The sequence below is a fragment of the Kitasatospora sp. NPDC023118 genome (genome assembly GCF_055560875.1).
The window spans coordinates 56,623-283,296 of the sequence record NZ_JBVHHW010000008.1; the positions used below are offsets into that span (position 1 = coordinate 56,623).

Consider the following 226,674-nt stretch of genomic DNA (forward strand, 5'->3'; position numbering starts at 1 on the left):
GGCACGGTGAAGACCCACGTGGCCAGCATCCAGCGCAAGCTGGGCGTGCCGAACCGGGTCGGGATCGCCGTGTACGCCTGGGAGGTGGGCTACCCGGTGCCGCAGTGACCGGGGCGGAACGGGAGCGCGCCCACGGGGCCGAGGGGATGCTCCGTGGACGCGCGGAACCTACGAGGTGGGGGTGGCCTCCGGACATAATGTCCTCCGGCCGGTAGTTCGATCGTCGACCGAGGTAGTGCTCAGCGGCAGACCCTGATCCGTCTCGATCTGTCGCCACTGCCTCCTGCGGTCGAACTTCCTTCAGCTACCTCGCAGGTCCATCTCCCATCATGCGCCTCCTACGGCGCGCGCACCAGGGGTGAACGGCCCGAATTCGGGCAAATTTCGCAAGCTGCGAGGCCTTCGCCGGGCACTCCGAGCCGTCGACCCACTACCAGCCGTCCACGAAGCTGAGCGTCCGGTGGTACGGCCCCTCCGGCCCGGTGCTGCGGTAGTCCTCGACGCTGCTGCCGGTCCGCACCGTGCGGTCCCCGTCGTGGCGCTGGGCGGTGGGTCGCAGGGTGTGGTCCACGGTGGAGCGCTCGGTGACGTGGCCGCCGGTCGCCGTGGTGGCCTCGCGGTGGTAGCCGAGGTCCATCGCGGTGCGCTGGTCGGTGTTCCCGGCCGCGTCGTGGGTGACCTTGTACGTGACGTCCAGCGGCTCACCCTCGTGCACCGTGGTGGTGCGGTGCGGTCCGCCGCCCCAGGTGGCGGTGGTGCGGGTGAGGTCGGTGCCGTTGTGCAGCGTCACGTCGTTGCCGCTGTCGCGCAGTTGCTGGGCGGAGCTGAAGGCGAGGTCGTCGCGGACCTCGGTGGTGATCCGGCCGTGCGAGGTCTGCACCCAGCCCCGGGCGAGGTCGTGCCGGGCGGCGGTGACGGTCCAGTCGCCGCTGCCGCCGCCGTGGTCGGTGAGCTCGGTGCCCACGGTGGCCTCGGGGGCGACCCGGTAGTCGGTGAGCTGCCCGGAGGTGCGGGCGGTGCCGTGGTCGACCTCGGCGAACAGGTTGACCTGGCCGGTCCAGACGTCGTTGCTCTGCGCCTCGCTCGCGTTGACCGTGATGCCGACGGTGTGCGGGCGCCCGTCCAGCAGCAGGCCGACGTACGGGGTGAGGTCGAGCCGGTAGGCGGGCAGGTCGAAGGCGAAGATGCCCGGGATCGGCCGCCACAGCAGCGGGTCCCAGCCGCCGGTGTAGATCACCGGGTACGGCCATACCGCGCCGGCCACCCGGCCGTCCACGGTGAGCCGCAGCTCGCGGAACGGGCCCTTGCCGCAGGCGCCGATCGACGGGTTGGCGGCGACGAAGGCGTCCGGCGCGGAGGCGTAGGCGAACTCCTCGCAGGCGCCGCCGCCGCGGGCGTAGACCTCGGCGGTCAGACGCTCCAGGTTCTGCGGGAAGGTGAGCTCGCGCCCGGCGGTCGGGGCGGCCTGGGTGAGCGCGAACGGGCCGGTGGTGAGCAGCTGGTCGGCGCCGCGCGCGGCGGGCCAGCGGTCGTTCGCGGTGTAGAAGGTCAGGCTCGCCGAGATCTTGTAGACGCCGGTGTAGGTGGCGTCGGTGACGTTGGCGAGGTCGAAGGAGAACGGCTGCGGTCCGGCCGTGAACAGCGGGGCGTAGCGGGTGAGATCGCGCTCGACGTTCCACCGGATGCCGTCCTTGGACGGCTCCGGGGTGGAGGAGAGCAGGACCTGCACGCCGCCGACGCGAATGCTGAAGATCCGGTCGAACTGCCGCCCGGCGACCTGCCCGTGGAGGTCCATGACCACCGCCGACCAGGGCCCGGCGCAGTCGGCGGGCGGGGTGAGGGTGGCGGTGTACGGGGTGTCGGGCGGATTGCCGTACCCGTTGCGGAACTCGCGCTCGTGCATCACCTCGACGGTGCAGGAGCGGGTGTCGGGGCGGGTGAGCGGCTTGGTGGCGGTGACCGGGTCGTGGTAGCCGGTGCCGAAGTCGGCGTGGGCGGGCCCGGCGGCGGCGAGGGTGCCGGCGAGGGTCAGGAGGGCGGCGCCGACTAAGCGGGCGGTGCGGCGCAGCCGAGGGCTTCGGGACTTGCTTCGGCGGAGCAGGGAGTGCAGGGCCACGGTGGATCCCCGGGGTCGGGCGGCCCGTCGGCGTGCGACGGGGCGGGTGGATGATCCGGGCATCCTTCCGGCGGTGGCATGTGAGCGTCAAGGGTGGGTGCCGGGGCTCCCGCAGCTCCTACGGTTCCTCCAGCTCGGCCGTCTCCTGCCGGATCACGTTGCGCAGCACTGCCAGCGTCGGGCGGCGGTCGTCCGTCCGCCACTGCATCTCCAGCGGCAGGGTGGCCCGGCCCTCCAGTCGTACGGTGGCGACGTCCTCGGTGAGGTGGCCGGTCATCGAGCCGGGCACCAGCGAGAAGGCGCGGTTGCGGGCGAGCAGGTAGAGCCGGGAGCCGACGATCCGCGGCGGGCTGACCAGCACCGGCGGGTCGATGCCGTGCTCCGCGCACAGGCCGAGCACGTGGTCGTAGTAGCGGGGGTGCTGCTCGCGCGGCCACAACAGCAGTGGCAGGTCGCGCAGTTCGGTCAGGCGCAGGCCGGTCCGTCCGGCCAGCGGGTGGTCCCGGCCGAGGGCGACCCGCACCGGCTCGTCGGCGATCCGTTCCAGGCGGTAGCCGGGCACCTCCGTCAGGAAGCGGCCGAGGCCGATGTCGGCGAGCTCGGTGGCCAGGGTGGTGGACACCTGCCCGGTGTCCACGGCGAGTTCGGCGGTGGTGAGCGCGGGCAACTCCTGCTCGGCCCGGCTGACCACGGCGGGCAGCAGCCGGTTCACCACGCTCGGGGAGGCGACGATCCGGGCCGTGCCGAGCCGGGACTCCTCGTGCAGCCGGACCCTGGTCAGCAGCGCGCCGGCCTGCTGGAGCAGTCGGGCGCTCTCGGCGGCCATCACCTCGCCCGCCTCGGTCAGGGCGACGGAGCGGCGGCTGCGGTCGAACAGCTCGACACCGACAGTCCGCTCCAGCCGGGCGACCTCCTGGCTGACCGTCGGCTGCGAGATGTGCAGCCGCTCGGCGGCCCGGCCGAAGTGCAGCGTCTCGGCGACGGTCAGGAAGACCTCCAGCTGACGCAAGGTGAGACCCATGCCGTTCAGCCTAGGACGAACTGATAGGTGATCGCCTATCGGAAGCCCCAGGACTCATTCTGGATTCCGATGCGAAGCGTCCATACGCTGATCGCCACGTCGCCCCACCGCAGTGGCATCTCACAGGAAGATCGCATCATGACCGGACTGCCCAGCAGCACCCCCGCCATCAAGGTCTCCGAGGAGGTCGCGCAGGCCGTCGCCGACGGCCGTCCCGTGGTCGCCCTGGAGTCGACGATCTTCACCCACGGCCTGCCCCGGCCGCGCAACCTGGCCGTCGCGCTGGAGGCCGAGCGGCAGCTGCGGGAGGCGGGCGTCGTCCCGGCGACCATCGGGGTGCACGCGGGCGTGCCCACCGTCGGCCTGAGCACCGAGCAGATCACCGAACTGGCCGCCGCCGACGGCCTGGACAAGGTCAGCCTGCGCGACCTGCCGGTGGTCGCCGCGTTCGGCCGGCACGGCGGCACCACCGTCGCCGCCACCGCCTTCCTGGCCCACCGCGCGGGCGTCCGGGTCTTCTCCACCGGCGGCCTCGGCGGCGTCCACTTCGGCGCCTCCGAGAGCTTCGACGAGTCGGCCGACATGACCACCCTGGCCGCCACCCCGGTCACCGTGGTCAGCGCCGGCGTGAAGTCCATCCTCGACATCCGGGCCACCCTGGAGCGCTTCGAGACCTTCAACATCCCGGTCATCGGCTACCGCACCACCAAGTACCCCGGCTTCTACGTCACCGACTCCGGTCACGAGATCAACTTCAGCGTCCAGTCGCCCGAGGAGGCCGCCAAGGTGATCGACGCCCGCGACCGGCTCAGCCTGCCGCAGGCCGTCCTGATCGCCAACCCGGTCGACCCGGCCAAGCAGCTGCCGCCGGAGGAGCTGGACGGCATCCTGGCCCGCGCCTGGGCCGAGGCCGAGCGCCAGGGCGTCACCGGCAACGCCTCCACCCCGTTCCTGCTCGACTACATCCAGCGCGACACTGGCGGCCGCAGCCTGGAGGTCAACGTCGAGGTCTACCGCGGCAACGTCCGCCTCGGCGGCGAGATCGCCACCGCCCTGGCCGCCGCCGCGTCGACCGGGGCCTGACCCGTGCTCGGGGTGCTCGGCGACCTCGTCGAGGACATCGTGGTCTGGGTCGACGGCCCGCTGCGCCACGGCACCGACTCCAGCGCCCAGGTCTTCCGGCGGCGCGGCGGCAGTGCGGCCAACGTCGCCTGCTTCGCCGCCGGGCACTACCCGGCCCGCTTCCTCGGCTGCGTCGGCGCGGACCCGGTCGGGGACGGCGTCGTCGCCGAACTCGGCGGCCACGGCGTGGACGTACGGGTGCAGCGGCGCGGCCAGACCGGCAGCATCGTGGTGCTCATCGACCAGGACGGCGAGCGCACCATGCTGCCCGACCGCGGCGCCGCCACGCTGCTGGAGCGCGTCCCGCAGGAGTGGCTGGCCGGCCTGACCCACCTGCACGTGCCCGCCTACTCCTTCGACGGCGAGCCGGTCGGCGCCACGGCGGTGGACGCGCTCGGCCGGGTCCGGGAGGCGGGCGGCACCACCTCGGTGGACGCCTCCTCGACCGGCATGCTGGAGCAGTTCGGGCGGGAGCGGTTCCTCGGCCTGCTGGCCGAGTTGGCGCCGACCTTCGTGTTCGCTAACCGGTCCGAGTCAGCTCTCCTCGGCCTGCTGGTGGACGGCCTGCCGGGGCCCGGGCGCGCCCGGTTGGCGGCCACCACGGTGGTCACCAAATCCGGTGCCGAGGCGACCACCGTCGACGTGCCCGGCGAGGGGCTGTTCACCGTGCCGGTCCCGCCGGTCGCGCGGGTGCGTGACCTCACCGGGGCCGGGGACGCCTTCGCGGCGGGCTTCCTGGCCGGCTTCCTGGACACCGGGGACCTGAACCTGGCGGCCGGGCTCGGGCACCGCAGCGCGGCCCGGGTGCTGGCCTCGCCGGGGGCGAGCGCGGGGTAGGCGATTCGCCGGCGGGCAGGGCCGCGGGGCGGGCCGTTGGGTGGGGCCGCAGGGTGGGGCCGCAGGGTGGGGCCGCAGAGTGGGGCCGCCTAGCCGCGCAGCGCGTCCTTGCGGAGGAAGTGCTTCAGCTTCTGCCAGGTCCAGGTGTTGATCACGTCCTCGGCGGTCAGCCAACCGCGCTGCGCCGTACCGATGCCGAAGCGCGGGTAGGCGAGGTGGCCGGTGGCGTGCGCGTCGCTGTCGATCGCGAAGCGCACGCCGTGCCGCCTGGCCCGCAGGATGTCCTCGTCGCGCAGGTCGAGCCGCTGCGGGGAGCTGTTGATCTCGATCGCGGTGCCGGTGCGCGCGGCCGCCGCGAACGCCGCGTCGAGGTCGACGTCGATCGGCCCGCGCCGGCCGATCCGGCGGGTGGTGAGGTGGCCGATGATGTGCACGTGGGGGTTCTCGCAGGCGCGGATCAGCCGACGGGTCTGGGCGGCGCGGTCGAGGGCGAAGTGCGAGTGCACGGAGGCCACGCAGACGTCGAAGTCGGCCAGGAACTCGGCCGGCCAGTCCACCCCGCCGTCCGGGCCGATGTTCAGCTCGGTGCCGTGCAGCAGGCGCAACGTCTTGTGCCGGTCGGCGAGTTGGCGCAGCTGCTCGCGCTGGGCGAGCATCTTCTCGTCGGTCATCCGCTGCATCACCAGGTCCGGCGCGTGGTCGGTGACGGCGTAGTAGGAATAGCCGCGCGCGGCCGCCGTGTCGATCATCTCGGTGAGGGTGGCCAGGCCGTCGGTGAGGTCGGTGTGGGTGTGCAGGTCGCCGCGCAGGTCAGACTCCTGGACGAGGTCCGGGAGTTGACCGTTCAGCGCGGCCTCGATCTCGCCCCGGTCCTCGCGCAGCGTCGGCGGGATCCAGGGCAGGCCGAGCGCGGCGTACACCTCGTCCTCGGTCTCCGAGACGACCTTGGCGCCGTCCGCCTTGGTGCCTTTCCCGGTGCCGCTGTCCTTCCCGGCCCCGCCGTCGACTTCGAACAACCCGTACTCGGAGAGCTTCAGCCCCGCCCGCACCGCCATCGTGCGCAGCTTGATGTTGTGCGCCTTCGACCCGGTGAAGTAGACCAGCGCCGCGCCCCAGTCCTCCTCCGGGACGACCCGCAGGTCCACCTGGATGCCCTGGGTGGTGCGGACCGAGGTCTTGGTCGGTCCGCTCCCGATCACCTCGGCCGCGTACGGGAGTTCGGTGAGCGCGGCCATCAGCGGGGCGGAGTCGGCGGCGGTCGCCAGCACGTCGATGTCGCCCACCGTCTCACGCATCCGGCGCAGCGAACCCGCGTACGCGCAGCGAGTGCAGCCGGGGACGGCCGAGAGCGCCTCGACCAACTGGTCGGCCAGCTCGGTGGCGGTGTCGAGCAGGGTGCGGCCGCCGGACTGCCGCATCAGCTCGATACCGTGCAGGATCTTCTCGCCACTGCGCTCGCCGAAACCGGCCAGGTCGGACAGCTTGTCGGCACGGACCGCCTCGGCGAGTTCCTCGACGGAGGCGATGCCGAGGTCGCGGTAGAGGGAAAGGGCGCGCTTGGGGCCGACGCTCGGGACGGCCATCATCTCCCGTACGCCGGACGGGATCTTGGCGCGCAGGGTCTCCAGCGCGGCGATCTTTCCGGTGGCGAGGTATTCGGCGATCTTCTCGGCGGTGGACTTGCCGACGCCGGGGATCTGCTGGAGTCCCTTGACGTCCAACTCGGCCACGTCCTCGGGGTGGCCGCCGACCGCGCGGGCGGCCTTCTCGTAGGCGCGGGCCCGGAAGGCGTCCCCGCCGGTGATGTTGATCAGGTCGGCGTACTCCTGGAGCAGCTCCCTGACCTGGTCGTTGAGCCGGGGCATGGGGCAAGTCTAGGTTCGGCGGCCCCGGCTCGCCGGGTGGTCGGCCGGCGTCCGCCGAGCGGCTAGTCGTACGCGACCGCCAGCAGCAGGACCACGGTGAGGCCGCCGCCGGGGGTGGGCTCGACCGCGAGCCGGCCGCCCGCCGCCAGCACCAGGCTGTGCAGCGCCGGGCCGACCGGTCCGGTGGCGCGCCCGCCCGCCGGCAGCCATTCGCGGGCCTCGGGCGGCTCGTACGACCCGCGGTCGGAGATCCGTATCTCCACCCGCTCCCGCCTGCGCGCCGTGGTGCCCCGCCCGGTCGCGGCCCGGGGCGCCGCCGGGCGGGTGCGGGTGACCTCCGCGCGGACCAGCACCGGGCCGCCCAGCGGGCTGCGCCGGATCGCGTGGTCGACCAGCCCGGCTATCGCGGCCTCCATCCTCCGGGCGTCCCCGGCCACCACCGGCAGCCCGGGCGCCACCCGGACCGTGACCGCCGCGGCCCGGCCGCCGCCGCGCACCACCCGGTGCACCACGTCGGCGACCTGGACGTGCCGCGCCTGCGGCTCGCACCCGGCCTGCCGGCTGGTCCACCGCAGCCGGTCCAGCTCGGTGCGGGACAGTGTCCGGGGCGAGGCCATCGCGAGCGACGGGACCGGGCCGAGGACTTCCGGCGCGCCCTTGCCGCCCCTGCCGCCCTTGCGATCACTGCGGTCCGCGCCGCCGAGCGCGCCGAGCGCCCGGGCCCCCGAAGCCACGTAGCCCCAGAGCTTCCCGCGTGCCATTGCCCTGCCCCTCGCGCCTGACCGGTGGCCGTCATCGGTTCAGCGGCCGACCGGGGTGGGCCGCTTCCCGGGCCCTGCTGCCAGGGTGCGCCTCCGCCGGCCGGGTGACAATCCGGCTCCGGGGCGCGAAGCGGGCACCGGCCCCCGCCGAGCGGCAGGTCGGACACCCGCTGACCGGCGGGGCCATCCACCCCACCGCAAAGAATCCTTCGCAAAAAGCCTTTGCAAACGTCTCTTTGCGGTCCTATGCTCCTGGCCATGACCGAAGATCGCGGCTGGAAGCACAGCGAGGACCCGCACATCGCCATCACCGCCAAGGGCATGCGGGCGATGGCGCACCCCGTGCGCATGCAGCTGGTCGGGCTGCTGCGCAAGCACGGCCCGTCCACGGCGACCAGGCTGGCCGAGCAGCTGGGGCTCAACTCCGGAGCCACCAGCTACCACCTGCGCCAGCTCGCCGCCGCGGGCTTCGTCGAGGAGGACACGGAGCGCGGCAACGCCCGGGAGCGGTGGTGGCGCTCGGCACACCGGCTCACCGTCTGGACGGGGGACGACATGGCCGACGAGGAGCCCGACACGGCTGTCGGCTTCCTGCGGTCCGTCCTGGCCGCGCACACCCTGACCGGCCAGCGCACGCTGGACGCCTTCGAGACCATGCCGCGCGAGTGGCGCCGGGTGACAGACCTCAGCGACCTGATCCTGCGGCTCACGCCCGCCGAGGCCGAGCAACTGACCGGCGAGCTATCCGACGTGATCGGGCGCTACCGCCGGATCGACGCTGGCGGGCCGGTCCCGGAGGGCAGCGAGCAGGTCTCCGTGATCGTCCACGTCCTGCCGGACCCGAGCACCGTTACGACCGAGGGGGAACCGTATGACCACTGCCGCCGTTAACCCGCCCGCGCGCAGCTTCCGGCCACTGGCCGGGGTGCTGACCGCCATGGCCGTCTCCATGACCGGGACACGGGTCTCAGCCATCGCCCTGCCCTGGTTCGTCCTGGCCACTACCGGCAGCGCCACCATGACCGGCCTGGTCGCCTTCGCCGAGATGACGCCGTACGTGCTGGTCAAGGCGCTGACCGGGCCGCTGGTCGACCGGCTCGGGCCGCGGGTGGTGTCCTGGACGACGGACGCGGTGAGTGCCGTCGCGGCCGGGCTGGTCCCGCTGTTGCACGCGTACGGGCTGCTGCCGTTCTGGCTGCTTCTCGCGATGGTCGCGGTGATCGGCGCGATGCGCGGCCCGGGAGACTTGGCCAAGTCGGTCATGGTCCCGGAGGCGACCGACCAGGCCCGGGTGCCGATGGAGCGCGCCACCGGGCTGTCGGGCGTCACCGAGCGGCTGGCCTCCACGATCGGGCCGGCGGTCGGCGGCGGGCTGGTCGCACTGATGGGTCCGCTGGCCGGGCTGGTGGTCAACGCGGCCACCTTCGCACTCGGGTCACTGGTCATCGCGCTCGCGCTGCCGCGCGGCATGGGGCGCCCGGCGGTGCCCGGTGCGACCGCGTCGTCGTCCAGGTCGGCGGGGGAGGGGGAGCAGGGCGGCTATTGGCGGATGTTCCGCGAGGGCTTCGCCTTCCTGCGGTCCGAGCCGCTGCTGCTCGCCGTGATAGTGATGGTCGGCATCACCAATCTGCTCGACGCGGGCTTCACGACCGTTCTTGTCCCGGTCTGGGCACGGGAGTCCGGCAACGGCCCGGCCGCCATCGGCCTGACCGCCGGTGTCATGGGCGCCACGGCAGTCGTCGGCAGCCTGATCGCGGCGGCAGTCGCCTCGCGCCTGCCCCGGCGGACAGTCTTCTTCACCGGCTTCCTGCTGTGCGGTGCGCCCCGCTTCCTGGTGCTCGCCCTCGGTGCGCCGATGTGGGTGGTGGTCACGGTGTTCGCGGTCGGAGGCTTCGGCTCCGGCTTCCTCAACCCGATCCTCGGCGCCGTTCTCTTCGAACGGGTGCCCCGCCACCTCCTCGGCCGCGTCCACGCCCTCGGCGACTCCCTCGCCTGGGCGGGCATCCCCCTGGGAGGCCTCCTCGCCGGCGGCGCGGTCGCCCTGGTCGGTCTGATACCCAGCCTGCTCACGGCCGGGATCCTGTATTTCGCCACTACGACGCTGACCGGGCTGCGGCCGGAGTGGCGGGAGATGGACCGTCTGCGGGGGCACGGGAGCACCGCGGTCGTCGAGCAGGAGGTGGAGTCGGCACACGCGTAGGTCATCAACCATCCAGCGCGGGCGACCTGCGCGCTCCAGCGCATCGGCCGCCCGCCTACTCGCCCGTTCCGTCCCAGTCCTTCGCGTCCCTACCCTTCGCGTCCCCGTCCTGTTCGTCGTTCTCCCCGGCTTCGCCCTGGTCCCCGGGTTGGTCCTCGCCGCCGGGTTTGTCCCAGGGCGTGTCCTCCGGTGGCGCGCCGATGCTCTCCAGGGTCTCCCGGACGGTGCCGGGCATCGCCGGGTGCCGCCCGATTACGATCACCCCGATCACGATGGCCAGCAGCCCGATCGCCTCCCAGGCCAGCGCGCCCGGGGTCACCCGCAGCCGGTCGCCGAGGAAGCCGACCGCGCAGGCGATACCGGCCAGTGGCTGGGCGGCGGTCAGCGCGGGCAGGGACATCCGCAGCGGGGCGGCCTCGAAGGCGCTCTGCACCAGCAGCAGCCCGACCACGCCCGCCACCACCACCGCGTACGGCTGCCAGGTGCGCAGCACCGCCGTCAGCCCGTCGTGGTCCAGGAGCTGGGTGGTGGTGCGGGTGAGCGCGTCCTGCAGGCCGTAGAGCAGCCCGGCGGCGAGCGCCAGCAGCGTGGCCTCCTCGAACAGCGGCAGCCGCCGGGCGAGCGAGACCAGCAGCAGGGTCAGCCCGACCACCGTGCCGACCACCAGCCAGTGCCGCAGCTCCCCGGCGGGTGGTCCGCCCCCGGTGGGCCGCCCGGCCACGATGAACGCCGTCACCCCGAGGCCGAGCAGCAGCACCCCGGCCCAGCCGGAACGGCCCAGCGTCTGACGGGTCAGCACCCGGGAGAGTGCCATGGCGAAGAGCAGGTTGGTCGCCAGCAGCGGCTCGACCAGTGAGACCTGGCCCTGATTGAGCGCGAGCGCGGAGAGCAGCAGCCCGCTGACCATGAACCCGGTGCCGAGCAGCCACTCCGGCATCCGCATCAGGTCCAGCAGCAGCCGCCAGCGCAGCATGTCGGCACGAGGGGCCCGCTGCGCCGCGTGCTGCTGGAGGACGAAGCCGAGCCCCAGACAGCAGGCCGCGCTGAGGGCGAGAAGGAAGACCGCCACGGAGGGACCACCAGGTTGTCGCTGCCCCGCGCCGCGCCGGCGGGTCCGGGGTGGGGGTCGGCGGTCGCGGCGCGCTTCCGTCAGCCTACCGCCGGGGCGGTGGCCAGGCTGATCGGACGCGGGACGGCCCGCCGATCGGACGCGGGAACACCCGTCGATCGGGCGTCCGGAGGCAGCGCGGTTCGGGTGCCGGAGGCACGGCGGCCGTGTGCCACCCAGCCGCGCTTGCCGCTTCGGGTGGGGCAGGCGCACGCTGGTGTGAGCGGCCGCCACGGGCCCACCGCCCGTGCCGGCCCGAACAGGCGCGACGGGGGCAGGCGCCAGGAGGTGTGGCATGCACAACCAGTGGGACGTGGAGCTGAGCTTCGAAGAGGACGGCGTGCACACGACGTGCGACGCCAGGCTGGTGGGCGCGAGGGCGCCGGGCCTGAACGCCCACGGCGAGGCCGAGAAGAGCGCGGAGGACCGTCCGCTCGCCAGGATCGGCGAGGAGGTCGCGGCCTCCCGCGCCCTGGAGGAACTGTCCCGCAAGCTGCGGGCCCAGGCCACCGGGGAGATCGAGGACGAAGGGCACCGCCCGGGCTACCTGATCTACTGACCTCGGCGGCTCTTCCGAACGCCCAGGCCTTTCAAGGAGGAGGGGGCGGCCGCGTCGGCACGGTCGCCCCGACCTTCCCGTGCGCTCCGGCTCAGCTCCAGGGGTTGGCCGGCCGGTCGTTGATGGCCGTCCAGAAGCGGGTGTCGGCCGGGAGGGTGCCGGTGGCCCAGAGCGACCACCCCTCACCGTCGTGGAACTCGGCCGTCCGCCAGTCGCCGCCGAAGGAGTCCGCGCACAGCTCGTCGGCGGCCTCGCGGCTCGTCAGCTCGGAGCCCGCCGTCGGCGCGGTCGCCGCCACCTCGCCGCCCGCCCAGCTGTGGAAGCCGGTGGTCGGGATCCCGTCCGGGGCCGGTCGGCCGTCCACCCGGATGCAGAGCACCGGCAGTTCGGTTTCGGGATCGGTGTCGCCGAGGTAGGGGTTGTTGAGGCCGTCGGTCCCGACGTGCACCGAGCTGGTGCGCTGCTCCGAGCGGTCCAGGTCAGCCCCAGGTGTTCGCCCGGCGAGGCGGCGACGGTCGGGGCCGACGCGACGGCGGACGCGCTGTTCGGAGGGACGGTCAGGGCGGCGAGCGCGAACACCGCGGCGGGGGCGAGGCGTCGGACGAACACGGGCATGGCTGCTCCGGGGACGTGGGAGGCGAGTGGGGCGGCTGCGGGGCCGTAGTCTGCCAGCGCCAAGTGCCGTGTGGACCAGGAGACTTGATAGGTGCGTCGGTTTCCGGCTGCCGCCCGCCCGCTTGGTCCGTGGACTACCGGACCAGCGCCGCGCCGCGCCCCAGCCGCTCGGCAGCCGGGCCCACCGCCGCCTCCCAGGCCCGGTAGCCCCGGGTTTGACGCCCTGATTCCGGAGCGGACGGCGGCCCCTTCCCCGTGGTCGACTCAACGAGCCGCTGGACGAACGGGCATGGGCGCGAGTCAGTCGATCGGCCGAGGGCCGAAGACCCCCTGCGCGGGAAGTCGGACCCGCCGACTTCCCGCGCGGGCTTCGAGGCGGGGCGCGGCAATCCGTGGTTCGATCGCCATCATTCGCGATCATTCGCGGGCCCGACGAGGCGCAGTGGTCGGAGCTCGTCGCTTCATGGGGCCGAATCCGGTGCAAGCCGGGGGAGCCCGAGCTCCGGCGTGGTTCCGCGGCGGGGGCGTGGGTTGAGGCCGGAGAGGGCGGGAGTGTGGGGTGGGGGGCGTAGCGGCGTCCGGGGTCGGGCGTGGTTGCGAAGGTGACGCGTGTGGGCCGCGCGGGCCGAGGCCGGACGTGCCACAGCGGCGTCGACTCGGGGCGTCTGCTCGGCTCGTCGTGATGCTGCGCCGGGCCGGGTCAAGGGCGGGTGGGGGTGAGGAAGTCCAGGACGCGGTGGTTGACCTCGGGAGCGGCGGAGGTGGGGAGGGTGTGGTGGGAGGTGTTCGGGATGGTGGCGATGGTGGCGTGGGGGACGGCTCGGCGGGTGGCTTCGGCGGTGTGGTGGGGGTCGTGGGGGCGGGAGTTGGCGGCGTACAGGGTGAGGAGGGGGGTGGTGAGGGTGCGGAGGCGGGCGGGGGCGGGCCGGGGGCCGGTGATGACGGGGGAGGCGGGGAAGTCGGCGTAGCCGAGGGCGTAGAGCTCGCGCCAGGCGGGGTCGAGGCCGTGGCCGCCGGATTCCCACTCGAGGTAGGAGCGGGCGCGGGCCGGGTTGCGGTGGGGGAGGAAGAGGGGGAGGGCGCGGAGGAGGTAGCCGGGGCGGAAGCCGGTGAAGCACTGGGTGGGGTCGAGGAGTGCGAGGCGACCGACGCGGGTGGGGGTGTGCAGGGCGTATTCGAGGGCGATCCAGGCGCCGTAGGAGTGGGCGCAGAAGTCGGCTTCGGGGACGCCGAGTTGGTCGAGTACGGTGTCCAGCCAGCCGAGCAGGCCGGGGACGTCGCCGAGTGGTGCGCCGTCGTGGATGCTGCGGCCCGGATCGCCGATGAGGTCGACGGCGAGGACGCGGTGGCCGGCCTCGGCCCAGGCGCCGGCGTTGGCGAACCACAGGGTGGAGGTGGCGCCGCCGCCGTGGAGGAGGACGAGGGGGCGGCCGTCGGCCGGGCCGCAGGCGTTGATCCGGGTGATGCCGTGCGGGGTGCGGACGGTGAGGGGTTCGACCGGGACGGGCCAGCGGGCGAGCAGCGCGTCGTAGGCGGCGAGGAAGGGAGCGGTGACGGAGCGGGCGGTGCGGGTGGACATGGTGGGCCTCCGCGGTGTGGTGTGATCGGCGACCGGATCACATACGGAATCACTCGTTGAGCAAGTATCTCGCTGAGCGAGAGAATAATGGCATGAGAGTGCCCGAGGAAGGACGAGAGGGTGTCCGAGGTTGAGGAGCCGATGCGGCTGGTCCATCTGCTGCGCGGTCTGACGGTCGAACTCGACCTGTTCGGGGCGGAGTTCGCAGCTCGCAACGGTCTGCATCCGACCGACCTGCGGGCGCTGATCCACCTGCTGGACGCCACCCGGGCCGGGGAGGTGGTCACTCCGGGTCGGCTCGGGGAAGCGCTGCGGCTGAACTCGGCGGGGACCACCGGTCTGGTGGACCGGCTGGTGCGGCTCGGGCTGATCCGCCGTGAGCGAGACCCGCAGGACCGGCGGAAGGTCCGGCTGGTGGTGGAGGAGCGGGCGATGGAGCTGGGGCAGGGCTTCTTCGGCGGGCTGATCGGCGATCTGGTCGCGGCGATGGGCCGGTTCGACCCGGCGGAGCTGGCGACGGCCCGGCGCTTCCTGGAGTCGATGACGGCGGTGGTGGCCGCCGCCCGGGAGGAAGGGTGACGGGGGAACGCTACGCGGGCCCGAGGGTCCAGCTGATCACGGACAGGGTCGCCATTGACACCAGCGTCGACCAGAGCACCGTGTCCCGGGCGAGGTCGCTGCTCTGCTCGTACTCGCGGGCGTAGGTGTAGACGTTCTGCGCCGTCGGCAGGGCGGAGAAGAGCACCACGGTGAGCAGTTGGTGCGGAGGAAGGTGGAGCAGCGGCCCGGCGACGGTGAGGGCGACGAGCGGCTGGACCAGGGTCTTGACCGCGACGGTCAGCCCGACCTCGGCGCGGCGTGAACGGCCGTCGGAGGGCGGGCGGTTGTGCAGGGATATGCCGAGGGCGATCAGGGCGGTCGGCACGCCGGCGCCGCCGAGCAGTTCGCAGGAACGGTTCAGCTCGGCGGGCAGGTGCAGCCCGGTCGCGGAGACGACGGCGCCGAGCGCGGTGGCGAGCAGGATCGGGTTGCGCAGCGGCAGGGTGAGCAGGGCCCGGCGGCCGGCCGCGCCGCTGTCCAGGACGGCGAGGACGGCGGGGGTGACCAGCAGGATCTGGAACAGCACCACCGGCGCGACGAAGGAGGCGTCACCGAGGACCTGCATGGTCACGGGTATGCCGAGGTTGGCGGAGTTGACGTATCCGGAGGCCATCGCGCCGATGGCGAGTTCGCCGGGCTTGCGCCGGAAGAGCAGGTGCCCGGCGAGCAGCCCGAGGCCGGTCGCGACGGCGGTGCCGGCCGCGAAGGCGAGCATCGAGGGGTTGGCGAACCGGTCGAGCGGGGTGCGGGCGATCATCAGGAAGAGCGCGGCCGGCATCGCGACGTGGAAGACGAAACGGTTCAGCACCACCTCGGCCTGCGGTCCGAGCAGTCCGGTGCGGCCGACGAGGTAGCCGATCCCGGTGAGCACCCAGATCGGGGCGAAGCCGGACAGCAGCGGATGCAGGGATGGCATGGTTCCTCGGATCGCTCGGACGGGTCTGCCGGGTCCGGCGGGGGATCGCCCGCCCGCGGGAGGGCGTCAACCCCCGGGGCGGTGACCCTGGGTGCCGTGGAGCCCTGGGGCAGTAAACCAGCAGGCGCGGACTCGAAGATCACGGGCCTACGATGAGTCGATGGAGCAGCAGTACCTGAGCCTGCCCGAGGTCGAGGCCATCGCGCGCCGCGCCCACCGGGGACAGGTGGACAAGAACGGGCACCCGTACAGCGAGCACATCGCGGCGGTCGCCGCCGGCACGGCGGCGCGCGGCGGGAGCGAGGCGCAGATCGCGGCGGGCTGGCTGCACGACACCGTCGAGGACGACCGGCTGAGCCGGGAGTGGCTGGCGGCGGCCGCACTGCCGGAGACGACCAAGGCGATCGTGGACGCGCTCACCCGCCGCCCGGACGAGCCGGTCGAGGAGTACACCGCGCGCATCCTGGCCACGCCCGGCGCGCTGCTGGTCAAGCGGGCCGACCTGGCGCACAACTCCGACCCGGCCCGGCTGGCCTCGCTGGACCGGGCGACCGCCGAGCGGCTGGCCGCCAAGTACGCGCGGATGCGGGAGCTGCTCGGGCTCGCCGGGGAGCTGTGAGTCGGGGAGCTGTGAGTCGGGGAGCCGTGAACCGCGGAGCCGTGTGAGCAGCAGGGAAACCACGACAGGGCCCAGGCCACGCGGATCGCGCGGGCCCGGGCCCTGTCGGGTCACCCCGGTGGTCCCTGTCCGACCCCCGGGGTGAGGGGGGAGTGGTCAGGAGGCGGGTGGAAGTCGGTACGCCGGTGGTCGGTCGGCTTAGTACCAGTGGTGGTTCTGCCAGAAGACCCAGGCAGCGTTCGGGCTGCCGTAGCGGGTGTTCATGTAGTTCAGCGCCCACTTGATCTGGGTGCGCGGGTTGGTCCGCCAGTCCGAACCGGCGGAGGCCATCTTGGAGCCCGGCAGCGCCTGCGCCAGGCCGTACGCGCCCGAGCTCGGGTTGGTCGCGGTCACGTTCCAGCTGGACTCGTGGAAGATGATCTGGCTGAACGAGGCCAGCTGGTTCGCCGGGACGATCTGGGCGGCGATGGTCTTCGGGGACACGGTGGCGGCGTTCGCGGTGGCGGGCAGCACGCCGCCGAGGACGGTCAGACCGGCGGCGCCGGCGAGGATCGCGGCAGAAGTACGCATACGGAGCTTGAAAGCGGGCATGTAAGACAGGACCTCAATCGGGTTGGGTCGAGTCGCGCCCCACCCAGGACCACGGGCCGGACAGGGGCCGTTGCGGTTGTGGGGCGCGACTCGGCGGTAAGCCGTTCACCGGCGGGACAGGAGGCCGGTGCGGCTGACGACGAGAGCCATTGTTGCCAGATGGGGTCGGCCGTCGCCAAGACCCCCTCGTTACGACGCCCGGTCGTACGGGCGGTGGCCGCCGTGGATTCGAAGGGGCGGCGGCGCGCGGTGTTCGGACCTGTGCTGAACTGGGAAAACGCCTGTCGAGCGGGACCTCGGGCGGTGGCCTGTCAAGTGGCGGTGGCCTGTCAAGTACCCGGAGCGCACCACTACCGGCCGTCGTAGGCTCGATTCGACTGTGAGTGCACTCACCGTTTAGGAGCGGGGACTGTCACGGGACGATCCGGTCACACCACTTTGGGTACAGACGATCTGTGCCCGGCGCCACACGATCTCGTCGCCGTCCGGAGGCGCCGGCTCACCGAACGTCACCCGATCGCCGAAAGTCGCCCGATCGCCGATCACCGAACGTCGCCCGATCGCCGAAAGTCACGCAATCACCGAACGTCGCCCAGCCGCCGGTGCCGGGCCGCCCGGGTCGTGAGCCGCTCCGCCTCGCCGGTGGCCGCCAGGGTGTCGAGCGCCGTTCCGAGCGCCGCTCCCATGCGGGCGCAGAAGGCCTCCGGTTCCTCGGCGGCGTCCGGCAGCTCCGGGACCACCTCGTCCACCAGCCCGACCTCCGCCAGGTGGTGGGCGCCGATGCCCTGGGCCCTGGCCAGCTCGGCCGCGTGCGCGCCGTCCCGGTGGACGATCGCCGAGGCGCCCTCCGGCGGCAGCGGCGCCAGCCAGGCGTGTCCGGCGGCGAGTACCCGGTCGGCCGGGAGCAGCGCCAGCGCCCCGCCACCGGAGCCCTGGCCGAGCAGGACGGCGAGGACGGGCGTGCGCAGCGCGAGCAGGGTGGTCAGGCAGTGCGCGATCTCCACCGCGATCCCGTCCAGCTCGGCCTGGGCGGAGAGCTCGGCCCCGGCCGTGTCCACCACCGTGACCAGCGGCAGCCGCAGCTGCTCGGCGAGCCGGGCGGTGCGGCGGACGGCCCGCAGGTCGGCGGCGGTGAAGGGGCGCTCGTGCTCCGGGCTCTGCCGCTGCTGGCCGACGACCAGGACGGGCCGGCCGCCGAGTACGGCGAGCGCCCGGACCAGCGCGCCGCCGCGGCCTCCGGGCGCGTCCAGCAGCACCAGCTCCTCGGCGGTGCGACGCAGCAGCTCGCGGGTGCCGGGGCGGTCGGGGCGACGGCTGCGGCGGACGGAGTCCCAGGCGTCGGGGTGCTCGGCGGGCTCTTCGCCGGCGCGGGCGGTGCCGGTATCGCGAACGTCGCCCGTATGAGGGGGAGGCGTGGGGCCGAGGACGGCGAGTGTCCGGCGGAGGAGTTCGCGCAGCTCCTGCGGCGGTACCACGGCGTCCACCAGCCCGCGCTCGGCCAGCGTCTCCGCCCGCTGGACGTCCGCCGGCAGCTCCACGCCGCGCAGCTCCTCGTAGACCCGCGGCCCGAGGAAGCCGAGCCGGGCGCCGGGCTCGGCGAAGACCAGCTGGCCGAGCGTGCCCCAGGAGGCGAAGACCCCGCCCATGGTGGGGTTGCGCAGATAGGTGAGGTAGGGGAGACCGGCCGCGCGGTGCGCCTGGACCGCGGCGGTGATGCGGAGCATGCAGAGGAAGGCCGCCGAGCCCTCCTGCATCCTGGTGCCGCCGGAGACCGGCAGGGCGAGCAGTGGCAGTCGCTCGGCGGTGGCGCGTTCGACGGCCCGGGTGATCCGTTCGGCGGTGGCGACGCCGATGGAGCCGCCGAGGAAGCCGAACTCGGAGGCGACCAGGGCGACCGGCCGGCCGTCGATCAGGCCGAGGCCGGTGAGCACGGCCTCGTCCAGGCCGGTGCGTTCGCGGGCGCGGTCGAGCGAGGCGCGGTAGCCGGGGTCGGCGGGCGGCCCGGCCGGCGGCTCGTCCCAGCCCTGGAAACTCCCGGCGTCGACCAGCAGTCCGATCAGCTGGTGCGCCGTCAGCGAAGTGCCCGTTCCCGTACCCATGTCCACCCCGTCAGAGATCGTTTCGGCCCGACACGGTGCGCCACTCTATGTGGCGCCGATGTCGCGTCGTGGGAGGGCTGTGAAGGTGTGAGCAGGCCGACAACGGCGCTCGCAGTAGTTCGATGGCGGTCGGCCCAAGGGTGGTGCGGACGGTTCGTGGACGGCGCCGGGAAGGGCGGCCCGGGGCTGGAATACGGGTGAAGTCGCTGATGAGACAGGGGAGTTACCCGTCGGTAAAAAGTTGACTCAGGGGTTCCGGAGTTGTCGGTGGATCGCCACACTGGTGGACATGACTCGCACTCTACGCGCGTGGAAGTCCCGCGCTGCCGCCATCACCGCCGTCGCCATGATGACCCTCGCCCCCGTCGCCGTCGCCACCGACGCGCACGCCGACGTGAGCGGCACGGTGTGCCTGTCCACCCTGCCGCCGGAGGCCACCGACACCCTCAACCTGATCGCCTCCGACGGGCCGTTCCCGTACTCGCAGGACGGCGTGGTGTTCCAGAACAGAGAGAGCGTCCTGCCTAGCCAGTCCTACGGGTACTACCACGAGTACACCGTCATCACCCCGGGCTCCCCGACCCGCGGTGCCCGCCGGATCGTGACCGGCCAGCAGTACCAGGAGGACTACTACACCGGCGACCACTACGCCACGTTCTCCCTGATCGACCAGACCTGCTGACACCCCCCGGCACGGCCGCGGCCCCGGCGAACTTCCCCGCCGGGGCCACGGGCGTACCGGGAACGGCCCTACAGCTCGGACGGCCCCCAGGCGCTCACCGCCAGCTCGTCCCCGACCCGCAGCGTGCCCGGCCGCACCACCGCGAACTTGCTGCCGAACGCCACCCCGCCGGCCGCCGCGCGGCGGTAGCGGGCCAGCGTGCGCAGCGGCTCCGGGCCGGCCTTGGCGCCGGTCGACTGGTCCACCAGCGTCACCGCGCAGCGGATCGCCAGCTTCGTGTAGCCCAACTCCGCGCCGCCGACGGTGAACCGGCGGAGCAGGTCCTCGGTGTGCGGCTCCGGCCAGCCGTCCACCACCAGGTTCGGGCGGAACCGGTCCACCGGCAGTGGAGCCCCGTCCGAGCGCGCGTTGAAGTCGTCCAGGGACGACCGCGACAGCAGGTGCACGGCGGAGCTGTCCGCGAACCCGGACGTCCCCGGGGTCAGTCCGTCGGTCACCCGGTCGTGCTCCGGCGGCACCCGGACCAGCCGGCTGCGCGCGCCCAGCACCTCGGAGAGCCACCCGGCGGCCTCCTCGCCCTGGTCGACGGCCGGGTACGGCGTGCCGAACATCCGCACCTCGCGGCGCGGGCCCTCGGTGTCGACGGCGAACTCCACCGGCTCCACCCCGGGCGCGGCGAGAGCCAGCCGGTCTCCCCCGAGGACGGTCGGGTGGACGGTCGCCAGTAGCCGGTCCCGCCGCTGGGAACGGAACACGCCCTCCGCGTCCACCACCATGAACGAGCGGTCGTGGGCCAGTCCGGCCCGGGTCAGCTCCGCCTGTTCCGCCACCACCCCGGCGCAGCCCTTCACCGGGTAGTACCGCAACTCCACCACTGTGGCCATCTTTCCCCCCGTACTCTCCAGCCGCCTCGGGCGAGGCTTCTCCGTTTCCCCGTAGGGTAGTTGCGGGCGCCGGTGACGAGCCGCTGAACACCGGGCAGCCGCGCGGTTGCTAGGGTCGGGGCATGGCACCGAGCAGCGCGAACCCCCCGGGACGGCTCCGGCGCGACGCGCAGCGCAACCGGGACCTGCTGCTCGCCGCCGCCCGCGAGATGTTCTCCCGACACGGCCTCGACGTCCCCCTGGACCAGATCGCCAAGGAGGCCGGCGTCGGCAACGCCACCCTCTACCGGCACTTCCCGACCCGCGAGGCACTGATCGCCGAGGTCTTCGCGGACGCCGGGGCCGGCCTGGCCTCGGCGGGGGAGGAGGCGCTCGCCACCGAGGACGCCTGGACCGGCCTGGAACGCTACTTCGGGCGGATCTTCGAGCTCGTCGCCGCCGACCGGGGCATCAACGACCTGGTCACCCAGGCCATCCCGACCATCCCCGGAATGATCGAGATCAGCCGCAGACACGCCGCCACCGTCGGCGCCCTGATCACCCGCGCCCAGGAGCAGGGCACCATGCGGCGCGACGTGGTCACCATGGACCTGCTCTTCCTGCTCGGCCCGCTCTGCCGCGCCCTGCCCGCCGCCACCGAGCTGCGCCCCGACCTCTGGCGCCGCTTCCTCGCCCTGCTGCTGGACGGCTTCCGCGCGCAGGCCACCCACCCGCTGCCGGTCCCGCCGATCGGCGAGGAGTACCTGGACCGGATGTTCGCCGACCTGTGGGAGGCGGAGGCGCCGGAGGCCTGACCGGCCCCCGGCGCATCAGGGACGCGTACGGAACGTCGGGTGCGGCGTCAGGGCCGTGTCAACGGGCGGGGCCGGCGGGGCGAGGGCGGTTTTGCTGGGGTGGCGCGGGTCGGTTCGGTGACGCGGACGGAGAGGCAGGGGCGACCATGGCGGACACGGGAGCGGACGAGGGCCGGATCGTGGTCGGCGTCAGCGGCTCACTCGGCAGCCTCGCCGCCCTCCACCACGCGGTCGCCGAGGCCCGGCGCACGGACGTCGAGGTGCTCGCGGTGCTGTGCTGGACCCCGCCCGGCGACGAGCTCGGATACCGCCGCTCCGTCTGCCCGCCGGTGCTCAACGCCGGCCGCGACGCCGCCGTCGCGCGACTGCGGCAGGCGCTCGACGAGGCCTTCGCCGGTTGCCACGCCGGCGCCCGGCTGCGCTGCCAGGCCGTCCGCGGGGACACCGGCCACGCCCTGGTGCGCAGCGCCGACCGGCCCGGGGACGTGCTGGTGCTCGGCGCGGGCCGCGAGCGCGGCCGCCTGTCCCGGCTGATCCGGCCGTCGGTCACCGCCTATTGCGTGCGGCACGCCACCTGCCCGGTGCTGACCGTGCCGCGCTCGCCGCTCCAGCGGGACCTGGAGGCGCTGGAACGCGGGTACGGGCTAAGGGAATTGGTGGCGGGGAACTGAGGCCCGGGGGCGCCGATGGTGCCGGCCGGCTGCGACGGGGCAGCTACGGCGGTTCGGCTACGGCAGGCCGGCGGCCCGGGCCAGGACGGCGGCGGTCCGGCGACCGGCGTTCAGGGTGTCGGGGTCCGTGGCGGGCAGGCAGCGCCCGGCCTCGGGGTTGTAGGCGGTCATGATCACGCCGGCGTGGTCGGTGGGGAGTTCGAGCAACTCGGCGGTCGGTACGACGGCGTGCAACTGGCGGGTGAGCTCCGCCGGAACCACCTCGTCCGTCGTGCCGTGCACCAGCCGGATCGGGACCGGGGACGGGCTCGCGGCGAGGAGGTCGAGCGGGCAGTCGCCGGTGGTGGCGGCCGGGCGGCCGTAGGCGGAGGCGATGCCGACGGCGGCGGTGGGACGCAGCTCGGCGGGGGTGTCGGGGTGGGTGGCCACGGCGACCGCCTCCCGGCCGCCGAGCGACCAGCCGGCCAGTACGAAGCGCTCCGGATCCCCGCCGTACGCAGCGGCGTTGCGGCGGGCGAAGGCGAGCGAGGAGAGCAGGTCGGCGCGGCCGCGGTCCTCGCGGTCGGAGCGCCAGTCCGGGACGAGCACCAACAGGCCGAGCCCGGCGGCCTCCTGGGCGAGCGTCGCCATCACGTCGCGCTCGTCCGGGCCCGAGCCGTGCCAGAGCAGCACCACCGGGGCGGGCCCGGCGGCGCCGGCGGTCGGGCGGTGGACGTCCAGCAGACGTCCGTCCGCGTACGGAACGACCTCAGGTTGAGTGCTCGTCATGCCGGGTTCCCCTCCGATTCGGTGCCTGATCACGAAACTGGTACTGTACTTCCTGTCGCGAGGGAGACGATCTCTCGTCAGGCGTCAGTGGTGCTACCAGAGCACGTCCTACTTTCAGTAGGGAGAGTCCGTGCGACCCGGGCCTGGCGCTCCATGGTCGGACGGGGCCCGGCACCTACTCAGGTGCCGGGCCCCGTCCGCGTTTCTCCTCGGCGCCGAAGTGCCCGCGCAGCTCTTCGAACACGCCCTCATCGGCACAGCCGGCCAGGGTGTGGTTGTCCTCGAGGTTGGTCAGGTACGCGGTCAGGAAGTAACTCGTGGGGCCGCCGTAACGGCCGTGACGGACAGTCGGCTCACGGCCCGGGCGGGTCAGCTCGGGGTGCTTGGTGCCGGTCGTCTCAGGCGGCCTCCGCGGCGTCGTCGGACGGGACGGCGATCAGGACGAACTCCGCGCCGGCGTCGTCCCGGACCAGGGCCGAGCGGCCGAAGGGCGTGGGCCCGGGACCGGTGAGGACGCTGCCGCCGAGGGTGTGGAGCCGGGTGGCGGCGCGGTCGGTGTCGGCGGTGGCGAAGTGGGCGCGCCAGGCGGCGGTGGCCCGCGGTGGGTCGGACGGGCCGATCCCACAGGCGGGCAGGCCCGCGACCCGGGCGAGGGCGTGTCCCGCGCGCGGGCGGTCGTAGCCGTAGCCGAAGACCTCGCGGTAGAAGGCGCGGGCGGCGTCCGGGTCGGGGGAGAGGTGCTCGTTCCAGGTGAGCGTGCCCGGCTCGTTGACCAGCCCGGCGCCGTCGACGGCGTCCCCCTGCCACAGGCCGAAGGGCGCGCCGAGCGGGTCCACGGCGAGGGCGGCGCGGCCCTGGTCGGGCACATCGTACGGCGCGCGGGTGATCCGCCCGTCGGCGGCGCGGATCAGCGCGACGGTACGGCTCAGATCGGCGCAGGCGAGGTACGTGTTCCAGGCGGCGGACGCCGCGCCGGGTGCGGAGGCGATCGCCGCGACCTGCGCGCCGCAGCGGGTGGCGACGGCCTCGCCGGGGCCGGTCGGGACGAACTCCCAGGCGAACAGCGCGCGGTAGAAGCGCTGCGCGCGCCGGACGTCCGGGGTCGTCAGCACGACCCAGCAGGGGACGCCCTCGTGGTACCGGCCCGCCTTCGGCATGCCGCCCTCCTGGTGCCATCGGCCCACTCGTCAGCCTCCGCGCCCGGCGGGCGGGTGGCAAGCGGGGCCCTCAGGCGACCCCGCGCGGGCGGAACTGGATGCTGATCCGCGGGCCCACCGGGCGGGCCGTCTTCGGGATCGCGTGCTCCCAGGTGCGCTGGCAGGAGCCGCCCATCACCACCAGGTCGCCGTGGCCGAGCGGTCGGCGGACGACGGCTCCGCCGCCGGCACGTGGCCGCAGCGCCAGCGTGCGCGGCTCGCCCACCGACAGGATCGCCACCATGGTGTCCTCACGGGCGCCGCGCCCGATCCGGTCACCGTGCCAGGCCACGCTGTCCCGGCCGTCCCGGTAGTAGCAGAGCCCGAGGGTGCGGAACGGCTCGCCCAGTTCCGGCGCGTAGTGGCCGCTCAGCGCCGTGCGGGCCGCGCCGAGGACGGGGTGTGGCGGCTCGGCCTCCGCCGGGTAGGAGGCGAGCAGTCGTGGGACGTCGACCGTCCGCTCGTACATCTCGCGCCGCTCGGCCCGCCAGGGCACCGTCGCGGCCAGCTGTTCGAACAGCTCGTCCGCTCCGTGCAGCCAGCCGGGCAGCACGTCCAGCCAGGCGCCGTCGCCGAGCACCAGCCGCCGCAGGCCGTCGAGCGGGCCGAGGCGGACGCCCCCGGTGTCGCCGTCGTCGAACAGCGAGGGCTGGAGGTGGACGGTGCTGTGCATGGGGCCAGCCTACGCCTTGAATCGAACACCTGCTCGAACAGCTGGTATCGCCGTTCACTGTTCGGTGCCGACCCTGTCGCCGTGCAGTCCATCGCCGACACCCTGCAGCGGCAACTGCGGGACCTGCGCCTCCTCGCCCCGCTCTGATGCCCGGCTGAAGCCGCAGGGCGGGCTCTCCGCCCAGCCGCTAGCCTGCGGCCATGGCGATCAACGGCTTCGGGGTCACCGAGTTCCAGCTCGTACTGCTTCGCCGGATGGCCGACTACCACCCCGAACTGGTCGAGGACGCGGTGAGGCGGCTCGGTGCCACGCGTGCCTCGATGCGGGAGGCGAACAAGCGCTGGCAGGCGATGGTCCGCGCGCCCCGGTTCCCGCGCGGCGCCGCCCGGTACGCCGCGGTGCTGGGGCCGGCGGAGGTGAGCCTGCCACGGCGGATCGGGGATCTGGCGTGTGTGGCGCGGCAGTGGGCGCTGCCGCTCTGGCCCGAGCTGCGCTTCGAGATCCTGCTCGGCCCGGCGGGGACCGGTGCGCCGCTGCTGAACGAGTGGCTGGTCCGGGCGGCCGGAGCATCCGCCCCCGCGCTGCGGACGCGGGCGGACCTGGCGCCGTGGGGCTGCGTGGTGGGCGATGTGGGCGCAGCCTTTCCGGGGGCCGTGCCGCGCGAGGGGAGTGCGCCGACCCGGTTCCAGCTGGACTTCGAGGCGCCGGACGCGGACGGGCGGGTGCGCGCGTGGACGGCCGACTTCACCTGGGGGCTGTTGCAGGAGGTCCGACCGGCCGAGGGGGCAGCCGGGCCGTCCATCGGTTGATGCAAGGCGATATTCAGTTAATGCCTTTGATTTGCAGGCTGCAGCGAGGTGGTGGCAGCATAATCGCAGACACGGAACCAGTCCTGGAATCGGAAAGCGAAGGATCATGTCGCCCGTCGCGCGCGTCATCGTCGGAGTCAGCGGCTCGCTGCACAGTCTCACCGCCCTGCACCGGGCGGCCGAGGAGGCCCGGGCCCGGCAGGCCGTGCTGGTCCCGGTGCTCGCCTGGACCCCGGTCGGCGGCGAGCGCAACTACCGCGCCCGGCCCTGCCCGCCGCTGCTGCGCGCCTGGCAGGACGCCGCCGAGGACCGCCTCGAGCGCGCGCTGGAGCAGGCCTTCGGCGGCCTGCCGATCGGCGTACCGGTGCGGCCGTTGGTCATGCGCGGCGAGGCCGGTCAGGTGCTCGCCGAGCTGGCCGACCGGCCGGGCGACCTGCTGGTGATCAGTGCCGGCCGACACGGCACGACGCGCGGACGGCTGCGCCGGCTGCTGCGCGGCTCGGTCGGTCGCTACTGCCTCGACCACGCGCCGTGCGGCGTGCTCGTCGTCCCGCCGTCCACCCTGCACGAGGACCTGCGCGCGCTGCACCGAGGCGTCGACCTGCGGGAGCTCATCGCGGCCTGAGTGCCGACCCGCAGCGCCGCCGCCCGGCGGCCCGTCAACTCCGGTGCACCGTCCGCCCGCCGACCACCGTGCGGGCGGGCCGCAGCTCGCGCAGCGCGTCCACCGGACAGCTCAGCGGATCCAGCGGCCACAGCGTCAGATCGGCGAGCGCGCCCGGCCGCAGGCAGCCGCGCTCGGCGCTCTCGGCGGTCAGTCGGGCGGCGTTCACGGTGTGCAGCGCGATCGCCTCTCCCCGCTCGATCGCGTGCTCCGGGCCGACCACCCCGGCCGTGGTGTCGCGGGTGGTCATGCCCCACACCGACACCATCGCCCCGTACGGGCCGACCGGGAAGTCCGAGCCGGCCGAGAGCTGTGCTCCCTCGTCCAGCCACTCGCGCAGCGGGAACAGCGCCGCGGTGCGCTCCTCGCCCCAGGCCCGCTGCTGGGCGAGCGCGCCGTCGTGCAGCAGCGGGTGCTGCACGGTCACCGGCACGCCGAGCGCGATCGCCCGGGCCCGCTGGTCGGCCCGGGCCAGCCCGCCGTGCTCGACCACCAAGGTGCCGGGTGGCAGGCCTGGACGGCGCTTCACCACCTGCTCGAAGACGTCCAGCAGCACCCGCAGGCCGCGATCGCCCCAGGCGTGCACGCCGACCCGCCAGCCGCGTCCGACCGCCCGGTCCACCGCCGCGAGCAGTTCCCCGGGCTCCCAGAGCAACCGCCCGTGGTAGCAGGGCTGCCCGTGGTACGGCTCCTCCAGCGCGCCTGCCTCGAAGCCGCCGTCGATGCCGAACTTGACGCCCCACAAGCGGAGTTGATCGTCGTCCCGGCCGGTCGCCCGCCAGTCGTCCATCCGGTCCAGCAGTGCGTCCACCTGCTCCGGCGTGCGGGCGGCGAAGCCGGAGACCAGCGCCCGGACCCGCACGGCGAGCGCGCCCTCGGCGCGGGCCGCGTGCAGCACGTCGAGGTCCTCCACCGGCACCAGGCAGTCCCGTACGGTGCCGATCCCGGTGGCGGCGTAGCCGGCGGAGGCCGCGCGCAGGCCCTCGATCCGCTCGGCGAGGGTCGGGTGCGGCAGCACCCGCTCGACCAACTCGATCGCCCGGTTGATCAGCCGGCCGGTCGGCCGCCCCCGGTCGTCGCGCTCGATCACCCCGCCGGGCGGCGCCTCGGTGGCATCGGTGATCCCGGCCAGTCGCAGCGCGGGCGAGTTGAGCACCATGTTGTACGCGCCACGGCGCACCAGCACCGGGTGGTCGGCGGTGGCGCCGTCCAACTCCTCGGTGGTGGGCAGCCGTTGCTCGGCCAGCAGCACTTCCTGCCAGTTGACCGTGGTGCGGATCCACTCCCCGGCGGGGGTGTGGGCGGCGCGCTCGCGGATCAGGTCGAGGAACTCGGCGAGGTCATGGGCGCGGTGGACGGGGACGCCGTGGACGCTGTGGCCCGCCATGATCAGGTGGGTGTGGGTGTCGTCGAAGGCGGGCAGCACCGTCGCGTCCGGGGCGTCCACCACCTCGGTGCCGGGACCGATCAGGGCGTCCAGGCCGGCGGGCTCGGGCGCGAGGGCGGTGATCCGGCCGCCGGTGACGGCGACCGCCCGCCGCGGCGGCTCGCCGGGGGCCCGGCCGGGGTCGAGGGTGTGGACGGCGGCGGCGCGGATCAGCAGGTCGGCGGGGGAGTGGTCGGTCTTTCCGTCGGACATGGCGGCTCCTGGGAACGGGACAGCCCGGTGACCTTCTCGACGTACCGCAGACTGGACTCGGCGAGCCGTCCGTGCAACTCGGTGAACACGGCGCGGGCCGGGACGGCGTTCCAGTCGGCGGGCAGCAGCGGCGCGGGCAGCCCGGGGTCGAGGTAGGGCAGCCGGCGCCATTCGGTGAGCATCGGCACGTAGTCCCGAAACGCCTCTACCGGGTCGGTCCGCTCCTGCCCGCGCAGCTCTTCGGCGACCGGGCGCCAGGCGTCGGTGAAGGCCGCGTACTGCGCCTCGATCGCCGGGAGGTCCCACCAACTCGCCACCGCCGTCCGGAGTTCGGCGAAGCCGGCGTACTCGGCGGAGAGGAAGAGGTGGACGTAGGCGCTCAGCCCGAGGCGCTCCAGCAGGCGGCGGGCGTCCGGCAGCAGCCGGGCGGGCGCAAGCCAGACGCCGGGGGCGGCGTTGCCGAAGCCGAGCCAGCTGAGCCGGGATCGCAGCTGGTGGCGGTGGGCGCGTTCGGACTCGGGCACCGAGAAGACCGCCACCACCCAGCCGTCGGCGAGTTCGGCGGGCTCCAGGCTGTGGAAGATCCGCCGGTCGCCCTCCTCGAACACCGGGTCCATCGCGGGGTCGAGCCGGTAGCCGGTGCCCGTGCGGCGTTCCTGGAGCAGGGTGCCGGCCTTCTTCAGCCGGGAGATCGCCGAGCGGACGGCCGGGCCGTCGACGTCCAGTTCGGCCATCAGCGCGATCAGGTCGGCGATCGATATCCAGCCGCCGCGGCGGCGGACGTACTCGCCGTAGATGGTGTGGATCAGGGAGCTGGGCCGGGGCGCGCTCTCCGACATGCCTGGGCCCTCCTCCCCGACGGCTGGTGGTGATCATAGCGGCGGTGTCGCGTTCCAGGTGCTGGTGTCCGCGCGCAGGAGACTGTGTGCGGGTGCCTGCGCATGAGCACCTATGCGTAAGCGCCGGACAGCAGGTGCCCGGCGCCGGGGGCGAAGGCGGGCAGGCCGAGGGCGCGCAGGAGTTGGTGGGTGGTGCAGATCGAGGCCGAGACCACCGGCTTGCCGAGCTGCTGCTCGGCCTCCTCGACGGCCGACAGCGAGGGCATCTGCACGCAGGCGGAGAGCACCACGGCGTCGGCCTCGGCGTGCGCGAGGCCCTTGGCGATCGCGGGCAGCCGGGCCGGGTCGTGGGCGGCCACGTCGAGGTTGTCGGCGATCTCCAGGGCGGCGTGGTCGAGCACTTCGATGCCCTCCTGGGCGAGGTAGTCGACCACCGTACGGGCCAGCGGCCGCAGGTACGGGGTGACCATGGCGACCTTCTTGGCGCCGAGCGTGTGCAGGCCGGTCACCAGGGCGCCGGCGCTGGTGACCACGGGCGCGGGCGCGCCGTTCTCCACCGTGCGCCGGTGCAGCCGCTGTTCGGCCTCGCGGTGGTAGCCGGGGCCGGTGGCCATCACCGCGACCAGGCAGGCGTAACCGATCACGTCGACCCGGGCGTCCGAGAGTTCGGCGGCGCAGCGGTCGGACTCGGCGTCCATGGCGCGCAGTTGCTCGGGGGTGACCCTGGTCATCCGCATCCGGCTGGAGTGGAAGGTGAACCGTTCGGGGGCGACCGCCTCGCGGGCCCGCAGCAGGGCGGGGACCTCGGTCTCCATGGTGACGTTGGAGCTCGGGACGATCTGGCCGATCCGGTACGTCGGCATCAGCGGGTGCTCCTTTCTGCGGGCGATCAGCGGGCGCTCAGCGGGCGTCGATCACGGGGTTGGCGAGTGTGCCGATTCGCTCGATGGTGGCCTCGACCAGGTCGCCGGGCTGCAGGAACTGCGGCGGGACCATCCCGGCGCCCACCCCCGAGGGGGAGCCGGTGGAGATCACATCGCCCGGTTCCAGGGTCATGCCGGAGGAGATGTCGGCGATCAGCCGGGCGATGCCGAACAGCATGTACCGGGTGTTGGAGTTCTGCCGCAGCTCGCCGTTGACCCGCAGCGAGAGGTCGAGCCGCTGGGGGTCGGGGATCTCGTCGGCGGTGACCACGCCCGGGCCGAACGGCGCGTAGCTGTCCTGGCCCTTGGAGAAGAACCACTGCCCGGAGCGGCGCTGGTCGCGGGCGCTGATGTCGTTGACGATGCTGTAGCCGAACACGTGTCGCAGGGCGTCCTGTTCGGCCACCCGGTAGGCGGGTTCGCCGATCACCACCGCGAGTTCGCACTCCCAGTCGAGCTGCTTGGTGAGGTCGGCGTTGTGCAGGATCGGCTGGCCCGGCCCGGTGACGGCGGTGGCGGGTTTGCCGAACAGGACCGGGCGGTCCGGGAGTTCGCGCTCGGTGTCCAGGCTGCGGTGAGATTCGGCCACGTGCTCCACGTAGTTGAGGCCGATGCCGATGATCTTGCCCGGACGCAGCGGGGCGCGCAGCGAGACCTCGGCGAGCGGCCGGGTGTCCGGGCTTGTGGCGAGCAGCTCGCGGGCGGTGGCCAGCGCGGGCGCCCCGGCCCGGATCAAGCCGAGCAGGTCGCTGGGGAGTCGGGCCCCGGCGGCGGTGGCGAGGGCGGTCAGGTCGGCGACCCGGTCGGTGCCGATCCGGGCGCCGAGGCGCGGGGTGTCGTCGCCGTCGGCGCAGTAGGTCAGCAGGTGCATGGTTGCGGGGCTCCCGTGTCGAGTGTTACGAGGCGGTGGTGGGCTGGTGTCCGTCGTGGTCCGGGTAGGCCTCCTCGCGGTAGAGGCCGAGCGAGTGCATCACCGGGAAGTCGTTGAAGGAGAACAGGCAGGCGTCCTCGCCCTGGTCGAGGTTCGCGTGCTCGTGCCAGGCCCAGGACGGGACGACGAAGATGTCGCCCTGCTGCCACTCGAAGCGCTGCCCGGCGATCACCGAGACGCCGCGTCCCTTGGCCGCGGTGTAGACCACCGAGCCAGTGTGCCGGTGGGCGCGGGTGGCCTGGCCGGGGCGCAGTAGTTGCAGGTGGGCGGCCATGGTGGGCATCACCGAGCCGCCGGTGAGCGGATTGGTGTACTCCATCACCACGCCGTCGTAGGGCGATCCCTCGGTGGCGCGGGCGAGTTGGCACAGCGCGTGGTAGCTGGGATCCCAAGGCCAGCCGAGCAGCGGGGAGTACGGCCGGGTCCACTTCTCGACGCCGTATGGGAGCAGGTTGCCGCCGTAGCTGAGCAGCGAGGAGTTCACCACCGGGCCGGGCCGCTGGTAGAGCTCGGGGTGGACCTCGTAGAAGTTGGCGTCGAGGGTGTTGACCAGCGGGATGTCCAGGCCGTCCTGCCAGATCACCGGGTTGTCCTCGGCCTCGTTGCCGTGCTCGTGCCAGGTGTTGTTGGGAGTGATCGCGAAGTCGCGCGGGCCGACCTTGAGCTTCTGCCCGTCGACGATGGTCCAGGCACCGGCGCCCTCGTGGACGAAGCGCAGCGCGGAGGCCTGGTGGCGGTGCGCGGTCATCGCCTCGCCGGGGCCCATGATCTGCAGGCCGGTGTACAACAGACCGACGGCGGCGCTGAGTTCGCGGCGTCCCGGGTTGACCAGCATCACCACCCGGCGGCCGGCGTCGTCGGCCTTCACCAGTGGGAGCGCCTTGCGGACCAGGGGGCGCAGGTCGGCGTAGCGCCAGAGCACCGGGACGGACCGGGGCTGTGGGTACCAGGGCTCGATCTCGTTCGCCACCGTCCACAGGGCACCGGCCTCGTGCTTGGCCAACTCCTCGTAGTAGGCGAGCAGTTCGGGACTGTCGTTGACCCTCGCGCGGCCGATCCGGTCGTCGTCGTAGCTGTTCTCGCTGGTCATGCCTCCTCCTCGGGGAGCATCAGGGGCCGCAGCGGGCGGTTGTCCACGTGCAGCCGGAACACGTCGAAGCGGTTGTAGTGGCCGACGATGTCGTGCATCTGCTTGGGCTGGATGCAGCGGCCGAGGTCGATCTCGGCGTAGACGATGCCCTCCTCGTCCACCAGCGGCTCGGTGACCGCCCGGCCGTCCGGGCCGAAGATGCCGGAGAGCGCGTTGCGCGGGCGGGCGAGCTGCTTGCGGACCTGCTGGTCCTCGCCGGCGATCAGCTCCACCATCTCGGGTGAGATCGTGGAGCAGGAGACCACGGTGAACAGCTTGCCCTCGAAGCAGTGGGCGGCGGCGCGCAGCGCGATCGCCTCGGCCATGTCGTAGTCCTCGGGGGCCACCGGCAGGGCGATGTAGCTTGCCGCGTGGACCAGTTCGCCCTGGGCCAGCAGGGTGAAGCGGGCCAGGGTGTTGGTGTTCTCGCCGCAGGCCAGCGCGCCGAGCGGGCCGACGGCCGTGCGGTGGACCTTCAGCGAGCTGCCGTCGCCCTGGGTCCAGGTCAGCTTCTCGGCCCAGGTGGGCACCAATTTGCGGTGCACGCCGAGTAGTTCGCCGTCGGAGCCGATGATCAGCAGGGTGTTGTACAGCACCCCGAGGCTGTGCCGGCCGCGCTCGTTGACGCCGATCACCAGCACCACCCCGGCCTGCCGGGCGGCGGCCCGCAGGGTGTCCACGTACGGGCCGGGGACGTCCACGGCGGCGCGGTAGAGCCGCTCGTACCAGGGTGAGCCCTGCACCGGGGTCATCGTCCAGTTCCAGTAGGGGTAGCCGGGTACGAAGACCTCGGGGAAGACCACCAGTGCGGCGCCGTGGTCGGCGGCCTCGTGGATCAGGGCGACGGCCTTGTCCACGGTGGCGGCCGGGTCCAGGTAGACCGGGGCGGCCTGCACGGCGGCGGCGGTGAAGCGGGGCAGGTCCGGCATGCTCACTCCTCGGCTCGAACGGGCAGCCAGCGGCGGTGGACGGGCGGGGCGGGCTCGCGCAGCAGGTGCAGCCGCGGGGCGACCCGGTCGGCGCCGGGGCCGGGCGGTTTGCGGCTGCCCGCCCGCCAGGGTTCGGGCCAGCGGGCGCCCGGGCCGGTGTAGCCCTGGTCGGCGGCGGCGTGCAGGGTCCAGAGCGGGTCGTGGAGGTGGGCCCGGCCGATCGCGACCAGGTCGGCGCGGCCGGCGAGCAGCACGGAGTCGGCGTCGTCGTGCCCGGAGATCGCGCCGACCGCGACGGTGGGCAGCCCGGTGGCGGCGCGGATCAGCTCGGCGAACGGCGTCTGGTAGCCGCGTCCGTAGGGCGGCCGTTGGTGCGAGACGACCTCGCCGGTGGACACGTCCAGGGCGTCCGCGCCGGCGTCGGCCAGCGCGCGGCAGATCGCCACCGCCTCGGCCTCGGTGGTGCCGCCGGGGGCCCAGTCGGCGGCCGAGATCCGCACCAGCAGCGGCCGGCCGGCGGGCCAGGCGGCGCGGGCGGCGGCCAGCACCTCCAGCGGCAGCCGCAGCCGGTGGGCGAGCGGGCCGCCGTAGTGGTCGGTGCGGTGGTTGGTGAGCGGGGAGAGGAAGGAGGAGAGCAGGTGCCCGTGGCCGAACTGCAGCTCCAGCACGTCGAATCCGGCCCGGGCGGCCCGCTCGGCGGAGGCGGCGAAGTCGGCGGTGACGGCCGCGAGTTGGATCTCGTTGGCCTCGTGCGGGGTCGGGCTGTCGGCGTCCCAGGGCAGCGGCGAGGCGGCGAGCAGCGGCCAGCCCTCGGCGAGCGGGCGGCCGATGCCGTCCGGTCCGGGCGCGGTCGTCGCGGCCCGGCGGCCGGCGTGGGTGAGCTGGAGGCCGACCGGGGTGTCGCTCACCGCCCGTACGGCGTCGCGGAGTTCGGTCCAGGCCGCTTCCTGGCGGTCGCTCCACAGCCCGGGGCAGCGGTCGGTGGCCCGGCCCTCGGGGCTGACGGCCGTCATCCCGGCGAGCACCAGTCCGGCGCCGCCGAGCGCGTGGGCGGTCAGTTGGGCACGGTCGAAGGCGCTGGGCAGTGCGTCGGGGGAGGTGAAGGTGGCGAGTGGGGGCACCACGACGCGGTTGCGCAGCTCCAGCGCGGCGAGCTTCAGCGGCCGGAACATCGGCGGCACCCCGGGCGAGCCGCCGACGGCGGCGTCCACCGCGTCCACGAAGGCGGGGTCGCGGGCGCGCAGATTGCCGTAGGTGACCCGGCGGCTGCGGGTGAGCAGGTTGAAGGCGAACTGGTCGATGCCCTGCCCGGTGCGGCGCCCGACGGTCTCGAACCACTCCAGGCTGGCCTGCGCGGCTCGCTGGGTCGACTCCACCACCGGCCGGCGCTCGGCCTCGTAGGCGGCCAGGGCGCCGTCCAGGGTGGGCTGTTCACTCAGCACGGCGGCCAGGGCGAGGGCGTCCTCCAGGGCCATTTTGGTGCCCGAGCCGATCGAGAAGTGCGCGGAGTGCGCGGCGTCGCCGAGCAGCACCACGTTGCGGTGGCGCCAACTGGCGTTCCGTACTGTGGTGAAGCGGATCCAGCGGGAGGCGTTGGGGATCAGCCGGTGGCCGTCCAGGTGACCGGCGAGCAGCTCGGCGCAGCGGTTCACGCTCTCCTCGTCACTCTCGCCGCGTGTCAACTCCCGGGCGGCGAAGGCCTCGAAGCCCGCGCGGCGCCAGGCGTCCTCGGCGATCTCGACGATGAAGGTGGAGCGGGTCGGGCTGTACGGGTAGGCGTGCACCTGCAGGACGCCGAAGTCGAACTCCTCGACGATGAAGGTGAAGGCCTCGAAGACCTGGTCGGTGGCGAGCCAGATGTAGCGGCAGTTCCGCTCGTCCAGCTCGGTGCGGAAGGTGTCCGGGTGGGCCGCCCGGGTGGCCGAGTGGATGCCGTCGGCGGCCACCACCAGGTCGTATTCGGCTGACAGTTGCTCGACCGGCGGGGCGGGCGTGCGGTAGCGCACGTCCACCGCCAGCTCCGCGCAGCGCTGTTGCAGGATGGCGCGCAGGCGGTTGCGGTCCAGGGCGGCGAAGCCGTGGCCGCCGCTGGTGCGGACCTGCCCGGCGTAGCGGATGTCGATGTCGCTCCAGCGGGCGAACTCGGCGCTGATCGCGGCGAAGACCGCCGGGTCGGCCTGGGCGATGCCGTCCAGGGTCTCGTCGGAGAAGACCACGCCGAAGCCGAACTCGTCCTCCCGGGCGTCCCGTTCGAACACGGTGATCTCCCGGTTCGGTGCCAACTGCTTGGCCAGGGCGGCGAAGTAGAGCCCGCCCGGGCCGGCGCCGATCACCGCGATCCGGCGGGCCGCGGCCGTCATGTCCGCCCCGGCCGTCATGCGGGCCCCGGTCGTCATGCCAGCACCTCCGCCTGCTGCGGTCCGGCCTCGGCCAGTGCCCGGCGCACCGGTGCGGGCCAGGGCTCGGCGCCCTTGGTGTGCGGGGCGGCGTGCACCACCGACATCCGGCCGCTGGCGGCCAGCCCCTGCGGGCCGTGCACCTCGAAGGCGTAGTGCAGCGAGGAGCCGCCGACCCGGAGCACCCGCAGCTCGGTGCGGACCACGTCCCCGAACCAGAGCCGCTCGCGGTAGTCCGCCTCGAAGTGCACCCGGGGGATCCGCCCGAACAGCTCGGCCAGCCCGAGCCGGCGCAGCAGCGTCGCCTCCGCGGCCTCGGCCCAGCGCTGGACGGCCGAGAAGTGGTAGTGCCCGGCTGCGTCGGTGTCGGACCACTCGACCCGGCGCTCGATGGTGACGCTGGCGGGTTCCAAGGCGGCCCTCCTACGGAGTTCGGCGCGGAGCAGCTTGCCGGTCGGGGTGCGCGGCAGCTCGCTGACGAACTCCACGGCGCGCGGGTACTTGTACGGCGCGATGGTGCGCTTGACGTGGTCCTGGAGCTCCTTGACCGTCTCCGGCCCGGCGGACACGCCCTCGCGCAGTACGACGTACGCCTTGACCACCGTGCCGCGCCGTTCGTCCGGCGCGCCGACCACGGCGCTGTCGGCCACCGCGGGGTGGCCGGCGAGCGCCTGCTCCACCTCGGGCCCGGCGATGTTGTAGCCGGCCGAGACGATCATGTCGTCGTGGCGCGCCTGGTACCAGAAGTAGCCGTCCCGGTCGCGGACATAGGTGTCTCCGGTGAGGTTCCAGCCGTTGCGGACGTAGCCGCGCTGGCGCTCGTCGTCCAGGTAGCGGCAGCCGGTCGGGCCCTTGACCGCGAGCAGGCCGGGCTGGCCGTCCGGCACCGGGTCGCCGTGCTCGTCCAGGATCGCCGCCCGGTAGCCGGGCACGGGACGGCCGGTGGAGCCCGGGCGGATGTCCTGGTCGGCGGCCGAGATGAACACGTGCAGCAGCTCGGTCGCGCCGATACCGTCGATCAGCCGCTGTCCGGTGGCCTCGTGGAAGGCCTCCCAGACGGCGGCGGGCAGCGGCTCGCCGGCCGACACACAGCGCCGCACGCCGGCCAGCCGGTCGGCCAGCCCGGCGGCCAGGATCGTCCGGTAGGCGGTCGGTGCGGTGAACAGTACGGTCACGCCGTGGCGGGCCACCTGCTCGGCGAGCTGGTCGGGCGTGGCCTGCTCCAGCAGCAGGCTGGCGGCGCCGGCCCGTAGCGGGAACACCAGCAGGCCGCCGAGGCCGAAGGTGAAGCCGAGCGGCGGGGTGCCGGCGAACAGGTCGTCGGGGGTGGGGCGCAGCAGGTGGTGGGAGAAGGTGTCGGCGTTGGCCAGCACGTCGCGGTGGAAGTGCAGGGTGGCCTTGGGGCGGCCGGTGGTTCCGGAGGTGAAGGCGATCAGCGCGACGTCGTCGGCTGCGGTCGGTACGGCGGTGAAGCCGCTCGGCCGGGTGGCGGAGCGTACGGTGAGGTCCTCGGGGCCGGTGCCGCCGAAGGGGAGTATGCGCAGGTCGGGGGCGTTCGCCTGATGGAGTTCGGCGAGGAAGCGGTGGTCACACAGGGCGACGGTGGGTCGGGCTACTCGGATCAGCTCGGTCAGCTCGGTGGCGCGCAGCAGCGGCATGGTGGTGACGACCACCCCGCCGGCCTTCAGGACGCCGAGCCAACAAGCCGCCAGCCAGGGGGTGTTGGGGCCGCGTAGTAACACCCGGTTACCGGGGACGAGACCCAGGTCGTCGGTCAGCAGCCGGGCGATCCGGTCGGCGTGGTCGCGCAGGTCGCCGTAGCTCCACCGGTCGGTGGGGGTGAGCAGGCAGCGGCGGTCGGGGCCGAGGCGGGCGATCGTGTCGTCGAGCAGGGCGGCCGCGCAGTTCAGGCGGTCGGGGTAGGCCAACTCCGGTATATCGAAAAGGAGTTCTGGCCACTGGTCGAAGGGTGGGAGATGGTCGCGGCTGAACGTGTCCACATGTGCTGAGGGGGAGAGCTCCATGGGCGGGCACCTCATCGTGCGAGCGGGAGTAGAGCCAGTATGGCGCGCTCGTGACGCCAGTCAAGAGAGCGATACATGCATTCGGAGGACGGGGGTGGCCGAGCGTCGGGTGGCGGGCGCGGAGACAGACGGAACGCCCCGCAGGCCGGTGGGGTCTGCGGGGCGTGTGGGGCGTGTGGTGGTGCCGTGCGGCGGCTTCCGTCGTCGGTCAGGTGACGTCGGCGTGGAAGGCCGCGTTCGGGGTGCGGCCGTCCTGGGCCTGCTGGGCGCGCTCGGCGAGCAGCCGGGCGAACAGGGTGAGGGCGGGCGTCGCGACGGCCGCACCAGGGCCCTGGTCGCGTACGTACAGCAGCGTCGAGCCGACCCGGACCAGCGCCTGCGCCATCGACGAACCGCGCTCCCGGGCGGCGCTCTGGTCGCCGATCGAGGGGATGGTCACCGCAGTCGCGTCGTCCTCGCCGTCGACGAGGGCGAGCCTGGTGGCGAAGGCCCGGCCGGCCGTCTCGGGGGAGGCGAAGGTGACCACGGTGAACTGCACGGACTGGACGGGTATGGCACGGAAGGTCACGGTGGCGTAGGCGAGTTGCTGGTCGCAGGTGTCCGGGAGCAGACAGGGCACGTCGGCCCCGGAACCGGCCCCGGACTGCGGCCCGCTCTCCACCTGCCAGCCGCCCGGCATCGCCGCCACGTCCGGCAGCACCCCCTGCACCTGCGCGGGGTCGCGGATGGTCCGCGCGGCGTGGGCGAAATCCGGCCCGTTGGGGTGCAGAAGCGGGCGCGAACCGAGGTTGATCCCGAGCGCGACCAGGGCGGCGATCAGGACCAGGGCCAGCGCGACGATGATCGCGGTGTTGCCGCGCCGGGCGGCGAGGGCCTGGGCATGGGCGACCGCCGGATCGACCCGGAGCTGGACCGTGCTCGGGCCCGAGGCGTCCGTTCGCAGCTGGACGGTCGCCGGATCCGCCTCCGGTCCCACCCGCAGGTGGACGGTCGTCGGGTCGGCGGGTCTTCCGAGTTCCGTGGTCGCCACGTACTGGGCGAAGGCCACGTCGGTGGCCAGCAGTCGGGTGACGGCGGCGGTCAGTCCCTCCCGAGCCTGCGGATCGTGGGGGCTCGCCTCAAGCGCCGTCACGGCCCGCGCCCCCTCCGGCATCAGCCGCAACCGGGCCCGCACCACCTCGGCCAGCGCCTGCCCCGGCCCGCCGGCCACCCCCTGGGCGAGCCGGACCAGCGCTCCCACCACGCCCGGTACCAGGTCCCGGCCGTCCCCCATGACAACTCCCCCCGCCGCACGAGTCGTTGCCCCTACGATCCCGGACCGGCGGCCGCTCCACACCCCCGTCGAGCTGAACGGAGACGCAACTGCAACCGCCCCCGGACATGGCGGAGGACCACGGCCACCTGCCGTCCCACTGGCTCGCCCCGTCACGCTCGGCGGCGTGGGCGGCCTATTTGGCGACGGCGGCGACGGCGGCGAGGATGGTGGCGCAGGGGCGGTTGGTCGGCAGGGTGAGGCGGACTCTTCGCATGGGTGGTTCTCCGTCGGATCGTCAGAATCGTCGCGGCAGTGGTGGTGCAGGTGCGTCGGGTGCTCCATAGCGGACTGGACCAACTTCGAAGTTGGCGACTGACAGGACGACCCGGGCGGGGTGGAATGCGCGCCCTTGAGTGCGCGTGGCTCGCACGCGCTGGCGAATTGCTGCCGATGATCCGAACGCCAGGGCGGAGCCCGGCGGTTCGTCGCCCGCCGTCTCGCCGCCGGGGTCAAGCCGGAACGCGGACGTGCCGATACCTTCGAATGACGTCCTTACGCCGTTCGGAGGAGTCCGCATGCCCGAGCTGTGGCTGCCCGGTGCCGAGATCCACGACCTCGGCGACCACGCGCCGACCGACCAGCAGTACCCGCCGAAGGCCATCGCGCACATCACCTGGGACCGCAACGCGACCGCCGCCGCACCGCAGGACTGGTGCAGCTACGAGGACCTCGTCGGGTACTTCACCGGCAGCGGCGCCGGTGACGCGCCGCACCTGGTCTGGGACCCGTTCAGCGGCCGTGCGACGCAGCTGTTCCCGGCCGACTCCCGCTCGAAGAGCCTGCTCAGCCCGGCCCAGAGCCCGACCCGCACCAACCGCGCCGGGCGGGTGGTGATCCAGATCGAGGCGGTGTTCTTCCCGTACTGCCGCTACCAGGGCACCGTCTACCCCCGACTGGTCGACACCCCGTGCGCGGGCTGGGACCGGATCCACGCCTGGATATCCTCCTGGGGCGTGCCCGACGTGTGGCCGATGGGTCGTCCGACCGACTTCTCCGAACATCGCGACGAGCGGGTCTGGGAGACCTGCGGCGGCTGGTACGCGCACGCCCACGTGCCCTTCAACGACCACGTCGATCCCGGATCCTGGCCCGCCTTCACCGGCGGCTCCGGCTCCCCGGTGCCGCCGGGGGACTCCGGTCCGGCCCGGTACCAGGTCAGCATCAACGGCCTGGCGTACGGCTACGGCGCCCACGGCTACCAGGTGACCACGGTCGGGCGGGCGCTGGTCGGGCACGGTTTCGGCGCCCACTACCGCTCCGGGCCCGGGCCGGACTGGACGGACGCGGACACCGAGAACTACGCGGACTACCAGCGGAGCCTGGGCTACACGGGGCAGGCGGCGGACGGCGTCCCCGGCGAGGGCTCGCTGCGGCGGCTGCTCGGCTACCTGCCCGGGCCGCGCACGGTCTCGCTGGCGCACGTGGTGGCGGCGGCGCGCAGCGATCCGGGGGCCGAGCAGGGGCACCTGACGTACGGGGCCGAGGTGGCGATCGTCGAGCAGGCGCTGGCGGACGAGGGGCTGCTCGAACAGCGCTGGGTGGACGGCTCCTACGGCACTAGTACGGTCACCGCGTACGCGGGCTGGCAGCGGCGGTGCGGGTACACGGCGGGGGCCGCGGACGGGATCCCCGGTCGGGACTCGCTCCACCGGCTGGGCGCGGCGTGGGACTTCGCGGTGACGGACTGAGGCTCGCGGCCTGTCTCGGGGGCCAGCGGCGGCGGCCTCGGCCCGGCGGGGAATACCCGCGCGGCGGGCGGGTGTTGCCCACCGACGTGACCAGCGCTACGCCCCCGATCAGGCTCTCCGTCCTCGACCGCTCCCGCACCAGACGGGGCGAGGAACCGGCGCAGGCGCTGCGGGACACGGTGGCCTTCGCCCGGGAGATCGACCGGCTGGGGTACCACCGGTTCTGGGTCTCCGAGCACCACGGCGTGCCCGGGGTGGCCGGTTCGGCGCCGACGGTGCTCGCCGCGGCGGTGGCGGCGGCCACCACACGGATCCGGGTCGGCACCGGCGGGGTGATGCTGCCGAACCATCAACCCATGGTGGTGGCCGAACAGTTCGGGGTGCTGGCGGCACTGTTCCCCGGGCGGATCGACATGGGGCTCGGCCGTTCGGTGGGCTTCACCGACGGTGTCCGGCGGGCGCTCGGGCGGGAGAAGGACGCCGCGGACGACTTCGGCGCCCAGCTGGCCGAGCTGCTCGGCTACTTCGACGGCTCGCAGCAGGTACACCGCGGCGTCCACGCCCGGCCGGCCGAGGGCCTGCACGTCCCGGCCTTCGTGCTGGCCACCGGCGCGGGCGCCGATCTGGCCGCCGACGCCGGGCTGCCGCTGGTCATCGCCGCCGCGCGCGGGGAGGACCGGATGCTCGCGGCGATCGACCGCTACCGCACCCGGTTCCGCCCCTCCGCGCAGGCAGCCGAGCCGTACGTGGTGGTCTCGGGCACGGTCGCGGTCGCCGAGACCGAGGAGCGGGCGCGCGAACTGCTCGTCCCGGAGGCCTGGGCCGGTGCGTACTCCCGCACCCGCGGGGAGTTCCCGCCGCTGGCCCCGGCCGCCGAGACCCTGGCGCGGGCGATGAGCGCGCGCGAGCGGGCCGCGTTCGAGCAGTCGCTGAAGGGCCACATCGCGGGCACCCCGGAGCAGGCCGCCGCCGAGCTCGCCGCCCTGGTGGCGCGCACCGGCGCGGACGAGTTCCTGGTCGTGACCAGCACCTACGACCGCACCGCGCTGCTCGACTCCTACCGACTGCTCGCCGGGACCGTCGGCCGGTTGTGAGCGGGCCCGCGCCCCTGATCGCCGGCTACCGGGCGCTGCTGGCCCGCGCGTGAGCCGGGCCTGCCGGAGCGGTGGCGTTCGTCCGGCGGCGATTTCTGACCAGGGGTGATGAGCTGCTACTGTTCTTCCCGTCGAGAGGAAATGATCTTCCGAGGCGGAGATCTCTCGAACAGGCGTCAGCGGTGCTACCAGAGCACGTCCTACTTTCAGTAGGAAGAGTCCGTGCAACCCGGGCCTGGCGCTCCACCCGAAGGGGCTCGTTCCGTCCAGCGGAACGAGCCCCTTCGTCGTGTCCGTCCGGACTCGACATGTCCACCCTGGCCTCGACCGGCACGACTGCCCGGCGTCGATGCTCCATCGCTCGCGTCCTCTTATCGCACTTTCGGGCCCGAAGCCCTGCCGGCCAGCCCGGTACCGGCCAAGGTCCCGTGCCAGGTGGCCGACGGGCGACGTTCGGCGACGGCCGACCGGTCAGCGACTTTTCCTGCCCGTCAGGTATGACGCATCGTCATATCTTGGCTGAAATTTGCCGCTGCCAGTGTGAATATGCCACTGGAATGTTCGTCATATGGAAACCGGCAGTAGCCTTCCGTGTCGACCTGCCACTGCTGGTGGCGATCCGGCCGGAACCGTGCTGCGCCCGGCCACCCCAGACCCCGCGAAGGAGCCGGTGTGCCGGGTATCGACGAATGTCTCTCCGGAGCGATGGCGATCGCCGGCGCCCGCGCCGCGAGCCTGGTCGACTGGAGCAGCGGACTCGCCCTCGGTGGCCTCGGAGACAGTCCGACCGGCGAGCACGAGACCTCGGCCGCCGAGGCAACCGACCTGGTGCGCGCGGCCGTTGAGAGTCAGACTTTCACCGTGGCGGAGGATCGGCGGTCGCCGCTGGAGGACATCATCGTCACTGCGGGCCGCAGTTACCACCTGATCCGCTTCATCGACACCGCCTTCGACAGCCGTCTGGTACTGCACCTCTGGCTGGACCGTGCGGAGGGCAACCTCGCCGTCGCCCGCTTCCGCCTGCAGGCGCTCGCCGAGGAGCTGGTGCTGGGGTGAGCGTGACGCCCGTACGGACCACCGCATTCCGGCCAGCCCGCCGGGCGGACACCCCCCGGTGGTGGCCCGCGTGACCGCCGCGCCCTCCACGGCCCCGCCCCCCATGACCAAGCCCCCGATGACCAATCCCCTCACCGCCGATCCCCTCACCGCCAATCCCCTCACGGCCAGGTGCGCCATCGCCTCTGCCTCCTCGGCCAAGCCCGCCACCGCCCCAACCGCGACGGAACGAACGGAGCCGACGATGCCGACCGGACCCGTCGCGCCGGCCGGACCCGCCCAGCCGAGGACCCCGGGCGAGGCGGTCGTCCTGCTCGCCGCCCGCCGCGCCACCGGCGCCCTGTACGGCCCGCTCGGCAGCCTCCACCTGGTCGACGGCCAGGTGACCGCCGCCGAGTCCCCGCGCGCACCCGGCCTGGCCGACCTGCTCACCGGCTGCGGCCGGATCACGCCCGAGGGCTGGGCGGACCTCCTCCGCCTCCACGGCCCCCGGGGCCGGGTCGGCGAGGTGCTGGTAGAACACGGGCTGCTCACCCGGGGTGAGCTCGAACTCGGCCACCTGGGAACGCTGTTCGACGCCGCCTACTTCATCCTGGCCGACCGGGCGGGCGGCACCTGGCGGTTCGAGCCCGACGCCCGGCACTGGCTCGGACAGGTGGCGGCGGTCGACCCGGCGCGGCTGCACCGCGAGGTCGAGCGCCGGAGTCGACTCCTCGACCGGATCTGGCCGTGGCCGCAGCCCGACACCGCTCCCGTCCGCCCGGTTGAGCACACCCGGCGCCCCTCTCACCGTCCGCCCGGCCGCCGCCGGCGCGAACTGCTGGACCACGCCGACGGCCGAAGAACCCCGGCGGACCTGGCCCGGCTGCTCGGCCGCTCCGGCTTCGGCGTGACGGCGGACGTCCGCCGCCTGGCCGCCGCCGGACTGCTCGACGCCCCGCGACCCGAGGCCCCGCGACCCGAGGCTCCCCGGCCCGACGCGCCCCCCGCCGACGGCCATCGCGCCGACGCTCCCCGGCCCAGCGCTCCCCGGCCCGACGCCCCGCGGCACGCCGCGCCGACGGCCGCGAAGCCCGAAGTCCCCCCGCAGGGAGGGCGCGGAGCAGCCGGGGGCCTGCACCGCCGGGTCCCCGGGGCGACCCTCCGCGGGGCCGCCGTGGCAGTCATCCGCCCGGAAGCCGCAGCCGCCGCGCCCACCCGGCCCGACCGCCCGCCCGCCACGGCAGCGGCCCACCCGCTGACCGTCCCCGACCCGGACATCGCGCTGCTGACCCGGGTCCGAGACCTTCTGGAGGCCCGACTTTGAGCAACTCTCCGCCCGCGACCCCGCCGTACCGGCCATGAGGCGGGCGCTCAAGCAGCGTGTCGGAAGGAGACAGCTGATCGCCTTGGAGACCGAGCTGCTCGCCGAACTCCGCTCCGTCAAGCGGCGCGTCCCGCACCTCGCGGGCGGCCTGGTGGCCAGTGTGGACGGCCTGCTGGTCGCGCACGACACCCACGGGACCGAACCCTCCGGGCTCGCCGCGATGACGGCGGCCTCGCTCTCGCTGGCCCAACGGCTCGCCGACACCACCGGCCAGGGCGAGTTCCGCGAGTCGCTGGTACGCGGAGAGCACGGCTACGTCGCCACGTACGCGGCCGGTGGTAGCTGCGTGCTGACCCTGCTGGCGCACCCGGACGTCAACGTCGGCCGGCTCCACCTGGAGGCCCGCCGCTGCGCGCGGCGCATCGCCGGACTGCTCAACGACGCCCTGGTGCCCAAGGACCCGCGCGACGCGGGCTGACCTCGACCACCGGACCGACCGACCACCGGACCGACCGGCCACCGGACCGACCGACCACCGAACCGACCGACCGCCGGAAAGCGCCATCCGGCCAACCGGCCCAACCCAGCTAGTCCACCACCCCACCGCCCAACAGGAGTTGAACGAAATGACCGACGCAGTCGGCGCGCTCAAGCAGGCCATGACCACGATCGAAGGCGCCCTCGGCGCCGCCCTCGTCGACTACAACAGCGGCATGGCGCTCGCCACCCTCGACGGCCCCGGCGGCCTGGACCTCAACGTCGCCGCCGCCGGGAACACCGACGTGGTGCGCGCCAAGATGCGCACCATGGACATGCTGGGCCTCCAGGACGGCATCGAGGACATCCTGATCACCCTGTCCAGCCAGTACCACCTGATCCGCCCGCTCACCGGCCGCACCGGCAAGGGCCTGTTCCTCTACCTCGCGCTGGACAAGGGGCGCGCCAACCTGGCGATGGCGCGCCACCAGCTCACCAGGATCGAGGCGGACCTGGAGGTCTGAGCCCGTACCGCGCAGGACGAGGCCCCGGCGGCGGCTCAGGCCCCGCCGGGCTCCGTCCACCGCACCTCGCCGCCCGGCAGGCCCGCGCACACCGCGCCCTCGGCGGTCAGCACGCTCCACGGCGCGCGCAGGGCGTGCGGAGGGACGGACAGCGCACCGCCCTCGGCGAAGCCCAGCTCCAGGCCGCCGGCCAGGGTGATCCGGGCGGTGTCGACGGTCCGGCCGACCAGCGCCAGCAGGGTGGGGGTCGGACGGAAGGCCAGCGCCGGAAAGAAGTGCTCGACCTTCTCCGGCGCGGCGAAGGACGGCACCGCGAAGCGGAACTCGTGCGCCACCCGGACGGTCACCGGTCCGTCGAGCCGCAGGTCGAGCCGGTCGCCGCCGCTCACCGCCGCCACCCGCCGACCGGCCAGTACCTCACTGATCCCGCTCTGCACGCCCCCAGTGTCACCCACCGGCCACGTCCTGACCCACCGCCTGCCCGCGCACCAGCTCGACCGGCCCGCCCACCCGCTTCCGGGCGGCCAGCGCGGCGGCCGTACGGCCCCAGGACGGCCCGTTCAGCAGCGCCCGCGCCTCGGCCGGGTCGCAGAGCCGCCACTCCATCAACTCCTGCTCCTGCAGGGCGATCGAGCCGAGTAGCTCCTGCGTCACCGTGCCGCCGTCGAACACGTACACCAGCACCGCGGTGTCCCGGCCGGTCGCCGGATCCGCACCGGGGTCGGCCTCCGTCCCCGGCTGCCAGTCCAGCGCCAGCAGCCGACCGGGCTCGACCTCCCACCCCAGCTCCTCGCGGATCTCCCGCCGCGCAGCCGCCCGCGGCCCCTCCCGGTCCGCCTCGACCCCACCGCCCGGCAGCGTCCAGTACGGCACCTGCCCGCGCGGCCCGTCCCACGGCCGCAACCGCACCAGCAGCACCCGCCCGTCACCGTCGGTGAACAGTGCCCGCGCCTTCGCCCGGATCCGCGGCCGGGTGGCGTAGTAGGTGTCCCGGTCCATCGGCGGCGCCGGTTGGAAAGGGGACACGCCGTCCGGTGTCGGTACGGCGGCCAGCCCGATGTACTCGGGTACGGGCCCGTCCGTCGTCACGTGGTCGAGCGTGTGCCCGACGGGCCGACTGTCCTCCAGCTCCAGCGGGCCGGCCGCGCGCGGCACCCGCAGACAGGCCGTCACTCGCCGGGACAGCCGGGGCGGAAGCGCGTGCCCCGCCTCCTCCGTCGTGGCCCAGGCGCACGCCCCGATCTCCGCGGCGTCCGGCCGGATGGCCGCCGCCTGCTCGGCGGTCAGCGGCTCGGCCCAGTACAGGTACGCGACGATCGGTGGCCGGCGGCTCGACATCGCCCAGTCGACACAGGCCAGTGGCCCCAACCTGGGGGTGAACCCCAGCTCCTCCTCGACCTCCCGTACGGCGGTCTCCCTCGGCGACCGGTCCTGCGGTTCCCACCCGCCACCCGGGATCGCCACCGGATGCCGCCGATCGTACGGAAGCTGTACGACCAGCAGTCGCCCCCGCCCATCCGGAAACAGCACCCCGGCCGCCGCCAGGACCTCCCGCCCCTGTGCCCCCGACGCTTCCACCCCGGCTCCCTCCGCCACGCACTCCTCCACCGAGCGCTCCTCCACCGAGCATTCCTCCGCAACACCGCCGCACAACAATGCTCCACCCGGGGGGACGACATCCCCGGCCGCAGTGACGGTTCCCCCGGGGCGCCACTTCGATCAACGCCTCACCCGCTCTTCGTCCCGGACCGGCTCGGCGCTCCCGTCCGCACCCGGCACCAAGTACCGGCACCAAGTACCGGTCGAGGCCGTCCCCTCAGCGGCATCCAGCCGCCCGCCGGGGCGGACGCCTCACCCCAGCGACGCCAGCGCCTGCGCCGCCGCCCGGGCCATCTGCTCGTCGTGCCACCCGCTCGCCCCGCGGAGCCGGGCGAGGCCCTCGGCCGCCGCCAGGGCGAGCAGACCCGGCAGGAGGTCGGTGCTGCGGGCGATGACCCAGCGGGTGCCCTTGGTGGCCATCCACCACAGGTTGGCGGCCAGGCCCGGCGGGGGTCCGGCGGCTTCGGTGGCGGGTGGCGGGCCGAGTGGATGGCCGGTTTCAGTGAGCAGGTCGTGGAAGCGGCGGGCGATCAGGTGGTGTCCCTCGGCGCTGGGGTGGAGGCGGTCGACGCTCAGGAGTCCGCGCTGCGCGCACCAGGGCAGGTCCGCGATGTGCAGGTGTACCGCCCGGTGCCGCGCGGTGAGCGCGTGCACCACGGTGTTGACCGCCCGCATCCGGCGGGCCAGCGGGCGGGCGAGCGGCGCCGGAAGCCGGAGCAGGGTGCCGGGGTCGGGCAGGCAGGCGGTCAGCAACACGGCTCCGTGGGCGGAGAGTTCACCCATCGTGGCGTCCAGTTCCAGGGTGGTGCGCCGGATGTCGAAGCCCGCCCGCAGGGTGTCGTTGCCGCCGACCACCACGGCCGCGAGCTGCGGCCGCGCGGCCAGCGCCGCCGGGAGCTGACGTGTCGTCAGGTCGGTGGTCAGTGCCCCGCTGTACGCCAGGTTGGTGAACTCGACCTCCCGGCTGCCGGGTGCCAGCGTGTGCGCCAGCACGGCGGCCCAGCCGCGCCACTCCTCGCCGATCTGGTCCCCGATCCCCTCCGTGAGCGAGTCTCCGAGCGCGACGAAGCGCAGCAGTTCGCCCGCCGCCGGTCGTTCCTCCGCCGCCCGGTCAGGCCCGGTGTCCAGCACGCTCATTCCAATCCCCCTCCGCCGCTTCGGAGTTCCGTACGCCATGCGCTGCCAGGAAGGCCGCCACCGCGGTCGGCCAGCCGTACCGCTCGGCCTGCGCCCGGGCGGCCGCGCGCCGGGTCTCCTCCGGCCGCCTCAGCAACTCGCGGACGGCACAAGCGAATCCGGCCCCGGTGTCGACGGCGGCCACCCCGGCGAGCCCGATCAGCCCGGGGAGCGCGGAGGAGCGGCTGACCGCGACGGGCGTGCCGCAGGCCAGCGCCTCCATCGCGGCCAGGCCGAAGGTCTCCACCGGCCCGGGTGCGAGCACGACGTCCGCGCAGCCCAGCAGCCGGGCCAGCGCCTCGCGCCGGTTCAGGTGCCCGAGGAAGCGCACCGGCAGCCGCAGCCGGGCGGCCCGGGCGGCCAGCCGCTCCCGCAGCGGCCCGGTCCCGGCCACCACCAGGACGGCGGGCAGCCCGCGCGCCCGCAGCCGGGCCAGCGCCTCGACCGCCCGCTCGGGCCGTTTCTCCGCGGACAGTCGCGAGCAGAGCACCAGCAGGGCGTCGCCCGGCGCCGCGTACCGGGTCCGCTCCGCCGCCCGTTCGGCCGGCGGCAGCGGCCGCATCGCGTCCAGGTCGACCCCGAGCGGGGCCCGGACCAGGTTGGGCACGCCGATCCGGCGGAACTCGGCCGCCGCCCAGTCGGTGGTGCAGAGCACCGAGTCGTAGGCGCGGGCCGTCGCCGCGTTGAGCCGGTCGGCGGCCGCCGAGGCCAGTGGGCCGGGCATGCCCCAGGTGCGCAGCACCCCGGTGGCGCTCTCGTGCGAGACCATCACCGAGCGGACGCCGTGCCGCCGCGCCCAGGCGCCGGTCCAGCGCAGGGTCGTCCGGTCGGAGACCTCCAGCCGGTCGGGGCTGAGCCGGGTCAGTTCGGCGGCCACCGCCCGCCGGTCGGCGAGCAGCCGGTAGCCGCCGCTGGCCGGCAGTACCGGGCCGGGCAGGGTGACCACCAGGCCCTGCCCGGTCTCCTCCACCGTGCGGCGTTCGCCGGGCACGATCAGCACCGGTCGGTGCCCGGCCACCCGGTACCCGGTGCCGAGGTGGCGCAGCGCGGTGCGCAGGCCGCCGGAGACCGGGGTGACGAAGTTGGCGAGCCGGACGATGGTCAGCGGGTCGGTCATGCCGGCAGTTCCTCCGGCAGGACCGGCACCACCGGGGCGACCGGGGTCGAGGTCGAGGTCGAGGACGGAGGAGCGGGCGGCAGCGGCAGCCCCCGGTGCTCGGCGAGCACCTCGTCGTAGTGGCGCAGCAGCAGGTCCCCGACCGCCTCCCAGGTCCGGGCGGTCACCTCGGCCCGCCCGGCCGTCCCGTACGCGGCCCGCCGGGCCGGGTCGGCGGCCAGTTCGGCCACCGCCCGGGCCACCGCCGCACCGTCCCGGGGCGGCACCAGCAGACCGGTGCGGTGGTGGGCGACCAGGTCCAGCGGGCCGCCGGCGGCCGGGCCGATCACCGGCACGCCGCTGGCCATCGCCTCCTGGATGGTCTGGCAGAAGGTCTCCAGCGGGCCGGTGTGCACGAACACGTCCAGCGTCGCGAAGCAGCGCGCGAGTTCCTCGCCGGTGCGGCGGCCGAGGAACACCGCGCCGGGCATCGAGGCCTTGAGCCCGGGCGCCGACGGCCCGTCCCCGACCACCACGACCCGCACCCCGGGCAGGGCGGAGGCCGCCGCCAGCAGGTCGACCCGCTTCTCGGGCGCCAGCCGCCCGACGTACCCGACCAGCACCTCCCCGCCGGGCGCGAGCGCCCGGCGCAGTCCCTCGTCGCGGTGCCGAGGGTGGAAGCGCACCGAGTCCACCCCGCGCGGCCACAGCCGCACCCGCGGCACCCCGTGCGCGGTGAGGTCCTGCGCGGCCGGGGTGGACGGCGCCAGGGTGCGGGCGGCCGCCCGGTGCACGGCCCGGATCCGCCGCCAGGCGGCGGCCTCCCCGAGCCCCCGTCCGGCCCGGTAGGCGTGCGCGTACCCGGCAAGGTCGGTCTGGTACACGGCGACGGCGGGCACCCCGAGCCGCGCCGCGACCAGCATGGCGCGCGCGCCCAGCACGAACGGGCTGGCCAGGTGCACGATGTCCGGCCGGTGCCCGGCGACGGCGGCGGTCAGCTGCCGGCTCGGCAGCGCGATCCGCACCTGCGGGTACCCCGGCAGCGGCCATGAGGGGATCCGCACCACGGGGATCCGCTCCGCCTCGGCGCCGGAACCAAAGGTCTGCGGCGGGCACTGGGCGCCCCGCGCCGGCGCGGGGGTGACGACGAGGGGTTGGTGGCCCCGGCGGACCAGGTGCTCGGCCGTCCGCAGCACGCTGTGGGCGACTCCGTTAACCTCGGGCGGGAAGGATTCGGTGACGATGACGACGCGCATGCCAGTGTTCTGTCCGCGCCCGGCATGCTTCCGGCCAAAGGGATCTGTCGTACAAGCGAACGCGGGTCGGCGATTTGCATCACCGACCCGCGTGTTCAACGCGATGTCACCTCAGGCCGACCCGGCCGCCTCCTTGAGCTCCGCGTACGGCGCGAGCTTGCGGATCGACTCGATGCTCCTCAGGCAGTCGTCCTTGCTCTCGTAAGGGTCGCCGGTCACCACGACCGACCCGTTGCTCGCCTTGAGACGGAACCGGTGCATGCCGCTCTCGTCCTTGTACAGCTCGAATTTCCCAGCCATGCCAGTCGACACCTCTCACTCGGGTAACCCCCTGACACCGCACCGTAGGTCCAACCTTGTTGCGCCGCCCGTCAGCCGGGGCATCCGAGTCATCGGGCCCCCGTCGACCGGACCCGTTCGGGTCAGGTGGCGCTCGCGGGGTCGGTGCACATCCGGCCGGGGTCAGGTCGCGCCGCCGTGCGGTAGCGCCGGCCGATCGCCCCCGGGCCCTGTCGAGCGACCGGGCGACACGGTGTACGTACCTACGGAGCGTGAAGGCCTGGTCCTCGTGGCCGAGCAGATCCGCCAGGGTGTAGACGTTCACGCCCCCGTTCAGCGCCTCGGACGCGAAGAGGTGCCTGAGCGCGTGCATTATCCTGTCGCCGTATTTCTCCCAGCACCGCCCGCGTCCGACCCCCTTGTCATTGATGGCCGTGCACCCAACACGACATCGCAACGGCGACCCGACCCGGATCAAATACTTCGCCAGCAGAGTCACCCCACCGACTTCCCACTCCTCTCGTGTCCGCAGTCAAATGACTGATGTGCCGACCTCCGGCCGTGGATCACAGTGGGGAGCGCGAGCCGTCCGTCGACGCCGGCATTCAGCCGGCCCGGGGCCTCGCCGAGCGAATCCCTCATGCGAATCCACAGGTAGGAGTACACGGACGTGACGACCTGGGGATCGAACCACCTTCCCCGCTTCCAGAATTGGTGGAACCAGGTGCGCTCCTCGATGTCCCAGTCGTCGCCGATGGTGGTGAGGTGCTCCTCGGCCACGTCCCCGGACTCCGCCGCGTCCAGGGCGCGGATCACCTCGGCGACGCCGAGGACATCGGCGACTGCGAGGTCCGCGGTCAGCGGCAGGTCCTGCGGCAGGTAGGCGGCAGTGCTGCGGACCGTCAGGGGCCCGGCAGCGGGAGTCAGTTGACCGGCGATCAGCCTGACCAGCGTGCTCCTGCCCGCGCCGTTAGGGGCGACGAGGCCGGTGCGGCCGGCATCGACGGCGAGGGTCGATCACGGCGGCGGCTGACGTGGTGGCCACGCTCCAGGAGCGGTTCCCCGAGCACCTGTTGGGCCGGGTGCTCAGCCTCCTCGTGCTGGCCACGGTGGCCTTCGACCCGTTCTCCTACGTGCTCGCCGGCGCCCTGCTCCCGTACGGCACCACGACGCTGTTCCTGCTCTGCGGCGGCGCCGTCCTGGCCTGCGCAGCCCTGGTCGCCTCCAGCCTGGCGATCCGCTCCCTGCGCTGACCGCACCGGGGGCGGCCGTCCGGCCGGTCGGAACCGGCCGCGCGAACGGGTGGCCCATCCCGCGGCTGGATCGACCGGCCCTGCGGCAAGTCCTGTGCACATCGGGGGCGTTGGGACCTACGTCCTATATTGACCGGACCGGAACCATGCGAGGCTGAAGGAACGCGATCAACATGTTGGGGAACCACCCGGGGATTCGCCAGGTCCGTTCACTGGCCGACAGATTCTTGCGTATCGCGGCCCGGGCATCGGATTTCGAGCGATCGAAAGGTGGTCTTGGTCGTGAGCGGCCTGTCAAGCCAACCACAGTCACCTGCGAATGATCTGAGAGTGCACTGGAACTCGCCGGCCAGTGGGCAGCGGAAGGCGGCGGGGAAATACACGGTGGGCCAGCTCGACTTCGACGAGATCGTCGAGTTCGCGCAGGAGGCCGACAGCCTGGGTGTGGACTCGCTCCTCATGGGGATCGGCTTCCACATACCCGATCCGCTCCCGATGCTCGGCGCCCTGGTCCGCGAGACCCAGCGCGTCAAGTTCATGCTCGCCTACCGTCCCGGACTGCTTTCGCCGACGCTCTTCGCCCAAGTGATCAACACGGTCTCCTGGATGTCGGACGGGCGGATATCCCTGAACCTGGTCGCCGGTACCTCCCCGGCTGAGCAGGCCTATTACGGGGACTATCTCGCCCACGACGAGCGCTACGCGCGCTCCAACGAATTCCTGGAAATTCTCCATCGATTCTGGCGCAATGAGACCCCGCTGTCCTTCGAGGGCGAACACTATCGCCTCGAGGAGGCGCAGATCGGCCTGGGGTACAAGGGCGGAGGCCGTCCCGAGATCTACATCAGCGGAGCCTCAGAGGTGGCGCAGCAGACCGCGGTGGACCACGGCGACTGCTGGCTGCGGTACGGCGACACTCCCGAGGGGATGCGCACGGCGGCGAAGGACGTCCTGGCGCAGGGCCGCCGGGTGGGAACCCGCATGCACGTGCTGGCGAGGGAGACCCGTGAGGAAGCGCTGGCGGATCTCGCCGAGATGATGGGCGAGCCCGACGAAGAGCACCGGAAGCGGATCGCAGCTGCCGTGGCCGCCACCGATTCCGTCGCGGTGAAGACGTCCTTCCGGCTGGCCGAAGCCGCGGAGTCCGACTGGATCTCTCCCATGCTGTACTCCGGCGCGGTGGCGTACCGCGGTGGGCCGGCCCTCTGTGTGGTGGGCAGCTATGAGGAGGTTGCGGCGTACCTCTACGAGTACAAGGCGGCCGGGATCAGTGAGTTCATCTTCTCCGGCTGGCCGACGCGGGAGGAGATGCGGATCTTCTACACCCGTGTGCTGCCGCTGGTGCGCGAGCTGGAACGCGCCGAGCAGAAGGTGTGAGGGACGGCTTTCCGATGCCGCGTACCGCGGATTGATCATGCTGTTCGTGGACGGGCTTCAGCAGGCCGACCCTGAGGTGGCGGGCGCGGGCGGAGCCTGTGCTTCCCCGCGCCGTGCCTCGTCCGGTGCAGGTTCACTGCTGAAGCCCAAGACGCCCCCTTCTCCGATCTTCGCCGTGAATCCGGCATCCCCGGACGCCGTGAAGCGGACCGGAGGAATCCGTCGTTCCGCCGGCCCCGACTCCATGGCAGGGGCGGCGGTTTTGCGTGTAGATCGAGATTTTACGAAGCGCGCTGGCCGATCGGTCTCGTCGGTGTGTAGACTGAATTGATTTTGATCATTTTCAACCTGCACCCCGAGCGAGCAGCGAGGGGCGCTCTTGACTGATCATAAACGTGCCGCTTTGTGGTCGCTGCACCGATTCTTCACGGTGCTGCCGTTTTTGCCTGCGAACGTTCTGGTGTGCTCGTACGGGGGATTGCAATGACGTCATGCCGCTCTGTGCTTTCCACGGATCCAGTGGGCTCCTGTATTCAGCGCCCCGGCCGATGCCCCTGTGACGTTCTGTGTTCCCCCGGACTGCACGGCTGGGCCGGGCAGGACGTCGGGCCGCCTACCGTGACCGCTGCCCGTCAGGTGACCTGCCGACGCGCGCCGCTCAGTGCCGCGGGCGCCGGGTGAATGAAGCCCTTACGGGAGTTCTCTCACGCTCTTTGAGTGAAGGAAAGAAGAGGCAAGACGTGGAAGAGGCACCGGCTGCCAAGCTCACCTACCGAGAGTTGGATGTGCTCCGTCTGCTGGCCCGGGGGTTGAGCAATCGGCTCATCGCTCGGAGGCTGGACATCTCCGAGAAGACCGTGAAGAACCACCTCAGCAGCATCTACCCGAAGATCGGTGCCACCGACCGCACCCAGGCCGCGCTGTACGCCCAGAACGTCGGCCTGGCCGACCCCGAGGAAGCGGAGCCGTCCGCTGCGGCGTCCGTCCCCGTCGCCGAGGAGGGTGCGCTGCCGACCGACCCCGCCCTCACCGCACGCGAGTGGGGTGTACTCCGTCTGCTGGCCCGGGGGTTGAGCAATCGGCTCATCGCTCGCAGGCTGGACATCTCCGAGAAGACCGTGAAGAACCACCTCAGCAGCATCTACCCGAAGATCGGCGCCGATCACCGCACTCAGGCCGCGCTCTACGCCCAGAACGTGGCTCCCAGTTCCTGATGGGCCCGCAGCCGGGCCCCTTCTCCGGGGGCATCCCCGCCGGGTGGCGGGGGATCCCCACGTCACCTCAGCCCCTCGCCGGCGGGGTGCGGCCACTCACCGTTCCCCCTCCTCGACGAGGAACTCCCGCACGAGCATCCCCGCCTCGTCCCGGCACTCCTCGAAGTAGGCGTGCCGGGCGCCCGGGAAGAGGTGTGTACGGGCGCCGGGCACACGGGCGGCGAGGAGCGAGAGGTTGTCCGGTGGGGTGAGCCGGTCCTGGTCGCCGTGGAGGATCAGGGTGGGTGCCGCAATGCCCGGCAGTTCGCTCCATGCGTCGTGCTCGTTGCTGGCGATGAGGTGGCCGCGGCGCGCATGAGGGGGCATCCGCGGGTCGCCGAGCGTGTGGTAGGGGCCGGGGTGCGCGGCCCGCCAGGCGGGGGAGTACATCAGGTCGGCCAGCGCCCGGCGTACGGCCTCCGGGTCCGGCTGCGCGAGGGAGCGCCGTACCGACGCGTCGCGTTCCACGGCGTACGGACCGCCCGGGGAGGTGCAGCCCAGGACCAGCCGGCGGACCCGCTCAGGGTGGCGGATCGCGAGCCACTGGGCGACCCGGCCGCCCATCGAGGTGCCGTACACGTCAGCGCGCGCGATGCCGAGCGCGTCCAGGACCGCGACGACGTCGTCCGCGAACTGCCGTACGGAGTAGAGCCCTTCCGGCTTGTCGCTGTCGCCCGTGCCGCGCATGTCCAGGGTGACGGTGGAGCGCACGGTGTGGAAGTCCTCGCGCACGGCGTCCCACCAGTGGTGGTCGTTCGCCTGCCCGGCGAGCAGCACCAGCGGCGGCCCCTCCCCGCGGCGCTGGTATGCCAGGGCGGTGCCGTCCTGGGCGCGGGCGAAGGCCGGGGCCGGCCGGCCGTGTTCGGTCATCGACATCCTTCGAACGGGCATACGGGGCGCATGGGCGGCACGCTGCTGTGGGTCCTCCTCACCGTAGCGTGAAGAGGCACGTGGCACGGGCGCTATCGATGTTCTGCCGAATGAGTTTCGACTGATCGTCGGGACCGTCCGTAGGCGGGGGTCTCATGCCCGCCAGTCGCCCGCGATCTTCAGCAGACGGTCGTTCTGCTCGGGAGTTCCGATGGTGATCCGCACCCCCTCGTCGCTGAAGGGGCGCACCATGACGCCCGCTGCCCCGCACGCGTCGGTGAACGCCGGCGTGTGCGAACCGAGGCGCAGCCAGACGAAGTTGGCCTGGCTGTCGGGAACGCTCCAGCCGGTGGCCCGCAACGTACGGGTGACCCGCGTGCGCTCGGCGACCAGGGTCCGTACCCGCTCCAGCAGTTCCGGTCCCGCTGTCAAGGAGGCCCGCGCGGCGGCCTGGGCGAGTCCGCTGACGCCGAACGGCAGGGCGCAGGCCCTCAGCGCGGCGGCGACCGGCGGGTGCGCGACCGCGTAGCCGACGCGCAGTCGTGCCAGCCCGTACGCCTTGGAGAAGGTGCGCAGTACGGCGACGTTGGGACGGTCGCGGTAGAGCTCGAGACCGTCGGGTACGTCGGTGTCGTCGACGAACTCGCGGTACGCCTCGTCGAGCACCACCAGCACGTCGCCCGGCACCCGTTCGAGGAAGCGCTCGAGCTCACCGCGGTGCACGGCCGTGCCGGTGGGGTTGTTCGGGTTGCACACGATGACCATGCGCGTGCGGTCCGTCATCGCATCGGCCATGGCCTCCAGATCATGCCGTTCGTCACGCAGCGGAATCTGCACGGGAGTTGCCCCGGTGGCCCAGACGAGCATCGGGTACGCCTCGAACGACCGCCAGGCGAACAGGACTTGGTCCCCTTCACCGGCCGCGGCGGACAACAGGTCCCTGGTGACCCCGAGGGATCCGGCGCCGGGCACCAGGTGTTCCGGGGGCACCGCGAGGGCTGCGGACAGTTCGGTGACCAGTTCACCGCTCGTCGCATCGGGATAGCGGTTGACGCGTCCCAGCTCCTCGCGCAGCGCGGCGACGACCGATGGCAGCGGGGGGTACGGGTTCTCGTTCGACGACAGCTTGTCCACCTGGTCGCCGGGCGCGGGCCGGCCGGGGACGTAGCGGGGCAGCCCGGAGACGTCGGCGCGCAGCCGGGGGACAGGGACAGGAGGCATGGCGGGGACTTCCTGGACGGGGGAGAGCGGACCGGGGAGGGCGGACGGTCGTGCGGGGAGGTCGTTCGGCCGGGACTCCGGGACTCCGGGAGCCGTCCGCCGGGACGGGGCGCGCGGGCACGGGATCCGACCCGCGCGCCGGACCTGTCAACCGGCGGCCCCGGCGGGCGCGTTCTCCTCCTCGACGGCCGTGGTCCGTACCCCTGCCTTGGCGAACTCGGCCATGAAGCTGGGAAAGGACAGCCGGACGTCCTCGAAGCCCGAGAACCGGTTGGCGGACTGCATCCGCAGGCCGGCCACGAACAGCGACATGAAGATGCGGTGGTCGCCCCAGCTGGACAGCGTCACCCCGCCGGGGTACGTCCGCGCGCCGCGGACCTCGAAGCCGTCGCAGATCCCGTCCTCGTACAGGACCTCGATGTCCACGCCCGCGCGGGTCAGTTCGGCGGCCATGGCCTCGATGCGGGACGCCTTGTGGAAGCGGGTGAGGCGTCCGCCGGTCACCCGCAGGCGGCCCTGGACGTACGCCCCGAGGGCGGCGAGCGTGGGCACGATGTTGGGGCAGTCCCGCACGTCCACCTCGAAGTCGCCGGTCAGACTTCCGGGCGGGTTGTCGACGGTCAGCGACAGGGCGTCCCGGTCGAAGGTGACGCTCACCCCGAGCTGCTCCAGGATCGGGACGATCGCGAACTCGCCCTGCATGCTGTCGCCGTGCACACCGGTCAGGACGGTCCGGCCCGGGAAGAGCGCGGCGGCGGCCAGCAGGTACGAGGCCGAGGTGTAGTCCTCGTGCGTGGTGACGTCCCGGGCCTGGTAGGAGGAGGGCTCCACCTGGTAGTGACGCATGTCCTCCGACGCGGACACCTTGATGCCCGCCTCCGTCAGGTTCGCCAGGGTCTGCCGGATGTACGACTGGGAGTAGACCTCGCCAGTCACCTCGATCTCCACCGGGCCGTCGGCCAGCGGCGCGGCGAACAGGATGGCGGTGATGAACTGCGAGCTGATGTCGCCCGGAAGCCGGCAGGTGCCACCCTTCAGGCCACCTCCCCAGTTGACGACCGGGGCCTTGTTCTCGCTGACGATCGACTCGATGTCCGCGCCGAGTTCGCGCAGCGCCTGCAGCAGGGGCTCCATCACGCGCTTGCGCAGGGTCTCGTCGGCCGCCACCACGACCGGCGTCGGCAGTGCGGAGGCCAGCGCCGTCACGACGCGGAACACCAGACCCGAGCCGTGGGACTGGACGACGCGCCGGACGCTCGGGAGCGTCCCTCCGATGCCCCGGATCTCCAGGAATCCGTCGTGCTCGGTGATCTCGGCGCCGAAGGCCCGGCAGGCGTTCTTCATTGTTTCCGTCTCGGCGCAACGGAGGTCGTTGTAGACGCGTGACGTGCCCTCGGCCAGTGTGCCGGTCAGAATTGCCCGCTGCGTCTCCGGTTTCGAAGAAGGGACGCAGAAGGTTCCGGAAAAGGAATCGATCGGATCGACCTTCAGCAGCATGCTGGTATCTCCCGTTTCCCGTCGTTCGCCGTCTAATTGTCTTGTCGGAGATGTCGCTTTGATGTCCGGGGCCGACGAGGTCCTCGGAGAGAGAAGAAGTCATCCCGGTTCCGTGGAGTGCGTGCGACCATGGGCCCAGCTGCCCATGGCGTTTCCGGCGCAGGGCGGTCCGGACCGCAGCCGGGTCCTCGCTCAGGCCAGGACCCGGAAGGACTTCTCGTAATAGATGACGGGGGTCGCCGCGCCGTCCCCCAGGCGCGCGCCCGACACCCGGCCGATCAGGATCGCGTGGTCGCCGGCCGGGTGCCTGGCGTACACCTCGCAGTCCAGCTCGACGAGCGCGCCCGCGACAGCGGGCAGTCCGCCGGGTGTGCGGGACAGGCCGCCCGAGGCGAACTTGTCGGCGCCCTTGGTCGCGAACTTCTCTGCCAGTGACTGGTGTTCGGGGCCCAGCACGCTCACCGCGAAGCGCCCGCACGAGTCGAACGCCGCGAAGGAGTCGGCCGAGTTCGCCAGACAGACCAGGATCAGCGGCGGGTCCAGCGACACCGAGCAGAACGAACTCGCCGTGAAGCCGCGCGGCAGCCCGCCGTCGTCCAGAGTCGTCACCACCACGACGCCGGCCGGAAACCGCGCCATCGCCGCCCGGAATTCCCTGGAGCCCACCCGCCGTACGGTCTTCGTTCCCTCCGACACGGCGGCATCACCACCTCTCCCGCGAAATCAGGCCCGGATGTGCAGCCCAGCGGCGGGGCCGTTTTCCCGCTGCGCGCGCCATCGGCGTGTCAGCGGAGCGGGAATACGACCTCCGTCGGCCGTGGAGGGCGCGATTGGAATTCTGCGCCCCGCGGGTACCTGCGGCAATAGGCCCATCTGCCCATGGCGTTTCCCGTACACGGTGCCGCAGACTCTTCGTTACCGGGGGACGCGCCGTCGTCGGTGCTCGGCGACATCTCCCGGCAGCGCTTGCCGCGCACCTGCAACGTTGGGGCGGGACCTAGGTCCTAGGTCCTATTCTGACTGGGCCAATCCCGTGCAAGGCTGTGGCGGCGCGAAAAGCACGGTCAGGGCTGCTCCCGGGAATCGGATTCGGGTTCATCCTCCGGTTCCGAAAGGCCCGCCGTCAACCGGCCTCCGGCCGGGCGCATCCAAGCTCCCTGTGAACCGTGAGGCGACATCCATGCCCAGCCCGATCCTGTTCCTGACCCGCTGGCCCTTGTACGAGGACCAGCGGCGTTGGGAGAACCGCCTCGCCGCTCCCGAGCTGCTCTTCGACCCGGAGGTCGACCACGTCACGTACGTCTGCGACGAGGGCGGCCGCAGCGGAGTGCCCGCCGGCGCCGAACGGGTCCACGTCGTGCCGGACTTCGACGACGTGGACGGCGTGCTGAAGCTCGTCGACGCCGTCGTCCGCGACGAAGGCCCGTTCGACCACGTCATCGGACTCTCCGAATTCCTCCTCGACCTCGCGGCGACCCTGCGCGAGCGGCACGGCGTCCAGGGCTCCCGCCCCGAGGAGACCGCCCGGTTCCGCGACAAGACCGTCATGAAGGAGACGCTGTCGCAGGCAGGGATCCGGGTGCCGCGCTGGGCTCTGTGCCACACCGAGGACCAAGTCCTCGCGGCTGCCGAGGAGTTCGGCTACCCCGTGATCGTCAAGCCGGTGCGAGGGGCGGGCAGCCAGGGGGTGAGCCGGATCGCCTCGGCCGAGGAGCTGCGGGCCCTGTGCGCCGAACGGAGCCTGAAGGACCTTGAGATCGAGGAGTTCGTGCAGGGCGAGATCCTGCATGTCGACGGCGTCCTGGACGCCACGGGCGAACCGCTGTTCCGGTGCACCTCGCGCTATGTATCGACCTGTCTGGACTTCGAGCTCCAGGGCGAACCGCTCGGCTCCGTCTTCCAGACGGACCCCGCGGTGCGCGAGCGCTGCGAGGACTTCGCCCTGCGCTGCCTCACCGCGCTCGGCCTGCGGAGCTCCGCCTTCCACCTTGAACTCTTCGACACCGGGGACGAGTTGGTGTTTCTGGAGGTCGGTGCCCGAGTGCCGGGCGCCGACGTGCCGTACGTCATCCACGACGTCCACGGGGTGAACCTGTTCCGGCTGTGGGTCGACGTGCTGCTCGGCCGCCCGGTGGAGCCGTCCGCTCCCGTCCCGGGGCAGAGCGGTGGTTGGCTGATCGTCCCCGGCCCCAGGCCGTTGCCCCAGAAGGTCATCAAGGCCACTCCGCTCGTGGGTGAAGTTCCCTATGTGTACCGGGAGTTGGTGCCGATGCCGGGCGAGGTCCTGCTCTCCCGGCCCGGCTCGTACGCGATGATCCAGGGTGGCCGCTTCCTCTTCCGGGGTGGCACCCAGGAGCAGATCGAGGAGGCCGTGCGCCAGGCGCGTGAGCAGTACCGCCTGACGGCCGAGCCGGTCCGGTAGGGCGCCCGCACCGTCCTATGCCATCGGCCGTAGAACCGTCGAGTCCGTGGAGGAAGACATGGCCCAGTTGAAGCACGCGGAGCTGATCGAGAAGAAGTACGTGCTGTTCGCCGAGGGGTGCTTCGGACTGTTCACGAGTAAGATCGGTGCCTCACTGCTCCGCTACCGCGGGGACCGCTGCGTCGCCGTGATCGACAGCGGCACGGCCGGCCGGACCGTCCAGGACGTCCTCGGCTACGGCGGCCCGATCCCGATCGTCAGCCGGGTCGAGGACGCCCTCCACCTGCGCCCCGAGGTCATGGTCGTCGGCAAGGGCCTGCACTCGGGCGACCTGCCCCCGGACTGGAAGCCGCACTTCCTCGCGGCCGTCCAGAGCGGCCTCCATGTGATCAACTCGATCCACTACCGCTTCACGGACGACCCGGACCTCGCCCGCGCCGTACGGGAGAAGGGCGTCACCGTCTGGGAGACCAAGGACGCCCCGAAGGTGCCGCTCAACATGGCCCGCGTCCTGGACCTGGACGCCTGGATCATCCACACGTGCGGCAGCGACTGCAACATCGGCAAGAAGACGGCCGGTCTGGAGATCTGGAACGAGGCCAACCGCCGCGGCATCCCCACCGGCTTCGCCGCCACCGGCCAGAGCGGCCTGCTGATCTCCGGCCATGGCGTCGCGGTCGACGGCGTGCCCGGCGACTTCATGGGCGGGGCCATCGAAAAGGTCGTCATGGATGCCGCCGTCGGGAACGAATGGGTCGTCGTCGAGGGCCAGGCCGCCCTCAACCACGTCCAGGGCAGCGGCGTCGCCCTCACCATCCTCCACAGCTCCATGCCGCACGCCATGGTCTTCTGCCACCGCCTCGGCGCCGAGCGCACCAAGGTCTGGGACACGCCCATCCCTCCCATCCCCGAGATCATCCGGATGAACGAGGAGCTCACCGTCTTCAGCGGGCGGCCCGCCAAGGTCGCCGCCGTCAGCGTCAACAGCGTCGGCTTCTCGGAGGAGGACTACCGCCGCGAGGCCGAGAAGCTGGAGGCCGAAACCGGACTGCCCGTCGTCGACCCGCTCCGTGAGGGCGGCGCCGCCCGGCTCGTGGACATCCTGCGCGCCCACCAGCACGAGACCGCGGACCGGCCGCCGGCCCGACGGCACTGAGGCGGACCCGGAACCCGGAGGAGATGCACAGATGAAGAGAGCAGTCCTGCTCCTCATGCACCAGGGCAAGTCGTACACCGAGGACATCGCCGCGGCCGTCGCCAGGACCGGCCTGTCCCTGGTCGCCCTCAGCTCCCGGCCGAAGTCGCCGGAGGTGTGGGAGGCGACCCGCCGCCACCTGGCGGACGGCGTGGTCACCGAGGAACCCGAACTGCAGTCCGGCGACGTCGAGAAGGCCGTCCGCGAACTCGCCGACCGGGGCTACGTCGTCGAGGCCGCCATCGTCAGCTTCGAGGCCTACCGGCTCCTGATGGCCGAGCTCAACGAGCGGCTCGGCGCGCGTGACTCCGCCGCGCCCGCGCTGCGCCTGTGCCTCGACAAGTACGAACTGCGCCGCCACCTCTTCGCCGAGGGACTGAGCGAGGTCCGGGTCCACCGGCTCGCCCCCGGGGTGACCCCCGAACTCGACCCCTCCGCACGCTGGTTCGTCAAGCCGGTGCGCGGTGCCGCGTCCTTCGCGGCCTTCATCCTGGAGAACGTCGACGACCTGGCCGACCTGCCCGCGATCCAGGAGCAGATGCGCGCCGACCAGGCCATGAAGGCGATCTTCATGGACCGGTACGACTTCCTCGTCGAGGAGTACGTCGAGGGACCGGAGTTCAGCTTCGAGACGTTCGTCCTCGACGGACGGGTGCACCACCTGTGCGTCCACGAGAAGGCCCGTGTGGAACGCCTGGAGCGGACCACCCTGGAGGGGATGTCGGTCAGCCCGCCGGTGAGCCTCGACCGTGAACTCCTCCTGGAAGGAGCCGACTTCGTCACCCGCTGCCTCGCCTCGCTGGCGGGGCACGGGCTGACCACCGGCCCCCTCCACATCGAGGTCAAGTACTGGGAGGCGAAGAAGCGCTGGGAGATCATCGAGATCAACACCCGGATGGGCGGCAGTCTCATCGACCCCAGCGTTCGGACCGTCACCGGGCTCTCCTCCTTCGACCTGTGGGCCGAGGCCCTGCTGCTGCCCGACGGCGAACGGGACGCCTTCCACGAACGGCTCACCCACGCCTCACAGCTCGAGGCCCTGCGCACCGGCGCGCCCACCCGGGCGACGGTGTTCCTCAGCAAGTACGGGGAGAAGGGGCGGACCGTCGACGAGATCCGCTTCGAACCGCCCACCCGCCCGCCGCGGATCCTGCGCGTCCACGTGAAAGAGGGAACCGAACTCGAGGCGTCCGACCGGGCGATCTGCCTGATGGACGCCCTGTGGGACGTGGCGGCCGACGACCTCGAAGCCGAGATCGCCTTCCTCGACCGACACGCGACCGAGCACTTCCATGTCCGTTACCGCTGACCCTTGCGTCAACGTCTTCCCGTGAACCCCCTTGTGAAGGAGAACGCGATGAACCGCGTGCAGAACACCGGGATCACCTACCCGAAGCCGTTCTACAACGAGGAGCAGAGCCGTCTGAAGAAGGCCGAGCTCGACCGCTACATGGACAAGAAGATGGCGGAGTGGAAGGCCACCATCCCCTTCGCGTCGCACCTGTCCGAACCCGAGCTGCACCAGGCGTACTACCGCCGCACCCTGATCGAGCACGTGTGGCGGATCCGCCTCTCCCGGGTGAGCCAGACCAAGGCCATTTACAAGATCGCCCAGGTCTCGCCCAGGGCCGCCCGCGACTACGCGCAGTACCAGGCCGACGAGATGCTCCACGACCGGCTGTACGTCAGCGATGCCGCGGCCGCCGGCATCACCGAGGAGGAGATCCTCGCGACCGAGCCCTACCTCTCCACCCGTCTTCTGGAGGGCTTCTTCTACTACGCCCTGGAGCACGAGTCGGCCCTCGCCCCGGTCGTCTCCAACTATCTGGTGGAATACACCCAGGTCAAGCTCCAGCCGGCCATCGTGGAGAACCTCCAGGAGCGGCTCGGCAAGGAGAGCGTCAAGGGGCAGGCCGCCCACCTCCACGTCGACACCACCGAGGACCACTCCCAGGAGATGTGGGACATCCTCCACCAGCTGATCTTCAGCGAGGAGGACTTCCAGAAGGTCTTCAAGTACATCGACGACGTCCAGGAGATCCTCGCGCTGTTCTTCCGGGAGATCTACCAGGACACCGTCGCCCAGCACACGCCGGCCGCCGCCTGACCCCGCACGCCCCGGACCCATGCCGACGACGGAGCCAGCGCGTGGGGACCTCGGGCGCCTGAGGGGCGAACCGGCCGAGGGGGCCGCGGGGACCTTCCGCGTCCCCGCGTCGAAACCGGAGACCGACGGCGCCTCCTGAGCCATCGCGGGTCCGCCGGGCGGTCGTCGCCGGCGGACCCGTACGAGCTCCACCCCACCACGCCCCGCCACCCAGCAGAGAGGAACCCCGCGCATGTCCGCACCCGACACGGCCGCGCTCGTCAAGGAGTACCGCGCGAACGGCTTCGCGGTCATCGAGCGTCTCTTCGACCAGAGCGAAGTCGCCGAGCTCAACACCGCCGTCACGGAGATCCTCGACGTCGCCGACATCAGCTCCGTCGCCGAGGTGGAGCCGGGCGACAACGGCATGGCCCGCCGGATCTGGTCGCCCACCAAACAGCACGCCGCGTTCGAGCGGGCCGCCGCCCACCCCGCACTGCTCGACCACGTCGAGGCGCTCATCGGCCCCGACATCCTGTTCCACTACAGCAAGCTCCACCTCAAGGCCCCGCAGGTGGGCAGCGTCGTGGACTGGCACCAGGACTTCGCCTACTACCCCCACACCAACACCGACCTGGTGACGGCCCTCGTCTACCTCGACGACACCACCACCGAGAACTCCGCCCTTCAGGCCGTCCCCGGCTCGCACCTCCGCGGTCTCGCCGACCACTACGTCGACGGTTACTTCCGCGGCAAGGTCGTGGGTGCCGACGCCCCCGATCCGGCGCTCGCCGTGCCGATCGAGGCGCCTGCGGGCAGCGTGGTCTTCATCCACCCCCTGCTCCTGCACTACTCCTCCCCGAACCGCTCCGACCGGTACCGCCGCGCCTTCCTGCCGGCATACCGGGCGGCCGACGCCTTCCCGATCCACTTCGGCCCGCACGCCGGCCACAACGAGTCCGGGGTGAAACTGCTGCGCGGTAAGGTGTCGGACACGGCACGGGTGGAGGCCGGGGCGTGGCGTCTCCCGTTCGCGGAGCGTCCCTTCGGCTCGCTCTTCCAGCTCCAGGAGGGTGCCCACCGGACCGCCGCCGCGGCGACCACCGGGTACGCCACGCTGGAGGAGGCGAAGTGACAGCCCCATGAGCACACCGAACGTGACGGTCGTCCGCGCCTGCCTGCGGGGCGGCGCGGGCGGCAGCCCCACGGCCGTCGTCCTGGAGGACGCGGACGGTGCGTCGCCGGGCGACGACGAGCGGCGCCGGATCGCGGTCGCCCAGAGCGCCTCGCACACCGTGTACGTACGTCAGGTCGGCGAGGAGACCGAGCTGCGCTTCTTCACTGCGGAGGGGGAGTTGCCCGCCTGCGGGCACGGCACGATCGCCGCCCTCGCCCTCCTCGCGGCACGGCACGGCGGCGCCGGGCCCTACCGCGCCATCCTCCGGGCCGGGGGGCGGGTGTTCGCCGGGCGGGCCGAGCGCGTCGGCGAGCTGATCACCGCCGCCTTCGACCCCGGCCCCGTCGATCTGCGCGAACCCACCGCGGAGGAGCGCGCCCTCGTCCTTCCGGCCCTCGGTCTCGCACCGCACGAGGTCGGACCGAACGTCCGGATCGCAGGCGTGGGCCGCGAACGCATCCTGGTGCCGGTCCGCACCCGGGCCGCGGTCGCCGCGCTGAGTCCGGACCTCGACCACCTCAGGGCGGCCTGTGACCGGTTCGGCCTGCTCGGCGCGTACGTCCACTCGGAACCCTCGCCCGAGGGCGCGCTCGCGGCCCGGATGTTCGCCCCGTCGATCGGCGTTCCGGAGGACCTCGCCAACGCCAACAGCACGGCCTGTCTCGCCGCACACCTGGCCGGCCGGGGCACCCACCGGATCGCCGTCGACATGGGCGACGCCCTCGGCAGCCCGGCCACCATCACCGCCACGGCGGGGCCGGACCTGCGCGTCGAACTCGGCGGCGCCGCAACGGTCGTGACGGAGCGGCCGGTCCACCGGCCCGCTTGAGAGCGGGTCAGAGAACCGACCGCCGGGCCCGGGCCGCCTCGATGTCCGGGACGTGCTCCTCGGCCCAGCGTCGTACCGCACGGAGCGGGACGAGCAGGGAGCGGCCCAGCGGTGTGAGGGCGTACTCGACGCGGGGCGGATTCTCGTCGTACTCGTGGCGGCTGACCAGACCGTCGGTCTCCAGGGAGCGAAGCGTCTCGGTCAGGGCCTTCGGGGTGATGTCCTGGATGTGCCCCTTCAAATCGCTGAAGCGGCGAGGTCCGCCCTCGAGGGCGTTGACGACGAACACGGTCCATCGGGCACCGATGCGGTGCAGCACCGTGCGGCTCGGGCAGGTCGCCGCCATCACGTTGTACGCCTTGCCCATGGCTGCCCCCAGTTTCGTTGAATATACCGGTATCAAATCCATACCCTTGCACCCGATCCTAGGAGAGGGAGTGGGCCTGATGGAGCGGATCCTGGTCATCGGTGGTGCACGGGCGCTCGGCGCGGCCGTCGCGAGGCGGGCGAAGAAGGACGGGTACGACGTCGTCGTCGGTGCCCGCGATCTGGCCGCGGCCCAAGCGCTGGCGAGCGAGATCGGTGCCACGGCGGTACGGGTCGACCTGCAGGACGAGTCGACGATCGCGGCCGCGGCGGAAGGCCTGAAAGACGGGCTCGACCACATCGTGACGACCGGTTCGGCACCGCACGACGTCCGCGCGACCGAGCTGGATCGCGACAAGCTGCTGGCCGCGTTCACGGCGAAGGTGGTCGGCCCGATGCTGGTCGCCAAGCACTTCGCGCCGGTGCTCCGGCCGACCGGGTCGATGGTGCTGTTCTCCGGTGTCGTCGGCTGGCGCCCCGGGCCGGGATCACTGGTCAAGGGGATCACGAATGGTGCGCTCGAGTACGCCGCGCGCCACCTGGCAGCGGACCTGGCACCGGTACGGGTCAACGCGGTCTCTCCCGGCGTCGTGGACTCGGGCGCATGGGACCGCCTCGGTGACAAGAAGGCCGCCCTGCTGACCAAGAGCGCGGCCGGGACCCTCGTCGGACGGCACGGCGAGTCCGACGACGTCGTCGACCTGGTGATGTGGCTCCTCCGCGCGGGTTTCGTGACCGGCGAGACGATCCACATCGAGGGCGGCGCCCGCCACAAGACCGCCTGACGGGCACCCGAGCACAGCCATCGAGGAGTCGGAGGGACAGCCAGTTGGACACCACCAGTCAGCGCCAGCCGGACGAACGGACCGAGCCGGCGGCCGGGACAGGCGCCGAACGAGGATGGTCGGCCTGGCTGGTGGCCCGCGGCCTCATCCCCGAGACGAGCGCCAAACGCGCCTTCGCCGCCGCGACCTTCGTCAACCAGATCGGCAAGGGCCTCTTCATCACCGGGGCCGCGTTGTTCTTCACCCGCTCCGTGGGCCTCCCGGTCGCCCAGGTCGGATTCGCCCTGGGCGCCGCCGCCCTGATCGGACTCGCCGCCGGCATCCCCGTGGGCTACCTGGCCGACCGGTACGGCCCGCGCGAGGTCTTCCGGGTCACGCTCTTCGTGCAGGCCCTCGCCGTGGCGGGACTCGTGTTCGTGCGCTCCTTCCCCGCGCTGATCGCCTGCCTGTGCGTGGCCGAGCTGGCGGTCTCGGCCGGCACCGCCGCCCGCGGCCCGCTGACCCGCGCCCTGGGCGCCCCGAACCCCACCCGCTACCGCTCCTACCTGCGTGCCCTCAACAACATCGCCGTCGGCTCGGGAGCCCTCGCGGCCGGCGTCGTCGTCCAGCTGGACACCAGGACCGCGTACGTGTGCCTCATCCTCGGCACCGCCGCCGCGTTCCTCGTCTCGGCGGCCGCCTCCTCCCTCGTTCCGTCCGTGCCGCCGGTGGACGCCCCGGCGGGAGGCAGCCGCTGGCCGGCCCTGAAGGACAAGCCGTACGTGGCGCTCACCGTTCTGGACGGCATCATGTCGATCCAGAACCAGGTGCTGATCTTCGCCCTGCCGCTGTGGATCATCGGGCACACCGAAGCGCCGCGATGGTTCGTCGGCGCGAGCGTGGCGGTCAACACCGCCCTCGTGGTCTGCCTCCAGGTGCGGGTCAGCCGCGGCGTCCGCGACAACACGTCGGCCGGCCACACGGCGCGCCGTGCGGGCGCTGCGCTCCTCCTCTCCACCGGCCTCATCGCCGTGGCGGGCGGCGCGCCCGGATGGGTCGCCCTGATCGTCGTCGTGCTCGGTGTCGTGGCCCTCACCGTGGGCGAACTGTGGTATACGGCCGCCTCGTTCGAGCTGTCCTTCGGCCTCGCCCCCGAGCACGCACAGGGCCAGTACTCGGGTCTGTTCGCGATCGGCCAAGGTCTGTCCAACGCGATCGGCCCGCCGGTGCTCGGCCTGGTGTGCATCGGCTGGGGCGAGCCGGGCTGGTTCGCCATGGGAGCGCTCTTCCTCGTCGCCGGCCAGGCCGTACCGCTCGTCGTGAAGTGGTCCGAGCGCACGCGCGCAGACGGCCCGGCCCTCTGACCACGCCCCGCTCCGGCCCCGCGAAAGCTTCCGGGTGGATCACGTACGCGGCGGCGAGTCGGATCTGGCTGGTGGTGGTCCAGCTCGCCCTCGACCTACTGGCCTGGATGCCGATGAAATCGGCGAGTCCTCGATGATCGCCGTGGATCAGCCGAACAGAGGAGAAGCTCGTGCACGAGCAGTTCATGAGTGTCAAGCAGACGGCGGAGTATCTGAACATGTCTCTTGCCTGGGTCTATCGCGAGGCTCCCAGGTTGGGTCTCTCCGCGTACAAGTTCGGAAGCGGGAGGAATGCGAAGCTTCAGTTCAAGGTGTCGGAGGTGCAGGCTTGGGTGAAGCAGCAGAAGGTACCTACACCTTGAGCATGGCGTGGTCAAGCGCTGAGAGGGCCCGCCCAACGGCGGGCCCTCTCAGCGCGTTCAGGTGGCGAGGGCGTCCTCGTCCTCGGCATCGAAGCGGCACCGCCCCGCTTCTCGGTCAGGTAGAGGTTGCCGAACACCTTGTCCCGGATCCGGATCGGCACCCCCAGGAAGCTCCGCATCGGCGGGTGGTCGGCCGGGAAGCCGTACGGCGCCGGGTGGTCGGAGAGCCGGCTGAGCCGCAGCGGCTCGGGGTGGCGGATCGGCTCGCCGAGGAGGCCGCGCCCGGACGGCAGCGAGCCGCCGGCATCAAGGCCGGCCGGGCTGTTCGGGTCAGGAAGCGGCAGCGGCAGCGGCGTCGGAGGCGTCGGAGGCGTTGACGGCGTCGCCCGTCGAGCCGTCGGCCCGGCGGCGGCCGGCGAGCCAGACGTAGACCAGGATGCCTGCGAAGAGGAAGAGGACGCCCTGGTAGACGGCGGCGTAGCCGGCGCCGGCGAGGAGCCAGATGGAGAAGGCGAAGGCGCCGAGGCCGAGGACGGCGTCGCGGACCAGGTGGGTGGTGTCGACCTTGTCGGTCGCGCCGCGGACCAGCCAGTAGAGCTGGGCGGCGGTGGAGAGCAGGTAGGGGACGGTGGCGGTGAAGGTGGTGACCAGGATCAGCATGTCGAACGCGCCCTTGGCGCCGCTGGCGAAGTTGAGGACGGTCAGCACCGAGGCCAGGGCGACGCTGACGATCACGCCGAAGGTCGGTACGCCGCGCTTCTCCTTGCCGAAGGCGGCCGGGAACAGGCCGTCCTTGGCGGCCGCGTACGGCGCCTGGGCGGCCAGCAGGGTCCAGCCGTTGAGCGCGCCGGTCATCGAGACGAGCGCGGCGACGGCGATCACCGTGCCGCCCCAGGAGCCGCCGAACATGGCGTTCACGGCGTCCGAGAAGGGCGCGGCGGAGTGGATCAGCTGCTCGTGGGCGACGGTGCCGAACACGGCGACGGTGCCCAGCAGGTAGACCACGGCCGCGCCGGTGGTGCCGAGCACGCTGGCCCGGCCGACGTTGCGCTCCGGGTCACGGACCTGACCGGCGCTCATCGCGGCCGACTCCACGCCCAGGTAGCTGAACAGCAGGATCGCCGCGGCGGCGGTCATGCCGCCCATCCAGCCCTGGCCGTTGCCGTCGAAGGGCCCGAGGTTCTTCGGGTCGAAGAAGAACAGGCCGCCCACCGCGACCAGCGCCAGCGGGATGAACTTCAGGACGGTGGAGACGAGTTGGACCGCCCCGACGTACTTCGTGCCGGCCAGGTTGGCCAGCGCGGGCAGCCACTGGAAGGCCAGCGCGGCGGTGATGCTCAGCGCGGTCGAGTGGCCGACCGGCAGCAGCACGTCCAGGTAGCCGACGGCGGCCACGGCGAGCGCGGCGTTGCTGACCCAGGTGGTGATCCAGTACGACCAGGCCGACAGGAAGCCGGCGAAGTCCCCGAAGGCCTCGCGGGCGTAGACGTACGGCCCGCCGGTGCGCGGGTTGCGGCGGGCCAGCTGTCCGAAGACCAGGGCCAGTGCGATCGCGCCCACGGTGAGGACGACGAAGGCGAGCAGGCTGACCGTCCCGTACGGCGCCACGGCGGCCGGGATCATGAAGATGCCGCCGCCGATGATGTTGCCCATCACCAGGGCGGTGGCGGTCGGCAGCCCGAAGCGGCCGTTCTTCGAGGGTCTCGCATCGACCGGGGCCGGGGTTCGCGGGCCGCTCGGTCGGGTCGCCTGCCGGGGTTCGGCGGGGCTGGTCTGCATGAGGGTGGTGCGCCTTTCGTGGTCCTGCTCGCGCTCGGTGGAGCGACCGTTCATGCTCGGGCCGGGCGGTACCTTGCACCAAATCGATGGGATTTGTTCGTCCAGCCCGCCGGATCGCCGCAAGACTTACGGCCGTACGCCGGTCGGACGGGCACTCGTCCGGTGCCCCCTGCGAGGCCGTTCGACCCGGAATGGGGTGGTTCGGCCGGGCGGGGGAGATGCGTCACCTGGATGCCCCAGCGCGGTTGCGGCGCGCGCCCGTCGGTGCGTGTTCGTGTGCCAACCTTGGCGCGGCGCCTCCCCGGTGGGGTGCGGCCCGCGCCACCGCGCGGTCGAACTGGCCGTTCGGAGAAGCGGGTTGAGGACCAGAGACGAACCAGACGAACCAAAAGGACATCAGATGTCGCTTCCTGGGAAGATCCGCAAGCTCGCCGTGATCGCCGTCGTGACAGGTGCCGCCATCGCGGCCGCGCCGACCTCGGCGATGGCGGGGGGCCACCAGATGTCGGCGCAGTCGTCCGGGCAGAGCCTGGAGTCCGGCTCCGCGGGCGTCGGCCTGTTCGGACCGCACGCCAAGTGGTTCAACTTCCACGAGCACAGCGACAGCGAGAGCGACTGCGGCTGCTGATCCCGCTGAACCCCGAGCCCGGAGGCCGCCCGTCGGCTCCCGGGCTCACGGCTGTCCGCTCAGCAGCGGATCGGGGACAGCGGCCGAACGGGACAGCCGCCCCGGCCACCACGCAGCTTCAGACCCGGCCCGCGGCCCGTTCGCGCAGTTCCTTCAGCACCGCGATGTCCAGCGCGTGCCCGGTGCCGTCCCCGCCGTGCTTGCGGTCCGGGGTCTCCACCAGCAGCGGCACCCCGGCCGTCTCCGGGTGCTCGAACAGCTCCCGGAACGGCTCCGCGCCGATCATCCCCGCACCGATGTTGGCGTGCCGGTCCTTGCGGGCGCCCACCACGTCCTCCGAGTCGTTGGCGTGGATCAGCCGCAGCCGGCCGGGACCGGCGGCCGAGGCCAGCGCGTCCAGCGCGGCCGTCACCCCGCCGGGTACGGCCAGGTCGTGCCCGGCGGCGAAGGCGTGGCAGGTGTCCAGGCAGACGCCCACCCTGGGGTGCCCGTCCAGCGCCTCCACGTACTCGGCCAGCTCCTCCATCCGGGAGCAGAGCGAGCTGCCCTGACCGGCGGTGGGCTCCAGCAGCAGCCGGGGCGCGTCCTCGCCGAGCGCGTCCAGCTCGTCCAGCAGTGGCCGGACGTCCGCCCGGACCTGGGCCATCGCCTCGGCCCGGCGGGAGCCGCCGCCGCGCGCCGTACCGACCGCCGAGCCGGTGTGCAGGACGACGCCGAGCGCGCCGATCGCGTGGCCGCGGCGCAGCGAGTGCCGCAGCGAGTCCGCCGAGCGCTCCCGGGTGGTCGGATTGTCCGATCCGAAGTTGATCAGGTACGGCGCGTGCACCCACGCCGGGATGCCCTGCTCGGCACAGGCGGTGCGGAACTCCTCGTCCTGCGCCGGATTGCCCGGCGGAGTGGCCCAGCCGCGCGGATTGGCCACGAACACCTGCACCGTCTCCGCGCCGACCTTCCGCGCGTACGCCAGTCCCGTCCCGGCCAGGCCACGGGCGGCCACCGGGACGTGGGCGCCGATCGGGTTGCGGACGGTGGCGGCGGACGGTACGGACGCGGTGCTCATGACCCCGAGGATGTCACGGACCCGGACCGGGCCGGTTCGCGGCCCGACCTCCCGGCGGTCATGCACGCCACGCCGGAGCGTCCCACCGGCGGCCGACGCCCCGTCAGTCCCGCAGCCCAGCCCTGGTGGCGGGCCCACCCGGACGCCCGTACCGTCGACTCGGCCGTACCCACCGGCCGTCACCACCCGCACACACCGCGTCAGACGCACCACGTCGGACCGACTCCCCGAGGTCCCCCGAGCACCCCGCACCCCGCCACAGCACGCGCGCCGAAAGACAGGTCACCACTCATGCCCACGCGTCGGGTCCACCACCTTGCCGCGGCCACCGCCGCCGCCACCGCCCTGACCACCGCCCTCGCCACCCTGGCCGCCGCCCCCGCGGCCCACGCCTCCGGCGGTGCCCTGCACCTCGTCCAGCCAGGCGAATCGATTCAGCGGGCCGTCGACGCCGCGAAGCCCGGCGACACCGTCCAGCTGCTCCCGGGTACCTACCGTGGCAGCGTCCGCATCGCCACCCCCGACCTGACCCTGCGCGGCGCAGGCGCCCTCAGCGTGATCACCCCCGGGGACGGTACGGAGAACGCCTGCGCCACCGCCGGGCACGGCGTCTGCGTGGTCGGCACCGAGCAGGCCCCGCTGCCCGGCGTCACCATCGAGTCCCTCGCCGTCACCGGCTTCCGCAAGAACGGCATCGACGCCAGCGGCACCACCCGCCTGACCGTCCGCGCCACCTACGTCCACGACAACGCCCAGCAGGGCATCAGCCAGGAGATCTCGACCAAGGCCGCCATCATCGGCAACCGCTCGATCGACAACGGCCAGTCCGGCGTCTTCCTCGCCAACTACGCCTACCGCGAGGGCGGCGCGCCCGACACCGGGGGCACCGTCGTCCAGGGCAACGAGCTCACCGGGAACCGGGTCGGCGTCACCGTCCGCCGGCTGCGCGTGCTGACCGTCGAGGGCAACGAGATCAGCGGCAACTGCGCCGGCGTCTTCGTGGTCGGCGACGAGGGCGTTCCCCGCGCCGGGGACCTGGACGTCCGGCACAACCGGGTGGTCGCCAACAACAAGTTCTGCCCGGCCAACCCGCGGCTGGGCGCCATCCAGGGCGCCGGCATCGTGCTCACCGGCACCGAGGACACCCGGGTGACCGACAACGAGGTCCACGACAACGTCGGCACCTCGGACTTCTCCGGCGGCATCGTCCTCTTCAAGAGCGTCGTCGGCATCCCCAACACCCGGGCGACCATCGCCGACAACCGCCTGAGCGGCAACGGCCCGGCCGACCTCGCCGACCGCGACACCGGCACCGACAACTCCTACAGCCGCAACACCTGCTCGCTCTCCCAGCCGTCCGGCCGCTGCTGAGCCCCGCACACCCGAGCGCCCGCAGACCCGAGCCCCACACACCCACAGGGACCGCCCATGACCACCGCACCCACCAACGCCACCCCACAGGCCGCGATGCGCCTGCGCGAGCTCGTCTTCGGCGCCGCCTGCGCCGCCGCCGTCCGCGCGGCCGTCCGGCTCGGCGTCGCCGACGTGCTCGGCGACACCCCGGCCGGCGTCACCGAACTCGCGGACAGGCTCGACACCGAACCCCGCCAGCTGCGCCGCCTGCTGCGCGCGCTCACCTGCTACGGGATCTTCGCCGAGACCTCCGAGGACCGCTTCGAGCACACCGAGATGTCCCGCCTGCTGCGCGAGGACGCCCCCAACTCGCTGCGCTACATCTCCCTCTGGTGCACCGAGCCGTGGACCTGGGAGGCCTGGCCGAAGCTGGACGAGGCGGTCCGCTCCGGCCGCAACGTCTTCCCCGACCTGTTCGGCAAGGAGTTCTTCGACTACCTGCACAGCGACGCGGGCGACTCGGCCAAGGTCTTCGACAAGGCGATGACCACCTCCAGCCGGCAGTCCGCCCAGGACTTCGCCGACTACCTGGACCTCACAGGTATCGACTCGGTCGCGGACATCGGCGGCGGCCAGGGCCACGTGCTGGTCAGCCTGCTGGAGAAGCACCCGGCCCTGCACGGTACCCTGCTCGACCTGCCCAAGGTGGTGGCCGGCGCCGACTCCCGGCTGCAGGACGGCGGCGCCTTCTCCACCCGCGCCCGCCTGGTGCCGGGCGACTGCCGGGTGGAGATCCCGGTCCGCGCCGACCTCTACATCATCAAGAACATCCTGGAGTGGGACGACGAGAGCACCCGCCGCACCCTCGCCAACGTCGTCGCCGTGGCCCGCCCCGGCGCCCGCGTCGTCGTGGTGGAGAACCTGGTCGACAACAGCCCGTCGATGCGCTTCACCACCGCGATGGACCTGATGCTGATGCTCAACGTCGGCGGCGCCAAGCACTCCGAGGAGAGCATGGTCGGCCTGATGGCGGAGGCCGGCCTGGACGTCACCGCCGTCCGCCCGGTCAACCCCTACCTGCACGCCTTCGAGTCCGTCGTCCGCGGCTGACCCGAAACCCCGACGGCCGCTGCTCCCCGACTCTCCGGGGAGCAGCGGCCGTCGGTCTTGCCGGCGGGCCCGCGCGCTCGGGCCTTGTGCGCTCAGGCCTTGTGCGAGGACTCCAGGTGGGCGAAGACCACCACGTTGTTCAGGTAGTCCCGCCGCTGCTTGTCGTAGGCGCCGCCGCAGGTGATCAGCCGCAGTTGGGCGTCCGGGGTCTTCCCGTACACCTTCTGGTCCGGGAAGGCGTTCTTGGCGAAGGTCTCCACCGAGTCGACGGAGAACACCGCGACCGTGCCGTCCGCCCGGCTCACCTCGACCTTGTTGCCGGGCCGCAGCAGGCTCAGCAGCAGGAACACCGCCGGGCCCTTGGTGGTGTCGACGTGGCCGGCGACGACCGCGCTGCCGCGCTCGCCCGGGGTGACCCCGTCCCGGTACCAGCCGACCAGGTTCTTGTCGTCCGGCGGCGGGGCGTTGAGCTGGCCGGCCGGGTCGAGGGTGAGTTCGGTGAACGGCGCGTTCACCGCGATCTGCGGGATCCGCAGCCGGGTCGGCTTGGACGGCTTCAGCGCCGGCGAGCCCGGTGCGGCCGCCGGGACACCCTTCGAGGCCGCGGTGGCGGACGCCGACGGCGCCGACTGCGCCGGTGCGGCCGGTGCGGCGGGTGCGGCGGCCGCCGGGGGGGCGGCCTGGCCGGCGGCCGAGTCGCCGCTCGGCCGGGGGGCCACCGAGTTGTAGATCAGCAGCAGGCCGACCGCTGCCGCTCCCATCGCCGTGCGCAGCAGCCGGGGCATTCCGGAGCCGGGACCGCCCGTCATTCCTGTCCTCCGCTCGAAGTTCCGCTGGAACCACCGGAACCGCCTGGGCCTGTTCCGCAATGACCCGCCGCCTCCGTGCGCCTCACCCCGGCCGGGGGAGGCGCCCAGAGGCGGCGGTGGCAGGCTCAGACGGCGGCGGCGCCGGACGTGCGGCGGCCGCGGCGCAGCGCGTAGGCGCCGGCCCCGAGGCCGCCGAGCAGCAGCACCGCGCCGGAGGCCAGGCCGCCACCGGACAGCGCCAGACCGCCACCGCCGGTGTGCACGCCGCCGTGCGGGGACTTGTGGTCCTCACCGCGGCCTTCGTTGCCTCGGCCTTCGTTGCCGCGGCCTTCGTTGCCGCGGCCTTCGTTGCCCCGGCCTTCGTTGCCCCGGCCTTCGTTACCGCGGCCTTCGTTACCGCGGCCTTCATTGCCGCGGCCTTCGTTGCCCCGGCCTTCGTTGCCCCGGCCTTCGTTACCGCGGCCTTCGTTACCGCGGCCTTCATTGCCGCGGCCTTCATTGCCGCGGCCTTCGTCGCCGCGGCCTTCATTGCCGCGGCCTTCGTCGCCCCTGTCGGACTGCTTCTCCTGCCAAGTGAGGTTCTTGCCCAGGTCGGAGGAGCCGTCGGCGAAGGCCATGGGGGCGCCGGCGGTGAGGACGGCGGCGACGGCCGCCCCGGCGAGGAGCGTGCGTGCAGTACGCATGAGGTTGATCCTTCCGGCGCGAGGGCCGCGATCGCCGGCAGGGTGCCGGTCAAGGGGACTCGCGGGTAGTGGCGCCTGATCCACCGTCAACCACCTTGCGGCCGCCTGCCACCGGAGCGTGGCAGCACCGGTACTGACTGTGCGCCCTTCGGGTGGAGTCCCGGGAGAGTTCACCCGGGTGCCTCGGCGATCCGGGTGAATCGGTGCGGGTGCGGGGTGGTACGGACTGGGCCCGCCCCCGGCGCACGGCCAGGGGCGGGCCCACAGTGAGAGCAGCGGGGAGCGGGGGGTCAGCGCTCCCAGCGGTAGAACTCGCGCGCCATCGCGTCCTTCGGCTCGCGCCAGGTGGCCGGGTCGTAGGCCTGGACGAAGGCGGTCAGGCGGTCGCTGACGGCCCGGAACTCCGGGTGGCCGATGACCTTGGCGACGGCCGGGCCCGGCGGGCGGTCGGCCTCGATCAGGTGCAGGTAGACGTCGCCGAACTGGAAGAGGCTGCGGCCGGTGACGCCGATCAGGTGCGGCAGTTCGCCGCGGTCGGACTCGGCGAACACCTCGGCGATGTCCGGGGCCGCCTCGGGCTTCATCCGGGCGACGATCAGGGCGCGGTGGGTTCCGGTCATTGCTCGGCCGCCCGCTTCTCGACCTTCTCGCGGATCAGCTGCATCTGGATCCGGGAGTTCCTGTTGATGTGGTTGACCATGCCCTTGTCGTCAACCGGGGCGGTGGGCTTCATCGCGAAGTCCTGGATCCAGCGCATCCTGGTGCCGGCCGGGACCTCCGCGTACTCCCAGCGGATCTCCATGAACTCGAACGGGCCGGGCTCGACCCGGCGGGCGTTGACCGCGAGCGAGGACTTGTCGGTGGTGCGCTCGGAGACCCAGCTCCACACCATGCCGTTCTCGTCCGGGTGCATGGTGAGTCGGAACCGCACCCGGTCGCCGTCCCGCTCCAGCACCTCCACCGAGGCGTACTCGCTGAACAGCTGCGGCCAGTTCTCCAGGTCGTTGGTCATCTCCCAGACCAGGTCGAGCGGGGCGTTGATGACGATCTCGTTGTCGGTGTGTCCGGGCATCTCAGGCACCAGCCTTCGTGACGAGGGAAGCGTTGACCAGGTCCATGAACTCGGCCGGGGTCTTGGCGGACTCGGCGCCGGAGGTGACCTTGAAGCCGTGCCGGTTCTCCAACTCGCCGACGACGCCGAGCAGTCCGAGCGAGTCGACGCCGAACTCCTCGAACTGCGCGCCCGGCTGCTCCAGGTCGCCGGGGTCGACGATGACGCCGGCCCGGGCCTGGAGCAGGGCGGCCAGCTCGGGATAGCTGAGGTTGTTGCTCACGTGGTTTCCCTTCGGAGGTGTGACGGGGTGGTTCAGGGCCGGGAGGCCAGACCCGGTCCGGAGCAGAGGTACAGGGCCGAGGTTCAGGGCTGCTCCCCGCGCCGGAGCACCAGTGCGGAGTTGGAGCCCATCAGCCCGCGGCTGAGCACCAGCGCGGTGCGCAGCTCGGCCGGGCGGGCGCGGCCTGTCACCAGGGCGAGGTCGTGGCAGACCTCGGTGACGTTGGGGGTGGGCGGCAGCACGCCGTCCTCCATGGCCAGTACGGCGGCGGCCACGTCCAGCATCGGGGCGCCGCAGTAGGCCCGCCCCGTACCGGACTTGGGCGCGGTAACCGGGATGCGTTCGACGTCCGGGCCGAGCGCGTCGGCCAGCGCGAGGGCCTCGGCCCGGTCGGCGGTGGGGACTGCGAGGGCGTCCGCGAAGACCACGTCGATCTCCTCGGGCGCCGTCCGGGCCTCGTCCAGCGCGATCCGGATCGCGGCGGCCAGCCCGTCCCGGGACTCCTCCCAGCGGGAGGCCCCGGTGAAGGTGGCGCCGTGCCCGGCCAGGTGCGCCCGGATGTTGGCGCCGCGCCGCCGGGCCGACTGCTCGTCCTCCAGCAGCAGCATCGCGCCGCCCTCGGCGGGGGCGAAGCCGCAGGCCTGCGCGGTGAACGGCAGGTAGGCCGCGTCGGGTTGGTCGGACAGGCTCAGTTCGGGGTAGCCGAGCTGGCAGACCATCGAGTACGGCGCCAGCGGGGCCTCGGCGGCGCCGACCACCACCGCGTCGGTACCGCGCTCGATCGAGCGGGCGGCGTGCGCGATCGCGTCCAGGCCGCCGGCCTCGTCGCTGGCGACCACCCCGCACGGGCCCTTGTAGCCGCCGCGGATCGAGATCTGGCCGGTGCTGGCCGCGTAGAACCAGGCGATGGACTGGTACGGTCCGACGAACTTCGGCCCCTGGCCCCAGAGCTGCTGGAGCTCGCGCTGGCCGAACTCGCCGCCGCCGGAGCCGGCCGCGGTCACCACGCCGACCGCGAAGGGCTGTTCGGGGTCGGGCCGGAATCCGGCGTCCGCCACCGCCAGGTCGGCGGCGGCCATCGCGTAGTGCGTGAACCGGTCGGTCTGCACGAGGAAGCGACTGTCGATCACCGACCGGGGATCGAACTGCCGCACCTCACCCGCGACTTTGAGCGGTATCTCGGTGCAGCCCTCGCGGGAGATCCGGTCGAGGACGCTCACGCCCTGCCTGGTGGCCTTCCAGAAGGCGTCGGCCCCGACACCGTTCGGTGCCACCACACCGAGGCCGGTGACCACGGCCCGGCGGCCCTGCTGACGTGACGTCATGGAACTCACCCCGTTCTGTTGAGCACGACGGCGGACTGGAATCCGCCGAATCCGCTGCCGACCGAGAGGATGTGGCTCAGCGGCAGCTCGCGCGCGGTGCGCGGCACGTAGTCGAGGTCGCACTCCGGGTCCGGAGTCTCGTAGTTGGCGGTCGGCGGCACTACGCCGTGGGCGAGCGCCAGGGTGCAGGCGACCACCTCGATGGCGCCGATCGCGCCGAGCGAGTGCCCGACCATCGACTTGATCGAGCTCATCGGCGTCTCGAAGGCGTGGCCGCCGAGCGAGCGCTTGACCGCGGCGGTCTCATGCCGGTCGTTCTGCTTGGTGCCCGAGCCGTGCGCGTTGACGTAGTCGACGTCGGTGCGGTTGACCCGGGCGTGGTCGAGCGCGTGGTCGATCGCCCGGGACATCTCCAGCCCCTCCTTGGTGAGGCCGGTCATGTGGTACGCGTTGCCGAAGGTGGCGAAGCCGCTGACCTCGCCGTAGATCCGGGCGCCGCGGCGGCGGGCGTGCTCCAGTTCCTCCAGCACCAGGACGGCGCCGCCCTCGCCGAGGACGAAGCCGTCCCGGTGGGCGTCGAAGGGGCGGGAGGCGTGCTCCGGGTCGTCGTTGCGCTCGCTGGTGGCCTTGATGGCGTCGAAGCAGGCGACGGTGATCGGCGAGATCGGGGAGTCGGAGGCGCCGGCCACGCAGATGTCGGCGCGCCCCTCCTCGACCGCCTGGAAGCCGTAACCGATCGCGTCCAGGCCGGAGGTGCAGCCGGTGGAGACGGTCTGCACCGGGCCGTGCGCGCCGACCCGCTCGGCGACCGTGGAGGCCAGCGTGCTGGGCGCGAAGGCCCGGTGCAGCTGCGGCTCGGCCCGCCGGTGGTCCACGTCCCAGCGCGCGCCGGCGGCGCTGACCAGGGCGTAGTCGTGCTCCAGCCGGGTGGTGCCGCCGACGGCGGTGCCGAGCGAGACGGCGATCCGCCACGGGTCCTCGGCGGCCAGGTCCAGCCCGGCGTCGGCGATCGCCTCGTCGGCCGCGACCATCGCGAACTGCACGTAGCGGTCGTCCCGTCGGACCTCCTCGGGGGTCAGCCCGTGGGCCGCCGGGTCGAAGTCGCACTCGGCCGCGATCCGGGACCGGAACCCGGTCGGGTCGAACAGGGTGATGCCCCGGGTGGCGGTGCGGCCGGCCGTCAGGAGGTCCCAGAAGGCGGGTATCCCGATCCCTCCGGGCGCGACCACACCTATCCCCGTGACGGCGACCCGCCGGGTCACGAGGCCACCTTGGCGTGTTCCGGCGGGCCGGAGGCGGCGGTCTCCTCGGTGCTCACGTGGCCGAGGTCGGGGCGCGGGGCGAGTGGGCCGCAGTGGAAGACCATCCGGGCCTCGGTGTCGCCGACGTTGCGGAACCGGTGGCGCATGTTGATCGGGATCATCAGGCCCTGGTCGGGCTTGAGCGGCCGGGTCTCCCCGTCCAGGTCCACCTCCAGGTCGCCGGAGACGACGAACACGAACTCCTCGGAGTACGGGTGGTAGTGCTCGTTGATCCGCTCCCCGGGCTTGATGATGGCCAGGCCCATGAAGCCGCTGGTCGCCCCGCAGCTGGGAGGGGTGAGCATGGTGCGCAGCTCGGCGCCGTGGCGGCGGTTCTCCGGAGCCTCGTCGACGTTGATGATCCGCGGGTACTGCGTGGTCATGATGGATCTCCTCCAGGTCAGTCGCTCGGGTCAGTCGCTCTGTGAACTGCGGTCGGTGACCGGGCTCATGGTGCGGGCGGCGAGGAACGCGTTCAGGCCCGCGACGGTGCGCAGGTCGCCCGTCGGGCCGAGGTCCAGCAGCCCGGCCAGCTCGGCGGCCTCCTGATCGCCCGCCACGCCCAGCGCGGCCGCCGGCTCGGCCTCGGCCGGCACCCGCAGGTCGACCAGTCGCACCACGGTGTCCTCGCGCTGGAACACGAAGGCCGCCGCGACCGGGCCGGTCGGGTCGGCGGTGGCGAGGTTGTCGTGGTCGAAGAGCAGCTCGGCGACGGCCCGGCCCTGGCCCGGGCGGACCGGGTACAGCACGGCGTGCCGGTGCAGCCGCCCGGAGGCGGGGGAACTGGCGATCGCCTGGTGCCTGGCGGGCAGCGACGCCTTGGCGAAGAAGGCGCGGGCGGCCATCGGGTCGCCCAGCTGACGGGCCTCCTCCAGGTACGGGTTGAGCTCCGCCTCGACCGCCCGCACCTCGGGCTGCATCGCCACGTGGCGCAGCGCGTCGCCCAGGTTGCCGACCACCTCGACCGCCCGGACCACCCGGTTTCCGTGCATGAACAGCGAGGTGCGGCGCAGCCGGGTGTGCTCGTCCACCTCGGCCTTGGGCGAGGCGTAGCCGGCCAGGATGCGGGCCACCTCGGCCTCACTGCCGGGCTTGACGGTGAAGGTCAGCGCGTGGCGGACCACGCCGTCCGGGCCCGGGTCGGCCCTCGGCGGGCCGACGTGCCCGGCGGGCTCGCTGCGCGGGAGCCCGGGCGGGACCTCCATCGGGGCCCGGGTGCCGGTGGAGCCGGCCGCCGAGGTCTCGCGCAGGACGGTGTAGCGCAGCGAGCGGAAGTTGTCGCTGACGCAGCCGTGCATCGGCTTGACCATCTCCCGGTGGGCCGGGCTGTTCACCCACTCCAGGAAGGTCTCCTGGTCACTCCACTCGCTGGTGATCAGCCACTGGCGGGGGTCGTTGATCGACTGGCACAGCTGGTCGCTGACATGGCCGGGCACCGCGGCCACCTGGTGGCGCAGCTGTTCGTAGACGTCGAGGAAGCGCTGCTGGGCGCCGTCCTGGAGCTCCAGCATCAGGACCACCCTCAACCGGGTGTCGGACTCTTCGTACTGCTTCGGCTGCGGTTCGGACAGAGTTGTCATGATCCACTTTCTGCTCTGGGCCGCACGCTGCGGGCCGTGTCGGCCGCGTCCGGCGGGTGCTTCCGGCCTGGGGGAGGAAAAGGTGCGGTGGTGGTCGGCCCGGGGCAGTCGGCGCCAGGCCTGAGGTCGATCGTGAGCGGCCGACCGGGCGCGGCGCGAGATTTGCGGGCCATCCGGGCGAAGGGGCGGCACAGCCCCCCTCCGGTGGGGGATGGAAGAGCGGGGCCCCCGGTTGAGCGGGCCCGTCGAGGGCGGCGCCGAGCCCAGTAGCCGGGCCGCGGAATCCCCTTACAGGGTGGAGCAATCGATGAATCCGAAGGTTGACGACCGGGTGCCGGTCCTGATCGTGGGCGGCTCCCTGGTCGGGCTGTCGGCCTCGCTGTTCCTCGGCCGGTTGGGTGTCAGGCACCTGCTGGTCGAGAAGCACGCCGACACCTCGCATCACCCGCGCGGGCGAGGCAACAACGTCCGCACGATGGAGCTGTACCGGGGGGCCGGGATCGAGTCGGCGATCCGCGAGGCGGCCTCGGTGCTGGCCCCCAACCACGGCATCCTCCAGGCGCCCTCGCTGACCGGAGCGGAACAGGAGTGGCTGTTCCGGGAGATCGACCCGGGCGGGCGGCTGGCCCGATTCAGCCCCAGCTCGTGGTGCCTGTGCAGCCAGAACGACCTGGAGCCGGTGCTGCTGCGGGCGGCCCGCGAGCTGGGCGGCGACGTGCGGTTCAGCACCGAGCTGGTCTCCTTCGAGCAGGACGCGGACAGCGTGACCTCGGTGCTGCGCAGCCGGGAGACCGGCGAGGAGCGGGTGGTGCGCTCGGAGTACCTGATCGCGGCGGACGGCCCGCGCAGCCCGGTCCGCGAGAGCCTGGGCATCGGCCGGACCGGCAAGGGCGAGCTGTTCCACAACGTCAGCATCACCTTCCGCACCAAGCGGCTGGCCGAGGTGGTCGGTGACCGCCACTTCATCGCCTGCTACCTGACCAACCCGGAAGCGGACGGCGCGCTGCTGCCGGTGGACAACCGGACGGAGTGGGTCTTCCACGCGCCCTGGCACCCGGAGCACGGCGAGCCGCTGGAGGCCTTCACCGACGAGCGCTGCGAGCGGCACATCCGCACCGCCGTCGGCCTGCCGGAGCTGGACGTCGAGGTGACCGGCAAGGCGCCCTGGCACGCCGCCGAACGGGTGGCCGAGCGGTACGGCGCCGGGCGGGTCTTCCTCGCCGGGGACTCGGCCCACGAGATGTCCCCGACCGGTGCCTTCGGCTCCAACACCGGCATCCAGGACGCCCACAACCTGGCCTGGAAGCTCGCCGCCGTCCTGTGCGGCTGGGCCGGGCCCGGCCTGTTGGAGACGTACGGGCAGGAGCGCCGCCCGGTCGCCCAGGTGACCAGCGAGCGCGCCTCGGCCCGTTCCGCCGAGCACAGCCACCCCGGCTACGCGGTGGTCCCGGGCGTCGGCCGCCAGGCCGGGGTGCTGGCGGTGGCGCTCGGCTACCGCTACCCGCGGGGCGCGGTGCTCGGCACCGACCCGTCCGGCGCGGTCGTCCCGGAGAAGTTCGAGTCGGCCGGCGAGCCGGGCAGCCGTGCCCCGCACCAGTGGCTGCTGCGCGCGGGCGTGCGGCTGTCCACGCTGGACCTGTACGAGCAGGCGATGGTGCTGCTCACCGGCCCCGGGGGCACGGCCTGGCAGCAGGGCGCCCGGCGGGCGGCCGATCGGCTGGCCGTCCCGCTGGACGCCTACCGGATCGGCGACGGCGCCGAGGACGACCTGGCCCCGGAGCCGGGAGCGGACTTCGCCGCCCTGCACGGCATCGGCCCGGACGGCGCGCTTCTGGTGCGCCCGGACGGCTTTGTCGCCTGGCGCTCGCCCGGCCCGGTCGACGACCCGGAGGCCGAGGTCGCGGCGGTGCTGCGGGCGGTGCTCGACCTCTGACGCACGCGGACGGGCCCGCCGGTCGCACGACCGGCGGGCCCGTCCTGTCAGGTGTCGGGGATCAGTGGGTGATCAGGAGGTCAGTGGCCGCCCGCGTCGACCACCTCGACGTCCGCGACCTCCCGCTCGATCTCCTCGGCCGGCAGCGCCACCCGGATCGCCCAGAAGTAGATGAACAGCGAGAACACCGCCACGATGGCCATGTCGTACCACATCGGGATCCGGCCGGTGCCGTCGCCGAAGCCGCCCTGCCAGGAGATCAGGCCGAGGCCCAGCAGGTAGACCGGCAGCCACTGGGCGGCCTTCCAGTTGAGCCGGGGCGCGTTCGGCAGGCCCTTCTTGATGGCGTAGGCCGCGTAGCCGCCGAGCAGCACGTAGCCGAGCACGATCGCGATGCCCAGGCGGGACAGGATGTGCCAGCCGCTCCAGTAGATGATCAGGCTGGCGACCACGAAGGCGGCCGGGGAGATCACGCCGCCCATCGGCAGCCGGTAGGAGCGCTCACGCTCGGGCAGCCGGCGGCGCAGAGCGCCGAAGGCCAGCGGGGCGCCGGCGTACATCAGCACGCTGGCGGAGGTGATGAAGCCGACCAGCTCCTGCCAGCTCGGGAAGGGCAGGAAGCAGATCACGCCGGTGACGAAGGAGATGATCAGGCCGAACCACGGCACACCGTTCTTGTCCAGCTGCTCGAACTTCTGCGGCGCGTAGCCGTTGCGGCTCAGGCCGTAGGAGATGCGCGAGGTGGAGGTGGTGTAGATCAGGCCGGTGCCGCCGGGGGAGATCACCGCGTCCATGTACAGCACCCAGGCGAGCCAGCCGAGGCCGACCAGGGTCGCCAGGCCCGCGAAGGGGCCGTCGATGCCGGGGAAGTCGAGCTTGTCCCAGCCTTGGGCGAAGGTGCTGACCGGCAGGGCGCCGATGAAGACCACCTGGAGCAGGGTGTAGATCAGGGTGCCGATGGCGACCGAGCCGAGCACCGCGCGGGGGATGTCGCGCTTGGGGTTGCGGCTCTCACCGGCGATCTGGATGGCCTGCTCGAAGCCCAGCAGGGCGAAGATGATGCCGCTGGAGCTGATCGCCGCGAGTACGCCCTTGGCGCCGAACGGGGCGAAGCCGTGCGAGGTGAAGTTGGAGCCGTGGAAATTCGACACGGCGAGCACGAAGATCGTGAACAGAGGAACGAAGATCTTCAGCCACGTGGCGACGCTGTTGGTGCGGGCGAGCACCCGCACACCGAGGAAGTTCACCGCCACGAACACCGCCATCAACAGGGTGGCGACGATGAAACCGCTGGTGGTGAGGGTGTTGTTGGCGTTCAGGAAGCCGTCCGCCCAGGACCAGTGCCGGGCGTAGCCGATCATGGCCTCGACCTCGATCGGCGCCACGGTGGCCGCCTGGAGCCAGGAGAACCAGCCGAAGGACATGCCGGCCAGGCCGCCGAAGGCGTAGTGCGGGTAGCGCGCGGTGCCGCCCGAGACCGGGAAGAGCCCGCCGAGCTCGGCGTGTACGAGGGCCAGCAGCACGATCGCTACGGCGCCGATGCCCCAGGAGATGACGGCCGCGGGGCCGGCGGCGGTGACGGCGTTCTTGGCGCCGAAGAGCCAGCCGGAGCCGATGATCGAGCCGACCGAGGCCCACATGAGGCCGATGAGGCCGACGTGCCGCTTGAGCGACCGGTGGGCGGTCCCGCTGGTGCCGGTGTTCTGGCCGGGCGGCGAGATCTGGTTGAGGGAAGCCATGGGCGATCTCTCTGTGTGTGGGGGCTCCGAGTGGGCGGAGCGCGGAGAGTTGCCACACAGTAGGGCTATTCATAGACCTCTGCACAGATTTCATTACTGAATGTTTACTTTCTTTGCCGGATATCCGTGCTGGTAGGGGGCAGTACGGTTCCGGCGGGTTACGTGACTCGCGGGTAGGTCCAGGATTTGAGCCGGAATTGAGCATCGACCGGCGAGGGTGCATTATTGGCGGCCACGTCGTTTCATGGGAATGGTGATCGCCGCATAGTGATGCGGCCGGCCCGGTCGACGGCCGGTCGACAGCGTCGCCGACGGGCGGGCTCGGCAGGCCGGGCGGGGCGAGCGGAGTGGCGTCGAGTCGGGCGTCCCGCCCGGTGAACCGGCTCGGATCGGCGCAGTGCGACGGTTGTCGCGCAGCTGGGGCGTCGGCCGACAGGCCGGGGTGCCAGGGCGTGCTCTGTGCGGACCTGCGGGAAGCGGATCCCGCGCGACGCAACCTCGACGTTGGCGCCATGAAGAGGTCCCGCGCTCCGATCGATCGGAGCACGGGACCTCTGCACTGCCTTCACCAGACGGGTCGTGTGCGCAGCTCATGCGGCCGTTCGGCGGCGGGCAGTGGCAGTCGAGGACCGCCTGGATCCGCCGCGCGTCGGGGATTGGCTGCGCGTCGCTTTCGAAGCTGGACCACCGGGTGGCCGCTATGCGCCGCCCCGGCAGACATCACCCGCGTGCAGGACGCGTAAACCTGTAGGACAATAGCTATGTTGGTGCCCCGGCCCGATTTCGGCGGGCCGGGGCTCCACTTCATGCCGTTGGCTCAGGTCCGGACGTCCCGGTCGAGCTCAGTTCCGGAATTTCCGGTCGGGCTCAGTTCCGGTAGCCGCCGCGGTCCTCGCCACGGTCCTCGCCGTGACCCTCGCCGCGGCCCTCGCCGCCGTGGAAGCGGTGGACGACCCGGAAGCTGCCCACGACGCCGTCGTCGACCTCGATGCCCTCGTGCACGCGCTTCGGGTGAACGCCGTCGCTGGAGCTGTGGGGCCCGACGGTGGCGATGGGGGCGCCGTTGTCGCAGACCGCGCCGCTGAAGACCTCGACTTCCCGCCAGCTGTCGTTGCGGATGTTCAGCGACTTGGCACCCAGGCCGCTGACCACGGTGATGCAGCCGAAGTCGTCCGCGGAGTACGACCGCTCGTTGACGTGGATCACGCCCCGCTCGCGGTGCTCGCGGTGCCCGCGGCGCTCCTCGCGGCCCTCGTTGCCCTTGCCCTCGTTGCCCTTCGCGCCGCCGTCGAGCGGCGCCTGGGCGAGAGCGGCAGCCGGAGCGGCAGCCGCCGGAGCAGCCTCGGGGGCCGCCTTCTGGACGACCGGCGCCGCCTTCGCGACCGGCTCAGACGCGGCCGACGCGTAGGTGATGCCGGTGACGGCCACGCCTGCCGTTGCCGCGAGGACAATGGCGGTGGTCATCTTGTTCATGGAACTTCTCCTGTCTCGACTGGATCGGCTTGGTGCCGACAGATATGAACGTACTGGCCGATTGAAGGACTGTCATATCAACCCGTGCCGAATGGTTGATGACGGGGGCCAAATGGGGGACCTGGGGCACTCTGACCCTGTTTTCGGGGGTCGACATGGTCGGCTATCAGATCTCTCAAAGTGCCTTGTTCAAAGGTGAGTTGACGGTACGGACTGGGTCTTTCGGGTGGCCACTGACTCCTGCTCACCCTTTTGGCGCCCTCCGGCGTGCATGCGGCGTTGGGCCGGAATGACGGGGTGCCAAATTGACGGCCTCGCGGCCCGTGCCGAGGCCCCTGGTCCGGGTCGTATGGCCGTGGCGTGCCTGTCGGGATTTGCGTCGACGAGGGGGGATATCTCGGCTTCCGCACGATCCGTCGAGGGAGAACTCTGATGATCTTTTTCCTCATGTCTGTCATGAGAAAGGTCCCGCCCTCCGAGTGGCCGGAGGGCGGGACCGCTTCGCTCGTTCTTCATCAAATGTGGTGCGGGTAGGGAGAGTTCAGCCTTTCAGCGGCGGGAAGTGGGAGCTGGAGGCCGCCCGGATCCGCCGGGCGTCGGCGATCGGCTGAGCCCGCTGGTCGGCCGTCAGACGGGTCGCAGGTGATCGTCGGGGGTGTCACCGGCGTCGGGGGCGACGGCCGACGCGGGATAGCCGCTGAGGGGTGGGTGGTGCCGTCCGGACCGGTGGGCGTCCACCGGCGCCGGGTGCTGCTGACCGGGATGGTGCCCGCGACGTGGCGAAAGCGGTCAAGGCCCTGCGAAGCGGTCTCGGCCAGGGCGGGGGCGGCCGAGAAGACCACCACAACCACGGCCACGGCAGGGTGGCGAGCGCTGTCGAGTGCTTCATGCCCGCCACCCTGGGCGGGCCGATCATCCGTCGACTCGTGAACGGCGTGACGGTTCCGCTACTGCGCGAGGTCCGACGGATCCGTGTTGGCGCCGCACAGGAGGACGGCGATGCGCTCGCCCTCCACCTGCTCCAGTGCCGCCAGGGCGGTGGAGGCGGCGTGCTCGACGGCGATCCGGCGGTCGTCCCACAGTTGCCGCCGGGCCCGGACGATGGCGTCGTCGGACACCAGTACCGAGCTGACGCTCTCGTGCCCGGCCGCGTGCAGGGCGAGCGCGGTGGCCCGGCGGGCGCCGAGCGCGTCCTGAGCCACCGACGCGACCGGGACGTCCACCGGGCGGCCCGCCGCCAGCGCCGCGTTGAGGGCCCGACTGCCCTCCGGCTCCACCGCCACCACGCGGACGCCGTGCTCGCGGGCCGCGACCGCGACTCCGGCGAACAGCCCGCCGCCGCCCACCGACACCACCACCGTGTCCAGCCCGGGCACCCGGGCGCGGATCTCCTCCAGGACCGTCCCTGCCCCGGCCGCGATCAGCGGGTGGTCGTACGCGTGCGAAGCCAGCGCCCCGCTGTCCGCCGCGAACTCCTCGCAGGCCGCCAGCGCCTGCGCGTACTCCCGGCCGATCAGCCGTACCTCGGCACCGTACGAGCGCAGCCGCGCCAGCTTCACCGGTGAGGCCGTCTCCGGCAGGAACACCCTTGCCCGGACGCCGAGTTCGCGTGCCGCCCAGGCGCAGGCCAGCCCGGCGTTGCCGCCCGAGGCGATGGTGACCCCGGCCTGCGGGAGGGCGCCCGCCTCGGCGTGGGCGAGCAGGAAGTTCTGCGCGCCGCGGGCCTTGAAGCTGCCGGTGTGCTGCAGGAACTCCAGTGCCAGCCAGGTCCGTCCGCCGTCGTCACCCGGCGCCACCGCGACCGGCCGCACCCGCCCGGCGATCCGCTGCCCGGCGGCCTTGACCTCGTCGTGCGTCAGCTGGTTCATCGCGCGTGCTCCTTCGCCCGGGGGTGCTCCCGCTCGACCGTAGTCGGCCCGGGCGGGCCGGAAAAGATCGCCGACGGGCGGCGTAGGCTGGCCCTCATGCGTCTCGTGATCCTCCCGCCGCCGGTCCGCTAGCGGGCGGCGTACTTCACCCGACCCGGCCGAGCGGGAGTGCCCGCCGTCGCCGGAGCGATGGCTGCCGCCCGCCGACCCCGCGGACCTGAACCGGCGATCCATCGTGGAGTACCGACGCATGACCTCCTACGCCGCCGTGCCGTTCCGGCACGGCCTGTTGTCCATTTCCGCCGCCGCCGTCGCCTGGGGCGTGGGCGGAGCCGTGGCCGCGCTGCTGCTGCGCACCAGCGGGCTCGGCCCCGTGGCCGTCACCTGCTGGCGCTTCGGCGTCGCGGCGCTCTGCCTGGCGCTGCTGCCCTCCGGCAAGAGGAGCGGCGGCCGCCGGGGCGCCGCCGTGCTGACCGGGATCGGGCTGGCCGTCAGCCAGTGCGCCTACTTCGGTTCCGTGCAGTACGCGGGCCTGGGGCTGGGCACCCTGATCACCATCGGCGCCGGGCCGGTGCTCACCAGCCTCGGCGCCCACGTGCTGCTCGGCGAACGCCTCACCCGACGGGCGGTGGCCGCCGTGGTCCTGGCCCTCGGCGGGCTCGTGCTGCTGGTCGCCGCCCCGGCCGCCGGGTCGCGCCCGGCGCTGGGCATCGCCCTGGCGGTGCTCGCGGGAGCCGGCCAGAGTGGGCTGACCCTGTGGGCGCGCGGCGGCGGTACGGCGGAAGCCAGCACCGGCGCCTTCACCACCGGGCTGCTCTGCCTGCTGCCGTTCGGGGCCGTCCAGGGCGTGCTGCCTACGGCCGGGGACCCGGCGCTGACCGGGGGAGCGCTGCTCTTCCTCGGGACGGTGCCGACCCTGCTCGCCTACCGGTGGTACTTCACCGGACTCACCGCCGTACCGGGGACCACGGCCTCGGTGCTGGTGCTGCTGGAGCCGGCGACGGCGGCGGCGATCGGGGCGCTGTTCCTCGGCGAGCCGCTCACCGCGGGCCTGGTGGCCGGCTCGGCGCTGCTGCTGGCCGCGATCGCGGCGCTGGCCCGGTCGTAGCGATCGAGGACGACGGTGTGCACCCGGCAGGGCGAGTCGTGGTCGCCGGGCGCACGCCGCCGTGCTGTCGTGGGCCGCATGAACTCCTCACTCCTGGCCCGGGTGGCCGTCACGACCACGACCGCCGTCCTCCTCGCCGCCGGCGCCACCGGACCCGCCGCCTTCGCGGCGGCGAGCGGCAGGCGCGATGTCACCGCCGAGCAGTGCCGGGGTGCGGGAGGACATGTCGAGGGCAGCGGCTACTGCGTCGACGCCGTCGGCGAGGACGCCTGGGGCGAGCCGATCGACGGACAGGGGGTCAACCCGAACCCGCGCCCGGGCGAGGAGGACTGAGGGCGGCGGGCTCTCCCGAAACCGCCGCTCACGGCACCGGCCGCAGGGTCACCGGCTGCGGGGTCACCGGCTGCGGGGTGAGTGCCCGCAGCACCAGGTCGATCCGGACCCTGGCGGCGCCCGCCCGCTGGAGCGCGGCGGCGACCGCCCGTAACTCCTCCGGGCCGGTGCAGGCCAGGCGGAGCTCCAGGTCGGCGTCCCCGGCGAGGGCCAGGCCGCTCTGGACCGCCGGGAACTCCGCGGCCAGCCGGTCGAAGTCGAGCGGGGCCGGCCCGTAGCTGACCCGGGCGATCGCGTGCAGGGCGCGGGCCTGCCCGGGCCGGTCCGGCACGGGTTCGAGCCCGGCCGGGACCAGCTGGAGCGGCGCCGTCACCGGTGCTGGAGTTGAGCGGTCGGGGCCGGGGCGGGCGGCGGGGCCGGGACGGATACGGGCGGGGCGACCAGCCGCGGGTCCAGGACCAGGGTGTCGACTCCGAGCGGGGCGGTGAGGCCACGCAGGGCGGGCTCGCCGATCTCCGTGTGGGCCTGGTCCGGTCCCAGGAGGGCGGTGAGGGCCTCGGGGCTGGAGAACCCGACCGCGCAGCGGCGGCCGTCGCGCAGGCGGAACAGGCGGAGGGCGGTGGGGCTTCCGGTGCCGGTGGTGGTGGCGGTGACCGGAACGTGCCAGACGACGCGGGCCATGCGAATGCTCCCGAGTGGGGTGGTGGTGCCTGCCGGGACTACTTCCTCGACGCTAGGCCGGGCCAGGCACGGCGTCGCCGGTCCTGACGCAGCGTTGACCGAATGGGGTGGTGCGTTGACGCACTCCTGACACCCGACTCACCCGATTGGACGACACCACTTCCGCACTTCCGCGATCGCCCGAACACTGCCCGACCGCGACCCGAACACTGCCCGACCTCCACCTGATCCGGACGGCCCGGGAGCGCTCCGCTTGCCTCCCGTTCCGCCCCGGACCACGGTGGAGTCGGCCGTCGTCGCGGCCGTCGGAGCGCCCCCGGATCCGACCGGCGCGCACTCCGGGGCGGGGGGAGGTGGAGCGAGGGGCCCGGGACGAGATATCTTGACGTCAAGACGTTGGAGACGTGAAGCGGAGTACCGATGACTGACTCGACCATCATCTATACGCACACCGACGAGGCTCCGGCCCTGGCGACCTACTCGTTCCTGCCGGTGGTCCAGGCGTACGCCTCGACGGCGGGTGTTCGGGTGGAGACCCGCGACATCTCCCTGGCCGGGCGCATCATCGCCAGCTTCCCGGAGCGTCTGACCGAGGCCCAGCGGATCGGCGACGCCCTGGCCGAGCTGGGTGAGCTCGCCAAGACCCCGGGCGCCAACATCATCAAGCTGCCGAACATCTCGGCCTCCGTGCCGCAGCTGAAGGCCGCCATCGCCGAGCTGCAGGCCCAGGGCTACGCCCTGCCGGACTACCCGGACGACCCGCAGACCGACGAGGACAAGGACGTCCGCGCCCGCTACGACAAGGTCAAGGGCAGCGCCGTCAACCCGGTCCTGCGCGAGGGCAACTCGGACCGCCGCGCCCCGCTGTCGGTCAAGAACTACGCCAAGACCCACCCGCACCGCATGGGTGCCTGGACCGCCGAGTCCAAGACCAACGTCGCCACCATGAGCGAGAACGACTTCGCGAGCACCGAGAAGTCCGCCGTGATCGCCGCCGACGGCGCCCTGCGCATCGAGCTGCTCGGCCAGGACGGCACCACCACCGTGCTGCGCGAGAAGGTCCCGGTGCTGGCCGGCGAGGTCGTCGACGCCTCGGTGATGCGCGCCGCCGCCCTGAACGAGTTCCTGGCCGCCCAGGTCGCCCGCGCCAAGGCCGAGGGCGTGCTGTTCTCGGTGCACCTCAAGGCCACCATGATGAAGGTCTCCGACCCGATCATCTTCGGCCACGTGGTCCGCGCCTTCTTCCCGAAGACCTTCGCCGCCTACGGCGAGGCGCTGGTCGCCGCCGGTCTGAACCCGAACAACGGCCTCGGCGGCATCCTGGCCGGCCTGGACAAGCTGGCGAACGGCGCCGAGATCAAGGCCTCCTTCGAGGCCGAGCTGGCCGAGGGCCCGGCCCTGGCCATGGTCGACTCGGACAAGGGCATCACCAACCTGCACGTGCCGAGCGACGTCATCGTCGACGCCTCGATGCCGGCCATGATCCGCACCTCCGGCCACATGTGGGGCCCGGACGGCCAGGAGGCCGACACCCTCGCCGTGCTGCCGGACCACAGCTACGCCGGCGTGTACCAGGCCGTCATCGACGACTGCCGCGCCAACGGCGCCCTGGACCCGGCCACCATCGGCTCGGTCCCGAACGTCGGCCTGATGGCCCAGGCGGCCGAGGAGTACGGCTCCCACGACAAGACCTTCGAGATCGCGGCCGCCGGCACCGTCCGCCTGGTCGACGCCGAGGGCAACGTGGTGCTGGAGCAGGCCGTCCAGCCGGGCGACATCTTCCGCGCCTGCCAGACCAAGGACGCGCCGATCCAGGACTGGGTCAAGCTGGCCGTCACCCGCGCCCGCGCCACCGGAGACCCGGCGGTGTTCTGGCTGGACGGGAACCGCGCCCACGACGCCGTGCTGATCGAGAAGGTCAAGACCTACCTGCCGGAGCACGACACCACCGGCCTGCAGATCGAGATCAAGTCCCCGGTCGAGGCCACCAAGTTCTCGCTGGAGCGCATCCGCCGCGGCGAGAACACCATCTCGGTGACCGGCAACGTGCTGCGTGACTACCTGACCGACCTGTTCCCGATCCTGGAGCTGGGCACCAGCGCCAAGATGCTGTCGATCGTCCCGCTGATGGCGGGCGGCGGCCTGTTCGAGACCGGCGCCGGCGGCTCCGCCCCGAAGCACGTCCAGCAGCTGGTCAAGGAGAACTACCTGCGCTGGGACAGCCTGGGCGAGTTCTTCGCGCTGGCCGCCAGCTTCGAGCACCTGGCCACCAGCACCGGCAACACCCACGCCCAGGTGCTGGCCGACACCCTGGACCGCGCCACCGGCACCTTCCTCAACGAGGACAAGTCGCCGAGCCGCCGCCTCGGTGGCATCGACAACCGCGGCAGCCACTTCTACCTGGCCATGTACTGGGCCCAGGAGCTGGCCAAGCAGACCGCCGACGCCGAGCTGGCCAAGGCCTTCGACGGTCTGGCCAAGGTGCTGACCGAGCAGGAGCAGACCATCGTGGACGAGCTGATCGCCGTCCAGGGCTCGGCGGTCGACCTCGGCGGCTACTACCAGCCGGACCCGGCCAAGGCCGCCGCCGTGATGCGCCCGTCCAAGACCTTCAACGAGGCGCTCGCCAACCTCGGCTGACACCGGGCGGGTTGACACACAGAGAGGCCCCCGGGTCCGCTGCGGCGGGCCCGGGGGCCTCCCCGCGTGTCAGGCCGCGCCGGGGGCGGGCGCGCGCCGAGCCAGGCCGGGTCGTCCAGCGTCCAGTCCCGGGCGGACAGGCCGGCCACCACCACCACCGCCACCGTCGCGAAGGCCGGCGCGCTGATCGCTCCGCCGATCCGCTGGAGCGGGCTCCACCCGTTCTCCCGTTCTGCCCTGCCCGCCCCCTGCGCGCTCGGTATCCGTCCTCATACTGACGGACCGGGCGGCGTGATCCAACGGCCCGTTCAGGCCAGCCCGAGCACGACCCCCGTGCCGGTCAGCAGCAGGAGCGCCGCGCCGTTGGCGCGCGGCAGCGCGAGTGCCGTACCGACCGCCTCGCGCAGCAGCTGGTACGGGCCGTGCGCGAGCGGCCCGTCCGCGCTGAGCACCCGGGCGGGGGAGCCGGCCCGGCGGGCGGCCAGGGCGGAGCGGACGGTGTGGAAGCCACTGGTGACCACCGTGCAGCGGTAGCCGGGGCGCTCGGCGGCCATCAGGGCGGCGCTGTTGCGCAGGTTCTCGACGGTGTTCACGGCCCGTTCCTCGCGCCGGATCCGCTCGGCCGGGACGCCCCGGGCGATCAGGTAGCGGGCCATCGCGGCGGCCTCGGTGCACTCCTCGTGCGGGCCCTTGCCGCCGGTCACCAGCAGCAGCGGCGCGTACCCGGCGGCCTCCTCGGCGGCGAAACGTTCCAGCGCGGCGTCCAGCCGGGCCGCCAGGGTCGGCGCGGGCTCGCAGCCGTCCAACGCGGCGCCCAGGACCACCAGGTAGTCGGAGCCGGCGGGCACCGGCCGACGGCGCTGGTGCAGCGCGCAGCCGAGGAAGCCGAGCAGCCAGAGCAGGGCGTAGCCGCCGAGCAGCACGGGCAGCAGGAACAGGGCGTGCATACCCGTCGAACGCACCCGGTGGGGACACCGTTCCGCAACGCCACGGAGCCCGCGTTCTCCGGGAAGAACGCGGGCTCCGGGCGGTTCGGTCGGGCGGGCTCAGCCGGCGTCGGCCGCGGGGGTGGCGGGGGTAGCGGGGGTGACGGGAGCCGCGGGTGCGGCGGCGGTGCCGACCGCCCCCGGGCGCTGGCCGCGCTTGTGCAGCGAGGCCAGGTAGGCGTTGTACGCCTCCAGCTCGGCGTCGCCGCTGCGCTCCTCGGCGCGGTCGCGCCGACGGGCCTGCCGTTGCTCGGAGCCCATCCACTGGTAGACCAGGGCGATCAGCACGATCGCGGTCGGGATCTCGCCGAAGGCCCAGGTGATGCCGCCGGCCAGCTTCTGGTCCTCCAACAGGTCCGTCCCGGATGGTGCGCCCTGGACGGTAAAGGTGGAGACCAGCGGGTGGCTGGCCATCATCACCGCCACGCCGAAGAAGGCGTGGAAGGGCATCCCCATGAACAGCTCGATGATCCGCATCACGTGGCCGGGGCGGTGCGGGCCCGGGTCCACGCCCATGATCGGCCAGAAGAAGGTCAGACCGGTCATGAGGAAGTGCACCATCATGAAGACGTGCCCGAGGCGGTACTGCATCAGGAAGTCGAACAGCGGGGTGAAGTAGACCCCGTACAGGCTCGCGATGAACATCGGGATGGTGAACGCCGGGTGCGAGATCACCCGGACGTACCGGCTGTGCAGCAGCGCCACGAGCAGCTCGCGCGGACCGCGCGGGCGGCCCTTGCCCGCCGGGCGCAGCGCGCGCAGCGAGAGGGTGATCGGGGCGCCGAGCAGCAGCAGGATCGGCGTCAGCATCGACAGCACCATGTGCTGGATCATGTGCGCGCTGAACAGCACCATGCCGTAGTCGTTCAGCCCGGAGCAGGTCACCAGCAGCATGCTGCCGACGCCGGCCACCCAGCCGACCACCCGGCCGATCGGCCAGCGGTCGCCGCGCCGGTACAGCCGGACCACGCCGAACAGGTACAGCCCGAGTGCGACCAGGCCGCCGAGCAGGAACACCCAGTCCGGGGACCAGGTCCACACATGGGAGAGGGTGAACGGGCCTAGTTGGGTCATCCCGCCGTGGTGGTGCATTCCTGACATTCCGTCGCCCATCGGCGGGTCCTGCTTTCCGTCCTCGTGGTCCCTGATGCGGGTCCGGTTCGCCCGTTTTGCTTGGCATACAGCCTAGGTGGGCCTCACCTCGGCCAGACCGCCGCCCCCTCCGTACGGGTGGTCCCCGGCGGTGCGGGCGCTGGCTAGACTGACCGACCGGTCGACAGGGAGGAGCCAGCCATGGCGGTGTCGCAGCGGCCCGCGGAAGCGAGCACGGTCGCGCTCACCGGGGCGACCGGTTTCATCGGCTCCGCCGTCCTGGCGGCCCTGACGGCGCGCGGCGTCCGGGTACGGGCGCTGGTCCGCCGGGAGCCCCCCGCCCCCGGGGGAGGCGTCGACCGGATCCACGGGGACCGCCTCGGAGACGTCGACTGGATCTGCGGGGACCTCGCCGACCGGGCGGCGCTGGCAGGGCTCTGCGAGGGCGCCGGGGTGCTGCTCCACTTGGCCTCCCTGGTCGGCGGGCCCGCCGAGCACTGCGAGGCCGTCAACGACCGGGGCACCGCGGCGGTGATGGCGGCGGCCGGCCGGGCCGGGGTGGGCCGGATCGTGCACCTGTCGACCACGGCGGTGTACGGCGAGGGCCCGCACAGCGGCATCGACGTGGACGGGGTGCCGCCCGCGCCGTTCTCCGAGGCCAGCCGCACCAGGCTGATCGGCGAGCAGCACGCCATGGCGGCCGGTGCCCTGGTGCTGCGCCCCGCGCTGGTCACCGGCGCGGGCGACCGCTGGGTGGTGCCCGGGCTGGCCGAGCTGGCCCGCCGCGTCCCGGCCCGCTGGGAGGGCGGCCGGGCCCGGCTCTCCCTGGTGGACCGTACGGACCTGGCCCGGCTGATCACCGCGCTGGCGCTGGATGCCCCCGCGTCGGTGGTGGGTGTCCAGCACGCCGCCCACCCGACGCCGGTCCGCGCCGGCGAGCTGCTCGACGCCCTGGCCGCGCTCGGTCTGCTGCCCGTCCTGGACGGGCCGGCGCTGCCCTGGGCGGAGTGCCTCCGACGCCTCGCCGCCACGCCGGGGCGGGTCTCCGAGCGCCAGTTCACCATGATCGCCCGCGACCACTGGTACCGCAGCGAGGAGATCTGGCGGCTCGCCGCCTGTCCGCCCGGCCCCGGCCCGCTCGCCCGCCTCGCCGAGGCGGCGCCCTGGTACCGCGCGGAGTTCGGGCGCGACTAGCACCGCAGCCGTCAGGGCCGTACCCGCCCTGCGGCCGCAGCCGTCAGGGCCGTACCCGCCCGGCCTGGGCCGACAGGAACCGCTGCTCGGCCAGGCTCGCGGTGGCCCGCGCCGCCCGGCGGTAGTGGTCGTACGCCCCGGCCCGGTCACCGGCGCGCTCCAGCAGGTGCGCCCGGACGGACAGCAGCCGGTGGTGCCCGGCCATCCGCTGGTCGCCGTCCAGGGCGGCCAGCAGGGCGAGGCCGGCCTGCGGGCCGGCCAGCTCGGCGAGGGCGACGGCCCGGTTGAGGGTGACCATCGGATTGGGCGCGATCCGCTCCAGGATCAGGTAGAGGGCGTGCACCTGCGCCCAGTCGGTCTCGGCGGCGGTGGTCGCGTCGGCGTGGGTGGCGGCGATGGCGGCCTGCAGCTGGTAGGGGCCCAGCTCGGGGCCGGCCAGTGCGGCCTTGGCCAGCGCCGTGCCCTCGTCCAGCAGGTCGCCGTCCCAGCTCGTGCGGTCCTGTTCGGCCAGCGGCACCAGGTCGCCGGTCGCGGTGGTGCGGGCCGCCCGGCGGGCGTGGGTGAGCAGCATCAGCGCGAGCAGGCCGGTCACCTCGCCGTCCTCGGGGAGCTGGGCGTGCACCGTCCGGGCCAGCCGGATCGCCTCCCGGGCGAGGTCGGCGCGCTCCAGCTCGCTGCCCGAGGAGGCGGTGTAGCCCTCGTTGAAGATCAGGTAGAGCACGTGCAGGACGACCCGCAGCCGCTCCTCGCGCTCCGCGCCCTCGGGGAGGGTGAACGAGCTGCCGGCCGCCCTGATCCGCTGCTTGGCCCGGCTGATCCGGGCCGCCATGGTGGCCTCTGGCACCAGGAAGGCGCGGGCGATCTCGGCGGTGGTCAGGCCGCCGACCGCCCGCAGGGTGAGCGCGGTCTGCGAGGCCGCGGTCAGCGCCGGGTGGCAGCACAGGAACAGCAGCAGCAGGGTGTCGTCGGTGTCCGGCACGTCCTCGGGCACCACCTCGGCGGCGGTGGTCGCGCTCTCGCGCTCGCGGCGGGCGTGGTCGCTGCGGACCTGGTCCACCAGCCGCCGGGAGGCGACGGTCACCAGCCAGCCGCGCGGATTCTCCGGCACCCCCTCGTCCGGCCACTGGACGCTCGCGGCGAGGACGGCCTCCTGCACGGCGTCCTCGCAGCCCTCGAACCGGCCGTGCCGGCGTACCAACGTGCCGAGGACCTGCGGCGTGAGCTCACGCAGCAGGCCCTCGAAGTCCGGTGCTGTCATGCCTCCAAGTGTCCGTCGGAGAACATCACCTGACGCACCTCGACGCCCAGCCCCTCGATCGCGGCGTCCGGGATCTGCGCGGCGAGCTCGATCGCCCGCTCCCGGTTCTCGCAGTCGACCAGGTAGAAGCCGCCCAGGAACTCCTTGGCCTCCAGGAACGGGCCGTCGGTCACCGCGGGCTGGCCGTCCCGCACGGTGACCACCGCGGACTGGGACGGGTCGACCAGCGCCTGGGTGAGGATCAGCTCGCCGGAGGACTTCAGCGCCTCGATGAACCTGCCGTGCCCGGCGCCGATCGCCGCCTTCTCCTCGTCGGTCAGAGCGTCCAGCACGGCCGGGTTGATGTGCAGGCCGATCAGGAACTTCATCGCGTACTCCTCGTCGTGGGCGGGCCCCGGCTGGGCCCTTCGACCGTCGGTCGGAGCCGCCGCCGCCTTCTTGACATCCCCGCCGAGAAATCTCCCACGAGTTTTCCGCCGTCACACCGCTCACCGATGTCAAGAAGCCCCGGGCCGCTCCGACCACCCCGCGACAACGTTTCCGAGGAGAGGAGTCGCCGGGATGGACGTCACCCGGGCACGACTGGGACTGGCCGTCCTGATGCTGCCGACGCTGCTGGTCGCGATGGACGTGACGGCGCTGCTGCTCGCCCTTCCACGGCTGAGCGCCGACCTGGGCGCCGACGGCGTCCAGCAGCTGTGGATCAGCGACAGCTACGGACTGATGGTGGCCGGCCTGGTCATCACCATGGGCACGCTCGGCGACCGGATCGGCCGCCGACGCCTGCTGCTGACCGGTGCGGCGGCCTTCGCGGTGCTGTCGGTGGTCGCAGCCTTCGCGGTCGACCCGCTGATGCTGATCGTCGCGCGGGCCCTGCTCGGCGTCGCGGGCGCGACCCTGGCGCCGTCCACGCTCGCCCTGATCACCAACATGTTCCGGGACGGGCGGCAGCGCGGGCAGGCCATCGCCGTCTGGGCCACCTGCCAGTTCGCGGGCGGCGCGCTCGGGCCGGTGTTGGCCGGGTTCCTGCTCCAGCACTTCTGGTGGGGGTCGGTGTTCCTGGCCGCGGTCCCGGCGATGGCGGTGCTTCTGATCGCCGGGCCGTTCCTGCTGCCGGAGTTCCGCAGCGAGGCGGCCGGGCGGCTGGACCCGGCCGGGGTCGGGCTGTCGCTGGTGGCGGTGCTGCTGGTGCTGTACGGCGTCAAGCAACTGCCGGTCGAGGACGCGCCGCTGGTCCCGGCGCTGGCCCTGCTCGCCGGCACCGCCGTCGGCTACGCCTTCGCCCGGCGGCAGTTGCGGCAGCAGCGGCCGCTGCTGGACCTGCGACTGCTGCGTAGCCGCCCGTTCACGGCCGTGCTGGTCTCGCTGGTGCTCGCCGGGGTCGCGATGGCCGGCACCGGCCTGCTGGTGACCCAGTACCTGCAGAGCGTGCTGGGCCACTCGCCGTTCGCCTCCGCAGTGCTGTTCGCCCCGATGGGCCTGGGTGTGGCGGTCGGCACCATGGCCGCGCCGCGGCTGGCCCGCCGGATGGACGACACCACTGCGATCGCGGGCGGGCTGGCCTGCTCGGCGCTGGGTGGCCTGCTGCTGGTCGCCGCCGACGACGGCCAGGGCTCGCTGCCGCTGGTGATGACCGGCATCACGGTGCTCGCCCTGGGCACCGGACCGCTGTTCGCCCTGGGCACCGGGCTGGTCCTCGGCTCGGTGCCGCCGGAGCGGGCGGGCTCGGCGGCCTCGATGTCGGAGACCGGCAACTACTTCGGCGGCTCGCTCGGCTTCGCGTTGCTCGGCACGGTGGCCGCCGCGGTCTACCGCGCCCGGGCCGGCGGCTCCGACTCGCTGGCGGGCGCCGTCGAGGCAGCCCGGCACCTGCCCGCCGAGCAGGGCGCCGAACTGCTCCGCGGTGCCCGGGCGGCGTTCACCGCCGGGCTGCACGTCAACGGGCTGATCGCCGCAGCGCTGTTCGCCGGGCTGGCCGTGCTGACCCTGGCCGTGCGCCCGGCGAGGCGGCCCGCACCGACGGAGGAGGAGGTGTCCGCGTAGGAGACGGCTTGAATCTGACACCGGTGTCAGGTCCTACCGTCGGTGGGCGACGAACGCAGGAACCACGGAGGGGGAAGAACGATGAGCGAGCTGACCGGCAAGGTGGCCCTGGTGACCGGCGGCAGCCGGGGCATCGGCGCGGCGGTGGCCAAGCGGCTGGCGGTCGAGGGGGCGGCGGTGGCGCTGACCTACGTCCGGGCCGAGGAGCAGGCCCGGACGGTGGTCAAGGAGATCGAGGCGGCCGGTGGCCGGGCGGTGGCGATCCGGGCGGACCTGGTCGAGCCGGACGCCGCCGCACGGGCGGTGGAGGAGACCGTCCGCGAGCTGGGCGGCATCGACATCCTGGTGAACAACGCGGGCTTCCTCACCTACGGCCCGCTCACCGAGGTGTCGGTCGAGGAGCTCGACCGGGTGCTCGCCGTCGACATCCGCTCGGTGTTCCTGGCCGCCCAGGCGGCCGCCCGGCACATGGGCCAGGGCGGGCGGATCATCAGCATCGGCTCCTGCTTCAACGGGCGTGTCCCCGGTGCGAACTTCGTCCTCCAGGCGACCGCCAAGACCGCGCTGACCGGGCTGACCAAGGGTCTGGCCCGGGAGCTCGGCCCGCGCGGGATCACCGCCACCATCGTCGACCCGGGCCCGATCGACACCGACATGAACCCGGCCGACGGCGACTCCGCCGACTTCCAGCGCGGGCTCACCGCCCTGGACCGGTTCGGCGAGGCCGAGGACATCGCCGCTGCGGTGGCCTTCCTGGCCGGTCCCGGCGGACGCTACGTCACCGGCACCGCCCTCGCGGTGGACGGCGGCTACACGGCCTGAGCGCAGGGCCCGGGCGGGGTGGCGGCTTCGGTCGTCGCCCCGCACCCGGTCTTGATCACGCTGTGATCCTTGGTAGCGCCGTCTACGGGCCGGCGAGGCATGGACGCGCGGCGCCGGCTCGCCGCCGCCCACAGGCAGCCGGGGCTCAGCTGCGGTTGTGGTCCCCGGTCGCGCCGTCGGTGAGTTCGCGCAGGATGTCCATGTGCCCGGCGTGCCGGGCGGTCTCGGTGGTCATGTGGATCAGCACCCAACGCAGCGACACCGTCCGGCCCGACCAGGAGGTGCCGAGGGAGTCCAGCTCCAGCCGGTCGATCGCCTCGTCGGCGGCGGCCCGGGCGCGGGCGTAGAAGGCCAGCACGTCCGCCGTCGACTCGTGCGGCTCGATCCGCAGGTCGGAGCTCTCGTCGGCGTCGAGGTCGAACGGCAGCGGGCCGGTCTCCAGGCCGAACGTCTCGCGGAACCAGCCCAGTTCGGCGCCGCCGAGGTGCTTGACCAGCCCCAGCAGGTTCGTCCCCGAGGGCGTCAGCGGCCGGCGCAGCTGCTCGTCGTCCAGGCCCTCGACCTTCCACAGCACCGCGTCGCGGTGCCGGTCGAGGGCCGTGTGCAGGCTTTCCTTCTCGCCGCCGGTGAACGGCACGATCTTGATCATGGCCGGGACGGTAGCAGGACCCCGGCCTGCCCGACGAACGGATGCCTGACCCCGAGAAAGTGCTGTTGTGTTGAATATTGTGGGTTCCTGATAGGTGCAATATCGTATGGCACCCTCGGCCTGCCCCATGCAGGGCCACTCACCCACTCGGGAAGCCCCCACATGCGCAGAACTCCACATCGCGTCGTCGGCATACTCGCCGCCACCGCCCTCGCGGCCTCCGGCCTCGGTGCCGCGGCACTCGCCACCGCCACTCCGGCCGCCGCCCTCGGCAACGGCAACGCCCTGACTCCGCCCATGGGTTGGAACTCGTGGAACAGCATCGGTGCCTACGTCACCGAGAGCGAGATCAAGCAGACCATCGACTTCATGTCGGCCAACGGCCTGGTGCAGGCGGGCTACGACACCGTCACCGTCGACGACGGCTGGTCGATGCGCCACCGGGACGGCCAGAGCACGGACTTCGCCAAGACCGCTGACGGCGCCATGCAGCTCTACGACAACAACGGCAATCCGGTCACCGGCACCGACGGAGGCGGGAACGACACCACCAGCGGCCACCTGCTCCCGGAGCCCAACCAGTTCCCCGCACAGACCGTCGACGGCAAGACCGTCAACGGCATCCAGTACCTGGCCTGGTACGCCCACAGCAAGGGCATGAAGTTCGGCCTCTACGCCACCGACACCTACACCACCTGCCAGGGCCACCCCGGCAGCCTCGGCCACGAGACCACCGACGCCGCCGACTTCGTCTCCTGGGGCGTCGACTTCGTCAAGTACGACGACTGCCCCTACGGCCCCACCATCTACGGCCCCGACGGCTACGCCTACTACCCGCAGGGCGAGGGCAAGGAGCTCACCCGGTCCATCTACGCCCGAACCCAGACCTTCCAGCGCGCCCTCGACGCGGCGACCGGCGCTGCGGGCAAGCCCAAGGTCACGCTCAGCCTGTCCGCGCAGCCCGCGCACACCGGCATCCCCTACCTGCTGAGCGCCGACGACCCGGCCCGGACCGATCCGTTGATCACGGCCGCCGGCACCCCGCCGCACCAGGCGCCCGGCTACTCGCCCACCGGAGTCTGGTGCGGCCAGGTCGCCAACATGTGCCGGATCGGCGGCGACCGGGACAGCGAGCTGGACGGCGTGCTCTACAACGGTCAGCTGCAGACCGCGCTGAAGTACCCGGGCAACGTCCACCCCGGCAGCTGGAACGACCTGGACATGATGTTCGCCGGCTGGCAGGACCCGAACGGCGTCTGGGGCGTCACCGACACCGACAAGGGCCACAAGCCCTTCACGGACGACGAGTCGCGCACCGAACTGTCCGTACTCTCGATGATGGCGGCCCCGCTCGTCTCCGGCGCGGACCTGCGCACCGCCGCCGACTCGCAGCACACCGCGAGCGGCTACACCTGGTCCACCGGCATCAGCTCCTCCGCGCTGTCGCTCCTCAAGAACCGCGACATGATCGCCGTCGATCAGGACAGCCTCGCCAAGCCCGCCACCCTGGTCGGCAACCCGCCCTCCTCCCCGACCGCCCCCGTGGTCCTCAAGCGCCAACTCGCCAACGGCGACCTGGCGGTGGCGCTGATCAACCAGGACCCGAACAACTGGGCCATGATCAGCGCGAGCTTCGCCGACCTCGGCCTGGCCGGCTCCGGCTACGGCTACCGGGAGCTGTGGACGGGCACCACGGGCACCGCCACCGGCTCCGTCGGCGGCAACTGGATCCCCGCGCACGGCGTCGCGCTCTACCGCCTCGCCGGCGCGGGCACCGGCACGGGTGGCGGCAGTGGAGGCGGCCGGCCGGGCGTCGTCGGCGACGGCAAGTACCACGCGATCAGTGCGGGCGGCACCGCGGGCCAGGCGCTCGAAGTCCAGGGCGGCTGCTACGCGCCCGTCGGCGGCAACTCCGGCATCAACGCCTACCAGAGCGGCAACGCCGCCCAGCAGTGGATGTTCACGCCCAACTCGGACGGCACTGTGACGATCACCGACAACTGCTACACCGCCGCCCAGACGCACACCGTGCTCGCCGGCGGCAGCGGGGTCGGCAGCGCCTACCTGCTCAATCCCACGCCCGGCAATCCCTGGCAGAAGTGGAAGGTCACCCAGAACAGCAGTGGCGCGCTCACCGTCACCAACGTCGGCAACGGACTGACGCTGGACGTCGCCGGCACCGCGGCCGGCTCCACGGGCATGACCAACCCGGCCAACCCGGCCGCGGCCGGTCAGAGTTGGACCGTCCTGTCCTGACATCCTTCGCGAACCGCCGCCGGGAGGCCACCCGCCTCCCGGCGGCGGTTCGCCTCTTCCGTCATGGCTCGCCCCGGTGGGCACGGCGAAGGGCCCCGGTCGGTCGATGTCGACCGGCCGGGGCCCGGGTGTCGCTGCTCGTCGCCGCTCAGACGCTCAGCTCTGGGTGAAGCCCGTGAAATCGGCCTCGCCACTGGTGCCGGTGCTGTGCGAGGTGGTGAACACCCCGACGTCCTGGAGTGCGGCCGCTCCCGGGAGGGTGGCCTGGCCGACCTTCGTCCAGGTGCTCCCGTCGGTGGAGCAGTAGCCGGTGTACGTCGAGCCGTCGCGCACCAGCTTCAGCCAGCTCGGATAGCTCGCGGATCCCGAACCCTGGTTCGCCGGGGCGCTGTTGGAGTCCAGCTTGCCGTCGCCGTCGCTGTCCCACTGAAGCACGTAGCCCTTGCCGGGCGCCTCGGCGAGGATGAGGTACCCGGTCGACCGGCCCGGCTTGGTGATGTCGTTGCGGACCATGATCCCGGCCTTGGCCCAGTCGCTGGTCGGCGCCTGCGCGGTGAGCTTCACGACCGTGGTGGAGCCGTCGTGTTCGGCGCCCGGCCGGTAGACGGTGCTGTACTCGTCGACGTCGTAGTAGAGGTCGGCGCCCGCGCCGTCGATGGCGAACGTCCCGTCCTGCGCGCCGAAGACGGCGGTGGTGTCGGTGAAGGTCCGGTACGGCGCCTGCACGGGTGCGGCCAGGACGACCGGCGTGGGCGCGGCGACGCTCTGCGGGCCGCCCGGCCCGTGCGCGGTGGCGGTGCCGGTGAGGGTGGCTCGGGTGATCGGCGTCGGCAGCTTCGCCGGGGCGGTCACGCGGAACGCGGCCTCCGCGTGGCCGCCGGCCGGCACGCGCCCGACCCGGGTCTCCGACAGAGGTGCGACCGTCCACCCGGCCGGGACGTCCAGTCCGAGCACCACGTCGTTCGCGGACTGGGCGCCGTTGTTGGCGAAGGCCGTGGTGACCGTGGCCGAGCCGCCCGGAGTGAGGTCGGGCACCCTGGTGTCGAGGACGAGGTCCGGGTGGTGCCCGCCCGGGTGGTCGGTCGGGGTGACCCGGTACATGACGACGCCGTGGCCGGGCACCGTGGAGCTGATCGTCCCGGAGGTCTCGCCGTCGGTGTGCTCCCACAGATCCCGCAGGAGGTACCCCTTGGCCGGCGGCAGGCCGACCGCTGCCGCGGTGGTCGAGATCACCGTGGGCTGCGGGTTCTCGTTGAACAGTGTGACGGCGACGCTGCCGTCGGCGAGCGGCTTGGCCAGGACGTCCAGGCCTGCGGCCGTGCTCACCGGCCGTCCCTGCTTGCCGAGCCGGTCCTGGTCGACGGCGATGACCTCGGTGTTGCCGTAGATCGCGAGGGTGCCGGCGCTCGCCTTGCGCAGATCGGTGCCGGCGATCAACGGGGCCGCCATCTCCGCCCAGAGCGAGAAGTGGGCGCGGTCCTCGGTGGCCGTCATGCCGTTGCCGACCTCCAGCATGTCCGGGTCGTTCCAGCCGCCCGGCCCCGCGGCGTCGGCGAGCTTGGCGTTCGCGTGGAAGATGTCCAGCATCCGGCCGAACGAGGCGTCGATGTCCCCCGTGGTGCGCCAGAGTTGGCCGACCGTGCCACCCCAGGTCCACACGCTGTCCAGGCCCCAGTTGCAGAGGCTGTAGACGATCGGGCGGCCGGCCTTCGCCAGGGCGTCGGCCATCGCGCGGTAGCGCTGCTGGGACGGTATGCCCTGGTTGTAGCAGTTGTCGTACTTGAGGTAGTCGACGCCCCAGGAGGCGAAGGAGTCCGCGTCCTGCTGCTCGTGGCCGAGGCTGCCGGGGAAGCCGGCACAGGTCAGCGTGCCGGCGCTCTCGTAGATGCCGAGCTTGAGGCCCTTGGCGTGCACGTAGGCGGCCACGCCGGTGATCCCGTGGGGGAATTTGACCGGGTCGGGGACGAGCCGCCCCTCGGCGTCGCGGGCCTTGCCCATCCAGCAGTCGTCGATGTTGACGTACTGGTAGCCCGCGGCCTGGAGGCCGGCCGAGACCAGTTTGTCGGCGGTCTGCTCGACCAACTGCTCGTCGACGTCGCAGCCGAAGGCGTTCCAGTCGTTCCAGCCCATCGGCGGCGTGGGAACCAGTACGGCGCCGGACGAGTCGGCGGCTGCGGCGGGGGTGCTGGTGAGGGGGACGGCGGCGAGCGGCGCCGCTGCCAGCGAGGCCGCGAGTAACGCGGCCCACGTCTTGCGCATCGTGTCTCCTGGGTCCGGAGGGTTGCGGACGGTGGTGCAGGAACTGGCACCCTGCGCAGGGCGGGGGAAAGCGAACCAAATCAAACAGAGATAGTCAATACTCAACGCAAACAGACGTATATCAACGCACTGCGGGGTCTCGGTCGTCGGGTGGCTGGAAGTTGCCGCCCATGCCGCCGGAGCCCCTGCCGACGGAGCCCACCGCGTCGGTGGTCAGGACGACGCGGTGGGCTCCGGAGGTGCCGTGGGCGGGTTTCGGGTCAGCCGGGTACGGCGCCCCGGAGTCGGGAGGCGGCCTGCTCCGGGCTCACATCGGTGACGAAGGCGTCCAGGCCGGATTCCACGCCGGCCAGGTACTTGAGCTTGCCGGGTGCCCGTCGGATGGTGAACAGCTCCAGGTGGAGCGCGAGTTCGTCGCCGCCGCTGCTGGGCGCCTGGTGCCAGGCCGAGATGTACGGGGTCCGGTTGGGTGCCGCGCCGGGCGCGGCGGGGAACAGCGCGTCGAAGCGGCGCAGCAGGTCCAGGTAGAGGCCGGGGAACTCGGCGCGCTCGGCCTCGGTGAGCGCGGTGAGGTCGTGGACCCGCCGGTGGGGGTAGAGGTGGACCTCGTAGGGCCAGCGGGCGGCGAACGGGACGAAGGCGGTCCAGTGCCCGCCCTGGAGCACCAGTCGCTCGGGGGAGTTCCGTTCGGCGGCGAGCAGGTCCTCGAAGAGGTTCCGGCCGGTGCGGGCCCGGTGCGCCTCGGCCCGGGCGATCATCCGGGTGGTGCGGGAGGGGATGAAGGGGAACGCGTAGATCTGGCCGTGCGGGTGAGCGAGCGTGACCCCGATCTCCTCGCCGCGGTTCTCGAAGCAGTACACCTGCCGCACGCCGGGCAGGGCGGACAGTTCCGCCGTGCGGTCCGTCCAGGCGTCCAGCACGAGGCGCGCCCCGGGCTCGTCCAGGTCGGCGAAGGAGGCGTCGTGGTCGGAGGTGAAGCAGACCACCTCGCAGCGGCCGTTGCCGGGCCGGAGGGCGTGCAGGGGTGTGTCCTGGGCCGCGACGTGCTCGGCGGAGCCGGTGGCGAGCGAGGGGAAGCGGTTCTCGAACACCGCGACCTCGTAGTCGGCTGCCGGGATCTCGCTGAGCCTCCCGTCCCGGGAGGGGCACAGCGGGCACTCGCCGGCCGGCGGGTGGTAGGTGCGCTGCTGACGGTGCGCCGCCACCGTCACCCACTCGCCGAGCACCGGGTCGAGCCGGATCTCGGAGAGGCTCGCGGTCGGCCCGAGCGGCCGCTCGTCCGGGACGTCGCGGAGCGCACCGGGCTCCTGGTCGAAGTAGACGAGTTCGCGGCCGTCGGCCAACTTGGTGGCGGTTCTGTGCACCGCTGTACTCCTTACGCATGGGACGTCGCCCCGGCAGTTTTCGAGCTCAAACAGATTCAAACAGAGACGATCGCTTGTCAACAAGCATCGCTCCTGGTGGCGGGTGTTCCGGACTGTCGACTCAACCTGACTGAACAGGCCATCGCGGATGTTGACCCTGAGGGCAGTGATGTTTGATTATGTCGGAATTCACTCCCGCTTGCTGATGGACACCGCCGGCGGGAACCATCCCCGCTCGCACCAGGCATGGAGCTGAACAGATGATCGACGAGGCCGCCACCGACTTCGAGGCCGTCCACGGGGCACGGCCGAGCGGCGTTTGGGCCGCTCCCGGGCGCGTGAACCTGATCGGCGAGCACACCGACTACAACGACGGGTTCGTCCTGCCGATCGCCCTCCCCCACACGACCAGGGTGGCCGCCCGCCGCAGGGAGGACGGACGGCTGCGGCTGTACAGCGCCCAGGGCGACGGCACCATCACCGACCTGTCACTGGAGGGTCTGGCGCCCGGCGTCGTCGCGAGCTGGGCCGGGTACCCGGCCGGGGTCTTCTGGGCGCTCGCCGAGGCCGGGCACGCGATCGGCGGGGCCGACCTGTTCGTCGACAGCGACGTGCCGTCCGGCGCCGGGCTGTCGTCCTCGGCCGCCCTGGAGTGCGCGACGGCCGCCGCCCTGAACGACCTGTACGACCTCGGCCTGTCCGCGCGGGAACTCGCGCTGATCGCCCAGCGGGCCGAGAACGCCTTCGTCGGTGTGCCGTGCGGCGTGATGGACCAGATGGCCTCCGCCTGCTGCACGGACGGCACCGCGCTGTTCCTGGACACCCGGACCCTGGAGCAGCGGCACGTGCCACTCGACCTGGAGACGGCGGGGCTGCGGCTGCTGGTGATCGACACCCGGGTCAAGCACGACCTCGGCGACGGCGCCTACGCCGCCCTGCGGGCCGGCTGCGAGCGCGCCGCGGAACTGCTCGGCCTGCCCGCGCTGCGCGACCTCCCGGCCGCCGCCCTGGCCCCGGCCCTGGACCGGCTGCCCGAGGAACTCCGGCCGCTGGTACGGCACGTGGTGACCGAGAACCGGCGCGTCGTCGAGACCGTCGACCTCCTGGGCCGCGGAGAGATCGCCGCACTGGGCCCGATCCTGACGGCCGGACACGCCTCCCTGCGCGACGACTTCCGGGTCTCCTGCCCGGAGACGGACCTCGCGGTGGAGACCGCCGTCGCCGCCGGGGCGCTGGGCGCCCGGATGACCGGTGGGGGCTTCGGCGGGTCGGTCGTCGCCCTGGTCGAGGCCGAGCGCGTGGCGGGGGTTTCGGAGGCGGTGGAGGCGGCCTTCCGCTCGGCGGGCTTCGCCGCACCGGTCACCTTCACCGCGGTGCCCTCGGCGGGCGCCCGGCGGGTGGGCTGACCCGGCCGACCGCTCAGCCGGCCGCCGGGACGACGACGAGCTCGCCGACCGCCTCGGCGATCACCTCGCGGGCGGTCGCCGGGAGGGCGTCGTCGGTGACGAAGCAGTCGACCTCCGCCAGGGTCGCGAAGCTGCTCAGCCCGACCACGCCCCACTTGGTGTGGTCCGCGACCACGACGGTGCGGCGCGCCGAGGCGATCAAGGCCCGGTTGGTCTGCGCCTCGGCCAGGTTGGGAGTGGTGAGGCCGGCCTGCTCACTCACCCCGTGCACGCCGAGGATCAGCAGGTCCACGTGGAGCGAGCGGATCGTCTGGTCGGCGAGGGCGCCCACCAGGGCCGCCGAGCGGGTGGGGGACCCGCCGGTCAACAGCAGCGACGGGACGGCCTCCCCTCCGTCGCGGCCGGCCGCCCACAGCAGGTCCGCGATCGGCAGCGAGTTGGTCACCACCGTCAGGTCCGGGACCTCCAGCAGCCTGGAGGCGACCGCGTAGGTCGTGGTCCCGGCGGAGAGGGCCACCACGCTGCCCGGCTCCACCAGCTTCACCGCGGCGTCCGCGAGCGCGGCCTTGGTGCCCTCCTCCAGCCCGGACTTGGCGTCGAACCCGGGTTCGAAGGTGCTCGCCGTCCCGGTCGCGACCGCCCCACCGTGCACCTTCTCCACGGCGCCCTGGCGAGCCAGCGCGTCGAGGTCCCGGCGGATGGTCATGTCCGAAACGCCGAACTGCTCGACCAGCTCGGCGACGCGGACCGCGCCGGCCCGGCGGATCGCCTCCAGGATCAGCGCCTGGCGCTGGGCGGCGAGCAACGTCTGGTCAGCCACGGAGGACCTTTCGATCGAACGAGCACGTGCGGCTTGTGCGTTCTCGTCGGCGACCGGGAACGCGGTTGGGTCCTGCGGGAGCCATTATCCCAGGACCGGCGGGCCACCTGTCTCCCCGGTACCCGGTCGGCGAAAGGAGCCGCCGGTGCCGCGGGCGGTCGCGGCACCGGCGGTTCGGCCGACCTTCACGGCCGGCCGCCGCGGTCGGGCCCGGACCCGACCGCCTCAGGCGTCAGGCGGGGAGTCCCACCGCGCGTTCGCGGTTGCGGCGCTGCTGGATGACGACGGCGGCGACGAGCAGGGTGCCCTGGGCGACGTTCTGCCAGAAGGCGTTGATGCCCTGGACGGTGAGGCCGTTCTGCAGCGCGCCGAGCAGTGCGACGGCGAGCAGGGTGCCGCCGATGCCGCCCTTGCCGCCCTTGAGGGCGCAGCCGCCGAGGGCGGCGGCGGTGATCGACTGGAGCTCCAGGCCTTCGCTGCCGGAGACGGGCTGGCCGCTGCCGGTGCGGGCGGTGAGCAGGACGCCGGCGAGCGCGGCGACGGTGCCGGAGAGGGCGTAGGCGGCGATCAGGTACTTGTTGAGGTTGATGCCGGCCAGGCGGGCGGCGGTGTCGTTGCCGCCGATGGCGTAGATGTTGCGGCCGATGTCGGTGTAGGTGAGCAGGGCGTGGACGGCGGCGGCGGTGAGGATGAGCAGCCACACCATGGTTGGCAGGCCGGCGATCTTGCCCCGGCTGAGGAAGACGAAGACCGGGTCGCCCAGCACGTAGCCCTGGGCGCGGCCGTCCGAGACGAGTTGGGCGACGCCCTTGTAGGCGGCCAGTCCGGCGAGGGTGGCGATGGTCGGGTTGACCCGGCCGTAGATGATGACGGCCCCGTTGAACAGGCCGATGGCGGCGCCGATGGCGAGGGCGGCGCCGATGCCGAGGTAGGGGCTGGAGCCGGTGGAGGTGAAGATCATGGCGCTGGTGACGGAGGCGAGTCCGGCCTGGGAGCCGACCGAGATGTCGAGGCCGCCGCAGACGATGACGACGGTCTGGACCACGGCCAGCAGGCCGGAGATGGTGGCGGCCTCGGCGATGACCTGGATGTTGTCCCAGCCCGCGAAGTTGGGATTGAGCGTGCCGAAGAGGGCGACGACGGCGATGAGGGCGCCGATCAGGCTGAGGTTCTGGCCGCCGATCGCGGCGAGCAGCGTGCGCGGGCCACTGGACCGGGTGGGCAGGGCTCCGGTGTCCGGCACCGGGGCGGTCGGGGGCGTGACGGTGGTCATCGGGTGTCTCCGGTCGGGGCGTGGGCGGTGGTGGCGAGGTCGTCGGCCATGGCGAGGGCGAGGACGGCCTCTTCCGTCGCCTGTTCGCGGGTGAGTTCGCCGGTGGTGCGGCCGTTCTGCATCACCACGATCCGGTCGGCGAGGCCGAGGACTTCGGGCAGTTCGGAGGAGATGACCAGGACGGCGGTGCCCTCGCGGGCGAGGTCGGCGATGATCTGGTAAATCTCGGCCTTGGCGCCGATGTCGACGCCGCGGGTGGGTTCGTCGAGGATCAGCAGGTCGGGTTTGCGGGCGAGCCAGCGGGCGAGGACGACCTTCTGCTGGTTGCCGCCGGACAGGGTGCGGACCTCCGCCTCGATGGAGGGGGCGCGCACCCGCAGCCGGTCGGCGTACTCCTGGGCGAGGTCCTTCTCCTGTCGGCGCTTGACGAACCGCCACCGGCTGAGCCGGCGCAGGCTGACCAGGGAGGTGTTGTCGCGGATCGTGCGCTGCAGGAACAGGGCCTGGGCCTTGCGCTCCTCGGGGGCCAGCCCGATGCCCGCGGTGATGGCGGCGCGGGGGTTCCGCAGGCGCAGGACTTCGCCGTTGAGGGCCACCGTGCCGGAGCGGATGGGGGCGTCGCCGGCCAGGGCGAGGGCGAGTTCGGAGCGTCCGGCGCCGATCAGGCCGGCGAGGGCGACGACCTCGCCGGCGTGGACCCGGAGGCTGATGTCGCGCACATCGTCGGTGGTGACGTCGTCGACGTCCAGGACGACGCGGTCGGTGGCGACCTGCTGGCGGACGAAGAGGGAGGACAGGTCGCGGCCGACCATGAGCCGTACCAGCTCGCTCTCGCCGGTGGCGGCGGCCTGGACCACCCCGGCCACCTGGCCGTCGCGCAGCACGGCGATGCGGTCGGCGAGTTGGAAGATCTCCTTCATCCGGTGCGAGACGTAGATGACGGCGATGCCCTCGTCGCGCAGGCGTCCGATCAGCGCGAACAGGGCCTCGACCTCGTGTTCGGAGAGGGAGGAGGTGGGCTCGTCGAAGGCGATCGCGCGCGGCGGGACGGCGCCGGTCAGGGCCCGCAGGATCTCGACGAGCTGGCGCTGGGCCGCGGTGAGTTCGGAGCCGAGGAGGTCGGGGTCGAGGACCTTGTCGAAGCCCAGGCGGTGCAGGTCGGCGGTGATCCGGCGGCGCAGTTCGGCGCGGTCGAGGCGGCGCAGCCGGGTGCGGGGCAGCGAGCCGGCGTAGACGTTCTCGGCGACCGAGACATGGGGGATGATCTCGGGTTCCTGCGGGATGATCCGGATCCCGGCGCGGCGGGCGTCCTGCGGGGAGTGCAGGTCGAGGGCCCGGCCGTCCAGCAGGACCCGGCCCGCGGTGGGGTGGTGGTCGCCGGTGAGGATGCGCAGCAGGGTGGACTTGCCGGCGCCGTTCTCGCCCATCAGGGCGGTGACCTGACCGGGTGGGAACGTGAGGGTGACGTCCGTCAGTGCCTGGACGGCGCCGAAGCGCTTGGAGACGGCCTCGGCGCTCAAGCCGGTCGGGGCGTCGGATGGTGGGGCGGACGGGGGTTCGGGTGCGGTCATCGTGGCCTCGTTGGCAGCGCTGTTCGTACGGTCTTCGGAAGCCGAGCCGGTGCGGCAGGTCGGTGCCCGCCTGCCGCACCGGTGGCTCGACGTGGTGTCAGCTGCAGGACACGCCCGCGGACTGCCAGGTGGTGGCGTCGACCATCTTGGTCGGGGCGAAGGCCTCCTTGGGGAAGTCCTTGCCGTTCTTGAGCTTGTCGACCATCGTCTGCACGGCCAGGGCGCCCACGTCCTTGCCGTTGATGAACAGGGCGGCCTTCATGCCCGACGGCTTGCCGGACGCCCAGTCCTTGCACGCCAGGTAGGCACCCAGGCCGACACCGTCGATGTCGTCGGGGCTGATCCCGGCGTTCTGCAGGGCGGTGACGGCGCCCTGGACGTTCTCGTCGTTGCAGCCCCACGTCACCCAGTGCTTGACACCGGGGTTGGCGGTGATGGTGGCGGCGACCTTGTCCTGCGCGCCGGTCGGGGTGTTGTCGGTCGCGACGTCGATGGTCTGCACACCCGGCGCGGCCTGGTCGAAGGCGTCCTTCGCGGCCTTCACCCGGTCACCGCAGACGGTCACGTCCTGCTTCCAGGCGGAGAGGATCCGGGTGTCGGCCGCGTTCCAGCCGGCCTTCTTGAACTCCTCCGCGGCGCGCTGGCCGACCTGCTGGCCCATCTGCTGGCCGGAGAAGCCGATCCGGGGCACCAGGTCGGACGCGGCGCACTGTGCCGGGGACGGCCCGCTCGCGCAGACCTGGTCGTCGGAGGTGAGCAGCGCGGCCTTCGCGTCCCGGGCCGTCTGGACCACCTGCGGGCCGACCGCCGGGTCCGGCACCACGATGATCAGGCCGTTGCTCTTCTGCGCGATCGCGGCCTGTACCTCGCCGACCGTCTTGTTCGCGTCGTTGCCGAGGTTCACGACCTTCACGTCGGCCCCCAGCTCGGCCGCCTTGGCCTTGGCCCCGGCGGCCTCGTCCACGAAGTACTGCTGGTCCCCCTGCTTCTGCAGGTAGGTGATCGAGACCTTCCCGGTCACCGGGGCCACCGGGGCGTCGGCGCCGGTGGAGGAGGTCTGCCCGGTGGAACAGGCCGTCAGACCGAAGGCGGCGGCCAAGCTCAGCGCGGCGAGCGAGGCCAGACGCCTGCGGGGGGAGAGGTGCATGGTGGGGCTCCTGAGAGTGGGGGCCGATCAGCCAGTAGCAACATAATCCTACAGAAAGCATCGCAATCAAACGCGATGGAGCAAAAGGAAACGCCCGGCTCAGGCCTGAGTCAAGCTCAGTTTGCCTCTGGGGTGGTTTCGAAACCTTCTCGTTATGCCCGCAGGTCCGCGCGGGCGCGCTGCGCACTCCATCGGGCTCCCGGCGGTCGTCCTGGTTAGGAGCGGTCAACGGGGGAGCGCTCGACGGCATCCACCTATCGGTCGATCAGTAGGTAGGTGCTCATGACAGCTTCGGGGAAAGCCGGGGCAGCGTCAATGGTCGCGGCACCCAAGCGTGTTGGGTCGCCGCGATGATGTGTGGATCGATGATGCCAGGTTGTTGATTGGTGTTGGAAGTCGAGACGCACGAGACCGAGCGAGGACGCACGCGGGCCCCCGGACCGACAGGAGCGGTCCGGGGGCCCGAAGTGCGGCGCGCGGTCGGTCAGATGACCGTCTCGGCCTCCAGGTAGCGCTCCTGGGGGACGGTCTTCAGCTCGGCGACCGCCTCGGCCAGCGGCACCAGGTTGATGTTGGTGCCCTGCAGCGCGGTGATGTGCCCGAAGGCGCCCTTGTGGACGGCCTCGACGGCGTGCCAGCCGAAGCGGGTGGCGAGCACCCGGTCGTAAGCGGTCGGGGTGCCGCCGCGCTGGGTGTGGCCGAGGATCACCGGACGGGCCTCCTTGCCGAGGCGGTGCTCCAGCTCGCGGGAGAGCTGGGTGGCGATGCCGGTGAAGCGCTCGTGGCCGTAGATGTCCTTGCTGCCCTCCTCCCAGTGCATGGTGCCGGGCTCGGGCTTGGCGCCCTCGGCGCAGACCACGATGGCGAACTTCTTCTGGCGGTCGAAGCGCTCGCGGACGACGGCGGTGAGCTTCTCGATGTGGAACGGGCGCTCCGGGACGACGATGGCGTGGGCGCCGGCCGCCATGCCCGCGTTCAGCGCGATCCAGCCGGTGTGCCGGCCCATGACCTCGACGACCATGACCCGCTGGTGGGACTCGGCGGTGGTCTTCAGCCGGTCCAGCGCCTCGGTGGCGACCGAGACGGCGGTGTCGAAGCCGAAGGTCACGTCGGTGGCGGCGATGTCGTTGTCGATGGTCTTCGGCACGCCGACGATCGGCAGGCCCGCGTCGCTCATCAGCTTGGCGGCCTTCAGGGTGCCCTCGCCGCCGATCGGGATCACCGCGTCCAGGCCGAGGTCGGAGCAGTACTTCTTGGCCCGCTCCACGCCGTCCCGCAGGTGGCTCGGCTGCACCCGGGAGGACCCGAGGATGGTGCCGCCCTGGGCGAGGATGCCGCTCACCGAGTCCAGGGTCAGGGGGCGGTGGTGGCCCTCCAGGAAGCCACGCCAACCGTCCTCGAACCCGATGATCTCGTCGCCGTGGTCGACCACCCCCCGGTGCACCACGGAACGGATCACCGCGTTCAGGCCGGGGCAGTCACCGCCGCTGGTCAGCACTCCGATACGCATTAGCTTTGCAACTCCCGAGCAGAACCGAGGAACGGCCGGACTACAGGCTGGGACGACGAGCCGACACCGTAACGAGGCGCTCCCACGCCGGGACGGCGGGGAGGTGGCCGCGAGGTGAAGGACCGGCCGATCCGGACAGAACGTCCGAAAACGGCCGTTAAGTCGAGCATACGGCCCCTGGTCCGGCCGGGCAGGAGCCGACGCGGGAGCGGCGCCGTCGGCGCCCCCGCGCGGAATTGCAGCCTGCTGCCGAGGAGGGTGTGCAGCCGGCAGCCCCATTGTCGTACGTCCGGCGCCGCCCGTGGGCCGGGTGACCGCATGGCGGGCACCCGGGCGGGGCGAACGGGGGTACTACGAGGGGCGCGTCGCGGCGGCGATGCGCTCGGCGCGCAGCGCGTCGTACCAGGTGGTGTCGGCCGGCGGCAGGGCGTTGACGTCCAGCGCCAGCTTGATCAGCATGTCGGCCACGGCGGGGTTGCGGGCCAGTACCGGGCCGTGCAGGTAGGTGCCGAAGACGGTGTCCCGCCAGGCGCCCTCGGTGCCGTCGCCGGTGCCGTTGCCCCGGCCGACGGTGACGGTGGCGAAGGGCTGGACGCCCTGGCCGAGGTGGGTGACACCCTGGTGGTTCTCGAAGCCGGTCAGCTGCGGCAGGCCGAGCCGCGGGTCCACGTCGGCCAGCACGTCGCCGACGCAGCGGGCGCCCTCGCCGCGCGTGGTCCAGGCGTCGAGCAGGCCGAGGCCCGGCTCACGCTCGCCGAGGTCGTTGATGAACTCGTGGCCCATGATCTGGAAGCCGGCGCAGACGCCGAAGATGATCGCGCCGTTCTCGGCGGCCCGTACCAGACCGCTGTCGGCGCGCAGCCGCTCGGCGGCCAGGCGCTGGGGGCGGTCCTCGCCGCCACCGATCAGGTAGATGTCCCCGCTGGTGGGGATCGCCTGGTCGGAGCGGACGTCGATCCGGGTCACGTTGAGATGGCGCTGGCGGGCCCGGCGCTCCACGACCAGGGCGTTGCCCCGGTCGCCGTAGGTGCTGAGCAGGTCCGGGTAGACCCAGACCACGCGCAGGCTGCTCTCACTCATCCTCGAAGGCCTTCCGTCACGAAAAGACTGGTGTGCGGGCGCGGCATCAGCCGGCCACGACCTTCCGCAGCTGCTGGAAGGCGGTGTAGTTGGCGATGGCCTCGATCCGGCCGGGCGGGGCCATCCGGACGGCCTGCTCCAGGGTGTCCACCACGTGGAACTGCAGCCCGGCGACCTCCAGGCGGACGGCCAGGTCAAGCTTGCGCTGGCCCATCACGAAGATGGGGTGGCCGGCCAGGCGCTCGTAGTCGACGTCCCACAGCCAGGAGGTGTCGGTGCCGTCGGCGTCGAGGGCGTTGACGGAGAGGATCACCGGGGCCGGCGGGCCGTCGATCAGCGAGAAGGTCTCCAGCCAGCCGGCCGGGTTCTTGGCCAGCAGCAGCCTGATGTCCCGGCCCTGGTACTGGACCACGTCGTAGCGGCCGGCCACGGCGGTCACCGAGCGCATCCGCTCCAGCGCGACCTGCGGGGAGACGCCGAACACGGCGGCGACGGCGGCCGAGCTGGTGGCGTTGGCCAGGTTGGCCCGGCCGGGCAGCTGCAGCTGGATCGGCCAGGCGCCGCGCTGCGGGTCGATCACGTGGGTGCCCTGGAGTGCCCAGTGCGGGTTGGGGCGCCGGAAGCCGCAGTCCTGGCAGAACCAGTCGTCGCCGGGGCGCTGCATCACACCGCCGCACGCGGGGCAGGACCAGGCGTCCTCCTTCCAGGCCTGTCCGGCGGCCACCCAGACCACCTTCTTGCAGGAGGAGGCGGCCCAGGTCACCAGCGGGTCGTCGGCGTTGGCGATGACCACGGCCTCGGTGTCCTGCAGGCCCTCGCGCCACTTCTCCGCCATCATGCGGGTCTCGGCGGCGCGGTCGAGCTGGTCGCGGGAGAGGTTGAGCAGGGCGATCGCCTTGGGGCGGGTGTCGCGGGCGACGGTCGCCAGGTACTTCTCGTCGACCTCGATCACGCCGAAGCGGGCGTCGCTGCCGCCGGCCAGGGCGGAGGTGATGCCGGCCGGCATGTTGGCGCCCAGGGCGTTGGAGACCACCGGGCCGGCGGCGCGCAGCGCCTCGGCGATCAGGCGGGTGGTGGTGGTCTTGCCGTTGGTCGCGCTGACCAGGACGACGTCCAGGTGGTCGGCGAGGGTGGCGAGCAGATCGGGGTCGAGCCTGAGGGCGACCTTGCCGCCGATCACCGAGCCGCTTCCGCGTCCGGCCTTGCGTGACACGGCGGCGGCGACCCGACCGGCCGTGACCGCGATCTTGGCGCGGGCCGGCAGCGAGGCGTCGCGTGCGCCTGTGGGCTCCGATTCGGTGCCTGCCATGCTCAGTGGTTCCTCCTTGCTGCGGCACCGCCCGTGGCCGGATAACAGGCCGTCGGGCGGCGGGGACGGGGTCAGCCTACCGACTCCGTCGCCCGACCGGACGATCCGGACCCCGCGCCGCCTGCTGTGACACGGGCGCGGGGGCCGCTGACGGTCCGTCAAGGAGGGCGGTGTACGGAGGGACCCTTCGTTACCGGGGGGACGCTCCGCGGCCGTCGCCGGGTTCCCGGGACGCTCCGTAAGGATGTGGTGAAGAAATGATCAGCGGCCCGGAGTGGGGGTGGGCGTGGGGGCCGGTGCGGGGGCGGTTCCGGCGGCCAGGGTGGCGGTGATCACCAGGGTGCCGTCCTCGGCGCGGAAGTCCAGCGGCGCGGCCAGCCGGCGCATCGCGGCGATCAGCGCGGCGTTCGCGGCCTGGGTCATCGCGTACACCGTCCCGATCCCGGCCGCCCGGGCCGCCGCGGTCAGCCGCCGCAGCAGGGCCAGGCCTAGTCCGCGCCGCTGCCAGGCGTCCTCGACCAGCACGGCGAGCTCCGCCTCGCCGTGGTCCCACATCAGGTGTCCGAGGGCGAGCAGCCGCCCGTCGGGGGCGGTCACGGCGAGGCTGCGGCCGTGCCGGGCGTCCAGCAGGTGGTCCAGGTAGCGGTCGGCGTCGCGGACCGGCCCGTGGTAGCGCAGCCGCAGTGCGGCGGGGGAGCAGCGGGCGTGCATCGCGAGGGCCGCCGCCTTGTCGGCCGGCCCGGCGGGGCGCAGCAGCAGCTCGGTCCCGTCCGGCAGGGACAGCCGGGACACCTCCTCCGCGGCCTGGGCGCTCGAACGGGCCTGGGCGTCCGCCCGGGCCGGCGCCGGGTGCGGGCGGGCCTGCCGGTACGGGCCGCCGGTGACAGCGGGCAGCCGGGCGGCCTGGCCGTCGGGCGCCGCGCACCGGGTCCTTGAGTCGGACCTGCGGAAAGGCCGGTGCCAGAGCCGTTCGGAGCCAGTGCGTGATGCCGTCATGGAGCCGACGCTACCGACAGTGCGCTTCCGGCCGGTTACGTGATCGTGAACGCACTGATGCCCGGGGCGGAGGCGGCCCCCGGGCCGGGACAACCCCGCCGGAGGTCCAGACCGCGCCTCATGCGGTCGGGACGGAGTGACCGCGCGCTGACCGGACACGCTCACGGATGGCTCAGGATCCGTGACCGCGGGAGCCCCTTCGGATACGGATGGCTCGGCTTTCCGCCGAACCCACCTCGATCCGAAGGGACTCTGCCATGTTCACCAGGAACTCCGCACTGGCCACCGCCTGTTGCGCCCTGCTGCTGGCCGTACCGCTCGCCCTCGCCCAGTCGGCCGCCGCCGACAGCATCAGCAGCACCAGCAACACCGGCAACAACGGCCCCAAGACCCCGCAGGAGGCCGCCACCTGCAAGGCCGTGACCGGTGCCCTGCTCGGGGGCTTCGGCAGCATGCTGGGCAACGCCGTGTGCGCCGTCCAGCCGCCGAGCAACGGCTGAGCCCCGGTCCTCGTCGAACCGGCGGCGGGTGCGCCCTCAGGACCCCGCCGCCGTCGAGGTCAAGGCCGGGGACCGACCGATCAGTTGGGCCGCGCCGTCATCTCCCGGCCCCGGCGGTTTCAGGCGATCCGGGTCGGGGTGTCCTCGACGGTGTGGCCGGTGGTGGTGAGCAGGGTGGTGAGGGCGGCGGGGCTCAGCGATCGGGGGGTGCGGAGGAACAGTTCGTCGGTGGTGGGGTGGGGGTGGAGCGAGAGCAGGGTGATCTGGTGGTCGGCGAGGGTGGTGTGGGTGTGGGCCAGGGCGGTGGTGCGCACCCGCCACAGGACGGTCGGGGGAGGGGCGTGCGGGGACAACCTGGCGTGCAGCAGGGCGGCGGCGAGCAGCGCGAGGGCGGAGGTGGCGAGGACGATCGGGCCGTCGGAGCCGTGGAGGACGACCTTCGCGATCAGGTCGGCGGCGGTGACGGAGAGGAAGGCGGCGGCGAGTTCGACGGTGTCACGGCGCCAGCGGCGGGCAGCGTGGAAGGAAGGCTTCGAGTGCTCCATGGCCTCCACCGTGCCCGACCGGTGTTTCCCGATCACGAACCCGCCGTGACCCGGCCGTTAAGGTCCGCCCGAGGGTGTTACGGGAGCAGCTCGCGGGCCGCGGCCTTCACCTCGGCGAGAAGTAGGTGCAGGTCCTCCTCGGTGGTCGCGGCGTTGAGCAGGCAGGCGCGGAGCATCTCGTGCTCGCCGAGCCGGGCGCCGGTGACGAAGACCCGCCCGCGCCGCTGGACGGCGAGCGGGAGGTCGCGGTTGAGGGTGTCGCGGGCGGCGGCGTCCCGGCCCGGGGCGCGGTGGCGGAACGCGACGATGGAGGTCTGTACCTCGGCGAGCAGCTCCAACTCCTCGTCATCATCGACGAGTTCGCCCAGGCGTCGGGCGAGCGCGGTGCAGTGGGCGATGTCCTGGGCGAGGCCGGCGCGGCCGCGGTGGGCGATGGTGGCCCAGACCTTGAGGGCGCGGAACGGGCGGGTCTGCTCGGTTCCGTACTCGGAGAACCAGCCGAGCGAGCCGGCCGCCTCGTCGCGCAGGTAGGACGGGACGAGGCTGAAGGTGCCGCGCAGCTCGTCGGTGTCGCGCACCAGCGCGCAGCCGCAGTCGACCGGGACGCCGAGCCACTTGTGCGGGTCGAGGGCGAGCGAGTCGGCGCGCTCCAGGGCGGCGTAGCGGTGGGCGATGGCGGGGTCGAGCCGGCCGAAGGCGCCGTACGCGCCGTCCACGTGCAGCCAGAGCCGCTCCTGGCACAGGTCGGCGATCGGGCCGAAGGCGTCCACCGCGCCGGTGCCGACGGTGCCGGCCGAGGCGACCACCAGGAAGGGCAGCAGTCCGGCGGCGCGGTCGCGTCCGATCGCCGCCCGTAGGTCCGCGGTGTCCAGGCGGCCGTCGGGCCCGGTGGCGACGGTGCGCAGCCGCCTGCTGCCGAGGCCGAGGAGCTCGGCGGCCTTGCGGACACAGGAGTGGGTCTCGCCGGTGACGTAGCCGACCAGTGGCGGCATCCCGGCCAGGCCGTCCGCGCGGACGTCCCAGCCGGCCTGCCGGGCGGCGCGGTTGCGCGCGGCGGCGAGGCAGACGATGGTCGCCATCGAGGTGCCGGAGGTGAGCAGGCCGCCGCCGGCCGGGTGCGGGAAGCCGACGAGTTCGGCGATCCAGCGGACCACGGCGCGCTCCAGGTGGACGTCGGCGTGGTCACCGCCGGCCGAGCTGGGGTTCATCGCGGCGGCGGCGAGGGTGGCGAGCACCCCGGCGCGGGAGGGGGCGGAGTTGACCCAGCCGAAGAAGCGCGGGTTGCCGTTGCCCATGGGGTGGGGGAGGACGTCCCGTCCGATGGCGTCCAGCAGCTCGGTGAGCGGCCGGCCCCGGTCGGGCAGCGGGGCGTCGAGCAGCGCCTGCCGGGCGGCCTGGCCCATCGGCTGCCAGACCGGGCGGGCGGGCAGTTCGGCGAGGTAGTCGGAGACGAGCTCGGCGGTGGCGTGGGCGGCGCCGCGGAAGTCCTCGGTGGTCATGGCGTGCTCCAGGGAGGCCGGGGTCGGACTGGGCGAGGCGCGGCTTCCTCGGCGCACCCTGATCAGGCGATGGTCGGGCGATGGTCGGGTGATCTTACGCAAAGGGCCCGCGGTGTGGCGCGGGCCCTCGTGCTGAGACCGGGTGGGTCAGTCCAGCGAGCTGGACAGTCCGCTCGCGGAGCGGCAGTAGCCCTGCATCTCCTTGTTGGTGATCTTCGCGCAGAGTCGTCCGGCCGCGCCGCCGTCGGTGTAGTTGACCGTGTAGTAGCTGACCAGCCCCTCCGTGCAGGCCTTGCGCTGCCAGCCGTCGGCGGCGGTGGCGCACTGCTGGGCGGCCCAGTCCTCGCGGTCCAGGTTGTACTTCATGGTGCGCGAGCCGACGCCCCGGCTGCAGTCCACGGCCCCGCCGTTGGCCTTGCCGTTGAGGCACCACTTGAGGGCGTCGGCGTAGACCTCGGGGTGGTTCGGGTAGTCGTGCGAGGAGAGGTAGAAGGTCGGGGCGTAGAAGTAGCAGGCGGACTGGAACAGCGACGGCTGGTCCTTGCACGGGTACAGCGGGTCCTGGGCGAGCTTGTCGGCGGGCAGGTTCGCCTTGGCCTGCTCGTCCTCCTCGTCCGGGCCGAAGAGCTGCATGAACAGGCCCTCGGAGCAGCGGATCCGGTTCTGCTCGGTGGTGAACTTGTTGCACAGGTCGCGCGCCTTGGCGACGTCCTGCTTGGCGACGAACATGGTGCCGTGGCCGACGCCGTGGATGCAGGGGCCGGTGTTCTTGGGGGCGCACAGCTTGAGCAGGTCCACCTCGGGCTGGGTGGAGGCGTTGAGCATCTCCTCGACCGCGCCGTGCAGGTAGCCGGCCGCGCAGGTCTCGTGCGGGAAGGAGATGACCTTCTGGAAGTCCTCGTTGAAGCGCTTGACCGCCGCGTGGCCGAGCTCGTGCGCGATCGGGTGGCAGAAGCGCACGGTGTACGGCTTCTCCTTGGTGATTCGGTCGAGGTCGGCGAGGGCGACGCCCGGGTCGGTGGCGTCCATCTCGGCCATCAGCTTGTTGCGCAGCGTCGAGCGGGTCCACACCGCCGGGTCGCCGGTCGGGGTGGCGCTCGCGGTGCCCGCCACGGCCGGCTGGGCGCCGGGGGCGGTGCCCTCGACGGCCGGGGCCGCGCTGGCCGCCGCGGGCGACCAGTCGGTGACGGCCACCGAGCCGAGGCCCAGGACGCCCAGGAGCAGGGCGGTGAGAATCGCGAATACTCGCGGCTGCATGACGGGATCCCCCGGCGGATCGAGGTGAACGGTTCTCTCCCATCCTGACGGCGCGGGGGCGGGAATCCGCGTTTTCGCCCGCCATTCGGGAGGTGTCGGCGACGCTACCGCATCGTGCGACGTCCGGGCGGGGCGGGCCGGTTCCCGGTGATCCCCCGGACGGCGCAGCGGTCTCGGCGCGGGCCGCCGCACCGTCCGGTCACCAGGGTCAGAGCTCCAGCGTCACCTGGTACTCCGTCAGCCAGGCGTCCAGGTCCAGCGCGAAGTCGACGCCGAGCAGGACCGACCGCGGGTCGGTGTCCGGGGCGAGCGCGGCGGCGAGCCTGTGCCGGTCGAGCAGGCCGAGGGCGGGGGACTCGTGCTTGGCGGCGAGCCCGGCGAGTTCGGCGCGCAGCAGCGCCGGGTAGTGCGGGTCGGCGCTGACCGGGTACGGGCTCTTCACCCGGTCGGCGATCGCGGCCGGCAGCGCGTCCCGGACGGCGGCGCGCAGCAGGCTCTTCTCCCGTCCGTCGAAGCTCTTCATCGCCCACGGGGTGTTGAAGACGTACTGGACCAGCCGGTGGTCGCAGAACGGCACCCGCACCTCCAGCCCGTTGGCCATGCTCATCCGGTCCTTGCGGTCGAGCAGGATGCAGACGAAGCGGGTCAGGTTGAGGTAGGAGATCTCGCGCATCCGCCGCTCCAGCGGGTCGGCGTGGTCCAGGTGCGGGACCTCGGCGATCGCCTCGCGGTAGCGGGCCTTGCGGTAGCCGTCCAAGTCGAGCTTGGTGAGCAGTCCGGCGTCCAGCAGGTGTTCGCGCGGGACGGAGCCGGGGCCGGCGATGGTGGCCATGCCGGCGGCCCAGGGGAAGTCCTCGGTGGCGACGGTCGTCGGGTCGTGGAACCAGCGGTAGCCGCCGAACAGCTCGTCGGCGGACTCGCCGGACAGCGCCACGGTGGACTCCCGGCGCACGCCCTGGAAGAGCAGCAGCAGTGAGACGTCCATGTCGCCGACGCCGTTCGGCAGGTCGCGGGCGCGCAGCACGGTGGCGCGCCGGGACAGGTCGGTGAGCTCGGCGGCGTCCAGCTCGATCACCGTGTGGTCGGCGCCGACGTGCTCGGCGAGCAGCTTGGCGTACGGGCCGTCCTGGGTCTGCCGCACCTCGTCGGTGTGGAAGTTCCGGCTCTGGCCGGTGAAGTCGACGGAGAAGGAACGCACCGGGCCGTCCCCGGCCCGGCGCAGCGTCATCGCGGCGAGGGCGGTCACGGCGCTGGAGTCCAGGCCGCCGGAGAGCAGCGAGCACAGCGGCACGTCCGAGTCCAGCTGGCGGTGGACGATGTCGTCCAGCAGGGCCCGGACGGTGGCGACGGTGGCTTCCAGCGAGTCGGTGTGCTCGCGCGCCTCCAGCGCCCAGTACCGGCGCACCGAGATGCCCTCGCGGCGCACCCGCACCACGTGCCCGGGCCGGACCTCGTGGACGCCCCGGTACGGGGTGAGGCCGGGGGTGCGGGTGTGGGCGAGCAGTTCGCGCAGCCCGTCCAGGTCGACCACCGGGCGCACCGAGGGGTGGGCCAGGATCGCCTTGACCTCGGAACCGAAGAGCACGCCGTCCGGGGTGGGGCGGTAGTGCAGCGGCTTGACGCCCATCCGGTCGCGGACCAGCAGCAGCTCCTCGCGCCGGGCGTCCCAGACCGCGAAGGCGAACATGCCGTTGAGTCGCTCGGCCAGGCACTCGCCCCACTCCAGGTAGGCGTGCAGCACGACCTCGGTGTCGCTGCGGGTGCGGAAGCGGTGCCCGGCCGCCTCCAGTTCCGCGCGCAGCTCGCGGTGGTTGTAGACCTCGCCGCTGTAGGTGAGCGCGGCCAGCAGTCGGCCGTCGTGCTCGACCGTCATCGGCTGGACACCGCCCTCCACGTCGATCACCGCGAGCCGGCGGTGGCCGAGTGCGGCGTGCGGCTGCAGGTGGACGCCCCCGGCGTCCGGGCCGCGGCAGAGCTGGGTGGCCGTCATCGCGTCGAGGACGTCCCGTTCGGCGGTGAGGTCGCGTTCGAAGGCGACCCATCCGGTGATCCCGCACATCAGCAAGCCTCCGGTCTTCCGCTGGGTGTTCTCTCGATCACGCTACGTGTGGAGTCGGCGCCGCTTCAAGGCTCTGTCGGGAAGGTGACGGGCGGGAGTCCGCTTGGCTGCCTGAGCTGAAAGTCGTAAAGTCTGCCCGAATTCGGGCAAGATCTTTGGCTTCGGCAGGCGGCGCGACCTAGAGTCCTCACTCGTGCCGAGCTCACCCCACCCTCACGAAGACCTCCTCGCCCACCTCACCCGGACCAGCCCGCTCGGGCCCCGGGAGGCGGCGCGGGTCGTGGCGGAGGTGCTGGCGTACTTCTCCGAGAGCACCGAGGAGTACGTCCGTCGCCGCCACGGCGAGCTCCAGGCACGCGGCCTGACCAACGAGCGGATCTTCGCCCGGCTCGCCGAGGAGCTCTCCGCCCGCCGCGTCGCGGCGCCGGAGCTCTCGGCCCGCCAGCTGCGCCGGATCGTCTACGGCTGAGCGCCGCCCCTTACCCCGCTCGGCCGCGTGACCGTCCCAAGACCCGACCGTCCCAAGACCCGACCTTCCCAAGAGGAGACCGCGCATGTGCGGAATCGTGGCCTACATCGGCCCCAAGGACGCGACCCCCTTCCTGCTGGAGGGGCTGGCCCGGCTGGAGTACCGCGGCTACGACTCGGCCGGCGTCGCCGTCACCGGGCGCACCGGCGGGATCAAGCTCCGCAAGGTCAAGGGCCGGGTCGCCGACCTCGCGGCGGCCGTACCGGCCCGGTTCAAGGGAACCACCGGCATCGGCCACACCCGCTGGGCCACCCACGGCGTCCCCAGCGACGCCAACGCCCACCCGCACCTGGACACCGCCGAGCGGATCGCCGTCGTCCACAACGGCATCATCGAGAACGCCGACGAGCTGCGCGCCAAGCTGACCGCCGACGGCGCCGTGTTCCGCTCCGAGACCGACACCGAGGTGCTCTCCCACCTGATCGCCGCGCACGCCACCGGGGGCGTCGAGCTGGAGGACGCCGTCCGCGCCGCGCTCGGCCGCGTCGTCGGCACCTACGGCATCGCGGTGCTGGACGCCGAGCAGCCGGACCGCATCGTGGTCGCCCGCAACGGCAGCCCGATCGTGCTCGGCCTCGGCGAGAAGGAGATGTTCGTGGCCTCCGACGTCTCCGCCCTGGTCCGATACACCCGCCAGGTCGTGCACCTGGAGGACGGCGAGCTGGCCACCGTCCGCGCCGACGGCTTCCGCACCTTCACCGCGGACGCCCGCACCACCCACCGCCAGCCGTCCACCGTGGACTGGGAGATCGACTCCTACGACACCGCCGGCTACGAGCACTTCCTGCTCAAGGAGATCCACGAGCAGCCCACCTCGGTCGAGCGCACCCTCAGCGGCCGGCTCGACGAGCGCTTCAGCACCGCCCACCTCGGCGGCCTCAACCTGGACGCCCGGGAGCTGCGCGAGATCCGCCGGGTGAAGATCCTCGGCTGCGGATCCGCCTACTACGCGGGCGAGATGGGCGCGCAGCTGATCGAGGAGCTGGCCCGGATCCCCGCCCACAGCGAGCCGGCTTCCGAGTTCCGCTACCGCAACCCGGTGATCGAGGCGGACACCCTGTACGTCGCGGTCAGCCAGTCCGGCGAGACCTACGACACGCTGGCCGCCGTCCAGGAGATCAAGCGCAAGGGCGGCCGGGTGCTCGGCGTCGTCAACACCGTGGGCAGCGCGATCGCCCGCGAGTGCGATGGCGGCATCTACCTGCACGCCGGCCCCGAGGTCTCGGTCGCCTCCACCAAGGCGTTCACCTCCACCGTGGTCGCCTTCGCCCTGCTCGCCCTGCACTTCGGCCGCATCCACGACCTCTCGCCCGCCGACGGCCGCCGGATCGTCTCGGCCCTGCAGGCCCTGCCGGACCAGATCCGCGAGGTCCTCGACCAGAGCGACGCGATCGCCCGGCTCGCCGCCGAGTACGCCGACTCCAGCGGCATGATGTTCATCGGCCGGGTCCGCGGCTACCCGGTCGCGCGCGAGGGCGCGCAGAAGCTCAAGGAGATCTCCTACGTCCACGCCGAGGCCTACCCGGCGAGTGAGCTCAAGCACGGCCCGCTGGCCCTGATCAGCCCCGAACTGCCCACCGTGGCCCTCGTCCCGGACGACGAGCTGCTCGACAAGAACCTCACCACCCTCGGCGAGATCAAGGCCCGCCACGGCCGGGTCATCGCCGTCGCCCACCGCCGGCCCGAGGAGAAGCTCGCCGACCACTGCATCCTGGTCCCCAAGAGCGAGCCGGAGTTGGACCCGCTGCTCCTCAACATTCCGCTGCAGCTGCTGGCCTACCACGCCGCCGTCGCCCTTGAGCGGGACGTGGACAAGCCGCGCAACCTGGCGAAGAGCGTGACGGTGGAGTAGTCCGCCGCCCGCTCCCCGGGCCCCGGTCGCTGTGCGGACGACCGGGGCCCTTCCGGCTCAGAACACCGAGCAGCCGGAGAGGGTGGTGAGGGTGTCGAGGGCGGTGACGGCGGCGACGGAGTTGCCGGCCTGGTCGAGGCGGGGGCCCCAGGCGCAGACGGCGGCGCGGCCGGGGAGTATGGCGAGAATGCCGCCCCCGACGCCGCTCTTGCCGGGCAGGCCGACGCGGAAGGCGAACTCGCCGGCGGCGTCGTAGGTGCCGCAGGTGAGGAGGACGGCGTTGACGCGCTTGGCCTCGCTGCGGGACATCAGCCGGGTGCCGTCGGTGCGCACGCCGTAGCGGGCGAGGAAGGAGCCGGCCAGCACGAGGTCGCGGCAGCTCGCGGCGACGGCGCAGTGGGCGTAGTAGTGGTCGAGGACGGTCTGGACCGGGTTCTCCAGGTTGCCGTGGCTGGCGATGAAGTGGGCGAGCGCGGCGTTGCGGTGGCCGTGCTCGGCCTCGGAGGCGGCGATCACCGGGTCGGTGTCCAGCAGCGGGTTGCCGGACTCGCGGCGCAGGAACTCCCGTACGGCGCCGGAGGCGTCGCCGGTCAGCGAGTGCAGGCGGTCGGTGACCACCAGGGCGCCGGCGTTGATGAAGGGGTTGCGCGGGATGCCGTGCTCGGTCTCCAGCTGCACCAGGGAGTTGAAGGGGTTGCCGGAGGGCTCGCGGCCGACGCCCCGCCAGAGGGCGTCACCGCCGTCGCCGCTGTGGGACAGGGCGAGCGCCAGGGAGAACAGCTTGGACACGCTCTGGATGGAGAACGGCTGCTCCCAGTCGCCGACGCCGTGCAGCTCGCCGTCGACGGTGGCCACGGCCATGCCGAAGGCCTCCGGGTCCGCCGTGGCGAGGGCAGGGATGTAGTCGGCGACCCGGCCGCGGCCGGTGGTCGCCCGGGCGGCCGCTTCGGCGGCCTCCAGCAGCACCGGCCAGTCCAGGCTCTCCCTGTCGTTCACGGCTGTTCCTCCACGTGCACACGCTTGACGATCATGGTTCGGACCGGGCGTCGACCTTTCGGTGACACCCGGTCCGACCAGTGATTATCCGTGCTCCGGGGGCTTGCTGCGTCCGTGGTCCGCGCAGTGGTCCGTCCGTGCCGCGTCCGTGCCGAGCCGTGGTCCGCGCAGGCAGTACCTAGATCCTGCCGTGCGGGGCCCGCGGGGTGGAGCCGAAGGCCATCACCGGGCCGCCCGCTGCGGCGCGTCGCCCGGGGCCTGAGAGCTGTGGTGTTACGGCGCGTTGGTCGGGGCCTGGAGGGGCGGGCCGGTGAGCAGCGTGCCGGCGCCCGAGGAGGGCCAGCCGTTGGGCACGCAGCCGTGCAGGCCCTTGATCTGCTGCATCATCACCGGCGCCGGGGCACCCGGGCCCGGGCAGTCGACGTGGCCGTTCCCCAGGATGTGGCCGACCTCGTGGTTGACGGCGAGCGCGTGGTACAGCTCGGGCTCGCCCCGGTAGAACTCGGACAGCTCGGTCCAGCGCCTGAGGTTGATCACGACCTGGTGCCCGACCCCGCAGTTCACCGAGCCGCCGGTGTCCAGTCCGTACTGGCCGCAGATCCGGTCGGTGGACTGCGGGGTGGCCAGGTAGACCGTGAAGTCCACCGGGTCGGCGGGCATCCGCTGGAAGGAAGCCGTGTTCCCGGCGGCCCAGCCGCGACGGGTGTCGCCGAGGACGGCGTCCACCTCGGCGGCGAACTGCTCGGGGGGCTCGGTGATCCCGTTCTCCACCCGCACCTTGTAGCGGTAGAGGTGCTCCCCGGTGCCGAAGCGGGCGGAGCCGCCGGGGGCGGTGGTGAAGGCCAGCGGCGCGGGTCCGGTGTTCCAGGGCTGCCACCACAGCAGGCCGGCCGTCACCGCCGCGACCAGCGCCAGGGCGAGCGCGCCGTGCCAGGGCTTCCAGTGCTTCCAGCGGTTCAGGGAGGTGGCGGCCATGCGGAGCAACTCCTGAGCTGGGTCGAAAGGGTGCATCAGGAGGGACGGGCAGGCGGGCGGAGGGGGTTCAGTCGAGGGTGCTGGTGGCTCCTGTCGGGTGCGGGGTCCGGCCGGTTCCCGGAACCACTCGAAGGTGCCACCCGTGTGGCGTGTCCCTGGGGAACGGCGTCGGATTGGGGTGTTGTGGTGCGGGTCGACCGGTTCGACGCTCCAGACCCACCAGCTGCCCTATCGGAGGCACCGTCATGTCCATCACCACCGTCCTCACCGTCGACGGCATGAGCTGCGGCCACTGCGAGAAGACCGTGAGCGCCGGGCTGGCCGCCATCCCCGGCGTCACCGGCGTCGTCGCGGACGCGCCGAGCGGCCGGGTCACCGTCTCTTCCGCCCAGCCGCTGGACGGGACGGCCGTCCGCAGCGCGGTGGACGGGGCCGGCTTCACGCTCGTCGGCCAGATCTGACCCCCGTGCGGTGGGGTCTGCCGCCCGAACCCCGGCGGCAGACCCCGTCCGCCTCAGCCCATGCTCTTCGCGCCGTCCAGGGCCTCGCGGATGATGTCGGCGTGGCCCGCGTGCTGGGCGGTCTCGGCGACGATGTGCATCAGCACCCGGCGGGCCGACCACTCGGCGCCCGCCTCGAACCACGGGGCCTTCGGCAGCGGCTGAGTGGCGCTCAGGTCGGCCAGAGTGGCCACCAACTCGTCCGTGCGGAGGGCGACTTCGGTGTACTCGGCGAGCACGCCGGCCAGCGTCTCACCGGGCAGCATGCGGAACTCGTCGGCGCGCCGGGCGAAGTCGGCCTCGGTCCAGGCCGTGAAGTCGGGCATCGCGGACGGGCCCTCCACGATGAAGTTCGCCCAGAGGCGCTCGACCGAGGTGACGTGCTTGATCAGCCCGCCCAGGCACAGCTCGCTCACGGTGCTCCGCGCGCCGGCCTGCTCGTCGGTGAGGTCGCGAGTGGTGAACCGCAGGAAGTGCCGCTGCTTCTCCAGCGCCACCAGGAGGTCGGCGCGCTCGCCGGTGACGGTGGCCTTGGCGGAGGTGGTGGTCGTGGTCATGGCTCTGGCCTTCCGTTCGGTTCCTGCTCCCTCGGACAAGAACTACGCTAACGACCATTGCGGTCACTTCCTGTCCTGAATCCCGGAGAGAATCAGGGCATGGCGAACACCAGCACCCGGACGCTGCGACTGCTCTCCCTGCTCCAGACCCACCGGTACTGGCCCGGCGAGGAACTGGCCGACCGACTCGGCGTCTCCGTCCGCACCCTGCGCCGCGACATCGACCGGCTGCGCGAACTCGGCTACCCGGTCGAGGCCCAGCGCGGGGTCGACGGCGGCTACCAGCTGGCGGCGGGCGCGGCGCTGCCACCGCTGGTCATCGACGACGAGGAGGCGGTCGCACTCGCGGTGGGCCTGCAGGCGGCGGCCGAGAGCCCGGTCGAGGGCGTCGGCGAAGCCTCCGTACGGGTGCTGGCCAAGGTCGTACAGGTGATGCCGGCCCGGCTGCGCCGCCGGGTCGAGGCGCTGCGCGCGATGACCGTCCCGGTCGACTGGGGCACCTCCACGGGCTCCGGCGTCGACCCGGACGTCCTCACGGTGGTCGCCCTGGCCTGCCGCGACGGCGAACGGCTCCGTTTCTCCTACACCGCCGCCTCCGCGCCCCGCACCGAACGCCACGTCGAACCGCATCGGCTGGTCAGCCTGGACCGGCGCTGGTACCTGGTCGCCTACGACCTCGACCGCGCCGCCTGGCGCAGCTTCCGCCTGGACCGCCTCACCACCCCCCACGGCAGTGGCGCCCGCTTCGCCCAGCGGCCCCTCCCTGCGGCCGACGCCGCCGAGTTCGTCCGCGCCGGCCGCAGCGGCATGCCCCGGCCGCACCGGGTGGAGGCCCTGGTGGAGGCTCCCGCCGAGCGCGTGCGCGCGCACGTGGGGCGCTGGGGCGAGGTCGAGGAGGCCGGGGCCGAGCGCTGCCGGCTCGTGATGACGGCGGACTCGCTGGACTGGCCCGCGATGGCCCTGGGCTCGCTCGGCGCCGAGTTCCAGGTCGTGCAGCCGCCCGAGCTGCGGGAGCTGCTCGGCGAGTGGGCGGCCCGCTTCGGGCGGGCGGCGGGGGCGGGGACGGAGTAGGAAGTCGGCCCGGTCGACTTCTCATGCGGCCCGGTGGTGGGGGATTGAGCTGATCGGTTCAGGCCCTCGCGGGCCGGGAGTTCGGATTCGCACAGGAAGTCGGATGGGCCGACTTCTCGTGCGGCGGGGGCTCACGGGGCGAGGGACCCGATGGTGGTGCGTAGGCGGTGGAGGGCCTCGGGGAGTCGGGCGAGTGGGGGCGCGGCGAGGGCGAGGCGGATGGCGTTGGGGTGGTGAGGGGTGGTGGCGACGGACGGCGTCCGGGACGGGCTGTGGCGGTTCCTCGACCGTTCGCAGGCCCGCTGAAATTCGCTTGGCCCGGAGCCGCGGCGGGGCGACCATGGCGAGATGTCCGATCTGCTTGAGCGTGTGACCGCCTTCCATGTCGCCTTCGCCCGCCGCCAGGCGGCCGAGATCGTCGAAGCCCCCGAGTTCCCCGGGGTGTTCGCGGTCCGGGACGAGGAGTTCGTCCGCTCCCACGAGCACAACCACCTGGTCGTGACGGGGCCGGGCACCGATCCGGCGATGCTGCCCGAGCTGGCGGCGCGGTGGCTCGGGCGGCGTGGCCAGTACGCGATCACCGTGCTGGACGACGAGTTGGGCGAGCGGGCCGCTCCGGCGCTGGCCGAGGCCGGGTACGAGTGGGGCGCCGCCGTGCTCCTGACCCGCGAGACGGAGGGCTGTGTACTGCCCGAACCGGCCGCGCTCCCGGCCGACTTGGCCGAACTGCGGGCGCCGGTCCTGCGCCAGCAGTCGGAGTGGTACGGGGACGAGGAGCTCGCCCGCCAGCTCACCGACCGCCGGGCCGCCCGGCTGCGCGGCGCCGAGCAGGTGCACTTCCTGGCCGCCCGGGCGCCGGACGGGCAGATCGCGGCCTGGAGCGACCTCTACCTCGACCGGGCCGCCGGGCTGGCCCAGTTGGAGGACCTGGTCACCGCTGCCCGGCATCGCGGCGCGGGCCACGGCGACACCCTGCTCGCCACCGGCCTGGCGCTGGCGGCCGCCGCCGGCATCCCCCGGCTCTTCCTCGCCGCGGACGCCGCCGACTGGCCGCGGGAGTGGTACGGACGGCGGGGCTTCACCGAGATCGGCCGCGTCCACTCCTTCCACTCGCGCTGAGCGGTGGAAGGGGCGGTGGTCGGCGGCCGACCTCGGTCGGTCAGGATGGAGACGCGACGACGGAACGTGAACTTCCCCGTACGGTGAAGGTCCTCGACGCGCCCGCGCTGCTCCGGCTGGAGGAGCGGGCGCTCGACCTCGGCCTCGGTCGACGGCTGGACCCGGCGTGGGTGCGCGCTCACGCGGCACCCGGCGGACGGCACTACCTGCGTCCGGCCCTGGGCATGCCCTCTCCCACCGCCCGGAGCTGCCGGGCCAGTTGCTCTGCGCGGTGCCGCTGACCGTACGTACGGGGAATACCTGCGGAGCCTGCTGGACGTCCTGCCGGAGGACTTCGCCGCGCTGCCGGGCGCCGTCCCGGGGGAGGAGGGCCTGCGGCGGGCCCTGGACGGTGGCGCACCGTCGGTCAGGGAGTGGCAACCGCCGGAGGGCTGGCGGGTGTCGCGCCCCGCCCGCAGTGGGCCGCGACGGTGTCGGCGAAGGCGCGGGCCAGCGGGCCCAGGGTGTCCCAGTCGCGCAGCGCCCAGCCGACGGTGAGGCCGGGCAGGTCGGGCAGCGGCAGCAGCCGCAGGCCCGGGTGGCCGGGGCCCTGCCACTCGGGGAGTGCGGGTACGACGGCCTGGCCGAGGCCGAGTTCGGCCAGCAGGATGGCGGTGTCCCAGTCCGTGACGCTGGTGTCGAAGACCGGCCGGATGCCCGACTTGCCCAGCCAGTCGTCGAGTTGGGAGCGGGACACCGAATTCTGCGGCAGTCCGATGAGCCGGGCGTCCTGGAGGTCGGCGGGTTCGATGCGGTCCCGGGCGGCGAGCGGGTCGTTGGCCGCGACGGCGAGGACCCAGGGCAGGTCCACCACGGGCCGCTGGTCGACGCCGCGGACGGGGGTGCCGAGGGTGATCCAGGCCAGGTCGACGTGCCCGGCGGTGAGCGCCTCCAGGCAGTTGCGGCTGGAGACCCCGGTCTGGAACTCCAGGCTGACCTGCGGGAAGCGCTGTCGGAAGTCCACCACGGCCGCGGACATGAAGTGCCGGATACTGGTGGCGCCGGTGGTGATCCGTACCGATCCGCCTTCCCCGCGCGCGAGTTCGGCGATGGTGCGCAGCGCGTGGTCGATCCCGCCCAGGCCGGTGGCCACGGCCGTCTGCAGATGGCGTCCGGCCTTGGTGGGGGCGACGCCGCGCGGGTGCCGCTCGATCAGGGCGAGGCCGAGCTCGCGCTCCAGCCGCTTCACGCGCTGGCTGACGGCGGACTGGCTGCACGCCAGGTCGCGGGCCACGGCGCTGAGCGAGCCGGCCCGGCAGACGGCCGCGAAGACACGGAGGTCGTCAAGGGTCACGGGGATCCAAGGTAGTGCTTGGAAGTGTCCCAGCAAACCGGTGGATTGACTTGGATGTCCGGCAGGATCGATCATCGATCGCAGGGCCCGCGAGAAGGGCGGCAACCCGCCCGCTGCCTTCGCGGCGTTCCGGACGCCGAGGCGGGGGTACGGCGGGTGTCGACCCGTAAGAGTTTGCTGGATCAGCTGCATCAGGAACGACAGCTGTGCCAGGTACGTCAGGTGCGTCAGTTACATCAGCTACGTCAGCGACATCAGGTACGGAGGGGGAGCGGCATGAGGTACGCCGATGGTCCGGGCGCGCAGTGCGAGGTGATCGTCCGGGCTGCGGTGGAGCGGGTCTGGGGGTTGGTGACCGACATCGCCCTGCCCGCCCGGCTCAGCCCGGAGCTCCACCAGGTCGCCTGGCTGGACGGCGCGGACGGCCCCGCGGTGGGCGCGCGCTTCGAGGGGCACAACCGTCGGGTGAACATGCGCGACTGGCGGACGGTATCCGAGGTGGTCGAACTGACGGAGTGCCGCGCGTTCGCCTGGGCCGTCATGGACGTGGACGGCCGGTACGGTGACCCGGTGTCGGAGGTGCCCGGCGCGCTGGCCCGGTGGCGCTTCGACCTGACTCCCGAGGACGGTGGCACCCGGGTGCGCCAGTCGGTGGTCATCGGCCCCGGCCGCAGCGGCGTCACCCTGGCCATCGAGGCCCGACCGGAGCTGGAGGAGAAGATCGTCGCCTTCCGGCTGGATGAGTTGCGCGACGGGATGGCGGCGACCCTGGAGGGGGTCAAGTCGCTGGCCGAGGCGGGGCGTTAGGTCGACATGGAGACGGAGTTCGCGGGCCTGCTGGAGGCGGTCCGGGCCTCGGCGGAGCGGCTCGGCGCGAGTGTCGGGACGCTGACCGACCGGGAGGCCCGGGAACCGTCGCCGCTGCCCGGTTGGAGTCGGGGGCACGTCCTCACCCACCTCGCCCGCAGCGCCGACGCGTACCGGTGGATGCTCGCCGTGGCCCGTACCGGCACGCCGCCCGGGCCGCGCGCCGACTCCGCCGAGCTGGAACGGCGGTTGCGCGAGGGCGCGGGGCGGGGCGCCGGTGCGCTGGTCACGGACCTGCGGGGCAGTCTGCACGGGCTGCTCGCGGACGCGGCGGCGCTTCCCGCCGAGCGCAGGGCGGTGCTGGTCGCCGCGCTGGCGGGGTGGCGGCACCCGGCCTGGTACCTCCTGTGGCGGGCCTGGCGCGAGCTTGAGGTGCACCATGTAGACCTGAACCTCGGCTATTCGGCGCGGAGTTGGCCGGAGGCCTTCGTCCGGCGGGCGCTGGAGGAGAGCGTGGCGGCGCTGGCCGCGCGGCGGGTCGCGGTCGCCCGGATCGAGGCCGAGGACCTCGGCCGTACCTGGACTCTCGGCGAGCAGGGCCCGGTGGTGCGCGGCCCGGGGTACACGCTGCTCGCCTGGTTCGCCGGGCGTGGCCCGTCGGCGGACCTGTGCTCGGACGGTCCGCCGCCGGTGCTGCCGCCGTGGCCGCTGCCGCCGGTGCCCGGCTGGGGGTGAGTGGTCAGGGGTTGCGCGTCCGGCCCTCCGCGGCGAGCAGGGCGGCGGTGAAGTCGGCTGAACGGCGGCGCGCCGTGGGTGAGTTCGTCTTCCGCGCCATCCTCTGCCCGGCTGTCGGGGGCTGCATGTCGGTGGCGTCGGCTAGGGTGCGTCCGGCTGCGCCTGTCCATCGCGGGCCGGCGTGAAGGGGAGGGACGTCATGGGCGACGGTGCACGCGGGGGCGAGGGGCGGGGCGGTGACAGCACCCTGCCGAACGGAACCCTGCCGAACGGCACTCGGCGGGACGGCATCCAGTGGCTGGCGGACGCCGGTGCCGAGGTCGACGGGGTGCTGTTCGCCCGGGGCATCGCGCCCGAGGAGCTCGCCCGTCGGATGGGGGCCGATCCGGCGGCCGTGACCGGGCCGATCAGCGGGACGGGGATCTGGGACCTGGACATCGAGGGCTACCGTCCCGGTGGCGACGGCGACGGCGTGATCCGGGTCGGTGAGGCGGGCGGCTGGTCCTTCGCGATCGAGTACGGCGACTCGACCGGCGGCGAGTTGCTCACCGAGATAGCCCGACACGGCGCCGAGGTGGTGCACTTCCGCCCGATGCCGGAGCAGCCGCCGGCCCTGCTCGACTACGCCCGGGACGGCGCCGTGCTGTGCGGCTTCGGCCTGGGCGAGGAGCGCTGGCGCTGGGGGCAGGAGCCCGATCTGCTGCTGCCCGAGCTGGTCGCCGCGCAGGTCCTGGAGGCCGACGGCATCACCTCCTGCGCCCCCGGGGGCGAGCCCGACGGAGCCGTCCGGCACCGGGCGCTCGGCGTGGTCGGGCGGCGGTTCGGGCTGCGCCTGCCCCGGGCGGTGCTGGGCGAGCTGCGGCTGCCGGCCTACGTGGTGCGCGGCACACCGGGGCTGGGGCCGCGCTGAGGTTCCGGAGCGCGCCTCACCACGAACGGGAGACGCTGCTCCGACGGCAGACGCCGCGGCCGGGGCGGGCCGCAGTGGCCCGCCCCGGCGGCGTCCGGCGTCAGGGACGCCGTGGACGGGGCCTCAGGAGACGGTCACGTCGTCGTAGTAGGTGTAGGTCGGGTCACCCGGGTAGTCGTCGTCCACGTTGGTCAGGGTCAGCGTGTAGCCGTGCCCCGGCGTGACGGTCCCGGAGGCGGACCTCCAGCCCAGGCCGCTGGTGCAGGTCTTGGCGAGCACCGTCGTGGCGGTGTTGGTGGTGTTGTCCTTCAGCGTGGCGGTCGCCCAGTCGTAGGTCACGGTGTCCGGGCAGGTCACGTCGTACCAGAAGGAGACCTTGCTGCTGCCGCTCGGCGCGGTGAAGGTCTGGCGGGCCGTCGAGGTGGTGCTCGGGTTGGTGGAGCCGAGCATCGCGCCGTAGCTGCCGGTGGTGAAGTTGACGTTCGCCGACGCGCCCTGGCCCCGCGCTGCGGGACGGCGCCGTGCCGGTAGGGGTGGTGGGCGGACGCCGCCGGGGCGGCGGTGTCGTCGATGGCGACCGCACGGATCCGGCCAAGTTGCCGAGGATGTCTCCTTCGGACGGTAAGGTTCGCGATCATGGATGCCGCTGAATTCGACCGTCGAGCCCGCGGTACGTACGCGGACTGGATACCCTGCGACCTGGTCGCCCGGCTCATCGAGCACGGCCACCTCGACCGGGTGCGACAGGAGGCGTCGTCCGGCGACTGGCACTGCGCCCGGGCGTGGGTGGAGCGGCTGGCCGCCGAGGACCGGCAGGACGACGCCCTGGCCGTGCTCGCGCCGTACATCGAGGCGGGCTCCTGGGACGCGGCCCGCGCGCACGCGGAGTTGCTGGAACGGTGGGGCTACGAGGAGGAGGCGATCGCCTTCGTCCAGGTGCTGTCCGAGGTGGGCGTCGGCAAGGGCGCGGCGTTCGAGCACCTCGCCCGGCTGCTCGCGCGGCACGGGCGGGGGGAGGAGGCGTTCGAGCTGCTCCGGCCGCACATCAAGGAGGCGCGGTTCGCGGCGGCGCTGGTCGACGTGTCCGAGGGGCTCGGCCGGGACGAGGAGGTCGCGGAGTTGCTCGCGGCCGGGATCGAGGCGCCGGCCGAGCGTTGGCCGAACGCGGAGCTCGGCTTCCCCGAGCCCGACAACGCCGTCGACCTGCTGGCCGCCGTCCGCGAGCGGCAGGGCCGGGTGGACGAGGCGATCGCCCTGCTGCGCACCCGGGAGATCACCTCCGTCAACGGCCGTGACCAGCTGGCCGACCTGCTGGCGCGACACGACCGCATCGAGGAGCTGCGGGCCTACGCGGCGGAGGAGTCCCTCGGGGACGCCGCGACCGCCTTGGCCGAACTGCTGGAGCTGCGCGGGGACATCGAGGGCGCGGTCGAGGTCTACCGGGCGCGCGCGGCGGAGTCGCCGAACGAGGCGGTGCTGCTCGCCCGACTCCTGGCCCGGCACGGGCGGGGAGATGAGGCGGTCGAGGTACTGCGCGCCCTGCCGTGGGCGAAGGGCGGCGATGAGGACTGGATCGTCTCCACCGTGTGCGAGCTGTACGTCGACCAGCGGCGTGCCGAGGAGGGGCTGGCGTACCTGGACGGTGTGCTCGCCCGGTTCGGTGCGCCGGACCGGGAGTACGTCCGGCTCCGGCCCCGGCTGCTCGCCGCCTGCGGACGCCTGGAGCAGGCGATCGAGGAGCTGCGGGCCGATCTCGATGCCCCGTGCGCGGCGGGGGAGTTGGCGTCGCTGCTCGCTGACGCCGACCGCCTGGAGGAGGCTGTCGCGATTCCCGCCGTGGCGGCGGACCGCCTGCTGCTCGCCCCGCTGCTGCTGAAGCTCGGGCGGATCGACGAGGCCATGGCCGCTCTCCGGCCGTCGGCCTGACCAGGCTGACTTGCGTAACCCGTCCTCAGGCGGCGACGGCCGCCGTGCACAGCCGCGCCGCCACCCGCTTCTCCCGCCGCGTCCACTGCCGGGACATCGGTGTCGCCGCTCAACGTGCCTGCCCTCCGTACCCGCGGCTGCGGCCCCCGGCGCGGGTGGCCGGCGGTGAGGCTGCCACCCGGTGGGCCGGTTGAACCCTCACTCGGTCGGCCGGTGGCAGCCCGGGCGGCGCACGCCCCCCGTCCGGGGCCTCCGGCGAGCATTGCCGCGCCGTGGCCCCTAGGGTCTGTGGTGCGCCGACGGTGCCGCGCGCCGGGGCGTACGCCGCCCGCCGCGCGCCGGTGCGCGGCATGCCCGAGACCGCGCCGCGCGGCAGACCCCGAGAGGTGGACCGCTCCATGCACACCGTCGTCCGCGGCGCCGGCGCGCTCGGCCTGGCCGCACTGCTGCTCGCCCCAGCCGCAGGCTGCCGGAGCGAGAGCCGCTCCGCCGCCGAGCCCGCGCCGACCTCCCCGGCCACCGGCGCCACCGCCACCGGCCTGGCCGCCCAGCAGCTGGCCTGGCGCACCTGCCCGGCCCCGAGCACCGCCCAAGGCGGCGGCACCGCGCCCGCGAACGACTGGCAGTGCGCCACCCTCAAGGCTCCCCTGGACTACGCCAAGCCGGACGGCAGGACCGTCGACCTCGCGCTGATCCGCAGCAAGGCCAAGGACGAACAGCACCGGATCGGCTCGCTGCTCTTCAACTTCGGCGGCCCCGGCGCCTCCGGCGTGGCCACCCTGCCCGCCCTGGCCGGCGCCTACGCCTCCCTCAACACCCGCTACGACCTGGTCAGTTTCGACCCACGCGGGGTCGGCGACAGCGCCGGGGTGAAGTGCCTGAGCGACCAGGCGATGGACGTCAACGTGGCCGTCGACAGCACCCCTGACACCCCGGCGGGGGTCAAGGCCCTGGACGACAGCAACGCGCAGTTCGCCGCCGCCTGCGAGCGCAACTCCGGCCCGGTGCTGCCCTACGTGGACACCGAGAGCGCCGCCCGCGACCTCGACCTGATGCGGCAGGTGCTCGGCGACCAGAAGCTCTTCTACTTCGGCATCAGCTACGGCACCGAGCTCGGCGGCGTCTACGCGCACCTGTTCCCGAAGGAGGTCGGCCGGCTCGTCCTGGACTCGGTGGTCGACCCGGCCAAGGACCCGCAGCAGAGCGCGCTCGGCCAGGCCCAGGGCTTCCAACTCGCCCTCGACGACTTCATGAAGGCCTGCGCCACCCAGGCTGCGGTCGCCTGCCCGACCGGCAAGGGCGGCGCCGAGGGCACAGCGAAGGTCACCGAACTGCTGCAGGAGCTCGCGCAGTCGCCGCTGCCCACCAGCAGCGGGCGCAAGCTCACCGAGAGCCTGGCCATCACCGGCATCGCGGCCGCGCTGTACAGCCAGCAGACCTGGCCCGCGTTGGCCTCCGGACTCACCGAGGCGATGCAGCACGGCAGCGGCGACACCCTGCTCCAGCTGGCCGACTCGCTGCTCGGGCGGGACCCGCAGGGGCACTACAACAACCTGAACGCGGCCAACCGGGCGATCTCCTGCGTGGACTCCCGACAGCGCTACTCCGACCAGGACGTCGAGAAGCAGCTGCCCGAGTTCCGCACCGCCTCCCCGGTGTTCGGCGCCTTCACCGCCTGGGGCCTGACCGGTTGCACCGGCTGGCCCGTCCCCGGCAAGGCCGACCACCCGGAGGTCTCGGCCGAGGGGGCGGCCCCGATCCTGGTGGTCGGCACCACCGGCGACCCGGCCACCCCGGTCGAGGGCGCCCGCACGATGGCGCGGCAGCTGGGAGCGGGCGTCGGCGTCACGGTGACGCTGAAGGGGGAGGGCCACGGCGGGTACAACACCGGCAACCCCTGCCTGAAGCAGACCGTGGACGCCTACCTGCTGGACGGCACGGTGCCGGCGGACGGGACCACCTGCAGCTGAGAAGTGGCCCATGGTGGCGGGTGGTGATTGGCCCTGGGGAGTGGTCCAATCGGGCCCTAGGGTCGCCGATGTGAACAAAAACGCCACCAAAGTCGACTTCTACTTCGATCCCGTCTGCCCCTTCGCCTGGATCACCTCCCGGTGGATCCTGGAGGTCGAGAAGCAGCGCGAGCTGGACCTCAGCTTCCGGGTGATGAGCCTGTCCGTCCTCAACGAGGGCCGCACCGACCTGCCCGAGCGCTACCAGCGCCTGATGACCACGGGTTGGGGCCCCGTCCGGGTCTGCGTCGCCGCCGCCGAGAAGCACGGCGAGCATGTCCTGCGCGACCTCTACACCGAGCTCGGCACCCGCCTGCACGACCAGGACCGCGCCGCCGACGACACCCTCATCCGCGAGGCCCTGGTCGCGGCCGGCCTGCCCGAGGAGCTCGCCGAGGCGGCGGACAGCACCGCGTACGACATCGCGCTGCGCAAGAGCCACCACGAGGGCATGGACCCGGTCGGCGAGGAGGTCGGCACCCCGACCATCCACGTGGACGGCGTCGCCTTCTTCGGCCCGGTGCTGAGCGCGATCCCGCGCGGGGAGGACGCCGTACGGGTCTTCGACGGGGTCCGGCTGCTGGCCGGGTACCCGAAGTTCTTCGAGCTCAAGCGGACTCGGACGGGGTCGCTGGACTTCTCCTGACCGGCGGGCCGCCGCGGAAGGGGCGTCCCTTCGGCGGTGTCCCTTCAGCGGCGGCGCTGCTTGATCTTGATCAGCCCCGACCGGGGATGGCCGACGACGGTCACGGTCGGGGCCCCCGGCTCCGCCACCTCGGCGGCCTTGTTGACGATGTGGCCGGTGTTGGTGCTCGACCCGTCCACCCGCACGCCCCAGCCGGCCGGGACGATCAGCCGGATGTGGCCCGCACCGCACGCCGCCTCGACGGTGACCTCGCGGTGCGCGCAGACGGCCTCGGTGAAGTCGATCTCGATGTGCATCATCCGGCACTCGGCGACGATCCGCGAGGGCACCGTCCACCGGCCGCTCTGCCGGATGTTGCCCGACCTGGGCTTGAGGACCAGCGCGTCGGCCCCGGATCCGGCGGCGGACGGCTGGCCGCCCAGATCCGCCACCAGGGCGTCGAGTTCGCGGTAGGTCCGGGCCGCGTAGGCGCGGTCGAGTCGCTCCGTCAGCTCCCCGAGGTCGATGCGGCCCTCGCCCGCCGCGATGCGCAGCCGCTCGGCCACCGCCTCTCGGTCGGCGTCCCCGGCGCGGGGCTCCACCTGGGTCTCCGGGGTCGTTCGTATCGGCAGCTGGTCCGGGTTGCTCATGGGAGGACTGTAGATCACCGGCGCCGCGGCCGGTCGACGGAGGGTCAGCTTCCGGTCTGGCGCAGATCCCTGAGGGCCGCGGCGGGCGGCGGTGGCGAGCAGGGCGCCGGCAGCCCGGGTCCGGCACGCCAGTCGGCCGACCGCACCTCCTCCGCCGGTTCCTCGCCCCAGTGCTCGCGCGTCGGCGCCGGGTAGAGCCGGAACAGGTTGACCGGCCGCCGCGGACGCCCGCCGCTCACGCGGGGTTCACCTTGAGGCTGGCCAGCCCGGCGGTGGCCACCTTCGCCATCGACCGCAGCTCCTGCTCCAGCAGCTGCCGCCCCTGCGGGGTCAGCCGTACCGGACGCTGGCGCGGCCGCCGCGGACGGCGAGCCCCTGGCAGGCGGATCCGTTCTTCAGCCGGTTCTTCGCCTTCTGCCTGCTCTGCGACGCCCTCCTGCGGATCGCCGTGACGCCGCGGAAGCCCGGTGGGACGGGCAGCCCGCGTTCGGCCGGTACCTGTTCGGCCTCCCGTCCGGGCTCGGAGCGTCCGACCATGGAGAGGAAGGCCCCGCGCGGGGTTCCGGGTAGCGGCGCCGAGAGGCGGTGAGCGTGGATGATCGTACGAACGCGGTTGCGCGCTGCCCGCCACCCCGCGACCCCGCCCGGAACGGGACCCGGCTCCGGCCCCGGCGGCCCCGGCAAGGGCCCGGGTCCATGGCAGCGGCCCGGCCCCGGTGGCACCCCGCCCAAGCCCCCCGCGCCCTCGTGGCGCCGCTGGCTGCTGCCCGTCGCCGTGCTCGTCACCCTGCTCCTGCTCGTGCTGTTCTCCAAGTCCGCCCCGACCGGCGCCCGCTACGGCTACACCGACTTCCTGAACCGGGTCGACGCCGGCCAGGTGCAGACCGTGGACGTCAGCGACACCGGCGGGGTGAGCGGCACGCTCAAGGACGGCACCCGCTTCACCAGCCAGATCCCCACCGCCCTGGACACCTCCCAGCTCAGCCACGCGCTCTCCGACCAGCACGTGAACATCACCGCCAGCCGCTCCGGCAACGGCAGCTCGCTCTGGTCCACCCTCCTGCTGTTCCTGCCGCTGCTGATCTTCGGCGGACTGTTCCTCTGGTCGGGCCGGATGGCCGCACGATCGCTCGGCGGCGGGCTGAGCGCGATCGGCCGCTCCCGGGCGAAGATCATCGAGGCCGAGCGGCCCGCCACCGGCTTCGCCGACGTGGCCGGGTACGAGGGGGTGAAGCAGGAGGTCAGCGAGGTGGTCGACTTCCTGCGCAGCCCGGAGCGGTACGCCGCCGCCGGAGCCAAGGGGCCACGCGGGGTGATCATGGTCGGCCCGCCGGGCACCGGCAAGACGCTGCTCGCCCGGGCGGTCGCCGGGGAGGCCTCGGTGCCGTTCCTCTCGGTGACCGGCTCCGGATTCGTGGAGATGTTCGTCGGTGTCGGCGCCTCCCGGGTCCGCGACCTGTTCGAGGAGGCTCGCAAGCGCGCGCCGTCCATCATCTTCATCGACGAGATCGACGCGGTCGGCGGCCGCCGCGCGGGCGGCTCCCGGATCGGCGGCAACGACGAGCGCGAGCAGACCCTCAACCAGCTGCTCTCCGAGATGGACGGCTTCGACCAGAGCACCGGGATCGTCGTCATCGCCGCCACCAACCGGCCGGACGCCCTCGACCCGGCCCTGCTGCGCCCCGGCCGGTTCGACCGGCAGGTCACCGTGCCGCTGCCCAACCAGGCCGAGCGGGCGGCCATCCTCGCCGTGCACACCCGGGGCAAGACCCTCGCCCCGGACGTCGACCTGGGCCGGATCGCCCGCGGCACCCCCGGCTTCTCCGGCGCCGACCTCGCCAACCTGGTCAACGAGGCCGCGATCAACGCGGTCCGCGCCGAACGCGCCACCATCACCGCGGCCGACCTCGACGACGCCCGCGACCGGGTGCTGCTCGGGCGCCGGGAGTCCTCCAACGCGCTGCTGCCCGAGGAGCGGCACTCCGTCGCCGTGCACGAGTCCGGGCACGCGCTGATGGCCGCGCTGTGCGAGCACGCCGACCCGGTGGCCAAGGTGACCATCCTCCCGGCGGGCGTCGCGCTCGGCGCCACCGAGCAACTCCCCGAGGCTGAGCGGCACCTGTACAGCGAGAGCTACCTGAACGATCTGATCACCGTCCAACTCGGCGGTCGGGCCGCCGAGTTGGTCGTCTTCGGTGAGGGCTCGACGGGCGCCGCGAACGACCTGGCCAACGCCACCTCGGTGGCCACCCGGATGGTCCGCGAGTTCGGCCTCTCCCCGGACCTCGGCCCGGTCGGCTACTCCAGCGGCTCCCCGCAGTACCTCGGCGAGCGCCCCGAGGACCTGCTGCGCCGCCCGTACTCCGAGCAGACCCAGCGCGCGGTGGACGAGGCGGTGGCCGCCCTGCTGCGCGGTGCCGAGCGCCGGGCCGTCCAGCTGCTGCGCGAACACCGGCACCACCTGGACGAGTTGGCGGCGCTGCTGGTCGCCCAGGAGACCGTGGACGGCCGCGTGGTGCTGGACATCCTGCGGCACCCCGCGCCTGGGACCGAGGCCGGGACCGGGACCGAGGCCGGGACCGAGGCCGAGGTCTAAGGCTTGGGCGGGCGCTCGAAGAAGGTCTCCAGCACCACCGTGGCCTGGGTGCCGAATTTCGGACGGCGGTTCGACAACACCCGCTTCGACCTCGGCGGCCGGCTCTGGGCGGCCGCCTTCGAGGACGGCGTCCACTGCTACGCGCCCGACGGCACCCTCATCGGCCGTATCCTCGTCCCCGAGCCCGTCTCCAACACCACCTTCGGTGGCACGGAGAACAACCGCCTGTTCACCACCGCCACCACCTCGCTGTACTCGCCGGTGACGACGATGACGGGCACCCACCGTGTGACCTTCCCCAAGGAGTCGGCATGACCGAGACCCCACCCGTGGACCTCCAGCGGCAGATCGCCCTCGCCCTCGGGGTGGCGCCCGTCCCCGACCCCGCGAAGGAGGCCGAGCGGCGGGTGGCCTTCCTGGCCGAGCAACTGCGGGCCTCGGGTGCGCGCACCCTGGTGCTGGGCATCAGCGGCGGCGTCGACTCCACCACCACCGGGCGGCTCTGCCAGCTCGCCGTCGAGCGGCTGCGGGCCGAGGGGTACCGGGCCGGCTTCACCGCGATGCGGCTGCCCTACGGTGTCCAGGCGGACGAGGCGGACGCCCAGCGCGCGCTCGACTTCATCCGCGCCGACGAGGTGCTGACCGTCGACATCAAGCCCGCGACCGACGCCGCCCTGGACGCGCTGCTGGCGGCCGGGCTGACCTTCACCGACCACGCCCACGAGGACTTCGTGCGCGGCAACGTCAAGGCCCGCCAGCGGATGGTGGTCCAGTACGCGGCCGCCGGCGCCTCGGGCGGCCTGGTCGTCGGCACCGACCACGCGGCCGAGGCCGCCGTCGGCTTCTTCACCAAGTACGGCGACGGCGCGGCCGACGTCATGCCGCTCTCCGGGCTGACCAAGCGCCAGGTGCGCTCGATCGCCGCGGTGCTGGGCGCGCCCGCCGAACTGGTCGGCAAGATCCCCACCGCGGACCTGGAGAACCTCGCCCCCGGCCGCCCCGACGAGGAGGCCCTCGGCGTCGAGTACGACGCCCTGGACGACTTCCTGGAGGGCCTGCCGGTCAGCGAGGAGGTATTCGACACCGTCCTCGGCCACTACCGCCGCACCGAGCACAAGCGCGGTCTGCCGATCACCCCGGGCCAGTCCTGACCGACCGGGCGGCACGCGCGGCCGGAGCCGTCCCCGGAGCGGCGGTGGGTGACGCCCTCGGCGCCCCCGGTGAGCTCGGCCCAGCCGGGTCCGCGGGTACCCGAACCGCTGGACCCGGTCGCCGTGGCTGACGGACCGGTGACCCCCTTGATCGTCGGGGCGTGAGCCCGGTTACGGTACCGGGTGAACGGTCGTTGGTCCGAAGGGGGAGTCGGCGTGGACGAAGTGACGGTGCGTCCGGTGGGGTGGGTGGTCGGGGCCTCCCGCTGCGCGCTGGTCCGGGTGGACGGACTGGAGCCGCACGTCACCGGCTTGGACGCGGTGGCCGGTACGCCGGTGCTCGACATCAAGCCGTACATGGGCGAGTTCGGCCCGCGCGGGGAGGTCCGGCAGCCCGCGTGGTCGACGGAGCTGATGCGCGCCTACGACGACGGCGAGGCCTGACCGGTGGGCCAGGAGCGACTCGCGGTGGTGTCCGGCGGCGGGACCGGGATCGGGCGGGCGATCGCCGCCCGGCTGGCCGGGGACGGGAACCGGGTGGTGATCCTCGGCCGCCGGGCGGCCGTGCTGGAGCAGGCCCGGGAGGAGATCGAGTGGGGTGCCGGAGCGGGCACGGTCGTGCCGCTGGCGGGCGACCTGACCGACCCGGCGGCGGTCGGGGCGGTGGCCGCCCGGATCGCCGGACTCGGGCCGGTGGACGTGCTGGTGAACAACGCGGGCGCGATCATCACCCCGCCCGAGGACGACAGCCTGGCCGCCCTGGCCGCGTCCTGGCGGCGGGACCTGGACACCAACCTGCTCACCGCCGTGCTGCTGACCACCGCCCTCCAGGGCGCGCTGCGCCGCCCCGGCGGTCGGCTGGTGGTGATCAGCTCGGCGGCCGCCCAGCGCGGCGGTGCGGGCCCGCACTCGGCCGGTTCGTACGCCGCCGCGAAGGCCGCCCTGCACGGCTGGTCCTTCGGCCTGGCGCGGCAGTTGGGGCCGGACGGGATCACGGTGAACGTGCTGGCGCCCGGCTACGTCGAGGACACCGAGATCTTCGGCGCCGAGCGGGACGAGGGGTTCCACGCCCGGAAGATCGCCGACACCCTGGTCGGTCGGGCCGGCACCCCCGAGGACGTGGCCGAGGCGGTCGCCTACATCGCCTCCCCGGCGGCGGGCTACCTCACCGGGCAGGTGATCGGCCTGAACGGCGGTGCGGTACTGGGCAGATGAGCTGTTCATCGGTCGTCTACCACCCCTGCCTACGGTGAGTCGCAGAACGAGCAGAACGCGCCGGGCCCGAACAAGGGCCGGGCCCGCAACCGGGCCTTGCAGGAGGAGATGGAGCGGCGCGGCGAGCCGCTGCGGCGCTACGCCGAGAAGGTGTTCGCGGAGGCGGGCGTCCGGCTGCCGGAGGGCCCGCGCGGGCAGGCGCAGGTGACGGTGCCGGACGCGTACCTGCAGCTGACCGTGCCGGGCTTCGAGTACCCGCGCAGCGACGCGCCCGCCTCGTACCGGCTGATCGGCGCGCTGCCGGGCCTCGTCGGCGACGAGCGGCCGCTGCCCGGGTGGTGGGAGGAGGTGACCGGCGAGCGGACGGTCGTGGTGGTCACCCAGGGCACGCTGGCCAACACCGACCTCGGCGAGCTGGTCGCCCCGACCGTCCGCGCCCTGGCGGACCGGGACGACCTGCTGGTGGTGGCCGCCACCGCCCGCCCGGACGGGCCGCAGCGGCTGGCCGAGCCGCTCGGCGGCAGCCTGCCGGGCAATGTCCGCGCCGCCGGGATACGTCCCGTTCGACCGGCTGCTGCCGCACACCGGCGTGCTGGTGAGCAACGGCGGCTACGGCGGGGTGCAGGCCGCGCTGCGGTACGGGGTGCCGCTGGTGGTGGCCGGGGCGAGCGAGGACAAGCCGGAGGTGGCGGCCCGGGTGGAGTGGGCGGGTATGGGGCTGGACCTGCGGACCGACCGCCCGGCGCCGGAGGCGGTCGGCCGGGCGGTGGACCGGGTGCTCGGCGAGGGCCGGTTCCGCGAGCGGGCCCGCGCGCTGGGCGCGGAGTTCGCGGAGTACCGGCCGTTCGACACCATCGCCGGGCTGGTGGAGTCGCTGTAGCCCCGAGAGGGGCTGTGGCCCCGAGAGGCGCTGCAGCCCCGAACGTCGTCGGGGAAACGATCCGTCAGTCGCCGTCCGCGTCCGCCTCCGGGGTGGGCGCGGCGGCGGGCTTGAGGCCGACCTTGGCCTCGGCCGTGGTCCAGTCGGTGGCGATCGCGGACTGGGCCGCGGCCAGGGTGACCTGACCCTTGCAGATCGCGGTGTGCAGGTGGGTCTCCACCGAGTCCTTGGGGTTGTTCGGGCCCTTGCCCGGGACGTGGCCGGGGGAGGGCGGCTGGATCCACAGGTTCCGCGGGTCGTTGGGGTCGCCGCCGAGCTGCAGGCTGATCAGGTGGTCGTACTCGGCGTCGCCCATCGGGCCGGTGTAGCCGTAGGACTTGGCGTTCTCGGCCTTCTCCTTGCCGGTGATGTTCGCCGGCGGACGGATGGTCGAGGTGTAGCCGCCCGGCTTGCAGATGGTGTCGTTGATGTTGCCCTGGTTGACCGCCGGGCTGATCGCGCCCGGGGTGCAGTTCGGGTCGGGCAGCGGCTGCTTGTCCGCCGTGTAGCGGAAGTGGCAGCTGCCCGCCGCGGGCTGCGGCTGGACGTCGTACGAGGGCTTCGGGCCGGGCCCGGTCACGATCGCGGCCGGGGCGGGCTGGGCGGCGTCGCCGCCGGCCGCCGGGGCGGAGCTGTGGGCGCTCGCCTTGCCGTGGCCGCTGTCCCTGGCGGTGTGGCCGCCGCTGGACGAGCAGCCCGCGGCTGCTGCGAGCAGGACGGCCGCGGCTATGGCGAGGGCGCCTCGGGCGGGAGCCGGCACGGAGTTCCTCCAGGTCGTTGCGGGTACACGTGCGGCCGGCCGGCGATGTGCCGATGGCCGCGCCAGCGGACACTACCGTGTGGAGGGGGCCGAACGGGTGACGCCACGTCCGGGCGCGGGAGGTCTGTCGCGGGCGCGCGGAATCGTTTCCGCATTCCTGACGCGACGGCAGGGCGCGCCCGCTACCCGACCTCGGACGAGGGGCACTCGACTCGGTGCTGGGGACCGCCCGGTTTCTGAGCCCCCGCGGTGCCGGTGGGGGCGGGCCTCCCCACCGGCGCCGTCGCGGCTGGTGCGCGGCTAGTGCGCGGCGATCCACTCGGTGATCAGGTCCTCCAGCACCCCGAGCGGCAGGCTGCCGTGCCCGATCAGCTGGTGGTGGAACTCGCGGATGTCGAAGCGCCCGCCGAGCGCGGCCCGGGCCCGCTCGCGGTGCCGGAGGATCTCCCGACGGCCGATCAGGTACGCGGTGGCCGGGCCCGGCCAGGCGAGCGGTCACTACGCGACGGAGGGAAGGGAGTTCCGTCCGCGCGTGGTGAACGCGCCGCCGTCGAAGCGGAATTCAGGATTCAGTCAGGGTCGCGGACGCTCAGCGGTAGGACTCCGGCGCGGCCGGCCGGCCCGCGTCCTGCACCTCGACCAGGTAGCGCCAGCAGTCCGGGCGGCTGCCGTCCCGGTCGGTGAAGCCGTACTCCTGGGCCAGCTTCCCACTGGAGAGCGACCGGCCGTTCCAGCGGGCGACCTCCGGGTCGGCGGCCAGCGCGGCGACCGCCCGGCCGACGTAGTACGGGGTCTCCGAGATACCGAAGTGCGGCTCCCGGGCCACGGCCTCGCGCCAGTTCTCCTCGGTCACGCCGAAGTGCTCCAGCATGATCTCGGAGCGCATCCACCCAGGGGTCAGGGCCACGGCGGTGGCGCCGCGCGAGCCGAGCTCGTGGCCCAGGGAGAAGGCCATCCGCAGGACGGAGGACTTGGCCAGGTCGTAGAAGAAGGAATTGCGGTAGGTGGCGCGGTTGTACTCCTCCGTGCCGTCCGTCATCTCCACCAGCAGGCCGCCCGGGTTCTTCAGCAGCAGCGGCAGGGCGTGGTGGCTGGTGATCGCGTGGGTCTCCACCGCCAGGCGCAGCAGCCGCAGGCCGTCGTCCAGGCTGTGCTCCCAGACCGGGGTGTTCCAGCCGAACAGCTTCTCGCCGCCCCAGATGTCGTTCACCAGGACGTCCAGCCGGCCCTGCTCGGCCTCGATCCGCTCCACCAGGGCGGCCACCTGGGCCGGGACCAGGTGGTCCGTCGGCACCGCGATGCCCCGGCCGCCCGCCGCGGTGACCAGCTCGGCGGTGTCCTCGATCGTCTCGGGCCGGTCGTACTCCGAGCGCTGCTCCCGGGTGGTGCGCCCGGTCACGTACACCGTCGCGCCCGCCGCGCCGAGCTCCACCGCGATGCCCCGCCCGGCGCCCCGCGTCGCTCCCGCGACCAGGGCGATCCGACCGTTCAGTGCTGCCGCCATCTGCCTGCCCTCCCGTGCGAACGTGCTCATGGCCGTGCCGACGCCCGTCCGTGGACGAACGCCGGCACCATCCAAGCGCAGGGGTCTGACAAACGGCGCCGGGGCGCGCGTCAGCGGGTCAGCGGGCCTGGGACTCCTTGGCGGCCTTCGCGGCGGCCTCGGCGGCCTCCTTCTCGTGCTTCGCCTTGATCCGGGCGTTCTCCTTGCGGACGTCCACCTGGTTGGCGCGCTCGTGCTGGAGCCAGAGCGGGTTCTCGGCCTTGACCGCCTCGATCTGCTCGGTGGTGAGCGCCTCGGTCACGCCGCCGCGGGCCAGGCCGGAGATCGAGATGCCGAGCTTGGCGGCGATCACCGGGCGGGGGTGCGGGCCGTTCTTGCGCAGTTCCTGGAGCCACTGCGGCGGCTCGGCCTGCAGCGCGTTCAGCTCCTCGCGGGAGACCACGCCCTCCTGGAAGTCGGTCGGCGCCGCGGAGAGGTAGATCCCCAGCTTCTTGGCCGCCGTGGCCGGCTTCATGGTCTGGCTGGTCTTCTGCTTGAGCGATGTCATGAGGACAAGGGTAAGGGAGTGCGCGGGCGCTTCCGGTCACGGTCGGTAGCCTTGCCCTGTGACAGACATGCAGGTGAACCCGTCCTTCCGGCTCGCGTACGTCCCGGGCGTGACCCCCGGCAAATGGGCCCGGGTCTGGGGCGAGCGGCTCCCGGACGTCCCGCTCGACCTCGTCGCGGTCCCGTCCGAGGAGGGCGAGCGGACCGTGCGGGAGGGCTCGGCGGACGCCGGGCTGATCCGTCTGCCGGTCGACAAAGACGTGCTCAGCGCGATCCCGCTGTACACCGAGACCACCGTCGTGGTCTTCCCCAAGGACCACTGGCTCGCCGCCGCCGAGGAGGTCACCCTCGACGACCTCGCCGAGGACGTGGTCTTCCACCCGCTCGACGACACCCTCGGCTGGGCCGCCGACGCCCTGCCCGGACGCCCGGCCATCGAGCGCCCGGCGACCACGGCGGACGCCATCGAGCTGGTGGCGGCCAACGTCGGCGTGCTGCTGGTCCCGCAGTCGCTGGCCCGGCTGCACCATCGGCGGGACCTCACCTACCGGCCGGTGGTGGAGGCGCCGCAGTCGCAGGTCGCGCTGTCCTGGCTGCAGGAGCGGACGACGGACCTGGTGGAGGAGTTCATCGGGATCGTCCGGGGGCGGACGGTCAACAGCTCGCGCGGGCGGGGTGCCGGGCAGGCCTCGGCGGCCCCGGCCGCTCAGCCGAGGAAGGCGGCGGCGCCGCGCAAGCCGCAGCAGCAGAAGGCGGGCGGGCAGCAGCGGGCCGGCGGGCAGAAGAGCACGGGCCAGAAGAGCGCGGGGCGGGGCGGGGCGGCCGCCGCCCGGCGCGGCAAGCCGAAGCGGCGCTCGTAGCGGGCGCGTGGCGTAGCGTCGGCCCCGTCCCGGAACACCCGCTGGCTCGCCCGCGACCCGCGCGCCGCCCGCGTCCTGGAGGGCGAACCCGCCACGGTCGTCCGCGACGGCAAGCTCGTCCCCGGCGCGCTGCACAGCCTGGCGCTGCGCCCGTCCGAGCCGGAACACGCCATCCGGGTCCAGAACGGCGACAGCGTCAGCGACGTGGCCCGCGCCCGGCTGGAATCGGACGGGCAGCTGCTGGTCACCCTCCGGGCGGCCGAACAGAGCGCCACCAGGAGCGACGTCGAGGAGCTGCGGGAACGGCTGGCGACGATCGAGCGGCTGCTGGCCGGCATGGCGGCCGGAGGCCGGCCGCCCCGCTGACGGGGAGGTGGCCGTCGGCGGATGGTCACCCCTTCGGGCCTGCGGTGGCGGGTGCGCCCGTGCGGTGGCGGGTGGTGGCGGCCGTGACGGCGGCCAGGGCGAAGCCGAGGGCGGCGGCGAGGAGGTGGCCGACGGTGGTGAACTCGGGGAGCGGGCCGGGCCATGCGTGGTCGCCGCCGAGTGGCCAGGCCAGGACGAAGGCGGCCCAGGGCAGCCGGGCCCAGCGGGGCAGGGCGAGGACCACGAACGCGAGGGCGGCCTGGGCGCCGTAGCTGATGCCGTAGTCCGAGGCCGCCCGCACGCTCTGCGGGTACCAGTCCTGCCGCAGGGCCAGCAGGATGACCAGGGCGGTGATCAGGGTGGCGCCGATGTGCCCGGCGAGGAACACCGCGGCGGCGCGCAGCGTCCCGTAGCGGCGTTCGGCCCAGGCCAGGCTGACGACGATGCCGAGGCCGAGGGTGATCAGGGTGCCGCCGAAGCCGGTCGAGGTGACGTCGGTGAGCGTGCCGTCGTACAGCAGCGCGCTGCCGAACAGGGCCCTGACCGGGTGGTCGTGAAGGTTGTCCAGGTTGGTGCTGATGTACTCCCGCAGGTCGTCGGCCCCCGCGTCGGAGAGCTCGTACTCGACCCAGGCGTGGCCGAGCAGGAGCAGGCCGACGTAACCGAACGTCAGCGGTGAGCGGCGCGGGTAGGTCCGGACGGCGCGCAGCAGCCCGGTCAGGAGCCCCAACGGGGAACGAGCGTTCATGGTGTGATGGTGTCCCGGTCGAACGGCAGGTCCGGCCGGCACACCTGTGGCCGGCCCCGCCGGGACAGTACCGAACTCCGATCACTGCGTGACCCGCGCGCCCCTCATCGCGCCCGGCGGGCCAGCGTCGCCGTGAAGGGGCGGGGGGACATCGAGGAACTGCGGGCGGGGCGGACCGGGCGGCCGGGGGTGGGGGTGACGGTCCAGCGGGCGGCGACGGTGGCGATGGCGAGGGCGGCCTCGGTGGTGCCGAAGGCCTCGCCGATGCAGCGGCGGGCGCCGAGGCCGAAGGGGACGTAGGTGCCGGGGGCGGGGCGGGCGGTGGTGAGCCAGCGGTCGGGGTCGAAGCGGTCGGGGCAGGGGAACAGGTCGGCCCGGCGGTGCAGCAGGTAGGGGCTGAACAGGATGGTGGCGCCGGCCGGGATGCGGTGGCCGCCGAGCTCGGCGTCGGCGGCGACGGTGCGGCTGAGCACCCAGGGCACCGGGTAGAGCCGCAGCGTCTCGCTGACGATCCGGGCGGTGAGCGGCAGCGCGGGCAGGTCCTCGTAGCGGGCGGGGCGCCCGTCGAGGACGGTGTCGAGTTCGGCGTGCAGGCGGTCGCGGATGGCCGGGTTGGCGGCGAGCAGGGTCCAGGCCCAGGAGAGGGTGGCGGCGGTGGTCTCCATGCCGGCCAGCAGGAAGGTGACCACCTGGTCGTGGACCTCGGTGTCGGACAGGCCGGTGCCGTTCTCGTCGAGGGCGCTGAGCAGCATGGAGAGCAGGTCGTTGCGGTCGGTGCCGGCGGCGCGGTAGTCGGCGATCAGCCGCTTGGTGATCTCGCGCAGGTTCCGCTCGGCGCGGCGGAAGCGGCGGTTTCCGGGGGTGGGGATCCGGTCGGCGCCGGGGATCGGCAGCATGATGCGCCGGGCGACGCCCCGGGTGACCACGTCCATGCACTCGTGCACGGGCAGTGAGCCGGCCCGTTCGTGGGCGGCGAACAGGCAGCGGGCCGTGACGGCGGTGGTGAGGCGGTACATCGCGGCGGGCACGTCGATCACGTCGCCGTCGCGCCAGGGGGCGATGGTGCCGGCGATCTCCTCGGCCATCATGGCGGCGTAGCCGGGCAGCCGGTCGCGGTGGAACGCGGGTTGCAGCATGCGGCGTTGGCGCCGGTGGTCGGCGGCGGGGCAGGTGGCGAGGCCGTTGCCGAAGGCCTCGCGGGCCTTGTCGATGATGACCCCGCCCTTGTCGTAGGTGCGGTCCTCGGTGAGCAGCCGGCGCACCAGGTCGGGGTGGCAGGCGACGTACGCGTCGAGCGGGCCGAGCCGGAGCCTGACCAGGTCGCCGTGGGCGGCCAGGCCGGCCATGAAGCCGAAGGGGCGGTGGACGAAGGCGGGGACGTGACCGAGCAGGGGGAGCGCGCCGGGGGCGGTGGCCGAGGTGTATCGGGCGGTCGGGTGGTACTGGGTGGTCACGGGCGTCACCTCGGGTGGGGATGGCCGGATCGATGGGCGATCGGGATCTTTCCCGGAGCCCGCCGGTGAAACGGTTCGGGACCGGCGGGTGGGGTGAACGCGGGGGCGCATGCCGAACGCCCGTGCGCCGTCCGGTGTTTGACGGATCGCGGTACGGCCGCCCGTGGCGAGCCCCGACGTGGGGCTATCGGGCGGTGGTGTCGCGTGCCTACACTGCGAACTCTTTGTGAGACTACCGGCCAGTACTACCGGGCAGTAGAAGGCCCGGCGGGGAATGGGGAGTTGAATGACCGACGAGCGGGCCCACGCGTTCACCGACGACGCCCTCGGCGCGCACGACGCGGTGGCGCTGGCCGCCCTGGTGCGGGCCGGCGAGGTCAACCCCCGCGAGCTGGTCGCCGCGGCCGTCGCCCGTGCCGGGCGGATCGACGGCGCGTTGCTGCCCGTCGCCCACGCCTCGTACGAACGGCCGCGGATCAGCCGGGAGGGCATCGGCGGCCCGCTCTGGGGCGTGCCGACCTACCTCAAGGACAACGTGGACCTGCGCGGCCTGCCGACCGCCATGGGCAGCGAGGCCTTCCGCGCCCGCCCGGCCCGCCGCAACGCGCGCTTCACCGACCAGTTCCTGGCCACCGGCCTGGCCGTGCTCGGCAAGACCCGGCTGCCCGAGTTCGGCCTCAACGCCTCCACCGAGTTCGCCACCGCCCAGCCGGTGCGCAATCCCTGGAAGCCCTCGCACTCGGCGGGCGCCTCCTCGGGCGGCTCGGCCGCGCTGGTCGCCGCCGGCGTGGTGCCGATCGCGCACGCCAACGACGGTGGCGGGTCGATCCGGATCCCGGCGGCCTGCTGCGGACTGATCGGCCTCAAGCCCACCCGGGGCCGGCTGGTGACTAACGCCCAGGGCGGCAAACTGCCGATCGACCTGGTCACCGACGGGGTGGTGACCCGCTCGGTGCGCGATACCGCCGCCTTCCTCGCCGCCGCCGAACGCCACCACCACAACCCGAAGCTGCCCCCGCTCGGCCTGGTCGAGGGCCCGGGCGGGCGCCCGCTGCGGATCGGGCTGGTGGTGGACTCGCCGATCGCCAAGACCGACGAGCCGACCCGCCGGGCGGTCGAGGAGACCGCCGCCCGGCTGGAGGCGATGGGTCACCGGGTCGAGCCGACCACCCTGCCCTTCGGCGAGGAGTTCTCCCGAGACTTCCTCTCGTACTGGGGCTACATCGCCTGGGTGATCGCGGTCACCGGCCGGCTGGTGCTCGACCCGAGCTTCCGCGGCGGCAGGCTGGACGGCCTGACCACCGGTCTGCGCCGCCGCTTCCAGGCCGAGTTCCCGCGCACCCCGGGGGTGCTGCGCCGGCTGCGCCGGGCCGAGGCGGTGTACGCGGGGATCTTCCGCGACCACGACGCGATCCTCTCCCCGGTGCTCGCCCACACCGCCCCGCCGATCGGCCACCTGAGCCCGAACGTGGCCTTCGACGAGCTGGTCGAGCGGCTGCTGCGCTACGTCGCCTTCACCCCGGTCAACAACGTGACCGGCGGCCCGGGCATCGCGCTGCCCACCGGGGCGGCGCCCGGCGGCCTGCCGATCGGGGTGCACCTGTCGGCCGCGCACGGGCAGGAGCGGCTGCTGCTGGAGCTGGCCTTCGCGCTGGAGGCGGACCGGCCCTGGCGGCGCATCCAGGACTGACCCGCAAGACGCCGCGCCCCGTGGTCACGGAGCCGCGACCGACCTCGCCGCGTGCACCTCGTGGAGCAGCCGGGCCAGCGCGCAGTCCGGTGCCAGCGCGTCCGGGGCGGCTGGGGGCAGCGGGGCGCCGGTGCGCAGTGCCTCCGCCAGGTCGGTCAGCTCCCGGGCGACCGCGCCGACCTCGGCCGAGGTCGGCGCGGTCGCGCCGTGCTCGACCCGCACCCGGGTGGCGGTGGTGGTGTCCACGATCCGCTCCACCGCGATCACCAACGGCCACCAGGCCTCCGCCCGGGCGCCGACCGGCGGCGGCTCGGTGAGCGCCCGCTGGAACTCGCCGCGCACGGTGGACAGGTCCCGGTAGAGCCGCCGCCGGTAGCGGGCCCGGGCCGGCTCGTCGTGGCCGGGCGCGGTGGTGAAGGCCAGCGACACGTACGACGCGGTGTCCTGGACGGCGTCGGCCAGCCGGTCGCCGATCCGGGTGTGCCAGGACTCCGGCCACAGCAGGTAGCCGGCCAGCAGCGAGATGCCGCAGCCGATCAGCGAGTCGTAGAGCCGGGGCAGCACCAGGTGGAAGCCCTGGTGGTTGAGCAGGTCGGAGAGCAGCAGGATCACCGGGGTGATCGCCGCGGTCTGGAAGGCGTACCCCTTGGCCGACAGCGCCGGGATCAGCGTGGCTAGCGCCGCCATCACCGGCACGTCCCACCAGCCGTGCGGCACCTCGGCCAGCACCGGAACGGCGATCAGCAGCCCGGCGGCCGTGCCGAGCGCGCGCAGCACCGCGCGGGAGAACACCGAGCCGAAGTCGGGCTTCATCACGAAGGTCACGGTCAGCGTCACCCAGTACGAGCGGGGCACCGCGATCACCGACACCAGCACCTGGGCCAGCCCGATGCACAGCGCCAGCCGCAGTCCGTACCGCCAGGACGCCCCGGACAGCAGCAGCGCCCGGGCCGCCCGCCGGGCCCGGACCTCCAGAGCGGCGGGCCGGCCGAGCCGGTCGTCGGAGGCGTACGGGTCCGGCTCGGCCTCGTGCACCACGGCGGCGGCGTGCCGGATGGCCTCCTCCAGCGCGCGGGTGGAGGGACCGCGCGGTTCGGGCAGGTCGGGCGGGGGCGCGGGGCCGGTGCGGCCCAGCTCGACGGCCGCGGCCAACTCGCGGACGGCGGCCGGGTAGCCGGGCGCCAGCGGGCCGAACTCGGGCGGGCGCAGGTGGACCGCCGAGGCGCCCTCGACCACCGGGATCACCGCGTTGAGCTGGGCGAGCAGCCGGACCAGGGTGGGGGAGCGGCCGTGTCGGCGCGCGCGGCGGGCCAGCAGCAGGTCGTAGGACTGGTTGAGCGAATGGGTGAGCTCGCGCCGCTTGGCGTCGTAGCCGGGCGAGCCGGCGGCCTCCAGTATCTCGGCGGCCGCCCGGTAGGTGTCCGCGACGATCCCGCGCTCGGGCGTGCCGCCGCGCAGCGGCCAGGCCAGCAGGGTGAGGGCGAGCACCACCAGGCCGCCGAGCAGCAGCAGGGCGGGCGGCAGCCACCAGGGGGAGGGCATCGGCAGGCCGGCTCCGATCACGGTGTTGAGCAACAGGAGCAGTCCGGAGACGGAGGCGACCGCGCCGATCGAGGAGATCATGCCGGAGACCAGCGCGACGACGGTCAGCACCACGACGGCCGTCCAGCCGGAGCCGTACACCTGGGTGCCGACCAGCACCCCGAGGGCGCCGATCAGCTGCGGCACGGCGATGTTGAACACCCGCATCCGGTAGGCGTCGGCGGTGTCCCCGATGACGCCGGACAGCGCGCCCATCGACACCAGCGCGCCGTAGCCGGGCCGCCCGGCGGCGGTGCCCACCGCGAGCGGGGCGGCGAGCGCGACCGAGGCGCGGGCCACCGCGGCCCAGGGGATCGGCGTGTCCCGGGGCCGCAGGCCCTCGGTCAGCCAGCCGGGCGGGGCCAGCCGGGTGCGTGCCACAGTCCCAAGCTACGGCGGGCGGGCGGCGCGGGCCCGGCGTAACGGTGCGCGGGGCGCCGTGGTTCACCGCTCCCGGTTATGTCAATTTCCGAAACATACCCGTCCTTATGTCAGCCTCCGAAACATCAAGCGAACCGCGAGAGCCACCGTGAACTGCGCTGATTTCCCGATCGGCAACCCGCGGGAAAGGGTTGACACCATTAGTTGGTCTAGTCCAACGTATGGGGAGTGCGGTTCGGCAGAGGCTGATGCGGGGTGAGAGGCCCTGCCGAACGGGCGAGTTGACCCTCCTGGCATGGCGCTGTCCCGTGCTCGCGGACCGAGGCGAGAAGGAGCGCACGCGGACGGGCGTCCGGTCCGTGCACCGAATTCCCCTTCCGGCCGAACGACCGGCCGTCGGCTCGCCGTGCCCGCACCGGGCGCCCGAGGAAGCGCCGAATCGACCACGAACCATGGAGTGACCGCCCATGCCGAGCCCTGACGAACACCCCGAGGAATATCTCTACCGGGCCGCCTCGCCGCGCCCCTACTTCAGCGCCGACACCGAGAGCTACCTCGCCCGCACCGCCCTGCGCGAACTGCGCAAGGAGCGCCCGCTGCGGGTGCTCTCCGAGCAGGACTACGCGCACTGGCAGACCTACGGCTACGTCGTGGTGGAGCAGGCGATCCCGGCCGAGGCCGCCAAGCGCCTGCTCGACTTCGCCTGGGACTTCCAGGGCCTGTCGCCCGACCGCCCCGAGGAGTGGTACCGCGAGCGCGACTACCGCGACGAACTCGACCAGCACCTGCACATCTACGGCTTCGTCGAGGCTTACCACCACCAACTCATCTGGGACAGCCGCCAGTCGCAGCGCGTCTACGACGCCTTCGTGGACGTGTGGGACTGCGAGGAGCTGTGGGTCACCCTCGACCGGCTCAACCTCAACCCGCCGAACGTCCGCAACCGCGACCGCGCGCTCATCGAACCCACCGACAAGGGCTTCGACATCGAACTGCACTGGGACGTCGACACCACCCAGGGCATGCTGCCGCAGCGCGTCCAGGGCATCATCGCGCTCAACGACACCGAACCCGACCACGGCGGCTTCCAGTGCGACCCGGAGCTGTTCCGGCGCTTCAACGCGTGGCAGGCCGCCCAGCCCGCCGACCGCGACCCGATCCGCCCGGCCGTCGACCGCGACGAGTTCCCGGTGATCCGGCCCGAGTTGAAGGCCGGCGACCTGCTGATCTGGAACGGCCTGCTGGCCCACGGCGTCGCCCGAAACACCTCGGCCGGCGGCGTGCGCGCCGTGCAGTACCTGTCGATGATGCCCGCCCTGGAAGAGGCCGAGCCGCTGCGCCGCTCCCGGGTCGAGTCCTGGCGCACCCTCAGCACCCCGGACTGGAACCGCACCCTGGTCGGGGACGCCGACAAGCCCGAGGCGCTGCGCTACGGGCCGGCCGAACTGACCGAACTGGGGGAGAAGTTGCTCGGCCTGCGGTCCTGGACCGGTCATGTCTTCGAGGAGCCCACGGGGGAGCGGGAATGCGCGCCGTCTGCCTGACCCTGCCCACCAACCGCGCGTGCGCGGGCACCATCACCGCGATCGGTGCCGAAGCCGCCTACGCCGCACGGCGGTTCGGCGTCCAGGTGCACCTGCTGGTGCTCGACTCCGCCGACCCGCCGGCCCGCCAGCGCCACGCCGAGGCCGTCGCCGCGCTGCCGCCGGCCGAAGGCGTGGTCGTCCACCACCTGGACGAGGCGGCCCAACGCGCCTTCCTGCGCGAGGCGATCGAGCGCTCCGGCCTCGCCGGGCCGGACAAGCTGCTCGACCTGATGCTGCCCGACGCCGTCTCCTACGGCGCCTGCACCAACCGGGCCTTCCTGCTGGCCGCCGCGCTCGGCTGCACGTCGGTGCACCGCCGCGACTCCGACAGCCGTTACCAACTGCTCGACGGCGAACCGGTATTCCCGATCGAGCACGAGCTCGCCACGATCGGCGCCAGGGCCGCCGACGCGGCCGCCGCCGTCACCGAGCACACCCTCGACCCGACCGACGCCGACAAGCCCGTCGCCCTGGTCGGCGCCTCCTTCATCGGCGAACTCTCCGTCGACCTCGGCGAGATCCGCGACCTCGACCCCGAGGTCTACCACGACGTGGTCGCGCTCTGGGCACCCGGCGAGGCCACCGGGGACCAGAAGCGCGAACTCGTCGCCGAATCCTTCATCGGCGCCGGCACCGAGCCCTTCACCGCCGACCGCGCCGTGCTCGACCGGCCCGACATCTGGCGGATCGACATGTGCAACCTCGCCCTCGACCACGAGGTGTACGAGCGCGTGCCGCTGCCGCCCGCCACCGACACCATCGGCAGCGACTACTTCCTGCACCACCTGGTGTACGACGCCACCCTGCCCGGGGTCACCCACAACCGGCACATCGTCAACTACTACACCCCGGAACGCCGCACCGGCTCCGGCTTCACCGCCTACCAGGAGCGCTACGCCAAGTTCCTGCTCTCCATGCTCTACCTCTACCCGGTCTACGCCGACATGGAGCTGGCCGGCGACACCCTGCTCGACGAGCGGCACCACGTCCGCCCCGAGGTGATCGCCGACTGCGCCCGCCGCAGCGCCGCGACGGACCGCACCGACAACCACCGGCGGCTCGCCGAACTCGACCGCTGCTACCGCCGACTCGGCGGGAAGTACGCCGAGTTCGCCGACCACCTGGCGCCGCGACGGGCGCGTCTGCTCGACGAGGCGCAGGCGGACATCGAGGACTTCGCGCTGCTGATCGACGCGTGGGGCCCGCTGGTGCGGGCGAGCAAGGCCACCCCCACCGAACGGCTGCCGCGCTAGCCGGACCGGGAGTTCATCCGTGATACGTCAGACCACCGACCCGCGCCACCAGGCCGACGGCTGCGGAACCGGCGTCCAGCGCCCGGGCCACCGCGCCCCGACCGCCCGGGCCGCCGTGCACGCCGACACCGCGTCCCGCCGCGACCCGCACGACCACACCGCCCTGCGCGCCGCGCTCGCCTCCGCCACCGAGGACACCCTGATCTATGACCTGGACGGCATCGGCCGCCAGTACACCGCCCTGTGCGTCGAACTGCCCGGTGTCGCCGTCCGGTTCGCGATGAAGGCCTGCCCGGTCGACGAGGTGCTCGACCACCTCGCCCGGCTCGGCTCCGGCTTCGACGCGGCCGGGCCGCAGGAGATCGCCCAGGCGCTGCGCACCGGGGTCGCCCCCGAACTGATCCACTACGGCAACACCGTGAAGTCCGACCGCAACATCGCCGAGGCCTACCGGCTGGGCGTGCGCGACTTCGCCACCGACAGCCTGGAGGACGTCGCCGCGATCGCCGAACACGCCCCCGGCTCACGGGTGTTCTGCCGCCTGGCCACCACCGGCGAGGGCGCGCTGTGGGGTCTCAGCCACAAGTTCGGCTGCTCGCCCGAGGACGCCCTGCGGGTGCTGGACGCCGCCCGCACCTCCGGGCTGGTGCCCTCCGGTCTGTCGGTCCACGTCGGCTCGCAGCAGATGACCGCCGAGGCCTGGGGAGCGGCCGTCGAGTCGCTGGCCGCCGTGCTGGAGGCGCTCAACTGGCGCGGCATCGTGCCGAATCGGATCAACCTCGGCGGCGGACTGCCCGCCCTCGGCGTGCTGGACCGGCACGGCCGCCCGCTCGAACCGCCGCTGGACAAGATGTTCGCGGTGATCCGCGAGGGCATGGAACGGCTGCGCGCCGTCAACGCCGCCCCGCTGGAGTTCCTGCTGGAACCCGGCCGCCACCTGGTCGCCGACCACGGCGCGATCCGCGCCCACGTCGCCCGGCTCTCCTCCCGCCGCCGGCTCGACGGCACCCGCGAGGACTGGCTCTACCTGAGCTGCGGAAAGTTCAACGGCCTTTACGAGATGGACCAGTTGCAGTACCGGCTGGAGTTCCCCACCCACCCCGGCGGGCAGTTCGTCAACGCCGTGGTGGCCGGGCCGACCTGCGACAGCGACGACGCGTACGCCCAGGAGGACGGCCTGGTACGGGTCCCGGACGCGGTCGCCTCCGGCGACCCCGTGTGGATCCACTCCTGCGGCGCGTACTCCACCGCCTACGCCACCCGGGGGTTCAACGGCTTCGCGCCGCCGCCGTACACCTGCGTCGGCGGCGAGGCCGAGGGAGACGAGGCATGACCGACACCCGGATCCGGCCGCTCCGCGAGGACGACTGGCCGGCCGTCATCGCGGCCGAGGAACGCGCCTACGCCGCCAGCGGCCTGTCCGAGGGCGGCGCGGCGCTGCGCTCCCGGCACCGCGCCTCGCCCTCCACCTGCTTCGTCCTGGAGCACGCAGGCGGCTTCGGCGGCTACCTGCTCGCCCTGCCGTACCCGCTGTTCCGCTGCCCGGACCTCAGCCGGGCCGAGTCCGGCGGCGGCGTACCGGCGAGCAACCTGCACGCCCACGACCTGGTGATCGCCGAGCGGGCGCGCGGCCGGGGCCTGGCCCACCGGATGCTGCGGCACCTGGAGGAGACCGGACGGGCGGCCGGCTACCGGACGCTCTCACTGGTCGCGGTGCGCGGCTCGCAGGTGCTGTGGACCCCGCTCGGCTACCGGGCCCGGCCCGGGATCGCCCTGCCCGCGAGCTACGGCGCCGAGGCGGTCTACATGGCCAAGGCCCTGGAAACCGCCCCGGCCGATCCCGTCCCGTCCCCCTCCAGAGCCGAAGTGGGCTGATGCGCATGTCCCCCGTACGCGACGAGTTTCGCCGCTCCCAACTGGCCATCGGCGCACTGTTCTTCGTCCTCGGATTCCAGTACGCGACCTGGGTCTCCCGGGTGCCCGCGCTCAAGGCCCGGCTCGACCTGGGTGAGGCCCAGATCGGCCTGCTGCTGATGACCTGCGGGATCGGCGCGGCGGTGTCCTTCCCGCTGGTCGCGGCGCTGATGCGGCGGTTCGGCTCCCGCCTGCTCTCGGTGCTGTCCGCGCTCGCCCTGGGCGTCGTCCTGCTCGCGCTGTCGGTGGTGCCGAACTACCCGGTCACCCTGCTGGTGCTGTTCTGCGACGGCGTCGCGGTCGGCTGCCTGAACGTCGCGATGAACGCCCAGGGCGCCGCGCTGGAGGCCCGCTTCGAGCGGACCACGATGTCCAGGCTGCACGCCACCTTCAGCGCCGGCTCGCTGCTGGCCGCGCTGCTGGCCTCCGGCGTCAACGCCTTCACCGGCACCCTCGCCGTCCACTTCGGCCTGGCCTCGCTGCTGCTGGCGGTGCTGGTCGTCGCGGCCAGGTGCGGGCTGCTGGCCGACGGCCCGCAGGAAGCCGCCTCGCCGACGGAGCGGAAGGAGTTGACGCGGAAAGGGCGGAAGGAGGGGCGCGGCTTCACCCTGCCCGCCGTGGCGACGCTCTGGATGGGCCTGGCGATGGTCTTCGGCACCGTCACCGAGGGTGCCATGAACGACTGGTCCGCGCTCTACCTCAAGGACGTGGTGCACGCCGGCGCCGGACTCGCCCCGATGGGTATCGCCGTGGTCTCGGTGATGATGGTCTGCGCCCGGATCTTCGCCGACGGCTGGCGCACCCGTTTCGGCGACGGCCGTATCGTCCGCACCGGCAGCCTGCTGGCCGGCCTGGGCCTGGCCCTCGCCCTGCTGGTCGGCGGCGTCGTCCCCACGTTGCTCGGCTTCGCCTGCGTCGGCCTCGGCGTCGCCGCCGTCACCCCGTGCGTCTACGTCGCCGCCGCCCGCCAGGGCTCCGACGCCCTCTCCCTGGTCGCCGCCACGGGCACCACCGGCCTGCTCGCCGGCCCCGCCGCCATCGGCTTCATCGCCGGCGCCACCAGCCTGGCCTGGGGCATGGCCGCCGTCGCCGCCTCCGCCGCCGTGGTCTCGCTCTGCGCCACCCGCATCCGCTGGCCGCAACCTGCTGCCGCCGCCGCTCAGCTCAGTCCCGAGGCCGGCTGATCCCCCCTCAGTCCTCGCCCGGCACACCCGCGTCCCCGTCACGGATGTGCCGGGCGAGCTTGTCTGTCAGTGCCGTCCGATATCGTCCGAGACGTTGCTGATCCGGTTCTGGCCGCGAGGGTTTCGCGCGGAAGGCTGAGGAGCGCCCTGGGTTCGTGGTCCAGGCGTACCGTTTCGCGCTGGACCCGAACGCCGAGCAGGACACCCGGCTCCGCTCGCACTGCGGCGCGGCTCGGGCCGCGTACGACTGGGGGGTGTCATGGGTGGAGGCGCCATGGTGGCAGCGGAAGGCGCAGGAGTGCTACGGCATCCCCGAATCCGAGCTGACCGAGTGGCGGCCCTGGTCACTGCCCGCGCTGCGGAAGGTGTTCAACGAGGCCGAGAAGACCGACCCCCGGTTCGCCGACTGGTGGGAGGAGAACACGGCGCTCACGCTGTGGTGACACCGTTACGGATCTCTCCGGCCGAAAGGCCGGAGTCGCTGGTATTCGACTTCGGAATCATGAACGGAAGGACAGCATGACCGAGCAGGCCCCCGAGCCCTTCGAGCACGTCGACGAGGACTGGCAGACCGCGGTGGCGATCGTCGCCCACCCCGACGACATGGAGTACGGCGGCGCCTCGGCCGTCGCCCGGTGGACCTCGCAGGGCAAGAAGGTGATCTATGTGATGGTCACCAGCGGCGAGGCCGGGATCGACTCGATGAGCCCCGAGGAGTGCGGGCCGCTGCGGGAGGCCGAGCAGATCGCCTCGGCGCGGGTGGTCGGGGTGGAGACCGTGGAGTTCCTCGGGTACCCGGACGGAGTGGTGGAGTACGGGCTGCCGCTGCGCCGGGACATCGCCCGGGTGGTGCGACGGCACCGGCCGGACATCGTGATCACCAGCAACTTCCGGGAGACCTACGGCGGGGTGTTCCTCAACCAGGCGGACCACATCGCGGTCGGCCGGGCCACCCTGGACGGCGTCCGGGACGCCGGGAACCGCTGGGTGTTCCGCGAGTTGGTGGACGAGGGGCACGAGCCGTGGAACGGGGTGCGGCAGATCTGGGCGGCGGCCTCGCCGGAGTCGAAGCACGCGGTGGACACCACCGACACCTTCGACGCCGGTGTCGCCTCGCTGGAGGAGCACAAGGCGTACCTGGCCGGGCTGGGCGGGGCGATGGCGGATGCCCGGGAGTTCCTGGAGGGCTTCGGCCGTGGCGCGGGCACCCGGCTGGGGACGCGCTTCGCGGTGCCGTTCGAGGTGTTCCCGCTGCGCTAGTCGGGTGGCCCGGCGGAGCCGGAGTCCGAGCCGCAGCCTGCGCTACCGGCGTGGGGGGCGGGGCGGGGGGCGGCGCCGGGGGGGCGCCCCCGCCCGCACAGGGCAGGCGCGCGAAACCCCCCCACGGCGCGACCCGGACACCGGGGGGTTGGGGGGGCCCTTTGTGGGTGTGCCGCCGCGGATTGGGGGGGGCCGCGGGGGCGCGGGGGCCGGGCCCCGCGCCGGCTCACCCGGGGCGGGCGCCGCGGCGGCGCCGACGCCGGTAGCGCAGCACCTGCCGGAGCAGGAAGGCCGCGAACAGCAGCCCGAGGCCGATCGCGAACCAGAGCTGGTAGCGGATCGCCGTCCGGTAGACCGCGCCGATGTTGGCCCCCGCGACGTAGCCGAAGGTGCCCCACACCGCGGTCCACAGCACCGCGCCCAGCAGGTTGAAGACCGCGAAGCGGCGCCACGGCATCTCGGTGGTCCCGGCGATGATGCCGTTGTACTGGCGCAGCCCGTCCACGAAGCGGGCGACCGCGACGACCTTGCCGCCGTGCCGGGCGAAGAAGCCGTCCGCGCGTTCCATCCGGGCCGGGGTGAGCAGCACGTAACGGCCCCACTGGTGGACGAAGGCGCGCCCGCCGGTGTGGCCGATCAGGTAGCCGAGGCCGTTGCCGACCGTGGCGGTGCCCGCCGCGATCAGCAGGACGGCGGCGAAGTCCAGGTGCCCGGTGCCGGCGTACACCGAGGCGAGCACCAGGATGGTCTGCCCGGGCACCGGGATGCCGCAGTTGTCGAGCAGTACGAGCAGTGCCACCGCGAGGTACCCGTAGTGGTCCAGCAGTGGCGCGAGCCCGGCGAGCGCCCCGGGCAGCGGGGGCGAGGGGGCGGACACCGCTCCTCACCACCTCGCGCGGGTCGGGCACGGGGTGGTGGGGGAGTCGGTCAGTGTCCCGCCTGGCGGGACCCGGCGTGTTCGATGTTGCAGTCGGGGCCGGGGTAGATCAGGCCTTCGTGGCCGTCCTCGAAGCGGACCACGTACGGGGGCTCGCCGTCGGTGCCGCGCACCTCCGTGATGATGCCCTTCTGGTCCACCATGCCCACCGACCTGCTGTGGATATGGAGCTGGTCACCTACCGCTGCGTGCATGGTCGTGCTCCTCGGGTCGCGGTGGCCGCCTCCGCGGCCGTTCCGCTTTCCACTGTGCTGCGGGCGCGGCGGGCTCGCAACGGCTCGGGCGGACGGGATGCGCCGAACCCGTGGGTCGTGCGTCAGCCGCTGGACGGCTGTTGCGCCAGGTAACCGCGCACCAGCCGCTTGCACTCGGCGATCAGCGCCGGATCGCCGTCCGGGTCCCCCCGGAAGGCCAGTTTGAGCACCGCGTCGGCCGCCTCCAGGGCGACCCGCAGGCTGAGCGTGGTGGCCGCCGGGTCGCCCGCGGCGAACAGTTCGCCGCCGAGCGCCTGCAGCCGCAGGGCGACGGCGGTGTTGTTGTCCACGCCCGCGTCCAGCAGGTGCGTCTCATCCCGGACCCCGGCCGGCACCGCGGCGCCGGCCAGCCCGAAGTCCACCTGGCCGAACCCGGGCACCGCGCGCTTCATCGCCACGAACTCCTCCACCGCGAGGTCGGTGAAGCCGGCCGGGCCGACCGGCGCGGAGGCGGCCAGCCGGGCGTCCAGCCGTTGGAGGTACTGGTCGAGGTTGCGGGTGGCGAGCGCGGCCAGCAGGTCCTCCTTTCCGGCGAAGAACTGGTACAGGGTGCCGATCGGCACCCGGGCGCGCTGGGCGACCTCCTTGGTGGTGAGCGCGGTCGCCCCGACCTCGTCCAGCAACCCGGCGCAGGCGTCCAGGATGCGGCCGTACCGCTCCTGGCTGCGCTGCTGGACCGGCCGCCGCCGGGTCGGCCCGGCCGTGTGGTGACTCCGCGTGTCCGCGATGGCACTCACCTCGCTGCGCTCGGCGGGCGCTTCGCGCAATGCGCCCCTCTCGACGGTTCTCCCCCAGCCTTCGGCCGGGGGTACCCCCATGCTCCGCTCGCTCATGTGGCAACTCTGCCGCATCCGCTGTTCCGACGGCGAATCACCGGGGCGCGGAAGGACCGGAGTTTCCGGTGGGGGAGGAATCAACTGGTGGCCGGAGCTGAACGGCACGGCGGCGGAAAGGTGTCCACGGGTCGGCTTTGGTCTTGTCGTGGACGCGAAGACCGGTTCATACTCCTGTGGCGGATCACCTTGTGTGATCGACGCATGCCTCTTCGTGGTGATCCGAATTCAGGTGATCGCGCATCCCAGCAGTCCGTGGCGACGACGGGCGACACCGCCGCCACCCGAGGTCTGGATGAACCCGTGTGCACCCTGGCTCGTCACGCGTCCCCGTGCGCGTCCCGCCCCTGTGCGTCCCGTCGAACGGAAGGAGGGGATCGGTTCGGTGACCTTGTTCTCCACCGGGCGTGAGGCCCTCGACACCGAGCACCGCCGTCAGTTCCTGGAGTCCGGCTACCTGGTCCTGCCCGGACTGCTGCCCGAAGCACTGCTCGAACGCCTCGTCCCCGAGGTGGACCGGTGGGTGGACGAGGGCCTGCGGGCCCGCTCGATCGACGCCTGCACCGACCCCGACCGGTACGGGCCGCCCCCGCTGCTGGAACTGGAGCTCCCCGCCCACGGCCGGCTGCTCACCCACCCGCCGCTGATGCGGGCGCTGACCGGGCTGATCGGGCCCTCCTTCGTCTTCCACCACCTGCACAGCGACCGCCAGGCCCCGGGCATCCCCGGAAAGCCCTGGCACCACGACTGCGAGCCCAACGACGGCCCCGACCCGGCGCTGCTGATGGTCCACGCACTGCACTACCTCGGGGGCCTGGACGAGAAGGTCGGCAGCCTGGCCGTGCTGCCTGGCTCGCACCACAGCACCGCCGGCAAGACCGCCTACGCCCACCACGGAACCGCGGAACTGCCCGGCGAGGTGGTCATCGACCGGCTGCCGCCCGGCTCCACCGTGCTGCTCAACTCGGCGCTGTTCCACACCCGCAGACCGGCACCCGACGGGCCTGGCAGGCCCCGGTACTTCATCGACGCCTCGTACTGCCAGGTGGGGGCGCGCTGGCGCCCGGTGAAGCCCTACTGGCGGCAGATGCTCGCCCGGGCCCGCGAACTGGACCTGGCCGACGGCCAGTGGCCCGAGCTGTTCGCGGAACACCACTTCACCGAGTACGCCGGAACCGTCTGAGGAGCACAGCCGTGGAGATCGTCACCGCCGTCGCCTACCCCGAGGTCCACGACGCCTACCTGCGGGACCACCCGGTGGAGCGGGCCCACGAGGCGAACAGCAACCTGTACGGCGAGGAGAACGTCGAACGCGCCGACCGGATCCCCGGCGGCTGGTGGCGGGTCCGGCTGAGCCGGGCCGACCTCCTCGGTGTCGTCCTGCCCTGGCACCTCAGCGAGGGCGGGGAGATCGAACTCGTCCCGCGCACCGGGCTGACCGTGGCCCAGGCGGCCGAACGCGTCCGCTCCGGCGGCGCCGCCTGGGCGGCGGCCAACCCGGTCTGCGCGGGCAAGCTGCGGGTGCTGCGCCGGGCGCCGTTCACGCCGCTGTTCCTCAGCACCGGGCCGGTCGACCACCCCGACTACGCGGACCTGCTGGTCCGGGAGGGACTGATCCACATCGACGGCCTGCACCGCATGCTGGCCTGGGAGTTGGCCGGGCGCCTGCCCGAACTGGCCGGGCTGGACGGGTACCTGGTGGGCGACCCCGGGTCGCTCGCCCGGCCGGTGGGAGCGGCACGGACGGGGGACGAGTCGGCGTGACCCCCGCGACGCAGCACCTCCGCTCCGCGTCCGCCACCAACTTGCTGACCGTGCTCCTGTCGCAGCTCGCCCGGTCCCACCCCGACCGGCCCGCCCTCACCGACGGCGTCCGCGCCTACGACTACCGCACGCTCGACACCGCCGCCGGGCGGATCGCCGCCCGGCTGGCCGCCGGCGGCACCGGGCGGGGCGACCGGGTCGCCCTGCTCGGGCCCCGGGACGCCCGGATGCTGGTGCTGCTGCACGGCGTGCTGCGCTCCGGCGCGGCGGCCGTGCTGGCCGACCCGGACTGGTCGGCGGCCGACCTCGCCCGGCGGCTGGCGGCCGTCCGGGTCTCGCGGGTGCTCGCCACCGGGGGCGGCCTCGGCGGGGAGGTGGTGGACGTCGAGGCGGCCGGCCCGTCGTGGTCGGGTGGCGAGGCGGCGGGGGAGGACCTCGCCTACCTCTCCTTCACCTCCGGGTCCAGCGGCGAGCCCAAGGCGGTGGCGGTCACCCAGGACAACGCCGTGCACTACGCCCTGTCGCTGGCCGCGCGGCTCGGCCTGACCTCGGCGGACGCCCCCCGCCTGGCGCACGTCACCACGCTGGCCGCCGACCTCGGGCACACCGCCTGGCTGCTCGCCCTGGCCACCGGGGGCTCGGTGCACGTCGTCCCCGACCGGGAGGTGCGCGATCCGGAGGCCTTCTGGGCCTCGCTGCGCCGGGCCGGGGTCGACACCCTGAAGACCACGCCCTCGCACCTGACCGCCCTGCTGGAGGGGCGCCCGGCCGACGCGGCGCCGCTGCGCACCCTGCTGCTGGGCGGCGAGGCGCTGCCGCGTCCGCTGGCGGCCGCGCTGCTGGACGGCAAGGTCACCGAGCGGCTGGTCAACCACTACGGGCCGACCGAGACCACCGTCGGGGCCACCTGCTTCCTCGCCGCCTCAGCCCGGGAACTGCCCGCCGGGGAGCCGACCGTGCCGATCGGCAGCGGGATCGGCGAGGTGCTGCTCACCCTGGTGGACGGGCGGGGGCGGGCGGCGGCCGAGGGGGAGCTGCTGGTCGGCGGGCGGGGCGTCAGCGCCGGCTACTTCGGGCGGCCGGCCGAGACCGCCCGCGGCTTCGTCCGGCGGGACGGCCGACTGATGTACCGGACCGGTGACGTGTGCCGTCGGCGGGCGGACGGGGAACTGGTCTTCCTCGGGCGGGTGGACCGCCAGGTGAAGGTCCGGGGCTACCGGGTCGACCTCGCCGAGGTCGAGCGGGCCATGGACGGGTACCCGGGCGTCGCGGGCTCGGCGGCGCTGCTGCGGGAGACCGCCGTCGGGAACCAACTGCTCGGCACGGTACGGCTGTTGGAGGGCGCCGACGTCGAGGGTCTCGATGCGTATCTGCGTGACCGGCTGCCCGGCTACTCGGTGCCGCAGCCGATCCTGGTGCTCGCGGAGTTCCCGGTCGGGCCGAACGGCAAGCTGGACCGGCCGCGGCTGGGTGAGCTGGTCGCCGAACTGGTCGAGGCCAGGGCGGAGCCGTCGGGGCCCGGCGGGGACGGCCTGGCGGGGGAGATCGGCCGGTTCTGGGCCGGCGCGCTCGGGCTGTCCGGCGTCGGGCCGCAGGCGGACGTGCTCGCCCTCGGCGGGGACTCCATCCTCGCCATGCGCACCATCGCCCTCCTGCGGCGCTCCGGGCTGCGGGTCGCCCACGAGGACTTCTACCGGCACCCGACGGCGGCCGGGCTGGCCGCCGTGGCGGTGCCAGTCGACGCTGCCGTTCCGGCTCCGCGCCGACCCGGTGGTGGCGGCCGACTCGCGCCCGCTCAGCGCTGGCTGTACCGGCAGCGGTCCGTCGAGGACCCACGGCACTGGAACCAGTCCGTACTGCTGCGCTGCCGCACCGCCGTCGACCCGGCCGCGCTCTCGGCGGCGGTCGCGGCCGTACTGGAACGCCACCCGGCGCTGCGCCGGCCCGTCTCGCCGGACGGGTACGGCGAACCCCGGGCGGTGACCGAGCTGGACCCGCTCTCCCACTCCCGGATCCCGCGCGCGGCGGGCGCGATCGCCGACACCGTCGCCGGAGTCTGCACCGAACTCCACCGCAGCCTCGACCCCCTGGCCGGACGGCTGCTGCGCGCCCACCTGTTCACCGGCCCGCCCGGCACCGACGACCGACTGGCGCTGATCGCCCACCACCTGGTGGTGGACGGGCTGTCCTGGCGGATCCTGCTGGACGACCTCGCCCACGCCTACCGCGCGGTGCTCGACCAGGCTGTGTTCGATCGACGACCGGCCGACCTGCCGCCGACCCCCGACTTCTACCAGTGGGCGGCGGCCGCGCCGCCCCCGCCTGCTGCGCCGGAGGCCTCGGCTCCCGTACCGGAGGCTCCGGCTCCCGTGCCGCCCGCCCGACCGGCCGCGCTCAGCTGGGCCCTGGACGAGCACGCCACCGCCCGGCTGGTCGCCCGGCACGGTGGCGGGGCCGGGCTGGAGGCCGTCCTGCTCACCGCCTTCGCCGGGGCCGTCGCGCACTGGCGGGGTGAGCCCCGGCTCGCGGTGGAGGTGGAGACCCACGGCCGGGACACCGTCGGCGACCCGGGCGAATACCTGGACACCGTCGGCTGGTTCACCGCCGTCAAGCACGTCGAGCTGGACCCCTCGGCGGGCGCCGAGGCCGCCGCGCGGCGGCTGCGCGAGGCGCCCGTCCGACCGATGGACGCACCCGGCGAACGCCCGGCCGTCGGGTTCAACTTCCTCGGTACCTTCCGGCTCCCCGAGGAGCCCGCGCTGGACTGGACCGTCGCCGACGAGCAGGCGGGCCTGGCCCGCTGCGCCGGGGGCGACCCGCTGTACCGACTGCGGCTCACCGCACGGGTGGTGGAGCAACGGCTGGTCGCCGACCTGGTGTACGGGTGGCCCGGCGTGCCCCACCCCGCCGCCGAGCGGATCGCCGCCCGCTTCGCCGAGGCGCTCGCCGGGCCGTCGGCGGAGCGGCCCGTCCGCGCGCCGCTCTCCACCTCCGGCCAACTGCTGCACGCCCGGGTGCCGCCCACCGCCCGGGTGGGCGTCCGCGAACCCGCCCGGGTGCTGCTCACCGGCGCCACCGGATACCTCGGCCGGCACCTGCTGGATGCCTTCCTGCGGCGCGGCGCCGAGGTCACCTGCCTGGTCCGGGCCGCGGACGAGGCGGAGGCGTCACGCCGCCTGGCCGTCGGCCGGGCCCAGGCCGTCGCCGGGGACATCGACCGGGACGGCCTCGGCCTCTCCCCGGCCGCGCTGGAGCGCGCCCGCACCGCCCGGATCGTGGTGCACGCGGCGGCGGACGTCCGGCTGGTCGCCTCGCCCGACGAGCTGGAGCGCACCAACCACACGGCGGTGCGCCGGCTGCTCGGCTGGATCGAGGAGCACACCCCGACGGCCGCGCTCCACCACGTCTCCACCCTCGCCGTCTCCGGCGGGGCGGACGGCCCGCCGCGCCGCTTCAGCGAAGCCGACCTGTGGATCGGCCAGCACTTCCGCACCCCGTACGAGCGCACCAAGTACCGGGCCGAGCAGGCCGTCCGGGCCTGGGCGGCCACCGGGCACACCGCCTTCCTGTACCGCAGCGGGCACATCGCCGCACACAGCCGGACCGGTGCCTTCCAGGCCAACGCCGGGGACAACCGGATCTACCAGCTCATCCGCGGCTACCTGCTGGCGGGCGCCGCCCCCAGCCGGCCGGACACCTCCTTCGCGTTCTCGCACGTGGACACGGTGGCCGCCGGGATCGCCGCGATCGCCCTCGACCCGTACGCCGCGCCCGGCGCCTACCACGTGGAGAACCCGTACGCCGTGCCGCACGACGAACTCGTGGGCCGGCTCGCCGAGTTCGGCTACGCCGTCCGGCTCACCGACGACGGGGCCTTCGCGGCCGCCATCGCCCGGGCCGAGCGCCGGCACCCGACGGCCGCCCGGCTGGCCGCCGCCTGGGCGCAGCAGGAGGAGCGCAACGTCCGGGTGGACAGCGCCTACACCACCTCCGTGCTCGACCGGCTGGGCGTCCGCTTCGCCGCGCCGACCCCGCAGTGGTGGTCGGCCGCGCTCACCTGGGCGTCCGAGGCCGGCTACCTCCCGCCCCGCTGACCCGATCCACTCGACTCACGGAAGGCAGACTCCCTTGCCCCAGCTCTCCCCGGTGCTCAAGCAGGCCACCCCGGTCGTCGCCGTGCGAGGCGAAGGCCTCCACCTCTACGACGCCGACGGCCGCCGCTACCTCGACTTCACCTCCGGCGTGGGGGTGACCAGCACCGGCCACTGCCACCCCCGGGTGGTCGAGGCCGTCCGCGAACAGGCCGGCCGGCTGATCCACGGCCAGTACACCACCGTCCTGCACGACCAACTGCTCACCCTCACCCAGCGGTTGGGCGAGGTCCTGCCGACCGGGCTGGACTCGCTGTTCTATGCCACCGCCGGGACGGAGGCCGTGGAGGCCGCGCTGCGGCTGGCCCGGCACGCCACCGGGCGGCAGAACGTGATCGTCTTCGAGGGCTCCTTCCACGGCCGCACCATGGGCGCGGCCGCCCTCACCACCGCCGGGACCCGCTTCCGGGCGGGCATCGGCCCACTGGTGCCCGGGGTCGCGGTGGCGCCCTTCCCGGCCGCGTTCCGGCTGCGACTCTCGCTGGGGCTCTCCGAGGAGGAGGCGGTGGCGCACGCCCTGCGCGGGCTGGACGAGGTGCTCGCCACCGTCTCCGCTCCCGCCGAGACGGCGGCCATGTTCGTCGAGCCGGTGCTCGGCGAGGGCGGCTACGTCCCCGCCCCGGCCGGGTTCCTGGCCGGACTGCGCGAGCGAGCCGACCGGCACGGCATCCTGCTGGTGGTGGACGAGGTGCAGACCGGCTTCGGCCGCACCGGCCGGTTCTGGGCCCACCAGTACGAGGACGGCGTGCTGCCCGATGTGCTGATCACCGCCAAGGGCCTGGCCAGCGGCTTCCCGCTGTCCGCGATCGCCGCGCCGGCCGAACTGATGCGGCGCGCCTGGCCCGGCTCGCAGGGCGGCACCTACGGCGGCAACCCGGTGGCCTGCGCCGCCGCCCTGGCCACCCTGGACGTGCTGCGCGAGGAGCGGCTGGTCGAGAACGCCGCCGAGCAGGGCGCACGGCTGCTGGACGGGCTGCGGGCGGTCGCCGCCCAGGCGCCCGGCATCGCCGACGTCCGGGGCCTCGGGCTGATGGCGGCCAGCGAGTTCTGCCGCCCGGACGGCTCGCCGGACCCGGACGCCGCCCGGCGGGTCCAGCAGACGGCGGCCGACCTCGGCCTGCTGCTCCTGCTCTGCGGGACCCACCTCAACGTGGTCCGGATGATCCCCGCCCTGGTCGTCACGGCCGGGCAGATCGACGAGGCGCTGGCGCTCTGGTCCAAGGCCGTCGCGGCCGGGGCCCGGTAGGAGGAGGCCTGATGAGCGAGCACACGGTGGCCGAGATCGGCTGGAGCAGTCTGGAGTTGGAGGCTCGGCGGGAACTGTGGTCGCTGCCGCTGGGCGAGCGGGAGCGGCGGCTGCTCTGGGCCGATGCGCGGGTCGGGCGCTGGGGCGCGGCCGGGCCGGTGCGCGAGCGGCTGCGGACCTTCGTCCGGGACAGCATCGCCTCCGTCGGCCTCACCCACATCGGCAGGCTGGTCGACCCGGCGCAGCCGGAGCAGGAGATCACCGAGGCGGTCTCCTTCCTGCTGCGGGACTACGGCCGGATCGTGCCGCAGAACGGGCGCGGCGACCTCACCTCGGTGCTGCGCGACCAGGACGGCGACGGCGACACCGAACTCGGATTCCACTGCGACACCTGCGACCTGCTCGTCCTGCTCTGCATCCAACCCGCCTACCACGGCGGGGGGTTGACCAAGCTGGCGAGCGCCCGGCACGTCCACGACCTGATCGGGAAGGAGCGGCCGGACGCGCTGGCCACCCTCGGCGAGAACTGGACCTTCGACCGGAGCGGCCGGGCCGGCCCGCAGGTCGTGGTTACCCCGATCCTCTACCCGCAGAAGGACGGGACCATCGGCTGCTACTACCAGACCCGCACCGTCCGCTCCTCCCCCGACCGGGGCGGGCCGGAACTGACGGACCGCCAGTGGGAGGCACTGGGCGTGCTTGACGAGGTGCTCTACCGGCCGGAGATCGCCTTCGGGCTGCCGATGGCCGCCGGGGACCTGCTGATCATCCGCAACAGCCGGGTGCTGCACGGGCGTTCACCGTACGTGGACGAACCCGGTCCGCACGCCCGGCGGATGCTGCGGATCTGGCTGAACGAGGGGGAGACGTGGACACCGTGACTCAGTCGCACGGAAAGGTCGCCCTGGTGACCGGCGGCGGCAGCGGGCTCGGCCGGGCCTCCTCGCTGGCCCTGCTGGCGGCGGGCTGGACGGTGGTGCTGGCCGGGCGGCGCAAGGACGCGCTGGAGGAGACCGCCGCACTCGCGGAGGTCGACCCGGCGCGGATCCTCACCGTACCGACCGACATCCGCAGCCCCGAGGAGGTGGCCCGGCTCTTCGACGCCGTCCGCGGCCGTTACGGTCGGCTCGACCTGCTGTTCAACAACGCGGGCGCGGCCGCCCCGCGCCGGCCGATCGTCGAGACCCCGTTCGAGGACTGGAACCGGGTGCTGGACACCATCGTCACCGGCAGCTTCCTGTGCGCCCGGGAGGCCTTCCGGCTGATGAGCACCCAGTCCCCGCAGGGCGGCCGGATCATCAACAACGGCGCGCCCTCGGCCCACGTGCCCCGCCCCAACTCCCTGGCCTACACGGCCGCCAAGCACGCCGTCCTCGGCCTCACCAAGGTGCTCGCCCTGGACGGCCGCCCGTACGGCATCTCCTGCGGGCAGATCGACGTCGGCAACGTCGCCCCGCCGGACGGTGGTCCGCAGCCCGCCGCGATGCAGGCCGACGGCACGATGGCGGTCGAGGCGACCATCCCGGTGGAGCGCTTCACCGAGGCCCTGGTGCTGATGGCCTCGCAGCCGCCCGACACCACCATCCACTCCCTGGTGGTGCTGCCGAGCACCATGCCGTTCGTGGGGAGGGGGTGAGCCGTGCTGGTCAGCGCCCGCTCCTTCGCGGAGTACCGCGCGATGTTCGCGCTCACCGACCGGGACTTGGAACAGCGCATCCTGGACTGCCCGGGCGGCGCGGCGGGTTTTGTCGCCGAGGCGGGCCGGCGCGGCATCGACGCGGTCGCCGTCGACCGTGAATACGCCACGCATCGGGAGGAGTTGGGGCTGCTGGTCGAGCGGGAGACGCTGTTCAAGCGCGAGGCGCTGGTGAAGGAGACGGCGGGCTTCGCCCGGACGTGGTACGCCGATGCGGACGACATGGTCCGTCAGTGGGTGGCCAACGCCCGGACGTTCCGGGCCGACATCGCCGACCGCCCGGACCGCTACATTGCCGGGGCATTGCCCGAACTCCCCTTCGCCGACGGATCCTTCGACCTGGTACTCAGCTCGCACCTGATCTTCTCCTACGGCAACCGGCTGGACGAGGGCTTCCATCGGGCCGCGCTGCTGGAACTCGCCCGGGTGGCGCGGCGGGAGGTCAGGCTCTTCCCGGTGATGGTGTACGACACCGGCGAGCGGTACGAAGGGCTGGACCGGCTGCGCGATGAGCTGGCTGGGGTCGGGATCGGGAGCCGGGTGGAGCGGGTGGCGTACGAATTCCAGCCCGGGGACAACGAGATGCTGGTGCTCTCCTGCGCGGGGTACCGGGCGTCGGCCGCGTCGGCGCCGCTGGCCTCGGCCTCCGATCCGGTGCGGTGGCGACACCGGGAGGGGGCACCGGGCGGAACCGCTTGATCAACTGTGTCCGCACGGGAGGAGGATGGCGACCACGTGCCATGTCCGGGGCGTGGAGATACCCTCGGTGATCGCGGAATCGGCCCGCTAGGGTGACGATCATGGTGAACTTCGTACTGGTCGCGGGTGCGCGGCTCGGGGCCTGGGCCTGGGACGACGTGGTGGCGCACCTGCGGGCGGCCGGGCACGGCGTCCACCCGCTGACCCTCTCCGGCCTCGCCGACCGGCAGGGCGTCCCGGCCGGGCAGCAGACCCACGTCCAGGACATCGTGGCCGAGGTCGAGCGCCTCGACCTGCGCGAGGTCGTGCTGGTCGGCCACAGTTACGCGGGCGTCCCGGCGGGGCAGGCCGCGGCGCGGATCGGTGACCGGCTGGCCCACCTGGTGCTCGTCGACGCCGGCCTCCCGGTCGACGGCCGGTCGTTCGCCGAGGGCTGGCCGGACGGCGGGGTGGCGCTGACGGCGGCGATCGCCGGGAACGGCGGGTTCTGGCCGAGCGCCACCGCCGCCCACTTCGAGGGCCACGGCCTGACCGACGGGCAGATCGCCCGCATCGTCGCCGGCTCGACCCCGCACCCGGGCGCCACCCTGACCGAACCCGCGGTGCTGACCCGACCGTTGGCCGAGCTGCCCACGACCTACCTGCTGTGCCTGCTCGCCGCGGCGGAACCCGACGAGGAGGTGGCCGAGCTGGTGGCCGACGGGCACTGGCGGCTGGTCGAACTGGACACGGGGCACTGGCCGATGTTCTCCCGGCCGGCCGAGCTGGCCCGGATCCTGCTGGACACCGCCGGGTGGTGATGCCTGCGGCCCCGTCAGACGCGGGGCCGCAGGCGCGGCGATGAGGACGGTCAGCACCTGGTCGGCGTCCTCCGGGGCGTGTTCCGTTCGGCCCGCCACCCGGCCCCATCGGCCGGGCCGGAGGGGGAGGACGGGGGCTCCGTGTCATCGGCAGATGAGGCCGCTCGGCCGGTGCGCCCAGGGCCGTTGGGCCCTCGCCGGACACTGCCGGTGCGGCGGATGCTCGAATCACCGGCGCTCCCCGCCGGGAGCAGGGAGTGAACCACCATGACCGCCGAAACCGTCCTCACCACCGCCGACCCGCACCTGCTGGCCGAGGCCGGAGGCCGGCACCGTTCGCTGCACAACAGCCAGCCCTGGCGCTTCCGCCCCACTCCGGACCTGCTCGGCCTGGAGGTCCACGCGGACCCGAACCGGGCCGCGGTGCTGCTCCTCACCGAGGCCGACGGCGATCCGCACCTCCAGTTCGCGGGAGTCCGGCAGCGGCAGGGCGACGACGGCGAGGTCCGCGCCGGCGATCTCGGAGGCCCGGGCGAGCAGCAGGTCCAGCACCTCCTGCTCCGCGCTTCCCGAGAGCAGGCTGTTCGTGACCTCGGCGCTCGCCTCCAGCCAGCGCTGCCGCTGCCGGGCCCGGTCGTAGAGCCGGGCGTTGTCGATCGCGACCCCGGCGGCGACGGCGAGGGTGGCGAGCACCGACTCGTCCTCGGCGTCGAACTCGCCGCCGCCGCGGCTCTCGGTCAGGTAGAGGTTGCCGAACACCTTGTCCCGGATGCGGATCGGCGCCCCCAGGAACGTCCGCATGGGCGGGTGGTTGGCCGGGAAGCCGTAGGAGGCCGGGTGGTCGGAGATCCGGGTGAGCCGCAGCGGCTCGGGGTGGCGGATCAGCTCGCCGAGGATGCCGTGCCCGGACGGCAGGGCGCCGATCAGCTCGACCTGCTTGTCCGTGACACCGACCGGGATGAACTGCGACAGCCGCTGGTCCGCGCCGATCACGCCCAGGGCGCCGTACTCGGCGTCCACCAGGGTGACCGCCGCCTCCACGATGTGCTGCAGGGCCTGGGACAGTGCTGCAGGGCCTGGGACAGCTCCAGGTCACCGCCCGACCGCCAGCACCGCCTCCAGCAGGCTGTGGACCCGGTCGCGGGTGCCCCGGGCCGCGTCCAGGCGGGTTTGGAGCTCGTCCAGGAGCTCGTCCAGACGCAGTTTGGGCACGGGGGCGGAATTGTCCGATGCGTTGCCCAAGGGAATCCTCCACGGCTCGCCCGACGCCACTGACCGGCCTAGGTGTGTCCGCCCTGTCCTGCCGGACGCGGTGGCCGTCTGCGGCACGTCCACCCGTCACGGTTCCTCCTGCCGCGGGAACGCGCCAGTGGCCATGCCCGCGCTGTCGAGGTGCCATCGCACCCCGCCCCGGCGACGTCTTCCGGCTCCGCACATGGTCGACGCGGTGACGGTGGCTGCCATCGAGAGGACGGGCGCCTGGAGGCGGCCCGGGGCGGCCGCACGCGTGAGCGTCCCGTTTTCGGACCGTGGGTGATCCTAGAGCCCTTGGGCGAGCAGGAGTTCGTGGGCCAGCCGGGCGGCGCGGCCTGGCTGGGCGGGGTCGGGTTCCTGGTCGGGAATGTCTTCCAAGCCCTGGATAAGGGCGCGGATCGCTTGGCCGAGGGCCTGGACCTGGGATTCCAGCATCTCCAGGCGCTCGACGGCGCCTTCGAGGTCACGGCCGGGCGGGTGGAGAGCCGTGCCTGGCGTGTGTTCTGTGGTGTGCTCGGTCATGGTCGGGTCCTGAGGGGTTCGGAGGGCACTCCGTAGGTGTGATCAGGCGGGGAGTCGCTCGGCCTCTCCCCAGGTGGCCTCGACTGCTCGTGTGGTGGCCTGCGGGCCGTCGGGGGAGAGTTCCGTTCGTTCACCAGTCTGTCAGGCAGTCGAGGCAGGGGCACGGGCTGCGGAGGGGTCGGAGGGGAGGGATTCGCCTACCGAGGCGGCAGGGGTACGCACGGCGAGGATGGCCATGTCGTCACGACCGTCGCTGGGGTGGTGGTCCGCCAGGATGCGCACGAAGTCGTCCAGCGGGAGGCCGGCGTTACCACCGGCAAGGGCGGCGAGCGAGTTCAGGCCGACGTCGATGGGGTGCCGAGGGTGTTCGATCAGTCCGTCGGTGTGGAGGACCACCGTGCAGTTCCCGCTCAACGGGTGGGCGTGGTCGGGGCGGGGCTGGTCGGTGTCGACGCCGAGGGGGACGCCGGGGTCGGCGTGCAGGTACGTCGCGAGGCCGCCCGGGGTGACCAGCAGTGGCGGGAGGTGACCGGCGGTGGACCAGTGGAGCTTCCAGCCTGGGCCGTCGGGTTCGATCCGGGCCAGGCAGGCCGTTGTCACGGGGTTGTCGGTGATGGCGTTCAGAGTGCGGTCGAGCTGGGCGAGGACCGAGCTGGGCGGGGTGCGCCGGTCGTAGAGCAGAGCGCGCAGCATGTTGCGGGTGGCGGCGGGAACCCCGCGGAGGCCGGGTGCGAGGGGATGTCGTCGAGCCGCAGCGGTTCGGGGTGACGGATCAGGTGCCCGAGGACTCCCCGGCCGCGGGGGAGGTTCACGCCGGCCAGGGCGTCGCGCTCGGCCTCGGTGAGGCCGACGGGGATGAACCGCGCCAGCTGTTCACCCGTCTCGTCCAGCAGGCCGAGCGCCCCGTAGCGGGCGTGGACCAGGTCCATGGCCGTGCTGACGATCCGGTGAAGCACCGCCGGAAGCTCCAGCTCCTGGCTCACGGCCAGCACCGCGTCCAGGAGACCCTGCAGCCGGTCCTGGGCACGGGCCGGTGCCTGGAACTGCTCCCCGTCCCGTCCGGTCTCCACATGAGCCCGCAGGTCCGGAATATGTGGTTGAGGCCGGGGTGTCTCGTCTCGCTCCGTCACAGCCCTTCGCCTCACAGGATACGGGGCACGGTGCGCTGGTGCCGGGACAGCGTACGAGTGCCCACGCCCACTGCTTCGATGCCGTACCGCTGACCGTCAGCCCTGGATCTCGACGTGGCGCGGCTTGGCCGCCTGTGCCTTGGGGATCGTCACCGTGAGGACTTCCTCCCTCCGAGAGCTCCTTCCGCGAGCGCGGCGCGGACGTCTGCGGCCTTCACATCGGTGGGCAGCATCATCCGGTACTCGAACATCGGTGCCCGTGCCATCGCCTCGGCAATCGACGGCATGGCGTCGGCCGACTCCATCAACCTGCTCATTCGATCGAACAAGTCGCCGAATTCGGCGGCCATCGGCACAGGTCACGGGAAGCCCCGCTCCGGCAGACAGCCGGGCCGGCGCCGTACGGGCAGAGTCATTGCTGCTCACCTCCGCTGCTCACCTCCGCGGAACAACTGGGAGAACCCCCCGCTCCCCTCCATGCTGGGCGGCGGCAACCCACCCGGCCACTTGGGGGTTCCGTCGAGACGCAGGTGGCTTCAAGGCTTCGCGAACACCTCCCGCTCCGGGGGCCCGGCGCACGTGGAGGAATCCCAGGAGGGACAGGAGCGGCATGACACCCGCGCCGCGAAGGCCGTGTGCCCGCGGGCGGGACAGCGGCACTCCCGGGGTACAGGGCTACCGGCCGGGCTGGGCCTGCTGTGCCCGGGCCCGGGCGCGGGCCGCCTCGGAGACCCACCCGTAGGAGGCCGTGACACCGCTCAGCGCACCGGTGAACCGGGGCGCCACGAAGTGGGACGGTTGACGGGTGAGGTGAGTGCGGGGTGATCACGACGCCTGGTGATCCGTCAGTTGATCTCGCGGGGGAGATCAGCGTGGTCGAGCCGCCGCGGCGTCACCGACAAGGCCAAGTACCGGGCGGTGCTGATCCCGTAGGGGCGAACGCCGTCCCGCGGTCCACATCGCGGACGGCTGCCCGGACGGGGCTAACGGTGGGCGATCTTGAACTTGGAAGCGCCGTCATAGCTGCGATAGAAGGCCGCAGGCCCACTGACATCGGAGTTGTCGGAGTGGCTCTGCTTCCCCGAGCCGTTGAGGAACTTGCCCGTGAAGTAGAGCGACTCCAGCGAAACGCTGTCACCAGTGGTGATCACCGCCCGGCCGCCGCGCGTGATGGCGCCGGTCGCGGCAACGGAACCGGTCGCGGTGACATTGCCCACGGTGCTGAGGCTGCCCGCGGTCTGACTGATGCTGTTCTGTAGCTCGATCACGCTGTTGACAGTGGACTTGATCTTGGTGACGTTCAGGAACTTGCCATTCGCGATGGTCACCTCACCGGCGGACAACACCTTGTCCGACTTCACCGTCAGACCGTTGTTCGCTGTGACCAAGCCGCTCGCGGTGATCACACCAGCGGTCAGCGTCTTGTCGGACTTCACCGTCAGACCGTTGTTCGCCGTGACCAGGCCACTGGCCGTAACGACCCCCGCCGTCAGCGTCTTGTCCGACTTCACCGTCAGACCGCCGTTGGCCGTGGCCAGCCCCGTGCTGGTGAGCGTCCCTCCAACGCTGAGGTTGCAACCGGATTCGAGCTCAGTGCTGTTGGAGATCAGCAGCGGGACCACGCCGTTGCCGCGCAACTGCCGGATGCGGACGGACTTGCCGCTCGCGGTCGCGGTGACGTCTCCCTCGAACGTCGCATCGCCGCCAGCCTTCAGCGTATTGACCACGATATTGGGGTTGTTGACGGTGAGTGAGGTGGTCAGGAAGTAGTCCTGTCCGTCGACGGTCGCCTTGAGCGTGAAGTTGGCGTTGTCGTTCAGCACTGGCGACTTCCAGACCCGGCCGGCGAAGTTGGCCTGGCTGCTGTCACTCGTCTCGGTCCCGTCCGCCTTCCGGTAGTACATCGTGTACACGATGCGATTGTCGGCGGGCGCATCCCACAACAGGTCCACGGTCAGGCCCCGGTTGATGACGGTCGTCCGAGGGTGAAGGCTCCGGAAGTAGAACCCGTCATCCCCCTTCTTCACCTTCACCTGCCCGGTGCGCTTCTGGTAGCTGTCGTCCGCCCCCGTTGTGGACGTCAGCTCCTCGATATCGAGGTCCACCGTCCCGATGGACGGATTCACCTCGATCCCCGAGAGCGTGAGACTGACCGCCCACGTGCCGTCGAAGACCGCCGTCGTGTCCGGCACGAACGAGAACACCGCCTCATTCGGATCCGTCGTGTCCCGATCGACCCACCACTGCGTCCCCTGCTCCTCCCCGTCCACCTTGCTCGCCGCCGTCGTGATCAACGACGGCTCGATCGTCAGATCAGCCCCCGACCGACCTGTCGGCACCTTGACCGTGATCCCCTTGCAGTACACCTTCGCAGTCCCTGACGGCAGGTCCCGGCCGAAGCGCAACACCACCGTCCCGTACTCCAGCTCGTCCATCGTGCTCACCCGCAACGGACTCGGCACCGTTCCCCGAGCCGGCTTGAGCAGGTTCGTCTCCGCAGTGGATGCCATGACGGTCACACCTGTCCTTTCGAAGCAGTGGTGGGCAGTACGGTCACCGCGACACGGCTGCTGCGGCTACTGGCCGGGCCGTCGTCCGCGGTGGTCTCCTCGGTGATCTCGACGTCGGTGCTCTCGAAGCCGGGGTCCAGCTCGATCAGGAACGAGATGGCCCAGGTTCCGTCGAACCGGGCGGGCTGATCCGGCACGCAGGCGAGGACGGTGACGGCCGGGTCGGTGGTGTCGGGTACGATCCACCACTCCTGGCCCTGCGCGCTACCGCGTACCGACGGCACCGTGGTCGAGATGGTCAGCGGCTGGCGCGCGAGAGCCGGGTCGCTGGTCGCGGCCGGCACCCGCACCGCGATCCGGGTGCAGCGCACCGGCTGCTCGGCGCGGTTCTGGCCCTCCTCGCCCACCGTCAGACGGAGTTGGTGGTAGCGCGGCGGGGCGCCATCCGTGGTGGCCGGTCCGGGGGTGGTGTCCACCCGGTAGGGCAGCAGCAGGGTCATCGGGTCTCTCCTTCGCCACTGGCACGCGGGTGCAGTTGCAGGTAGCCGGCGCGAGCGGCCGGCACCGGGTCGTCGGGGTGTGACAGATCATCAGCTGGCAGGATCGGCAGGTCCGTCCAGAGCGGCGGCCCGTCGCCGGAGACCAGCGGTTCGGCCCAGCTCCACGCGCCGTGCAGGGCGCTGGGGTGTGGCATGAAGATGCCGTGGTCCGCGGGCTCGGGCTCGGTCGAGCGCTTCGCCGGGTCTCCCGAACGGACCGGCGCCAGCAGCGGGTTGAGGCGGAACGAGGCACGGATCGCGGCCAGTGCCCGGTGGGTGATATCGGCGTCCACGGTGAGCGCCGTGACGGGGAGGATGTCGGTGGTGGCGTGCACGGCCGTGTGCGGGCAGGCGAGCAGGGTCAGGTAGCGGGTGAGGGGACGGTCGACGGGGCGGGCCGGCATCGCGATCCCGGCGCCGGTGCCGATCAGCGCGAAGTACGGGGCTTCGTCGGTCGACGCGTAGACGGCGGTGTCACGGCCCTGGACCGGCACGTGCAACTGCCGGTAGGAGGTCTTCTCACCGGGTTCGGAGGTGTAGTAGCCGATCAGCCCGTCGGCCAGCTGCTCGTACTCGCCCAGCCGCACTGCCCACCGGTAGTCCGGGAACTCCTGCGCGTTCGGCTTCAGGGCCTCGTCCCAGGCGGGGTCGGTCAGCGGCGGGCCGAGCAGTTCCAGGCCGAGCCGGGCCCGGATCAGGGCGACCGGCCGTCCGATCAGCCGCGCGGGGGCGCGGTCCTCCTCGGGCGCGGGGTCGGTGATCCGGGTGAGCGCCCGGTCGATCGTGGTCATCAGCAGGCCGAAGGTGTCGGCGTCGCGGCCCACGAGCTCGGCGGCGAAGCCGGCCACGTGCGGGTAGACGTCCTCGAAGTCGGCGGGCTCGTCGAAGGGCGCGTGCGGCAGCGCGTTCCAGGCGATCTCCCGCTCGCCCTCGGCGGTGTGGATCACCCGCAGCTCGCCCAGTGGGCTGCCGTCGGGAGCGTAGACCAGCAGGGTCTGGTCCAGGTGGTTGACCAGTAGCCAGCCCGCCACCGGCGTGTCGCCGACCGGGTCGGGTGCACCGCTCACCGCTGCGAGCGGGCGGTCGTCGCTGTGGTGCACCGGTTCGAGCCGGATCCGGGTGTCCTGGAGCAGGCGGGGCGGCAGCTGAATGAAGCGCTGCGGCCCGGGCAGTGGCGAGAAGAGCGGCCGATCGGGGTCGGGGGTGACGCTGGCCGCGCGTACCGGGTCGAACTGGGTGGGCTGCCCCTGCTGGGCGGTGACCAGCCGCAGGGACTGGCCGAAGCGGTCGATGATGTGCAGTTCGGTGAAGTAGAACTGGCCGGCCCGCACCGGCTGGAACCGCTGCTGGCGACGGTCCCCGGCCCCGTCCGGCACGTGGTTGCTCTGCCCGGCCAGGTCCAGGATCTGCCGGTCGGTGGTGACCTGGGCGGTGCCGTCCTGCTGGATCAGCCAGTCGTTGAAGCCGTCCAGGGTCTGGGAGAGGATGTCCAGCGTGTCGAAGTCCTCCTGAAGGGCGCGCAGTTGACCCACCAACTCATCAGGTGCCCCGGCCAGCTTGCGCTTTGTCTGCTCACGCAGCACGTACGACAGGGCGGGAGTGAGGAAGGAGCGCCCGGCGAAGTTCGTCCAGCGCACCCCGCCCTCACCGTCGCCCTCGGGCACACCGGTGCCGTTCCAGCGGTAGTCGCCTCCGTCGAAGGTCCAGTTGTCGGTGCCACCGGCCCCGCTGCCGCCGCTGCGGAAGGGGGTCGCGCAGTACTTGATCCGCCACTGCAGGTACATCGGCAGCCAGGGCTGGCGCCAGAGGCGGGTGTACTCGGGGAACGGGCCGTCGGTGAACGCCGGCGGGCGCGCGACGATGGCTTCGAGCGCGCTGCCGGTGCGGGCGGCGAGGTCGAGCATGGCCAGTTCGGCGATGAGGGGCCGGCACAGCTCGGGCAGGTCGGTCAGGTCGGGGGCCAACGGGTCGGGGTCCGGGGTGACGGAGTCGGCGCCGATCCGCACCCGGGTCAGCAGCCGGGAGGGCAGGCGGCAGGGCAGCGGCTGGTCGTCGGGGCGGCCCAGCGGCTGGGTGGTGCCGGAGCCCTCCATCACCACCACGGGGTCGGCGGGCCGGTAGAAGGACGGCTGCGGGGAGCGTTTGAGCTCCTGCGCCTCGGGCAGGTCCTTGCCGGCGGCGAACTCCTCGATCTTCACCGGCAGGCCGTCGGGGTCCTCGGCGTAGGGGATCTCGGTGCGCAGCTCGTCAAGCGTGGTCCGCAGGGTGGTGACCTGCCCGCTGAGCGTGTTGATCTCGGCGTTCCAAGCCGTCCGATCGAAGTCGAACGGCTTGGGCCGCCGCTTCTCGGGCAGTTCGCTCAGCCACCAGAGCGACCACAGCCGCCACTGGAGGCTGGCGAGTTCGGCCATGCGCTGGTCGTACTCGGTCTGCTTGGCGTTGAGTTCGTCCAGCCAGGCGGGCTGCGGGAGTTCGGGGGCGGGCTCCTCCGTGCCTTGCTCGGCGGGCCGGTTGACGACCTGCCAGAGGTAGCCGCCCTCGCTGCCGCTGAACCAGGAGCGGCGCATCACCTCGTCCAGGTCGATCGGTCCGTCGGCGCTGTCCATCGTCTCCAGCTCGCCGTGGAACAGCGCCTTGATCAGGTCGCCGTCGCGGGCCGAGCGGGTCTGCTGGCTGACCAGCGCGGCGGCCGCGTCCCCGGTGCTGTGGCCCAGCGCGACCTTGACCGAGGTCCCGTCGGGCCGGTCGGAGTCGGGAACGAGGCCTTCGCGCTGCCAGTCGACGCCCAGCGCGGTGCCGGCGTAGCGGCTGCGCACGATGTCACCTGATGGTCCGTCAGGCAACGTCCAGCCCAGGGCTTCCAGCACGGCGGCCACGCTGCCGGGGTCGGCGCCGGGCGGCAGGAGACCGGGGATCTCGGCCGCCTTGCGCAGGATGTCGGCGTCGTCATCGGAGTACCAGCCCACGACCGCGTAGCTGAGCGTGGCGTTGGGCGGGTAGTTGTCCACCGGCCCGCGCAGGTCCTGCAAGGTGTCCTGGAAGAGGAAGACGTTGTGGTGGTACGGCGCGAACGCGGCGAAGGCCGGCAGCCCGGACCCGACCGCGGTCAGGAAGAGCGGCCGGGGCGCGGGGTCGTCCTTGCGGGGATCGTGCCACGGTCCGGTGGCGAGGTCGTGGGCCCGGCCGATCCGGTCGGTGGTGGCGGTGCCGGCGTACGGGTTCAGGTAGGAGTTGCTGCCGTCCCAGATCGGGTTGGAGTCGGGGCGCTCTGAGGAGAGGTAGTCGCTGTGCACCACCCAACCTGCCACCGTGGGGGTGGAGGTGCCGCGCACGGTGGCGTAGCGGACCACCAGCCAGCGGTTGGGGACCAGGGGGAAGGTGCTCTCGCCGCTGTCGGGGTCGATGAAGCCGGTGGTCAGCGCCTCGGGGAGCTGCCACTGCAGGTGGACGCCCTCGAAGTCGGTGCCGGTCCAGTAGTCCCGCTCGTTCTCGTACGGCTCGGGCTCGCCACTGGTCTTGAACTCCTCGTTGAGCATCATGGTGAACATCGGCGACCAGCGCTTGAAGCGGTCCTTGTCGGCGCGGACCGCGCGGTTGGCCACCAGGGCGTGCAGCTCGACGGGCACGATCAGGTCGGTGTCGGTCATCGGTGCTCTTCCCCGGAGTTCGGTGTCGGCTGCGTGACGGTGATGCTGAGGTGGGGGCGGTTGGTGGCGGCTTCCCGGGCGGTGATCCGGGCGATCTTGTTCCCTCCCCGGTCCTTGCTGAGCGCCACCGAGAGCTCGTCGCCGGTGTGCTGGCGCAGGTGCGCGGTGATGTCGAACTCCAGCCACGCCCAGGCGTCGACGGCGCCGACGTGCGCGCTGGCGATGGGATCGGCCGACAGGGCGGGCTTGTTGGCCCAGGCGAGGGTGGACTCGTCCCAGTCGTTGTCGGTGGCGTACGCCTTGAGGTCGAAGTCGCCCGCGTCCTGGGCGGCGGCGTACACCCGCAGCAGTGCCTTGCCGATCTGGTCGGGCGGCGGGAGCTGGGTGGTGTCGAAGCGCAGGTAGGCGATCCGGGTGACGGTGCTGGTGGGCCCCTCGTTCTTGACCAGCAGCGGGTTGATGGTGCCGAAGTCCTCGGCCCCCGAGCCGTACCTCGCGAAGGTGTCGGCGACGCAGTCGCGGCGCACCGTGGGGGGCAGCAGCAGTTGTTCCAGCGGCGCGTTGACCAGCTCCAGGGCGAACTGGCCGGGCGTCAGTCGTCCGCTGGGCAGGCAGGCCGCGGACAGGGCGGCGAGCAGCCCGTCCTGTTCACCGGACAGGCGCAGCACGTCGGGCAGTTCGCCGACGCTGTCGGTGCGCAGGTAGTCGAAGACGGTGCCGGAGCCGGGGACGTCGGGGTCGGGGAACTCGGTGTCGGTCGGGTAGCCGACCCGGTTGCCCGTCAGGTGGCGCAGGCTGATCCGCTCCACGGAGTTGATGCCGAAGTGGATGCCCTGGCCCGGCTCGCGGATGGCGATCTGGTCCGGGACTCCGTCCCAGAGCACCAGCAGCACGTCCGGGGCGAGGTGATCGCGGCGCAGTTCACCCACCGGCTCGCCGTCGGCGGTGGTGGCGAGGATCTCGAAGACGGGCCAGGCGCGCACGAGTTCGGAGTTCATCAGCAGCCCGGCCACCGGCAGTGAGGTGCCGGCCCGGCTCAGGCGCTCGGTGAGCACCGGATGCACGTCGCGGTCGAGCGAGGTGTGGGCGCCGACATCGGCGGCGCCGGCGACCAGCGCGTGGATCCAGGCCGGGTCGATCCGGAAGGCGCGCAGGCTCTCGGGCGGCAGCATCCGCGGGTCGGGCACCAGGTGGCCGAACGGCACGCCGTTGAGCAGCGCCAGGCGTTCCAGCCAGTCGGGCATGGTCGGGGTGGCCTCCTGAGCGACCGTCAGCAGCGACTGCTGGGCGCGTGGTTCGGTGATCAGGGCGGACGGCTCCAGCCTGGTCCTGCGCACCGCCGCTGCCGGGGGCGGGCCCTGAACGGCGGGGGCCCGCAGGGCCTGGACCAGGCTGCGGCCGAAGCCGGGCGCCGCCAGCTCACGCAGCGCGGCGGTGCCGGCCGGCTCCGCCGGATCGACTGCGGCCCGTGCCTGGTCGGTTGAGAGCGCCAGCAGGGTGGCGGCCCGGTTGGCCAACTCCCTGCGGGCCTGGACGAGTTCGCTGCTGTAGTCGGGGTCGGCGAGCGCGATGGCGCGGCCCAGCGTCCAGGCGGCGGCGTAGCTGACGTCGAAGAGGCCGTACTCGCGGTCGTAGATCAGCGCGTGGTCGGCTGTGGTGTGCGGGCCCTGGGCGGCTTCGACGGGCAGCGGGGGGGCGGTCAGCGGGGTGAGCGGGCCGCGGTACCAGGCGTAGGTGTCCTCCCCCGCGAGGGTGCGGTAGGCCACGGCGGTGTAGCCGCGGTGCAGCCGGGTCCGCGCGTGCTCCGCCTCGGGGCTCGCGGACGGCTCGCCGGTGGGCGCCAGCCGCAGCGCGAGGTTCTCCGGGTCGGTGTGCCCGGGGGCGACCAGGTTGCGCAGCAGTCCGGCCGGGTCGAGCGAACCGTCGGGGTCGTTGGTGAAGTGCCAGGACCACAGGCTGCACAGCCGCACCTTCTCGTCGGCGGGCAGCGAGCCGGGCGCCAGGCGGCCGAGCCAGCCCTCCAGCGAGACCAGGTGCACCGCGTAGCTGCCCGGGGTGCGCGGGAAACGGTTGGCGGCCAGCACCGCGTACTCGCCCTCGGTCAGGATCTCGCCGTTGTCGCGGCGCTGCGGGGCGGTTCGCACATCGCGCATGTGGACCAGGTGGAAGAGCTCCTCCTGGCGCGGCACGATCTTGTGGAAGACGCCGACCGGCAGGTCGATGGTGCGGCAGGGGTTGTTGCCGTCGATCGTGCCGGACAGCTCGGGGCCGTTGATGCCCGGGCCGGGGTCGCGCAGCTCGCTGATCGGTCGGGTGGTGAACTCGCCCTGGGCGTCGGGGTCGTCGTCGAGTTCACCGGCGGCGAAGACCAGAAGCGCCAGCCAGGGCTCCTTGGCCGCCCGCCCCAGCAGCTGCCGCTCCCAGGGCAGGATGGCGCGGCTCAGCGTGAGGTGCGGCAGCACGTGGGTGTACCGGCCGACCGCGCCGGTCGGGGGGAAGGTGGCGTGCACCGAGGAGGGGTCCAGCACGAACTGCGCCGCACGGATCTCGTAGCTGTCCTTGGCCTCGGGCAGTTCGGCGTCGGCGTCGACCCGCTGGCCGTCCTTGGTCAGCTCGTGCCGGACGGTGATGGTGTAGACGCCGGCGGTGGCCTTGGGGTCGAGATGGTCGTAGAACGAGACGTTGAGGTCGGGTCGGGTGGGCATCGCGGTCACCTCGCGGCTGCGGTCAGGAGCGGGGGGTCGGTCAGGGTCCTGCCGGCCTTCTTCTCGGACTGGGTCAGCGGACCGTCGCTGCCCGGCGCGACGCCGAGCGCGGCCAGCGCCTCGTGCAGCCGGCTGCGCTTGGCCGCGGTGGCCACCAGGGTGCTGGTGATCACGCCGACGCTCCCCTCGTCGTAGACCGGGGACTCTCCGGCGACGGCGCGCTCGCGCAGCGGCATCCGGCTGGACGGCAGGCCCTCCACGTCCAGGGCCTTGGACGGGACGTCGCCCACGCCGAGCTGCTTCGTCGGCCCGGGGACCACGATGGTCAGCCCGGTCAGGCAGCCGTCCACCATCCCGGGCTGCTTGAGGGCCTGGTCGGGGTCGGCCAGCGGTGCGCCCCACAGGGCCTGCGGCATGCCCTCGATAATGGGGGTGACCTCCCATTCCTCCCCGAACCAGTCGTACAGGTCGCCTCGCTGGTCACGGATCTCGACGATCTGCTCGCAGACGACGCCGGTCAGCCGCATCGGCCGGATGTCGATCCGGGCGTCCTCGCTGCCCGCGAACAGCTCGTCATTGAGCGTGATCTTCGAGGCGGGCAGCGCCGACTCCACGGACACGGTGAAGCCGTCGATCCGTACCAGTTCCGGCAGGTTGGCCGCGCTGCGGGCCTCGGACTCGTCCTTGGTGACGTCCGGCAGCTCGCACCCTTGCTTCAGCGCGGTGCGCGAGGGCGCGGGCAGCTGGATCTGGAAGTCTTCCCAGGGCACCGGCGGCGCGCCCTCGCGGTCGGCGCCGAAGCCGATGGTGAAGGAGATGAACCAGACCTTCACCTTCGCCCGCCCGCCGATCGGCGGCAGCCACAGCTGCAGGCCGACGCTGACCTCCAGCGAGACCCGCACCCGCACGAAGAGCACCTTGACGGTGGCGGCGACGCCGATGCTCAGGCCGAAGGCGATGTCGGCGTAGAAGGGCTTCCACTGCACCAGCGCGTCGACGTGGGCGGTGAACCAGGCGCGCAGGTTGATGCCGTGGCCGTTGTCGTAGACGGCGGCCAGCGCCCCGCCGATCATGAACGCGCCGTCGGTCAGCGCCGCGTAGGCCTGGCCCTTGATGGTCACCGGGCCGCGCTCCCACAGCCAGCCGATCCGCGGCGGCTTCGGGTAGTGCGCGGGGGGCTTGAACTGCGGATGGTAGCCGCCGGCGGAGAGCACGAAGCCCTTCTTGATCCCGCTCGGCAGATCCTTGCCCCACACGTAGAGCGAGATGCCGCCGGTCAGCTGCGCCTGCGGGTCCAGCAGGTAGGAGCCCTTGGCGATCACTGTGTCCATCGAGAAGCGGCCGAGCGCGGAGTCGTAGACGTAGACGAAGTCCACGATCACCTTGCCGAGGCAGAGCATGTTGACGGCCAGCGGCGCCTCCGCGAAGGCCTCGCTGGAAGTCGGTACCTTGGGCGGCAGCAGCAGCGTCGTGCTGCCCGCCAGCATCACCTTCCAGCCCGCCTCGCCCCACTCCACCAGGGCCAGCGCCCGGGCCTGGATGAAGCGATAGACGGTGAACTCCATGCCGCCGGCCACCCAGTACTGCCCCCGGGCCGGCGTCACCCAGCCGCCGGCGCCCACCAGTTCGTTCAGCGCCTGCGCCGGCGTGAGCTTCTCCACCTCACCGCCCGGCACCGCCGGCTGCGCCCCCAGGCGCTTGATCAGCGGGAAGGTGCCGAGCTCGCCGGTGGCGGGGATGCGCACGGAACTGTTGATACCGAAGCCGAGCACGACGCCGGTGAAGGTGACCGGGCCGATGCTGAACAGGCCGTTGACCATGTTCTTGCCGGCCACGAACTCGGCGTAGGCGAAGATCGAGTCCCAGCCGTCCTTGTGCTTGGCCCAACTGCCGGTCAGCTGCATGACGAAGAGGTCCAGGAGCTCGATCCGGCCCGCGGCGCCGAACGCCAACTCGTAGTCGGGGCCCAGATCCAGCCGGGTGAACGCCCCGGAGATCACCACCTTGGGCGGGCCGGGGCGCTCCAACGCCAGGCTGGCGCCGCGCAGCACCGGCATGACGTTCCAGTCCTTGTCCACCCCGAGGCCCAGACCCAGCAGCTCGATGGTCAGCGGGCCGATCGCCATGGTGGCGTCGAAGGCGATGAACAGCTGCCCGTGCGCGTAGCCCAGGGCGGCGTGGCTGAACCGCACCGGGCCCAGCGCGTACCCGTCGAAGCGGCGCGCGTCCTCCTCCGCACGCTCGCGGCCCAGCACCACACCGCCCTGACCGAGCACCGGGAACTCCCGGTCGGCGGGGTGGACCAGGTCCAGCTTGCCTCCCTCGAAGCCGAGCTTCGCCCAGATCACGGCCGTCTTCGGCTCGAAGCCGCCGGGGAGCAGGACGGGCAGCAGACCGGATGCGGCGATGTCGGCGTCCGGGCCCGTGGACACGAGGGCGGGATCGGTGCCGAACTCGGCCAGCAGCTTGTTCAGCTCGACCACCTCAGCCGCCGTCCATCCCCGCAGGACCGCGCCACTGGTCACCCCGGCCCAGGCGAACTGGATGTCGCTCACGGTGACGTCGCGGTCCGGATCGGTCAGGTCGACGATCGGCAGGTCCGACGCCTTCGCCTGCACCGTGCCGCGCACCGCCACCAGGAAGCGGCGGCGCTCGGGTGCGTTGGCGGGCTGGACGACCAGCATCCAGCCGAAGAACGACGAGGTCGCGGCCACCACGATCTCGAAGGTTCGGAAGTCGAAGCGCAGGCCCGCCGAGTGCAAGCGCGGCATCAGCTGGTCGGGGATCACCGCGCTCGCCAGGTCCGCACCCAGGCCGAGCACGAGTTTGTCGGCCGGGACGCCCTCCTCGTCGCGCCAGCGGGCGGTCAGCACGATCGGCGGGGTCGGGCCGGTCGGCATCGGGACGGTGAACTCCATCTCGAAGCCACCGGGCAGGGTCAACGACAGGTGTGGGAACCGGGGGTGGACGTCGAAGTTCTTCAGGTCGATGTCGAAGCCGAGTCCGGGCAGACCCAGCGAGATCCCGCCGCCGAGCGTGAAGTGGGCGTTGAGGACCACACGCAGCACCCAGTCACTGCCGAAGTTCCAGTCCGGCTCGTTCAGAGTCGGCCAGGACAGGCCGATTCCCGAGATCGTCAGCGGTCCGAGCTCCAGGTCCGGGAACTCCAGCCAGGACGGGTCAGGGGCTGGTGGCGAGGACGGCGGCCAGGGGATTCCCCAGGCCGCTCCGGCGCCACCGGGCAGTTTCCAGTCCACGTCCAGCGACCAGCCCGGCCCGCCCTGACCGCCCCCGGAGAAGTCCCAGTTCGCGGTGGGCCACCAGGCGCCCAGCCCGCCCGGGAACGAGCCGATCCCCCCGTTCAGCAGGTCCAGTTGCGGTCGGGTGAGGACGGAGCCGAGCGCGGCCAGGCTGATCCCGTTCGGGGCGAAGCCGGTCAGCCCCGTCAGCAGGGAGCCGATGAACGGCAGGTCCGTGAGCCATGCCTCGAAGCCCGTGATGCCCAGGAGCGCGACCTTGCCCCAGTCCGGGCCGGACACCGGGGGCAGACCGGCCAGCACGAAGCGCAGCCGGATCGACTCGCCGACCAGCCTGAAGTCGCCGACCAGCTCGAAGTCGCCCGCGCTCAGGTCGAACCGCAACCCCAGCGAGGGCAGTTGGGGATCGAACAGGTCAGGCAGCGACGGCAGCGAGAAGCCGAACAACCCGAGCAGGTCCACCAGCCGCTTCCCGTCCCCGCTGCCGTCCCACCAGCCGGTCAGCAGCCCGACGTCCGGCAGCCCCGGAAGACCCGGCCACTCGGGCAGCTCCGGGCCCTCGGGCACCTCGAAGGTCAACTCCGCACCGCCGCCCAGCGACAGGGAGAGCTTCGGCAACCGCGGGATGACCGAGAACGGACCCGCGTCCGGCAGTGAGAAGTCGAAGCCGACGTCGGGCAGCGACAGGTCGAGCCAACCCAGCTTCACCGACAACCTGAAGTACACACCCAGCCCGCTGCCACCGAGGTCCGCGAGCGGCCAGCGCAGCCCGAAGCCGGAGAGCGTGAACCGGCCCAGCGGGGGGAGCGCCGGGAAGTCCGGCACCCAACCGATCCCAGGATCCGGCACCGCCAACCGCACCGCCCACACCCGCGGATCGCCCCCGGGTAGTTGGTAGCAGGCGCCCACCCAGAGCCCCGCCACCAGGTCCCGCTCCGGCAGCAGCGGCCACCACGGCTCGTCATCGGCCGTCTCCGCCACCACCTCGGCCACTGCCGCGTTCACCAGCGCGCAGTGTTCCGCGGTGAGATCGCCGGGACCCACCACGATCAACTCGACGCCGTGCACCCCGACCTGCTCGCCTCCGGAGATCTCCCCTCCGACGTACGGCAGTCGGGACAGCAATGCCTTGCTATCCCGGACCCCGACCAGCCCCACCAGGCCCGCGTCCCTCGTCGGCCGGGCGAACACCAGCCGCAGTCGCTCGGTCTGCGCCGTGATCGCCACCCGGCCCACCGTGAGGTCGTAGCGCGCCGTCAACGCCGTCACCTCGGCCAGGAACGCCGCCGGCGCCTCGGCCAGGTCCAGCCCCCAGGCCGCCGCGAGCTCGACCAGACCCATCGCCGCATCGAACTCGGCCCGCAGCCCGGTGACGAACTCCTCCGCCGCGTCGGCGAGGAACACGAGCCGCAGAGCGACCGGATGGCCGTCCAACGCGGCCTCGCCGACCACCTTCAGCTGCTCCTCAGCGACTTCCGTCACCCGCAGGACGAGCTCCTTGCCTGCGGCGAACAGTTGGTACAGCTCGGGAAGTTCGATCGCATCCAGGGGCAGGACGAAGTCCTCGCCGGTGTCGGGGAAGGACGCCAGCAGGTCGTCGACAGACAGAGCCATGGGGACGGAGATCCTCTCGTGCGCACACCGGCGGGAGGTCCTGCGCGGACAGCCGCGCCGGCGGGCCGGGGAGGGCACGCCGACACGCTGCCCGGTGCCTCATGCGATCCCAGCACCTCGCCAAGCCCAGTACCAGAAGGCATATGTGACGGCACATCAGAAACCGCCAAGTAGGCGGAAGGCACCACGAACGCGACTGCCCTGTGCTATCGATCACCTACAGAGCGTGCTGTGCCGTTGTCCAGGCCGGTGCAGCCGTCCTGATCGTCCGACCCCATCCGGCGAGATGACCTGCCGGAATCCGGTCAACTGCCGTGCCGCGAGGAAATTGGCCAGAACACCATCCGTGCGGGCGAACGGCCGTCCCACCGCCGGCAGCGCCTCACTTGCCGGGGACCCAAGGCGCCGCAAGCGACGGCCGTTTCCGGATCCAGCCAGATTCGGTAGCGGCAGAGGTAGTCGCGGCCGCTGCTTCCGATGCGTTTCCGATGGGACCACTGGCCAAGGGTAGGCGCCGTCGCGACCGGTGGGCTGGCGAGTAATGGCTTACGCGGATGGATGCAGCTGTCTGGGCCGCATCGAGCCGAGGAAGCATGCTGCAGTCGGGAGGCAACTCGACGTGATGAGCGCGTGCTTCGGCCCGGGGCACGCCGGACGCCTAGAGGAGAGCAATGTCGGGACATTTCATCGTCAGCAACATCTCCGCCGCCGAGTTGGACGAGGCCCGGAGCAACGGTGCGACGTGGAGCGGTCTCCAGCACGCGAACATCGGGTGGACTCCAGCCTCAAGGGCGCTTCTCAGCAAGGCGCTCAACGGTCAGGCCATACCGAGCCGCGAGGGGCTGCCGCCGCACCGCTACCTGGACTTCGCGCAGGCGGGAAACCCCGACAAGGAGAAGACCGCGCGTTTTCTCCGCACCACGACGGCGTCGTGGGTGAGCCACAACCGACTGCTGCGGCCGACCGGAGCCGGCCTCGGCTTGAAGCAGCTGGCCAAGAAGGCCCAGGACGCCTGGGCCCTCAACAAGTTGAACGACGCCCTGGCCGAGCAGTTCCTGGACCCGCAAGGCGCGCGAGTGACGATCGAGATCTACCACCTCGGCGGCCACGAAATGACCTGACAACGGGAGCGGTGGAGGCCGCTTCCTCGTGGTGGTGATTTCCAGGGGTCGTTGCAACACGTGGTCGGCTTGATCAGGCCGCGAGCAGTTTGCGCAGGCGCTCGGCCGGGGTTTCCCGGTCGAGCGTTTCGCGTGGGCGGCCGTTGGGTCGGCCAAGGGGCAGAGCGTCGTTTCGTACTTCTTGGTGATCAAGCCCCGCGATGGCCGAGGCGTGGGCCCCGGCTGTGGCGCTGGCCTGCGCCCATGGGCAGAGCACCGCTCGCCTTCAGCTCCGCTTCGTCGGGGCAGTGCGTCCGCGTACCCCCGCAGGCCGAAGGCCTCGGGTGCGTCAGGGGTGCACGGGTAGTACTCGCGCAGGCCGATCAAGGCGCGCCGTACCTGGGGCAGCGTCGCCGCAAGCGCCGCCACCTGACGAAGCAGGACTCCAAGGCCGCCCCGGCTCCGGACCTGGTCGGCCGCGACTTCACCGCCGAGCGGCCCGGCACGAGGGGGTCAAGTGGATGTGGGGTCATCGGCTGTGCGATCTCCGGGGGGTGGCGGGACTTCTCTGGTGTTTCGGTGCGACGTCAGTAATATGAGTGCTCCTCATGTTTTCGTCGGGAGGCTGCCATGCCGGACCGCTACGACCTGCCTGCGGACTTTCGTTGGGGTGCCGCCACCGCTGCTTACCAGATCGAGGGGGCGGTGGCCGAGGACGGTCGCGGGCCGTCCGTGTGGGACACCTTCACCGCGCGCCCCGGGGCTATCCGCGACGGGCACACCGGCGCGGTCGCCTGCGACCACTACCACCGGTACCCCGAGGACATCGCCCTGATGAAGGGCCTCGGGCTGGACGGCTACCGCTTCTCCATCGCCTGGCCCCGCGTCCTGCCCACCGGCTCCGGCGCCGTCAGCCCCGCCGGACTCGCCTTCTACGACCGGCTGGTGGATGCCCTGCTGGAGGCGGGCATCGCGCCGCTGCCCACCCTCTTCCACTGGGACCTCCCGCAGGCCCTGGAGGACCGCGGCGGCTGGCTCAACCGCGACACCGCGTACCGTTTCGCCGAGTACGCCACGATCGTCGCCGACCGCCTCGGCGACCGCGTTCCCGCCTGGATCACCCTCAACGAGCCGTTCGTGCATATGGTGTTCGGCTACGCGACGGGCGTCCACGCCCCCGGCCGCGCCCTCATGGTCGAGGCCCTCCCGGCCGCCCACCATCAGCTCCTCGGCCACGGCCTGGCGGCGTCCACCCTCCACGAGCGCGGCCTGGAGGTGATGCTCTCCAACAACCTCACCCCCGTCTGGCCGGCCTCCGACTCGGCCGAGGACGCGGCCGCCGCCGCGGCCTACGACGCCCTGCACAACCGACTGTTCACCGACCCGGTTCTGCTTGGCCGCTACCCCGACCTCTCCGCGCTCGGCGTCCCCGGCGACATCTACGGCGCTGTCCGGCCCGGCGACGCCGAGCTCATCCAGACCCCTGGCCTCGACGGCCTCGGCCTCAACTATTACAACCCCACCCGCGTCGCCGCCCCCACCGAACCGGGCCTCCCCTTCGACCTGGTCGACATTCCCGACGTCCCCCACACCGCCTTCGGCTGGCCCGTCGTCCCCGATGCCCTCCGCCAGCTCCTGCTCCACCTGCGGGACGTGTACGGCAAGGCCCTCCCGCCCATCACCATCACGGAAAACGGCTGCTCCGTCGAGGAGTCCACCGACCCCGATCAGCCCCGCATCGACTTCCTCGCCACCCACCTCGACGCCCTCGCCCAAGCCGTCGCCGAGGGCATCGACGTCCGCGGCTACTACACATGGTCACTACTTGACAACCTGGAGTGGGCGGAGGGGTTCAGTCAGAAATTCGGTCTCGTCCATGTGGACTTCGAGACGCAGCGCCGTACGCCGAGGGCCTCGTACGCCTGGTACCGGGACCTGATCGCCGCGCACCGGGAGCGGTTTGCGAGGTGGGCGGGTTGACCGAGGCTGCCCAACTCTGTTGCTTGGTAAGGGACTTGAAGAGAGTCGATGACTCGCGGTTACAGCCTCGCTGTAGTGGCAGCCTGTTCGACGGGCCGAGGGCCCGCAGGCTCCGGACGCCGGTCACCAGCGGCTGATCTGCACCGTGTCGCCGTACGGGCCGCCGCTGCGCACGGAGATCTGGACCCGGGCCGACCAGTCGGTGAAGCTCTGGCCGGGCCGGTGGGCGGCCATGTCGAGCGGAGTGCAGCCGGTCGGCGGGGTGTCGGCGGGGTTGCCGTTGACCACCTGGACCGGGCCGTAGCCCGTTTGGACGGAGGTGTCGACGCGGTAGATCAGCACGCCGGTGGAGCAGGGGCTCCGGTCGGTGTACGCCGCGCGGCGGGACTCGGCGACGTAGGCGGTGGTGTCGCCGGTGCGGATCACCGCGATCTTGGTGCCGCCGATGTACTCGACCGCGTTCAGCTGGACGGTGGTCCAGCCGGGGGAGGGCAGGCAGGCGACCTGGTCGTCGTCGATCCAGCCCAGCTTCCAGGACTCCCAGCCGGTGTACTGCGGGGCCGGCCCGCCGATCCTGCCCATCAGGTCCCAGCCGCCGACGTACCGGTGCTGGTCGGCTCCGGTGAAGGCGTACAGGTCGGGCAGGCCGAAGGTGTGGCCCGTCTCGTGGTCGGCGATCCTCGGGCCCCAGTACCACATGTCCTGGCCGAACGTGACGGCCCACTTGATCCGGGTGCCGTTCGCGGTGACGCCGCTCGTGGTGGGGTCGTACACGTAGGTCGGCGTGAAGCTGATGGCGGATGCGGTCCGGGGCGGGACGACGTAGATCAGGTCGTACTGGGAGAAGTCGGCGTAGGGCGCGGCGGCCGCGACGGCGTCGCGGACGTAGGCCTCGTGCTGCTCGAAGCTGATGCCGCGCTGGAAGCCGTACGTGGTGGAGGCTTGCGGCATGCGCAGCCAGCGGTCCAGCGGGGTGACGGCAAGCCAGGTGCGACCGTAGGAGGCCTGCCACATCCAGTCGGCCGCGGGGGCGAGTTGGGCGCTGTAGGTGGAGGTGGGGCCGTCGGCCGGGGCGTCGGGGAAGTCGACGAAGAGGGTGAGCACGCGCTTGGTGCCGAGCGGTTGTTGGAAGCGGCCGCGGTCGGTGTCGTGGCCCTCGTCGGTCCAGCCGGTGGTGCCGGACAGGGCACAGGCCGATGCCGGGGAGCCGGCCGCCGCTCTGGCGTCCGGGGTGAGGGTGAGGAGCAGGACGAGGGTGCCCAGGAGGGCCAGCAGGACGGGGGCTTTCGGAGATCGCACGGGCGTGCCTCCTGTGGGGAGTGGGGGAGAGAGCCCGGCCAGGGCCAGGCGTCCCTGGCCGGGCTGGGGTGCGCCGTGGCCCGGGGGTGGGGCCGCCGGAGTTGTTCACGGCGCGGTCTGGTCGACCGTCAACTCGACTTGGTGACGGTGATGGTGTCGGAGCCCGGCGTGCCGCGGAGGACGTCGATCCGGACCCCGGTTGCGGGGTCGGTGAAGTTCTGTCCGGGATGCAGGGCGGCCATGTCGAGCGGGGTGCAGTCGGTGGGCGGCACAGCGGTGGGGTTGCCGTTGACGACCTGGACCGGGCCCTGGCCGGTCGGGGCGGCGGTGTCGATCCGGTAGACCAGGACGCCGGTGGAGCACGCGGACTCGTCGCCGCCGATGGCGCGGCGGGACTCGGCGACGTACGCGGTGGTCTCGCCGGTGCGGATCACCGCGATCTTGGTGCCGCCGGGGCGTTCGATCGCGTGCAGGCGGACCGTGCGGCTGCCGGCGGCCGCCAGGCAGGCGACCTGGTGGTCGTCGATCCAGCCGAACTTCCAGCGCTCCCAGCCCAGATGCTGCGGAGACGGGCCGGAGATGAGGCCCATCAGGTCCCAGCCGCCGACGTAGCGGTGGGTGTCGGCGCCCTGGAAGGCGTACAGGTCGGGCAGGCCGAAGGTGTGCGAGGTCTCGTGGTCGGCGACCTTCGGGCCCCAGCGGTACATGTCCTGGCCGAAGGTGACCGCCCACTTGATCCGCGTGCCGCCCGCCACGATGCCGGTGGCGGCGGGGTCGTAGAGGTAGGTGGGCGAGAACCCGATGGCGGAGGCGGACTTCGTCGGGACGATGTAGAGCAGGTCGTACCGGGAGAAGTCCACGTCCGGCCCGGCGGCCTCGACGGCCTGGCGCACGTACGCCTCGTGCTGCTCGAAGCTGATGCCGCGCTGGAAGCCGTAGGAGGTGGAGTCCTGCGGCATGTGGAGCCACCGGCCGAGCGGGGTGATGTCCAGGCGGGTCCGGCCGTACGAGTCCTGCCGCATCCAGTCTGCGGCGGGGGCGAGCCGGTCGTAGTAGTCGCCCGGGTCGCCGGCGGCGGGGGCGTCGGGGAAGTCGACGAAGAGCATCAGCACGTGCTTGGTGCCGAGTGGTCGGAGGAACTGCGTGCGGTCGGTGTCGTGGCCCTCGTCCGTCCAGCCGGTGCGGCCGGGCAGGGCGCACGCCGCGGCGGAGGGGGCGGGGGACGCGGCGGTCGGGGTGGCGGCGATCAGGGGGAGGGCCAGCGCCAGCGCCAGGGCGCCGACGAGCGGGCGAGGTTTCACGTTTCTCCTTCGGATGTGTGGTCACGCCCGGTCTGAGGCCAGGTCCATGAGACGGGCGAGGACGCGTCCGTTCGAGGCGGTCACGCCGTCGTGCTCCCACTCGTTGGTGACCCAGGCGCGCAGACCGCGGACGGAGCGGGCGGTGCGCAGGGACAGGCCGGCGTCGACGTACATGTCGTCGTGGTAGACGGCGGCGGCCACCGGTACCCGGTTGGCGGCGAGTCGGGCCGGGTCGTACAGCGCGGGCCAGTCGGTCCGTGCGGCGAGCAGGTCGGCGGCTTCGGCGAACGGGCGCAGGCCGCTGATCTCGCGGAACATCCAGGGGTAGATCATCTCGCCGGTGAGCAGCAGTGGGTCGGCGTCCTCGGCGAAGGCGGGGTGGGCGGCCAGGGCGCGCTGGGCGGCCCAGCCCGTCCAGGCGCCCGGGCGGCCGTAGATGGACTCCTGGAGGACGGCGAAGAGCGGGTTGTCGGTGAAGGCGGTCAGCTGCATGACCTGCTGGAGGAAGGCGGTGGTGGGCTCGCCGGCGGGGTCGAGGGACTCGTCGAGCAGCCAGTGCAGGCGGGCGGAGCCGTCGCCCATGCCGAGCATCAGGCCGAGGGTGCGCAGCCGCCGTACGGTGAGCCGGTCGCCGTCGGGCAGGCGGACCGCGCGGTGGTCGAGGCGGTTGGCGAGCCGTCGGAGCGTGTGCGGGTCATCGGGGTGGCGGAGGTAGTGGGCGAGCACCTTGTCCCGCACCCGGGGGTAGGTGGCGGCGTACACGTCGTCGGCGGTGGCGTCGAGTCCGGGCAGACCGCCGGTGATGTAGCAGGCGCGCAGGCCCTCGGGCGCGAAGGACAGGTAGCTGAGGGTGACGAAGCCGCCGTAGCTTTGGCCGAGCGTCTCCCACGGCTCATCGCCGCAGAGTTGACGGCGAATCAGTTCCGCGTCGGCGACGATCGAGTCGGCCCGGTGCAGTGCGAGGTGATCGGCCAGCCGCCGGGGCGAGCCGAACCCGGCTGCGGAGCGGGCGGTGATGGGGGTGGAACGGCCGGTGCCGCGCTGGTCGAGCAGCAGGACCCGGTGGGTCTTCAGGGCGCGGTCGAGCCAGCCGCCGGTGTTCAGCGGGCGGGGTGACTTGCCGCCCGGGCCGCCCTGGAGATAGAGCAGCCACGGCAGTTGTTCGTCGCCGCGGGCCGGGTCGGCGACCTCCCGGGCGAAGATGTCGATGGTCGCGCCGGCGGCTTCGGCGTGGTCGAGCGGGACGGTGAAGACGTGGTCGGTCACCGCAAGTCCGGGTAGGCGGTGGGTGGTCAGGATCACTGTGGCAACTCCGAGCTGTGTTGAATGTTCCCCTCGCTCCGCTCGGCGAAGTGACAGGCGACTTGGTGGCCAGGTGCGATCACCCGCAGGGTGGGGCGCTCAACGGCGCAGAGGTCGGCCGCCCTGGGGCAGCGGGTGCGGAAGCGGCAGCCGCTGGGCGGGTCGAGGGGGCTGGGCGGGTCGCCGTGGAGCACGATCCTCTCGCGGTCGTGTTCGGCGTCCGGGTCGGGCAGCGGTACGGCGGAGAGCAGGGCGCGGGTGTACGGGTGGGCGGGGGTGCCGAAGAGGGCGTCGCGGTCGGCGGTCTCAACGACGGCACCGAGGTACATGACGGCGATCCGGGTGCTGATCTGCCGGACGGCGCCGAGGTCGTGGGCGATGAACAGGTAGGCGAGGCCGTACTCGTCCTGGAGGTCCTTGAGCAGGTTGAGGATCTGGGCCTGCACCGAGACGTCGAGGGCGGAGACCGGCTCGTCGCACACCACCAGCTTCGGCCGCAGGGCCAACGCCCTGGCGATGCCGATGCGTTGGGCCTGGCCGCCGGAGAACTCGTGCGGGTGGCGGTCGGCGTGCTCGGGGCCGAGGCCGACCCGCTCCAGGAGTCGCTCCACCGGCTCGTCGGGCTTCAACCCCTGGTAGGCGAAGGGCGAGGTGAGGATCCGGCGCACGGTCTGGCGGGGGTTGAGTGAGGAGAAGGGATCCTGGAAGACCATCTGGAGCTCGCGGCGGACGGGGCGCAGGCCGTGTTCGTCCAGTTCGGCGATGTCCTGGCCGGCGAACCGAATGCTGCCGGAGGTCGGTGGTTCCAGCCGGGTGAGCAGGCGGGCCAGGGTGGACTTGCCGCAGCCGGATTCGCCGACCAGGCCGAGGGTCTCGCCCGCCGCCACGTGCAACGAGACGCCGTCGACGGCGGTGACGTGTCCGGCGAGGCGCCGGGTGAGGCCGTGGCGGACCGGGAAACGCTTGACCAGGTCCCGGGTTTCGAGCAACGGGGTTTCGAGCGACGGGGTTTCGAGCAACGGGGTTTCGCGCAAGGCGTCGGTCATCCTGCCACCTCCTGGGCGGGCAGTTCCAGGGTGGGCAGCCGGTGCGGCAGCGGCCCCTCGATGCGGGGGACGCAGGCGAGCAGGCCGCGGGTGTACGGCTGTTGCGGGCGGTGGAAGACGTCGCGGACGGCGCCGCGCTCGACCGCACGGCCGTCGCGCATCACGACGACCTGGTCGGCGAGTCCGGCGACCACACCCATGTCGTGGGTGATCAGCATGATCGCGGTACCGGTCTCCCGCCGCAGCTCGCGCAGCAGATCGAGGATCTGGGCCTGGACGGTGACGTCGAGTGCGGTGGTCGGCTCGTCCGCGATGAGCAGGTCCGGCTCCAGGCACAGTGCCATGGCGATCATCACCCGTTGCCGCATCCCGCCGGAGAACTCGTGCGGGTAGGAGCGGGCGCGTCGTTCGGCCTCGGGGATGCCGACCCGTTCCAGCATCCGGACGGCGACCCGGTGGGCCGCCTTCCGGCCGGCCCGGTGGTGAGCGCGGTAGGCCTCGGCGATCTGGAAGGCCACCGGGTAGTACGGATTGAGGCAGGAGAGCGGGTCCTGGAAGACCATGGCGATCCGGTTGCCGCGCAGGCGGCGCAGGGCGCGCTGGTTGATCCGAGTCAACTCGCTTCCGTCGAAGTGGATTTCGCCGCTGGTGCGGGCATCGCGGGGCAGCAGCCCGAGGACGGCGAGGCTGGTGGCGGACTTGCCGCTGCCGGACTCCCCGACCACGCCCAGGACCTGTCCGGCCGCGAGGTCGAGGTCGAGCCCGGCCACCGCCCGGACGCCTGACGCGAAGTCGACCGTGAGGTCCCGTACGGTCAGCAAGGTCATCCGACGGCCCTCACCCTCGGGTCCAGTGCGGCGTAACCGAGGTCCACCGCCAGGTTGGCGAGCACGACGAAGGAGGCGGCGAACAGCGTCACGCCGAGGATCACCGGCTGGTCCGCGCTCGCGATCGCGTCGGCGGCCAGCTTGCCGACGCCGGGCAGGCCGAAGACCGATTCGGTGATCAGCGCGCCGCCCAGCAGTGCGCCGAGGTCCATGCCGAAGATGGTCACGATCGGCATCAGTGCGGGTCGCAGCGCGTGTCTGCGGACCACGGTGACCTCGGACAGCCCCTTGGCGCGCGCCGTGCGGACGTAGTTGCGGCCGAGGCTCTCCAGCATCTCGCTGCGGGTGACCCGGGCGTACACCCCGGCGTAGAGCATGGCCAGGGTGATCCAGGGCATGACCATGGACTGCGCCCAGCCGATCGGGTCCTCGGTGAGGGGGACGGCGGTCGGGTAGGGCAGCACGTTCAGCTGGACCACCAGGAGGTACTGGAGCACCAGAGCGGTGAAGTAGATCGGCAGCGAGACCCCGCCGAGGGCGGCCGTCATGGCGGCGCGGTCCCACAGACTGCCGCGCCGCAGCGCCGACACCACGCCCGCCGTCACGCCGACGACCAGCCACAGCACCGCCGCGCCGACGGCGATGGAGATGCTGACCGGCAGCCTGCTGGTGAGCATCTCCCAGACCGGCTGGTTCGTCTGGAAGCTGAAACCCAGGCAGGGGAAGGGGCACTGGACGGCCGTCGCCCCGCTGCCGTAGGTGCGCCCGGAGAGGATGCCGCCGAGGTAGTCCCCGAACTGGGTGAACGGGGAGCGGTCCAGCCCGAGGGTGGCTCGGATCGTGGCGAGCCGTTCGGGACTGCAGGCCTTGCCGCAGGCGCCCTGGGCCGGGTCGGCGGGCATCAGGTAGAAGATCGCGAAGGTGGCGGCGCAGATCACCACCAGGATGGCCGCGGTGATGGCCAGTCTTCGCAGCAGGTAGAGGATCATCGTGGCTTGCTCCGGGGGTCGAGCGCGTCTCGCACGGCGTCGCCGAGCACGTTGAAGGCGAGCACCGTGACGAACAGGAGGACGCCGGGGATGAGGAAGTAGGCGGGGTCGGAGGCGTACCAGGGCACGGCGGACGCGATCATCTGCCCCCAGGAGGGCGTGGGCGGTTGCACGCCCACGCCGAGGAAGGACAGCCCGGCCTCGGTGGCGATGCAGGCCGGGATCGACATCGTCGCCACGACCAGCACCGGCCCGGTCAGGTTGGGCAGGACCTCACGCAGCAGCAGCGTCCGTCGGGACGCGCCGAGCACCCGGGCCGCCGCCACGAACTCTCCGCGGGCCAGCACCATCGCCTGCCCGCGCACGATCCGCCCGATGTACGGCCAGCCGAAGAGGCCGAGGACCGCGATCAGCAGCAGCCGGCGGTCCGCCCCTGGTGCGGCCGAGATCAGGGCGATCATGAAGATGAGGCTGGGGAAGGACATCAGCAGGTCCATCAGCCGGCCGATCAGCGTGTCGGCCCAGCCGCCGAGGAATCCGGCGAGCAGGCCGAGCGCGGTGCCGAGGAGCGTGGAGACGGCGGTGGCCAGTACGGCGATCAGCAGTGAGACGCGCGCGCCGTACACGGCCCGGGCGAGCACGTCCCGGCCGTTGACCGGTTCGACGCCCAGCCAGTGCGCGGCGCTGATGCCGCCCGCCGTACCGCGAGGCAGTCCGCCGAGCGCCGGGTCGACGGCTTCGCCGTGGAAGGCGGTCGGGGAGCTGCCGGTCAGCCAGGTGATCAGCGGGGCGGCCAGCGCGACCAGGACCAGCAGAGCGACTGAGGCCAGCGCGAGCGCTGTCGCGCGCTGGGACAGGAGCCTGCGCAGGACGGTCGTCTGCGCGGTCCCGGCGGTGCGGGAACCCGTGTGCGTGCGCCCGGCGACGTGGGCGCTCACCTGCGCAGTCCCAACGAGACGAGGTCGAGTCGGCCGACGAAGGCGGTGTGCCCGTACGCGCCGGCCACGTTCGGCCCGACCAGGACGGCGGCCCGGTCCCAGAGGAACGGGACGACGGGGGCGTCCCGCATGATCCGCTTGGCGAGCTCGCCGTACGCCGCCTGCGCGGTGGTCGGGTCGCCGGAGGCGGCGATCTCGTCGAGCCGGGCGTCGACCTCGGGGGAGTCGTACTGGGTGCGGTTGTTGTTGCCCTCGGCGGTGATCAGCCTGCCGTCGAACAAGATCGGCAGGTAGGTGGAGGCGCCCGGCCAGTCCGGTGTCCAGCCGTCGATCAGCAGGTCGTGTTCGCGGGCGGGGCTGCCGATGGTGCTGTAGAACGCCGAGGAGCTGATCTCGTTGATCCGCACGGTGATGCCGGCCCGGGCGAGTGAGGCCTGCACCGCCTCGCCCTGCGCCTTGCCGCCGGCGGTGGCCGGGGTGTCGAGGGTGAGTTCCAGGCCGGACGCGTGCCCGGCCTCGGCGAGCAGGGCCTTGGCCTTGGCCGGGTCGCCCTTGCCGTCCTGGCTCGGATACGGGTCCTCGGGGGCGGCGCCGGGCAGGGCGGGCGGCAGCAGGGTGGTGGCGAGGTCGCCCGCGATGGGGCCGCCGCGGGTGGTGCGCAGCGCGTCCTTGTCGAGCGCGTAGGCGATCGCCTGGCGCACCCGGACGTCGTCCAGCGGCTTGTGTCTGGTGTTGATGCCGAGGAAGCGGGTGTTGATGGACTCGCCGGTGACCAGGCGCTGCTTCAGCCGGGGGTCGCCCAGCACCCGTCCGACCGAGGCCGGGCCGATGGGCTCCATCGCCACGGCGTTCGCGTCCTCGCCCTGGCCGGCGATCAGCCGCTGGTCGACCACGGCCGGGTCGAGGTTGAGGTCGATCACGACCTTGTCGGGCAGGCCCTTGCGGACGGTGTCGGTGGCCGGATCCCAGGAGGGGTTGCGCACCAGGGTGAGCTGCTTCTTGGGCTCGAAGGTGTCGATCCGGTAGGGGCCGGACGAGAACGGGCGGTTGTCGTAGCCCACGCCGGTGTCCTTGTCCTGCGGCACGGGGGCGAACATCGGCAGTGACACGGCCGAGCCGAAGTCGGCGACCGGCCGGTTGAGGTGGAAGACGACGGTCCGCTCGTCCGGGGTCTCGATCGACGCGAGGCCGGTCTTGTCCTGGTAGGGGCCCTTGTACGTGTCGCCGCCCGTCAGCCAGAGCCGGGCGTACGGCGGGCCCTCGGGCAGTTCGGCGGCGAAGGTGCGCTCGACGCCGTACTTGACGTCCTTGCTGGTGACGGGCCGGCCGTCCTCGAAGCGCGCGCCGTCCCGGAGGGTGAAGGTCCAGGTCCGGGCGCCGTCGGTGGGACGGCCGGTGTCGGTGGCGAGGTCCGGCACGATCTTTCCACCGGCCTGGCCGGGCGCCGGGGCGAAGGTGGTGAGCGTCCGGTAGATCAGCCGGCCGACGTCCTGGGTGGAGGTGACGTACGCGCGGGCCGGGTCCAGGTGTTCCAGGTCGATGGTGGACAGGACGTGCAGGGTGCCGCCCTTCACGGGAACGGCGTTCCCGGGGGCTCCGGCGCCGGCCCCGGTCGATCCGGTACAGGCCGCCGCGGACAGCAGCCCGAGGGCCGCCGCCAGGGCGCCTGCGGCTCTTCGTGGCCTCATTCGTCCCCCTCTGGTGTGATATGACATTTCACATGTGGGACAAGATTGGGCCTCCGCGATCCCTTCCGGGAGCTCCCACCTGTTCATAACATCCGGTTATGGAGCTAGAGATACGGCACCTCCGGATGATCTGCACGATCGCCGAAGCCGGCAGCCTCACCCGCGCCGCCGCCTCGCTACGGCTCAGCCAGCCCGGGCTCAGCGCCCAACTGCGCCGGATCGAGGCCATGCTGGGCGGCCCGTTGTTCGAGCGCGGGCGCACCGGCGCCGTACCGACCGCCTTCGGCGAGGCCGTGCTCACCCGCGCCCGCGCCGTCCTGCCCACCGTCGACGAGCTGCTGAGTGCCTCCGCCCTGGCCGCCCGTTCCAGCAGCCCGGTCCCGCGCCTGCGGCTCGGTTCGGTCAACGCCCCGCTGATCGGCGGGCTGATCGACGCCCTGCGTGCCCACCTCCCCGAGGCGCGGATCGTCTCCCGCGCCCAGGGCTCGTCCGTCCCCCTGATCGAGGACGTCTCGGCCGGCCGTCTCGAAGCCGTCGTGGTCGGCGACTGCCCCGGCTACGAGCTGGCCGCGCGGCCGGGCGTCGTCCTGCGGCCGGTGGTCACCGAGCCCGTCTTCGTCGCCCTGCCGGCGGGCCACCGCCTCGCCGGACGGCCGGAGGTCGGACTGGACGAACTCGCCGACGAGGACTGGGTGTCGCCCCGGCCGGACGACGACCGGATCCGCGAGTACTGGTCCACCACCTTCCACGCGACCGGTCACCGGATGCGCACCGTGCACGAGGCGGAGGGGCGGCTGTTGATGGAGCTGGTCCGCAGCGGCTGCGCGGTGAGCCTGTGCCAGGCCACCTTCGAGGAACTGCCCGGCATCACCGTGCGGCCCATCACCGGCAACCCGCTCTGGTACCGGCACCTGATCGCCTGGCACCAGGCGGGTCCACTGGCCGCCCTGGAGGCGGCGCTGGTCGAGCACGTCCGCGCGGCCCACCGGGTCGCGGCCGAGCGCAGCCCGGTGTACCAGCGGTGGCTGCGCGCGGCAGCCGGGGAACCCGGGGCGGGCGCCCGATGAGCGGCCGTCCGCCGCCATGGCCGGCCAACGACGCTGATCCTCGCGGAAGACGCGGTGCGGCTCGGCCAACTCCTTGGCCCGGTAGCTGGTCGGGTGGGTGGTGTCGTCGGCGAGAGTCCAGCGCGTGGCGCCGGTGACGACGAAGAGGGCGGCGGTCATGGTGGTGCTCCGGGATGAGTTCGCGCCTGCTGAGCCGGCTCTTCCCGGCCGGCGCCGCTTGAACGCAGTGGTCGGCCCCTCCGGCGGGCACGCCGGACCCCGGCGGGAACGGCGGGACGTACGGTACGGGCCGAGCCACTATGGGAGGAGGCCTACGGGTTCACTGGTCGGCTCGAATGGGGTGCTCGTGATGGGCGTGCCGTGGCATCGGTCGCCGAGGCCCGGACACGAGGCCGCCGAGGCTCCGGCCGGGCGCGGCCTCGACGAGGCGGCGCGGATCCTGCGATCGGCGCCGGCCCGGCTCGACGCGCACATCGGCGGGCTCTACCTGCTGTCGGAGGACCGGCAGGTGCTCGAACTGGCCGTGACACTGGGGGCCGGCCGGCAGTTCACCAGGCCGTGGCAGCGCATCGGCATCGCCGCACCGGTACCGGTGGCCGAGGCGCTGCGCAGCGGCCGGGTCGTATGGGTGGGCGGCATGGAGGACATGGCGCGCAGGTACCCGAGGGTCGCGGTCGCCATGCCGTACGCGTTCTGCCTCGCGGCTGCTCCGCTCGTCACGCGGCGGACCGAGTACGGGGCCGTCTTCGTGCTCTGGCCCGCCGCGCATCCCCCCGAGATGTCGCCCGGTGAACGGGACCGGTTCGACGCGTTCGCCGCGCGCCTGGTCGAGGTGCTGGCGGACGCGGCCCGGGCAGGCCGACCGGTCCGGGCCGGCCCGCGTCCCGCGGTGGCGGAGAGCGGCTCCGCCGCACCCCTCCCGACGATGGCGGCACGGCTTCCGGAGGGCCTGTGCGACATCGATCTGGACGGCAGGCTGGCCGCGGTCACGCCGGCCGCCGCCGAGTTGCTGGGCGTGCCGGTCGAGCTGCTACTGGGCGCGCGGCCGTGGGCGGTCCTGCCGTGGCTGCGGGATCCGGTGTACGAGTACCACTACCGGTCCGCGATGATGAGCGGGCAGTCCTCCTCCTTCGTCGCGTTGCGACCACCGGACCGGTGGTTGTCGTTCGAGCTGTTCCCGGACCCGTCCGGGCTCACCGCGCGGATCGTCCCGGCCGACATCGCCCGCCGCGACCGACCCACCGGAACGCCGGCTCAGCGGGAGGTGCACACGCGGCCCGGAGCGCTGTACCACCTCCTCCACCTCGCCAGCGCGCTGACCGAGGCCGTCAGCGTGCAGGACGTGGTGAGCATGGTCTCCGAGCAGATCGTGCCGGCTTTCGGCGGCCAGGCCGTGGCGGTGCTCATACCCGAAGGCGGCCGACTGCGCATCGCGGGCCATCGCGGCTACCCGCCCGGCTTGGTCGACCAGTTCGACAGCACCCCGCTGACCGAGCCCACGCCCGGTGTCCAGGCGTCCACCAATCCCGTGCCGGTGTTCTTCGAGACCCGTGCGGAGTTGGAGCGGGTCTACCCGGACCGCCACGAGACGCAGGACGGAATGGCCGCCTGGGCCTATCTGCCACTGGTGACCTCGCGCAGGCTGATCGGCACCTGCGTGCTGGCGTTCGCCGAGCCGCACCACTTCGACCTGGAGGAACGCGCCGTCCTCACCTCACTCGGCGGACTGATCGCCCAGGCCCTGGACCGTGCCCGGCTGTACGACACCAAGTACGTCCTCGCCCACGGCCTCCAGGAGAGCCTGCTGCCCCGTGCGCTGCCCGTGGTCCCGAGCCTGGAGGTCAGCGCCCGCTACCTGCCGTGCACCGAGGGAATGGACGTCGGAGGCGATTTCTACGACCTCATCCGGGTCGCGCCCGACACCGTGGCCGTCGTGATCGGCGACGTCCAGGGCCACAACGTCAACGCCGCCGCGCTGATGGGCCAGGTCCGTACCGCCGTCCGTGCCTTCGCCACCGCCGATGCCGATCCGAGCACGGTGCTCTCCCGCACCAACCGCCTGATGGCCGACCTGGACACGGCCTTGCTGGCCACCTGCGCCTACCTTCGCGTCGACCTCGCCCGCCGCGAGGCCTGGCTGGCCGACGCCGGCCACCCCGTGCCCCTGCGGTACGGCCCGGACGGTCGGGCGGACGCACTGGAACCGCGCACCGGCATGGTGCTGAACGTCGACCCCGCCGCCGAGTACCCGCAGATCCGCGTCGACCTGCCGATCGGCACCACTCTGGTCCTGTACACCGACGGCCTCATCGACACTCCCGGTGTGGACCTCGACCAGGCGCTGGCCGACCTCATCGCCACGCTGGCCCGCCACGGCGGCGAACCGCTCGACCAGCTGGCCGACGCGCTCGTCGATCGAGCCGGGCACGGAGAGCAACGCACCGACGACGTCGCGCTGCTGCTGATCCGCTCCGTCCCCCGGTGAACCGGGGCGGGGGACGGAGCGACTCCGCGGTCGGGGGGCGCGGCGGACCCGGGCGCGCTCGGGCGAATGCGCGGTCTGCGGTGTCCCGTTCGTGCCGGGGCGGGATCATGGGGATATGGCGAGAGACACGGGCCCCGCCCCCCGGGCTCCGGGCCGAGCGAGTAGTCGTCATGGGCGGCAGCATCCACGCCCGGTCCCGGGGGATCCTTCGGTGCGGCGTCTGCGGTCGGTGCTGAGCATCCGCAGCGTCGCCGGTCAGATGTTCCTCCTGCAGGTTTCGATCGCGCTGCTGCTCGTGGTGGCGGCGGTCGTCGCGCTTCTGATCGAGTCCCGCAGCGACCGGTTCGCGGCAGCGCGCGACCGTTCGCTCGCCGCGGCCGAGGCGTTCGCCCACAGCCCCGGTCTGGTGGCGACGATGCAGGGCCCCGATCCCAGCAAGGTGCTGCAGCCGCTGACCGAAGCAGCCCGTAAGGAAGCCAAGGTCGACTTCATCGTGGTGACCGACCGTAACGGCATCCGCTACACCCACCCCGAACCGGAGCAGATCGGCAAGAAGTTCGTCGGCACCATCGGGCCGTCGCTGCAGGGCCAGATCACCGTCGAGCAGGTGCACGGCCCGCTCGGCCTGGAGTACCAGGTGGTGGTCCCGGTGGAGGACGCCAAAGGCGGGGTCGTGGGCATCGTGTCCGCCGGGATGAAGGTCGCCAACGTCAGCAGCGCGATCGACCGCCAGCTGCCGGTCGTCCTGGGCGCCGGCGTCATCGCGCTGGGCCTGGCCACGGCCGGAACGGCGCTGGTGGGTAGACGTCTCCTGCGGCAGACCCATGGCCTGGGGCCGGAGGAGATGACCAGGATGTACGAGCACCACGACGCGGTGCTGCACGCGGTGCGCGAGGGCGTGGCCATCGTCAGCGGCGACGGCCGGGTCCTGCTGGCCAACGACGAAGCGCGCCGGCTCCTGGATCTGCCCCCCGACGCGGAGGGGCGTGCTGTCACCGACCTCGGCCTCGACCCCCGTACCACCGAACTGTTGCTGTCCGACAGCGCGGTCACCGACGAGGTGCTCCCCGTGGGCGACCGTCTGCTGGCCGTCAACAACCGCCCCACTGACAGCGGGGGAGGACCTCCCGGCAGCGTCACCACCCTGCGAGACTCCACCGAGCTTCGCGCCCTGGCGGGGAAGGCCGAGGTCGCCCGCGGTCGGCTCAGGTTGCTGTACGACGCGAGCATGGCCATCGGCACCACCCTGGACGTCCGGCACACCGCCGAGGAACTCGCCAAAATGGCCTCCCGGGGATTCTGCGACTACGCCACTGTCGACCTCGCCGAAGAGGTCCTGCTCGGCGAGGAGCCGCAGACCCCGGCGGCCGGTGCCATGGTGGAGCTGCGACGGGTGGCGCTCGCGGGCATTCGGGACGATTCGCCGTTGTACCCCCGGGGCCGGCTGGTCCGGTGGGCTGGGAGTACCCCGCAGGCGGAGGGCTTCCTCAGCGGGCGATCCGCGCTGGTCCCCGAGCTGGCGACCGACGCCGGGTGGCGTATGCAGGACGTCGAGCGGACGCAGGCGGTGCTGGACTTCGGCCTGGCGTCGCTGATCGCCGTTCCGCTGACGGCGCGGGGTGTGGTGATGGGCATCGCCTGCTTCTGGCGCGGCCGGGACAGGGGCCCGTTCGAGGACGACGAGCTGTCCCTGGCCGAAGAGCTGGCCGCCCGGGCCGCCGTGTCCATCGACAACGCCCGCCGCTTCACCCGCGAGCACACCATGGCCGTCACCCTGCAGCACAGCCTGTTGCCGCGCGCGTTGCCCGAGCAGAGCGCCCTCGACGTCGCCTACCGCTACCTGCCCGCCCAGGCAGGGGTCGGCGGCGACTGGTTCGACGTCATCCCGTTGCCGGGTGCCCGGGTCGCGCTCGTCGTCGGCGACGTGGTCGGCCACGGTGTGCACGCGGCCGCCACCATGGGCCGCCTGCGCACAGCCGTCCAGAACTTCTCCACCCTCGATCTGCCGCCGGACGAGCTCCTGGGGCACCTGGACGAACTGGTCGCCCACATGGACCAGGAGGCGGCCGCGGCCGGGGGTGAGCCCGCGATCACCGGTGCCACCTGCCTCTACGCGATCTACGATCCCAGCACCGCCATCTGTGCGATGGCCCGGGCGGGCCATCCCCCGCCCGCCGTCGTTCACCCGGGCGGGACGGCGGAGCTCCTCGCTCTCCCCGCCGGTCCGCCGCTCGGTCTGGGCGGGATGCCCTTCGAGGCCGTGGAGGTGCGACTGTCGTCGGACAGCAGCCTGATCCTCTACACCGACGGCCTCATCGAGGACCGCACCCGCGACATCGGTGTCGGCCTGGACGTGCTCGCGAGCGTCCTGACCCGCCCCGGCCGGTCGCCCCAGGAGATCTGCGAGGCCGTGCTCGACGCCCTGCTGCCCGCCCGCCAGACCGATGACATCGCCCTCCTCGTCGCCCGCACCCGCGTGCTGGAGCCCGATCGGATCGCCGAGTGGGCGGTGGCTTCGGCTCCGGAGGCCGTGGCCCGGGTTCGCGCCGAGGCCACCCGACAGCTCGCCGAGTGGGGTCTTGACGAGGCCGCCTTCGTCACCGAACTGGTGCTCAGCGAGCTGGTGACCAATGCCATCCGCTACGCCACCGAACCGATCAGGGTGCGGCTGCTGTACGACCGCACGCTGATCTGTGAGGTCTCCGACACCAGCAGCACCGCCCCGCACCTGCGCTACGCGGTCGCGGACGACGAGGGCGGCCGCGGCCTGTTCCTCGTCGCCCAGCTCGCCGAACGCTGGGGCGTCCGCTACACCCCCGAAGGCAAGATCATCTGGGCCGAGCAGTTCCTGTGACGGAGCGTCCCGCCCATCGGGCCCGGCACAGGCGGTAGTGGGGGTTCCGCGCGCTGGCCGCGTCCCTCCTCTCCGTGGCCGGTTGCGCGGACGGGGAGCGGCGCGCGAGGTAATGATCGCCTGGTGCGACGGCATCCTCTTCAACGCGACGGCAGGGACCGGCCAGGCGGAACCGCCGACGCGAGAAGACGACTACGGCGTCTCACTCGGCGACGCGTTCCAGCCGGAGCCGTACGCGTACGTCGGCCCGCACGCCCCCGGGTGGTACCCGGGGGCACGCCTTCTGGTTTTCCCGGCCACTGCCGAGGAGTTACGGGCAGGGGGTGGTCGGCGTCGGGCGAGGGATGTGCCGGGCCGGGTCGGGCCGATTCATGAGTGGGTGCGTTCTCGTTGTGGCGGTTTGGTGCGGATAAGGCCTTGTCGCCGTCTTCGGTGGGGGAGCGGCGCGAAGCTGGTGGCGGGGAGACGGGGCGTCAGCAGTGCGTCGGGGCAGACTGCGCCGTCCACGGGGGATGGACGGGTGCCCGCGGGGGCCTGCCCGGTTTCCCCGGGAGGGCAGATCGGCCGTGTTGGTACGGTTAGAGCGAGTTGTCGGTTGGTGCTCGAACAGGTCAGGGTGTCCCCTGAATGTTGGCATGGCCACGGGGTGCGAGCGGGGTTGCGGAAGGGGGAGGGTGCGGAGGCGGACGGGCAGGTTCCTACGGAAGGGGCCCGTTGACATGCTTGGGGTGGCCGGTGCACCTTTCCGGTCCGGTTGCCCGGGGAGGGAAGGTGCACCCTGCACACCGGTTCAGTTCTTCGGCCTGATGTCGCTCAGCGTGCCGCTGATGTTGAGGAGTTCGTGGCACGTGGCTGCCTGCTTGCCCGAGGCCGGGGTGCCCGGTGACTGGCAGGTCACGTTCGCCGTCACTGTCTGGTCCTCGGGGACCTGGATGGGAGTCACCCAGTGGTAGTCCTGGTTGCGGAAGGTCTCCAAGGCGATGGTGGTGATCGTCTGCTTGCCGGCCGTGATGGTCAGCAGTCCTTGGTCGCCTTGGAAGTTGGCGGCCACGATGTCGGTGATGTCGAAGACCTTGCCGTGCGGCACCTGGTAACTGCCCGCCGACGAGGAGCCGTTCGCGGTCTGCACCTCGATCGTGGCGGAGCTCTGCTGTCCGGTGCCCGGCACCGCCAGGCCCGGGCCAGGGTTGTTGCGGCCGCCGGCACCGGCGCTCGACTGCCCGGCTCCCGGCTTGTCCTGGCCGCCGCCGGGGTTCCCGCCGGAGGGGGGCGTCGGTGCGCCGGGGGCGGGTGCGCCGGGGGTCGGGGCCGGGGTGGCGCTCTGCTGGGCGACGGCCTGTTCGGCGGCCTGCTTCGCGGAACTGCGCACCGCCGGGCGGACCAAGGCGAACCAGGCCAGCAGCAGCGCGATCAGCGCGGCCAGGAGTGCGAGCAGCCACTTGGGAAAGATCGGGAGTTGGACGAACTCTCCCTCAAGGAGCGGCTTCTGAATGGGCGTCGGGTTGACGGACGCGGGCTCGGTCTTGTCGCCGGCACCCTTGCCGTCCGCTCCCTTGCCGTCCGCTCCCTTGGCGTCTGCTCCCTTGGCGTCTGGGCCCTTGGCGGCCGCGCTCTCCTCCGGGCCCACCGTGACCTCGAACGGCCAGGAGGCCTGCTTGCCGAACCAGATCAGCTTGCGGGCGCGCGCCTGCAGTCGCATTTCACCGGACTCGCCCGGTTCGAGGCGCAGCCGCTCCGGGGTGGCCCGAAACCGCAGGTCCTCGCCCGCCTGTGCGGGGGTGAGGACCACGGTGGTGGGGGCGTTCCCGAGGTTGCGCACCGACGTGCGGTAGCGTCCGCGCAGCCAGCCTCGACGGCGCCGGGGAGCGAGCGCGGCCTGCAGCTCGTGGAACGGCGTCACGGTGACCGTGGTCTCCGCAACCGTCACCAGCTCGGGGCGCTCGGTCGGCAACACGCGGATGCCGAGCGGGAATTCACCGGCCCGAGCGGCGGGCGAACGCGGCGGGGCCAGGCGTACCGTCACCGTCTCGGACGTCCCCGGAAAGAGGGAGACCCGGGCCGGTTCGACCGTCGTCCACGCGGCGCAGTCGCCGACCACCTCCAGCGAGTACGCCTCAACGATGTCGAGGTCGTTGCGTACCGTCAGCGTCGTGGTGGCCACGCCACCGGGCGCCACCGTCAGTGCGGGCAGGCCGAGTTCGGCGGATGTGGTCATAGCGCGAGGGTAGGACCGGCGGACGGTCCGCGGAGAGGGCCGTGCGGGCAAGGCGTGGGCACACCCCTTGCCCGCACGGACTGACCGACGCTGCCCGGTGCCGTCGCGGAGCACCGTGCGGGGCCGGATGCCCGCAGCCCCCAGGCCCACGGCCTGCCCGCTTCCCCGGCGGCGCAGACCCACGGCCGGCACCGCCCCGCGGCGCCGACCGTCACCGCTGAAGGCCGAATGGAGAATGGAGAGTTCGATGACGTCGACCGATGCAACCTGTGAGGGGACCGTCACCACCCGGCGGATCCCGGCGACACCGCGGTCCGGCAGTGCCGGGACGATCGGCGGTGCCCGGCCGTTAGCGCCGACCGTCCCCGCCCAAGTGCGCGGCAAGGCGGCCCAGATACGCGTGGCGGTGTACGCGGAGGACCTCATCCTGCAGACCGGTGTGGTCCAACAGCTGCGCCAGCGGCCCGAGGTGGAGCTGCTGAGCGAGAGCGAGGCGGGGAGGGCGGAGGTCTCCCTGCTGGTGGTCGACGCCCTGACCGAGGCGGTGACCGAGCACCTGCGCCGGCTGCGGCTCGCCACGTCGGGCCGAATAGGCCTGGTGGTGGGCCACTTCGAGGCCGGCGGGCTGCAGACGATCGTCGAGTGCGGGGTCGCCGCCGTGCTGCGCCGCTCGGACGCGGACCAGGACCGGCTGGTGCACCTCATCACCGCTCTGGCCAACGGTGAGGGCGTGATGCCCGGGGACCTGCTCGGCGAACTGCTCGACCGGATCGGGATGCTCCAGCGCACGATGCTCGACGGACGGGGCCTGACCCTGTCCACCCTGACGGCCCGGGAGGCGGAGATGCTCCGGCTGGTCGCCGAGGGTTTCGACACGAGTGAGATCGCGGCCAAGACCTCCTACTCCGAACGCACCGTCAAGAACGTGCTGCACGAGATCATCACGCGGCTGGGGCTGCGCAACCGGGCGCACGCGGTGGGGTACGCCATGCGGCGGGGCCTGATCTGAGGGTCACGGGTCTGGGGGTTACGGCCGAGGGGCCACAGGTCTGAAGATTACGGTCCCCAGGCCGCGACCGGCCGAGACCCGCCCACGACCGTGGGCGACCGCCCACGACCGCGGCGGCCTGCCCTTTGGGGACACAGGTTGTTTCCCCCGGCTCGGGCACCCGGGCTCTGTTCCCGGGCGCCCGAGCCGGTGAGACTTCCGGGAGACCGCCCCTGCCATCCTGTGAGGTCGAGCGTGATCGGCGCCCCCGGCACTCCCCGCTCCACCCGGCGGCCGGCCCGAGCCGCCGTCGCGATCCTGCTCGCGCTGGCGGCCGCCGTGCTGACCCTGGGTTCCGCCGCACCCGAAGGGCAGGGCCGGCCCACGTCGCAGGCCGCGGCCGACGACCCGGCCGGCGGACGGATCGTCTACGCCGGCACGAACCACCGCGGCCTCGGCCGGGTGACCGGCGGGGCGTCCAGCACCCCGCTGTTCGGGCCCGGCCCGATCCACTTCGACCAGGAGCCGTCGGCCCGCGGCGACGAACTGGTGTTCACCAGCCTGCGGGACGGCACCCTGCCCCAGGTGTACCTGCGCGACGCGGCCGGAGCGGTGCACAAGCTCACCACCGGCATGGACACCGCCCATCCCGCGCTGGCCCCGGACGGCAAGGGGGTCGTCTTCGAGGCGTTGGAGGCCGCCAAGGCCGGCGGCACGCCCCAGCACGTCCTGTGGGTGGTCAACCGGGACGGCAGCGGGCTGCGCCGGCTGACCGACGGCTCGGCCGACGAGATGCATCCGACGGTCTCGCCCGACGGTAAGTGGGTCGCGTACGCCTGCAACGGCGACCGGGGAAGATTCCAGATCTACCTGCGGCCGTTCACCGGCGGCGCGCCGGTCAGGGTCACCGACGTGGCCACCGGCGACGCCCTCGACCCGACCTGGAACCCGCTGAACGACGACCAGCACCGCAACCAGATCGTCTACACCTGGGACCAGGGCGACCAGGGCCGGACCCTGATGCTCACCTCGCCCACCGGCGGCGACAAGGCGTTCTTCCCCGGCACCGGCTCCACCTGGCGGACGGGCTCCGCCTCCTGGCTGGCCGACGGCAGCGGGGTGCTCTTCCTGAGCACCGACCGGCTCAAGTCCGCGATCCCGATCGAGCCGCCGGTGGTGAACCTCTACCGCGCGCCGACCTGCGACTGCACCGATCCCCAACTGCTCTACAGCACCGACCGGTTGATCTCGACGCCGACCTGGCTGGGTACCCAGGCCCAGGGCGGGCCGGTGGTGGAGCAGACCAGCGCCTCCACCGCCGACGTCGCCGACCTCCAGGACGTCCGCCCCGACGGGGCCGACCCGCGCGACCTGGGCGTCAGCGTGCTCAAGGAGGACCCGGCCGCCGACGTCAACACCGATCCCGACCCGGCGGTCGACCCGCTCTTCCACCCCAGGCCCGGGTACGACCCGTGGTACGAGCGGCAGGCCTACACACCCGACGGCCGGCAGATCGTGGTGACCCGCTACGAGGACTCGCCCGCCGGGCGGATCCAACGGATCTGGCTGACCGACGCCGACGGCTCCAGCCCGCGCCCGATGAACCTGGCCGGACGCGGCCCGCTCGACCGGGACACCGACCCCTCCTTCTCGCCGGACGGCAAGTTGATCGCGTTCAGCCGGAGCTCCCCGGGCAGCGACGGGGAGCCGGCGCGTCCAGGGCGGATCGTGATTGCCCAGGCGTCCACGGGGGCGATCGTCGGAACCGTCCAGCCGCCGGCCGGCGAGCCGGGGGCCTCCGACGGCGAGCCATTCTGGTCCCCCGACGGCAAGCTGATCGCCTTCTCCAGGACCGAGGTGATCAACGGCAACGCCGGCAACATGCACGTCTGGACCGTGCCCGCCGACGACCTCACCCGGCAGAGCGACCTGAGCCGGGCCATCTGCCCGGGCACCTGCAACGTCATCGACGACAGTCCCGTGTTCTCGCCCGACGGCCGACGCATCGCCTTCAACCGCAAGGCCGGTGACGGCGGGAACAACCGGCAGGACGGGGTGCTGGTCACCTCGCCCACCGGCGGCGACTGCACGGTGATCCTGCCCACCGGGTTCGAACACGACAAGGGCGCCTGCTCCCGGCCGCTGCCCGACACCTCCGACATCGGCCCGTTCCAGCCCCGCGACGTCGCCTGGACGGCGAACGGCGCGCAGCTGGTGCTCAGCTCCCGTCGGGCCCTGCCACCGAACTCGCCGGAGGGGCTGGCGGTCTACGACTTCGCGGCCTACACGCTCACCCCGCTCGACCGGCGGCTGCCGGGACGGCAGAAGGAACCGGCCGTCCAGCAGTCCGTCCACCTGGCGCTGAGCGCGCCCGCCCGGACCCCCGCGGTCCCCGTCGAGGGCGGCACCGACGTGACGATCACCGTCACCAACAAGGGCCCCGCGCCCTCGCCCGGCACCGTCCTGACGGCCTCGGTGCCCTCCGGCGCCCGGCTCGGCGGGCTGACCACACCGGTCGGGCAGTGCGACACCGGGGCGCTGCGCTGCGACCTCGGCACTCTGGCGCCGGGCGCGGTGGTCCGGGTGACCGCCCGTCTGATCGGCACCCGGACCGGCCCGCAGACCTTCGGCTGGAGCGTCACCGGGACGGTGGTCGACCCGAACCCCGGGGACGACTGGGCCGAGACGATCCTGCCGGTGCAGGACGCACCGACCCCCTCGCCCACGCCCACCCCGAGCTCCTCGCCGTCCGCCTCGCCGACGCTCACTCCGACCCCCGCGCCGACCCCGACACCGCCCGCCTCACCCACCCCCGCACCGCCCCCGGCACCGGTACCGGCGCCGGCCCCCGCACCGACGCCGCTGGCCGGCCCGGGAGTGTCGGTCGACGCCCAGCCCAACCCGGGCTACGTCGGCGGCCGGGTGACCGTCAGCTACACGGTGCGCAACACCGGTCAGGCCCTCGCGACCGGGCTGCGGCTGACCCTCGGCCTGCCCGCTGGGGTGCCCACCGAGGCGCTGCCCCCGGGCTGCCAGGGCGGAACCTGTGAACTGGCCGACCTGGCCCCGGGCGGCAGCCAGGTGGTCCGGGTGGTGCTGGCACCCGTAGCGGCTATGGAGACCACCGTCACCGCGGAGCTGACGACCACCGGCACCGACGCCGCCCCGGGACCGCACCGGGCGAGCACCCCGCTGCGCATCCTGCAGCCCCGGATCGTCGCCGTGCCGCCGATCGGCAAGCCCGGCTTCGTGACCTCCGTACGCGGCGTGGACTTCCCGCCCGGCGCGCCGGTGCGCTTCACCTGGCAGCCCGGCATCACCGCCGCGGCGGCGCCCACCTACCCGCGCGCCGACGGGACCTTCGCGGGCCAGTTGCTCATCCTCCCCAAGGATGAGACGGGCCCGCGGACCATCACCGCCGACGGCCCCGGGTTCTCCCCGGTGACGACGCCCTTCCTCGTGGTGGAAGGCAGCATCGGCCCGCCGGGGGAGGTGGAGCGACGGTGATCCACGAGGTCGACGAGGCGTTGCGGCTGCTGCTCGCCGAGGCCGGTCTGCCCGAGCGCGGGGTCGAGGTGGTCTTCGACGCGCCCACCCGGGACCTGGCGGCCCGGCGCACCGCGCCGACGGTCAGCGTCTTCCTCTACGGGATCCGCGAGGAGACGGGCCGTCGGCAGACCGGCGCGGTCGCCGAGTACGACGAGGACGGCGTGGTGGTCGCCCACCGCGCCGCGCCCCGCTGGTTCGAGCTGGCGTACCTGGTCACCGTCTGGACCAACCGGCCGCAGGACGAACACCGGCTGCTGGCCGAGGTGTTGCAGTGTCTGACCGCCGTGGACGCGCTGCCCGCCCGGGTGCTCACCGGGACGCTCGCCGAGCTCGGACTGACCGTCGGGCTCGACATCGCGGGGCGCGAGACGGGCCTGCCGTCGGTGTCCGACGTCTGGTCCGCGCTCGGCGGGGAGCTGCGGCCCTCGATCGACCTCAGGGTGCTCGCCCCGCTGCCGGGCGGGCGCACCCCGGTGGGACCGCCGGTCACCGAGGGGCTGGTGGTCCGCGCCGAGGACACCACCCGGGAGGGCACGGCAGCCGCCGACGGCCCGGGCCGCCGACTGCGTTACCACGGCGGAGCGGATCCCGGACCGGACGGCTTCGCCGCGCCCCGGGACCGCCGGCTGCCACCAGGCCGCCGGCCGCGGGGTGGGGCGCGATGAACCTGGACCTCAGACCAGCCGCGTCGGCGACCTCCGCCGGGTCGGCCCCGGCCGGCACCGACCACCTCTGGGAACGGCTGCAGCGGGTCGAGCAACGGGTCCGGGCCGCGGTGCGCGAGCGCCGGGCCGACGACCCGGACCCGGACGACCCGTACCGCGGCCAGTACCTCGGCCCGGAGGCGGTGGAGCGGATCCTGGCGGCCCCCGGCGCGGCGGGCCGACCCGGCACGGCCCCGGACGGCACCAGCGACCACAGCGCCGCCGCGGACGCGCCCGCGCCGCCGCCCGGCTCGCTGCTCGCGAGGCTCAGCGCCGCCTTCGGGCTGCTCCCGGTGGACCTCGACCTCCTGCTGGTGGCCCTCGCCCCCGACCTCGACTCCCGCTTCGAACAGCTCTACGGCTACCTCAACGACGACCTGACCCGACGCCGGGCGACCGTCGGCCTGGCCCTCGAACTGTGCGGACTGCCGGGTGCGGGCGCCGGCCGCTTCCGGTTCTCCACCCGGGCGCCGCTGATCGCCGGCGGCCTCCTGGAGATCTCCGAGCCGGAGCGCCCGCTGCTCACCCGCACCCTGCGCGTGCCGGACCGGGTGACGGCCCATCTGCTCGGCGACGACGAGCCGGACGGCACGCTCGCCGGGCTGGCCCACCGTGCCGTCCCCGGGGACGCGCCCGTCGCCGGAGCCGGAGCCGGAGCCGGAGCCGGAGCCGAGTTCGCCGAGCCCGCCGAGCCCGCCGAGCGGCTGCGCGCGGCCGCGGCGGACGGCGGACTCGTGTACCTGCTGGACCGGGGCGGACACGCCGGCCCGCTCGCGGTGGCCGCCCTCGCGGTCGACGGCCGGCCGCCCCTGGTGGTCGACGCCGCCGCGCTGGCCGCCCGCCCGCCGGGAGGCGTCGTACGGGTGCTCGCCCGCGAGGCGCGGTTGGGCGGGGGCGGTGTGGTGCTCGGGCCGCTGGACCGGCTCGAACCCGAACGGCCCGAGCGGGCCGGACTGCTGCGCGAGCTGTGCGCGGAACTCGCCGGCGTCCCGTTGATCGTGCACGGCCCGCAGGTGTGGGACCCGGCCTGGACGCGGGAGAGCCCCGTGACGGTCACCGTCCCGCCGCCGGACGCGCGCGGTCGGGCCGAGCAGTGGGCCCGCGCCCTGGCCGTCGGCGGGACGCCACTGAGCGAGGAGCTGACGCAGGGGCTGGCCGAGACGGTGGCCGCCTACCGGGTGGACCGGGAGAAGCTGGAGCGGGCCGCGTCGGTGGCGGCCCGGACGGCGGCCGCCGAGCGGCGTCCGGTGCGCGCCGCGGACCTGCGGGCCGCCGTGCGGGCGCAGAACGCCGCGGGCCTGGCCCGCCTCGCCCGCCGGATCGAGCCCGCGGTCGGCTGGGCCGACCTGGTGCTGCCCGATCCCACCGCGGCCCGGCTGCGCGAACTCGTGCTGCGGGCCCGGCACCGGGACCAGGTGCTCGGGCAGTGGCGGATGCGGCCGGGCGGCGGCCGGGGGAACGGGGTGATCGCCCTGTTCGCGGGGGATTCGGGCACCGGAAAGACGATGTCGGCCGAGGTGGTCGCCGCGGAGCTCGGCATGGAGCTGTACGTCGTCGACCTGTCCACCGTGGTGGACAAGTACATCGGCGAGACGGAGAAGAACCTGGAACGCGTCTTCACCGAGGCCGCGCAGGTGAACGGCGTCCTGCTGTTCGACGAGGCGGACGCGCTGTTCGGGAAGCGCTCGCAGGTCAAGGACGCCCACGACCGCCACGCCAACGTGGAGACGGCCTACCTGCTCCAGCGGATGGAGTCGTTCGACGGGATCGCGGTGCTGACGTCCAACCTGCGCGCCAACCTCGACGAGGCGTTCACCCGGCGGCTGGACGTCATCGCCGAGTTCCCGCTGCCGGACGAGGCGCAGCGGCGCGTGCTGTGGGACCGCTGCCTGGGGCCGCGGCTGCCCCGCGGCGACGACCTCGACCTGGACTTCTGCGCCCGGCACTTCGAGCTCGCCGGCGGCTCCATCAGGGCCTGTGCCGTCTCCGCGGCCTACCTGGCGGCCGGAACGGGCGCCCCACTGGGCATGGCGCAGCTGGTGGCCGCGGTGGTCGGCGAGTACCGCAAGCTCGGCCGGCTGGTGCTGGAGAGCGAGTTCGGGCCGTGGCTGGGCGTCCTCGGGGACACCGGGCACGCCTGAGCACGGCGGGACACGCGCGGCGGCGGGGCCGCCTGATACCGCCCGGGGACGCCCGGTGCGGCAGCGCCGCCGGAGCCGCCGGGGCCGCCTGGGAGTACCCGCCGCGCTGCCCGCCGGGGGCAGTTGTTCCTGCCCCCGGTCCGGGACCTCGGGACATGTCCCCGGACGGCGCCCGGGCAGCAGACTCGGGGGCGAATGAGGCGAATGACCGGCCACCCGAAGGAGCGCGAATGCCGTCGTACCTCACCCCGGGCGTGTACGTGGAGGAGGTCCAGTCCGGTGCCCGGCCGATCGAGGGCGTCGGCACGGCCGTCGCCGCCTTCGTCGGCTTCGCCGAGACCGGTCCCTTCCACGAGCCCACGCTGGTGACCAACTGGGACCAGTACGTCCAGCGGTTCGGCGGCTTCACCGAGGGCACCTACCTGGCGCACTCGGTGTACGGCTTCTTCGCCAACGGCGGCGGCTCCGCCTACGTCGTGCGGGTCGGCGACCCGGCCCGGCAGGCGTCCGGCGCCGCGCCCGCCGCCAGCGCGCCCCCGCCGGTCGCGATCGCGGGCTTCCTCTTCTCGGCCCTGCCCGGCGTCGGCGAGGTCTCCGTCGAGATCGCCGACGTGGAGGGGGAGAACGTCCCCGAGGACCGGTTCCGACTGCTGGTCCGCCGGGGCGCCGAGGTCGTCGAGACGTACGACGTCTCGACCCGCCGGAACACCAAGGGCTACGTCGTCACCCAGCTGCGCGAGTCGAAGCTCGTCGCGGTCACCGAGCAGCCCGGCACCGCGCCGAGCCGCCCCGAGCGCGTGACCCACGCCCTCGCCGCCGCCCCCGCGCCCGCACCCGGGCCGGTCACGGCCCCCGCCACCCGGCTGGACCCCGCCGAGTACGTCGGCGACGCCGCGGCCCGGACCGGCTTCTCGGGCCTGGAGTCGATCGACGAGATCACCATGGTCGCGGTGCCCGACCTGATGAGCGCCTACCAGCGCGGCGACCTCGACGACGAGGGCCTGCGGACCGTGCAGCTGGCGGTGATGTCGCACTGCGAGCAGATGGGCGACCGGATCGCCGTGCTGGACCCGCCGCCCGGCCTGAACGCCCAGCGGATGCGCACCTGGCGCAACGAGGAGGCGGGCTTCGACTCCCGCTACGCCGCGCTCTACTACCCGTGGATCAAGGTGTTCGACCCGGCGAGCGGCCGCAACGTGCTGGTCCCGCCGAGCGGCCACGTCGCCGGGGTGTGGGCGCGCAGCGACGCCGAGCGCGGCGTGCACAAGGCGCCGGCCAACGAGGTCATCCGCGGTGCGGTGGACCTGGAGATCCGCCTCAGCAAGGGCGAGCAGGACCTGCTGAACCCGATCGGCGTCAACTGCGTGCGGGCGTTCCCCGGGCGCGGCATCCGGATCTGGGGCGCGCGCACCCTCTCCTCCGACCCGGCCTGGCGCTACCTGAACGTGCGCCGGCTCTTCAACTACCTGGAGGAGTCCATCCTCCTGGGGACCCAGTGGGTGGTCTTCGAGCCCAACGACGACCGGCTGTGGTCCAGCATCCGCCGGAACATCACCGCGTTCCTCACCGAGGAGTGGCGGCGCGGGGCGCTGTTCGGCCAGACCGCGACCGAGGCCTTCTACGTCAAGTGCGACCGCGACAACAACCCGCCGGAGTCCATCGACCTCGGGCAGGTGATCTGCGAGATCGGCGTCGCGCCGGTGAAGCCGGCGGAGTTCGTGGTGTTCCGGCTGTCCCAGTTCTCCGACAGCACGAGCCTCGTCAACGAGTGACCAGCACGGTCGGCACCCGTCGGTCGGCACCCATCGGAAGGTGACAACAAGCCATGGCTGAAGGCGATCCGCTCTCCACACACATATTCGGCGTCCAACTCGGCGGCTACAACGTCGAGTCCGTCAAGGAGATCAGCAACCTGACGGTCGAACAGGACGTCGTCGAGTACAAGCAGGTGACCCAAGAGGGCAAACTGATCGTCCGCAAGCAGCCCGGCGCCCGGCTGCCGGGCGAGGTGACGATCACCCGCGGCCTCGACAAGAGCGGCGCGTTCACGGACTGGATCAAGGAGACCCTCAACAACGGGGCGATCAACACCGCTCGGCAGAACCTCACCATCGAGGTCAAGGACACCACCGGTGCCACCCTGCGGCGCATCCAGCTGATGAACGCCTGGGCCAGCCGCTGGGAGGGTCCCACGCTCAGCGCCGGCGAGTCCAGCGCCGCGACGGAGACCGTGACCATCGTGTTCGAGGAGATCAGCGTAGAGTGAGGCGGAAGATCGGCCTGGAGGAGCTGCTGGAAGGCGCTCCGGCCCCGCAGAACACCGCGCCGCAGCAGCAGGCCCCGGGGCAGGCCGGTCCGGCCGGGCCCCGGGGGCGGGCGCCGCACACCGAGTTCGAGTTCGAGCTGCCGCTCGGGTACGTCGACGACGAGGGCACCGTGCACCGCCACGGCGCGATGCGCCTGGCCACCGCCCGCGACGAGCTGATGCCGCAGATCGACCTGCGGGTCAAGGAGAACCCGGCCTACCTGAGCGTGGTGCTGCTCAGCCACGTGATCACCAGGCTGGGCGACATCACCGACGTGCACGCCGGGATCGTCGAGCGGATGTACGCCACCGACGTGGCGTTCCTCCAGGACCTCTACCAGCGGATCAACAGCGAGGGCCACACGCGCGCCGCGGTGACCTGCCCGCACTGCGACGGCGCCTTCGAGGTCGACCTCGCCGGTGGGCGCCTGGGGGAATCGTGACGTACGCGCCTGCTCGGCTGTACGAGGAGATCGCGTACATCGCCTACCACTTCCACTGGCAGCGGGAGGACATCCTCGACCTGACCCACCGTGAACGCGGGCAGTGGGTGCGCGAGATCGCGCGGCTCAACACCCGTATCAGCGAAGGCGGGTGAGGGGGGTGGGGCTTCGGGACTGGATCGCCCGCCGGAGGGCCGGCGAGACTGCGGGCGCTCCCGGCGAGGCGTCCGGCGGCGCTTCCGCTGCGGCTTCCGGCGGTGCCGGGGCCGTCGGGGCCACCGGTACGGGCGAGGCCGCCCGGCGGAGCCCGGCGGCGGGGGACGGGGGATGGCGCGCGGTACGCCCGCTGACCCCGACCCTGGCCGGGACGGCGCACGGCGTCAGCGACGGCCTGAAGTTCCGGTCCCGGCTCGCCGCGTGGCAGGACCCCTCGCTCAGCGGCCCGCTCGGCCATGCGGTCCTCCCGTCCGCCCCGGCGGGCATCCTGCGGGCGGTGGCGGTGCCGGGATCCCCGTCCGTCTTCACGGGCGGGGACGAGCTCGTACTGCCGGAAGCCGTCGGGGCGGTTGAGACGGTCGGGGCGGTCGGGGCAGGGGAAGCGGGGGAGCCCGGGGAGCCGGACTCGTCGGGTCGGTCGCGGCAGGCGCGACAGGTTCAACGGTCCGTCGGGGCACGGCGGCTCCCCGTGCGGCGGCTTCCCGTGCGGTCGGCGCCCTCCGCGCAGCGCGCCGGCCGCGCCGACCGACCGGTTGGGTCGGACGGTGTCGACGGCGGTGCGCCGACGGTCGCCGCGCCGATGCCCGCCGCGCCGACGCCCGCCGCGCCGACGCCCGATGAATGGACGCCGGCTGCGCCGACGCCCGATGAATGGACGCCGGCTGCGCCGACGCCCGATGAATGGACGCCGGCTGCGTCGACGCCTGCCACGGCTGCCGCGCCGCCGAGCCGGAGCCCGTCGGCGGGCCGGGCCCGTCTGGTGCGGCCGCGCCCGGTCGGCGAGGCCCTGACCGTGGCGCGGCGTCCCCAGCTGCTGCCCGCGCGCCCGGTGACGGTGCTCCGGGCTCCGGGTGGGACGCCGGAATCGGTCGACGCGCCGTCGGGCCGGAGCACGGAGGCGGTGTCGACCGCGTCGGTGACCGAACCGGCCGAGGGCATGCGGCCGTCCGAGAGCGCCGAGGCCGCCGTACGGACGGCGGTCGGTCCGGGCGACACGGCCGCGCCCGTGCGGGCCGGGCAGCCCGACGCGGTGGTGCAGCGCGCGCCCGTGACGAACACTTCCGCGCCCGCCCGTCCGGTCCTCGGCGCGCCCTTGACCGCGCTGCCCGCGAGCGCCTCACCGCTGCCCGTGGCCGGCCCCCGGACGCCTGACGCCGCCTCGGGTGCGCCCGCCATGCCGGTCGTCCCCGCCGCTGCCGGGCCCGCCGGCACCGGGCCGGGCGAACCCGAGCGCGCCGGGCAGCCCGGGACCGGCCACCGCGAAGCCGCCCCTCGCCGGCGCACCCGTACGGCCGCCGGTGCGAGTGGGCCCGACGGCGCCCGGCAGCCCGGACGCGGGGGCCACGACGCCGCCCCTGGCCTGCCGACCCGTGCGGCCGCCGATGCGGGCAGTCCGGCACCGTCCCCGTCCCGCCCCGGAGTTGCGCCGGTCGGCGACGTGCCCGTCCAGCGGACGCCGGCCGGGCCCGGGACTTCCTCGCCCGCACCGTCGTCGCCCGCCCCCGGTCGTGCCGGACAGCTACGGCCCGAGTCGGCCCCCGCCCCAGCCCCCGCTTCCGCTCCCGCCCGTACGCGTGCGGGCCTGGGTGCGCCGCTCGACGCGCTGCCGCCGACGGCGGCCGTGCCGGGTGGCACCGCGCCGCTGCTCGGCGGGCGCGGACCGGTCCGGCGGATCACGGGCCCGGTCGCGAGTGCCGCTCCAGGCAGCCGTACCGAGGGCGCGACGGAGCAGCGCGTGCTCCCCGTCTCCGCGCCCCCGGTCGGCGAAGGGCCGCGCGTTCAGCGAGCCACCGGACGCCCCGGCGACGGCCCCGCGGAGTCGACAGCCCTACCGCGCCGGGCCGATGCGGGCCGTTCGACAGACCGCTCCGGCCCGGTCGGCGGCGGCCGGGGTACGCACGCGAGTACCGAACGCGCCGGGAGCGGACCGGGGGCCGGGAGCGGACCGGCGCCCGGCCGCGCGGCAGTTCCCGCCGCCGTGCCTTCCGCCGTGCCTTCCGCCGTGCCCGCCGCCGTGCCCTCCGGCGCCGGGACCGGCCCGGCGGGTGGCCCCGCCACGCCGTCGCCCGGCACCGGCCCGGAGCGCCGAGCGGGTGGCGCGCCGCGGCCCGCCGTCCCGGCGGCCCGAACCCGTCCTGCCGGATTCCCGGGCCGGGGCAGTGCCCCGGGCCAGGGCGGCGCTCCGCTCGGAGGTTCGAGCGGACCGGTGGTTCCCGTGCGGCCGCTGGCCGGTGGCCCGCACGTGCAGCGGGCTGCGGAACGCACCGGCCCCAGGCGCGGGTTGATCGGCGAGCGCCCGATGCGGTCCGTCCTCGCCGCCCCGGCGACGCCGTCCGTGACCGGCACCGGCAGTCGTACCGGCGGCGGTACCCAGGCTCCCGCCCCGGTCGTGGTGCCGGCCGTCTGGACCCGGTCGCTCGCGCCGGGCACGGGCGCCGAATCGCCCGCCGCCCCGCCGACGGCGTGGTTCGACGCTGGCCGACGGAGCGGGGTCGCGGCTGCTCCACAGCGCTCGCAGACGCGGCAGCCGCCGAGTGCGGGAGAGGGCCGGACCGCCACCGGGCAGCCGCCGTCGAAGGGGACTCCGGTGCGGCTCCGCGCTCAGGGCGCCGCTGAGGCGTCGGGTCGTTCGTCCGGCACCGGTGCTGCGCGCGGGATCGTGGCCGCGCTGCAACGTTCGCGGACACGACGTCCGTCGGAGCAGCGGGCCGACCGGACGGCGGCCGACCGCCCGTCAGCGGAGGGAAGCCCAGTGCAGCCCGGTGCCCCCGTGACCGTGGCGGCGCCGAGCGCGGCCGGCCGGGTGTCACCGGAGGAACGGTGGCCGCAGGGTGGTGTCACCGACGCGGACCGCACGACCCCGCACGGTGTCACCGCGTCCATGCCCACGTCCGTGCCCACGCCTGCACCCGGGTCCGCGGGGCGTCCGAGGCCCGGCGACTCCGGTGCGCCGTCCGCCGTGGCGCGTGCCTCGCGCCCGCCCGTGGTCCGGCCCGCGCCGCTGACGGCCCCGTCGCTCCAGCG

193 protein-coding genes and 9 pseudogenes (1 of these 202 only partly in view) are annotated in these 226,674 nt (G+C 73.0%); 92 read left to right on the plus strand and 110 right to left on the minus strand.

The annotated features are described in order from the left end of the window. Positions 1–108, plus strand: partial view of a response regulator gene (locus ACZ3UD_RS12380; RefSeq protein WP_465585545.1) — the 3' portion only. The gene continues 561 nt to the left of window position 1, outside the view; the window shows 108 of its 669 coding nt (coding positions 562–669); the start codon falls outside the window, past its left edge; its stop codon occupies positions 106–108. A 322-nt stretch (positions 109–430) separates the two neighbouring features. Here the strand turns inward: ACZ3UD_RS12380 and ACZ3UD_RS12385 are convergent, their stop codons facing one another. Together ACZ3UD_RS12385 and ACZ3UD_RS12390 are read right to left on the minus strand one after the other, a co-directional pair. Next, positions 431–2,116 (minus strand): peptide-N4-asparagine amidase, encoded by a 1,686-nt coding sequence (locus ACZ3UD_RS12385; RefSeq protein ID WP_465585547.1) that lies wholly within the window; start codon positions 2,114–2,116, stop codon positions 431–433. Positions 2,117–2,234: 118 nt separating this feature from the next. Further along, positions 2,235–3,137 (minus strand): LysR family transcriptional regulator, encoded by a 903-nt coding sequence (locus ACZ3UD_RS12390; protein ID WP_465585549.1) that lies wholly within the window; start codon positions 3,135–3,137, stop codon positions 2,235–2,237. 138 nt (positions 3,138–3,275) lie between these two features. Between ACZ3UD_RS12390 and ACZ3UD_RS12395 the strand changes: the two genes are divergently transcribed. After that, positions 3,276–4,220: a pseudouridine-5'-phosphate glycosidase gene (locus ACZ3UD_RS12395; protein ID WP_465585550.1), complete on the plus strand. Its 945-nt coding sequence runs from the start codon at positions 3,276–3,278 to the stop codon at positions 4,218–4,220. 3 nt (positions 4,221–4,223) lie between these two features. Then, a complete protein-coding gene (locus tag ACZ3UD_RS12400; protein ID WP_465585552.1) occupies positions 4,224–5,096 on the plus strand; it encodes a carbohydrate kinase family protein in 873 nt (290 codons plus the stop codon). Between the two features lie 89 nt (positions 5,097–5,185). Here the strand turns inward: ACZ3UD_RS12400 and polX are convergent, their stop codons facing one another. Continuing rightward, on the minus strand, positions 5,186–6,961 hold the full coding sequence (gene polX, locus ACZ3UD_RS12405; protein ID WP_465585553.1) for a DNA polymerase/3'-5' exonuclease PolX: 1,776 nt from the start codon (positions 6,959–6,961) through the stop codon (positions 5,186–5,188). Positions 6,962–7,023: 62 nt separating this feature from the next. Continuing rightward, a complete protein-coding gene (locus ACZ3UD_RS12410) occupies positions 7,024–7,722 on the minus strand; it encodes a histidine kinase (RefSeq protein ID WP_465585555.1) in 699 nt (232 codons plus the stop codon). A 258-nt stretch (positions 7,723–7,980) separates the two neighbouring features. On the opposite strand from ACZ3UD_RS12410, the gene ACZ3UD_RS12415 reads away from it, so the two are divergent. Together ACZ3UD_RS12415 and ACZ3UD_RS12420 are read left to right on the plus strand one after the other, a co-directional pair. Continuing rightward, positions 7,981–8,613, plus strand: a complete 633-nt coding sequence (locus ACZ3UD_RS12415; RefSeq protein WP_465585557.1) for an ArsR/SmtB family transcription factor — start codon at positions 7,981–7,983, stop codon at positions 8,611–8,613. Then, positions 8,594–9,922, plus strand: a complete 1,329-nt coding sequence (locus ACZ3UD_RS12420) for an MFS transporter (RefSeq protein ID WP_465585559.1) — start codon at positions 8,594–8,596, stop codon at positions 9,920–9,922. The genes ACZ3UD_RS12415 and ACZ3UD_RS12420 overlap by 20 nt, the downstream gene beginning before the upstream one ends. 55 nt (positions 9,923–9,977) lie before the next feature. Here ACZ3UD_RS12420 and ACZ3UD_RS12425 read toward each other — a convergent pair whose 3' ends face one another. Then, the gene (locus ACZ3UD_RS12425) at positions 9,978–10,991 is read right to left on the minus strand and encodes a DMT family transporter (RefSeq protein ID WP_465585560.1); all 1,014 of its coding nucleotides are present in this window, start codon (positions 10,989–10,991) and stop codon (positions 9,978–9,980) included. Between the two features lie 334 nt (positions 10,992–11,325). On the opposite strand from ACZ3UD_RS12425, the gene ACZ3UD_RS12430 reads away from it, so the two are divergent. Beyond that, positions 11,326–11,589 carry a dsRBD fold-containing protein gene (locus ACZ3UD_RS12430; RefSeq protein ID WP_387626036.1) on the plus strand — a complete coding sequence of 88 codons (264 nt, stop codon included), beginning with the start codon at positions 11,326–11,328 and terminating at the stop codon, positions 11,587–11,589. A gap of 91 nt (positions 11,590–11,680) precedes the next feature. Here ACZ3UD_RS12430 and ACZ3UD_RS12435 read toward each other — a convergent pair whose 3' ends face one another. Continuing rightward, on the minus strand, positions 11,681–12,037 hold the full coding sequence (locus tag ACZ3UD_RS12435; protein WP_465585562.1) for a hypothetical protein: 357 nt from the start codon (positions 12,035–12,037) through the stop codon (positions 11,681–11,683). An 867-nt stretch (positions 12,038–12,904) separates the two neighbouring features. Further along, a complete protein-coding gene (locus ACZ3UD_RS12440) occupies positions 12,905–13,783 on the minus strand; it encodes an alpha/beta fold hydrolase (protein ID WP_465585564.1) in 879 nt (292 codons plus the stop codon). Between the two features lie 141 nt (positions 13,784–13,924). Here ACZ3UD_RS12440 and ACZ3UD_RS12445 point away from each other — a divergent pair, with 141 nt between their 5' ends. Continuing rightward, positions 13,925–14,362, plus strand: coding sequence for a MarR family winged helix-turn-helix transcriptional regulator (locus tag ACZ3UD_RS12445; RefSeq protein ID WP_465585859.1), 438 nt, complete (start codon positions 13,925–13,927; stop codon positions 14,360–14,362). 10 nt (positions 14,363–14,372) lie between these two features. On the opposite strand, the gene ACZ3UD_RS12450 is transcribed toward ACZ3UD_RS12445, so the two are convergent. Beyond that, the gene (locus ACZ3UD_RS12450; protein WP_465585566.1) at positions 14,373–15,299 is read right to left on the minus strand and encodes an AEC family transporter; all 927 of its coding nucleotides are present in this window, start codon (positions 15,297–15,299) and stop codon (positions 14,373–14,375) included. A gap of 160 nt (positions 15,300–15,459) precedes the next feature. Between ACZ3UD_RS12450 and ACZ3UD_RS12455 the strand changes: the two genes are divergently transcribed. After that, complete coding sequence (locus tag ACZ3UD_RS12455) at positions 15,460–15,918, plus strand: HD domain-containing protein (protein ID WP_465585568.1); 459 nt, start codon at positions 15,460–15,462, stop codon at positions 15,916–15,918. Between the two features lie 198 nt (positions 15,919–16,116). On the opposite strand, the gene ACZ3UD_RS12460 is transcribed toward ACZ3UD_RS12455, so the two are convergent. Together ACZ3UD_RS12460 and ACZ3UD_RS12465 are read right to left on the minus strand one after the other, a co-directional pair. Next, positions 16,117–16,488, minus strand: a complete 372-nt coding sequence (locus ACZ3UD_RS12460) for an aggregation-promoting factor C-terminal-like domain-containing protein (protein ID WP_465585570.1) — start codon at positions 16,486–16,488, stop codon at positions 16,117–16,119. A 599-nt stretch (positions 16,489–17,087) separates the two neighbouring features. Further along, positions 17,088–18,608 carry a carboxyl transferase domain-containing protein gene (locus ACZ3UD_RS12465; RefSeq protein WP_465585572.1) on the minus strand — a complete coding sequence of 507 codons (1,521 nt, stop codon included), beginning with the start codon at positions 18,606–18,608 and terminating at the stop codon, positions 17,088–17,090. A gap of 289 nt (positions 18,609–18,897) precedes the next feature. Here ACZ3UD_RS12465 and ACZ3UD_RS12470 point away from each other — a divergent pair, with 289 nt between their 5' ends. Further along, the gene (locus ACZ3UD_RS12470) at positions 18,898–19,290 is read left to right on the plus strand and encodes a ribonuclease (RefSeq protein ID WP_465585574.1); all 393 of its coding nucleotides are present in this window, start codon (positions 18,898–18,900) and stop codon (positions 19,288–19,290) included. Between the two features lie 68 nt (positions 19,291–19,358). Here ACZ3UD_RS12470 and ACZ3UD_RS12475 read toward each other — a convergent pair whose 3' ends face one another. Then, entirely contained in the window at positions 19,359–20,174 is an 816-nt protein-coding gene (locus ACZ3UD_RS12475; protein WP_465585576.1) for an MOSC domain-containing protein, read from the minus strand. Between the two features lie 122 nt (positions 20,175–20,296). Between ACZ3UD_RS12475 and ACZ3UD_RS12480 the strand changes: the two genes are divergently transcribed. Together ACZ3UD_RS12480 and ACZ3UD_RS12485 are read left to right on the plus strand one after the other, a co-directional pair. Next, a complete protein-coding gene (locus ACZ3UD_RS12480; RefSeq protein ID WP_465585577.1) occupies positions 20,297–20,968 on the plus strand; it encodes a TetR/AcrR family transcriptional regulator in 672 nt (223 codons plus the stop codon). A gap of 146 nt (positions 20,969–21,114) precedes the next feature. Then, complete coding sequence (locus tag ACZ3UD_RS12485; RefSeq protein ID WP_465585579.1) at positions 21,115–21,639, plus strand: universal stress protein; 525 nt, start codon at positions 21,115–21,117, stop codon at positions 21,637–21,639. 57 nt (positions 21,640–21,696) lie between these two features. On the opposite strand, the gene ACZ3UD_RS12490 is transcribed toward ACZ3UD_RS12485, so the two are convergent. From ACZ3UD_RS12490 to ACZ3UD_RS12500, 3 genes are all read right to left on the minus strand, one after another. Beyond that, positions 21,697–22,407: an alpha/beta hydrolase family protein gene (locus tag ACZ3UD_RS12490; RefSeq protein ID WP_465585581.1), complete on the minus strand. Its 711-nt coding sequence runs from the start codon at positions 22,405–22,407 to the stop codon at positions 21,697–21,699. Between the two features lie 398 nt (positions 22,408–22,805). Next, positions 22,806–23,564 (minus strand): VOC family protein, encoded by a 759-nt coding sequence (locus ACZ3UD_RS12495; protein WP_465585582.1) that lies wholly within the window; start codon positions 23,562–23,564, stop codon positions 22,806–22,808. A gap of 70 nt (positions 23,565–23,634) precedes the next feature. After that, positions 23,635–24,276, minus strand: a complete 642-nt coding sequence (locus tag ACZ3UD_RS12500; protein ID WP_465585583.1) for an alpha-ketoglutarate-dependent dioxygenase AlkB — start codon at positions 24,274–24,276, stop codon at positions 23,635–23,637. A 200-nt stretch (positions 24,277–24,476) separates the two neighbouring features. On the opposite strand from ACZ3UD_RS12500, the gene ACZ3UD_RS12505 reads away from it, so the two are divergent. Continuing rightward, positions 24,477–25,085: a hypothetical protein gene (locus ACZ3UD_RS12505; protein WP_465585584.1), complete on the plus strand. Its 609-nt coding sequence runs from the start codon at positions 24,477–24,479 to the stop codon at positions 25,083–25,085. A 106-nt stretch (positions 25,086–25,191) separates the two neighbouring features. Then, positions 25,192–25,710 (plus strand): universal stress protein, encoded by a 519-nt coding sequence (locus ACZ3UD_RS12510; protein WP_465585586.1) that lies wholly within the window; start codon positions 25,192–25,194, stop codon positions 25,708–25,710. Positions 25,711–25,744: 34 nt separating this feature from the next. On the opposite strand, the gene ACZ3UD_RS12515 is transcribed toward ACZ3UD_RS12510, so the two are convergent. The 10 genes and pseudogenes from ACZ3UD_RS12515 to ACZ3UD_RS12560 form a co-directional block, all read right to left on the minus strand. Next, on the minus strand, positions 25,745–27,388 hold the full coding sequence (locus ACZ3UD_RS12515; protein ID WP_465585587.1) for an amidohydrolase: 1,644 nt from the start codon (positions 27,386–27,388) through the stop codon (positions 25,745–25,747). Further along, a complete protein-coding gene (locus ACZ3UD_RS12520) occupies positions 27,346–28,227 on the minus strand; it encodes a PaaX family transcriptional regulator (protein ID WP_465585588.1) in 882 nt (293 codons plus the stop codon). The genes ACZ3UD_RS12515 and ACZ3UD_RS12520 overlap by 43 nt, the downstream gene beginning before the upstream one ends. A gap of 110 nt (positions 28,228–28,337) precedes the next feature. Then, positions 28,338–29,090 carry a maleate cis-trans isomerase family protein gene (locus ACZ3UD_RS12525; RefSeq protein WP_465585590.1) on the minus strand — a complete coding sequence of 251 codons (753 nt, stop codon included), beginning with the start codon at positions 29,088–29,090 and terminating at the stop codon, positions 28,338–28,340. A gap of 37 nt (positions 29,091–29,127) precedes the next feature. Then, positions 29,128–30,021: a fumarylacetoacetate hydrolase family protein gene (locus tag ACZ3UD_RS12530; RefSeq protein ID WP_465585592.1), complete on the minus strand. Its 894-nt coding sequence runs from the start codon at positions 30,019–30,021 to the stop codon at positions 29,128–29,130. 25 nt (positions 30,022–30,046) lie between these two features. Next, positions 30,047–31,171 (minus strand): cupin domain-containing protein, encoded by a 1,125-nt coding sequence (locus tag ACZ3UD_RS12535; protein WP_465585593.1) that lies wholly within the window; start codon positions 31,169–31,171, stop codon positions 30,047–30,049. Then, on the minus strand, positions 31,168–32,139 hold the full coding sequence (locus ACZ3UD_RS12540; protein ID WP_465585595.1) for a carbon-nitrogen hydrolase family protein: 972 nt from the start codon (positions 32,137–32,139) through the stop codon (positions 31,168–31,170). Before ACZ3UD_RS12540 ends, ACZ3UD_RS12535 begins: the two co-directional genes overlap by 4 nt. A gap of 2 nt (positions 32,140–32,141) precedes the next feature. Beyond that, entirely contained in the window at positions 32,142–34,535 is a 2,394-nt protein-coding gene (locus ACZ3UD_RS12545) for an oxidoreductase (RefSeq protein WP_465585597.1), read from the minus strand. Beyond that, positions 34,532–34,948 carry an acyl-CoA thioesterase gene (locus tag ACZ3UD_RS12550; RefSeq protein ID WP_465585861.1) on the minus strand — a complete coding sequence of 139 codons (417 nt, stop codon included), beginning with the start codon at positions 34,946–34,948 and terminating at the stop codon, positions 34,532–34,534. The genes ACZ3UD_RS12545 and ACZ3UD_RS12550 overlap by 4 nt, the downstream gene beginning before the upstream one ends. Continuing rightward, positions 34,949–36,559: pseudogene (locus ACZ3UD_RS12555) on the minus strand (AMP-binding protein); the annotation flags it as partial. A gap of 208 nt (positions 36,560–36,767) precedes the next feature. After that, the gene (locus ACZ3UD_RS12560) at positions 36,768–37,832 is read right to left on the minus strand and encodes a hypothetical protein (protein ID WP_465585599.1); all 1,065 of its coding nucleotides are present in this window, start codon (positions 37,830–37,832) and stop codon (positions 36,768–36,770) included. 557 nt (positions 37,833–38,389) lie between these two features. Between ACZ3UD_RS12560 and ACZ3UD_RS12565 the strand changes: the two genes are divergently transcribed. The 6 genes from ACZ3UD_RS12565 (at position 38,390) to ACZ3UD_RS12590 (ending at position 44,019) form a co-directional block, all read left to right on the plus strand. Further along, on the plus strand, positions 38,390–39,562 hold the full coding sequence (locus ACZ3UD_RS12565) for a peptidoglycan-binding protein (protein ID WP_465585600.1): 1,173 nt from the start codon (positions 38,390–38,392) through the stop codon (positions 39,560–39,562). Positions 39,563–39,648: 86 nt separating this feature from the next. Further along, positions 39,649–40,656, plus strand: coding sequence for an MsnO8 family LLM class oxidoreductase (locus ACZ3UD_RS12570; protein WP_465585601.1), 1,008 nt, complete (start codon positions 39,649–39,651; stop codon positions 40,654–40,656). A 672-nt stretch (positions 40,657–41,328) separates the two neighbouring features. Further along, a complete protein-coding gene (locus tag ACZ3UD_RS12575; protein WP_465585603.1) occupies positions 41,329–41,712 on the plus strand; it encodes a hypothetical protein in 384 nt (127 codons plus the stop codon). A 244-nt stretch (positions 41,713–41,956) separates the two neighbouring features. Continuing rightward, on the plus strand, positions 41,957–43,018 hold the full coding sequence (locus ACZ3UD_RS12580; protein ID WP_465585604.1) for a DNA polymerase III subunit gamma/tau domain-containing protein: 1,062 nt from the start codon (positions 41,957–41,959) through the stop codon (positions 43,016–43,018). A gap of 82 nt (positions 43,019–43,100) precedes the next feature. Next, a complete protein-coding gene (locus ACZ3UD_RS12585) occupies positions 43,101–43,496 on the plus strand; it encodes a roadblock/LC7 domain-containing protein (RefSeq protein ID WP_465585606.1) in 396 nt (131 codons plus the stop codon). Between the two features lie 148 nt (positions 43,497–43,644). Next, complete coding sequence (locus tag ACZ3UD_RS12590) at positions 43,645–44,019, plus strand: hypothetical protein (RefSeq protein ID WP_465585607.1); 375 nt, start codon at positions 43,645–43,647, stop codon at positions 44,017–44,019. Positions 44,020–44,054: 35 nt separating this feature from the next. Here ACZ3UD_RS12590 and ACZ3UD_RS12595 read toward each other — a convergent pair whose 3' ends face one another. The 8 genes and pseudogenes from ACZ3UD_RS12595 to ACZ3UD_RS12630 all read right to left on the minus strand — a co-directional run. Then, complete coding sequence (locus ACZ3UD_RS12595; protein WP_465585608.1) at positions 44,055–44,474, minus strand: DUF6188 family protein; 420 nt, start codon at positions 44,472–44,474, stop codon at positions 44,055–44,057. Then, positions 44,467–45,642 carry an NUDIX hydrolase gene (locus tag ACZ3UD_RS12600; protein ID WP_465585610.1) on the minus strand — a complete coding sequence of 392 codons (1,176 nt, stop codon included), beginning with the start codon at positions 45,640–45,642 and terminating at the stop codon, positions 44,467–44,469. Before ACZ3UD_RS12600 ends, ACZ3UD_RS12595 begins: the two co-directional genes overlap by 8 nt. A 228-nt stretch (positions 45,643–45,870) precedes the next feature. Beyond that, complete coding sequence (locus ACZ3UD_RS12605) at positions 45,871–46,755, minus strand: SGNH/GDSL hydrolase family protein (protein WP_465585611.1); 885 nt, start codon at positions 46,753–46,755, stop codon at positions 45,871–45,873. Beyond that, positions 46,730–47,911, minus strand: a complete 1,182-nt coding sequence (locus tag ACZ3UD_RS12610) for a glycosyltransferase (protein WP_465585613.1) — start codon at positions 47,909–47,911, stop codon at positions 46,730–46,732. Before ACZ3UD_RS12610 ends, ACZ3UD_RS12605 begins: the two co-directional genes overlap by 26 nt. Then, the gene (locus tag ACZ3UD_RS12615; protein WP_465585615.1) at positions 47,908–49,146 is read right to left on the minus strand and encodes a glycosyltransferase family 4 protein; all 1,239 of its coding nucleotides are present in this window, start codon (positions 49,144–49,146) and stop codon (positions 47,908–47,910) included. Before ACZ3UD_RS12615 ends, ACZ3UD_RS12610 begins: the two co-directional genes overlap by 4 nt. Before the next feature lie 111 nt (positions 49,147–49,257). Next, a complete protein-coding gene (locus ACZ3UD_RS12620; protein ID WP_465585617.1) occupies positions 49,258–49,446 on the minus strand; it encodes a YegP family protein in 189 nt (62 codons plus the stop codon). 286 nt (positions 49,447–49,732) lie between these two features. Beyond that, positions 49,733–49,798 (minus strand): annotated as a pseudogene (locus ACZ3UD_RS12625) (hypothetical protein); the annotation flags it as partial. Positions 49,799–50,148: 350 nt separating this feature from the next. Next, a pseudogene (locus ACZ3UD_RS12630) lies at positions 50,149–50,430 on the minus strand (ATP-binding cassette domain-containing protein); the annotation flags it as partial. Between the two features lie 29 nt (positions 50,431–50,459). Here ACZ3UD_RS12630 and ACZ3UD_RS12635 point away from each other — a divergent pair. The 3 genes from ACZ3UD_RS12635 to ACZ3UD_RS12645 all read left to right on the plus strand — a co-directional run bounded on the left by ACZ3UD_RS12635 (position 50,460) and on the right by ACZ3UD_RS12645 (position 53,269). Next, a complete protein-coding gene (locus tag ACZ3UD_RS12635; RefSeq protein ID WP_465585619.1) occupies positions 50,460–50,678 on the plus strand; it encodes a hypothetical protein in 219 nt (72 codons plus the stop codon). A 384-nt stretch (positions 50,679–51,062) separates the two neighbouring features. Next, positions 51,063–52,055, plus strand: a complete 993-nt coding sequence (locus ACZ3UD_RS12640) for an LLM class flavin-dependent oxidoreductase (RefSeq protein ID WP_465585620.1) — start codon at positions 51,063–51,065, stop codon at positions 52,053–52,055. Between the two features lie 740 nt (positions 52,056–52,795). Beyond that, a complete protein-coding gene (locus ACZ3UD_RS12645) occupies positions 52,796–53,269 on the plus strand; it encodes a response regulator transcription factor (RefSeq protein ID WP_465585621.1) in 474 nt (157 codons plus the stop codon). A 96-nt stretch (positions 53,270–53,365) separates the two neighbouring features. Here ACZ3UD_RS12645 and ACZ3UD_RS12650 read toward each other — a convergent pair whose 3' ends face one another. The 4 genes from ACZ3UD_RS12650 to ACZ3UD_RS12665 form a co-directional block, all read right to left on the minus strand. Then, positions 53,366–54,178, minus strand: a complete 813-nt coding sequence (locus ACZ3UD_RS12650; RefSeq protein WP_465585623.1) for an alpha/beta fold hydrolase — start codon at positions 54,176–54,178, stop codon at positions 53,366–53,368. Positions 54,179–54,331: 153 nt separating this feature from the next. Further along, a complete protein-coding gene (gene hisC, locus ACZ3UD_RS12655; RefSeq protein ID WP_465585624.1) occupies positions 54,332–55,399 on the minus strand; it encodes a histidinol-phosphate transaminase in 1,068 nt (355 codons plus the stop codon). Positions 55,400–55,546: 147 nt separating this feature from the next. After that, the gene (aroA, locus tag ACZ3UD_RS12660; RefSeq protein ID WP_465585626.1) at positions 55,547–56,896 is read right to left on the minus strand and encodes a 3-phosphoshikimate 1-carboxyvinyltransferase; all 1,350 of its coding nucleotides are present in this window, start codon (positions 56,894–56,896) and stop codon (positions 55,547–55,549) included. A gap of 192 nt (positions 56,897–57,088) precedes the next feature. Then, positions 57,089–57,562 (minus strand): flavin reductase family protein, encoded by a 474-nt coding sequence (locus ACZ3UD_RS12665; protein WP_465585627.1) that lies wholly within the window; start codon positions 57,560–57,562, stop codon positions 57,089–57,091. A gap of 514 nt (positions 57,563–58,076) precedes the next feature. Here ACZ3UD_RS12665 and ACZ3UD_RS12670 point away from each other — a divergent pair. The 6 genes from ACZ3UD_RS12670 to ACZ3UD_RS12695 all read left to right on the plus strand — a co-directional run bounded on the left by ACZ3UD_RS12670 (position 58,077) and on the right by ACZ3UD_RS12695 (position 64,605). Then, a complete protein-coding gene (locus tag ACZ3UD_RS12670) occupies positions 58,077–59,318 on the plus strand; it encodes an ATP-grasp domain-containing protein (protein ID WP_465585629.1) in 1,242 nt (413 codons plus the stop codon). A gap of 58 nt (positions 59,319–59,376) precedes the next feature. Then, positions 59,377–60,474 (plus strand): DUF1611 domain-containing protein, encoded by a 1,098-nt coding sequence (locus tag ACZ3UD_RS12675; RefSeq protein WP_465585630.1) that lies wholly within the window; start codon positions 59,377–59,379, stop codon positions 60,472–60,474. 31 nt (positions 60,475–60,505) lie between these two features. Then, entirely contained in the window at positions 60,506–61,822 is a 1,317-nt protein-coding gene (locus ACZ3UD_RS12680) for an ATP-grasp domain-containing protein (protein WP_465585632.1), read from the plus strand. A gap of 48 nt (positions 61,823–61,870) precedes the next feature. After that, positions 61,871–62,620, plus strand: a complete 750-nt coding sequence (locus ACZ3UD_RS12685; RefSeq protein WP_465585633.1) for an iron-containing redox enzyme family protein — start codon at positions 61,871–61,873, stop codon at positions 62,618–62,620. 232 nt (positions 62,621–62,852) lie between these two features. Beyond that, positions 62,853–63,734 (plus strand): phytanoyl-CoA dioxygenase family protein, encoded by an 882-nt coding sequence (locus tag ACZ3UD_RS12690; protein ID WP_465585635.1) that lies wholly within the window; start codon positions 62,853–62,855, stop codon positions 63,732–63,734. 7 nt (positions 63,735–63,741) lie between these two features. Further along, entirely contained in the window at positions 63,742–64,605 is an 864-nt protein-coding gene (locus tag ACZ3UD_RS12695) for a PhzF family phenazine biosynthesis protein (RefSeq protein ID WP_465585636.1), read from the plus strand. Between the two features lie 7 nt (positions 64,606–64,612). Here ACZ3UD_RS12695 and ACZ3UD_RS12700 read toward each other — a convergent pair whose 3' ends face one another. Continuing rightward, on the minus strand, positions 64,613–64,972 hold the full coding sequence (locus ACZ3UD_RS12700) for a winged helix-turn-helix transcriptional regulator (protein ID WP_465585638.1): 360 nt from the start codon (positions 64,970–64,972) through the stop codon (positions 64,613–64,615). Positions 64,973–65,051: 79 nt separating this feature from the next. Here ACZ3UD_RS12700 and ACZ3UD_RS12705 point away from each other — a divergent pair, with 79 nt between their 5' ends. The 3 genes from ACZ3UD_RS12705 to ACZ3UD_RS12715 all read left to right on the plus strand — a co-directional run bounded on the left by ACZ3UD_RS12705 (position 65,052) and on the right by ACZ3UD_RS12715 (position 67,461). Continuing rightward, on the plus strand, positions 65,052–65,756 hold the full coding sequence (locus tag ACZ3UD_RS12705) for an SDR family oxidoreductase (RefSeq protein ID WP_465585640.1): 705 nt from the start codon (positions 65,052–65,054) through the stop codon (positions 65,754–65,756). A 44-nt stretch (positions 65,757–65,800) separates the two neighbouring features. Further along, positions 65,801–67,099, plus strand: a complete 1,299-nt coding sequence (locus tag ACZ3UD_RS12710) for an MFS transporter (RefSeq protein WP_465585641.1) — start codon at positions 65,801–65,803, stop codon at positions 67,097–67,099. A 170-nt stretch (positions 67,100–67,269) separates the two neighbouring features. Next, positions 67,270–67,461, plus strand: coding sequence for a helix-turn-helix transcriptional regulator (locus ACZ3UD_RS12715; protein WP_465585642.1), 192 nt, complete (start codon positions 67,270–67,272; stop codon positions 67,459–67,461). Between the two features lie 60 nt (positions 67,462–67,521). Here the strand turns inward: ACZ3UD_RS12715 and ACZ3UD_RS12720 are convergent. Continuing rightward, positions 67,522–67,760: pseudogene (locus ACZ3UD_RS12720) on the minus strand (GAF domain-containing protein); the annotation flags it as partial. A gap of 31 nt (positions 67,761–67,791) precedes the next feature. Beyond that, a complete protein-coding gene (locus ACZ3UD_RS12725; RefSeq protein WP_465585863.1) occupies positions 67,792–69,240 on the minus strand; it encodes an amino acid permease in 1,449 nt (482 codons plus the stop codon). 400 nt (positions 69,241–69,640) lie between these two features. On the opposite strand from ACZ3UD_RS12725, the gene ACZ3UD_RS12730 reads away from it, so the two are divergent. Next, a complete protein-coding gene (locus ACZ3UD_RS12730) occupies positions 69,641–69,868 on the plus strand; it encodes a hypothetical protein (protein WP_465585644.1) in 228 nt (75 codons plus the stop codon). A gap of 118 nt (positions 69,869–69,986) precedes the next feature. Here ACZ3UD_RS12730 and ACZ3UD_RS12735 read toward each other — a convergent pair whose 3' ends face one another. Continuing rightward, positions 69,987–70,928 (minus strand): deoxyribonuclease IV, encoded by a 942-nt coding sequence (locus ACZ3UD_RS12735; RefSeq protein ID WP_465585645.1) that lies wholly within the window; start codon positions 70,926–70,928, stop codon positions 69,987–69,989. 291 nt (positions 70,929–71,219) lie between these two features. Here ACZ3UD_RS12735 and ACZ3UD_RS12740 point away from each other — a divergent pair, with 291 nt between their 5' ends. Together ACZ3UD_RS12740 and ACZ3UD_RS12745 are read left to right on the plus strand one after the other, a co-directional pair. Next, a complete protein-coding gene (locus tag ACZ3UD_RS12740) occupies positions 71,220–72,299 on the plus strand; it encodes a right-handed parallel beta-helix repeat-containing protein (RefSeq protein ID WP_465585646.1) in 1,080 nt (359 codons plus the stop codon). 57 nt (positions 72,300–72,356) lie between these two features. After that, positions 72,357–73,391 (plus strand): methyltransferase, encoded by a 1,035-nt coding sequence (locus ACZ3UD_RS12745; protein WP_465585648.1) that lies wholly within the window; start codon positions 72,357–72,359, stop codon positions 73,389–73,391. Between the two features lie 92 nt (positions 73,392–73,483). Here ACZ3UD_RS12745 and ACZ3UD_RS12750 read toward each other — a convergent pair whose 3' ends face one another. From ACZ3UD_RS12750 to ACZ3UD_RS12790, 9 genes are all read right to left on the minus strand, one after another. Then, positions 73,484–74,200: a class F sortase gene (locus ACZ3UD_RS12750; protein ID WP_465585649.1), complete on the minus strand. Its 717-nt coding sequence runs from the start codon at positions 74,198–74,200 to the stop codon at positions 73,484–73,486. A 125-nt stretch (positions 74,201–74,325) separates the two neighbouring features. Next, a complete protein-coding gene (locus ACZ3UD_RS12755; protein WP_465585650.1) occupies positions 74,326–74,883 on the minus strand; it encodes a hypothetical protein in 558 nt (185 codons plus the stop codon). 290 nt (positions 74,884–75,173) lie between these two features. Further along, positions 75,174–75,503 carry a TcmI family type II polyketide cyclase gene (locus tag ACZ3UD_RS12760; protein ID WP_465585652.1) on the minus strand — a complete coding sequence of 110 codons (330 nt, stop codon included), beginning with the start codon at positions 75,501–75,503 and terminating at the stop codon, positions 75,174–75,176. Further along, complete coding sequence (locus ACZ3UD_RS12765) at positions 75,500–75,955, minus strand: SRPBCC family protein (protein ID WP_465585654.1); 456 nt, start codon at positions 75,953–75,955, stop codon at positions 75,500–75,502. Before ACZ3UD_RS12765 ends, ACZ3UD_RS12760 begins: the two co-directional genes overlap by 4 nt. 1 nt (position 75,956) lies before the next feature. Beyond that, positions 75,957–76,217: an acyl carrier protein gene (locus ACZ3UD_RS12770; RefSeq protein ID WP_465585656.1), complete on the minus strand. Its 261-nt coding sequence runs from the start codon at positions 76,215–76,217 to the stop codon at positions 75,957–75,959. An 83-nt stretch (positions 76,218–76,300) separates the two neighbouring features. Continuing rightward, positions 76,301–77,542 carry a beta-ketoacyl synthase N-terminal-like domain-containing protein gene (locus ACZ3UD_RS12775; protein WP_465585658.1) on the minus strand — a complete coding sequence of 414 codons (1,242 nt, stop codon included), beginning with the start codon at positions 77,540–77,542 and terminating at the stop codon, positions 76,301–76,303. Between the two features lie 5 nt (positions 77,543–77,547). Then, complete coding sequence (locus ACZ3UD_RS12780; protein ID WP_465585659.1) at positions 77,548–78,804, minus strand: beta-ketoacyl-[acyl-carrier-protein] synthase family protein; 1,257 nt, start codon at positions 78,802–78,804, stop codon at positions 77,548–77,550. Beyond that, complete coding sequence (locus ACZ3UD_RS12785; protein WP_465585661.1) at positions 78,801–79,226, minus strand: cupin domain-containing protein; 426 nt, start codon at positions 79,224–79,226, stop codon at positions 78,801–78,803. The genes ACZ3UD_RS12780 and ACZ3UD_RS12785 overlap by 4 nt, the downstream gene beginning before the upstream one ends. Positions 79,227–79,256: 30 nt before the next feature. Continuing rightward, on the minus strand, positions 79,257–80,423 hold the full coding sequence (locus tag ACZ3UD_RS12790; protein ID WP_465585662.1) for a SchA/CurD-like domain-containing protein: 1,167 nt from the start codon (positions 80,421–80,423) through the stop codon (positions 79,257–79,259). Positions 80,424–80,730: 307 nt separating this feature from the next. Here ACZ3UD_RS12790 and ACZ3UD_RS12795 point away from each other — a divergent pair, with 307 nt between their 5' ends. Then, positions 80,731–82,356: an FAD-dependent oxidoreductase gene (locus ACZ3UD_RS12795; RefSeq protein WP_465585663.1), complete on the plus strand. Its 1,626-nt coding sequence runs from the start codon at positions 80,731–80,733 to the stop codon at positions 82,354–82,356. An 80-nt stretch (positions 82,357–82,436) separates the two neighbouring features. On the opposite strand, the gene ACZ3UD_RS12800 is transcribed toward ACZ3UD_RS12795, so the two are convergent. The 3 genes from ACZ3UD_RS12800 to ACZ3UD_RS12810 all read right to left on the minus strand — a co-directional run bounded on the left by ACZ3UD_RS12800 (position 82,437) and on the right by ACZ3UD_RS12810 (position 87,436). After that, positions 82,437–84,095, minus strand: a complete 1,659-nt coding sequence (locus ACZ3UD_RS12800) for an APC family permease (RefSeq protein ID WP_465585665.1) — start codon at positions 84,093–84,095, stop codon at positions 82,437–82,439. 867 nt (positions 84,096–84,962) lie between these two features. Continuing rightward, positions 84,963–85,568: a hypothetical protein gene (locus ACZ3UD_RS12805; RefSeq protein WP_465585666.1), complete on the minus strand. Its 606-nt coding sequence runs from the start codon at positions 85,566–85,568 to the stop codon at positions 84,963–84,965. A gap of 947 nt (positions 85,569–86,515) precedes the next feature. Then, positions 86,516–87,436, minus strand: a complete 921-nt coding sequence (locus tag ACZ3UD_RS12810) for a serine/threonine dehydratase (RefSeq protein WP_465585667.1) — start codon at positions 87,434–87,436, stop codon at positions 86,516–86,518. A 250-nt stretch (positions 87,437–87,686) separates the two neighbouring features. Here ACZ3UD_RS12810 and ACZ3UD_RS12815 point away from each other — a divergent pair, with 250 nt between their 5' ends. Both ACZ3UD_RS12815 and ACZ3UD_RS12820 read left to right on the plus strand, forming a co-directional pair. Continuing rightward, entirely contained in the window at positions 87,687–88,544 is an 858-nt protein-coding gene (locus ACZ3UD_RS12815) for a DMT family transporter (RefSeq protein WP_465585669.1), read from the plus strand. Between the two features lie 78 nt (positions 88,545–88,622). Next, complete coding sequence (locus ACZ3UD_RS12820; protein WP_465585670.1) at positions 88,623–88,877, plus strand: hypothetical protein; 255 nt, start codon at positions 88,623–88,625, stop codon at positions 88,875–88,877. A gap of 28 nt (positions 88,878–88,905) precedes the next feature. On the opposite strand, the gene ACZ3UD_RS12825 is transcribed toward ACZ3UD_RS12820, so the two are convergent. Next, entirely contained in the window at positions 88,906–89,250 is a 345-nt protein-coding gene (locus tag ACZ3UD_RS12825; protein WP_465585671.1) for a hypothetical protein, read from the minus strand. Beyond that, on the minus strand, positions 89,247–89,558 hold the full coding sequence (locus ACZ3UD_RS12830; RefSeq protein ID WP_465585673.1) for an SAV_915 family protein: 312 nt from the start codon (positions 89,556–89,558) through the stop codon (positions 89,247–89,249). Before ACZ3UD_RS12830 ends, ACZ3UD_RS12825 begins: the two co-directional genes overlap by 4 nt. A gap of 420 nt (positions 89,559–89,978) precedes the next feature. On the opposite strand from ACZ3UD_RS12830, the gene ACZ3UD_RS12835 reads away from it, so the two are divergent. Next, positions 89,979–92,198: an NADP-dependent isocitrate dehydrogenase gene (locus ACZ3UD_RS12835; RefSeq protein ID WP_465585674.1), complete on the plus strand. Its 2,220-nt coding sequence runs from the start codon at positions 89,979–89,981 to the stop codon at positions 92,196–92,198. A 308-nt stretch (positions 92,199–92,506) separates the two neighbouring features. Here ACZ3UD_RS12835 and ACZ3UD_RS12840 read toward each other — a convergent pair whose 3' ends face one another. Both ACZ3UD_RS12840 and ACZ3UD_RS12845 read right to left on the minus strand, forming a co-directional pair. Next, a complete protein-coding gene (locus tag ACZ3UD_RS12840; protein WP_465585675.1) occupies positions 92,507–93,145 on the minus strand; it encodes a YdcF family protein in 639 nt (212 codons plus the stop codon). 99 nt (positions 93,146–93,244) lie between these two features. Beyond that, the gene (locus ACZ3UD_RS12845) at positions 93,245–94,276 is read right to left on the minus strand and encodes a cytochrome c oxidase assembly protein (RefSeq protein WP_465585865.1); all 1,032 of its coding nucleotides are present in this window, start codon (positions 94,274–94,276) and stop codon (positions 93,245–93,247) included. A gap of 201 nt (positions 94,277–94,477) precedes the next feature. Here ACZ3UD_RS12845 and ACZ3UD_RS12850 point away from each other — a divergent pair, with 201 nt between their 5' ends. Further along, positions 94,478–95,470 (plus strand): NAD-dependent epimerase/dehydratase family protein, encoded by a 993-nt coding sequence (locus ACZ3UD_RS12850; RefSeq protein WP_465585677.1) that lies wholly within the window; start codon positions 94,478–94,480, stop codon positions 95,468–95,470. 43 nt (positions 95,471–95,513) lie between these two features. Here ACZ3UD_RS12850 and ACZ3UD_RS12855 read toward each other — a convergent pair whose 3' ends face one another. Further along, positions 95,514–96,728, minus strand: a complete 1,215-nt coding sequence (locus tag ACZ3UD_RS12855; RefSeq protein WP_465585678.1) for an RNA polymerase sigma factor — start codon at positions 96,726–96,728, stop codon at positions 95,514–95,516. Beyond that, positions 96,725–97,096 carry a YciI family protein gene (locus tag ACZ3UD_RS12860; protein WP_465585680.1) on the minus strand — a complete coding sequence of 124 codons (372 nt, stop codon included), beginning with the start codon at positions 97,094–97,096 and terminating at the stop codon, positions 96,725–96,727. The genes ACZ3UD_RS12855 and ACZ3UD_RS12860 overlap by 4 nt, the downstream gene beginning before the upstream one ends. Positions 97,097–97,289: 193 nt before the next feature. Between ACZ3UD_RS12860 and ACZ3UD_RS12865 the strand changes: the two genes are divergently transcribed. Then, complete coding sequence (locus ACZ3UD_RS12865; protein ID WP_465585681.1) at positions 97,290–98,771, plus strand: MFS transporter; 1,482 nt, start codon at positions 97,290–97,292, stop codon at positions 98,769–98,771. Positions 98,772–98,852: 81 nt separating this feature from the next. Next, positions 98,853–99,593, plus strand: a complete 741-nt coding sequence (locus ACZ3UD_RS12870) for a 3-oxoacyl-ACP reductase family protein (protein WP_465585683.1) — start codon at positions 98,853–98,855, stop codon at positions 99,591–99,593. 145 nt (positions 99,594–99,738) lie between these two features. Here the strand turns inward: ACZ3UD_RS12870 and ACZ3UD_RS12875 are convergent, their stop codons facing one another. Next, positions 99,739–100,242, minus strand: coding sequence for a DinB family protein (locus ACZ3UD_RS12875; protein WP_465585684.1), 504 nt, complete (start codon positions 100,240–100,242; stop codon positions 99,739–99,741). A 162-nt stretch (positions 100,243–100,404) separates the two neighbouring features. On the opposite strand from ACZ3UD_RS12875, the gene ACZ3UD_RS12880 reads away from it, so the two are divergent. Next, positions 100,405–102,498, plus strand: a complete 2,094-nt coding sequence (locus ACZ3UD_RS12880; RefSeq protein ID WP_465585686.1) for an alpha-galactosidase — start codon at positions 100,405–100,407, stop codon at positions 102,496–102,498. Positions 102,499–102,654: 156 nt separating this feature from the next. On the opposite strand, the gene ACZ3UD_RS12885 is transcribed toward ACZ3UD_RS12880, so the two are convergent. Next, positions 102,655–104,757 (minus strand): NEW3 domain-containing protein, encoded by a 2,103-nt coding sequence (locus ACZ3UD_RS12885; RefSeq protein ID WP_465585688.1) that lies wholly within the window; start codon positions 104,755–104,757, stop codon positions 102,655–102,657. Positions 104,758–105,017: 260 nt separating this feature from the next. Further along, positions 105,018–106,121 carry a galactose-1-phosphate uridylyltransferase gene (gene galT / locus ACZ3UD_RS12890; protein WP_465585689.1) on the minus strand — a complete coding sequence of 368 codons (1,104 nt, stop codon included), beginning with the start codon at positions 106,119–106,121 and terminating at the stop codon, positions 105,018–105,020. 260 nt (positions 106,122–106,381) lie between these two features. Here galT and galK point away from each other — a divergent pair, with 260 nt between their 5' ends. After that, on the plus strand, positions 106,382–107,527 hold the full coding sequence (galK, locus tag ACZ3UD_RS12895; RefSeq protein WP_465585690.1) for a galactokinase: 1,146 nt from the start codon (positions 106,382–106,384) through the stop codon (positions 107,525–107,527). Positions 107,528–107,540: 13 nt separating this feature from the next. Here the strand turns inward: galK and ACZ3UD_RS12900 are convergent, their stop codons facing one another. The 8 genes from ACZ3UD_RS12900 to ACZ3UD_RS12935 form a co-directional block, all read right to left on the minus strand. Then, entirely contained in the window at positions 107,541–108,347 is an 807-nt protein-coding gene (locus ACZ3UD_RS12900) for a DeoR/GlpR family DNA-binding transcription regulator (protein WP_465585692.1), read from the minus strand. A gap of 232 nt (positions 108,348–108,579) precedes the next feature. Next, positions 108,580–109,620: an ABC transporter permease gene (locus tag ACZ3UD_RS12905; protein WP_465585693.1), complete on the minus strand. Its 1,041-nt coding sequence runs from the start codon at positions 109,618–109,620 to the stop codon at positions 108,580–108,582. Then, positions 109,617–111,191, minus strand: coding sequence for a sugar ABC transporter ATP-binding protein (locus tag ACZ3UD_RS12910; protein ID WP_465585695.1), 1,575 nt, complete (start codon positions 111,189–111,191; stop codon positions 109,617–109,619). Before ACZ3UD_RS12910 ends, ACZ3UD_RS12905 begins: the two co-directional genes overlap by 4 nt. A gap of 97 nt (positions 111,192–111,288) precedes the next feature. After that, entirely contained in the window at positions 111,289–112,338 is a 1,050-nt protein-coding gene (locus ACZ3UD_RS12915; RefSeq protein WP_465585696.1) for a substrate-binding domain-containing protein, read from the minus strand. Between the two features lie 484 nt (positions 112,339–112,822). Beyond that, positions 112,823–113,848: a 6-phosphofructokinase gene (locus ACZ3UD_RS12920; protein WP_380610380.1), complete on the minus strand. Its 1,026-nt coding sequence runs from the start codon at positions 113,846–113,848 to the stop codon at positions 112,823–112,825. 351 nt (positions 113,849–114,199) lie between these two features. After that, complete coding sequence (locus tag ACZ3UD_RS12925; protein ID WP_465585697.1) at positions 114,200–114,928, minus strand: type 1 glutamine amidotransferase; 729 nt, start codon at positions 114,926–114,928, stop codon at positions 114,200–114,202. Between the two features lie 46 nt (positions 114,929–114,974). Further along, entirely contained in the window at positions 114,975–116,237 is a 1,263-nt protein-coding gene (locus ACZ3UD_RS12930) for a MurT ligase domain-containing protein (protein WP_380610382.1), read from the minus strand. A gap of 261 nt (positions 116,238–116,498) precedes the next feature. Beyond that, a complete protein-coding gene (locus ACZ3UD_RS12935; RefSeq protein ID WP_465585699.1) occupies positions 116,499–117,233 on the minus strand; it encodes a GNAT family N-acetyltransferase in 735 nt (244 codons plus the stop codon). Positions 117,234–117,490: 257 nt separating this feature from the next. Here ACZ3UD_RS12935 and ACZ3UD_RS12940 point away from each other — a divergent pair, with 257 nt between their 5' ends. After that, positions 117,491–117,733, plus strand: a complete 243-nt coding sequence (locus tag ACZ3UD_RS12940; RefSeq protein ID WP_465585700.1) for a hypothetical protein — start codon at positions 117,491–117,493, stop codon at positions 117,731–117,733. Positions 117,734–117,852: 119 nt separating this feature from the next. Here ACZ3UD_RS12940 and ACZ3UD_RS12945 read toward each other — a convergent pair whose 3' ends face one another. From ACZ3UD_RS12945 to asnB, 4 genes are all read right to left on the minus strand, one after another. Next, a complete protein-coding gene (locus ACZ3UD_RS12945; RefSeq protein ID WP_465585702.1) occupies positions 117,853–118,278 on the minus strand; it encodes a hypothetical protein in 426 nt (141 codons plus the stop codon). Between the two features lie 77 nt (positions 118,279–118,355). After that, positions 118,356–119,777, minus strand: coding sequence for a pyridoxal phosphate-dependent decarboxylase family protein (locus ACZ3UD_RS12950; RefSeq protein ID WP_465585703.1), 1,422 nt, complete (start codon positions 119,775–119,777; stop codon positions 118,356–118,358). Positions 119,778–119,924: 147 nt separating this feature from the next. Continuing rightward, a complete protein-coding gene (locus tag ACZ3UD_RS12955) occupies positions 119,925–121,034 on the minus strand; it encodes a hypothetical protein (protein ID WP_465585705.1) in 1,110 nt (369 codons plus the stop codon). Positions 121,035–121,242: 208 nt separating this feature from the next. Next, complete coding sequence (asnB, locus tag ACZ3UD_RS12960) at positions 121,243–123,093, minus strand: asparagine synthase (glutamine-hydrolyzing) (protein ID WP_465585706.1); 1,851 nt, start codon at positions 123,091–123,093, stop codon at positions 121,243–121,245. Between the two features lie 193 nt (positions 123,094–123,286). Between asnB and ACZ3UD_RS12965 the strand changes: the two genes are divergently transcribed. Both ACZ3UD_RS12965 and glmS read left to right on the plus strand, forming a co-directional pair. Then, positions 123,287–123,562, plus strand: a complete 276-nt coding sequence (locus ACZ3UD_RS12965; RefSeq protein ID WP_393029042.1) for a hypothetical protein — start codon at positions 123,287–123,289, stop codon at positions 123,560–123,562. An 85-nt stretch (positions 123,563–123,647) separates the two neighbouring features. After that, positions 123,648–125,474, plus strand: a complete 1,827-nt coding sequence (gene glmS / locus ACZ3UD_RS12970) for a glutamine--fructose-6-phosphate transaminase (isomerizing) (protein WP_465585708.1) — start codon at positions 123,648–123,650, stop codon at positions 125,472–125,474. 57 nt (positions 125,475–125,531) lie between these two features. On the opposite strand, the gene ACZ3UD_RS12975 is transcribed toward glmS, so the two are convergent. Together ACZ3UD_RS12975 and ACZ3UD_RS12980 are read right to left on the minus strand one after the other, a co-directional pair. Beyond that, positions 125,532–126,452 carry a glutaminase gene (locus ACZ3UD_RS12975; protein WP_465585867.1) on the minus strand — a complete coding sequence of 307 codons (921 nt, stop codon included), beginning with the start codon at positions 126,450–126,452 and terminating at the stop codon, positions 125,532–125,534. A gap of 291 nt (positions 126,453–126,743) precedes the next feature. Next, positions 126,744–127,445, minus strand: coding sequence for a DUF3152 domain-containing protein (locus ACZ3UD_RS12980; RefSeq protein WP_465585709.1), 702 nt, complete (start codon positions 127,443–127,445; stop codon positions 126,744–126,746). A gap of 245 nt (positions 127,446–127,690) precedes the next feature. On the opposite strand from ACZ3UD_RS12980, the gene ACZ3UD_RS12985 reads away from it, so the two are divergent. After that, entirely contained in the window at positions 127,691–127,906 is a 216-nt protein-coding gene (locus tag ACZ3UD_RS12985; protein ID WP_465585711.1) for a heavy-metal-associated domain-containing protein, read from the plus strand. Positions 127,907–127,959: 53 nt separating this feature from the next. On the opposite strand, the gene ACZ3UD_RS12990 is transcribed toward ACZ3UD_RS12985, so the two are convergent. Next, complete coding sequence (locus ACZ3UD_RS12990; RefSeq protein WP_465585712.1) at positions 127,960–128,502, minus strand: DinB family protein; 543 nt, start codon at positions 128,500–128,502, stop codon at positions 127,960–127,962. A 99-nt stretch (positions 128,503–128,601) separates the two neighbouring features. Between ACZ3UD_RS12990 and ACZ3UD_RS12995 the strand changes: the two genes are divergently transcribed. Both ACZ3UD_RS12995 and ACZ3UD_RS13000 read left to right on the plus strand, forming a co-directional pair. Further along, complete coding sequence (locus tag ACZ3UD_RS12995; RefSeq protein ID WP_465585714.1) at positions 128,602–129,573, plus strand: helix-turn-helix transcriptional regulator; 972 nt, start codon at positions 128,602–128,604, stop codon at positions 129,571–129,573. A 348-nt stretch (positions 129,574–129,921) separates the two neighbouring features. Further along, entirely contained in the window at positions 129,922–130,692 is a 771-nt protein-coding gene (locus ACZ3UD_RS13000) for a GNAT family N-acetyltransferase (RefSeq protein ID WP_465585716.1), read from the plus strand. A gap of 406 nt (positions 130,693–131,098) precedes the next feature. Here ACZ3UD_RS13000 and ACZ3UD_RS13005 read toward each other — a convergent pair whose 3' ends face one another. Next, complete coding sequence (locus ACZ3UD_RS13005; RefSeq protein WP_465585718.1) at positions 131,099–132,025, minus strand: LysR family transcriptional regulator; 927 nt, start codon at positions 132,023–132,025, stop codon at positions 131,099–131,101. Between the two features lie 276 nt (positions 132,026–132,301). Between ACZ3UD_RS13005 and ACZ3UD_RS13010 the strand changes: the two genes are divergently transcribed. The 3 genes from ACZ3UD_RS13010 to ACZ3UD_RS13020 all read left to right on the plus strand — a co-directional run bounded on the left by ACZ3UD_RS13010 (position 132,302) and on the right by ACZ3UD_RS13020 (position 134,477). Then, positions 132,302–132,832, plus strand: coding sequence for an SRPBCC family protein (locus tag ACZ3UD_RS13010; protein WP_465585719.1), 531 nt, complete (start codon positions 132,302–132,304; stop codon positions 132,830–132,832). A gap of 6 nt (positions 132,833–132,838) precedes the next feature. Next, complete coding sequence (locus ACZ3UD_RS13015; protein ID WP_465585721.1) at positions 132,839–133,567, plus strand: maleylpyruvate isomerase family mycothiol-dependent enzyme; 729 nt, start codon at positions 132,839–132,841, stop codon at positions 133,565–133,567. Between the two features lie 199 nt (positions 133,568–133,766). Continuing rightward, on the plus strand, positions 133,767–134,477 hold the full coding sequence (locus tag ACZ3UD_RS13020; protein WP_465585722.1) for a DUF6461 domain-containing protein: 711 nt from the start codon (positions 133,767–133,769) through the stop codon (positions 134,475–134,477). A gap of 123 nt (positions 134,478–134,600) precedes the next feature. Here the strand turns inward: ACZ3UD_RS13020 and ACZ3UD_RS13025 are convergent, their stop codons facing one another. Beyond that, a complete protein-coding gene (locus ACZ3UD_RS13025; protein WP_465585724.1) occupies positions 134,601–134,927 on the minus strand; it encodes a hypothetical protein in 327 nt (108 codons plus the stop codon). A gap of 186 nt (positions 134,928–135,113) precedes the next feature. On the opposite strand from ACZ3UD_RS13025, the gene ACZ3UD_RS13030 reads away from it, so the two are divergent. The 3 genes from ACZ3UD_RS13030 (at position 135,114) to ACZ3UD_RS13040 (ending at position 139,058) form a co-directional block, all read left to right on the plus strand. After that, positions 135,114–136,403 carry a tetratricopeptide repeat protein gene (locus ACZ3UD_RS13030; protein ID WP_465585726.1) on the plus strand — a complete coding sequence of 430 codons (1,290 nt, stop codon included), beginning with the start codon at positions 135,114–135,116 and terminating at the stop codon, positions 136,401–136,403. Between the two features lie 398 nt (positions 136,404–136,801). Then, on the plus strand, positions 136,802–138,373 hold the full coding sequence (locus ACZ3UD_RS13035) for an alpha/beta hydrolase (protein WP_465585728.1): 1,572 nt from the start codon (positions 136,802–136,804) through the stop codon (positions 138,371–138,373). Positions 138,374–138,443: 70 nt separating this feature from the next. After that, positions 138,444–139,058 carry a mycothiol-dependent nitroreductase Rv2466c family protein gene (locus ACZ3UD_RS13040; protein ID WP_465585730.1) on the plus strand — a complete coding sequence of 205 codons (615 nt, stop codon included), beginning with the start codon at positions 138,444–138,446 and terminating at the stop codon, positions 139,056–139,058. A 44-nt stretch (positions 139,059–139,102) separates the two neighbouring features. On the opposite strand, the gene ACZ3UD_RS13045 is transcribed toward ACZ3UD_RS13040, so the two are convergent. Together ACZ3UD_RS13045 and ACZ3UD_RS13050 are read right to left on the minus strand one after the other, a co-directional pair. After that, a complete protein-coding gene (locus tag ACZ3UD_RS13045) occupies positions 139,103–139,687 on the minus strand; it encodes a DUF1707 SHOCT-like domain-containing protein (RefSeq protein WP_465585732.1) in 585 nt (194 codons plus the stop codon). Between the two features lie 330 nt (positions 139,688–140,017). After that, positions 140,018–140,224 carry a hypothetical protein gene (locus ACZ3UD_RS13050; RefSeq protein ID WP_465585734.1) on the minus strand — a complete coding sequence of 69 codons (207 nt, stop codon included), beginning with the start codon at positions 140,222–140,224 and terminating at the stop codon, positions 140,018–140,020. A gap of 58 nt (positions 140,225–140,282) precedes the next feature. On the opposite strand from ACZ3UD_RS13050, the gene ftsH reads away from it, so the two are divergent. From ftsH to ACZ3UD_RS13075, 5 genes and pseudogenes are all read left to right on the plus strand, one after another. Continuing rightward, a complete protein-coding gene (ftsH, locus tag ACZ3UD_RS13055; protein WP_465585736.1) occupies positions 140,283–142,283 on the plus strand; it encodes an ATP-dependent zinc metalloprotease FtsH in 2,001 nt (666 codons plus the stop codon). A 66-nt stretch (positions 142,284–142,349) separates the two neighbouring features. Next, positions 142,350–142,598: pseudogene (locus ACZ3UD_RS13060) on the plus strand (SMP-30/gluconolactonase/LRE family protein); the annotation flags it as partial. Continuing rightward, on the plus strand, positions 142,595–143,434 hold the full coding sequence (gene nadE, locus ACZ3UD_RS13065; RefSeq protein WP_465585738.1) for an ammonia-dependent NAD(+) synthetase: 840 nt from the start codon (positions 142,595–142,597) through the stop codon (positions 143,432–143,434). The pseudogene ACZ3UD_RS13060 and the gene nadE, both read left to right, overlap by 4 nt. A 216-nt stretch (positions 143,435–143,650) precedes the next feature. Beyond that, a complete protein-coding gene (locus ACZ3UD_RS13070) occupies positions 143,651–143,878 on the plus strand; it encodes a TrmO family methyltransferase domain-containing protein (RefSeq protein WP_465585740.1) in 228 nt (75 codons plus the stop codon). Between the two features lie 3 nt (positions 143,879–143,881). Further along, entirely contained in the window at positions 143,882–144,649 is a 768-nt protein-coding gene (locus ACZ3UD_RS13075; protein ID WP_465585741.1) for an SDR family NAD(P)-dependent oxidoreductase, read from the plus strand. Between the two features lie 137 nt (positions 144,650–144,786). Here the strand turns inward: ACZ3UD_RS13075 and ACZ3UD_RS13080 are convergent, their stop codons facing one another. Next, a complete protein-coding gene (locus ACZ3UD_RS13080; protein ID WP_465585743.1) occupies positions 144,787–145,029 on the minus strand; it encodes a hypothetical protein in 243 nt (80 codons plus the stop codon). Between the two features lie 155 nt (positions 145,030–145,184). Between ACZ3UD_RS13080 and ACZ3UD_RS13085 the strand changes: the two genes are divergently transcribed. Then, a complete protein-coding gene (locus ACZ3UD_RS13085; protein ID WP_465585745.1) occupies positions 145,185–145,529 on the plus strand; it encodes a glycosyltransferase in 345 nt (114 codons plus the stop codon). 64 nt (positions 145,530–145,593) lie between these two features. On the opposite strand, the gene ACZ3UD_RS13090 is transcribed toward ACZ3UD_RS13085, so the two are convergent. From ACZ3UD_RS13090 to ACZ3UD_RS13105, 4 genes and pseudogenes are all read right to left on the minus strand, one after another. Further along, entirely contained in the window at positions 145,594–146,328 is a 735-nt protein-coding gene (locus ACZ3UD_RS13090) for a hypothetical protein (protein WP_465585747.1), read from the minus strand. A 300-nt stretch (positions 146,329–146,628) separates the two neighbouring features. Beyond that, positions 146,629–146,808, minus strand: a pseudogene (locus tag ACZ3UD_RS13095) (DUF885 family protein); the annotation flags it as partial. Between the two features lie 109 nt (positions 146,809–146,917). Then, complete coding sequence (locus tag ACZ3UD_RS13100; RefSeq protein WP_465585748.1) at positions 146,918–147,832, minus strand: SDR family oxidoreductase; 915 nt, start codon at positions 147,830–147,832, stop codon at positions 146,918–146,920. Positions 147,833–147,950: 118 nt separating this feature from the next. Continuing rightward, positions 147,951–148,379 carry a DUF5997 family protein gene (locus tag ACZ3UD_RS13105; RefSeq protein ID WP_465585750.1) on the minus strand — a complete coding sequence of 143 codons (429 nt, stop codon included), beginning with the start codon at positions 148,377–148,379 and terminating at the stop codon, positions 147,951–147,953. Positions 148,380–148,437: 58 nt separating this feature from the next. Between ACZ3UD_RS13105 and ACZ3UD_RS13110 the strand changes: the two genes are divergently transcribed. Continuing rightward, a complete protein-coding gene (locus ACZ3UD_RS13110) occupies positions 148,438–149,238 on the plus strand; it encodes a LysR family substrate-binding domain-containing protein (protein WP_465585752.1) in 801 nt (266 codons plus the stop codon). A 72-nt stretch (positions 149,239–149,310) separates the two neighbouring features. After that, a pseudogene (locus ACZ3UD_RS13115) lies at positions 149,311–149,604 on the plus strand (YetF domain-containing protein); the annotation flags it as partial. A gap of 25 nt (positions 149,605–149,629) precedes the next feature. Here ACZ3UD_RS13115 and ACZ3UD_RS13120 read toward each other — a convergent pair. Together ACZ3UD_RS13120 and ACZ3UD_RS13125 are read right to left on the minus strand one after the other, a co-directional pair. Further along, positions 149,630–150,352 carry a rhomboid-like protein gene (locus tag ACZ3UD_RS13120; RefSeq protein ID WP_465585753.1) on the minus strand — a complete coding sequence of 241 codons (723 nt, stop codon included), beginning with the start codon at positions 150,350–150,352 and terminating at the stop codon, positions 149,630–149,632. Positions 150,353–150,456: 104 nt separating this feature from the next. Next, positions 150,457–151,806, minus strand: a complete 1,350-nt coding sequence (locus tag ACZ3UD_RS13125; RefSeq protein ID WP_465585755.1) for a cytochrome P450 — start codon at positions 151,804–151,806, stop codon at positions 150,457–150,459. A gap of 286 nt (positions 151,807–152,092) precedes the next feature. On the opposite strand from ACZ3UD_RS13125, the gene ACZ3UD_RS13130 reads away from it, so the two are divergent. After that, positions 152,093–153,496, plus strand: coding sequence for an amidase (locus tag ACZ3UD_RS13130; RefSeq protein ID WP_465585757.1), 1,404 nt, complete (start codon positions 152,093–152,095; stop codon positions 153,494–153,496). Positions 153,497–153,520: 24 nt separating this feature from the next. On the opposite strand, the gene ACZ3UD_RS13135 is transcribed toward ACZ3UD_RS13130, so the two are convergent. Continuing rightward, entirely contained in the window at positions 153,521–155,458 is a 1,938-nt protein-coding gene (locus ACZ3UD_RS13135) for an FUSC family protein (protein ID WP_465585759.1), read from the minus strand. Positions 155,459–155,925: 467 nt separating this feature from the next. On the opposite strand from ACZ3UD_RS13135, the gene ACZ3UD_RS13140 reads away from it, so the two are divergent. The 7 genes from ACZ3UD_RS13140 to ACZ3UD_RS13170 all read left to right on the plus strand — a co-directional run bounded on the left by ACZ3UD_RS13140 (position 155,926) and on the right by ACZ3UD_RS13170 (position 162,655). Then, positions 155,926–157,002, plus strand: a complete 1,077-nt coding sequence (locus ACZ3UD_RS13140; RefSeq protein WP_465585761.1) for a phytanoyl-CoA dioxygenase family protein — start codon at positions 155,926–155,928, stop codon at positions 157,000–157,002. Continuing rightward, on the plus strand, positions 156,984–158,297 hold the full coding sequence (locus ACZ3UD_RS13145) for a DUF6271 family protein (RefSeq protein ID WP_465585763.1): 1,314 nt from the start codon (positions 156,984–156,986) through the stop codon (positions 158,295–158,297). The genes ACZ3UD_RS13140 and ACZ3UD_RS13145 overlap by 19 nt, the downstream gene beginning before the upstream one ends. Positions 158,298–158,412: 115 nt before the next feature. Further along, complete coding sequence (locus ACZ3UD_RS13150) at positions 158,413–159,630, plus strand: type III PLP-dependent enzyme (RefSeq protein WP_465585869.1); 1,218 nt, start codon at positions 158,413–158,415, stop codon at positions 159,628–159,630. Then, positions 159,627–160,172 (plus strand): GNAT family N-acetyltransferase, encoded by a 546-nt coding sequence (locus ACZ3UD_RS13155; RefSeq protein ID WP_465585765.1) that lies wholly within the window; start codon positions 159,627–159,629, stop codon positions 160,170–160,172. The genes ACZ3UD_RS13150 and ACZ3UD_RS13155 overlap by 4 nt, the downstream gene beginning before the upstream one ends. Before the next feature lie 5 nt (positions 160,173–160,177). After that, complete coding sequence (locus tag ACZ3UD_RS13160) at positions 160,178–161,395, plus strand: MFS transporter (RefSeq protein WP_465585766.1); 1,218 nt, start codon at positions 160,178–160,180, stop codon at positions 161,393–161,395. A 155-nt stretch (positions 161,396–161,550) separates the two neighbouring features. After that, positions 161,551–161,838 carry a helix-turn-helix domain-containing protein gene (locus tag ACZ3UD_RS13165; RefSeq protein ID WP_465585768.1) on the plus strand — a complete coding sequence of 96 codons (288 nt, stop codon included), beginning with the start codon at positions 161,551–161,553 and terminating at the stop codon, positions 161,836–161,838. Between the two features lie 76 nt (positions 161,839–161,914). Beyond that, a complete protein-coding gene (locus ACZ3UD_RS13170; RefSeq protein ID WP_465585770.1) occupies positions 161,915–162,655 on the plus strand; it encodes a PIG-L deacetylase family protein in 741 nt (246 codons plus the stop codon). A 226-nt stretch (positions 162,656–162,881) separates the two neighbouring features. On the opposite strand, the gene ACZ3UD_RS13175 is transcribed toward ACZ3UD_RS13170, so the two are convergent. The 3 genes from ACZ3UD_RS13175 to ACZ3UD_RS13185 form a co-directional block, all read right to left on the minus strand. Next, positions 162,882–163,532 carry a DedA family protein gene (locus ACZ3UD_RS13175; protein ID WP_465585772.1) on the minus strand — a complete coding sequence of 217 codons (651 nt, stop codon included), beginning with the start codon at positions 163,530–163,532 and terminating at the stop codon, positions 162,882–162,884. A gap of 50 nt (positions 163,533–163,582) precedes the next feature. Continuing rightward, on the minus strand, positions 163,583–163,786 hold the full coding sequence (locus tag ACZ3UD_RS13180; RefSeq protein WP_465585774.1) for a DUF1918 domain-containing protein: 204 nt from the start codon (positions 163,784–163,786) through the stop codon (positions 163,583–163,585). A gap of 122 nt (positions 163,787–163,908) precedes the next feature. Next, on the minus strand, positions 163,909–164,679 hold the full coding sequence (locus ACZ3UD_RS13185) for a TetR/AcrR family transcriptional regulator (protein WP_465585776.1): 771 nt from the start codon (positions 164,677–164,679) through the stop codon (positions 163,909–163,911). A gap of 385 nt (positions 164,680–165,064) precedes the next feature. Between ACZ3UD_RS13185 and ACZ3UD_RS13190 the strand changes: the two genes are divergently transcribed. From ACZ3UD_RS13190 to ACZ3UD_RS13225, 8 genes are all read left to right on the plus strand, one after another. Beyond that, positions 165,065–165,862 (plus strand): phytanoyl-CoA dioxygenase family protein, encoded by a 798-nt coding sequence (locus ACZ3UD_RS13190; RefSeq protein WP_465585777.1) that lies wholly within the window; start codon positions 165,065–165,067, stop codon positions 165,860–165,862. A gap of 11 nt (positions 165,863–165,873) precedes the next feature. Then, a complete protein-coding gene (locus ACZ3UD_RS13195; protein ID WP_465585778.1) occupies positions 165,874–166,443 on the plus strand; it encodes a DUF6309 family protein in 570 nt (189 codons plus the stop codon). Next, positions 166,440–170,537, plus strand: a complete 4,098-nt coding sequence (locus ACZ3UD_RS13200) for an AMP-binding protein (RefSeq protein WP_465585780.1) — start codon at positions 166,440–166,442, stop codon at positions 170,535–170,537. The genes ACZ3UD_RS13195 and ACZ3UD_RS13200 overlap by 4 nt, the downstream gene beginning before the upstream one ends. Positions 170,538–170,571: 34 nt before the next feature. After that, positions 170,572–171,840, plus strand: coding sequence for an aspartate aminotransferase family protein (locus tag ACZ3UD_RS13205; RefSeq protein WP_465585782.1), 1,269 nt, complete (start codon positions 170,572–170,574; stop codon positions 171,838–171,840). 11 nt (positions 171,841–171,851) lie between these two features. After that, positions 171,852–172,721 (plus strand): TauD/TfdA family dioxygenase, encoded by an 870-nt coding sequence (locus ACZ3UD_RS13210; RefSeq protein ID WP_465585784.1) that lies wholly within the window; start codon positions 171,852–171,854, stop codon positions 172,719–172,721. Further along, positions 172,709–173,476: an SDR family oxidoreductase gene (locus ACZ3UD_RS13215; RefSeq protein WP_465585786.1), complete on the plus strand. Its 768-nt coding sequence runs from the start codon at positions 172,709–172,711 to the stop codon at positions 173,474–173,476. The genes ACZ3UD_RS13210 and ACZ3UD_RS13215 overlap by 13 nt, the downstream gene beginning before the upstream one ends. Positions 173,477–173,479: 3 nt before the next feature. Next, the gene (locus ACZ3UD_RS13220; protein ID WP_465585788.1) at positions 173,480–174,235 is read left to right on the plus strand and encodes a methyltransferase domain-containing protein; all 756 of its coding nucleotides are present in this window, start codon (positions 173,480–173,482) and stop codon (positions 174,233–174,235) included. A 101-nt stretch (positions 174,236–174,336) separates the two neighbouring features. Continuing rightward, positions 174,337–175,035: an alpha/beta fold hydrolase gene (locus ACZ3UD_RS13225; RefSeq protein WP_465585790.1), complete on the plus strand. Its 699-nt coding sequence runs from the start codon at positions 174,337–174,339 to the stop codon at positions 175,033–175,035. 240 nt (positions 175,036–175,275) lie between these two features. Here ACZ3UD_RS13225 and ACZ3UD_RS13230 read toward each other — a convergent pair. The 9 genes and pseudogenes from ACZ3UD_RS13230 to ACZ3UD_RS13270 all read right to left on the minus strand — a co-directional run. Then, positions 175,276–176,277, minus strand: a pseudogene (locus ACZ3UD_RS13230) (GAF domain-containing protein); the annotation flags it as partial. Between the two features lie 297 nt (positions 176,278–176,574). Beyond that, positions 176,575–176,811 carry a hypothetical protein gene (locus tag ACZ3UD_RS13235; RefSeq protein ID WP_465585792.1) on the minus strand — a complete coding sequence of 79 codons (237 nt, stop codon included), beginning with the start codon at positions 176,809–176,811 and terminating at the stop codon, positions 176,575–176,577. 141 nt (positions 176,812–176,952) lie between these two features. Continuing rightward, positions 176,953–177,893 (minus strand): annotated as a pseudogene (locus ACZ3UD_RS13240) (SpoIIE family protein phosphatase). 197 nt (positions 177,894–178,090) lie between these two features. After that, positions 178,091–178,291, minus strand: a complete 201-nt coding sequence (locus ACZ3UD_RS13245) for a hypothetical protein (protein ID WP_465585794.1) — start codon at positions 178,289–178,291, stop codon at positions 178,091–178,093. Between the two features lie 633 nt (positions 178,292–178,924). Then, complete coding sequence (locus tag ACZ3UD_RS13250; protein WP_465585796.1) at positions 178,925–180,451, minus strand: hypothetical protein; 1,527 nt, start codon at positions 180,449–180,451, stop codon at positions 178,925–178,927. A gap of 5 nt (positions 180,452–180,456) precedes the next feature. Continuing rightward, positions 180,457–180,951 carry a hypothetical protein gene (locus tag ACZ3UD_RS13255; RefSeq protein WP_465585798.1) on the minus strand — a complete coding sequence of 165 codons (495 nt, stop codon included), beginning with the start codon at positions 180,949–180,951 and terminating at the stop codon, positions 180,457–180,459. Then, the gene (locus ACZ3UD_RS13260; RefSeq protein ID WP_465585799.1) at positions 180,948–184,637 is read right to left on the minus strand and encodes a hypothetical protein; all 3,690 of its coding nucleotides are present in this window, start codon (positions 184,635–184,637) and stop codon (positions 180,948–180,950) included. The genes ACZ3UD_RS13255 and ACZ3UD_RS13260 overlap by 4 nt, the downstream gene beginning before the upstream one ends. Next, on the minus strand, positions 184,634–187,342 hold the full coding sequence (locus ACZ3UD_RS13265) for a CBM96 family carbohydrate-binding protein (protein ID WP_465585800.1): 2,709 nt from the start codon (positions 187,340–187,342) through the stop codon (positions 184,634–184,636). Before ACZ3UD_RS13265 ends, ACZ3UD_RS13260 begins: the two co-directional genes overlap by 4 nt. A 5-nt stretch (positions 187,343–187,347) precedes the next feature. Then, complete coding sequence (locus ACZ3UD_RS13270; protein ID WP_465585802.1) at positions 187,348–192,213, minus strand: DUF6603 domain-containing protein; 4,866 nt, start codon at positions 192,211–192,213, stop codon at positions 187,348–187,350. Between the two features lie 671 nt (positions 192,214–192,884). Here ACZ3UD_RS13270 and ACZ3UD_RS13275 point away from each other — a divergent pair. Further along, positions 192,885–193,334, plus strand: coding sequence for a hypothetical protein (locus tag ACZ3UD_RS13275; RefSeq protein ID WP_465585804.1), 450 nt, complete (start codon positions 192,885–192,887; stop codon positions 193,332–193,334). A 609-nt stretch (positions 193,335–193,943) separates the two neighbouring features. After that, on the plus strand, positions 193,944–195,293 hold the full coding sequence (locus ACZ3UD_RS13280) for a GH1 family beta-glucosidase (RefSeq protein ID WP_465585806.1): 1,350 nt from the start codon (positions 193,944–193,946) through the stop codon (positions 195,291–195,293). A gap of 123 nt (positions 195,294–195,416) precedes the next feature. Here the strand turns inward: ACZ3UD_RS13280 and ACZ3UD_RS13285 are convergent, their stop codons facing one another. The 8 genes from ACZ3UD_RS13285 to ACZ3UD_RS13320 all read right to left on the minus strand — a co-directional run bounded on the left by ACZ3UD_RS13285 (position 195,417) and on the right by ACZ3UD_RS13320 (position 204,683). Continuing rightward, complete coding sequence (locus ACZ3UD_RS13285; RefSeq protein ID WP_465585808.1) at positions 195,417–196,592, minus strand: M6 family metalloprotease domain-containing protein; 1,176 nt, start codon at positions 196,590–196,592, stop codon at positions 195,417–195,419. Positions 196,593–196,720: 128 nt separating this feature from the next. Next, positions 196,721–197,893: a M6 family metalloprotease domain-containing protein gene (locus ACZ3UD_RS13290; RefSeq protein ID WP_465585809.1), complete on the minus strand. Its 1,173-nt coding sequence runs from the start codon at positions 197,891–197,893 to the stop codon at positions 196,721–196,723. Positions 197,894–197,914: 21 nt separating this feature from the next. Next, positions 197,915–199,192, minus strand: a complete 1,278-nt coding sequence (locus ACZ3UD_RS13295; protein ID WP_465585870.1) for an alpha/beta fold hydrolase — start codon at positions 199,190–199,192, stop codon at positions 197,915–197,917. After that, positions 199,192–200,241 (minus strand): ABC transporter ATP-binding protein, encoded by a 1,050-nt coding sequence (locus ACZ3UD_RS13300; RefSeq protein WP_465585811.1) that lies wholly within the window; start codon positions 200,239–200,241, stop codon positions 199,192–199,194. Before ACZ3UD_RS13300 ends, ACZ3UD_RS13295 begins: the two co-directional genes overlap by 1 nt. Further along, entirely contained in the window at positions 200,238–201,068 is an 831-nt protein-coding gene (locus ACZ3UD_RS13305) for an ABC transporter ATP-binding protein (protein WP_465585813.1), read from the minus strand. The genes ACZ3UD_RS13300 and ACZ3UD_RS13305 overlap by 4 nt, the downstream gene beginning before the upstream one ends. Then, entirely contained in the window at positions 201,065–202,057 is a 993-nt protein-coding gene (locus tag ACZ3UD_RS13310; protein WP_465585815.1) for an ABC transporter permease, read from the minus strand. The genes ACZ3UD_RS13305 and ACZ3UD_RS13310 overlap by 4 nt, the downstream gene beginning before the upstream one ends. Continuing rightward, positions 202,054–202,995 carry an ABC transporter permease gene (locus ACZ3UD_RS13315; protein WP_465585816.1) on the minus strand — a complete coding sequence of 314 codons (942 nt, stop codon included), beginning with the start codon at positions 202,993–202,995 and terminating at the stop codon, positions 202,054–202,056. The genes ACZ3UD_RS13310 and ACZ3UD_RS13315 overlap by 4 nt, the downstream gene beginning before the upstream one ends. Continuing rightward, positions 202,992–204,683, minus strand: a complete 1,692-nt coding sequence (locus ACZ3UD_RS13320; protein WP_465585818.1) for an ABC transporter substrate-binding protein — start codon at positions 204,681–204,683, stop codon at positions 202,992–202,994. Before ACZ3UD_RS13320 ends, ACZ3UD_RS13315 begins: the two co-directional genes overlap by 4 nt. A 98-nt stretch (positions 204,684–204,781) precedes the next feature. Between ACZ3UD_RS13320 and ACZ3UD_RS13325 the strand changes: the two genes are divergently transcribed. From ACZ3UD_RS13325 to ACZ3UD_RS13335, 3 genes are all read left to right on the plus strand, one after another. Then, positions 204,782–205,750 (plus strand): LysR family transcriptional regulator, encoded by a 969-nt coding sequence (locus tag ACZ3UD_RS13325; RefSeq protein ID WP_465585820.1) that lies wholly within the window; start codon positions 204,782–204,784, stop codon positions 205,748–205,750. A gap of 349 nt (positions 205,751–206,099) precedes the next feature. Next, positions 206,100–208,235, plus strand: a complete 2,136-nt coding sequence (locus tag ACZ3UD_RS13330; RefSeq protein ID WP_465585824.1) for a SpoIIE family protein phosphatase — start codon at positions 206,100–206,102, stop codon at positions 208,233–208,235. Positions 208,236–208,350: 115 nt separating this feature from the next. Further along, complete coding sequence (locus ACZ3UD_RS13335; RefSeq protein WP_465585829.1) at positions 208,351–211,089, plus strand: SpoIIE family protein phosphatase; 2,739 nt, start codon at positions 208,351–208,353, stop codon at positions 211,087–211,089. A gap of 790 nt (positions 211,090–211,879) precedes the next feature. Here the strand turns inward: ACZ3UD_RS13335 and ACZ3UD_RS13340 are convergent. Next, complete coding sequence (locus tag ACZ3UD_RS13340; protein ID WP_465585830.1) at positions 211,880–213,304, minus strand: COG1470 family protein; 1,425 nt, start codon at positions 213,302–213,304, stop codon at positions 211,880–211,882. Positions 213,305–213,551: 247 nt separating this feature from the next. On the opposite strand from ACZ3UD_RS13340, the gene ACZ3UD_RS13345 reads away from it, so the two are divergent. From ACZ3UD_RS13345 to ACZ3UD_RS13380, 8 genes are all read left to right on the plus strand, one after another. Continuing rightward, complete coding sequence (locus ACZ3UD_RS13345; RefSeq protein WP_465585831.1) at positions 213,552–214,313, plus strand: helix-turn-helix transcriptional regulator; 762 nt, start codon at positions 213,552–213,554, stop codon at positions 214,311–214,313. Positions 214,314–214,547: 234 nt separating this feature from the next. Further along, positions 214,548–217,799, plus strand: a complete 3,252-nt coding sequence (locus ACZ3UD_RS13350) for a hypothetical protein (RefSeq protein WP_465585832.1) — start codon at positions 214,548–214,550, stop codon at positions 217,797–217,799. Next, complete coding sequence (locus ACZ3UD_RS13355; protein ID WP_465585833.1) at positions 217,796–218,506, plus strand: Pvc16 family protein; 711 nt, start codon at positions 217,796–217,798, stop codon at positions 218,504–218,506. The genes ACZ3UD_RS13350 and ACZ3UD_RS13355 overlap by 4 nt, the downstream gene beginning before the upstream one ends. Next, the gene (locus ACZ3UD_RS13360; protein WP_465585834.1) at positions 218,503–220,686 is read left to right on the plus strand and encodes an ATP-binding protein; all 2,184 of its coding nucleotides are present in this window, start codon (positions 218,503–218,505) and stop codon (positions 220,684–220,686) included. Before ACZ3UD_RS13355 ends, ACZ3UD_RS13360 begins: the two co-directional genes overlap by 4 nt. A 230-nt stretch (positions 220,687–220,916) precedes the next feature. Beyond that, the gene (locus ACZ3UD_RS13365) at positions 220,917–222,458 is read left to right on the plus strand and encodes a phage tail sheath family protein (protein ID WP_465585836.1); all 1,542 of its coding nucleotides are present in this window, start codon (positions 220,917–220,919) and stop codon (positions 222,456–222,458) included. Between the two features lie 53 nt (positions 222,459–222,511). Further along, entirely contained in the window at positions 222,512–222,952 is a 441-nt protein-coding gene (locus ACZ3UD_RS13370; protein ID WP_380615265.1) for a phage tail protein, read from the plus strand. Next, a complete protein-coding gene (locus ACZ3UD_RS13375) occupies positions 222,949–223,434 on the plus strand; it encodes a hypothetical protein (RefSeq protein WP_380615264.1) in 486 nt (161 codons plus the stop codon). The genes ACZ3UD_RS13370 and ACZ3UD_RS13375 overlap by 4 nt, the downstream gene beginning before the upstream one ends. Next, positions 223,431–223,589 (plus strand): DUF6760 family protein, encoded by a 159-nt coding sequence (locus ACZ3UD_RS13380; RefSeq protein WP_181970396.1) that lies wholly within the window; start codon positions 223,431–223,433, stop codon positions 223,587–223,589. Before ACZ3UD_RS13375 ends, ACZ3UD_RS13380 begins: the two co-directional genes overlap by 4 nt. 499 nt (positions 223,590–224,088) lie before the next feature. On the opposite strand, the gene ACZ3UD_RS13385 is transcribed toward ACZ3UD_RS13380, so the two are convergent. Beyond that, the gene (locus ACZ3UD_RS13385) at positions 224,089–224,826 is read right to left on the minus strand and encodes a hypothetical protein (protein ID WP_465585837.1); all 738 of its coding nucleotides are present in this window, start codon (positions 224,824–224,826) and stop codon (positions 224,089–224,091) included. Positions 224,827–226,674: the final 1,848 nt, after the last annotated feature.

Bases quoted from the DNA above. Each gene is read 5' to 3' on its own strand.
- ACZ3UD_RS13360 (WP_465585834.1), top strand. From the start codon at position 218,503: ATGAACCTGGACCTCAGACCAGCCGCGTCGGCGACCTCCGCCGGGTCG.
- ACZ3UD_RS12690 (WP_465585635.1), top strand. From the start codon at position 62,853: ATGTCCGCACCCGACACGGCCGCGCTCGTCAAGGAGTACCGCGCGAAC.
- ACZ3UD_RS12980 (WP_465585709.1), bottom strand. From the start codon at position 127,445: ATGGCCGCCACCTCCCTGAACCGCTGGAAGCACTGGAAGCCCTGGCAC.
- ACZ3UD_RS12760 (WP_465585652.1), bottom strand. From the start codon at position 75,503: ATGACCGGAACCCACCGCGCCCTGATCGTCGCCCGGATGAAGCCCGAG.
- ACZ3UD_RS13145 (WP_465585763.1), top strand. From the start codon at position 156,984: ATGCGCGCCGTCTGCCTGACCCTGCCCACCAACCGCGCGTGCGCGGGC.
- glmS (WP_465585708.1), top strand. From the start codon at position 123,648: ATGTGCGGAATCGTGGCCTACATCGGCCCCAAGGACGCGACCCCCTTC.
- ACZ3UD_RS13130 (WP_465585757.1), top strand. From the start codon at position 152,093: ATGACCGACGAGCGGGCCCACGCGTTCACCGACGACGCCCTCGGCGCG.
- ACZ3UD_RS12990 (WP_465585712.1), bottom strand. From the start codon at position 128,502: ATGACCACGACCACCACCTCCGCCAAGGCCACCGTCACCGGCGAGCGC.
- ACZ3UD_RS12480 (WP_465585577.1), top strand. From the start codon at position 20,297: ATGGCACCGAGCAGCGCGAACCCCCCGGGACGGCTCCGGCGCGACGCG.
- ACZ3UD_RS12820 (WP_465585670.1), top strand. From the start codon at position 88,623: ATGAACTCCTCACTCCTGGCCCGGGTGGCCGTCACGACCACGACCGCC.
- ACZ3UD_RS13035 (WP_465585728.1), top strand. From the start codon at position 136,802: ATGCACACCGTCGTCCGCGGCGCCGGCGCGCTCGGCCTGGCCGCACTG.
- ACZ3UD_RS13085 (WP_465585745.1), top strand. From the start codon at position 145,185: ATGTCCGCGCCGCCGGGATACGTCCCGTTCGACCGGCTGCTGCCGCAC.
- ACZ3UD_RS12445 (WP_465585859.1), top strand. From the start codon at position 13,925: ATGCGGCTGGTCCATCTGCTGCGCGGTCTGACGGTCGAACTCGACCTG.
- ACZ3UD_RS12545 (WP_465585597.1), bottom strand. From the start codon at position 34,535: ATGACGACCGGGGCCCGCATGACGGCCGGGGCGGACATGACGGCCGCG.
- ACZ3UD_RS13300 (WP_465585811.1), bottom strand. From the start codon at position 200,241: ATGACCGACGCCTTGCGCGAAACCCCGTTGCTCGAAACCCCGTCGCTC.
- ACZ3UD_RS12740 (WP_465585646.1), top strand. From the start codon at position 71,220: ATGCCCACGCGTCGGGTCCACCACCTTGCCGCGGCCACCGCCGCCGCC.
- ACZ3UD_RS12410 (WP_465585555.1), bottom strand. From the start codon at position 7,722: ATGGCACGCGGGAAGCTCTGGGGCTACGTGGCTTCGGGGGCCCGGGCG.
- ACZ3UD_RS12910 (WP_465585695.1), bottom strand. From the start codon at position 111,191: ATGACCGCACCCGAACCCCCGTCCGCCCCACCATCCGACGCCCCGACC.
- ACZ3UD_RS12580 (WP_465585604.1), top strand. From the start codon at position 41,957: ATGCCGACCGGACCCGTCGCGCCGGCCGGACCCGCCCAGCCGAGGACC.
- ACZ3UD_RS12525 (WP_465585590.1), bottom strand. From the start codon at position 29,090: ATGCCGACGTACCGGATCGGCCAGATCGTCCCGAGCTCCAACGTCACC.
- ACZ3UD_RS12830 (WP_465585673.1), bottom strand. From the start codon at position 89,558: ATGGCCCGCGTCGTCTGGCACGTTCCGGTCACCGCCACCACCACCGGC.
- ACZ3UD_RS13000 (WP_465585716.1), top strand. From the start codon at position 129,922: ATGTCCGATCTGCTTGAGCGTGTGACCGCCTTCCATGTCGCCTTCGCC.
- ACZ3UD_RS13345 (WP_465585831.1), top strand. From the start codon at position 213,552: ATGACGTCGACCGATGCAACCTGTGAGGGGACCGTCACCACCCGGCGG.
- ACZ3UD_RS13100 (WP_465585748.1), bottom strand. From the start codon at position 147,832: ATGGCGGCAGCACTGAACGGTCGGATCGCCCTGGTCGCGGGAGCGACG.
- ACZ3UD_RS12670 (WP_465585629.1), top strand. From the start codon at position 58,077: ATGCCCAGCCCGATCCTGTTCCTGACCCGCTGGCCCTTGTACGAGGAC.
- ACZ3UD_RS13335 (WP_465585829.1), top strand. From the start codon at position 208,351: ATGGCGAGAGACACGGGCCCCGCCCCCCGGGCTCCGGGCCGAGCGAGT.
- ACZ3UD_RS12835 (WP_465585674.1), top strand. From the start codon at position 89,979: ATGACTGACTCGACCATCATCTATACGCACACCGACGAGGCTCCGGCC.
- ACZ3UD_RS12985 (WP_465585711.1), top strand. From the start codon at position 127,691: ATGTCCATCACCACCGTCCTCACCGTCGACGGCATGAGCTGCGGCCAC.
- ACZ3UD_RS12935 (WP_465585699.1), bottom strand. From the start codon at position 117,233: ATGACGGCATCACGCACTGGCTCCGAACGGCTCTGGCACCGGCCTTTC.
- ACZ3UD_RS12860 (WP_465585680.1), bottom strand. From the start codon at position 97,096: ATGAAGTTCCTGATCGGCCTGCACATCAACCCGGCCGTGCTGGACGCT.
- ACZ3UD_RS12685 (WP_465585633.1), top strand. From the start codon at position 61,871: ATGAACCGCGTGCAGAACACCGGGATCACCTACCCGAAGCCGTTCTAC.
- ACZ3UD_RS12415 (WP_465585557.1), top strand. From the start codon at position 7,981: ATGACCGAAGATCGCGGCTGGAAGCACAGCGAGGACCCGCACATCGCC.
- ACZ3UD_RS12420 (WP_465585559.1), top strand. From the start codon at position 8,594: ATGACCACTGCCGCCGTTAACCCGCCCGCGCGCAGCTTCCGGCCACTG.
- ACZ3UD_RS12955 (WP_465585705.1), bottom strand. From the start codon at position 121,034: ATGCAGCCGCGAGTATTCGCGATTCTCACCGCCCTGCTCCTGGGCGTC.
- ACZ3UD_RS12735 (WP_465585645.1), bottom strand. From the start codon at position 70,928: ATGAGCACCGCGTCCGTACCGTCCGCCGCCACCGTCCGCAACCCGATC.
- nadE (WP_465585738.1), top strand. From the start codon at position 142,595: ATGACCGAGACCCCACCCGTGGACCTCCAGCGGCAGATCGCCCTCGCC.
- ACZ3UD_RS12855 (WP_465585678.1), bottom strand. From the start codon at position 96,728: ATGACAGCACCGGACTTCGAGGGCCTGCTGCGTGAGCTCACGCCGCAG.
- ACZ3UD_RS12795 (WP_465585663.1), top strand. From the start codon at position 80,731: ATGAATCCGAAGGTTGACGACCGGGTGCCGGTCCTGATCGTGGGCGGC.
- ACZ3UD_RS12725 (WP_465585863.1), bottom strand. From the start codon at position 69,240: ATGCAGACCAGCCCCGCCGAACCCCGGCAGGCGACCCGACCGAGCGGC.
- ACZ3UD_RS13255 (WP_465585798.1), bottom strand. From the start codon at position 180,951: ATGACCCTGCTGCTGCCCTACCGGGTGGACACCACCCCCGGACCGGCC.
- ACZ3UD_RS13250 (WP_465585796.1), bottom strand. From the start codon at position 180,451: ATGGCATCCACTGCGGAGACGAACCTGCTCAAGCCGGCTCGGGGAACG.
- ACZ3UD_RS13260 (WP_465585799.1), bottom strand. From the start codon at position 184,637: ATGACCGACACCGACCTGATCGTGCCCGTCGAGCTGCACGCCCTGGTG.
- ACZ3UD_RS12475 (WP_465585576.1), bottom strand. From the start codon at position 20,174: ATGGCCACAGTGGTGGAGTTGCGGTACTACCCGGTGAAGGGCTGCGCC.
- ACZ3UD_RS12885 (WP_465585688.1), bottom strand. From the start codon at position 104,757: ATGCGCAAGACGTGGGCCGCGTTACTCGCGGCCTCGCTGGCAGCGGCG.
- polX (WP_465585553.1), bottom strand. From the start codon at position 6,961: ATGCCCCGGCTCAACGACCAGGTCAGGGAGCTGCTCCAGGAGTACGCC.
- ACZ3UD_RS12705 (WP_465585640.1), top strand. From the start codon at position 65,052: ATGGAGCGGATCCTGGTCATCGGTGGTGCACGGGCGCTCGGCGCGGCC.
- ACZ3UD_RS13320 (WP_465585818.1), bottom strand. From the start codon at position 204,683: ATGAGGCCACGAAGAGCCGCAGGCGCCCTGGCGGCGGCCCTCGGGCTG.
- ACZ3UD_RS13340 (WP_465585830.1), bottom strand. From the start codon at position 213,304: ATGACCACATCCGCCGAACTCGGCCTGCCCGCACTGACGGTGGCGCCC.
- galK (WP_465585690.1), top strand. From the start codon at position 106,382: ATGATCGACGAGGCCGCCACCGACTTCGAGGCCGTCCACGGGGCACGG.
- ACZ3UD_RS12430 (WP_387626036.1), top strand. From the start codon at position 11,326: ATGCACAACCAGTGGGACGTGGAGCTGAGCTTCGAAGAGGACGGCGTG.
- ACZ3UD_RS12565 (WP_465585600.1), top strand. From the start codon at position 38,390: ATGCCCGAGCTGTGGCTGCCCGGTGCCGAGATCCACGACCTCGGCGAC.
- ACZ3UD_RS12840 (WP_465585675.1), bottom strand. From the start codon at position 93,145: ATGCACGCCCTGTTCCTGCTGCCCGTGCTGCTCGGCGGCTACGCCCTG.
- ACZ3UD_RS13210 (WP_465585784.1), top strand. From the start codon at position 171,852: ATGAGCGAGCACACGGTGGCCGAGATCGGCTGGAGCAGTCTGGAGTTG.
- ACZ3UD_RS12915 (WP_465585696.1), bottom strand. From the start codon at position 112,338: ATGCACCTCTCCCCCCGCAGGCGTCTGGCCTCGCTCGCCGCGCTGAGC.
- ACZ3UD_RS12700 (WP_465585638.1), bottom strand. From the start codon at position 64,972: ATGGGCAAGGCGTACAACGTGATGGCGGCGACCTGCCCGAGCCGCACG.
- aroA (WP_465585626.1), bottom strand. From the start codon at position 56,896: ATGCTGCTGAAGGTCGATCCGATCGATTCCTTTTCCGGAACCTTCTGC.
- ACZ3UD_RS13310 (WP_465585815.1), bottom strand. From the start codon at position 202,057: ATGATCCTCTACCTGCTGCGAAGACTGGCCATCACCGCGGCCATCCTG.
- ACZ3UD_RS12455 (WP_465585568.1), top strand. From the start codon at position 15,460: ATGGAGCAGCAGTACCTGAGCCTGCCCGAGGTCGAGGCCATCGCGCGC.
- ACZ3UD_RS12560 (WP_465585599.1), bottom strand. From the start codon at position 37,832: ATGGGGGACGGCCGGGACCTGGTACCGGGCGTGGTGGGAGCGCTGGTC.
- ACZ3UD_RS12485 (WP_465585579.1), top strand. From the start codon at position 21,115: ATGGCGGACACGGGAGCGGACGAGGGCCGGATCGTGGTCGGCGTCAGC.
- ACZ3UD_RS12530 (WP_465585592.1), bottom strand. From the start codon at position 30,021: ATGCACCTGCTGACCTACTGCGCCGACGGCGACGACACCCCGCGCCTC.
- ACZ3UD_RS13160 (WP_465585766.1), top strand. From the start codon at position 160,178: ATGTCCCCCGTACGCGACGAGTTTCGCCGCTCCCAACTGGCCATCGGC.
- ACZ3UD_RS13305 (WP_465585813.1), bottom strand. From the start codon at position 201,068: ATGACCTTGCTGACCGTACGGGACCTCACGGTCGACTTCGCGTCAGGC.
- ACZ3UD_RS12810 (WP_465585667.1), bottom strand. From the start codon at position 87,436: ATGAACCAGCTGACGCACGACGAGGTCAAGGCCGCCGGGCAGCGGATC.
- ACZ3UD_RS12390 (WP_465585549.1), bottom strand. From the start codon at position 3,137: ATGGGTCTCACCTTGCGTCAGCTGGAGGTCTTCCTGACCGTCGCCGAG.
- ftsH (WP_465585736.1), top strand. From the start codon at position 140,283: ATGATCGTACGAACGCGGTTGCGCGCTGCCCGCCACCCCGCGACCCCG.
- ACZ3UD_RS13330 (WP_465585824.1), top strand. From the start codon at position 206,100: ATGGGCGTGCCGTGGCATCGGTCGCCGAGGCCCGGACACGAGGCCGCC.
- ACZ3UD_RS12765 (WP_465585654.1), bottom strand. From the start codon at position 75,955: ATGCCCGGACACACCGACAACGAGATCGTCATCAACGCCCCGCTCGAC.
- ACZ3UD_RS13010 (WP_465585719.1), top strand. From the start codon at position 132,302: ATGAGGTACGCCGATGGTCCGGGCGCGCAGTGCGAGGTGATCGTCCGG.
- ACZ3UD_RS13155 (WP_465585765.1), top strand. From the start codon at position 159,627: ATGACCGACACCCGGATCCGGCCGCTCCGCGAGGACGACTGGCCGGCC.
- ACZ3UD_RS12495 (WP_465585582.1), bottom strand. From the start codon at position 23,564: ATGCCGAAGGCGGGCCGGTACCACGAGGGCGTCCCCTGCTGGGTCGTG.
- ACZ3UD_RS12905 (WP_465585693.1), bottom strand. From the start codon at position 109,620: ATGACCACCGTCACGCCCCCGACCGCCCCGGTGCCGGACACCGGAGCC.
- ACZ3UD_RS13365 (WP_465585836.1), top strand. From the start codon at position 220,917: ATGCCGTCGTACCTCACCCCGGGCGTGTACGTGGAGGAGGTCCAGTCC.
- ACZ3UD_RS12675 (WP_465585630.1), top strand. From the start codon at position 59,377: ATGGCCCAGTTGAAGCACGCGGAGCTGATCGAGAAGAAGTACGTGCTG.
- ACZ3UD_RS13020 (WP_465585722.1), top strand. From the start codon at position 133,767: ATGGGCGACGGTGCACGCGGGGGCGAGGGGCGGGGCGGTGACAGCACC.
- ACZ3UD_RS12515 (WP_465585587.1), bottom strand. From the start codon at position 27,388: ATGTCCGACGGAAAGACCGACCACTCCCCCGCCGACCTGCTGATCCGC.
- ACZ3UD_RS13265 (WP_465585800.1), bottom strand. From the start codon at position 187,342: ATGCCCACCCGACCCGACCTCAACGTCTCGTTCTACGACCATCTCGAC.
- ACZ3UD_RS13030 (WP_465585726.1), top strand. From the start codon at position 135,114: ATGGATGCCGCTGAATTCGACCGTCGAGCCCGCGGTACGTACGCGGAC.
- ACZ3UD_RS13275 (WP_465585804.1), top strand. From the start codon at position 192,885: ATGTCGGGACATTTCATCGTCAGCAACATCTCCGCCGCCGAGTTGGAC.
- ACZ3UD_RS12800 (WP_465585665.1), bottom strand. From the start codon at position 84,095: ATGGCTTCCCTCAACCAGATCTCGCCGCCCGGCCAGAACACCGGCACC.
- ACZ3UD_RS12850 (WP_465585677.1), top strand. From the start codon at position 94,478: ATGGCGGTGTCGCAGCGGCCCGCGGAAGCGAGCACGGTCGCGCTCACC.
- ACZ3UD_RS12775 (WP_465585658.1), bottom strand. From the start codon at position 77,542: ATGACGTCACGTCAGCAGGGCCGCCGGGCCGTGGTCACCGGCCTCGGT.
- ACZ3UD_RS12680 (WP_465585632.1), top strand. From the start codon at position 60,506: ATGAAGAGAGCAGTCCTGCTCCTCATGCACCAGGGCAAGTCGTACACC.
- ACZ3UD_RS12880 (WP_465585686.1), top strand. From the start codon at position 100,405: ATGCGCAGAACTCCACATCGCGTCGTCGGCATACTCGCCGCCACCGCC.
- ACZ3UD_RS13140 (WP_465585761.1), top strand. From the start codon at position 155,926: ATGCCGAGCCCTGACGAACACCCCGAGGAATATCTCTACCGGGCCGCC.
- ACZ3UD_RS12395 (WP_465585550.1), top strand. From the start codon at position 3,276: ATGACCGGACTGCCCAGCAGCACCCCCGCCATCAAGGTCTCCGAGGAG.
- asnB (WP_465585706.1), bottom strand. From the start codon at position 123,093: ATGTGCGGGATCACCGGATGGGTCGCCTTCGAACGCGACCTCACCGCC.
- ACZ3UD_RS12815 (WP_465585669.1), top strand. From the start codon at position 87,687: ATGACCTCCTACGCCGCCGTGCCGTTCCGGCACGGCCTGTTGTCCATT.
- ACZ3UD_RS12610 (WP_465585613.1), bottom strand. From the start codon at position 47,911: ATGACCGACCCGCTGACCATCGTCCGGCTCGCCAACTTCGTCACCCCG.
- ACZ3UD_RS12870 (WP_465585683.1), top strand. From the start codon at position 98,853: ATGAGCGAGCTGACCGGCAAGGTGGCCCTGGTGACCGGCGGCAGCCGG.
- ACZ3UD_RS13385 (WP_465585837.1), bottom strand. From the start codon at position 224,826: ATGGCGGGCGCACCCGAGGCGGCGTCAGGCGTCCGGGGGCCGGCCACG.
- ACZ3UD_RS12450 (WP_465585566.1), bottom strand. From the start codon at position 15,299: ATGCCATCCCTGCATCCGCTGCTGTCCGGCTTCGCCCCGATCTGGGTG.
- ACZ3UD_RS13050 (WP_465585734.1), bottom strand. From the start codon at position 140,224: ATGGTCGGACGCTCCGAGCCCGGACGGGAGGCCGAACAGGTACCGGCC.
- ACZ3UD_RS12500 (WP_465585583.1), bottom strand. From the start codon at position 24,276: ATGCACAGCACCGTCCACCTCCAGCCCTCGCTGTTCGACGACGGCGAC.
- ACZ3UD_RS12925 (WP_465585697.1), bottom strand. From the start codon at position 114,928: ATGAGTGAGAGCAGCCTGCGCGTGGTCTGGGTCTACCCGGACCTGCTC.
- ACZ3UD_RS13025 (WP_465585724.1), bottom strand. From the start codon at position 134,927: ATGCTCGGCTCCACCAACCCGAGCACCACCTCGACGGCCCGCCAGACC.
- ACZ3UD_RS13280 (WP_465585806.1), top strand. From the start codon at position 193,944: ATGCCGGACCGCTACGACCTGCCTGCGGACTTTCGTTGGGGTGCCGCC.
- ACZ3UD_RS13325 (WP_465585820.1), top strand. From the start codon at position 204,782: ATGGAGCTAGAGATACGGCACCTCCGGATGATCTGCACGATCGCCGAA.
- ACZ3UD_RS13180 (WP_465585774.1), bottom strand. From the start codon at position 163,786: ATGCACGCAGCGGTAGGTGACCAGCTCCATATCCACAGCAGGTCGGTG.
- ACZ3UD_RS12590 (WP_465585607.1), top strand. From the start codon at position 43,645: ATGACCGACGCAGTCGGCGCGCTCAAGCAGGCCATGACCACGATCGAA.
- ACZ3UD_RS12510 (WP_465585586.1), top strand. From the start codon at position 25,192: ATGTCGCCCGTCGCGCGCGTCATCGTCGGAGTCAGCGGCTCGCTGCAC.
- ACZ3UD_RS12950 (WP_465585703.1), bottom strand. From the start codon at position 119,777: ATGACCACCGAGGACTTCCGCGGCGCCGCCCACGCCACCGCCGAGCTC.
- ACZ3UD_RS12465 (WP_465585572.1), bottom strand. From the start codon at position 18,608: ATGGGTACGGGAACGGGCACTTCGCTGACGGCGCACCAGCTGATCGGA.
- ACZ3UD_RS12785 (WP_465585661.1), bottom strand. From the start codon at position 79,226: ATGACCACGCAGTACCCGCGGATCATCAACGTCGACGAGGCTCCGGAG.
- ACZ3UD_RS12460 (WP_465585570.1), bottom strand. From the start codon at position 16,488: ATGCGTACTTCTGCCGCGATCCTCGCCGGCGCCGCCGGTCTGACCGTC.
- ACZ3UD_RS12875 (WP_465585684.1), bottom strand. From the start codon at position 100,242: ATGATCAAGATCGTGCCGTTCACCGGCGGCGAGAAGGAAAGCCTGCAC.
- ACZ3UD_RS12470 (WP_465585574.1), top strand. From the start codon at position 18,898: ATGACTCGCACTCTACGCGCGTGGAAGTCCCGCGCTGCCGCCATCACC.
- ACZ3UD_RS12695 (WP_465585636.1), top strand. From the start codon at position 63,742: ATGAGCACACCGAACGTGACGGTCGTCCGCGCCTGCCTGCGGGGCGGC.
- ACZ3UD_RS12440 (WP_465585564.1), bottom strand. From the start codon at position 13,783: ATGTCCACCCGCACCGCCCGCTCCGTCACCGCTCCCTTCCTCGCCGCC.
- ACZ3UD_RS12865 (WP_465585681.1), top strand. From the start codon at position 97,290: ATGGACGTCACCCGGGCACGACTGGGACTGGCCGTCCTGATGCTGCCG.
- ACZ3UD_RS13105 (WP_465585750.1), bottom strand. From the start codon at position 148,379: ATGACATCGCTCAAGCAGAAGACCAGCCAGACCATGAAGCCGGCCACG.
- ACZ3UD_RS12750 (WP_465585649.1), bottom strand. From the start codon at position 74,200: ATGACGGGCGGTCCCGGCTCCGGAATGCCCCGGCTGCTGCGCACGGCG.
- ACZ3UD_RS13120 (WP_465585753.1), bottom strand. From the start codon at position 150,352: ATGAACGCTCGTTCCCCGTTGGGGCTCCTGACCGGGCTGCTGCGCGCC.
- ACZ3UD_RS12615 (WP_465585615.1), bottom strand. From the start codon at position 49,146: ATGCGCGTCGTCATCGTCACCGAATCCTTCCCGCCCGAGGTTAACGGA.
- ACZ3UD_RS12805 (WP_465585666.1), bottom strand. From the start codon at position 85,568: ATGAACAAGATGACCACCGCCATTGTCCTCGCGGCAACGGCAGGCGTG.
- ACZ3UD_RS12745 (WP_465585648.1), top strand. From the start codon at position 72,357: ATGACCACCGCACCCACCAACGCCACCCCACAGGCCGCGATGCGCCTG.
- hisC (WP_465585624.1), bottom strand. From the start codon at position 55,399: ATGCCTCCTGTCCCTGTCCCCCGGCTGCGCGCCGACGTCTCCGGGCTG.
- ACZ3UD_RS12535 (WP_465585593.1), bottom strand. From the start codon at position 31,171: ATGACCAGCGAGAACAGCTACGACGACGACCGGATCGGCCGCGCGAGG.
- ACZ3UD_RS12490 (WP_465585581.1), bottom strand. From the start codon at position 22,407: ATGACGAGCACTCAACCTGAGGTCGTTCCGTACGCGGACGGACGTCTG.
- ACZ3UD_RS12945 (WP_465585702.1), bottom strand. From the start codon at position 118,278: ATGGAGCACTCGAAGCCTTCCTTCCACGCTGCCCGCCGCTGGCGCCGT.
- ACZ3UD_RS13245 (WP_465585794.1), bottom strand. From the start codon at position 178,291: ATGGCCGCCGAATTCGGCGACTTGTTCGATCGAATGAGCAGGTTGATG.
- ACZ3UD_RS13045 (WP_465585732.1), bottom strand. From the start codon at position 139,687: ATGAGCAACCCGGACCAGCTGCCGATACGAACGACCCCGGAGACCCAG.
- ACZ3UD_RS13370 (WP_380615265.1), top strand. From the start codon at position 222,512: ATGGCTGAAGGCGATCCGCTCTCCACACACATATTCGGCGTCCAACTC.
- ACZ3UD_RS13235 (WP_465585792.1), bottom strand. From the start codon at position 176,811: ATGACCGAGCACACCACAGAACACACGCCAGGCACGGCTCTCCACCCG.
- ACZ3UD_RS13225 (WP_465585790.1), top strand. From the start codon at position 174,337: ATGGTGAACTTCGTACTGGTCGCGGGTGCGCGGCTCGGGGCCTGGGCC.
- ACZ3UD_RS13015 (WP_465585721.1), top strand. From the start codon at position 132,839: ATGGAGACGGAGTTCGCGGGCCTGCTGGAGGCGGTCCGGGCCTCGGCG.
- ACZ3UD_RS12930 (WP_380610382.1), bottom strand. From the start codon at position 116,237: ATGGCAGGCACCGAATCGGAGCCCACAGGCGCACGCGACGCCTCGCTG.
- ACZ3UD_RS12790 (WP_465585662.1), bottom strand. From the start codon at position 80,423: ATGACAACTCTGTCCGAACCGCAGCCGAAGCAGTACGAAGAGTCCGAC.
- ACZ3UD_RS12845 (WP_465585865.1), bottom strand. From the start codon at position 94,276: ATGCACCACCACGGCGGGATGACCCAACTAGGCCCGTTCACCCTCTCC.
- ACZ3UD_RS12650 (WP_465585623.1), bottom strand. From the start codon at position 54,178: ATGACCGAACACGGCCGGCCGGCCCCGGCCTTCGCCCGCGCCCAGGAC.
- ACZ3UD_RS12520 (WP_465585588.1), bottom strand. From the start codon at position 28,227: ATGTCGGAGAGCGCGCCCCGGCCCAGCTCCCTGATCCACACCATCTAC.
- ACZ3UD_RS12940 (WP_465585700.1), top strand. From the start codon at position 117,491: ATGTTCACCAGGAACTCCGCACTGGCCACCGCCTGTTGCGCCCTGCTG.
- ACZ3UD_RS13170 (WP_465585770.1), top strand. From the start codon at position 161,915: ATGACCGAGCAGGCCCCCGAGCCCTTCGAGCACGTCGACGAGGACTGG.
- ACZ3UD_RS12620 (WP_465585617.1), bottom strand. From the start codon at position 49,446: ATGGCTGGGAAATTCGAGCTGTACAAGGACGAGAGCGGCATGCACCGG.
- ACZ3UD_RS12920 (WP_380610380.1), bottom strand. From the start codon at position 113,848: ATGCGTATCGGAGTGCTGACCAGCGGCGGTGACTGCCCCGGCCTGAAC.
- ACZ3UD_RS12995 (WP_465585714.1), top strand. From the start codon at position 128,602: ATGGCGAACACCAGCACCCGGACGCTGCGACTGCTCTCCCTGCTCCAG.
- ACZ3UD_RS12605 (WP_465585611.1), bottom strand. From the start codon at position 46,755: ATGAGCGTGCTGGACACCGGGCCTGACCGGGCGGCGGAGGAACGACCG.
- ACZ3UD_RS12505 (WP_465585584.1), top strand. From the start codon at position 24,477: ATGGCGATCAACGGCTTCGGGGTCACCGAGTTCCAGCTCGTACTGCTT.
- ACZ3UD_RS12540 (WP_465585595.1), bottom strand. From the start codon at position 32,139: ATGCCGGACCTGCCCCGCTTCACCGCCGCCGCCGTGCAGGCCGCCCCG.
- ACZ3UD_RS12730 (WP_465585644.1), top strand. From the start codon at position 69,641: ATGTCGCTTCCTGGGAAGATCCGCAAGCTCGCCGTGATCGCCGTCGTG.
- ACZ3UD_RS13270 (WP_465585802.1), bottom strand. From the start codon at position 192,213: ATGGCTCTGTCTGTCGACGACCTGCTGGCGTCCTTCCCCGACACCGGC.
- ACZ3UD_RS12755 (WP_465585650.1), bottom strand. From the start codon at position 74,883: ATGCGTACTGCACGCACGCTCCTCGCCGGGGCGGCCGTCGCCGCCGTC.
- ACZ3UD_RS13185 (WP_465585776.1), bottom strand. From the start codon at position 164,679: ATGAGCGAGCGGAGCATGGGGGTACCCCCGGCCGAAGGCTGGGGGAGA.